The sequence below is a fragment of the Streptomyces sp. NPDC102270 genome, assembly GCF_044766405.1.
Lineage (GTDB): Bacteria > Actinomycetota > Actinomycetes > Streptomycetales > Streptomycetaceae > Streptomyces.
The window spans coordinates 33,394-261,121 of the sequence record NZ_JBIWLX010000008.1; the positions used below are offsets into that span (position 1 = coordinate 33,394).

At 70.6% G+C, this 227,728-nt stretch carries 201 protein-coding genes and 3 pseudogenes (1 of these 204 cut by a window edge); 131 read left to right on the top strand and 73 right to left on the bottom strand.

Annotated elements, in window-relative coordinates:
* Positions 1–201 precede the first annotated feature (201 nt).
* Positions 202–3,405, bottom strand: coding sequence for a tetratricopeptide repeat protein (locus ACIRP7_RS17520; RefSeq protein WP_403659676.1), 3,204 nt, complete (start codon positions 3,403–3,405; stop codon positions 202–204).
* Positions 3,406–3,611: 206 nt separating this feature from the next.
* On the opposite strand from ACIRP7_RS17520, the gene ACIRP7_RS17525 reads away from it, so the two are divergent.
* Both ACIRP7_RS17525 and ACIRP7_RS17530 read left to right on the top strand, forming a co-directional pair.
* Complete coding sequence (locus tag ACIRP7_RS17525) at positions 3,612–4,802, top strand: recombinase family protein (protein ID WP_403660669.1); 1,191 nt, start codon at positions 3,612–3,614, stop codon at positions 4,800–4,802.
* Between the two features lie 135 nt (positions 4,803–4,937).
* Entirely contained in the window at positions 4,938–6,992 is a 2,055-nt protein-coding gene (locus ACIRP7_RS17530) for a thioredoxin domain-containing protein (protein WP_403659679.1), read from the top strand.
* On the opposite strand, the gene ACIRP7_RS17535 is transcribed toward ACIRP7_RS17530, so the two are convergent.
* The 4 genes and pseudogenes from ACIRP7_RS17535 to ACIRP7_RS17550 form a co-directional block, all read right to left on the bottom strand.
* Positions 6,949–7,707: a Mut7-C RNAse domain-containing protein gene (locus ACIRP7_RS17535; protein ID WP_403659682.1), complete on the bottom strand. Its 759-nt coding sequence runs from the start codon at positions 7,705–7,707 to the stop codon at positions 6,949–6,951. The genes ACIRP7_RS17530 and ACIRP7_RS17535 overlap by 44 nt on opposite strands.
* A 33-nt stretch (positions 7,708–7,740) precedes the next feature.
* Positions 7,741–8,382, bottom strand: a complete 642-nt coding sequence (locus ACIRP7_RS17540) for a TetR/AcrR family transcriptional regulator (RefSeq protein ID WP_403659684.1) — start codon at positions 8,380–8,382, stop codon at positions 7,741–7,743.
* Positions 8,379–9,884, bottom strand: a pseudogene (locus ACIRP7_RS17545) (MFS transporter). The gene ACIRP7_RS17540 and the pseudogene ACIRP7_RS17545 overlap by 4 nt, the downstream one beginning before the upstream one ends.
* A gap of 102 nt (positions 9,885–9,986) precedes the next feature.
* Complete coding sequence (locus tag ACIRP7_RS17550) at positions 9,987–10,700, bottom strand: hemolysin III family protein (protein ID WP_403659687.1); 714 nt, start codon at positions 10,698–10,700, stop codon at positions 9,987–9,989.
* Between the two features lie 337 nt (positions 10,701–11,037).
* On the opposite strand from ACIRP7_RS17550, the gene ACIRP7_RS17555 reads away from it, so the two are divergent.
* Positions 11,038–12,861 carry a phosphoenolpyruvate carboxykinase (GTP) gene (locus tag ACIRP7_RS17555; RefSeq protein WP_403659691.1) on the top strand — a complete coding sequence of 608 codons (1,824 nt, stop codon included), beginning with the start codon at positions 11,038–11,040 and terminating at the stop codon, positions 12,859–12,861.
* Positions 12,862–13,324: 463 nt separating this feature from the next.
* Here ACIRP7_RS17555 and ACIRP7_RS17560 read toward each other — a convergent pair whose 3' ends face one another.
* Positions 13,325–13,747 carry a hypothetical protein gene (locus tag ACIRP7_RS17560; protein WP_403659693.1) on the bottom strand — a complete coding sequence of 141 codons (423 nt, stop codon included), beginning with the start codon at positions 13,745–13,747 and terminating at the stop codon, positions 13,325–13,327.
* Positions 13,748–13,836: 89 nt separating this feature from the next.
* Complete coding sequence (locus ACIRP7_RS17565; RefSeq protein WP_403659696.1) at positions 13,837–15,048, bottom strand: pyridoxal phosphate-dependent aminotransferase; 1,212 nt, start codon at positions 15,046–15,048, stop codon at positions 13,837–13,839.
* A 126-nt stretch (positions 15,049–15,174) separates the two neighbouring features.
* Between ACIRP7_RS17565 and ACIRP7_RS17570 the strand changes: the two genes are divergently transcribed.
* Positions 15,175–15,855 (top strand): hypothetical protein, encoded by a 681-nt coding sequence (locus tag ACIRP7_RS17570; RefSeq protein WP_403659699.1) that lies wholly within the window; start codon positions 15,175–15,177, stop codon positions 15,853–15,855.
* Positions 15,856–16,037: 182 nt separating this feature from the next.
* Positions 16,038–16,970: a serine protease gene (locus ACIRP7_RS17575; protein ID WP_403659702.1), complete on the top strand. Its 933-nt coding sequence runs from the start codon at positions 16,038–16,040 to the stop codon at positions 16,968–16,970.
* A gap of 30 nt (positions 16,971–17,000) precedes the next feature.
* Here ACIRP7_RS17575 and ACIRP7_RS17580 read toward each other — a convergent pair whose 3' ends face one another.
* Positions 17,001–18,611, bottom strand: coding sequence for an amidohydrolase family protein (locus ACIRP7_RS17580; RefSeq protein WP_403659705.1), 1,611 nt, complete (start codon positions 18,609–18,611; stop codon positions 17,001–17,003).
* 20 nt (positions 18,612–18,631) lie between these two features.
* Complete coding sequence (locus ACIRP7_RS17585) at positions 18,632–19,906, bottom strand: amino acid deaminase (protein WP_403659708.1); 1,275 nt, start codon at positions 19,904–19,906, stop codon at positions 18,632–18,634.
* Positions 19,907–20,063: 157 nt separating this feature from the next.
* Between ACIRP7_RS17585 and ACIRP7_RS17590 the strand changes: the two genes are divergently transcribed.
* From ACIRP7_RS17590 to ACIRP7_RS17610, 5 genes are all read left to right on the top strand, one after another.
* Positions 20,064–21,233 (top strand): sugar kinase, encoded by a 1,170-nt coding sequence (locus ACIRP7_RS17590; protein ID WP_403660672.1) that lies wholly within the window; start codon positions 20,064–20,066, stop codon positions 21,231–21,233.
* Positions 21,230–21,991: an IclR family transcriptional regulator gene (locus ACIRP7_RS17595; protein WP_403659711.1), complete on the top strand. Its 762-nt coding sequence runs from the start codon at positions 21,230–21,232 to the stop codon at positions 21,989–21,991. The genes ACIRP7_RS17590 and ACIRP7_RS17595 overlap by 4 nt, the downstream gene beginning before the upstream one ends.
* On the top strand, positions 21,988–22,407 hold the full coding sequence (locus ACIRP7_RS17600) for a RidA family protein (RefSeq protein WP_352388969.1): 420 nt from the start codon (positions 21,988–21,990) through the stop codon (positions 22,405–22,407). Before ACIRP7_RS17595 ends, ACIRP7_RS17600 begins: the two co-directional genes overlap by 4 nt.
* A 123-nt stretch (positions 22,408–22,530) precedes the next feature.
* On the top strand, positions 22,531–24,003 hold the full coding sequence (locus tag ACIRP7_RS17605; RefSeq protein WP_403659714.1) for a GntP family permease: 1,473 nt from the start codon (positions 22,531–22,533) through the stop codon (positions 24,001–24,003).
* Between the two features lie 83 nt (positions 24,004–24,086).
* Complete coding sequence (locus tag ACIRP7_RS17610; protein ID WP_403659717.1) at positions 24,087–24,599, top strand: hypothetical protein; 513 nt, start codon at positions 24,087–24,089, stop codon at positions 24,597–24,599.
* 6 nt (positions 24,600–24,605) lie between these two features.
* Here the strand turns inward: ACIRP7_RS17610 and ACIRP7_RS17615 are convergent, their stop codons facing one another.
* Positions 24,606–25,940 carry a M14 family metallopeptidase gene (locus ACIRP7_RS17615; RefSeq protein ID WP_403659720.1) on the bottom strand — a complete coding sequence of 445 codons (1,335 nt, stop codon included), beginning with the start codon at positions 25,938–25,940 and terminating at the stop codon, positions 24,606–24,608.
* Positions 25,941–26,176: 236 nt separating this feature from the next.
* On the opposite strand from ACIRP7_RS17615, the gene ACIRP7_RS17620 reads away from it, so the two are divergent.
* On the top strand, positions 26,177–27,499 hold the full coding sequence (locus ACIRP7_RS17620; RefSeq protein WP_403659724.1) for an Nramp family divalent metal transporter: 1,323 nt from the start codon (positions 26,177–26,179) through the stop codon (positions 27,497–27,499).
* Here the strand turns inward: ACIRP7_RS17620 and ACIRP7_RS17625 are convergent.
* Both ACIRP7_RS17625 and ACIRP7_RS17630 read right to left on the bottom strand, forming a co-directional pair.
* On the bottom strand, positions 27,496–28,746 hold the full coding sequence (locus tag ACIRP7_RS17625; RefSeq protein WP_403659727.1) for a hypothetical protein: 1,251 nt from the start codon (positions 28,744–28,746) through the stop codon (positions 27,496–27,498). The two genes, ACIRP7_RS17620 and ACIRP7_RS17625, sit on opposite strands and share 4 nt — an antisense overlap.
* A 67-nt stretch (positions 28,747–28,813) precedes the next feature.
* Positions 28,814–29,320, bottom strand: coding sequence for a SigE family RNA polymerase sigma factor (locus tag ACIRP7_RS17630; protein ID WP_403659730.1), 507 nt, complete (start codon positions 29,318–29,320; stop codon positions 28,814–28,816).
* A 123-nt stretch (positions 29,321–29,443) separates the two neighbouring features.
* Here ACIRP7_RS17630 and ACIRP7_RS17635 point away from each other — a divergent pair, with 123 nt between their 5' ends.
* Complete coding sequence (locus ACIRP7_RS17635) at positions 29,444–29,806, top strand: hypothetical protein (RefSeq protein ID WP_403659734.1); 363 nt, start codon at positions 29,444–29,446, stop codon at positions 29,804–29,806.
* Between the two features lie 160 nt (positions 29,807–29,966).
* Here ACIRP7_RS17635 and ACIRP7_RS17640 read toward each other — a convergent pair whose 3' ends face one another.
* Positions 29,967–31,649: a chitinase gene (locus ACIRP7_RS17640; protein ID WP_403659737.1), complete on the bottom strand. Its 1,683-nt coding sequence runs from the start codon at positions 31,647–31,649 to the stop codon at positions 29,967–29,969.
* A gap of 255 nt (positions 31,650–31,904) precedes the next feature.
* Between ACIRP7_RS17640 and ACIRP7_RS17645 the strand changes: the two genes are divergently transcribed.
* The 16 genes from ACIRP7_RS17645 (at position 31,905) to ACIRP7_RS17720 (ending at position 43,826) form a co-directional block, all read left to right on the top strand.
* A complete protein-coding gene (locus ACIRP7_RS17645) occupies positions 31,905–32,804 on the top strand; it encodes a hypothetical protein (RefSeq protein WP_403659740.1) in 900 nt (299 codons plus the stop codon).
* A gap of 66 nt (positions 32,805–32,870) precedes the next feature.
* Positions 32,871–33,578, top strand: coding sequence for a Flp pilus assembly protein CpaB (cpaB, locus tag ACIRP7_RS17650; RefSeq protein ID WP_403659743.1), 708 nt, complete (start codon positions 32,871–32,873; stop codon positions 33,576–33,578).
* A gap of 9 nt (positions 33,579–33,587) precedes the next feature.
* Positions 33,588–34,838, top strand: coding sequence for a CpaE family protein (locus ACIRP7_RS17655; RefSeq protein ID WP_403659746.1), 1,251 nt, complete (start codon positions 33,588–33,590; stop codon positions 34,836–34,838).
* Positions 34,835–35,206, top strand: a complete 372-nt coding sequence (locus ACIRP7_RS17660; protein WP_403659749.1) for a TadE/TadG family type IV pilus assembly protein — start codon at positions 34,835–34,837, stop codon at positions 35,204–35,206. The genes ACIRP7_RS17655 and ACIRP7_RS17660 overlap by 4 nt, the downstream gene beginning before the upstream one ends.
* Before the next feature lies 1 nt (position 35,207).
* Complete coding sequence (locus ACIRP7_RS17665) at positions 35,208–35,567, top strand: TadE/TadG family type IV pilus assembly protein (RefSeq protein WP_403659752.1); 360 nt, start codon at positions 35,208–35,210, stop codon at positions 35,565–35,567.
* Between the two features lie 12 nt (positions 35,568–35,579).
* Positions 35,580–36,917: a CpaF family protein gene (locus ACIRP7_RS17670; RefSeq protein WP_403659755.1), complete on the top strand. Its 1,338-nt coding sequence runs from the start codon at positions 35,580–35,582 to the stop codon at positions 36,915–36,917.
* 11 nt (positions 36,918–36,928) lie between these two features.
* Complete coding sequence (locus ACIRP7_RS17675) at positions 36,929–37,873, top strand: type II secretion system F family protein (protein ID WP_403659757.1); 945 nt, start codon at positions 36,929–36,931, stop codon at positions 37,871–37,873.
* Positions 37,874–37,889: 16 nt separating this feature from the next.
* A complete protein-coding gene (locus ACIRP7_RS17680) occupies positions 37,890–38,777 on the top strand; it encodes a DUF5936 domain-containing protein (RefSeq protein WP_403660675.1) in 888 nt (295 codons plus the stop codon).
* A gap of 11 nt (positions 38,778–38,788) precedes the next feature.
* Complete coding sequence (locus tag ACIRP7_RS17685) at positions 38,789–40,084, top strand: sensor histidine kinase (protein WP_403659760.1); 1,296 nt, start codon at positions 38,789–38,791, stop codon at positions 40,082–40,084.
* Positions 40,085–40,200: 116 nt separating this feature from the next.
* Positions 40,201–40,998: a response regulator gene (locus ACIRP7_RS17690; protein WP_403659763.1), complete on the top strand. Its 798-nt coding sequence runs from the start codon at positions 40,201–40,203 to the stop codon at positions 40,996–40,998.
* A 112-nt stretch (positions 40,999–41,110) separates the two neighbouring features.
* Complete coding sequence (locus tag ACIRP7_RS17695; protein ID WP_199790182.1) at positions 41,111–41,272, top strand: Flp family type IVb pilin; 162 nt, start codon at positions 41,111–41,113, stop codon at positions 41,270–41,272.
* Positions 41,269–41,868 (top strand): pilus assembly protein TadG-related protein, encoded by a 600-nt coding sequence (locus ACIRP7_RS17700; protein ID WP_403660678.1) that lies wholly within the window; start codon positions 41,269–41,271, stop codon positions 41,866–41,868. Before ACIRP7_RS17695 ends, ACIRP7_RS17700 begins: the two co-directional genes overlap by 4 nt.
* Positions 41,869–41,902: 34 nt before the next feature.
* Positions 41,903–42,478, top strand: coding sequence for a hypothetical protein (locus ACIRP7_RS17705; protein ID WP_403659766.1), 576 nt, complete (start codon positions 41,903–41,905; stop codon positions 42,476–42,478).
* Positions 42,479–42,486: 8 nt separating this feature from the next.
* Positions 42,487–43,107 (top strand): OmpA family protein, encoded by a 621-nt coding sequence (locus ACIRP7_RS17710; protein WP_403659769.1) that lies wholly within the window; start codon positions 42,487–42,489, stop codon positions 43,105–43,107.
* Positions 43,108–43,155: 48 nt separating this feature from the next.
* Positions 43,156–43,437: an Arc family DNA-binding protein gene (locus ACIRP7_RS17715; RefSeq protein WP_403659772.1), complete on the top strand. Its 282-nt coding sequence runs from the start codon at positions 43,156–43,158 to the stop codon at positions 43,435–43,437.
* Positions 43,434–43,826 (top strand): hypothetical protein, encoded by a 393-nt coding sequence (locus ACIRP7_RS17720; RefSeq protein ID WP_403659775.1) that lies wholly within the window; start codon positions 43,434–43,436, stop codon positions 43,824–43,826. The genes ACIRP7_RS17715 and ACIRP7_RS17720 overlap by 4 nt, the downstream gene beginning before the upstream one ends.
* Before the next feature lie 93 nt (positions 43,827–43,919).
* Here ACIRP7_RS17720 and ACIRP7_RS17725 read toward each other — a convergent pair.
* Positions 43,920–44,228 (bottom strand): annotated as a pseudogene (locus ACIRP7_RS17725) (cytochrome P450); the annotation flags it as partial.
* 162 nt (positions 44,229–44,390) lie between these two features.
* On the opposite strand from ACIRP7_RS17725, the gene ACIRP7_RS17730 reads away from it, so the two are divergent.
* The 3 genes from ACIRP7_RS17730 to ACIRP7_RS17740 all read left to right on the top strand — a co-directional run bounded on the left by ACIRP7_RS17730 (position 44,391) and on the right by ACIRP7_RS17740 (position 47,614).
* Positions 44,391–44,729, top strand: a complete 339-nt coding sequence (locus ACIRP7_RS17730) for a hypothetical protein (RefSeq protein WP_403659778.1) — start codon at positions 44,391–44,393, stop codon at positions 44,727–44,729.
* 73 nt (positions 44,730–44,802) lie between these two features.
* The gene (locus tag ACIRP7_RS17735; RefSeq protein WP_403659781.1) at positions 44,803–47,049 is read left to right on the top strand and encodes a hypothetical protein; all 2,247 of its coding nucleotides are present in this window, start codon (positions 44,803–44,805) and stop codon (positions 47,047–47,049) included.
* Entirely contained in the window at positions 47,042–47,614 is a 573-nt protein-coding gene (locus tag ACIRP7_RS17740; RefSeq protein WP_403659784.1) for a hypothetical protein, read from the top strand. Before ACIRP7_RS17735 ends, ACIRP7_RS17740 begins: the two co-directional genes overlap by 8 nt.
* Positions 47,615–47,750: 136 nt before the next feature.
* On the opposite strand, the pseudogene ACIRP7_RS17745 reads toward ACIRP7_RS17740, so the two are convergent.
* Positions 47,751–47,948, bottom strand: a pseudogene (locus ACIRP7_RS17745) (ATP-binding protein); the annotation flags it as partial.
* Here ACIRP7_RS17745 and ACIRP7_RS17750 point away from each other — a divergent pair.
* The 3 genes from ACIRP7_RS17750 to ACIRP7_RS17760 are packed head-to-tail and all read left to right on the top strand — an operon-like array spanning position 47,920 to position 51,499.
* On the top strand, positions 47,920–48,447 hold the full coding sequence (locus ACIRP7_RS17750; protein ID WP_403659787.1) for a hypothetical protein: 528 nt from the start codon (positions 47,920–47,922) through the stop codon (positions 48,445–48,447). The pseudogene ACIRP7_RS17745 and the gene ACIRP7_RS17750 overlap by 29 nt on opposite strands.
* Complete coding sequence (locus tag ACIRP7_RS17755; protein ID WP_403659790.1) at positions 48,447–50,453, top strand: putative T7SS-secreted protein; 2,007 nt, start codon at positions 48,447–48,449, stop codon at positions 50,451–50,453. Before ACIRP7_RS17750 ends, ACIRP7_RS17755 begins: the two co-directional genes overlap by 1 nt.
* A 53-nt stretch (positions 50,454–50,506) precedes the next feature.
* Positions 50,507–51,499, top strand: a complete 993-nt coding sequence (locus tag ACIRP7_RS17760; protein WP_403659793.1) for a type VII secretion system-associated protein — start codon at positions 50,507–50,509, stop codon at positions 51,497–51,499.
* 107 nt (positions 51,500–51,606) lie between these two features.
* On the opposite strand, the gene ACIRP7_RS17765 is transcribed toward ACIRP7_RS17760, so the two are convergent.
* On the bottom strand, positions 51,607–51,969 hold the full coding sequence (locus tag ACIRP7_RS17765) for a DUF192 domain-containing protein (protein ID WP_403659796.1): 363 nt from the start codon (positions 51,967–51,969) through the stop codon (positions 51,607–51,609).
* A 66-nt stretch (positions 51,970–52,035) separates the two neighbouring features.
* Between ACIRP7_RS17765 and ACIRP7_RS17770 the strand changes: the two genes are divergently transcribed.
* The 10 genes from ACIRP7_RS17770 (at position 52,036) to ACIRP7_RS17815 (ending at position 61,950) form a co-directional block, all read left to right on the top strand.
* Complete coding sequence (locus ACIRP7_RS17770) at positions 52,036–52,617, top strand: dihydrofolate reductase family protein (protein ID WP_403659799.1); 582 nt, start codon at positions 52,036–52,038, stop codon at positions 52,615–52,617.
* Positions 52,618–52,657: 40 nt separating this feature from the next.
* A complete protein-coding gene (locus ACIRP7_RS17775) occupies positions 52,658–53,530 on the top strand; it encodes an LLM class flavin-dependent oxidoreductase (RefSeq protein ID WP_403659802.1) in 873 nt (290 codons plus the stop codon).
* Positions 53,531–53,610: 80 nt separating this feature from the next.
* Positions 53,611–54,399 carry a methyltransferase domain-containing protein gene (locus tag ACIRP7_RS17780; RefSeq protein ID WP_403659805.1) on the top strand — a complete coding sequence of 263 codons (789 nt, stop codon included), beginning with the start codon at positions 53,611–53,613 and terminating at the stop codon, positions 54,397–54,399.
* Positions 54,400–55,111: 712 nt separating this feature from the next.
* A complete protein-coding gene (locus tag ACIRP7_RS17785) occupies positions 55,112–55,885 on the top strand; it encodes an isoprenyl transferase (RefSeq protein ID WP_403659807.1) in 774 nt (257 codons plus the stop codon).
* Positions 55,886–56,210: 325 nt separating this feature from the next.
* Positions 56,211–57,536, top strand: a complete 1,326-nt coding sequence (locus tag ACIRP7_RS17790) for a PhoH family protein (protein WP_403659810.1) — start codon at positions 56,211–56,213, stop codon at positions 57,534–57,536.
* 408 nt (positions 57,537–57,944) lie between these two features.
* Complete coding sequence (locus ACIRP7_RS17795; RefSeq protein WP_403659813.1) at positions 57,945–58,631, top strand: transglycosylase SLT domain-containing protein; 687 nt, start codon at positions 57,945–57,947, stop codon at positions 58,629–58,631.
* 126 nt (positions 58,632–58,757) lie between these two features.
* A complete protein-coding gene (locus tag ACIRP7_RS17800; protein ID WP_403659816.1) occupies positions 58,758–60,101 on the top strand; it encodes an AI-2E family transporter in 1,344 nt (447 codons plus the stop codon).
* Between the two features lie 154 nt (positions 60,102–60,255).
* Positions 60,256–61,074, top strand: a complete 819-nt coding sequence (locus ACIRP7_RS17805; protein WP_403659819.1) for a MarR family transcriptional regulator — start codon at positions 60,256–60,258, stop codon at positions 61,072–61,074.
* A gap of 44 nt (positions 61,075–61,118) precedes the next feature.
* Entirely contained in the window at positions 61,119–61,517 is a 399-nt protein-coding gene (locus tag ACIRP7_RS17810) for a roadblock/LC7 domain-containing protein (protein WP_403659822.1), read from the top strand.
* A 4-nt stretch (positions 61,518–61,521) separates the two neighbouring features.
* Positions 61,522–61,950 carry a hypothetical protein gene (locus ACIRP7_RS17815; RefSeq protein ID WP_403659825.1) on the top strand — a complete coding sequence of 143 codons (429 nt, stop codon included), beginning with the start codon at positions 61,522–61,524 and terminating at the stop codon, positions 61,948–61,950.
* A 22-nt stretch (positions 61,951–61,972) separates the two neighbouring features.
* On the opposite strand, the gene ACIRP7_RS17820 is transcribed toward ACIRP7_RS17815, so the two are convergent.
* From ACIRP7_RS17820 to ACIRP7_RS17840, 5 genes are all read right to left on the bottom strand, one after another.
* A complete protein-coding gene (locus ACIRP7_RS17820; RefSeq protein WP_403659828.1) occupies positions 61,973–64,306 on the bottom strand; it encodes an ABC transporter permease in 2,334 nt (777 codons plus the stop codon).
* Complete coding sequence (locus ACIRP7_RS17825; RefSeq protein ID WP_403659831.1) at positions 64,303–64,989, bottom strand: ABC transporter ATP-binding protein; 687 nt, start codon at positions 64,987–64,989, stop codon at positions 64,303–64,305. The genes ACIRP7_RS17820 and ACIRP7_RS17825 overlap by 4 nt, the downstream gene beginning before the upstream one ends.
* On the bottom strand, positions 64,986–65,510 hold the full coding sequence (locus ACIRP7_RS17830; protein ID WP_403659834.1) for a PadR family transcriptional regulator: 525 nt from the start codon (positions 65,508–65,510) through the stop codon (positions 64,986–64,988). Before ACIRP7_RS17830 ends, ACIRP7_RS17825 begins: the two co-directional genes overlap by 4 nt.
* A 115-nt stretch (positions 65,511–65,625) precedes the next feature.
* Positions 65,626–65,940, bottom strand: a complete 315-nt coding sequence (locus ACIRP7_RS17835; protein WP_403659837.1) for a hypothetical protein — start codon at positions 65,938–65,940, stop codon at positions 65,626–65,628.
* Entirely contained in the window at positions 65,886–66,803 is a 918-nt protein-coding gene (locus ACIRP7_RS17840) for an SPFH domain-containing protein (protein ID WP_389997604.1), read from the bottom strand. The genes ACIRP7_RS17835 and ACIRP7_RS17840 overlap by 55 nt, the downstream gene beginning before the upstream one ends.
* Before the next feature lie 229 nt (positions 66,804–67,032).
* On the opposite strand from ACIRP7_RS17840, the gene ACIRP7_RS17845 reads away from it, so the two are divergent.
* On the top strand, positions 67,033–69,384 hold the full coding sequence (locus ACIRP7_RS17845) for a transglycosylase domain-containing protein (RefSeq protein WP_403659840.1): 2,352 nt from the start codon (positions 67,033–67,035) through the stop codon (positions 69,382–69,384).
* A gap of 70 nt (positions 69,385–69,454) precedes the next feature.
* On the opposite strand, the gene ACIRP7_RS17850 is transcribed toward ACIRP7_RS17845, so the two are convergent.
* The 4 genes from ACIRP7_RS17850 to ACIRP7_RS17865 form a co-directional block, all read right to left on the bottom strand.
* Complete coding sequence (locus ACIRP7_RS17850; RefSeq protein ID WP_403659843.1) at positions 69,455–71,578, bottom strand: SpoIIE family protein phosphatase; 2,124 nt, start codon at positions 71,576–71,578, stop codon at positions 69,455–69,457.
* A gap of 295 nt (positions 71,579–71,873) precedes the next feature.
* The gene (locus ACIRP7_RS17855; protein ID WP_403659846.1) at positions 71,874–72,566 is read right to left on the bottom strand and encodes a DUF402 domain-containing protein; all 693 of its coding nucleotides are present in this window, start codon (positions 72,564–72,566) and stop codon (positions 71,874–71,876) included.
* A 72-nt stretch (positions 72,567–72,638) separates the two neighbouring features.
* Entirely contained in the window at positions 72,639–74,042 is a 1,404-nt protein-coding gene (locus ACIRP7_RS17860; protein WP_403659849.1) for a class II fumarate hydratase, read from the bottom strand.
* A 984-nt stretch (positions 74,043–75,026) separates the two neighbouring features.
* Positions 75,027–76,694 (bottom strand): fumarate hydratase, encoded by a 1,668-nt coding sequence (locus ACIRP7_RS17865; RefSeq protein WP_403659852.1) that lies wholly within the window; start codon positions 76,692–76,694, stop codon positions 75,027–75,029.
* A 177-nt stretch (positions 76,695–76,871) separates the two neighbouring features.
* Between ACIRP7_RS17865 and ACIRP7_RS17870 the strand changes: the two genes are divergently transcribed.
* Both ACIRP7_RS17870 and ACIRP7_RS17875 read left to right on the top strand, forming a co-directional pair.
* Positions 76,872–77,603, top strand: a complete 732-nt coding sequence (locus ACIRP7_RS17870) for a DUF1707 domain-containing protein (protein ID WP_403659855.1) — start codon at positions 76,872–76,874, stop codon at positions 77,601–77,603.
* A 174-nt stretch (positions 77,604–77,777) separates the two neighbouring features.
* Positions 77,778–78,152, top strand: a complete 375-nt coding sequence (locus ACIRP7_RS17875; RefSeq protein ID WP_164432724.1) for a WhiB family transcriptional regulator — start codon at positions 77,778–77,780, stop codon at positions 78,150–78,152.
* Between the two features lie 163 nt (positions 78,153–78,315).
* On the opposite strand, the gene glpX is transcribed toward ACIRP7_RS17875, so the two are convergent.
* Positions 78,316–79,350, bottom strand: a complete 1,035-nt coding sequence (gene glpX, locus ACIRP7_RS17880) for a class II fructose-bisphosphatase (RefSeq protein ID WP_403659858.1) — start codon at positions 79,348–79,350, stop codon at positions 78,316–78,318.
* Between the two features lie 127 nt (positions 79,351–79,477).
* On the opposite strand from glpX, the gene ACIRP7_RS17885 reads away from it, so the two are divergent.
* The gene (locus ACIRP7_RS17885) at positions 79,478–79,999 is read left to right on the top strand and encodes a DUF4245 domain-containing protein (RefSeq protein ID WP_403659861.1); all 522 of its coding nucleotides are present in this window, start codon (positions 79,478–79,480) and stop codon (positions 79,997–79,999) included.
* 61 nt (positions 80,000–80,060) lie between these two features.
* On the opposite strand, the gene ACIRP7_RS17890 is transcribed toward ACIRP7_RS17885, so the two are convergent.
* The 4 genes from ACIRP7_RS17890 to ACIRP7_RS17905 all read right to left on the bottom strand — a co-directional run bounded on the left by ACIRP7_RS17890 (position 80,061) and on the right by ACIRP7_RS17905 (position 83,659).
* Entirely contained in the window at positions 80,061–80,651 is a 591-nt protein-coding gene (locus tag ACIRP7_RS17890) for a malonic semialdehyde reductase (protein ID WP_403659864.1), read from the bottom strand.
* Positions 80,652–80,798: 147 nt separating this feature from the next.
* Positions 80,799–81,032, bottom strand: a complete 234-nt coding sequence (locus tag ACIRP7_RS17895; RefSeq protein WP_403659867.1) for an exodeoxyribonuclease VII small subunit — start codon at positions 81,030–81,032, stop codon at positions 80,799–80,801.
* A gap of 9 nt (positions 81,033–81,041) precedes the next feature.
* On the bottom strand, positions 81,042–82,250 hold the full coding sequence (gene xseA / locus ACIRP7_RS17900) for an exodeoxyribonuclease VII large subunit (RefSeq protein WP_403659870.1): 1,209 nt from the start codon (positions 82,248–82,250) through the stop codon (positions 81,042–81,044).
* Positions 82,251–82,300: 50 nt separating this feature from the next.
* Positions 82,301–83,659: an APC family permease gene (locus ACIRP7_RS17905; RefSeq protein ID WP_403659873.1), complete on the bottom strand. Its 1,359-nt coding sequence runs from the start codon at positions 83,657–83,659 to the stop codon at positions 82,301–82,303.
* Between the two features lie 96 nt (positions 83,660–83,755).
* Here ACIRP7_RS17905 and ACIRP7_RS17910 point away from each other — a divergent pair, with 96 nt between their 5' ends.
* Both ACIRP7_RS17910 and ppgK read left to right on the top strand, forming a co-directional pair.
* A complete protein-coding gene (locus tag ACIRP7_RS17910; protein ID WP_403659876.1) occupies positions 83,756–84,766 on the top strand; it encodes a 4-hydroxy-3-methylbut-2-enyl diphosphate reductase in 1,011 nt (336 codons plus the stop codon).
* A 29-nt stretch (positions 84,767–84,795) separates the two neighbouring features.
* Positions 84,796–85,539 (top strand): polyphosphate--glucose phosphotransferase, encoded by a 744-nt coding sequence (ppgK, locus tag ACIRP7_RS17915; RefSeq protein ID WP_403659878.1) that lies wholly within the window; start codon positions 84,796–84,798, stop codon positions 85,537–85,539.
* 202 nt (positions 85,540–85,741) lie between these two features.
* Here the strand turns inward: ppgK and ACIRP7_RS17920 are convergent, their stop codons facing one another.
* On the bottom strand, positions 85,742–86,269 hold the full coding sequence (locus tag ACIRP7_RS17920; protein WP_403659880.1) for a DUF6542 domain-containing protein: 528 nt from the start codon (positions 86,267–86,269) through the stop codon (positions 85,742–85,744).
* Between the two features lie 178 nt (positions 86,270–86,447).
* Here ACIRP7_RS17920 and ychF point away from each other — a divergent pair, with 178 nt between their 5' ends.
* From ychF to ACIRP7_RS17935, 3 genes are all read left to right on the top strand, one after another.
* Positions 86,448–87,536 (top strand): redox-regulated ATPase YchF, encoded by a 1,089-nt coding sequence (ychF, locus tag ACIRP7_RS17925; protein ID WP_403659882.1) that lies wholly within the window; start codon positions 86,448–86,450, stop codon positions 87,534–87,536.
* A 304-nt stretch (positions 87,537–87,840) separates the two neighbouring features.
* Entirely contained in the window at positions 87,841–88,125 is a 285-nt protein-coding gene (locus ACIRP7_RS17930) for a hypothetical protein (RefSeq protein WP_403659884.1), read from the top strand.
* Positions 88,107–88,520: a DNA-binding protein gene (locus ACIRP7_RS17935; RefSeq protein WP_403659887.1), complete on the top strand. Its 414-nt coding sequence runs from the start codon at positions 88,107–88,109 to the stop codon at positions 88,518–88,520. The genes ACIRP7_RS17930 and ACIRP7_RS17935 overlap by 19 nt, the downstream gene beginning before the upstream one ends.
* A 35-nt stretch (positions 88,521–88,555) precedes the next feature.
* On the opposite strand, the gene ACIRP7_RS17940 is transcribed toward ACIRP7_RS17935, so the two are convergent.
* Positions 88,556–88,876: a hypothetical protein gene (locus ACIRP7_RS17940; RefSeq protein ID WP_403659890.1), complete on the bottom strand. Its 321-nt coding sequence runs from the start codon at positions 88,874–88,876 to the stop codon at positions 88,556–88,558.
* A 1,033-nt stretch (positions 88,877–89,909) separates the two neighbouring features.
* Between ACIRP7_RS17940 and ACIRP7_RS17945 the strand changes: the two genes are divergently transcribed.
* Positions 89,910–90,311 (top strand): SseB family protein, encoded by a 402-nt coding sequence (locus ACIRP7_RS17945; RefSeq protein WP_403659893.1) that lies wholly within the window; start codon positions 89,910–89,912, stop codon positions 90,309–90,311.
* 68 nt (positions 90,312–90,379) lie between these two features.
* Complete coding sequence (locus tag ACIRP7_RS17950; protein ID WP_403659896.1) at positions 90,380–92,503, top strand: SpoIIE family protein phosphatase; 2,124 nt, start codon at positions 90,380–90,382, stop codon at positions 92,501–92,503.
* A 213-nt stretch (positions 92,504–92,716) separates the two neighbouring features.
* Here ACIRP7_RS17950 and ACIRP7_RS17955 read toward each other — a convergent pair whose 3' ends face one another.
* The 4 genes from ACIRP7_RS17955 to ACIRP7_RS17970 form a co-directional block, all read right to left on the bottom strand.
* Positions 92,717–93,226, bottom strand: coding sequence for an ANTAR domain-containing protein (locus ACIRP7_RS17955; protein WP_403659899.1), 510 nt, complete (start codon positions 93,224–93,226; stop codon positions 92,717–92,719).
* 47 nt (positions 93,227–93,273) lie between these two features.
* Complete coding sequence (locus tag ACIRP7_RS17960) at positions 93,274–94,005, bottom strand: GAF and ANTAR domain-containing protein (RefSeq protein WP_403659902.1); 732 nt, start codon at positions 94,003–94,005, stop codon at positions 93,274–93,276.
* A gap of 51 nt (positions 94,006–94,056) precedes the next feature.
* A complete protein-coding gene (locus ACIRP7_RS17965; RefSeq protein WP_403659905.1) occupies positions 94,057–94,821 on the bottom strand; it encodes a GAF and ANTAR domain-containing protein in 765 nt (254 codons plus the stop codon).
* A 219-nt stretch (positions 94,822–95,040) separates the two neighbouring features.
* The gene (locus tag ACIRP7_RS17970; protein WP_403659908.1) at positions 95,041–96,309 is read right to left on the bottom strand and encodes a cytochrome P450; all 1,269 of its coding nucleotides are present in this window, start codon (positions 96,307–96,309) and stop codon (positions 95,041–95,043) included.
* A gap of 270 nt (positions 96,310–96,579) precedes the next feature.
* Between ACIRP7_RS17970 and ACIRP7_RS17975 the strand changes: the two genes are divergently transcribed.
* Positions 96,580–98,790 (top strand): DEAD/DEAH box helicase, encoded by a 2,211-nt coding sequence (locus tag ACIRP7_RS17975; RefSeq protein WP_403659911.1) that lies wholly within the window; start codon positions 96,580–96,582, stop codon positions 98,788–98,790.
* A 569-nt stretch (positions 98,791–99,359) separates the two neighbouring features.
* On the opposite strand, the gene ACIRP7_RS17980 is transcribed toward ACIRP7_RS17975, so the two are convergent.
* Entirely contained in the window at positions 99,360–100,277 is a 918-nt protein-coding gene (locus ACIRP7_RS17980) for a LysR family transcriptional regulator (RefSeq protein WP_403659914.1), read from the bottom strand.
* A gap of 82 nt (positions 100,278–100,359) precedes the next feature.
* Between ACIRP7_RS17980 and ACIRP7_RS17985 the strand changes: the two genes are divergently transcribed.
* Positions 100,360–101,190, top strand: a complete 831-nt coding sequence (locus ACIRP7_RS17985; protein ID WP_403659917.1) for an oxidoreductase — start codon at positions 100,360–100,362, stop codon at positions 101,188–101,190.
* A gap of 20 nt (positions 101,191–101,210) precedes the next feature.
* Here ACIRP7_RS17985 and ACIRP7_RS17990 read toward each other — a convergent pair whose 3' ends face one another.
* Positions 101,211–102,332 (bottom strand): serpin family protein, encoded by a 1,122-nt coding sequence (locus tag ACIRP7_RS17990; RefSeq protein ID WP_403659920.1) that lies wholly within the window; start codon positions 102,330–102,332, stop codon positions 101,211–101,213.
* 143 nt (positions 102,333–102,475) lie between these two features.
* On the opposite strand from ACIRP7_RS17990, the gene ACIRP7_RS17995 reads away from it, so the two are divergent.
* The 6 genes from ACIRP7_RS17995 (at position 102,476) to ACIRP7_RS18020 (ending at position 108,944) form a co-directional block, all read left to right on the top strand.
* On the top strand, positions 102,476–103,771 hold the full coding sequence (locus ACIRP7_RS17995) for a DUF4190 domain-containing protein (protein WP_403659923.1): 1,296 nt from the start codon (positions 102,476–102,478) through the stop codon (positions 103,769–103,771).
* Positions 103,772–103,918: 147 nt separating this feature from the next.
* Entirely contained in the window at positions 103,919–104,671 is a 753-nt protein-coding gene (locus ACIRP7_RS18000) for a GntR family transcriptional regulator (RefSeq protein WP_403659926.1), read from the top strand.
* 312 nt (positions 104,672–104,983) lie between these two features.
* Positions 104,984–105,175, top strand: a complete 192-nt coding sequence (locus tag ACIRP7_RS18005) for an SPOR domain-containing protein (RefSeq protein WP_352390368.1) — start codon at positions 104,984–104,986, stop codon at positions 105,173–105,175.
* Positions 105,176–105,200: 25 nt separating this feature from the next.
* Positions 105,201–105,602: a (deoxy)nucleoside triphosphate pyrophosphohydrolase gene (locus ACIRP7_RS18010; protein WP_403659930.1), complete on the top strand. Its 402-nt coding sequence runs from the start codon at positions 105,201–105,203 to the stop codon at positions 105,600–105,602.
* Between the two features lie 107 nt (positions 105,603–105,709).
* Positions 105,710–106,117: an ATP-binding protein gene (locus tag ACIRP7_RS18015; protein WP_403659933.1), complete on the top strand. Its 408-nt coding sequence runs from the start codon at positions 105,710–105,712 to the stop codon at positions 106,115–106,117.
* 199 nt (positions 106,118–106,316) lie between these two features.
* Positions 106,317–108,944 (top strand): SpoIIE family protein phosphatase, encoded by a 2,628-nt coding sequence (locus ACIRP7_RS18020; protein ID WP_403659936.1) that lies wholly within the window; start codon positions 106,317–106,319, stop codon positions 108,942–108,944.
* Here ACIRP7_RS18020 and ACIRP7_RS18025 read toward each other — a convergent pair.
* Complete coding sequence (locus ACIRP7_RS18025) at positions 108,941–110,263, bottom strand: hypothetical protein (protein ID WP_403659939.1); 1,323 nt, start codon at positions 110,261–110,263, stop codon at positions 108,941–108,943. The two genes, ACIRP7_RS18020 and ACIRP7_RS18025, sit on opposite strands and share 4 nt — an antisense overlap.
* Positions 110,264–110,402: 139 nt before the next feature.
* Here ACIRP7_RS18025 and ACIRP7_RS18030 point away from each other — a divergent pair, with 139 nt between their 5' ends.
* From ACIRP7_RS18030 to ACIRP7_RS18040, 3 genes are read left to right on the top strand one after another with little or no spacing between them, the layout of a single operon-like run.
* Positions 110,403–111,491: a hypothetical protein gene (locus tag ACIRP7_RS18030; protein WP_403659942.1), complete on the top strand. Its 1,089-nt coding sequence runs from the start codon at positions 110,403–110,405 to the stop codon at positions 111,489–111,491.
* Between the two features lie 45 nt (positions 111,492–111,536).
* Complete coding sequence (locus tag ACIRP7_RS18035; RefSeq protein ID WP_403659945.1) at positions 111,537–112,508, top strand: phosphotransferase; 972 nt, start codon at positions 111,537–111,539, stop codon at positions 112,506–112,508.
* A 5-nt stretch (positions 112,509–112,513) separates the two neighbouring features.
* Positions 112,514–112,819: a hypothetical protein gene (locus ACIRP7_RS18040; protein WP_403659948.1), complete on the top strand. Its 306-nt coding sequence runs from the start codon at positions 112,514–112,516 to the stop codon at positions 112,817–112,819.
* Here ACIRP7_RS18040 and ACIRP7_RS18045 read toward each other — a convergent pair.
* Genes ACIRP7_RS18045 through ACIRP7_RS18060 form a run of 4 tightly spaced genes read right to left on the bottom strand, consistent with a single transcriptional unit; the run spans position 112,800 to position 116,665 of the window.
* A complete protein-coding gene (locus tag ACIRP7_RS18045) occupies positions 112,800–113,570 on the bottom strand; it encodes a succinate dehydrogenase/fumarate reductase iron-sulfur subunit (protein ID WP_403659951.1) in 771 nt (256 codons plus the stop codon). The genes ACIRP7_RS18040 and ACIRP7_RS18045 overlap by 20 nt on opposite strands.
* Positions 113,567–115,501: a fumarate reductase/succinate dehydrogenase flavoprotein subunit gene (locus tag ACIRP7_RS18050; protein ID WP_403659954.1), complete on the bottom strand. Its 1,935-nt coding sequence runs from the start codon at positions 115,499–115,501 to the stop codon at positions 113,567–113,569. The genes ACIRP7_RS18045 and ACIRP7_RS18050 overlap by 4 nt, the downstream gene beginning before the upstream one ends.
* Positions 115,502–115,518: 17 nt before the next feature.
* On the bottom strand, positions 115,519–116,355 hold the full coding sequence (locus ACIRP7_RS18055) for a hypothetical protein (protein WP_403659957.1): 837 nt from the start codon (positions 116,353–116,355) through the stop codon (positions 115,519–115,521).
* Positions 116,356–116,374: 19 nt separating this feature from the next.
* Entirely contained in the window at positions 116,375–116,665 is a 291-nt protein-coding gene (locus tag ACIRP7_RS18060; RefSeq protein ID WP_352390353.1) for a hypothetical protein, read from the bottom strand.
* 298 nt (positions 116,666–116,963) lie between these two features.
* On the opposite strand from ACIRP7_RS18060, the gene ACIRP7_RS18065 reads away from it, so the two are divergent.
* From ACIRP7_RS18065 to ACIRP7_RS18120, 12 genes are all read left to right on the top strand, one after another.
* Positions 116,964–119,192, top strand: a complete 2,229-nt coding sequence (locus ACIRP7_RS18065) for an ABC transporter family substrate-binding protein (RefSeq protein ID WP_403659960.1) — start codon at positions 116,964–116,966, stop codon at positions 119,190–119,192.
* Positions 119,193–119,320: 128 nt separating this feature from the next.
* A complete protein-coding gene (gene typA, locus ACIRP7_RS18070; RefSeq protein WP_403659963.1) occupies positions 119,321–121,228 on the top strand; it encodes a translational GTPase TypA in 1,908 nt (635 codons plus the stop codon).
* A 370-nt stretch (positions 121,229–121,598) separates the two neighbouring features.
* The gene (locus ACIRP7_RS18075; protein ID WP_403659966.1) at positions 121,599–122,636 is read left to right on the top strand and encodes an ABC transporter permease; all 1,038 of its coding nucleotides are present in this window, start codon (positions 121,599–121,601) and stop codon (positions 122,634–122,636) included.
* Between the two features lie 110 nt (positions 122,637–122,746).
* Positions 122,747–124,555 carry an ABC transporter substrate-binding protein gene (locus ACIRP7_RS18080; protein WP_403659969.1) on the top strand — a complete coding sequence of 603 codons (1,809 nt, stop codon included), beginning with the start codon at positions 122,747–122,749 and terminating at the stop codon, positions 124,553–124,555.
* Between the two features lie 99 nt (positions 124,556–124,654).
* Positions 124,655–125,635 carry an ABC transporter permease gene (locus tag ACIRP7_RS18085; RefSeq protein ID WP_403659972.1) on the top strand — a complete coding sequence of 327 codons (981 nt, stop codon included), beginning with the start codon at positions 124,655–124,657 and terminating at the stop codon, positions 125,633–125,635.
* Between the two features lie 9 nt (positions 125,636–125,644).
* A complete protein-coding gene (locus tag ACIRP7_RS18090; protein WP_403659975.1) occupies positions 125,645–126,706 on the top strand; it encodes an ABC transporter ATP-binding protein in 1,062 nt (353 codons plus the stop codon).
* Positions 126,707–126,719: 13 nt separating this feature from the next.
* On the top strand, positions 126,720–127,856 hold the full coding sequence (locus ACIRP7_RS18095; protein ID WP_403659978.1) for an ABC transporter ATP-binding protein: 1,137 nt from the start codon (positions 126,720–126,722) through the stop codon (positions 127,854–127,856).
* A gap of 172 nt (positions 127,857–128,028) precedes the next feature.
* Positions 128,029–129,666: an ABC transporter substrate-binding protein gene (locus ACIRP7_RS18100; protein ID WP_403659981.1), complete on the top strand. Its 1,638-nt coding sequence runs from the start codon at positions 128,029–128,031 to the stop codon at positions 129,664–129,666.
* Between the two features lie 7 nt (positions 129,667–129,673).
* Positions 129,674–130,597 carry an ABC transporter permease gene (locus ACIRP7_RS18105; RefSeq protein ID WP_403659984.1) on the top strand — a complete coding sequence of 308 codons (924 nt, stop codon included), beginning with the start codon at positions 129,674–129,676 and terminating at the stop codon, positions 130,595–130,597.
* Positions 130,590–131,558, top strand: a complete 969-nt coding sequence (locus ACIRP7_RS18110; protein WP_403659987.1) for an ABC transporter permease — start codon at positions 130,590–130,592, stop codon at positions 131,556–131,558. The genes ACIRP7_RS18105 and ACIRP7_RS18110 overlap by 8 nt, the downstream gene beginning before the upstream one ends.
* 739 nt (positions 131,559–132,297) lie before the next feature.
* Positions 132,298–133,272, top strand: coding sequence for an ABC transporter ATP-binding protein (locus tag ACIRP7_RS18115; protein WP_403659990.1), 975 nt, complete (start codon positions 132,298–132,300; stop codon positions 133,270–133,272).
* Entirely contained in the window at positions 133,265–134,302 is a 1,038-nt protein-coding gene (locus ACIRP7_RS18120; protein WP_403659993.1) for an ABC transporter ATP-binding protein, read from the top strand. The genes ACIRP7_RS18115 and ACIRP7_RS18120 overlap by 8 nt, the downstream gene beginning before the upstream one ends.
* A gap of 129 nt (positions 134,303–134,431) precedes the next feature.
* Here ACIRP7_RS18120 and ACIRP7_RS18125 read toward each other — a convergent pair whose 3' ends face one another.
* Positions 134,432–136,552, bottom strand: a complete 2,121-nt coding sequence (locus ACIRP7_RS18125; protein ID WP_403659996.1) for a prolyl oligopeptidase family serine peptidase — start codon at positions 136,550–136,552, stop codon at positions 134,432–134,434.
* Positions 136,553–136,729: 177 nt separating this feature from the next.
* On the opposite strand from ACIRP7_RS18125, the gene ACIRP7_RS18130 reads away from it, so the two are divergent.
* From ACIRP7_RS18130 to ACIRP7_RS18165, 8 genes are all read left to right on the top strand, one after another.
* Positions 136,730–136,924 carry a hypothetical protein gene (locus tag ACIRP7_RS18130; protein WP_007384493.1) on the top strand — a complete coding sequence of 65 codons (195 nt, stop codon included), beginning with the start codon at positions 136,730–136,732 and terminating at the stop codon, positions 136,922–136,924.
* A gap of 100 nt (positions 136,925–137,024) precedes the next feature.
* Positions 137,025–137,897: an N-acetyl-1-D-myo-inositol-2-amino-2-deoxy-alpha-D-glucopyranoside deacetylase gene (gene mshB, locus ACIRP7_RS18135; protein WP_403659999.1), complete on the top strand. Its 873-nt coding sequence runs from the start codon at positions 137,025–137,027 to the stop codon at positions 137,895–137,897.
* Entirely contained in the window at positions 137,894–138,304 is a 411-nt protein-coding gene (locus tag ACIRP7_RS18140; protein WP_403660002.1) for a DUF6113 family protein, read from the top strand. The genes mshB and ACIRP7_RS18140 overlap by 4 nt, the downstream gene beginning before the upstream one ends.
* A 248-nt stretch (positions 138,305–138,552) precedes the next feature.
* A complete protein-coding gene (locus ACIRP7_RS18145; protein WP_403660005.1) occupies positions 138,553–140,961 on the top strand; it encodes a hypothetical protein in 2,409 nt (802 codons plus the stop codon).
* A 108-nt stretch (positions 140,962–141,069) separates the two neighbouring features.
* On the top strand, positions 141,070–141,981 hold the full coding sequence (locus ACIRP7_RS18150) for an ABC transporter ATP-binding protein (protein WP_403660008.1): 912 nt from the start codon (positions 141,070–141,072) through the stop codon (positions 141,979–141,981).
* On the top strand, positions 141,978–142,718 hold the full coding sequence (locus tag ACIRP7_RS18155) for an ABC transporter permease (RefSeq protein WP_403660011.1): 741 nt from the start codon (positions 141,978–141,980) through the stop codon (positions 142,716–142,718). The genes ACIRP7_RS18150 and ACIRP7_RS18155 overlap by 4 nt, the downstream gene beginning before the upstream one ends.
* A 5-nt stretch (positions 142,719–142,723) precedes the next feature.
* Positions 142,724–143,920 carry a sensor histidine kinase gene (locus ACIRP7_RS18160; protein WP_403660681.1) on the top strand — a complete coding sequence of 399 codons (1,197 nt, stop codon included), beginning with the start codon at positions 142,724–142,726 and terminating at the stop codon, positions 143,918–143,920.
* Complete coding sequence (locus ACIRP7_RS18165; RefSeq protein ID WP_403660014.1) at positions 143,917–144,534, top strand: response regulator; 618 nt, start codon at positions 143,917–143,919, stop codon at positions 144,532–144,534. Before ACIRP7_RS18160 ends, ACIRP7_RS18165 begins: the two co-directional genes overlap by 4 nt.
* Before the next feature lie 64 nt (positions 144,535–144,598).
* Here ACIRP7_RS18165 and ACIRP7_RS18170 read toward each other — a convergent pair whose 3' ends face one another.
* Both ACIRP7_RS18170 and ACIRP7_RS18175 read right to left on the bottom strand, forming a co-directional pair.
* Positions 144,599–145,450 (bottom strand): transglutaminase-like domain-containing protein, encoded by an 852-nt coding sequence (locus ACIRP7_RS18170; protein ID WP_403660017.1) that lies wholly within the window; start codon positions 145,448–145,450, stop codon positions 144,599–144,601.
* A gap of 29 nt (positions 145,451–145,479) precedes the next feature.
* Entirely contained in the window at positions 145,480–146,487 is a 1,008-nt protein-coding gene (locus ACIRP7_RS18175; RefSeq protein ID WP_403660020.1) for a GNAT family N-acetyltransferase, read from the bottom strand.
* Positions 146,488–146,627: 140 nt separating this feature from the next.
* Here ACIRP7_RS18175 and fdxA point away from each other — a divergent pair, with 140 nt between their 5' ends.
* Entirely contained in the window at positions 146,628–146,945 is a 318-nt protein-coding gene (gene fdxA, locus ACIRP7_RS18180) for a ferredoxin (protein WP_007384503.1), read from the top strand.
* Between the two features lie 121 nt (positions 146,946–147,066).
* Positions 147,067–148,161 (top strand): bifunctional succinyldiaminopimelate transaminase/glutamate-prephenate aminotransferase, encoded by a 1,095-nt coding sequence (locus tag ACIRP7_RS18185; RefSeq protein WP_403660023.1) that lies wholly within the window; start codon positions 147,067–147,069, stop codon positions 148,159–148,161.
* A 76-nt stretch (positions 148,162–148,237) separates the two neighbouring features.
* Here the strand turns inward: ACIRP7_RS18185 and ACIRP7_RS18190 are convergent, their stop codons facing one another.
* Both ACIRP7_RS18190 and ACIRP7_RS18195 read right to left on the bottom strand, forming a co-directional pair.
* Entirely contained in the window at positions 148,238–148,681 is a 444-nt protein-coding gene (locus ACIRP7_RS18190; protein ID WP_403660026.1) for an ATP-binding protein, read from the bottom strand.
* Positions 148,682–148,955: 274 nt separating this feature from the next.
* Positions 148,956–149,945 carry a heavy metal transporter gene (locus ACIRP7_RS18195; RefSeq protein WP_403660030.1) on the bottom strand — a complete coding sequence of 330 codons (990 nt, stop codon included), beginning with the start codon at positions 149,943–149,945 and terminating at the stop codon, positions 148,956–148,958.
* A gap of 84 nt (positions 149,946–150,029) precedes the next feature.
* On the opposite strand from ACIRP7_RS18195, the gene dapE reads away from it, so the two are divergent.
* Complete coding sequence (gene dapE / locus ACIRP7_RS18200) at positions 150,030–151,109, top strand: succinyl-diaminopimelate desuccinylase (RefSeq protein ID WP_403660033.1); 1,080 nt, start codon at positions 150,030–150,032, stop codon at positions 151,107–151,109.
* 121 nt (positions 151,110–151,230) lie between these two features.
* On the top strand, positions 151,231–151,989 hold the full coding sequence (locus ACIRP7_RS18205) for a TIGR00730 family Rossman fold protein (protein ID WP_057610047.1): 759 nt from the start codon (positions 151,231–151,233) through the stop codon (positions 151,987–151,989).
* Between the two features lie 190 nt (positions 151,990–152,179).
* Here ACIRP7_RS18205 and folP read toward each other — a convergent pair whose 3' ends face one another.
* Positions 152,180–153,040 (bottom strand): dihydropteroate synthase, encoded by an 861-nt coding sequence (gene folP / locus ACIRP7_RS18210; protein WP_403660037.1) that lies wholly within the window; start codon positions 153,038–153,040, stop codon positions 152,180–152,182.
* Between the two features lie 137 nt (positions 153,041–153,177).
* Between folP and ACIRP7_RS18215 the strand changes: the two genes are divergently transcribed.
* A complete protein-coding gene (locus ACIRP7_RS18215) occupies positions 153,178–153,537 on the top strand; it encodes a DivIVA domain-containing protein (protein ID WP_403660040.1) in 360 nt (119 codons plus the stop codon).
* Positions 153,534–154,112, top strand: a complete 579-nt coding sequence (locus ACIRP7_RS18220; RefSeq protein WP_403660043.1) for a DNA-3-methyladenine glycosylase I — start codon at positions 153,534–153,536, stop codon at positions 154,110–154,112. The genes ACIRP7_RS18215 and ACIRP7_RS18220 overlap by 4 nt, the downstream gene beginning before the upstream one ends.
* A 9-nt stretch (positions 154,113–154,121) precedes the next feature.
* Here ACIRP7_RS18220 and ACIRP7_RS18225 read toward each other — a convergent pair whose 3' ends face one another.
* Complete coding sequence (locus ACIRP7_RS18225) at positions 154,122–154,913, bottom strand: enoyl-CoA hydratase/isomerase family protein (protein ID WP_403660046.1); 792 nt, start codon at positions 154,911–154,913, stop codon at positions 154,122–154,124.
* A 357-nt stretch (positions 154,914–155,270) separates the two neighbouring features.
* Between ACIRP7_RS18225 and ACIRP7_RS18230 the strand changes: the two genes are divergently transcribed.
* Entirely contained in the window at positions 155,271–155,438 is a 168-nt protein-coding gene (locus tag ACIRP7_RS18230; protein ID WP_003966491.1) for a DUF3117 domain-containing protein, read from the top strand.
* Between the two features lie 111 nt (positions 155,439–155,549).
* Here ACIRP7_RS18230 and ACIRP7_RS18235 read toward each other — a convergent pair whose 3' ends face one another.
* Entirely contained in the window at positions 155,550–156,248 is a 699-nt protein-coding gene (locus ACIRP7_RS18235; RefSeq protein ID WP_352390384.1) for an O-methyltransferase, read from the bottom strand.
* Between the two features lie 235 nt (positions 156,249–156,483).
* Here ACIRP7_RS18235 and sigE point away from each other — a divergent pair, with 235 nt between their 5' ends.
* The 4 genes from sigE to ACIRP7_RS18255 all read left to right on the top strand — a co-directional run bounded on the left by sigE (position 156,484) and on the right by ACIRP7_RS18255 (position 159,836).
* Entirely contained in the window at positions 156,484–157,182 is a 699-nt protein-coding gene (sigE, locus tag ACIRP7_RS18240) for an RNA polymerase sigma factor SigE (RefSeq protein ID WP_037943029.1), read from the top strand.
* Positions 157,179–158,153 (top strand): zf-HC2 domain-containing protein, encoded by a 975-nt coding sequence (locus ACIRP7_RS18245; protein ID WP_403660049.1) that lies wholly within the window; start codon positions 157,179–157,181, stop codon positions 158,151–158,153. The genes sigE and ACIRP7_RS18245 overlap by 4 nt, the downstream gene beginning before the upstream one ends.
* Positions 158,154–158,463: 310 nt before the next feature.
* Positions 158,464–158,889 (top strand): sec-independent translocase, encoded by a 426-nt coding sequence (locus ACIRP7_RS18250; protein ID WP_403660052.1) that lies wholly within the window; start codon positions 158,464–158,466, stop codon positions 158,887–158,889.
* A gap of 281 nt (positions 158,890–159,170) precedes the next feature.
* Complete coding sequence (locus ACIRP7_RS18255; RefSeq protein WP_403660055.1) at positions 159,171–159,836, top strand: hypothetical protein; 666 nt, start codon at positions 159,171–159,173, stop codon at positions 159,834–159,836.
* Positions 159,837–159,881: 45 nt separating this feature from the next.
* On the opposite strand, the gene ACIRP7_RS18260 is transcribed toward ACIRP7_RS18255, so the two are convergent.
* From ACIRP7_RS18260 to ACIRP7_RS18275, 4 genes are read right to left on the bottom strand one after another with little or no spacing between them, the layout of a single operon-like run.
* The gene (locus ACIRP7_RS18260; protein WP_403660058.1) at positions 159,882–161,813 is read right to left on the bottom strand and encodes a glycosyltransferase family 2 protein; all 1,932 of its coding nucleotides are present in this window, start codon (positions 161,811–161,813) and stop codon (positions 159,882–159,884) included.
* Between the two features lie 47 nt (positions 161,814–161,860).
* Positions 161,861–162,994, bottom strand: coding sequence for an Mrp/NBP35 family ATP-binding protein (locus ACIRP7_RS18265; RefSeq protein WP_057610059.1), 1,134 nt, complete (start codon positions 162,992–162,994; stop codon positions 161,861–161,863).
* A gap of 43 nt (positions 162,995–163,037) precedes the next feature.
* Positions 163,038–163,658: a DUF1003 domain-containing protein gene (locus ACIRP7_RS18270; RefSeq protein WP_403660061.1), complete on the bottom strand. Its 621-nt coding sequence runs from the start codon at positions 163,656–163,658 to the stop codon at positions 163,038–163,040.
* Positions 163,648–164,925 carry a magnesium transporter MgtE N-terminal domain-containing protein gene (locus tag ACIRP7_RS18275; RefSeq protein ID WP_352390317.1) on the bottom strand — a complete coding sequence of 426 codons (1,278 nt, stop codon included), beginning with the start codon at positions 164,923–164,925 and terminating at the stop codon, positions 163,648–163,650. The genes ACIRP7_RS18270 and ACIRP7_RS18275 overlap by 11 nt, the downstream gene beginning before the upstream one ends.
* A 226-nt stretch (positions 164,926–165,151) precedes the next feature.
* On the opposite strand from ACIRP7_RS18275, the gene ACIRP7_RS18280 reads away from it, so the two are divergent.
* Entirely contained in the window at positions 165,152–165,898 is a 747-nt protein-coding gene (locus ACIRP7_RS18280) for a hypothetical protein (protein WP_403660064.1), read from the top strand.
* A gap of 15 nt (positions 165,899–165,913) precedes the next feature.
* Here ACIRP7_RS18280 and ACIRP7_RS18285 read toward each other — a convergent pair whose 3' ends face one another.
* Entirely contained in the window at positions 165,914–166,423 is a 510-nt protein-coding gene (locus tag ACIRP7_RS18285; protein ID WP_403660067.1) for a hypothetical protein, read from the bottom strand.
* Between the two features lie 10 nt (positions 166,424–166,433).
* Positions 166,434–167,552, bottom strand: a complete 1,119-nt coding sequence (locus tag ACIRP7_RS18290; RefSeq protein ID WP_403660070.1) for a magnesium and cobalt transport protein CorA — start codon at positions 167,550–167,552, stop codon at positions 166,434–166,436.
* 485 nt (positions 167,553–168,037) lie between these two features.
* Here ACIRP7_RS18290 and ACIRP7_RS18295 point away from each other — a divergent pair, with 485 nt between their 5' ends.
* Entirely contained in the window at positions 168,038–168,622 is a 585-nt protein-coding gene (locus ACIRP7_RS18295; RefSeq protein WP_403660073.1) for a suppressor of fused domain protein, read from the top strand.
* Between the two features lie 41 nt (positions 168,623–168,663).
* Here ACIRP7_RS18295 and ACIRP7_RS18300 read toward each other — a convergent pair whose 3' ends face one another.
* The gene (locus tag ACIRP7_RS18300) at positions 168,664–169,923 is read right to left on the bottom strand and encodes an MFS transporter (protein ID WP_403660076.1); all 1,260 of its coding nucleotides are present in this window, start codon (positions 169,921–169,923) and stop codon (positions 168,664–168,666) included.
* A gap of 171 nt (positions 169,924–170,094) precedes the next feature.
* On the opposite strand from ACIRP7_RS18300, the gene ACIRP7_RS18305 reads away from it, so the two are divergent.
* From ACIRP7_RS18305 to ACIRP7_RS18315, 3 genes are all read left to right on the top strand, one after another.
* Positions 170,095–170,736: a DUF6758 family protein gene (locus ACIRP7_RS18305; RefSeq protein WP_403660079.1), complete on the top strand. Its 642-nt coding sequence runs from the start codon at positions 170,095–170,097 to the stop codon at positions 170,734–170,736.
* 102 nt (positions 170,737–170,838) lie between these two features.
* Positions 170,839–171,696: a PHP domain-containing protein gene (locus tag ACIRP7_RS18310; RefSeq protein WP_403660082.1), complete on the top strand. Its 858-nt coding sequence runs from the start codon at positions 170,839–170,841 to the stop codon at positions 171,694–171,696.
* Between the two features lie 179 nt (positions 171,697–171,875).
* Positions 171,876–172,481, top strand: a complete 606-nt coding sequence (locus tag ACIRP7_RS18315; RefSeq protein WP_352390309.1) for a MarC family protein — start codon at positions 171,876–171,878, stop codon at positions 172,479–172,481.
* Positions 172,482–172,583: 102 nt separating this feature from the next.
* On the opposite strand, the gene ACIRP7_RS18320 is transcribed toward ACIRP7_RS18315, so the two are convergent.
* The gene (locus ACIRP7_RS18320; protein ID WP_007384531.1) at positions 172,584–172,736 is read right to left on the bottom strand and encodes a hypothetical protein; all 153 of its coding nucleotides are present in this window, start codon (positions 172,734–172,736) and stop codon (positions 172,584–172,586) included.
* 194 nt (positions 172,737–172,930) lie between these two features.
* Between ACIRP7_RS18320 and ACIRP7_RS18325 the strand changes: the two genes are divergently transcribed.
* Entirely contained in the window at positions 172,931–173,824 is an 894-nt protein-coding gene (locus tag ACIRP7_RS18325) for an NYN domain-containing protein (protein WP_403660085.1), read from the top strand.
* 4 nt (positions 173,825–173,828) lie between these two features.
* Here ACIRP7_RS18325 and ACIRP7_RS18330 read toward each other — a convergent pair whose 3' ends face one another.
* Together ACIRP7_RS18330 and ACIRP7_RS18335 are read right to left on the bottom strand one after the other, a co-directional pair.
* Positions 173,829–174,698 carry an alpha/beta fold hydrolase gene (locus ACIRP7_RS18330; protein ID WP_403660089.1) on the bottom strand — a complete coding sequence of 290 codons (870 nt, stop codon included), beginning with the start codon at positions 174,696–174,698 and terminating at the stop codon, positions 173,829–173,831.
* A 175-nt stretch (positions 174,699–174,873) separates the two neighbouring features.
* On the bottom strand, positions 174,874–177,447 hold the full coding sequence (locus ACIRP7_RS18335; protein ID WP_403660093.1) for a DEAD/DEAH box helicase: 2,574 nt from the start codon (positions 177,445–177,447) through the stop codon (positions 174,874–174,876).
* A gap of 487 nt (positions 177,448–177,934) precedes the next feature.
* Between ACIRP7_RS18335 and ACIRP7_RS18340 the strand changes: the two genes are divergently transcribed.
* Complete coding sequence (locus ACIRP7_RS18340; protein WP_403660096.1) at positions 177,935–178,702, top strand: ferritin-like fold-containing protein; 768 nt, start codon at positions 177,935–177,937, stop codon at positions 178,700–178,702.
* A gap of 144 nt (positions 178,703–178,846) precedes the next feature.
* On the opposite strand, the gene ACIRP7_RS18345 is transcribed toward ACIRP7_RS18340, so the two are convergent.
* From ACIRP7_RS18345 to ACIRP7_RS18360, 4 genes are all read right to left on the bottom strand, one after another.
* Positions 178,847–179,113: a hypothetical protein gene (locus tag ACIRP7_RS18345; protein WP_355743851.1), complete on the bottom strand. Its 267-nt coding sequence runs from the start codon at positions 179,111–179,113 to the stop codon at positions 178,847–178,849.
* A 198-nt stretch (positions 179,114–179,311) separates the two neighbouring features.
* Positions 179,312–179,539, bottom strand: a complete 228-nt coding sequence (locus ACIRP7_RS18350) for a DUF3107 domain-containing protein (RefSeq protein WP_352390304.1) — start codon at positions 179,537–179,539, stop codon at positions 179,312–179,314.
* 212 nt (positions 179,540–179,751) lie between these two features.
* A complete protein-coding gene (locus ACIRP7_RS18355; protein WP_403660099.1) occupies positions 179,752–180,393 on the bottom strand; it encodes a TetR/AcrR family transcriptional regulator in 642 nt (213 codons plus the stop codon).
* A 234-nt stretch (positions 180,394–180,627) separates the two neighbouring features.
* The gene (locus ACIRP7_RS18360) at positions 180,628–180,879 is read right to left on the bottom strand and encodes a hypothetical protein (RefSeq protein ID WP_403660102.1); all 252 of its coding nucleotides are present in this window, start codon (positions 180,877–180,879) and stop codon (positions 180,628–180,630) included.
* 203 nt (positions 180,880–181,082) lie between these two features.
* Between ACIRP7_RS18360 and ACIRP7_RS18365 the strand changes: the two genes are divergently transcribed.
* The 12 genes from ACIRP7_RS18365 to moeZ all read left to right on the top strand — a co-directional run bounded on the left by ACIRP7_RS18365 (position 181,083) and on the right by moeZ (position 196,528).
* Positions 181,083–182,192: an alpha/beta fold hydrolase gene (locus ACIRP7_RS18365; protein ID WP_403660105.1), complete on the top strand. Its 1,110-nt coding sequence runs from the start codon at positions 181,083–181,085 to the stop codon at positions 182,190–182,192.
* A 356-nt stretch (positions 182,193–182,548) separates the two neighbouring features.
* Positions 182,549–184,108, top strand: a complete 1,560-nt coding sequence (locus ACIRP7_RS18370; RefSeq protein WP_403660108.1) for a DUF3152 domain-containing protein — start codon at positions 182,549–182,551, stop codon at positions 184,106–184,108.
* 56 nt (positions 184,109–184,164) lie between these two features.
* Positions 184,165–184,260 (top strand): Ms4533A family Cys-rich leader peptide, encoded by a 96-nt coding sequence (locus tag ACIRP7_RS18375; protein ID WP_389993658.1) that lies wholly within the window; start codon positions 184,165–184,167, stop codon positions 184,258–184,260.
* Positions 184,261–184,423: 163 nt separating this feature from the next.
* Positions 184,424–186,142 carry an ABC transporter substrate-binding protein gene (locus ACIRP7_RS18380; RefSeq protein ID WP_403660112.1) on the top strand — a complete coding sequence of 573 codons (1,719 nt, stop codon included), beginning with the start codon at positions 184,424–184,426 and terminating at the stop codon, positions 186,140–186,142.
* A gap of 4 nt (positions 186,143–186,146) precedes the next feature.
* Positions 186,147–187,151 carry an ABC transporter permease gene (locus tag ACIRP7_RS18385; protein ID WP_403660116.1) on the top strand — a complete coding sequence of 335 codons (1,005 nt, stop codon included), beginning with the start codon at positions 186,147–186,149 and terminating at the stop codon, positions 187,149–187,151.
* Positions 187,148–188,146, top strand: a complete 999-nt coding sequence (locus tag ACIRP7_RS18390) for an ABC transporter permease (RefSeq protein ID WP_403660119.1) — start codon at positions 187,148–187,150, stop codon at positions 188,144–188,146. Before ACIRP7_RS18385 ends, ACIRP7_RS18390 begins: the two co-directional genes overlap by 4 nt.
* Positions 188,143–189,735, top strand: a complete 1,593-nt coding sequence (locus ACIRP7_RS18395) for a dipeptide ABC transporter ATP-binding protein (protein ID WP_403660122.1) — start codon at positions 188,143–188,145, stop codon at positions 189,733–189,735. The genes ACIRP7_RS18390 and ACIRP7_RS18395 overlap by 4 nt, the downstream gene beginning before the upstream one ends.
* 190 nt (positions 189,736–189,925) lie before the next feature.
* Positions 189,926–191,632 (top strand): DUF3492 domain-containing protein, encoded by a 1,707-nt coding sequence (locus ACIRP7_RS18400; RefSeq protein ID WP_403660125.1) that lies wholly within the window; start codon positions 189,926–189,928, stop codon positions 191,630–191,632.
* A 485-nt stretch (positions 191,633–192,117) separates the two neighbouring features.
* Positions 192,118–193,284 (top strand): hypothetical protein, encoded by a 1,167-nt coding sequence (locus ACIRP7_RS18405; protein ID WP_403660128.1) that lies wholly within the window; start codon positions 192,118–192,120, stop codon positions 193,282–193,284.
* Positions 193,285–193,589: 305 nt separating this feature from the next.
* Positions 193,590–194,549, top strand: coding sequence for an NAD-dependent epimerase/dehydratase (locus tag ACIRP7_RS18410; protein ID WP_352390294.1), 960 nt, complete (start codon positions 193,590–193,592; stop codon positions 194,547–194,549).
* Positions 194,537–195,286, top strand: coding sequence for a spherulation-specific family 4 protein (locus ACIRP7_RS18415; protein ID WP_403660131.1), 750 nt, complete (start codon positions 194,537–194,539; stop codon positions 195,284–195,286). The genes ACIRP7_RS18410 and ACIRP7_RS18415 overlap by 13 nt, the downstream gene beginning before the upstream one ends.
* A 63-nt stretch (positions 195,287–195,349) precedes the next feature.
* On the top strand, positions 195,350–196,528 hold the full coding sequence (gene moeZ, locus ACIRP7_RS18420) for an adenylyltransferase/sulfurtransferase MoeZ (protein ID WP_352390292.1): 1,179 nt from the start codon (positions 195,350–195,352) through the stop codon (positions 196,526–196,528).
* Between the two features lie 53 nt (positions 196,529–196,581).
* On the opposite strand, the gene ACIRP7_RS18425 is transcribed toward moeZ, so the two are convergent.
* From ACIRP7_RS18425 to ACIRP7_RS18435, 3 genes are all read right to left on the bottom strand, one after another.
* Positions 196,582–198,129, bottom strand: a complete 1,548-nt coding sequence (locus tag ACIRP7_RS18425; RefSeq protein ID WP_403660134.1) for an alpha/beta hydrolase — start codon at positions 198,127–198,129, stop codon at positions 196,582–196,584.
* A 138-nt stretch (positions 198,130–198,267) separates the two neighbouring features.
* Positions 198,268–199,812 (bottom strand): alpha/beta hydrolase, encoded by a 1,545-nt coding sequence (locus tag ACIRP7_RS18430; RefSeq protein WP_403660137.1) that lies wholly within the window; start codon positions 199,810–199,812, stop codon positions 198,268–198,270.
* 82 nt (positions 199,813–199,894) lie between these two features.
* Positions 199,895–202,603 (bottom strand): lysylphosphatidylglycerol synthase domain-containing protein, encoded by a 2,709-nt coding sequence (locus ACIRP7_RS18435; protein WP_403660140.1) that lies wholly within the window; start codon positions 202,601–202,603, stop codon positions 199,895–199,897.
* A 186-nt stretch (positions 202,604–202,789) separates the two neighbouring features.
* On the opposite strand from ACIRP7_RS18435, the gene ACIRP7_RS18440 reads away from it, so the two are divergent.
* From ACIRP7_RS18440 to ACIRP7_RS18465, 6 genes are all read left to right on the top strand, one after another.
* Complete coding sequence (locus ACIRP7_RS18440; protein WP_403660143.1) at positions 202,790–203,176, top strand: MGMT family protein; 387 nt, start codon at positions 202,790–202,792, stop codon at positions 203,174–203,176.
* 275 nt (positions 203,177–203,451) lie between these two features.
* On the top strand, positions 203,452–206,883 hold the full coding sequence (locus tag ACIRP7_RS18445; protein WP_403660146.1) for an ATP-dependent helicase: 3,432 nt from the start codon (positions 203,452–203,454) through the stop codon (positions 206,881–206,883).
* Positions 206,884–206,993: 110 nt separating this feature from the next.
* Complete coding sequence (locus ACIRP7_RS18450) at positions 206,994–210,530, top strand: UvrD-helicase domain-containing protein (RefSeq protein ID WP_403660149.1); 3,537 nt, start codon at positions 206,994–206,996, stop codon at positions 210,528–210,530.
* A 10-nt stretch (positions 210,531–210,540) separates the two neighbouring features.
* Entirely contained in the window at positions 210,541–211,953 is a 1,413-nt protein-coding gene (locus ACIRP7_RS18455; protein ID WP_403660152.1) for a dipeptidase, read from the top strand.
* A gap of 152 nt (positions 211,954–212,105) precedes the next feature.
* Positions 212,106–213,050, top strand: coding sequence for an NAD(+) diphosphatase (gene nudC / locus ACIRP7_RS18460; RefSeq protein WP_403660155.1), 945 nt, complete (start codon positions 212,106–212,108; stop codon positions 213,048–213,050).
* A gap of 10 nt (positions 213,051–213,060) precedes the next feature.
* Positions 213,061–213,672: a class I SAM-dependent methyltransferase gene (locus ACIRP7_RS18465; RefSeq protein ID WP_403660158.1), complete on the top strand. Its 612-nt coding sequence runs from the start codon at positions 213,061–213,063 to the stop codon at positions 213,670–213,672.
* A 33-nt stretch (positions 213,673–213,705) separates the two neighbouring features.
* Here ACIRP7_RS18465 and ACIRP7_RS18470 read toward each other — a convergent pair whose 3' ends face one another.
* Complete coding sequence (locus ACIRP7_RS18470; RefSeq protein WP_403660161.1) at positions 213,706–213,948, bottom strand: mycoredoxin; 243 nt, start codon at positions 213,946–213,948, stop codon at positions 213,706–213,708.
* A gap of 53 nt (positions 213,949–214,001) precedes the next feature.
* Between ACIRP7_RS18470 and ACIRP7_RS18475 the strand changes: the two genes are divergently transcribed.
* The 4 genes from ACIRP7_RS18475 (at position 214,002) to ACIRP7_RS18490 (ending at position 217,683) form a co-directional block, all read left to right on the top strand.
* The gene (locus ACIRP7_RS18475; RefSeq protein WP_403660165.1) at positions 214,002–216,326 is read left to right on the top strand and encodes an ATP-dependent DNA helicase UvrD2; all 2,325 of its coding nucleotides are present in this window, start codon (positions 214,002–214,004) and stop codon (positions 216,324–216,326) included.
* Between the two features lie 169 nt (positions 216,327–216,495).
* The gene (locus ACIRP7_RS18480) at positions 216,496–216,819 is read left to right on the top strand and encodes a hypothetical protein (RefSeq protein ID WP_403660168.1); all 324 of its coding nucleotides are present in this window, start codon (positions 216,496–216,498) and stop codon (positions 216,817–216,819) included.
* Between the two features lie 175 nt (positions 216,820–216,994).
* Positions 216,995–217,363, top strand: a complete 369-nt coding sequence (locus tag ACIRP7_RS18485) for a WhiB family transcriptional regulator (RefSeq protein WP_351836836.1) — start codon at positions 216,995–216,997, stop codon at positions 217,361–217,363.
* A complete protein-coding gene (locus tag ACIRP7_RS18490; RefSeq protein WP_352390280.1) occupies positions 217,360–217,683 on the top strand; it encodes a hypothetical protein in 324 nt (107 codons plus the stop codon). Before ACIRP7_RS18485 ends, ACIRP7_RS18490 begins: the two co-directional genes overlap by 4 nt.
* 99 nt (positions 217,684–217,782) lie before the next feature.
* Here the strand turns inward: ACIRP7_RS18490 and ACIRP7_RS18495 are convergent, their stop codons facing one another.
* Together ACIRP7_RS18495 and ACIRP7_RS18500 are read right to left on the bottom strand one after the other, a co-directional pair.
* Positions 217,783–219,153, bottom strand: coding sequence for an ABC1 kinase family protein (locus ACIRP7_RS18495; RefSeq protein ID WP_403660173.1), 1,371 nt, complete (start codon positions 219,151–219,153; stop codon positions 217,783–217,785).
* Entirely contained in the window at positions 219,146–220,363 is a 1,218-nt protein-coding gene (locus tag ACIRP7_RS18500; RefSeq protein ID WP_403660686.1) for a TOMM precursor leader peptide-binding protein, read from the bottom strand. The genes ACIRP7_RS18495 and ACIRP7_RS18500 overlap by 8 nt, the downstream gene beginning before the upstream one ends.
* Positions 220,364–220,624: 261 nt before the next feature.
* On the opposite strand from ACIRP7_RS18500, the gene ACIRP7_RS18505 reads away from it, so the two are divergent.
* From ACIRP7_RS18505 to ACIRP7_RS18520, 4 genes are all read left to right on the top strand, one after another.
* Entirely contained in the window at positions 220,625–221,212 is a 588-nt protein-coding gene (locus tag ACIRP7_RS18505) for a M48 family metallopeptidase (RefSeq protein ID WP_352390277.1), read from the top strand.
* Positions 221,213–221,327: 115 nt separating this feature from the next.
* Positions 221,328–222,959 (top strand): TerD family protein, encoded by a 1,632-nt coding sequence (locus tag ACIRP7_RS18510; RefSeq protein ID WP_403660177.1) that lies wholly within the window; start codon positions 221,328–221,330, stop codon positions 222,957–222,959.
* Positions 222,960–222,963: 4 nt separating this feature from the next.
* On the top strand, positions 222,964–223,641 hold the full coding sequence (locus tag ACIRP7_RS18515; protein WP_403660180.1) for an AIM24 family protein: 678 nt from the start codon (positions 222,964–222,966) through the stop codon (positions 223,639–223,641).
* Positions 223,642–223,660: 19 nt separating this feature from the next.
* Positions 223,661–224,398 carry an AIM24 family protein gene (locus ACIRP7_RS18520; protein WP_352390274.1) on the top strand — a complete coding sequence of 246 codons (738 nt, stop codon included), beginning with the start codon at positions 223,661–223,663 and terminating at the stop codon, positions 224,396–224,398.
* A 93-nt stretch (positions 224,399–224,491) separates the two neighbouring features.
* On the opposite strand, the gene ACIRP7_RS18525 is transcribed toward ACIRP7_RS18520, so the two are convergent.
* The gene (locus tag ACIRP7_RS18525) at positions 224,492–225,013 is read right to left on the bottom strand and encodes an NUDIX hydrolase (RefSeq protein ID WP_403660185.1); all 522 of its coding nucleotides are present in this window, start codon (positions 225,011–225,013) and stop codon (positions 224,492–224,494) included.
* Positions 225,010–226,440 (bottom strand): zinc-dependent metalloprotease, encoded by a 1,431-nt coding sequence (locus tag ACIRP7_RS18530; RefSeq protein WP_352390272.1) that lies wholly within the window; start codon positions 226,438–226,440, stop codon positions 225,010–225,012. Before ACIRP7_RS18530 ends, ACIRP7_RS18525 begins: the two co-directional genes overlap by 4 nt.
* A gap of 192 nt (positions 226,441–226,632) precedes the next feature.
* On the opposite strand from ACIRP7_RS18530, the gene ACIRP7_RS18535 reads away from it, so the two are divergent.
* Positions 226,633–227,728, top strand: the 5' portion of a protein-coding gene (locus ACIRP7_RS18535) for an SDR family oxidoreductase (protein WP_403660189.1). 20 nt of this gene lie beyond the right edge of the window; 1,096 of the gene's 1,116 nt are visible here — the first part of the coding sequence; it begins with the start codon at positions 226,633–226,635; its stop codon lies beyond the right edge, outside the window.

Consider the following 227,728-nt stretch of genomic DNA (forward strand, 5'->3'; position numbering starts at 1 on the left):
GCGCCGGCCCTCGCAGGGCAGACCCACCGTGCGGCTCAGCCCCGCGCCGGCCCTCGCAGGGCAGACCCACCGTGCGGCTCAGCCCCGCGCCGGCCCTCGCAGGGCAGACCCACCGTGCGGCTCAGCCCCGCGCCGGCCCTCGCAGGGCAGACCCACCGTGCGGCTCACCCCCCGCCGGGCCCGCAGGACCCACCCTGCGGCTCAGCCCCGCGCCGGGGTCACCCCCACCCCCATCACCTCCCGCGCATGACGGTTCGGGACCATCCCCAGACGCCATGCCTGCCACCCCGTGTCCAGGTTCACCCCGCGCTCCAGCAGCAGCCCGTACGCCCCCACGTAGTCGTCCAGCTTCTCGTCCCGGGCCCCGTGCTCCCGGCGGCCCAGTTCCGCCAGTTCCTCCTGGGCGACCGCCGCGCCGATCTCCACGCCGCCCGGTGCCGCGTACGGCAACAGGGTGCAGCGCAGGAAGCGGGCCCAGTCCTCGCCCCGCTGGTCGCCGTAGGAGACGAACAGGGCCACCGCCTCGTCGCACAGCGCGAGGGCCTGCGGGGTACGGCCGTTGCCCGCGTCCACCACCGCCAGTTCGAGGCAGGTCCACGCCTCGCCATGGGCGACGCCGATGCGCTGGAAGTCGGCGCGGGCATCCACCAGAAGCTGACGGGCGAAGCCCGAGTTGCGCAACGAGCCGGTCTGCGCGGCCCGTTGGTCACGGGTGGCACGGGCCGAGTGGTGCCGGGCGCAGGCCAGACCGTAGACGTCCCGCATCCGGGAGAACATCGTGCGCGAGCGCTCCAGCTCGCGGACCGCGAGGTCCAGGTTGCCCGTCTCCTCCAGCGCCTGGCCCAGGTAGTACACCGTCCACGCCTCGCCCCGCGCGTCCTCGTTGTCGCGATGACGGGAGGCCGCCTGGCGCAGCCCGTCCACCGCCGCCGACGGATCCCCGGCCACCAGGCGGGCCCGCGCCAGCTGGGTCAGCGCCCACGCCTCGCCTCGCGCGTCGCGGGTGCGGCCGTACAGGTCGAGGGCGGTTCTGAGCTCCGACTCCGCGCGCGGTACGTCGCCCATGCGCAGCGCCAGCTGGCCGAGCTGGAAGTGGGCCCAGGCCTCGCCGTGGACCGACTCGCCCGCGCGGTGCAGGACCAGGGAGCGGGTGAGGAGGTCCAGGGACTCGGCCACCCGCCCGCGGTCGCGTTCGACGGCCGCCAGGGCGTGCATGGTCCAGGCACGGTCCGTGGCCAGTTCGGGAGGCGACTGCAGGGCCAGCGCCTCCTGGAGCCTCGCCGCCGCCTCGGTCAGCTGGCCCTGGTGGTGCAGGGTGATGCCCAGGGAGCACAGGGCGCGCGCGGCCCCCGCGTCGTGATGGGCCTCCATGTAGAGATCGACCACCGAGGTCAGCGTGGTACGGGCCTTGTCCAGCTCACCCAGCTGGCGGGCGGCGATACCGGTGCGCCACTGCACCGAGCGCACCAGCAGCCCCTGGTCCACCGTCTGCGCCAACTCGCTGATCTCCCCCAGCCGGTAGAGGTCGCCGCGCAGCAGGCAGTAGTCGCACAGGGCGCCCAGAAGGTTGAGGACCGCCCCCTGGTTGACGCCCTCCGCGTGCCTGAGCGCCGCCGTGATGAAGCTCGACTCGTCGTCCAGCCAGCGCAGCGCCTCGTCCAGGGAGGTGAAACCGTGCGGGCTGAAACGGTCCGAGCGCGTCGACATGTTGCCGTCGACCAGGCGCAGCACCGAGTCGGCAAGATCGGCGTAGTTGACGATGAGGCGTTCCTGCGCGGCCGTGCGCTCGGCCGGCTCCTCCTCGTCCACCAGTCTGGCCTGGGCGAACGCGCGGACCACGTCATGGACGCGGTAACGGCTGCCGCGGACGTGGTCGATCAGCCCCGCCCGGGCCAGCGCCGTCAGATGCCGGGTCGCCTCCGTCTCGTCGGTGGCCAGCAGCGCGGCGGCCGCGGCGGCGCCGAGCGAGGAGCGACCGGCCAGCGCGAGCCGGCGCAGCAGCCGGCGGGCCGGCTCCGACTGGTCCGTGTAGCGCAGCCACAGAGCGCGTTCGACGGGTCCGACCGGGCCGTACGCGCCGAGATCCGCGGCGAGTTGGCGCGGGGAGCGGGGGCCCAGGGACGAGCCCGCGATGCGCAGCGCCAGGGGCAGCCCGCCGCACAGCTCCCTGATCCGGTCGGCGGACTGGGCGTCGTAGGGGCCGGTGGCGGACTGCGCGGCCGCGCCCAGGAGCTCCTCGGCGCCCGCCGCGTCCATGGCCTCGACCGGGAGTTCGTGCACCTGGGCGGCGAGGTCCGAGGGCAGGCCGAGCGGCTCGCGCGCGGTGACCAGGACCAGGCTGTCGGAACGCTCCGGGACGAGGGTGCGCACCTGTTCGGGGTCCGAGGCGTCGTCCAGCACGATCGTCACGGGCAGGCCGGTCAGATGCTGGTGGTACAGCTCGCTCAGCCGCTTGACCTGCTGGTCCGGGGAGGAACGCTCACGGAACAGCAGCTGTTCGCGCGGGGCGCCGAGCCGGTTCAGCAGATGCAGCAGCGCGTCCCGGGTGGAGAGCGGGGACTCGTCCGGGTTGTCGCCGCGCAGGTCCACGACGCAGGCGCCGCGGAAGTAGTCCTTGAGGTCGTGCGCCGCCCGTACGGCCAGTGCCGTACGGCCGCTGCCGGGCGGTCCGTGCAGCACGACCACCGTGGGCCGGGTCTCGGTGGTCGCGCGCGAGGCCTGCACCCACTGCCGGATACGGCCCATCTCCGTCCGCCGGTCCGCGAACTCTCCTATCCGCTCGGGAAGTTGACCGAACGACTGCTCCAGCACACTCCTCCCGCGGGCCGCCGCGCTCTTGTCCGTGCCGCGCAGCCGCGGGCCCGCCTTCTTCGGACCGGTCGACGCGCTCAGCACCCGCTGCTGGTCGAGGAAGGGCCGGATTCCCCGTACCTCCAGGGCCGTCAGCCACTGCAGCCGCAGCTGTTCCGGGCCGCCGGGCTGGCCGAGGGCGCCCGCCCGGTGGTGCGCGGCCGGCAGATGCGAGCCGGCCACCTTCACCACGGTCGCCGCCGCGCCCACCACGCCTACAACCACGCCCGCGCCCAGCGCGGTGCCCGCGTCGGTACCGAGGGCCAGGTCGGCCACGGCGGCGGCCAGCGCGGCGACCGCGGCCACCAGCAGCGGAGTCCCGGACGCCTCCTTCGCGTACCGCTGCCCGAAGCTGAGCTGACCGGCCTGCGCCTCGTCCAGCGCGCGGGTGTAGGCCTCGTACTCCTCGGCGGCCGTCTGCGCCATCGCGTCCAGCGATCCCCGGGCCCGCGCGAGCAGCACGGCCCCGTCGACCCGCCCGCCCGACCGCCGCACCTCCTCCTCGACGGCCCGCCCCAACAGCCGTTCGGCTTCCGCCCGATGACTGTCCCGCATGTCACTTCCCCCTCCGGCGGACAACGGCTTCGCCTATGAGTGTCCTTCGAGGCGGGCGGGAGCGCGAGGGGGCAGCGATCACTCGGTTCGGTCGATGTGACCTTCGAATCATTCGCTCGTTCTCTCGGATGTAGTGCTGGTAATCGGGTCGGGGGAGCGTCGTGATCGATCGCAAAGCGAGAGAGCGGGGTGGACTGATTCCGGTCGTGTCGTACGCGCGTACGTCGGAGGACGACCGGCAGCGGGACGGGCACGGTGTGCGTTTCCAGTTGCTGATCAACGAGCGCACTGCGCGAGACCACGGCTGCGTGGTGATCGCGGAATACAGCGACAACGGCCGCAGCGCATCCAAGGAGGGAACGGCGAGGCCCGGGTTCGACCGTCTGATCGCGGATCTGCTGCGCGGGCGCACCGACAGCGGGCAGCGCATCAAGGGTGTCGTCTGTGTCGCGGACGACCGGCTGTATCGCCGGGCTGAGGATCTGGCTCGGTTCCTGGCCGCCCTGACCAGTTCGCCGGGACGGATCCATCTTGATCAGGAGGGGGTGCGAGACCCGTGCTCGCGGGAGGGATTGATGCAGGCGGTGCGGTCGTTGGATGCGGCGGTCACCGAGACACGCATCAGGAGCCGACGCGTGTCGAACTGGCACTGGGCTCGGGCTGTCGAGGGCGTGCCCCACAGCGGACCACGGCCCTTCGGCTGGTTGGAGGACAGGATCACCCTTCACGCCGAGGAGGCGGACCTCGTCGCACGGGCGATCGGCGAGCGCGTTGTGGGGAAGGCGGTCCGGGCCATCGCGCGGGACTGGTGCGAGCTCGGGATCACCGGCACGCGGGGCGGCAGGCCCAACGGGCAGACGGTCACGCAGATCATCACCGCGCCGAGAGTGTGCGGTTACCGGGCCAACAGAGGGCAACTTCTGATCGCGCCCGAGACGGGAGCCCCGGTGCTCGGCCAGTGGCAACCATCGTGCCTCCCGAGGACTGGCAGGCGGTGTGTGCCACGTTCTCGCCCGGGAGCCTCTTCATGCATCGAGGCAGCGGTGCCCCGAGGCGCACCGGCGTCCCCCGACCGGCGCCCCGCCACCTCGGCACGGGCTTTCTGCGATGCGGAGCACGGAGGGCCGACGGCACATTGTGCGGCGGCGCCATGTGCGCTCAGAAAGGGCGGAGCAAACAGAGCCCCTATGTGTACGCCTGTTGCGGCTGCGGGCGCTGCAGTATCAGCGGGCCACTGCTGGACACAGCCCTCGAAAGGCTGCTCTTCGACGAAGGGCCAGAACACGACCGACCGTCCGATGACACACGGCACCGCTGGCAGTACGACATGCCTCTCCATGAGAAGCGGAAGATCGTGGCGTCGGTATTCGTCCACTGCGTCATCCGCCCCGGTGTGAAGGGGCAGCGCTCCTGGGATTTCTCGCGCGTCGAGCCAGTCCGGCGTTGAGCGGATTGGGTGGCAGGGAGCGCGGGACAGCCCGTGAGGCAGGCCGCACTGTCACCTGTCGGTGCCGGTCAGGCACGATGGAGACATGCCGAACCGACTGGCCCACGAGACGTCCCCCTACCTCCTCCAGCACGCGGACAACCCCGTCGACTGGTGGCCCTGGTCGGCCGAGGCCTTCGAGGAGGCTCGGAAGACGAACAAACCCGTCCTGCTGAGCGTCGGGTATTCGAGTTGTCACTGGTGCCATGTCCTCGCCCGGGAAAGCTTCGAGGACGAAGTGGTCGCCGCCTTTATGAACGAGCACTTCGTCAACATCAAAGTCGACCGCGAGGAACGCCCCGACGTAGACGCCGTCTACATGGAGGCCGTGCAGGCCGCCACCGGGCAGGGTGGCTGGCCCATGACCGTGTTTCTGACCCCGGACGCCGAGCCCTTCTACTTCGGCGCCTACTTCCCGCCCTCGCCGCGTCAGGGCATGCCCTCCTTCCGGCAGGTCCTGGAGGGGGTCCGGGCCGCCTGGACCGACCGGCCGGACGAGGTCGCCGAGGTCGCCGGGAAGATCGTGCGGGACCTCGCCGGGCGGGAGATCTCCTACGGCGACTCGCAGGCCCCCGGCGAGGAGCAGCTCGCCGCGGCGCTGCTCGGGCTGACGAGGGAGTACGACGCGCAGCGCGGCGGGTTCGGCGGGGCGCCGAAGTTCCCGCCGTCCATGGTCGTGGAGTTCCTGCTGCGGCACCACGCCCGCACCGGCGCCGAGGGCGCTCTGCAGATGGCCCGGGACACCTGTGAGCGGATGGCCCGCGGCGGTATCCACGACCAGCTCGGCGGCGGCTTCGCCCGCTACTCCGTCGACCGCGACTGGATCGTGCCGCACTTCGAGAAGATGCTCTACGACAACGCCCTGCTGTGCCGCGTCTACGCCCACCTCTGGCGGTCCACCGCTCGCGACGGAGTCGCTGATGGATGCAGCGACCTCGCCCGCCGGGTCGCGCTCGACACCGCCGACTTCATGGTGCGGGAACTGCGCACGAACGAGGGCGGGTTCGCGTCCGCCCTGGACGCCGACAGCGACGACGGCACCGGCAGGCACGTCGAGGGCGCGTACTACGTGTGGACGCCGGAGCAGTTGCGTGAGGTGCTCGGGGAGCAGGACGCCGAGGTCGCGGCGCAGTACTTCGGTGTCACCGAGGAGGGCACCTTCGAGCACGGGCAGTCCGTTCTGCAACTTCCGCAGCAGGACACCGTGTTCGACGCCGAGACGATCGAGTCGATCAGGCGGCGGCTCCTCGACGCGCGTGCGGAGCGCCCCGCGCCCGGCCGGGACGACAAGGTCGTCGCCGCGTGGAACGGGCTCGCGATCGCCGCGCTCGCCGAGACGGGCGCCTACTTCGACCGGCCCGACCTGGTCGAGGCCGCCGTATCGGCCGCCGATCTTCTCGTACGGGTGCATCTGGACGAGCAGGCCCGGCTGTCCCGTACCAGCAAGGACGGGCAGGTCGGGGCGAACGACGGGGTGTTGGAGGACTACGCCGATGTCGCCGAGGGTTTCCTCGCGCTGGCGTCGGTGACCGGGGAGGGGGTCTGGCTCGACTTCGCGGGGTTCCTGCTCGACCACGTGCTGACGCGGTTCACCGGGGCCGAAGGGGCGCTGTTCGACACGGCCGTCGACGCCGAGCGGCTGATTCGCCGGCCGCAGGACCCCACCGACAACGCGGTGCCCTCCGGGTGGACGGCCGCGGCGGGGGCGTTGTTGTCCTACGCCGCGCAGACCGGGTCCGAGCCGCATCGCGCGGCCGCGGAGAAGGCACTCGGGGTGGTGAAGGCGCTCGGTCCCCGGGTGCCGCGGTTCATCGGGTGGGGGCTCGCGGTGGCGGAGGCATACCTCGACGGGCCGAAGGAGGTCGCGATCGTCGGACCGGCGCTGACCGACGACGCCACAAAGGCACTGCACCGTACGGCACTTCTGGGGACCGCCCCCGGTGCCGTGGTCGCGGTGGGGACTCCGGACAGCGATGAACTCCCGCTGCTCGCCGACCGGATCCTCGTCAACGGCGAACCCACCGCTTACGTCTGCCGGCACTTCACCTGTGAGGCGCCTACGACCGACGCGGAGGCGTTGCGGGCGGCGTTGGGCGGCTAGCCTCCGCCAGGGCGTTCGCCACGATCGCCTCCAGTTGTTCGTGGTGTGCGCCCTTCCAGTAGGCGCGGCCGCACGCCTGGCACTGGGCGAAGACGTCGTACGACCGTTCCGTGCCGCCCTCCAGCCGGTCCGCCACCTGCTCCTTGGTGGCCTCGCGGAGCAGGCCGTTGCAGGCCGTGCAGCGGGTCCAGGGGCGTAGTTCGGGGCGGAAGCGGTCCAGGACGTCGCGGAGTTGGTCCTCGGGGCGGGTGCTGTAGACGAAGGCGCCCGCCCAGAGTTCCCTGCGGTGCAGCAGGCCCCGGTCGCGGCTGAGCAGGACCCGTTTCTCGGTCGCCGAGCGGGTGGCGAGGGCGGGGTCGCCGATGTCCAGTGACTCGTACGCCGTGTCCACGCCGAGCAGGCGCAGGCGGCGGGCGAGGGTGCCGAGGTGGACGTCGAGGAGGAAGCGCAGGGGAGCGCCGGGGATCTGCTGGGGGCGGGTGACGGCCGTGATCTCCACGCGGTCGCCCGCGGCGGGGACGTAGGACCGCGGGACCTCGCGGCCGTTGACCCTGAGGGCCCCGACCTCGGTGAGCGGGACGCCGGTGGACTCGACGACGTGGCCGAGGGAAGAGACGCCGTCGGTGGTGAGGGCGGTGGGCCCCCGGCGGCGGCCGCTCGCGACGAACACGGCCAGGCCGGGGGCGAACTCGACGTGGATCTCGGGACCGTTCACCCGGTCAGGATGCCACGGCAAGGGAGCGCGGATTCAGGGCTTTTTCGTCGGCAGGCCCTGGTCCAGGACGTCCAGGGCCTGGTCCACGAGGTCGCGCATGTCGCCCTCGAAGCCGTTCTCCGCCCAGTACATGGAGACCTCCATGAGGCCGCCGATGAGGGACATCGCGTAGACGCGGACCTGGAGGCTGTCCGCGGGCAGACCGGAGCGTTCGGCGAGGGCCTCGCGGAGCAGGCGCCCGGTCTGCGACATGCTCTCGAGCATCCGGGCGCGGACCGCGGGGACCTGGACCCCGAGGTGGGCGCGGACACGGATCGCCTCGGGGTCCTCGGCCATGGTGCCGTCGATGGCCAGGCGCATGACGTGCCGCAGCGAGTCCATCCACGGCTCGTCGGCGGGGCGTGCGCGCAGTTCCTCGGCCAGCAGAGGGTCGTACTCGTCCGTGAGGACGATGTCCTCCTTGGTCGGGAAATAGCGGAAGACGGTCGACGGTGACACCTCGGCCCGCTCGGCGATCTGCTCGACGGTCGTGGCGTCGTAGCCCTGTTCCTTGATCAGCGCGTAGGTCGCGGTGCGGATCGCCTCGCGGGTCTTGATCTTCTTGCGCTCACGGAGACCCAGTTGGGGGCGGTCGGCGGGGGAGAGGGGGGAGCGTGCGGCCGTCATGGGGTTCATTGTCGGGCATCGGCCTCCTCGGCAGCCATGTCCGGGGTGGTCGGGGTCTCGGCGGGGCGGGGTGCGCCCGGCAGGAAGGCCGCGGCGAGCGGTGCGGCGACGAGGGCCGCGATCCCGCAGACCAGGAGGACGACGTCCATGCCGTGGACGTAGGCGCTGTTCGCTGCGGCCAGCAGATCGGCCGAGCCGGTGTGCTGGGCGACCATGTGTGCCGCGACCACGGACTCCCCGGCGGTGGCGGCGGCGTCGGCGGGCAGTCCGGTGACGTCGAGGCGGTCCCTGAAGGTGCCGGCCAGGAGGCTGCCGAGCAGGGCGATGCCGATCGCGCCACCGACCTGGCGCATGGTCATCAGGAGTCCGGAGCCTCCCCCACTGCCTTGAGGGCGTGGGGGGACCCCCAGCCGGCGCGGTCGCGGGGCAGGGCGCTGAGGCCGCCGTTCATGGCGGGGATGAGCGAGAGGCCGAAGCCGAAGCCGGTGAGGGCGAGCCACAATGCGACGAATCCGTAGCCGGAGTCGACTGTCGTACGGCTGCCGAGGAGCCCGGCGAAGGCCAGTACCACCAGGCCGGCGCTCACCGTGGGGCGTGCGCCGAAGCGGGCGACGATCTTGGGGGCGAGGCGGGAGGCGAGCAGCAGTCCGCCCATCATCGGCAGTAGCCGGACGCCGGTGCCGAGGGCGTCGTGGCCGAGGACGGCCTGGAGGAAGGGCGGGAGGACGAACAGCAGGCCGGTCAGGATGAAGTTCACCAGGGTCGCGGCGAGGGTGTTGAAGAGGAAGCCGCGGTGGGTGAGCAGGGTCATGTCGAGCATGGGGCGCTGGACGCGCCGTTCGCGTACGACCAGCCCGGCGATCAGGACGACGGACGCCGCGAGGATGCCGAGGACCAGCGGGTCGCCCCAGCCGCGGGTGGGGGCCTCGATGATCGCGTAGACGAGGGCGCCGAGGCCGCTGACGGTGAGGGCGGCGGAGGGGCCGTCGACCCGGGGGGAGGAGGGGGCGCGGGTCTCGGGGAGGAGGAAGACGCAGGCGGCGATGCCGATCGCGGCCATCGGGACGTTGACCAGGAAGACCGAGCCCCACCAGAAGTGGTTCAGCAGCCAGCCGCCGATGATCGGGCCGAGCGGCAGGCCGAGCGCGGAGGCGGCCGAGACGATGCCGACGGCCTTGGTGCGTTCGTCGGGGGCGAAGAGCGTGGGCAGCACGGAGAGCGCGAGCGGGGTGACGAGGGCGCCGCCGACGCCCATCACCGCGCGGGCGGCGATCACCGCGTTCACATCGCCGGCCAGTGCGCCGACCAGTGATCCGGCGAGGAAGATCGCGAGTCCGGTGATCAGCATGCGGCGCCGTCCGAACCGGTCGCCGAGCAGGCCTGCGGGGAGCATCAGGGCCGCGAGGACGACGACGTAGGCGTCCGCCATCCACTGCTGCGCACCGGTGCATGCTCGCGACGAGGGCGGCCAGGGCCCACCAGCGACGGGGGTCCGGAGTGATGGTTTCCATGAAATGAGAGTAACTTTCAAAAATTATGAACCGTCAATCGAATCCGGCATGCAAAAAGGGCCACGGCTCGGAAGCCGTGACCCTCGAAAGGCGCGGAACGGTCTACGTGTGCTGGTATGCCACCAGCGAGATGCCGATGTAGTGGACGGCGAAGGCGGCCACGGTGAGGGAGTGGAACACCTCGTGGAAGCCGAACCATCGCGGTGACGGGTTCGGCCGCTTCAGGCCGTAGATCACACCGCCCGCGCTGTAGAGCAGGCCGCCGATGACGACCAGGGCCAGAACCGCGACGCCGCCGGCGCGCATGAAGTCGGGCAGGAAGAAGACGGCGGCCCAGCCCATCGCGATGTAGCAGGGGGTGTAGAGCCAGCGCGGGGCGCCGACCCAGAAGACCCGGAAGAGGATGCCGGCCACGGCGGCACCCCAGATGCCCCACAGCAGCAGCCGCCCCTTGCTGCCGGGCAGGAGCAGCATGGTCAGCGGGGTGTAGGTGCCCGCGATGATCAGGAAGATGTTGGCGTGATCCAGCCGTCGCAGGACGCCGTCCATGCGGGGGCTCCAGGTGCCCCGGTGGTACAGCGCGCTCACGCCGAACAGCAGGCAGGCGGTGAGGGTGAAGATCCCGCAGGCGATCCGGCCTCTGGTGGAGTCGGCGAGGGCGGTGAGCGCGAGCCCCGCGACCAGTGCGGCCGGGAACATGCCGAGGTGCAGCCAGCCACGCAGCTTCGGCTTGATGGGCTCGGCCAGGTGGTGGGCGTGCTGCTTGATCTGGTGGGGCAGGGAGGGCGTTTCGGCGTCGTGGGCGGGCGGCGTCATGCCCGGCATCGTACCTACGGGACCGTAGGTTACGCGTGAGTACGGCATGACATCGGCCAAGAGTGGCCATCGTCTCACGGGAGTTGACCAGTAAAGAAACGGTCGAATGAACGCTACGTGTGCGCAAATAAACGCGCTGTGCCCAGAGAAAGCGTGGCGATCCTCACTCCGCTCACCTGTGATGTCCTCTGGACAGATGGGCGCTTCAGTCGGATGATCAAATGAGTGCGGTCGGCACCGGATGAGCGCCAAGGTCACCACCTGAAGGCGCGACAAGCATCCGGGTCGCAGCCCCCACGGGGCCTCCAAACAAAAAATCCCTCATCTAGGAGCAATCGTGGCGCGCGACATCGCGGCTCCCCCCGTCATCCCCACCCAGCACAAGGAACTGATCTCGTGGGTGAACGAGATCGCCGAACTGACCCAGCCGGACAGCGTGGTCTGGTGTGACGGATCCGAAGCGGAGTACGAGCGCCTGTGCGAGGAGCTCGTCGCGAAGGGCACCTTCAAGAAGCTCGACCCGATCAAACGCCCCAACTCCTACTACGCGGCCTCCGACCCGACCGACGTCGCGCGCGTCGAGGACCGCACCTTCATCTGCTCGGAGAAGGAGGAAGACGCGGGCCCGACGAACCACTGGAAGGCGCCGGCGGAGATGCGGGACATCTTCACCGGGGACAAGGGCGTCTTCCGCGGTTCGATGAAGGGCCGGACGATGTACGTCGTCCCCTTCTGCATGGGCCCTCTCGGCTCCGATCTCTCCGCGATCGGCGTCGAGATCACCGACTCCGCCTACGTCGCGGTCTCCATGCGCACGATGACGCGCATGGGACAGCCGGTCCTCGACGAACTCGGCTCCGACGGCTTCTTCGTGCGTGCTGTGCACACGCTCGGAGCGCCGCTGGAGGAGGGCCAGGAGGACGTGCCGTGGCCGTGCAACTCCACCAAGTACATCTCGCACTTCCCGGAGTCCCGCGAGATCTGGTCCTACGGCTCCGGCTACGGCGGCAACGCCCTGCTCGGCAAGAAGTGCTACGCCCTGCGCATCGCGTCGGTGATGGCCCGCGACGAGGGCTGGCTCGCCGAGCACATGCTCATCCTCAAGCTCACTCCGCCGCAGGGCGAGTCCAAGTACGTCGCCGCCGCCTTCCCGAGCGCCTGCGGCAAGACCAACCTCGCCATGCTGGAGCCCACGATCTCCGGCTGGACCGTGGAGACCATCGGCGACGACATCGCCTGGATGCGGTTCGGCGAGGACGGCCGCCTCTACGCGATCAACCCCGAGGCCGGCTTCTTCGGCGTCGCGCCCGGCACCGGTGAGCACACCAACGCCAACGCGATGAAGACGCTGTGGGGCAACTCGGTCTTCACCAACGTGGCGTTGACGGACGACAACGACGTCTGGTGGGAGGGCATGACGGAGGAGACCCCGGCTCACCTGACGGACTGGAAGGGCAACGACTGGACGCCTTCCTCGGACGTCCCGGCCGCCCACCCCAACGCCCGCTTCACCACCCCCGCCGCGCAGTGCCCGATCATCGCGCCCGAGTGGGAGGACCCCAAGGGCGTGCCGATCTCGGCGATCCTGTTCGGCGGGCGGCGCGCGAGCGCGGTGCCGCTGGTGACGGAGTCCTTCGACTGGAACCACGGCGTCTTCCTCGGCGCCAACGTGGCCTCCGAGAAGACCGCCGCCGCCGAGGGCAAGGTCGGCGAGCTGCGCCGCGACCCCTTCGCCATGCTGCCGTTCTGCGGTTACAACATGGGTGACTACATGGGGCACTGGGTCGACGTGGCCAAGGACAAGGACCAGTCGAAGCTCCCGAAGATCTACTACGTCAACTGGTTCCGCAAGAACGACGAGGGCAAGTTCGTCTGGCCCGGCTTCGGCGAGAACAGCCGTGTCCTGAAGTGGATCGTGGAACGGCTCGAGGGCAGGGCCGAGGGCGTCGAGACCCCGATCGGCATCCTGCCGACCAGGGACGCGCTCGACACCAAGGGCCTCGAACTGGCCGACTCCGACCTGGAGTTCCTGCTCACGGTCGACAAGGAGGTGTGGCGGGAGGAGGCGTCCCTGATCCCCGAGCACCTCAACACCTTCGGCGACCACACCCCGAAGGAGCTGTGGGACGAGTACCGGGCGCTGGTGCAGCGCCTGGGCTGATCCCCCGTAAACCCCCGCGGCCGGCCCCGATGGGAGCCCTGACCCGTGATCGTCACGGGCCGGCCGCGGGTGGCGGCACGAGGGCCGTGCAGGCCCTGAGTCACGAAACAGCCCCGCACAACGGCGTGCGGGGCGTGCTGCCGCCTCACTCCCTGGGATGGATTCTGCGTCACGCGCGACCGGCCCGGCGTCGACAGGGCGCACGGTCCCGGCTCACCACGGGGCGGGGACGCGCCCCGTCAGGGGCGCGGGGCTGCATCGATATGCGGCTCCGCCGCGTGGGCGCGACCAGCCACGACGAACCCGCACTCGCCACACGACACGACCCCCTACGGCGATCCGGCACGCCCGCTCAAGCCAACGCGGTGTTGTGGCACCCGGTCCGCACGTCGCTCTGGGTGCGCGCGGACCGGGGCCGTTCAAGGGAGCCGTAGGGCTCAGTGGGTGGACTCGGTGCGGGGGCTCAGTGGGTGGCGAGTTCGCGGGGCTCCAGGGCCGCCGCGTGGGCGTCCATCCGCTCCGCCGCCAGGATCGCCGCCGCCGTGTCCGCACGGGACGCCGCCACCAGCAGCGCGCGCCCGGCCACGGCGTGGGCGCGGTGGTGCAGGTCGGTGAGGTGCGGTTCCGAGTCGACCGAGGTCAGCGACGCGCGAGCCGGTGCGCCGCCGCCCCGCAACCGGGTCACCTGCTCGGCGAGCCGCTCGGCCGCGGTGTCCAGGTCGGCGGAGGGTGCCAGCGCACGCAGCTCGTCCGTGACGGCGAGGAGTGCGGCGAGATGGCCCGCGAGCTGGATGTCCAGCTCTTCCTCGCGGGAACGGTGGGGAAAGTCGGAAGTGGGGCCGGCCATCGTGGAGTGGACCGACTTGGTGCGGATCGGTTCGTACATGGGATGGCCTCCTGTGCAGTCAGGAAACCATCCTAGCTTAGATTTCGTCTAAAGTTGAGTTGAGTGAGTGCGAAGATCGGATCCTCGGTCTACGGCTGCCCGTAACCGTCCAGGAAGTTCCCGATCCGCCCCACCGCGTCCCGCAGGTCCCCGACCGTCGGCAGGGTCACCACCCGGAAGTGGTCGGGCTCGGGCCAGTTGAAGCCGGAGCCCTGGACGACCATGATCTTCTCCTGGCGCAGCAGGTCCAGGACCATCCGCCGGTCGTCCTTGATCTTGAAGACCTTGGGGTCGAGCCGGGGGAAGAGGTACAGCGCCCCCTTCGGCTTCACGCAGCTCACGCCGGGGATCTGGGTCAGCAGGTCGTACGCCACGTCCCGCTGCTCGACGAGCCGTCCGCCCGGCAGCACCAGATCCTTGATCGACTGCCGCCCGCTGAGCGCGGCGACCACCCCGTGCTGTCCCGGCATGTTCGCGCACAGACGCATGTTGGCCAGGACGGTCAGGCCCTCGATGTAGGAGTCGGCGTGCGCGCGTGGGCCGGAGATCGACATCCAGCCCACGCGGTATCCGGCGACCCGGTAGGCCTTGGACATGCCGTTGAAGGTGAGGGTCAGCAGGTCGGGGGCGACCGCGGCCGTCGGGGTGTGCGTGGCGCCGTCGTAGAGGATCTTGTCGTAGATCTCGTCCGAGCAGACCAGCAGGTTGTGCCGGCGGGCGATGTCCGTCAGCCCCTTGAGCATGGTCTCGTCGTAGACCGCGCCCGTGGGGTTGTTGGGGTTGATGATGACGAGCGCCTTGGTGCGGTCGGTGACCTTCCGCTCCACGTCCGCGAGATCGGGCATCCAGTCCGACTGCTCGTCGCAGCGGTAGTGGACGGCCGTACCGCCGGACAGCGACACGGCGGCCGTCCACAGCGGGTAGTCGGGGGCCGGTACGAGGACCTCGTCGCCGTCGTCCAGCAGGCCCTGCATCGCCATCACGATCAGCTCCGAGACGCCGTTGCCGATGAAGACGTGTTCGACGTCGGTCTCGATGCCGATGGTCTGGTTGTGCATGACGACGGCCCGGCGCGCGGCGAGCAGGCCCTTGGCGTCGCCGTACCCGTGGGCCGTCGACACGTTCCGGAGGACGTCCTCCAGGATCTCGGGCGGCGCCTCGAACCCGAAGGCGGCGGGGTTGCCCGTGTTCAGCTTGAGGATGCGGTGCCCGGCCGCTTCCAGGCGCATCGCCTCCTCGAGAACCGGGCCCCGGATCTCGTAACAGACATTGGCGAGCTTGGTCGACTGGATCACCTGCATGTCTGGGAGCTTACGGCCCGGTAACGCTTGACGGGTCGTGTTTTCCGCCACGTGAGACGCGGTGGTTTGGACTGTTATCGCCGGTAGCTGTCCCAGCTGTCACATCCGTCTCTGCAATCCGTCGCCATGTCGAGGCCAGTCGCATACGAGTCCGGGGCGCCGAACGTCTATCAGCCGCGGCCGGCGGAGGTCCCGGCGCACGAGGAGTACACGGATCCCGCGGCCGCGCACGGCTGGCAGAACGCGTACGACGCGACGGCCGAGCTCCCTCGGATCGAGCGCCCCGGCCCGGAGCTCGCCGACCGGCAGCCGAGCGGTCCGCGTTCCGCCGGCCGGGCCGCCCGGCGACGTTCCGCCCGCGGCAGGGGCGGCCGGCGCCCGCGCCGGATGCCGTGGCCGCCGGAGCCGTGGGGGGCGGCGGCGCTGATCGCGGGGCTGTCCCTGTCGTTGCCGGGCTCCTCCTCAGGGCCCGAGCGGGACCCGGAGAACCAGGCCCCATCGGCCTCGGCGGGCTCGAGTGGCGCCACGGACCCGGCCCCCTCCACCCGGGCAGCGGCCCCGGGCGCGACGGCCTCCGGTGGGCCGGCGGTCGGCGTCGGCGTATCCGGCCCCACCATCTCCCCGGACACGTCCGGGGGTCCGCGCGTGAGCGGGAGTCCGTCGGCCGCGGCCTCCTCCGGCACCTCGGCCACCCCTTCGGCGAGCGCCGCCCCGGCCACCGCCGACGGTCCGGGGAGCTCGGACGGCAGGGGACGCGGGAAGGGTGGCGCGAAGAAGCCCAAGTGGCCGTGCGAATGGGTAAGTTGAGCTCGGCGAACAGGAAGCGGAAATGTTCGCCCTGTCCCGGATGTGCAGGTGTCCTCCGTCGAGGGGCGCGGGCTCGGCACAGCTTCTTGTCCAAGTGGCCACCCTTCTTCACAATGTTCATGACAAACTCACGGGCGGCCGGAAGATTTCCGGTCGCCCAAGTCGCAAGAGGGGACCCCCACATGAGAAAGCCTCTCGTCGCCGCGCTCAGCGCCCTGGCCCTGGCCGGGATAGGCGCGGCACCCGCCGTCGCCGCCGAACCCACGGCCCAGAGCGTGGGCAAGAGCGTGGACACCAACACCCCCGTCTCCGTGGTCCAGAACCTGGTCACGTCCGCCACCGACACCCTGTCCCAGGTCACGGCACCGTCGCCCCAGCTCCAGGCCGTGACCCTCGCCGGGACCGTCTCGCTCAGCAACTGTTCCGGCTCCGTCATCCGGTTCCCGAACTCCCTGGACACCGCCCCGGCACTGGTGCTCAGCAACGGGCACTGCCTCACCACCGGCTTCCCCGAGCCCGGCGAGGTGCTCACCAACCAGGCGTCCAGCCGGACCTTCGGGCTGCTCAACTCCTCCGGTACCAAGGTCGCCACCCTGCGCGCCAGCAAGCTCGCCTACGGCACCATGACCGACACGGACGTCTCGATCTACCAGCTCACCAGCACGTACGCGTCGATCAAGAGCGCGTACGGCATCTCCCCGCTCACCGTGCAGGACACGCACCCGACCGCCGGGACCGCCATCACGGTGGCCTCCGGGTACTGGAAGCGGCTCTACAGCTGCAACATCGACGGGTTCGCGTACCGGCTGAAGGAGGGCGACTGGACCTGGAAGGACTCGGTCCGTTACACCTCCGCCTGCCAGACCATCGGCGGCACCTCGGGCTCGCCCGTCATCGACCAGGCCACCGGCAAGGTCGTCGCCGTCAACAACACCGGCAACGAGGCCGGCGAGCGCTGCACGGAGAACAACCCGTGCGAGGTCGACGCGAACGGCAACGTCACCGTCCGCGAGGGCATCAACTACGCCCAGGAGATCTACAACATCCCGGCCTGCTTCACGACCGGCAACCAGCTCAACCTGAGCGCGAGCGGCTGCACCCTGCCCAAGCCGTAAGCCCCGGCCGGTAGGGCGCGAGGCGTTCCGTCACATGGGACTGCGACGGACCGCCCGCCCCGCCAGTACGTCCGTGCGCCGGCCGTCCTCGATCACGAACCGCCCGTCGACCAGGACGTGCGGGATGCCGGCAGGGAGCCTGCGCGGGTCCTCGAAGGTCGAGCCCGGGGCCACCATCTCGGCGTCGAAGAGGACCAGGTCGGCCCGGTAACCCTCCTTGATCAGGCCTCGGTCCGGCAGGCGCAGCCGGGACGCCGGGCGCGAGGTGAGGTGGGCCACGCACTCCTCCAGGGAGAGGACGCCCAACTCCCGTACGTACGTGCCGAGATAGCGCGGGAACGTGCCGTACGCCCGCGGATGCGGCTTGGCGCCCTGAAGGATGCCGTCGGAACCGCCGGTGTGGACCGGGTGCCGCATGATCGTGCGGACGTTCTCCTCGTGGCCGACGTGCTGGAGGATCGACGGGGCCAGCCGGTCGGCGAGCAGGAGCCGGCGGGCGGTCGTCCAGGGGTTCTCGCCGCGAGTGCGGGCCGACTGCGCGACCGTACGGCCGACGAAGTCCGCGAGGGCCGGGTCGCCGACGCCCGAGATCTCGATGGTGTCCCACTCGATGGGCACCCCGTGGCAGCCGTCCGCCCCGACGACCTCCATGTGGTGCCGGATCCGCTCGGCCGTGTCGTCGTCCGCCAGCCGCTTCAGGACCGCCTCGGGCCCGCCCTCGCCCGCCCAGCTCGGCAGCAGGGCCGCGAGGGTCGTGGCGCCGGGTGTGTAGGGGTAGGTGTCCAGGCTGATGTCGGCGCCCGACGCCAGCGCCTGGTCCAGGAGGGCCACGAGCTCGGGCGCCCGGTCCTTGTTCACGCCGAAGTTCATGGTGGCGTGGGCCAGGTGGAGCGAGCAGCCGGCCTCCCGGGCCAGGGCGATCATCTCCTCGTACGCCTGCAGGGCCCCCGCGCCGTACGAGCGGTGGTGCGGGCAGTAGTAGCCGCCGTACTCGGCCACCACCCGGCACAGTTCGGTGAGTTCGGCGTCCTTGGCGTACATGCCGGGGGTGTAGGTCAGGCCCGACGACATGCCGAGCGCGCCCTGTTCCATGCCCTCCGCGACCAGCCGGCGCATCCGGTCCAGCTCGTGGGGCGTCGCCTCGCGGTCCTCCCAGCCGACGACGAGCGCGCGGACCGTGCCCTGGGGGATCAGATAGGCCGCGTTGACGGCGATCCCGCGGTCGAGGCGGTCCAGGTACTCGCCCACCGACCGCCAGTCGAAGTCGATGTCGCCGCCGTGGCCGTTCCACCCGGCGATGGCGCGGCGGACCTCCTCCAGGGTGCGGTCATCGACCGGGGCGTACGACAGCCCGTCCTGGCCCAGCACTTCGAGCGTGACGCCCTGCGCGGCCTTGGCGCTGTGGTCGGGGTCGCGCAGCAGGGCCAGGTCGCTGTGGGCGTGCATGTCGATGAAGCCGGGGGAGAGGACGAGTCCCTCGGCGTCCACCTCGCGCCGGGCCTTGGGGCGTTGGCAGCCCGCGGCGGCGGCCTCCTTGACGATCGACACGATCCGGCCGCCGTCGACGACCACGTCGGCGCGGTAGGAGGGGGCGCCGCTGCCGTCGACGACGTCCGCGTCCCGGATGACGAGCTCTTCCATCGCCGGACTCCCTTCGCGTCTCAGAAGAACGTGCGGATGTATTCGACAACCGTGCCGTCGGCCTCCGCCACCGGGATCAGCTGCCACTTGTCGAAGGACGTGCACGGGTGCGAGAGGCCGAGGCCCAGCCAGTCGCCGACCTCCAGGTCGGTCCCGGGGGCGGTGGCCAGCCAGGCGTGCTGGTCGGAGAGCGAGGTCACCTCGATGCCGGTGGCCGGGCGCTCGGTGCCGTCCCGGCGGACCACCTGCGGGAAGGGCAGGTCGAGGTCGTGGGCCGCGTCCCGCTTGCCCGCGTTGGCGAAGGCCTGGCCGGGGGAGGGGCGGGAGACGATCTGCGCCCACAACTGGAACGCGGGCTCCAGGGCGCCCTCCTCGGGGATCCGGTTGAAGGGGGTCACCTTGCGGTAGTGGCCGTCGTCGTGCGAGACGTAGGCGCCGGAGCGGAGCAACTTCATTACCGGGAGGGAGAGTTCGGGGATCTCGGCGAAGACGTCGGCGACCGCGTCGAACCAGGCGCTGCCGCCGGCGCTGATCACGATCCCGTCCGGTGCCGCCGCGCCGAACCGTCCCGCCTTGTCGAAGTCGGCGGCCAGGGCGACGAGTCGGCGCAGCCAGGCGTGGACGCGCTCCGGGTCCGCGTCGGGGACCTCGCCCTCGTATCCGGCGACGCCGACGAGCCGCAGTGTCCCGGTGGCCGCGACCGCGTCGGCGACGGCTGCGCACTCCTCCTCCGTGCGGACGCCGGTGCGGGCACCCTCGCCGGCGGCGAGTTCGACGACGACGTCCAGGGGGCGGGCGGTGCCCCGCAGGGCCGCGTCCATCAACTCGACTCCGCGGACGGAGTCGACGTAGCAGATGAAGCGGAAGGTCTCGTCGCGCGCCAGCTCGCCGGCGATCCACCTCAGGGCCGCCGGGTCCACCAGTTCGTTCGCGAGGAAGACCCGCTGGACGCCGTACGCCCGCGCGACCCGCACCTGGTGGGGCACGGCCAGGGTGATGCCCCAGGCGCCGTGCTCGATCTGACGCCGGAAGAGCTGGGGGGCCATGGTCGTCTTGCCGTGCGGGGCGAAGGAGAGGCCGTGGCGGGCGGCGTACGTCTCCATGAGCGCGAGGTTGTGCCCCAGGCGCTCGGCGGAGAGGGCGAGTACGGGGGTCGTGAACCCGTCGGTGAAGAGGTTGCGGCGCTGGGCGGTCAGCTCGGCGACGGTCAGGCCGTCCGCGTCCGGCGGGAGGCCCTTGAAGCGGTGGTCGACGCGGTCCTCCGCGAGACGGGCGAGCGCTTCGGTACCGGACACGAGGCCTCCCTGAAGGGGTGCGTTGCACTCTCTGCAACGTTCATTGCGTATATCGCTCACTGCTGTCTAACATCCAGGCGAATCCCGGGTCAATGAAGGAGCTACGGCCATCGTGAATGCCCCCGACGTCGTGGACGTCGTCGCGCTCGGCGAGTCCATGGTCACGTTCCTGCCCAGCCGGCCCGGACGACTCGCCGACGTACCGTCCTTCGACCGGGCGATCGGGGGCGCGGAGTCGAACGTCGCCTGCGGGCTGGCCGCCGCCGGGCACGCGGTGCGGTGGGTCAGCCGGGTCGGGACGGACGGCTTCGGGGATCACCTGGTCGAGACGATCGGGGGGTACGGGGTCGACACCTCCGCGGTCGGCAGGGATGCCTCCCGGCCCACGGGGGTGTACTTCCGTACGGCGGGGGACCGGGCGACCGATGCGCATGAGGTCGCCTACTACCGGGCGGGGTCGGCTGCTTCGGCGATGTCCGCGGCGAACGTGGATCTGTCGGTGGTGCGGGCGACTCGGGTGCTGCACCTTTCGGGGATCACGGCTGCGCTGTCGTCCGAGTGCCTGGAGTTGCTGCGTGAGCTGACGGCACCGGGGGCGGACCGGCCGCTCGTGTCCTTCGACGTCAATCACCGGGCCGGGTTGTGGCGTGACACCGACGGGCCCCGGGTGCTGCTGGAGCTGGCGCGCCGGGCCGACCTCGTGTTCGTGGGGGAGGACGAGGCCGAGGAGGCGTGGGGGGTGACGGGCGGGCCGTCGGGGATTCGGGCGGTGCTGCCCGGGCCGGGGGTGCTGGTGGTGAAGCAGGGGGGCCTGGGGGCCACGGCGTTCGTGTCGTCCTCGGGCCGGTCGGTCACCGGCCCGGGGTCGCAGGATGACGGACCTTCACCCGATCATTCGCAGCCCGCCGACAGCCGTCCCTCCGCCCTGACCCCGGGCGGCCGTGCCGTCAGAGGCGGCTCCCGGCCCACGCGGAGCGGCACCCCGCGGGTGCGGGCCGGCGACACCCGCCCCCGGCCGGCCGCAGCGCCGGGTGTCTTCGTGCCGGGCCTCGCGGTGGACGTCGTGGCCACCACCGGTGCCGGCGATGCCTTCGCGGCGGGCTTCCTCTCCGCCACTCTGCGCGAACTCCCCCTGAAGAGCCGCCTGCGCCACGGTCACCTGTGGGCCGCCGCCGCCCTCACCTCCCCCGGTGACCTCGCGACACCCCCCGACCGCGACACCACCGACCGGCTGGCCGCCCTCGACGACGACACGTGGGGGACACTTCGACTCGGCCCCGGCTGGACACAGGCCGACAGGGCCCCGGAGGAGGTACGCACCCCATGAGCCAGACCGTCGACCGAGCACTGAGCATCCTGCCGCTGCTCGCCGAGGGCCCCGCCGACCTCGGGCAGGTCGCCGACCGCCTCGGCGTCCACAAGTCCACCGCGCTGCGACTCCTGCGCACCCTCCACGAACACGGCATGGTCTACCGGCAGTCCGACCAGCGCTACCGTCTCGGCGCCCGCCTCATCGCCCTCGCCCAGGAGGCGATGGAGAACCTGGACATCCGCGAGATCGCCCACCCCCACCTCGTACGGCTGAACGAGCAGTGCGGTCACACCGTCCACCTCGCCGTGTATGAGGAGGCCGAGGTGCTGTACATCGACAAGGTCGAGAGCCGGTATCCGGTGCGGATGTACTCGCGGATCGGCAAGCCCGTCGCCATCACCGTCGCCGCGGTCGCCAAGCTGCTGCTCGCCGATCTGCCCGAGGCCGAGCGGCGCGCCCTCGCGGACACACTGGAATACCCCCTGTACACGGCCCGTTCGACACCCAACGCTCCGGCTTTCCTCGCGGAGTTGGAGCGGGTGCGCGAACAGGGCTGGGCCACCGACCTCGGTGGCCACGAGGAGTCCATCAACTGCGTCGCGGCCCCCGTCCGCGGCGCCGACGGCAGGGTCGTCGCGGCGATGTCGGTCTCCGCGCCCAACGTCGTCGTCACCGCCGAGGAACTCCTCACCCTCCTCCCCCAGGTCCGCCGCACGGCCGATGCCATCAGCGGCGAGTACTCGGGCAGAACGACACCCAAGGAACCCGGATGACGGACAAGACGGACAAGATCGCGCTCACCCCCAGCACCCACACCACCCCGCCCGCCAAGTTCTCCCACGGAGTGCGGAAGGGCAACATCCTCCAGGTCGCCGGGCAGGTCGGCTTCCTGCCGGCCGAGGAGGGCAAGCCGCCCACGCCCGCCGGGCCCACCCTGCGCGAGCAGACCCTCCAGACCCTCGCCAACGTCAAGGCCATCCTGGAGGAGGGCGGCGCCTCCTGGGACGACGTGATGATGATCCGCGTCTACCTGACGGACGTGGACCACTTCGCCGAGATGAACTCGATCTACAACACCTACTTCGAGGAGCAGGGCCTCACCGCCCCGCCCGCCGCCCGGACCACCGTCTACGTCGGTCTGCCCGCCGGGCTCCTCATCGAGATCGACGCGCTCGCCGTCCTCGGCTGACGCCCCCTCGACTCCCGCACCTCCCGCACCTCCCGCACCTCCCGCACGGCACGGCACCCCCCGGGGTGCCGTGCCGCGATCCCCCCTGCCCGAAAGCTCCATGCACTTACGAAGAGGACCCCCATGTCACTACCGCTCGCCGCGGCCACCGAGACACCCCCGCACACCGGTGGCCTGCTCCTCCTCATCGACGGCACCGCGGGCCTCCTCACGGTCGCCGCCCTCGGTATCGCCCTGCTGCTCTTCCTGATCATCAAGGTGAGACTCCAGCCCTTCGTCGCCCTGCTCGGCGTCTCCATAACCGTCGGCCTGCTCGCCGGTCTCTCGGTCACCGAACTCTTCGGCACGGTCCAGCGGTCGGACGCCGTGTCCACCATCGAGTCCGGGATGGGCGGCATCCTCGGCCATGTCGCGATCATCATCGGCCTGGGCACGATGCTCGGGGCGATCCTCGAAGTCAGCGGCGGCGCCGAGGTGTTGGCGTCCCGGCTGCTCAACCTGTTCGGCGAGAAGCGCGCCCCGCTCGCCATGGGCCTCACCGGCCTGATCTTCGGCATCCCGGTCTTCTTCGACGTCGGCATCTTCGTCCTCGCGCCGATCGTGTACGCGGCGGCCAAGCGCAGCGGCAGGTCGATCCTGCTCTACTGTCTGCCGCTGCTGGCGGGCCTGTCGATGACCCACGCCTTCCTGCCCCCGCACCCCGGCCCGGTCGCCGCCGCCGGTCTGCTGCACGTGGACCTCGGCTGGGTGATCCTCATGGGCGTCGTCTGCGGCATCCCCGCGGTGCTGGCCGCGTGGGTCTACTCGGCGTGGGTCGGCCGCCGCATCTTCGTCGCCGTGCCGCAGGACATGGTGGAGGCGGCGGCGGAGGCGAAGCAGGCGGTGATCGAGGAGCAGCGGTCGCAGGGCGTCGTACCGCGCGAGGACCCCGTACCGCTCGGCACGGTCCTCGGCATCATCGGTACGCCGCTGGTCCTGATCCTCGCCGCCACGTTCTCCTCGATCGCGCTCGACCCCTCCACCGGCCGCTCGGTCATCGAGTTCTTCGGCAGCCCCTTCGTGGCGCTGACCATCGCCCTGCTCCTCGCCTACTACCTGCTCGGCATCCGCCGCGGCTGGTCCCGCAGGTCCCTGGAGAGGGTGTCGACCGCGTCCCTCAAGCCGGTCGGCAACATCCTGCTGGTCGTCGGCGCGGGCGGGGTCTTCGGCGCGGTCCTCAAGGCCAGCGGGGTCGCCCAGGCGCTCTCCGACACCTTCAACGACGTCGGCCTGCCGGTGCTCGTGCTGTCGTACCTGATCTCGGTGGTGCTGCGGGTCGCCCAGGGCTCGGCGACGGTCGCCATCGTCACCACGGCGGGCATCGTGGCGCCCCTGCTGTCGGAGGGCCACCACTCCCAGGCCTTCGTCGCCCTCGTCATCATGGCCATCTCGGCCGGCTCCATCTTCGCCTCCCACGTCAATGACGGCGGCTTCTGGATGGTGGCCAAGTACTTCGGCATCAGCGAGCGGGACACCCTGAAGACGTGGACCGTGCTGGAGACGGTGCTGTCGGTGGCGGGGTTCGCGGTGGCCGCGGTCCTGAGTGTGTTCATGTAGGCGGTGCGGCCCCATGTAGGCGTCCGATAACGATGTAGGGGCCGACTGTGTCCGGCACAGGATCGTCGACCATACTGCCCGCTGTGGAGCAGCGCATAGGTTCGAGCAGCCAGCCCCTGGAAGGCGCCGGATTCGACCCGGCCTTCATCCCCGGGCTCACCCCACCCGCGTCCGGCGAGGCGGAGGAGGCCGAGGCGGAGGAGGCCGTGGAGGCCGACGAACCCGCGGCGGAGGCGGCGGTCCCCGAGGAGATCGAAGCCGAGGAGGACGCCGCCGACGGGCCCGTCTTCGAGGCCTCCGACCGGCGCGCGAGAATCGTCGCCGACCACAAGGGCGTACGGCTCTCTCTCGACGACCAGGCCTGCGAGTTCCGCTGGGACGAGATCGGCGCCGTCGAGACGGAGTCCCCGCGTTTCGGCAAGCGGTTCACCATCACGGTGCACACCCCCGACCGGCGCTGGTACCCGATCGAGATCGAGGCCGGGTCGAGGGCGCGGTTCACCGAGTGGGACGAGCAGCTGGACGCCGTCCTGGACGCGTACTTCGAGGACGAGACCCCGGAGCCGGAGAAAGAAGAGCCCGAGGAGTCCGAGTAGGGGCCCCTAGCAGTACTGGGCCTGCTTCCCGATCGACCGGTACATGCAGTCCGAGTTCTCCAGCAGTTGGAGCACCGCGTCCCGGTTCCTGGACGTCTCCCGCTCGATCACCTCGTCGGGCGGGTAGAAACCGCCACCGGAACTCGACGACGGATACATCTCGAAGGTGTAAGAGAAGATCTTGTGCGTGCCCCAGAGGTAGTCGTCGATCGACCCGTCGGTGATGTACAGGTCGCTGGCCTGCTCCGCCGTGTACCCGTTGCTCGCGGCCAGCTTCTGCCCGATGGTCTTGAACACGGCGTTGTCGTCCGCCGTCATCCCGGTCGCCGTGTCGGAGTACGTGTACCCGTAGGGCCACAGCACCAGTTCGCTGTACGTGTGGAAGTCGATGTTCGACTTGATCTGCTGGACCCCGCCGACGACCCGGCTGCGCACGAAGTCGGCGACCACCTTGACCTCGGGCGCCGACTCGGTGGCCGGACCCCGGTAGGTCTCGGACGACGTCGACCCCGAAGAGCCGCCGCAGCAGCCCCAGCGGTAGGCCCAGTTGCGGTTGAGGTCCGTACCGACGGCCGAGGAACCGGAGTTGGGCTGCCGGTTCTTGCGCCACGAGCGGTACGAGCCGGTGGCGATGTCGTACTCGCCGCCGTCCGGGTTGAGGTCGGGGATGATCCAGATCTCCCGATTGTTGACCATGTTCGTCACCCGTGAGTCGCTTCCGTACCCCGCGCCGAGTTCGCGCAGCAGGTACAGGGCCATCTCCACCGTGAGGTGCTCACGGGCGTGCTGGTGGCTGGTGAACAGCACCTCGGGCTCGGCCTCGTCGGTCCCCACGTTGTCGCTGATCTTGATGGCGACGATGTTCCGGCCCTGGTACGACGTGCCGATGACCCGCTTGCTCATGATGTTCGGGTAGGCGGCGAGGCGCTGGTCGATCTCGGCGTTCATCTCGGCGTAGTTGTGGTAGCGCGAGTCGGCCGAGGGGAAGTCGTAGAGCCGGACCTCGCCCTCCGCGGTCCTCGACGGAGCCGACCCCGACTCGGAGACCTCGTACCCGAGTCGGCGCAACTGCTTGATCTGGTCGGCTCTTCCGGAGACCACCACGGTCTCCTCGTCGGCCTCGTCCACCGTCACGCCCGTCTGCTGGATCGCCGTACGGGTCACGGGTGTCGAGTGCTGGTGGATCTCGTACTGGCGGACGTCCTCGGTGCTCGGTGCCGCCTTCGGGGCGCTGTCGGCGCTCGCGGAGAGCGGGGCCGCGAGGGCGAGGGCCAGAACGGCGGCGAGGGCGGCGTGGCGGGTGCCGCCGCGGGCGCCGGAACCGCGTATGCGAAGTCGCATGAAGTCTCCTGTGTTCTCCGGGGTTTCCGGGATCTCCGGAAGTGGGGGAGTGGAGCGGGGGTGGTTCAGCGACGTGCTGCCGGTGCGGGTGTGCCGCTCATCGCGGGCGTGCTCATCGTGGGCTTGTGGCATGAGCAGGTCAAGAGTCAATAAAGACGCGATGGCGTGAACTGTGCGCCGGTCCTTCACCGCACGCCCTCTTGCCGCGCCGCGACCTTTAGGGTTTCTTGACCTTCATGGCGGACACCACGGACAACACAGTGACCGGTGCCGGTGAGGCGAACCCCCTGCCCCGCAAGTCCGGTTGGCGGTACATCGGCCCGGGGATCGTCGTCGCCGCGACCGGCGTCGGCGCCGGTGACCTGGTCGCCACGCTCATCGCGGGCAGCAACTTCGGCTACACCCTGCTGTGGGCCGCGGTGATCGGCTGCCTGGTCAAGATCTCCCTCGCGGAGGCGGCGGGCCGCTGGCATCTGTCCACCGGCCGCACCCTGTTCGACGGCTGGGCGAGCCTGGGCCGCTGGACCACCTGGTTCTTCGCCGTCTACGTGGTGATCTGGGGCTTCGTGTACGGCGCGGCGGCCATGTCGTCGAGCGCGCTGCCGCTCCAGGCGCTGTTCCCGGGCGTGATGGACCTCGAATGGTGGGCCATCGCCTGCGGTCTCGTCGGCCTGGTCTTCGTCTGGTTCAACAAGTACGCGGTCTTCGAGAAGGTCATGACGGTCCTGGTCGGCGTCATGTTCGTGGTGACGGTGTACCTGGCGATCAGGGTCACCCCGAACCTGGGCGACGCCTTCGCGGGCCTGCTGCCCGTCCTGCCCGACGAGAAGGACTCCATCCTCAACACCCTCGGCCTGATCGGCGGCGTCGGCGGCACGATCACCCTGGCGGCGTACGGCTACTGGGTCAACGCCAAGGGATGGACCAACACCGGCTGGATGAAGGTGATGCGCCTGGACAACCGGGTCGCCTACATCACCACCGGCATCTTCGTCGTCGCCATGCTCTTCGTCGGCGCGGAAATGCTGCACTCCTCCAACGTGGCGATCGCGAGCGGCGACAAGGGGCTCATCCAGCTGAGCGACATCCTGGAGGACGAGTACGGCTCGGCGACCGCCAAGTTCTTCCTGATCGGCTTCTTCGCCACGTCCTTCACCTCGCTGATCGGCGTCTGGCACGGCGTGAGCCTGATGTTCGCGGACTTCGTGGCGCGCTACCGCGGCCGCGAGGGCGCAGCGGGCTCCGGCCAGGAGGTCGCGTCCGGCTCCCGCGAGCGCTCCTGGCCCTTCCGGGCGTATCTGCTCTGGCTGACCTTCCCCCCGATGGTCCTGCTCTTCCAGGGCCAGCCCTTCCGCCTGGTCATTCTCTACGGCGTCCTCGGCGCTGCCTTCCTGCCCTTCCTGGCCGGCACGCTGATGTGGCTGCTGAACACCTCCCGCACGCCCAGGGAGTGGCGCAACGGCTCCCTGAGCAACGCGATGCTGGCGATCGCGGGCCTGCTGTTCCTGGTCCTGTGCGTCAAGCAGATCTGGGACCAGCCCTGGTCGGAGTTCTTCTAACTGCCGCTCCACCACAGGGCGTCGAGCGCCATCTTCCGCATCTGGGCGATGGTCAGCGCGGGGGTCTCACGGGTCGCGGCCTCGTTCTGGGTGCCGGCGTTGAAAGCGCTGATCACCACGCGTTTGCCGTCGGCGCGCATGGTGTCGACGGTCCACATCACCTGGTGACCCCGGTCTCCGGGGCCCTGCTTGACGGCGACCCGGGTGCCGTCGGGCAGGGTCTCGGAGTCCGAGCCGAAGAGATCGCCGGCCGAGTCCAGCATGTCGGGCTGCACATTGACCTGGACCATGCTCCTGCCCTTGCCGTCGTCGACCACGACGTAGGCGTAGTCGCCGTCGTCGCCGCTCCTGTCGGTCACCTTCAGTCCCTTGGGCAGCAGGGCCAGGAGATGGGTGCGGGCGTGCAGGTCGGAGCCGGGGAGCTCCGGGTCGGGCAGGGGCGCGGGGAGGGCGTTCGCGACGGTGCGCCACTCCTTCGCCGCCGCCAGCCGCGTCAACTGGGCCGGGTCCAGCGGGGGATCGGTCCGGGTGACGGGCTTGTCCTTCTCGGCGGCCGCGTTCCACTCGCTCACGGTGATGTGCTGCCCGGTCGGGGTGACCAGCTCGGCGGACCAGAACTTCGTGTCCACCCGGCGGTCGGGATACTCGTAGCCCTGGAGCACGGTGACCACGGAGCCGTCGGCGAGCCGGGTCGTCCTGCAGGCGTCGTACGGGATGAACACCCGGTCGGGGCACTGGGCCGCCTGCCGGGCCTGTGTACCGCCCGGCTGCACGCGGTCCACGCTGACCCCGATGGCCGCGGCGCCCTTGCCGTCGTCGAACACGAGCCCGGCGGACGGCGCGGGCACCTTCAGCTTGTGGGTCGGCTCGGTGCCCTGTCCGCGCTCCTCGCTGAAGTCGCCCTTGGGCAACAGGTTCTTGAGGGTCTCGATCATCTGCTCGTCGGTCACGTGCGTGGCCGTGACGCTCGGCTTCGGCTTCGGCTTGGCGGAGGCCGTCATGGACGACGGCACGGCCTCCGTCGCCGTACCGCCCGGCCGCAGGACCAGCGCCCCGCCCACGCAGGCGAGCACGACGCTCGCGGCACCCCCCGCGACGGCGGCCCGCCGCACGAACCGCTTGCGCCGGCCGAGCACCGCGCCGCGTGCGGCCAGGGCCGTGCGGTCGGTGTCGAACCCGCCGCCGGTCTCGTGCAGGGCGGCGGAGAACCGCTCCTCGAAGGGGTCTGTGTGCTGGTCTGCGGGCATGGGAAACCACCGTTCCGGGTCGGACGAATCGGTCGGACGAGAGGGAGTCGGAGGGCCGGCCGGCCGGTCAGGGCCGGGCGTAGGCGCCGATGTCCTCGCCGAGGAGCCCGCGCAACTGCTTGAGGGCTCGGGTACAGCGCGTGCGGACGGCTGCCGCACTGGAGTTCAGGACACCGGCGGTCTCCTCGATGGAGCGGTCCTCCCAGTAGCGCAGGACGACCACGGCCCGGTCCTTGGCGGGCAGCCGTGCGAGGGCGTCGAGCAGCGTCAGCCGCAGGGGCGTGTCCACACCGACGGCGGCCACCTCCGGCAGGACGTCGGTCGCGCGCTCACCGCTGCTGCGGCGGCGCCGATGGGTCAGGAACACCCGGACCAGGACGGTCTGCGCGTACGCCGCCGGGTTGCCGACGTGGGAGATCCGGCTCCAGCGGACGTAGATCCGCCCGAGCGCCTCCTGCACCAGGTCCTCGGCGAGATGAGTGTCACCCGCGGTCAGCAGACACGCCGACCGGTACAGGTGTCCGGCCCGGGCGGCGGCGAACTCCGCGTATTCGTCCGCGCGGGCCTGTCTCATGTGTTCCCCCCTGGTGCTGTGCGCCCGGCTGTAGAAGATGTCCTCACTTCACCGACGCGGTGGGGCGGGGAGAATGTTTCACATGACCTGTAGGCAGTCCACGACGCAAGGGAACGGATGCCGATGACGACCCCGCCGCCGCCGGGCTTCGGCCCGCCACCGCCCCCGTCGGCCTTCGCCTCTCCACCGCCCCAAGAGGTGCCCGCGGGCCCGGAGTTCATGGCCGTCGACCGCCACAACTCCATCGTCGTCGACTCCGCGGGCGTCGCCTTCGAGGACCACGGCCACTCGGTCGAGTTCTCCTGGCAGGAAATCCGCAGCGTGCACTACAAGGCCGGCCCGAACGGCAAGACCTTGATGATGGCCGTCGTCCACCTCGACGGCCGCTTCTACGAGTGCGTCGTCGACGCGAAGGGCCGGGACCCGCTGGGCCGGTGGTTCGCCCAGCTGGCCCCGGTACTGGGGTATTACCGGCCACTGGCGTGACGGTGGACGCGGAGCTCCGGATCCACGAGCGGAGCGCGACGGCGACGGAGGTGACGGTCGTCGTGCGCTGCCTCCGCGGTGACGAGCATCGTGCGCTGCAACCGCCCGGACCGCACGGTCGACCCAGGGCGCTCCGCCCTGGTCACGCCCCGTTCAACGGCTACGGCAACCCGTGCACGTGCGGGCCCACCGTGCCCGACCAGGCGTTGCCCGCCGCCGCGTCCCAGTTCGTCGACCAGGTCATGGCGCCGCGCAGGTCCGGGTAGGTCTTCGACGGCTTGAAGGAGCCGCATCCCGTGCCCTTCGTCAGGCAGTCCAGCGCGTTGTTCACCACGGAAGGCGGGACATAGCCGCTGCCCGCCCCGCTCGTGGACGCCGGCAGGCCCAACCCCACCTGGGACGGGGACAGTCCGCCCTCCAGCTGGATGCAGGCCAGGGCGGTCAGGAAGTCCACCGAGCCCTGGGAGTAGACCTTGCCGTCGCAGCCCAGCATCGAACCGCTGTTGTAGTACTGCATGTTGACGACCGTGAGGATGTCCTTCACGTTCAGCGCGGTCTGGAAGTACGCGTTGGACGTCGACTGCATGTCGATCGTCTGCGGTGCCATCGTCAGGACCAGGCCCGAGCCCGCCTTCGCCGCGAGCGTGCGCAACGCCTGGGACATGTACGTCGCGTTGAGCCCGTTCTCCAGATCGATGTCGACGCCGTCGAAGCCGTACGTCTGCATCAGCGCGTACACCGAGTTCGCGAAGTTCGCCGCGGACGTCGGATCGCTCACCGAGACCGTGCCGTTCTGGCCGCCCACGGAGACGACGACCTTCTTCCCGGCCGCCTGCTTCGCCTTGATGTCCGCCTTGAACTGGTCGACCGTGTACCCGCCGAGCCCGGCCGAGTCCAGGGAGAACGTCACGGCGCCGGGAGTCGTCGTGGCGTCCGCGAACGCCACCGCGATGATGTCGTACTGCGACTGCACGGCCGACAGCTTCTGGACCGTCGCCCCGTTGTTGAAGTTCTGCCAGTACCCGGTGAGAGCGTGCTTGGGCACCGCGCCGCCCCCGCCGCCCGGAGAGGCGGTCGTCGTCCCCGTCACCGCGCCCGACTTCACGGACTCACCCGCCGAGTTCACCGCCGTGACCTGGAAGCTGTACGACGTCGACGCGGCCAGCCCCGTCACGGTCGCCGAGGTCCCGGTCACCGCGGTGACCTTCGTGCCGTTGCGGTAGATGTTGTAACCCGTCGCGCCCGAGACCGTGTTCCAGGCCAGGGAGACGGACGACGAGGACGTGCCGGAGACCGCCAGACCGGTCGGTGCCCCCGGGACCGTGGGAGAGGGATCACCCCCGCCGCCCCCGTCCGGGCCGTAGACCGACACGTCGTCGGCGAGGTAGGCGGCTTGTCCGTACCAGCCGTGGGTGTAGACCGTCACCGAGGTCGTCGAGGCGCCCGTGGTGAAGGTGGTCGTCAGCTGCTTCCAGGAGGCGGAGTCCGGGGTCCAGGCCGACACGTCCGTCGTGCCGGTGCCGGTCGCGCCCAGATAGGCGTAGCCGCCCTGCACCCACGCGCTCAGCGTGTACGTCGAGTTCGGCTTCACCGCCACCGTCTGGACGCACTTGGCGTTGTCCTGCCCGGCCGGTGTCGCCTTCAGCGCGGCCGAGCCGCCGTGCACCGGGGAGGAGACGGTCGTACCGCTGCTCGCGGAACAGGTCCAGTTGGTCAGGCCGGACTCGAAGCCGGTGTTCTTCGCGTTGTTGACGTCCGCGGCCGAAGCGGGGCCCGCGAAACCCAGGGCGAGGGCTGCGGTGACGGTGGCGGTCCAGAACCGTCTTCTGCTGAGTATGGGCATGACAAGAGAGTTGGTCCAGACCAATGCTGCTGTCAAGGAGGGTGTCGCGACGAATGCACAACCGGCCTTTCTCCGGCCCGCGCACGTGGCAAGTGCGCCCCATCTGGGCACGAATCGCCCGCTTTTGATCCGTCACCCAGGCCAGGAAGTCACAGAATCGCTGTTCTCCGGCCACAGAGCCGTGGTTACAGTGCTCAGGTAGTCACGCAGTGAAGTCGACCGGGTGCGCCGGAGTGATCCGTCGGACCCACGGGCATGGGATACGGGGAGCTGCGCGTGCCAACTGCCATCGCAGTGACCGGCGCCGACATGGCGCTGCCGGCGCAGGACGAGCGGACCCTGCCCGCCGTCGTGCTCGACGGCCTGGACCGGCAGCCGCTCGACCACTCGCTCGCCGCCCTCCAGACGCTGATCGACCAGCACGGCCATGTCGTCGTCGTGTACTCCCGTGCCGTGCCCCCGGCGGTCGACCAGCGGCTGCGCACCGTGCGGTCCCTTCTGGAGAGCGACCGGATCGCCCTGTTCCAGCCCGAACTGCCACCCCTCGCGACCGCCGTCCTGGCCCGCCAGTTGAGACAGCTCGCCTCCTGCGACCTCAGCCCCGGCGTGCTCGCCTCGGCGGGCCGGCTGCTCACCCACTACCTCCACGCGGGCGCGCTCCTCGGCTCCGTGGCCAAACTCGACCGGGTCCCCGTCGGGCTCAAGTCGCACGCCAAGTCCTGGGTGCCGGGCAGCCAGTTCGCCGTGCTCGCCCACCCGCAGCCGCAGCTCGTCAGGCTCGCCCCGGACGCCACGCTCGCCGGCCCGGAGTTCGCCACCTCGATGCTCGTCGCCCGCGGCCAGCTCCAGTCCGACTGGGTCTCCGGGAGCCTCGCCACGTCCTGGCGGATCCAGGGCCTGCGCGAGGCCCCACTGCCCGCCGAGTCCGCCGAGTGGTGGGGCACCGGCAAGCTGATCGAGTTCTGCACCTTCCTGCCCGACGTGTCCGTCCTCTACCAACTCGTCACCTCGGTACGGCAGAACATCTGTCACTGGTGCGGCATCGACGTCATCGGCGACCGCTGCGTCTTCTGCTCGGCCACCGCACCCGTGACACCCGCCTCCGCGCAGCAACAGCAGCAACAGCACGCCCAGCACCAACTGCCCGCCGGGTGAGCCGCACCGGATCGCCCCCGTCCCCGTTTCCGCTCGACCGAGCCCCCCAACGAGGTTGTACGGTTCATGAACTCCCGTCAGCGCCGCGGCGTGATACTCCTGCTCCTGTCGGTCCTGGGCGCCCTCGCGGCCTTCGCCGGCGTGCTCTCCGTCATCGACGACGTGAAGTCCAAGGTCGGCCCCGAGGTCACGGCGTACAAGGTCCGCAAGAGCATCCCGCCGTACACCCGGCTCACCGCGGACCAGTTCAAGAAGACGGAGATGCCCGAGCGCTGGCTGTCGGCGAACGCGGTCACCGATCTCGCGGACATCCGCGACAAGATCGCCGTGACGACCCTCAAAGCCGGCTCGCTGCTGCAGAGCGACATGATCGTCGATCAGCCGGCCCTGCAGCCCGGGCAGCAGGAGGTCGCCATCATGATCGACGCGGCGACCGGCGTCGCCGGCAAGATCACGGCAGGCTCCGCGGTCAACGTCTACGCCACCTTCGAGGGGCAGCGCGAGGGTGACCCCGACCAGTCCAAGGTCATCGTGACGAACGCGCGGGTCCTCGACGTCGGGGAGATCACCGCCCTGGAACCCGACGCCGACAGCCGCACCCGCCAGGCCACCGACGCCGTCCCCATCACCTTCGCGCTCTCCGCCCTCGACGCCCAGCGCATCACGTACGCCGAGTCCTTCGCCAAGCGCGTCCGGCTCGCCCTGGTGGCACCGGGCGAGACCGGCACCATCCCGGAGCAGGACCGCACGTACGAACTCGCGAAGGACAAGTGAGAGGCCGCCATGCCCACGAGGATCCTTCCGGCCGTCGGCGACGCGGACGCGGTCCGCTCCCTCACCACGCTGCTCAGCCAGCTCCCGGACGCCGAGCCCGTCGCCCCGGTCACCGATTCCACGCAGCTCATCGACACCCTCGCGCGCCTGGCCTCCGAGTCGATCGACGAGCTGCCCGAGGTCGTGGTCGTCCACGAGCGCATCGGTCCCGTGCCGGCCCTGGAGCTGATCCGTGAGGTCGCCCTGCGCTTCCCGGCCGTCGGCGTCATCCTCGTCACCTCAGACGTCAGCCCCGGCCTCTTCCAGGCCGCCATGGACTACGGCGCCCGCGGTCTCATCGCCCTCCCGCTCGGCTACGAGGAGCTCGCCACCCGGGTGCACGCGGTCGCCCAGTGGTCCACGGGCGTACGACGGCACCTGGGCGCCGTCACCGACGTGTTCACCGGCGTCGGCGGCACCGTCGTCACGGTCAGCGGCGCGAAGGGCGGCGTCGGCGCCACCACCACCGCCATCCAGCTCGCCCTCGCCGCCCAGGCCTCCGGGCGCACCACCGCCCTGCTCGACCTGGACCTCCAGACCGGCGACATCGCCTCCTACCTGGACGTCCAGTTCCGCCGCTCGGTCGTCGACCTGGCCACCATCACCGACATCTCCCCGCGCGTCCTCGCCGACGCCGTCTTCCCCCACGACACCGGCCTCGCGCTGCTGCTCGCCCCCGGCGAGGGCGAACGTGGCGAGGAGGTCACCGAGCGCGCCGCCCGCCAGATCGTGAGCGCCCTGCGCTCCCGCTACGAGGTCGTCGTCGTCGACTGCGGCGCCCAGCTCAGCGGGGCCGGCGCGGCGGTCGTGGAGATGGCCGACACGGCCCTGCTGGTCACCACCCCGGACGTGGTCGCCGTACGCGGTGCCAAGCGTGCCGTGCGCATGTGGGACCGCCTCCAGGTCCGCAAGGCCGAGGAGACCACCGTCGTCGTCAACCGCCACAGCCGCGGTACGGAGATCCAGCCCGCGCTCATCCAGAAGATCACCGGCACGGGCGTCGCGGCGACCGTCGTCCCGGCGAACTTCAAGGAGCTCCAGGGTGCGGTGGACGCGGGCCGGGTGCACGAACTCGACGCCAAGGGCACGGTCAAGCAGGCCCTGTGGACGCTCGCCGGTGAACTGGGCCTGGTCAAGGGCACGGAGACGAACTCCCATCGCAACGGCGGCCGGGAGCGCGGCGCGCTGACCTTCCGGCGACGCAAGGAGCTCGGCAGATGAGCCCGCGCCGGGACGAGGGACAGGTGACGATCGAGTTTCTCGGGATGACCCCGCTGATCCTGATCACCCTGGTACTGATGTGGCAGTTCGTACTGCTGGGGTACACGTTCTCGCTCGCGGGGAATGCTGCGGACGAGGCGGTACGGGCCGCGACGGCGGCGGCGCCGGGGGAGCGGGAGGCCGCGTGCGAGCAGGCTGGACTGGACAAGCTGCCGGGCGCCTGGAGCGGCCAGGTCAACTGCAGCACCGGCGGCGGCTATGTCACGGCCGACGTCCACCTCGATGTCCCCGTCCTGTTCCCGGGTGCGATCGCCTTCCCCTTCCAGGTCGACGGACACGCGGGCGCGGTGGAGGAGGACAAGGACTGAGATGTCGTACTCCCCGAAGAATCGAGCACACCGCGACCGTGGCCAAGTAGCCCTCGAATACCTCGGCTTCATCCCGATCCTGATCCTCGTCGCCATGGCGGGCGTCCAGATCGGGCTGATCGCCTACACCGCCCAGCAGGCCGGTACGGCGGCCAGGGCCGGGGCGCGGGCCGCCTCGCTGGACCTGAGCGCGCAGGACGGTTGTGTGAACGCGATCAGCGACTGGCTGTCCGTCGACTGCGCCGAGGGCGGGGGCGGCGACTCGGTCACCGTCACCGCCACCGTCCAGATCCCGTCGATCGTCCCCGGCTGGAGCTTCGACCCCGCCGTCAAGACCGCCACCATGCCGCTCGACCACTGAACGAGGTACCCGATGAGTCTGCGGTCCCGCATCAACACCCCCGAGGAGAACGGCAGTCGGGGCGAGGACGGACACCTGGTCTCCTCCTACCGGGCCAAGCTCCTCGAGGAGATCGACCTCGCGGAGATGAGTGCTCTGGCGGCGGCCGAGCGCCGGGCCCGCCTGGAGCGGGTGCTCGGGCACATCATCAGCCGTGAGGGTCCGGTCCTGTCGACCGTCGAACGCTCGCAGCTGATCCGGCGGGTGGTCGACGAGGCGCTCGGCCTCGGCATCCTGGAACCGCTGCTCGAAGACGCCTCCATCACCGAGATCATGGTCAACGGCCCGGACTCGATCTTCGTCGAACGCGGCGGCCGCGTCGAGCAGTTGCCGCTGCGCTTCCCCTCCCACGACCAGCTGATGCAGACCATCGAGCGCATCGTCTCCACGGTCAACCGGCGCGTGGACGAGACGAACCCGATGGTCGACGCGCGCCTGCCGTCCGGCGAGCGCGTCAACGTCATCATCCCGCCGCTCTCCCTGACCGGCGCCATCCTCACGATCCGCCGCTTCCCCCGCTCCTACACGCTGCAGGAACTGGCCGGCTTCGGCTCCCTCGACGAGAACATGCTGTACCTGCTGGCGGCCCTGGTGCAGGCGCGCTTCAACATCATCGTGTCGGGCGCGACGGGCACCGGAAAGACGACCCTGCTCAACGCGCTGTCCGGCCTCATCCCCGAGGGCGACCGGATCATCACCATCGAGGACTCGGCCGAACTCCAGCTCCAGCAACGGCACGTGGTCCGGCTGGAGTCGCGGCCGCCGAACGTGGAGGGCCAGGGCCGGGTCACCATCCGCGACCTGGTCCGCAACTCGCTGCGCATGCGCCCCGACCGGATCGTGGTCGGCGAGGTGCGCGGCGGCGAGTCCCTGGACATGCTCCAGGCGATGTCGACGGGCCACGACGGCTCCCTCGCCACGGTCCACGCCAACAGCGCCGAGGACGCGCTGATGCGGCTGAAGACCCTGGCCTCGATGTCGGAGGTGGAGATCCCCTTCGAGGCGCTGCACGACCAGATCAACAGCGCGGTCGACGTGATCATCCAGCTCACCCGGTTCGCCGACGGCGCGCGCCGGATCACCGAGATCGCCCTGCTCGACAGCCACGGCAGCGAGCCGTACCGGCTGGTCACGGTGGCCCGCTTCGACGCCCAGCCGATGGCGGCGGACGGCCGGATCTACGGCCAATTCGCGTACTTCCCGCTGCCCCGCCGTACCGTCGACCGCCTCTACATGGCGAGCCAGCCCACCCCCCAGGCCTTCGGGGTGGCCCAGTCCGCGGCCCAGTTGGCCATCCGAGAAGCCAGGTAGGACCCACCCCCATGGACCTGCAGACCCTCGTCACGCTCACCATCGGCGCCACCTTGCTGACCTGCGCCCTCGCCGTCGTGGGCCTCCACTTCTACGCCAAGGGGCGGGCACAGCGGGCGGCACTGGTCGACCGGCTGTCGGCCGCTGGCCAGGTGCCGTACACCGGCCGCCGCCGGCACTTCCGCGACCTGGACCGGCGGCTGCGCCGCACCAGGCTCGGGCGGCAGCTGGAACTGCGGCTGGCGGCGACCGGGTTGGACGTGACGCCGGGCGAGTTCTTCGCCGCGATGATCGGGCTCGTCGGGGGCCTGTGGCTGGTCGGCCAGGCGGCCCTGGCGCCCTTCTTCGGCCCGCTGGCCGGCCTGGCAGGCGTCTGGGCGGCGGTGCAGTTCCTCAACTGGCAGCGCCAGAAGCGCATCGAGAAGTTCATCAACCAACTCCCCGAACTCGCCCGCATCCTGGCCAACGCCACCCACGCCGGCCTCGCCCTGCGCACCGCGATAGGCATGGCGGCGGAGGAGCTGGAGGCCCCGGCCGGGCAGGAACTGGCCAATGTGGCCAACCAGTTGGCGGTGGGCGTGTCGATGGAGGACGCGCTGGACGAGATGGCGAGGCGACTGCCGTCCAGGGAGCTGGTGGTCCTGGTGACGACCCTGGTGCTGTCGAGCAGGGCGGGCGGCCAGGTGGTCAGCGCCCTCAGGAACCTGACCGAGACGCTGGAGGAGCGCAAGGAGACCCGGCGCGAGGTCCGCACCCAGCTCTCCCAGGTGAACATGACCGCGTACGCGGTCCCGGTCCTCGGCGTCGGCTCGCTCTTCCTGATGAACGGCGTCAAGGACGGCGCGCTGGCACGCATGACGGGCTCACCGCTGGGCCAGGGGGCGGTGATCATCGCGTTCTCCCTCTACGCGGTCGGATTCATCCTGATCCGCCGCCTGTCACGGATCGACGTCTGAGGAGGGGGCGGCTGTGATCGGTATCGGACTGGCCCTGTTGATGGCCGTGAGCGTGTGGGGCGTCTTCGCCGGCATCCGCATGTACCGGGCGGAGGCGAAACTGCCGAGCGACCTGATGCTGGCCCTGGAGGTCGGATCGACCCGCACCGGCGCGGTCGACTCCCTGGTCGACCGCATGGGCATGCGCTACGCGCCCGCCGTCCTGCGGCTGATGGGCCCCAAACAGGTGGCGAAGTACCGTCGCAAGATCGACCTGGCGGGCAACCCGGGCGGCCTGACCATCCACCGCTACGCGGCCCGCAGGGCGGTCTACGGCTTCCTCGGCGCCCTGGGCTTCCTGGTCTTCCTCCTCCGCGGCCAGATCCTGGTGGCCCTGCTCCTGCTGGCCTTCGGGGCGTTCTGGACGGAGGTCGGCATCTGGTCGGCGATCCGGGTCAGGAAGGACGTCATCGAGCGCACGCTCCCCGACTTCCTGGACGTGCTGGCGGTGGTGGTGAGCGCGGGCCTGGGTTTCCGCCAGGCACTGGACCGGGTGGCCTCCAAGTACGCGGGCCCCTGGGCCGACGAACTGCGCATCACACTCCGCCAGATGGACCTCGGCATGAGTCGCCGTCAGGCCTTCGCGGAGCTGCGCCGGCGCAACGACTCCGAACAGGTGGCGATGTTCGTGACGGCGCTCCAACAAGGCGAGGAGCTGGGCGCGCCCATCGTGGACACCCTCGTCTCCCTGGCCAAGGACATGCGCCGCACGGACGCCCAGAACGCCCGCCGCAAGGCCGCCCGCGCCGTCCCCAAGGCCACCATGATGATCACCACCTTCATGGTCCCGGCCACGATGCTCCTGCTGGCCGCGGGGCTGCTGCTCGGCTCGGGCACCGACTTCGGCACGATCACGGGGAAGTAGGGGGCCGGCCGATGTCGACGACGGGTGCGCGCGGGAACACCCACCCCGCCGAAGGCCGGGTGGGGCCCTCCGACGTGCCCGCACTGGACATCCAGGTCAACGCCCTGCAGGCCATGTGCCGCCAGGTCTTCGGCTTCCGCCTGGCGATGATCGCCCTGGCCGCCCCCGCCGCCCTCCTCAACGCGGGTCCCGGCCTCGGCACCCGCCTGGTCGGCGCGGCGGTCGTCGTCACCTTCATGGTGTCGTACGCCCTCTTCAGGGACTGGGAACGCTTCGGCCCCCTCCTCCTGCGCCACCCCACCCTCCTGGCCGCGGACACCCTCTTCGGCAGCCTCCTGCTGATCTCCGCGGGCCCGGACACCACCCTCGCCTACGTCAGTGTCTGCACCCCCCTGCTCGCCGGCATCGCCTACAGCTGGCGGGGTGCCGCGGTCTTCGCGTCCCTGCAGTCCCTGATCCTGCTCCTGGCCCAGACCGCCCTCCCGCACCCGAACACGACCCCCGCCGACATCCTTCTGCTCCCGGGTTTCTGCGTGATCACGGGCGCGGTCGGCTCCACCCTGCGCAACCTCCTGCTCCGCTTCGGCACGGCGACCCAGGCGCTCACCGTGATGAAGGCCCGCCTGGCGGTGACGGAGGCGGTCAGCGAGGAACGGGCCCGGCTGGCGCGGGAGATGCACGACTCGGTGGCGAAGACCCTCCACGGCGTCGCCCTGGCGGCGGAGGGCCTGGCGGCGTCGGCGGCCGCCCCCGCCCCGGACCCGGCCCTGCTCAAACAGCAGGCCGAGCTGGTGGCCCGAGCGGCCCGCAGAGCGGCGACGGAGTCCCGCGAACTCCTCACCGACCTGCGCCGGGACCCGGCCCCCGCCACGGACGTACTCGAGGAACTGGCCACCCGCACCAGGAACTTCAGCGCTCGTACGACCCTCCAGGCGACCTACCGGGCCCCCACCCACCCCCACCCCGAGCTCACCGTCCCGCACCCCGTGGCCCGCCAACTCCTCACCATCACCGAGGAGGCGATGGAGAACGCCCACCGGCACGCCGAGGCCACGCGCGTCGACGTCACCGCGGACGTCGACCCCGACCACGAACTGCTCAGCATCAGCGTCCAGGACGACGGCCGCGGCCTCCCCCCGGACACCACCCTCGACGCACTCCGCCGCTCCGGCCACTTCGGCCTGGTCGGCATGGTGGAACGCGCCGAGTCGGTGGGCGCCCGTATCCACATCGGCGGGGGCACGGACGCGAAGGGCACGGAAGTGCTCCTGCAACTGCCCTTGCCACCGCCGGGGGCGGACCGATGACTGCCGGGCCGATGACAGCTGGACCGGTGAAGGTTGGACCGGTGACTGCCGGACCGGTGACGGTTGGGCCGCCGGACCGACGACCCCCACACCCCACCCCGAGAGGAGGCCGTGACATGCCGGACGACGACCCCCAGCACCCCACCCCACCGATCGTGCTGTTCCCGACGGCCCCGGCCACCCCCGTCCGGATCGTCGTCGCCGACGACAACCCGGTGGTCCGAGCGGGCCTCACCGCCCTCCTCACGGGCCGCCCGGACATCACGGTCGTGGCGGAGGCGGCGGACGGCCGCGAGGCGTACGAGGCCGCGAGCCGGCACCGCCCGGACGTGGTCCTCCTGGACGTCCGGATGCCGGGCGTGGACGGCATCTCGGCGCTCCCGTACCTCGTGCCGATCGCCCCGGTGCTGATGCTGACGTACAGCGGAGAACCGGAGACCGTCCAGGAGGCGCTGCGCCGGGGAGCCGACGGCTATCTCGTGCACGGCGAGTTCACGGCGGACCAGCTCGTCCTGGCCGTACGGGACACCGCGCGGGGCCGCACCCACCTCACGCCCACGGCGGCGAGCGCCCTGCTGGCGCAACTACGCGATGCGAATGCACACGTAAATCCGCATCTTCCGTATTCCACAACGTCAATTGCTCTAAAGGGGCTTTCGCAACTGCAACCATCTGTGGGACAGTCGTCATCGGACAGGTCGCGTTTCCAACTCAGCGCGAGGGAGGCGGAGATCATGGACCTCATCGCATCCGGCATGACCAACCAGCAGATCGCGGCCGCCTGCTTCATCAGCGAGAAGACGGTCAAGAACCACATCAACCGCATCTTCGCCAAGCTCCACAGCACGAGCCGCTCCGAGGCCGCCGCGAAGTGGCTGGGCACGGCCCCGAGTTCGGGCCGAGGGGTGGGGTGAGCCGTGTCCATGCGAACTTGGGCCCGGATTTGGGCCCAGGGGCCCTGCGTCGACCGGGATCCGAAGGTCTACGTTCCGGTGGTCGATGGCGGCGACACCGAAGGGTCTCACGATGAGCAACCGGTTCAACGACGACAAGGGTCAGACCGCGGTCGAGTACCTGGGCATCATCGCGGTGGTGGTGGCGATCGTGCTGGCGATCACGGGGACGGACATCGGCCAGGCCATCTACGACGCGATCGTGAACAAGATCGACGAGGTCATCGGCGCCTGACGCGGACCCCTCGGCACGACGACGCAGGGCAGGCTTTCCCCATCTACATCACGGTGGTGGCGGGCCTGCTCTTTCTCGCGTTCGCGTTCCTGGCGGTCGGCCAGGCCGGGGCCAACCGGAACGGCGCCCAGACGGCGGCCGACGCGGCGGCGCTGGCAGCGGCCCTGGACACGCGGGACAAGCTCACCGACAAGTGGGTGGAGAACGTCCTCGATCCGACCAAATGGCAGGACATCTTCGACGGCCTGGGCGTGCCGTTCGACGGCTGCGCACGGGCCGACCAACTGGCCGCGCAGAACGACGCCACGGTCACCTGCGCGGCGCTGCCGGGGATGCCCCCGGGCTACGAGGTCGAAGCGACGACCAACAAGACCGTCGGTGATTCCATCGTCCCCGGCACCGAGAACAAGAGGTCGGTACAGCAGGCCACTGCCGTGATCGAATCGGCCTGCACATTTGAACTGCCGGGAGTGGACGCCGACGCGGACGTGCTGCCGACGCTCACGTGCGACGAACGCCAATGGACTCTGGACCCGACGGATCTGAAGGATCTCCCGAAGCCCGAGGATCTCTTCGACGTGCATCTGGCCGACTGACAAACCAACCACGAGTGGTGAAGGAAGCGCAGTGATGAGCATTCGGTTCACGGCGAAGGCCCGCAGGGGGATGGTCGCGCTGACGATCGCGGCCGGTCTGGCCGTCGGCGTGGCCGGCTGCGGCGGTGGAGGCGACGACAAGAAGCCGGAGGCGTCCGCGTCCGCATCCAAGAGCGGCAGTTCCGGCGCGAGCACCCAGGAGGGCACGGACGAGCCCGTCGCCGAACTCAAGGGCGAGGACGGGCTCGTCCTCCAGATCGACTCCGTGCAGCGGGACTCCGGCGGATTCCTCACGGTGAGCGGCGAGATGAAGAACGACGGCGACAAGGCGGCCCGCGTCTCGGTACGGACCGCGGGCGACGAGACCGAGATCATCAGGCACGGCTCGTCACTGGGCGGAGCGACCCTGGTCGACTCCAAGTCCAAGAAGCGCTACTACGTCCTGCGCGACACCGACGGCCGGCCCCTGACGACGACGGGCATGCCGAGGATCGAGGCGGGCGCGTCCATCCCGGTGTTCATGCAGTTCCCGGCCCCCCCGACGAACACCACCGACGTCACCTTCCAACTCCCCACCTTCGCCTCCGCCACCATCCAGATCTCCGGGTGAGGCACCCCATGACCACCGCTCCCCGCCTCGCCCTCACCCTGACCGCGGCCACGCTCCTCACGGCCGTGTTCCTCCCCGCCGCGCAGGCCGACGACGGCCCCAGCGTGCCGCCGGGCACCGAGCCCTCCGCCACCGCACCCGTCGAGGTGGACCCCAACGACCCAGACCTGAAGCTCCCCGAGGGCGCCACTCTCGCCGAGCCGAAGGTCCTGGACATCAAGCAGGTCGTGGAGGACCAGAGCGGCGACGAACGGCGTGAAGACACCAACGCGGACGTGAAGTTCGCCCTGCAGGCAGAGGTCCTGTTCGGCAAGGACAGCGCGAAGCTCAACGGCGAGGCGAAGGCCCGTATCTCCGCGATCGCGGCGGAGATCAAGAACCAGCACGCCACCCGGATCCGGGTCTTCGGCTTCACCGACAACCTCGGCAGCTACGCCCACGGCCGCACCCTCTCCCGCCAGCGCGCCAACGCCGTACAGGACGTCCTGGACCAGGAGTTGAAGGACTCGGGGATCACCTACGAGGTCCGCGGCTACTCCGAGGACTACCCGATCGCCTCCAACTCGACGGAGTCGGGCCGCAAGAAGAACCGACGGGTCGAGGTGTCGTTCCCGAGAGGAGAGAGCTGAGGGACGGCGAGGCGCACATGTGACGTATACGTGACGTATACTTGCTGCATGTCCGATGTCATGATCCGCGTGCCCGCCGAAGTCCGTGACCAGCTCGCCGCCGTAGCGGAAGCGCGGGGGACCAGTCTTCGTGCCCTCATGCAGGAGATAGCGGCTCAGACGCTGACCCCGGAGCAGATCAGGGAACGGGCGGAGCGCACTCGTACCCTTCTCGCCGAGCGGTTCGGGCACTACGTGACGGACGAGGAGTCCGAGGAGATGCGGCGCAGGATGCGAGAGGCCAGCGTCGCTCACCGGGCCGCGCTCGCAGAGGCGGACTCGTCCCGTTGAACCTCACCGAGCACTATGTCCTCGACGGTGCCACATTGCTGGCAATGGGGGGAAACAAGCAGGTCTCTGGTCTCGTCCATGCGGCGGCAGCCAGCGCTGACGTGCGCTTATGGGTACCGGTTCTGTGCCTCCTGGAGGCTGAGCGCGAGCGGGCGGGGATCGTCGCCCACGTCGGTGTCCTGTTGGACGTCCTCCGCGTCGTCGACGACGACTACGCGATGGCTGTGACTGTCGCTGAACTCGTTCGCGACGGCGTCGGTTTCGGAATCGCTGCAGCCGTACATGTCGCACGGCCGAACCTGATGCTTCCGGACGGGGCGCTCGTGGCGACCGTGGCCCCGGAACGCTACGCCGGGCTAGGGGTCGGGGTCATGGACCTGAACCGCTGACCGTGTGAGCGAAGCGCCGTTTCGCCGGCTCCGGGTGACCGTGACGGCCCGTAGCCGGCGATCATGGGGCAGAGCGCCGGAGAACAGGTCTCTTTACCAGGTCACCGGCAGCTCGTAGACGCCGTACACGATGCCGTCGTCCTTGAACGGGATCTTGTCGGGGTCGGTGGCCCGGCGCAGGGTGGGGATGCGGCGGAAGACGGTGTGGTAGACGACCTGGAGTTCCAGGCGGGCCAGGGGCTGGCCCAGGCACTGGTGGATGCCGAAACCGAAGGCCATGTGGCGGCGGGCGTCGCGACGGACGTCGAGGCGTTCGGGGTCCGGGAAGACGTCGGCCTGCCAATTGCCGGTGGCGCCCGGCATGATGACGCCTTCACCGGCGCGGATGGACCGGCCGCCGACGACTCCTCCCTGTCTGTGTCGTCAGGGTCGAAATCCAGCCGAAGGCCCCGAAAGGCGGCCCGCCACGGTGATACTTTTTACTCGCTCAGCGCTAATCGATTGGCGTAACAAATCGAAAGCCCCGGATGACGAGGGGCGGCAGCGAACAACGGGGGATACGGCATGTCGGGCGGCACGGACATCGAGGATCCGGCGGCACTGAACCGCGCGGGCACCGGCGCGCAGGAGATGGCGGGACGGACACGAACCGCCGGCGCCCACCCGATGGACGAGACCCGCTCGGCATCAAAGGACTTCGGCAGCGGCAACTGGAACGGCGGCCTCGGCGGAGCGCTCAGCGGCCTGGCGGAGACCTGGTCGAGCCAGGTCTCGGCGCTCGCGTCCACGTGCGAGGGCCTCTCCCGCCAGTGCGGCGGCTCGGGCTTGCTCTACCAGAGCACCGAGACGGCGAACACGCAGACCATGCGCTCCCTGTCCGGCAAGCCGTCACCGTTCGGCTGACGCTGACGCTGACGCTGACGCGATCTCACCACCGCCATCTGCGATCACCACACCACGGGGACCCACCACAGCCATGCCGACGTACGAGCAGCTGTACCACCTCAACCTCGGCAACCTCAAAGCGGCGGCCGACCGCTGGCGGGAGACGGCCAGCAAGTTCAAGGGCCTGCACACCGCGTACGGCGACGAGGTCGCGGCGCCCTTCAAGCAGGCCGGCTGGCACCAGCCCGTTCTGACGGCGGCCAAGGCGGACAGCGATGTCCGCGCCGCCCACCAGGAGTTCGAGGACGCCCAGAAGGAGGCGGAGGGCATCGCCGGTGTCCTCGCCTCACTCCACGGCGCTTTGAAGAAGGCCAAGGACGACCTCAGCCACCTCGCCGAGGTAGAGGCCCCCAAGCAGGAGCTGCACGTCAGCGCCACCGGCGTCGTCACCCCACGCAACGACGCCAACCAGCAGACCTGGGCCCACCACGACCCCGACGGCCAGGCCCTCATCCGCGAACAGCAACAGGCCTGCGACGCCTTCGCCCGCCGCATCGAAGCCGTCCTCCAACAGGCCGCCGACGCCGACGAAACGGCGTGCTGGGCCCTGCGCCGCGACCTGGGCGGCTACACGGACAACTTCAACTCCAAGGTCGTCATGTCCTTGGACTCCGCCGACGCCACCCACGCGGCCGAGCTGATGAAGAAGGGCGACAAGCTCACCGACAAGGAGCTCACCGAGCTCAACCACCTGCTGAAGTCCAACCAGGGCGACGCGGAGTTCTCCACCACCTTCTACAAGCAGCTCGGCCAAAAGGGCACCCTCCAGCTCTACGGCCAGCTCGCCCTGCAGACCGCCGACGCGGGTGACGGGCGCAAGGCGTTGCTCCAGCAGCTTCAGCGCAACATGGGCAACAACCTGGCCACCGCCACCGACCCGGCCAACAAACCGCACCTGAACGAGCAGTGGACCGCCGAACTACGCAAACTCGGCACCCAGCACATCCCGCTGTACCCGGACGGCATGCGCGAGGGCCCCTACGGCTACCAGCTCCTCGGCGGCATCCTCCGCTACGGCAACTACGACTCCTCCTTCCTCACTCCGATCGCGGAACACGTCACCCAACTCCACGCCAAGAACCCGTACTTCTTCGCCGGAACGAAGTCCGACTTCGGAGACCCGGAGTACGGCTTCAACCCCTCGGGCAAGAACGGCGCCGGCTACGACCCGATGAACAGCGTCCTGGAGGCGTTGGGGCACAGCCCACAGGCGGCCACCGACTACTTCACCCCACCCATGGAGAAGTACGCCGAGGACGGCACCCACAAGGGCGAGCTCGCCAACATCGACGGCGCGAACAGCTACCTGGACTACCTGGTCAACAAAGACTACGAGTCCTTCCCCGACATCACGGGTCACGACCCGGACGCCGCGCAGAAGTCCATGAACGACTTCCCGGACTCCTTGGGACACGCCCTCGAAGCAGCCACCACGGGCCGTCCCGCCGGTGCCGACCCTTCCACGGGCCCGCTCGCGCACAGTCCGGACCAGGCGGCTCTAGCTTCCCAAGTGATCAATAAATTCAGTGGCCCTGATGCCGACGGCCTCCTCAACAGCGACGACGGAACCGCCCCTTACGCGGCTGCCACTGACAGCCTTGGCAACATCGGCGCCGACTACATGGGTGACATCCAGCGCTCGATCAGTGGCCAGACGGGCCTGCCGGTTCAAGGTTCGAATGCTGATCTGGATCCCGAAGTGACCAAGGAGTTCCTCTATCAGGTCAGCCAGGACCCCGACGCCTACGCCGCCCTCACCGGTTCCCAGCAGGCATACACCTCGGCGGTCATCGACGCGGAGATCAAGGGGCCGGACGACAGCGACGTCTCTCTCACGCAGCGCGTCTCCTCCGCCGCGCACCCGGGGGCCGAGGTCGCGGGCATCATGAGCGCTGCCCGTGCGCACGCCGTTCATGACACCCACGCTCACGGGGACGCCGAGTACAACGAAGGTGTGGACACGGCCAACAAGTGGGTCGGTCGCGGCTTGGGCCTGGCCACAGGTGCCATCAAGGTCCCCGTCGTCGGCGACGTCGCCGGCTGGGCGATCGAGGATATCCAGGAGAACGTGGCCAAGAGGCTGTACCAGGACACCACCGGTGAGGCTCAAAGCGAGGCGGGCAGAAGCTACACCAGCGGTGAGTCGGCGCTGCGGGAGGCGGTCCGCGCTGACATCGCCCGTTCCGGAGGGAGCGAGGACTTGCAGGACGCTGTCGGCCGAGAGGTCGACCAGAGCCACGCCACCGGCGCAGAATGGGGGGACCAATACCATGGCTGACCGCTATTCCAGCCGCCGTATGGGCTGCGCAGTACTTTCTGTCACCGCGCTTCTGCTCACGGCCTGCTCTGGTGAGGAGAAGCCCGAAGTCGCGTACTCCGTGCCTGACACTTTGTGCGGAGCACACGTCGGGAAGAATGCTGTCGAGCCCCTCTTTCCACCAGGGCGCAAGCTGACGCACACCGGCGACGCCCTCGACAACGGAAAGTACGCCTCGGGGTGCGACTATGCGGTCGACAACGCCAAGACACTCCTCGTCAGCAGCTTTTTCCACCAGGACAGACCAACTGCCCGCCAGATCGCCGAGAAGAGGGCCACGGACTACGGGGACGGGGACAAGAAGGTCACCGTCGACGCCTCTGGCAACATCGCCTTGTACTCCCGTGGTGCCGTGGCGGTGGCAGCGTGCCCCGGGTACTCACCTGATGCGGACGGTCTGCCCAGAACCAGTTTCTCCGTGGAGATCCTTGCCTTCTACCCCAAGGATCTCTCCAAGGCGGAAAAGGCGCTTACACAGTTGCTGAGGAAGCTTGTTCCGGTCGTGGCCAAGGCCAACAGCTGCTGATTCGGGAACTCGCGCACGTGGATCTGCGGCGTTCGGGCCCAGATCCACGTGACGGGGGACCCCACTTTGTCAGAAGGTGCTCTTCACCACCGACTTGGTCACCGACGGGCTCCGCGCCCAAGTCCCGTATGCACTGCTAGGCCGTGGCGAGTTCACACCACACGAGTTTGCCTCGGTTGCCGTGTCTGGACAGTGGCTGCCATCCCCACAGGTCGGCGCAAGCCCGTACCAGCGCCAGCCCTCGCCCTTCTTCTGCTTCCTCGGAGAGGTTCAATGCGCCCGGTGGCTCGGGTGGTTCGGGGGCGGTGTCCCAAGCGCCGATCCTCAGGACGCCCGGCATGGTCGGCGGGGGCGCGGTCGGGCGCGGCTTCTGCGGCTTGGAGTTGACGCAGCTGCAGATGGGACACACCGGGTTGGCCAAGGCCTTCGCCACCTTCGCGGAGCGTTGGGAGTGGGGGGTGAAGGCGCTGGTCGACGAGGGCAATGAGATCGCGGAGAAGCTCGATCTGTCGGCCGGTTACTACCACGAGGCCGAGGAGTACGCGATCGGCGTCACCAAGGACTACGTCGTGGCCGCCTACGGCGATCCGGCCGTCTCCGGCGAGGACGCGGAGCGCATGTCGTGGGACCAGGTCGGGGCCTCGGCAAAGGGAAGTTGGACGCCGGATCTCTCCCAGCAGTCGGCCTCCGAGTCCCTGCACCAGATGGGGCAGAGCTGGCAGGCCACCGAGGAGGACCTGACCACCAGCGGTCAGTACGGCACGCAGCTGCGGGCCGGCGGAGAGTTCGTGCGGGAGTCGGTGGACGCCGTCACGCCTGAGGACGGCGACTGATGGGTGTCCTTGGGGAGTTGGGGGACCTGGCCGACGGCGTCAAGCAGGGCATCTCCGACGGTGTCAACGCGACCGCGGGCGTGGTGGGCGACAGCCTGGACGTGGCCGGGATGCAGTCCGTCGGGGAGAAGGTCCGCGACGGCGCCGAATACCTCACCGGGGCGGTCGGCGCCGCGGTGCCCGAGCGGGAGTTGGGCGAGACCGACGAGCCGGGCGAGCTGATCCACGGCTCCACCGGGGACATCGAGGAGGCCGTCCGGCATCTGAAGGCCTTCGCCGCCGCGTTCGAGAGCACCGGGCAGGCACTGAGGAAGCTCGACCCGGGCCACTGGACCGGTACCGCGGCCGAGTCCTTCCGGGACTCCTTCACCACTCACCCCAAGAAGTGGCTGACCGCGGCCGACGCCTGTACGGCCGCGGCGCAGGCGCTGGCGTCGTACGCCCACACGGTGTCCTGGGCGCGCGGGCAGGCGGGTGAGGCGATCGCGAAGTGGCGGGCCGCGGAGGCGAAGAGCACTGCGGCCCGGCAGAAGTACGACCAGCAGCTCTGGGACTACCGGTCAACCCTGGGCGTCCGCTCCCTGGCGGGCTCCGGCGACCGTACCCCCACCGACCCGGGGGACTTCGTGGACCCCGGAGAGGCTGACCGGCAGTCGGCCCGGGAGATCCTCAAGGACGCCCGCCACACGCGGGACTCCGCCGCCGAGACCGCCGCGACCAAGGTGACCGGGGCGTTCGAGGCGGCCCCTGCCGAGCCCGGTGCCTGGGCGAGGCTCAAGGCCGGTCTGATGGACGCCCCCATGGCCGCCAACATGGAGCTGGAGCACTTCGCCGGCGGCTTCCTCAAGGGCGGGATCGGGCTGACCCGCATGATGCGGACGGTCAACCCGCTGGACCCGTACAACCTCACCCACCCCTCGCAGTACCTGCGGAACGTCTCCATCACCGGTATGGGGCTGCTCACCTCGGCCAACCACCCGGTGCGGACCGCCAAGTCGATGGCCGGCTCAGGGTGGTCTACGGACCCGTCCGAGGCGTTCGGCACCCTCACTTTCGACGTCGGCCTCGACCTGCTCACCGGCGGTGCGGGCGCGAGCGCGGGCACCGCCCGCCGCACATTCACCGCGGGCGTGAAGGACGCCATGGAGACGGGGGTGGAGCGGGGCGCCCGCGAGGGGGTCGGGACGGCAGCCGAGAGCGCGGGGGACTCTGCCGCGAGGAACGTGGCCAAGGACGGCTTGCCGGACGGCTGGGCCATCAAGCGGGGCCCGGAGACCGCGGACGCCACGGCGGATGCCGTCAAGGACGTTGCCAGGGACAAGTGGGCGAACACCGCCGACTCGGCGGGCGGTTCACCGGCTGCGGAGGCCGATGCCCAAAGCGCTCTCCCGGGGCAGGACGGCCTCACGGACTTCGCCAAGCACCAATCGGCGATGGCGGAGATCTCCGAAGGCGCGGTCACGTTCAGAAACAGTGAGGGCGCGATGCAGTACGGCGCCAAGCACTGGAACGAGTACGCGGAGGGCCTGCCGAACGACGTGAAGGAGACGGTGAAGAGCTACACGGAGACCGGACATCTGCGCGTCAACGGGTTCCTGCGGGGCGAGAAGTACTACGACACCCCGGAGGTACACCAGCAGATCGAGCACCTGGACAAGGCGCTCGCCGGCAATCCGCTGCCCGAGGACGTCGTCGTCGACCGCAGCACGAACCTGGAACACTTCTTCGAGAAAATGGGTGAGCACGACCCGTTGACGATGGTCGGTAAGACCTTTACCGATGACGGCTACATGTCCACCTCGCTGGGAGGAGCCGTATCCGAATCCAGGGCCTCCGTCCTCCACCTGCGGGTGCCCGCGGAAACCCCCGGCCTGTGGGTGGAGAAGGTGGGCGCCTACGGTGCCGGAGAGCGAGAGCTGCTGCTCGGCCGCGGCAGCGAATACACGATCACCAAGGCGTTCCAGGATGCCAACGGCAAGTGGCAGATCTACGGAGAGATTCACTGATGGGCGAGCAGCAGCGGCCGGACGACCATTTTGGCGAGAGGCCCTCTTCTGCGATGTCGCAAGATCTGCGCGTACGGCTGACAGGCGGGGTGGAGGACTATCCACACCACGCGAACGGTCCCGTGCAGTATGTCGTGGTGGCCAACATGGCGGGGATTCTGCTGGCTGTGTACGCGTCGGACGCGGAGGGTGCCCTCGGCTACGTCGTGCGCCCGGAGCTCGGGCCCGATGCCAGTAACTCCGCCGGCTTCTGGCTCCCCCTGATGCGGTCCGCGTGGGTGCGGAGGACGCCTCCCACCGAGGCGTTGGCCGAGATGGTGGCGGTGGCGCGACGGGACGGACTTCCGTACCAGGGGTGGGTGGTGCCCGGGCCGTGGCGCGAAGCTCCCAGCCTGGCGGCCCTGAGAGAAGAGATCGTCGGCGACGGCGAGTGGGACCGGAGTCCGCGTGATCTGAAGCTCAACGTGTATCCCGTGATCCCCTTCCGCGGTCCGCAGATGCTCGCCCCCGAAGTGACCGAGGTCATGCGGTACATCGCACGGCGTCAGCCCGGCAAGGCGGTCTTCGCCATCGATCCGGCATACGACCCGCACGGCGAGGTCCCGGAAGAGAGGATGCTCGGCGGCTGGCCCATCGACGAGAACGGCGAGATCGGCGAGTTCCACTTCAACCCCACTTACGCCCCGACCCTCACCGCGCTGCGGTACCGTCCGCCGGAGAACGAGGTGGAGCGTACGCTCCAGGCCCTGGACTCACGCCGCGGCACCCCCGAAGCCCTCCTCGACGCCTTCCGCGAGGGCACCCTGTTGGTCTGCGTCGACGAGGCCGGAAAGCAACTCCGCTTCCGTCAGGGCGGTGACGGCGAGCGCTTCCTGGACGTCTACACCAGCACCCAGTACGTTCCGGACGACGGTCGCCAGGTGCGGGCGATGAACGGGGGCGAACTCGCCAAGGGCCTGTTCGGTTGCACCGTGGCGATCAACCCCGGCTCTCGCCCCAACATCTCGATCCCGTCCTCCGACCTCGCCGTGAGCGCCTTCGGCTGACCCGCCCAGGAGCGCTAACCGAGCCGGGGATGCGCTCTCCGCCCCCGGTCTCTCCCTCCGCCCTACCCCCCGACGACTCAACCCCCTACCCCCGACGACCCAACCCCCTACCCCCCAACGACCTCCACCCGCACCCCCACCCGCACCCCCCACCCCTCCATCACCCCCGCCCCCGCCTCCAGCACATGCCGTGACCGCAGCCGCGGCAGACCGAGTCGTCCGGGCTGCATGGTCCGTACGGCGATGACCCGGAGGCCGCGGTCGAGGTAGGCGACATCGATGGGCATCCGCATCCCAAAGGTGTGCACGCTGCCCGCGGGGGAGAGCAGGAGCGCGCCGTCCACGGAGTCCCGTCCGAGCAGCCCCCGGGTGCGGGCCCGGTAGGAGGTCGCGATCTCCAGCGGTACGGAGAATCCGGCTCGCTCTCCGTGCACCACCAGGCTGCCTCGCCCGTCCCGCCAGCGTCCCATCCCCGAGCACCTCCCAGCTGTACCGTGGCAGCCCATCCTCCACCGCGTTCCCAGGTCAGGTGTCCGATGCGGAAAATCGTCCTGATGATGTCCATGTCCCTCGACGGCTACATCGAGGGCCCCGACCGCGACATCAGCTGGCACAGGGTCGACGACGAGTTGCACGCGCACATGAACGCCACGGTCGCCGGAATGGGCGGGCTGCTCCACGGCCGGGTCGTCTACGAGCTCATGGCCGACTACTGGCCCACCGCCGACGCCGACCCCGAAGCCCCCGCATCCGTCAGGGAGTTCGCCCCGATCTGGCGGGACCTCCCCAAGGTCGTCTACTCCCGGACCCTCACGCACGTCGACTGGAACTCCACCCTCGTCCGCGAGGTCGTACCGGAGGAGGTCCGGGCGCTGAAGGAGCAGCCAGGCGGTGATCTCTCCCTGGGCGGGGCCGGCGTGGCGGAGACCTTTCTGCGGTACGGCCTCGTCGACGAGCTGCGGATCTACGTCCACCCCGTCCTCATCGGCCGGGGCAAGCCCCTCTTCCCGGACGCCGACACGCTGACCTCCCTCCGGCTCGTCGAGTCGCACACCTTCGGCAACGGCGTCGTACTGCTGCGGTACGAGCCGGAACACGAGAACGGCACGGCCCCGTGAAGGAGTTGTCCATTCCCGATGCGGTGGGTAGGAAGGCGGCATGACCGGACTCGGCGCTGTGTTCCGTCCCCAACTCCCTCCCGAGCGGCTGCGGGCCCTCGCCCGGCTCGCCGACGAGACGGGGCTCGAAGAGCTCTGGCTGTGGGAGGACTGCTTCCGGGAGGGCGGGATCTCCTCCGCCGCTGCCGCCCTCGCCTGGACCGAGCGGGTACGGATCGGCGTCGGGCTGCTCCCCGTGCCCCTGCGGAACGTCGCCATCACCGCGATGGAGGCGGCCACGCTGCACCGGATGTTTCCGGGACGCGCGGTCCTCGGCGTCGGCCACGGTGTGCAGGACTGGATGGGGCAGGTGGGAGCGCGGGCGGAGTCGCCGCTCACCCTGTTGCGCGAGCATCTCCTCGCGCTGCGGGCCCTGTTGGCGGGGGAGCGCGTCACCACGCGGGGGCGGTACGTCTCGCTGGACGACGTCGCCCTCGACTGGCCGCCCGACGGCCCCGTCGAGGTGCTCACCGGGGCCACCGGCCCGCGCACCCTGCGGCTCGCGGGCGAGGCCGCCGACGGCACGGTACTCACCGCCGCCACCCCGCCCGAGGGGGTCCGCCGGGCCCGGCGGCTCATCGACGAGGGACGGGAGAAGGCGGGGCGGACGGATCCGCACCGGGTCGTCGTCTATCTCCTCACCGCCACCGGACCCGGCGCGGCCGCCCGGCTGCGCGCCGAACTCATCGACGAGGGCGTCGCCGACGTCCCCGACCTCGGTGTCGCCGGGGACGCGGACGCCGTCGCCAAGGCCGTCCAGCGGCTCGCCGACGGCGGCGCCGACACGGTCGTCCTCCAGCCGACGGCCGACGAACCCGACCCGGAGGGCTTCGTACGGTTCGCCGCGCGCGAAGTCCGGCCGCTGGTGTCCTGACTCCCACCTGGTCGCACCGGCCGAACGAGCGCCGAAAAATGAGCGGCGCCCGCCCGCACCCCCCTGCGACGATCACTGCCATGACCTCCCACCCCACCCGTACATTCGAGGACCTCGTCGCCGAGGGCGCCGCCGTGCCCACCGAGGGCTGGGACTTCTCCTGGTTCGAGGGGCGGGCCACCGAGGCGCGGCCCTCGTGGGGGTACGCGCGCTCACTGGCCGGACGGCTGGCCGGAGCCGCCGCCTCGCTGGACATCCAGACGGGCGGCGGCGAGGTCATGGACTTCGCCCTCGGACAGGGCGTCAGGTCACCCGTCCTCGCCGCGGCCACCGAGGGCTGGCCCCCGAACGCCGCCAAGGCCACCGCCCTGCTGCGCCCGCGCGGCGTCGTGGTCGTCGCCGTACCGGAGGACGCGCCGCTGCCCTTCGCCGACGCCGCCTTCGACCTGGTCAGCAGCCGGCACCCGGTCAACCCCCAGTGGGCGGAGATCGCGCGCGTACTGCAGCCCGGCGGCACGTACTTCGCCCAGCACGTCGGCCCGCGCAGCGTCTTCGAGCTCGTCGAGCACTTCCTCGGCCCGCAGCCCGCGGCACAGAGCTCGGACCGCCACCCCGACCGCGAACGCGCCGCCGCCGAGGCCGCCGGACTGGAGATCGTCGACCTGCGCGCCGAGCGGCTGCGGATCGAGTTCCACGACATCGCCGCCGTCGTCCACTTCCTGCGCAAGGTGGTGTGGATGGTCCCCGGTTTCACCGTGGCGCGGTACGAGCCCCTACTGCGGTCCCTGCACGAGCGGATCGAGACCGAGGGCCCCTTCGTGGCCCACAGCAGCCGCCACCTCATCGAGGCTCGCAAACCGCTCGGCTGAGACACCCCCGCCCGCAACAGGCCCCGCAAAGCGGACAATGTGTGCATCCTTGGCCGATCTGTCCCGCATATCCATGGTCTTCACGAGGTTTCCACATCGTTATCCCAGGCGGCTCGCGTCCGGGCCGTGGCTGACGTAAATTCAAGACGAGGCAATTCGCGTCAGCAAAGCTGCGCGGTGGCACCGCGCAGAGGAGGGGGCTGCGCGGTGCCGTGCCCGCTTCCCGGCGTCAAAGAAACGTTCCGACCCGGAGTCACCCACGCGGGCGATGCCCCACGCCCCCATGATTCCGCCGCGATTCGGCCACGAAACCCCCATGAACAGGGCTTCGACCCACCACCGCGCCGTCGCCGTCCGACTCCGGAGAGTAGTTGTGGCACGCCGATGCACACACCATCCCTCACGAAGGGTTATGGTGGAAACCCCCCCTCGGGCCGGTCCGTCTCCCCCCCACGGACCGGCCCGTTTTTTGTGCGCGGGGGACGGTCGGGAGACGCGCGAGAGATGCCCGCGAGACGCGCATGAGTCGGGCGGCCGGGGTACCCGCCAAGGCGCGGCGCCCGCACCGACAGGGGCCTCGCGGCACGGGCGCGACCGGTCCCCGACGGCCCGCCACCGCCCACGCACCAGAAGGCCCCGTGCAGTTGGCAACCGGAAGCCACCGGTAGGCTCTAGCCGCGGGGACCGCCATCTCAGAGGGGCTGACTTTCACGTGAACCTGCGCGACAAGCTGCGTGGCCTGCTGGTCAGGCTCTACGCACGCCGGGTGGAAGGCCACCTGGACCACGCCCAGGTGCCCAAGCACATCGGTGTCATCGTGGACGGCAGTCGGCGCTGGGCCAAGGCAGCCGGTTCCACCCCCGTCGACGGCCACCGCGCCGGCGCGGAGAAGATCGAGGAGTTCCTCGGCTGGTGCTCCGAGACGGACGTCGAGGTCGTCACCCTCTGGCTGCTGTCGACGGACAACTTCAACCGCCCGCCGGAGGAGCTCGGCCCCCTCCTCGGCATCATCGAGGACGTCGTGCGCACCCTCGCCGCCGACGGCCGCTGGCGCGTCCACCACGTCGGCACCCCCGACCTGCTGCCCTCCCCGATGCAGACGGCGCTCAAGGAGGCGGAGGAGTCCACCGCCCGCGTCGACGGAATACTGGTCAACGTCGCCATCGGCTACGGCGGCCGCCAGGAGATCGCCGACGCCGTACGGTCGATGCTGCTGGACGCGCACGACAAGGGCACCTCGATGGAGGAGCTCGCCGAGGCCGTCGACATCGACATGATCGGCCGTCATCTCTACACCGGCGACCAGCCCGACCCCGACCTCGTGATCCGCACCAGCGGCGAGCAGCGGCTGTCCGGATTCATGCTGTGGCAGACCGCCCATTCGGAGTACTACTTCTGCGAGGTCTTCTGGCCGGCCTTCCGCAAGGTCGACTTCCTGCGCGCGCTGCGCGACTACGCGGCACGCCACCGCCGCTACGGCGGCTGACAGGCACCCCACAGAAAAGCGCCCGTCTACCCCGTTTGGGACGGAAGTAACACGGAGTTCACCAGCGTGCCGTCGTCCGTACTGGCATGGCAGCGCATGTTCGAGGGCATAACCCAGTCAGGTCGATGCCCGAACCACGGGTGTCGGATCTCAGCGGGCGGCACGGGGCCGTCCGCCCGGGAGGCCCTTTGCACCAGCTCGACCGTGCGGTCTCAGCACGGAAGAAGCAGTGGAGGGCCGGTTCCCGGCCCGTGCAAACGGGCCGTCGACCGGTCCAGCTCCACTCCGTCGCTCCCCGACCTCATCCGAGGGGGTACGTCCTTCCGTGGTGACCAGCACAAAGCGCCACAAGCCAGACCGGCGCACTTATGTCCTCGACACCAGTGTTCTGCTGTCGGACCCCAACGCCCTGAGCCGCTTCGACGAGCACGAGGTCGTGCTCCCCATCGTCGTGGTGACGGAACTGGAGGCCAAGAGGCACCATCCCGAACTCGGATACTTCGCCCGGCAGGCCCTGCGCCTGCTCGACGACTTCCGGGTCCGGCACGGTCGTCTGGACGCCCCCATCCCGATCGGGGACCTCGGCGGAACCGTCCGTGTCGAGCTCAACCACTCGGACCCCAGCGTGCTGCCCAGCGGCTACCGACTGGGGGACAACGACTCCCGCATCCTCGCTGTCGCCCGGAATCTGCAGGCCGAGGGGTTCGACGTCACCGTCGTGTCGAAGGACCTCCCGCTCAGGATCAAGGCGTCCTCGGTCGGTCTGCTGGCCGAGGAGTACCGCGCCGAACTCGCCATCACGGGCTCCTCCGGCTGGACCGGGATGTCCGAGCTGACGCTGCCCGGCGAACAGGTCGACATCCTCTTCGAGGAGGGGCACGTCTACGTTCCCGAGGCCGCCGACATCCCCGTCCACACCGGGCTGACGATCCACTCGGAGCGCGGCAAGGCCCTCGGCCGGGTCTCGCCCGAGGGAAACGTCCGTCTGGTGCGCGGCGACCGGGAGGCGTTCGGCATCAAGGGGAGGAGCGCGGAGCAGCGCATCGCGCTGGACATCCTGCTCGACCCGGACATCGGGATCGTGTCCATGGGCGGCCGGGCCGGCACCGGAAAGTCGGCGCTCGCGCTGTGCGCGGGTCTGGAGGCGGTCCTGGAGCGCCGCCAGCACAAGAAGGTCATGGTCTTCCGTCCGCTCTACGCGGTCGGCGGGCAGGAACTCGGCTATCTGCCGGGCTCCGAGGCCGAGAAGATGGGCCCCTGGGCGCAGGCGGTCTTCGACACGCTGTCCGCGGTCACCAGCCGCGAGGTCATCGAGGAGGTCACCGCGCGCGGCATGCTCGAGGTCCTGCCGCTCACTCACATCCGCGGCCGCTCGCTCCACGACGCGTTCGTGATCGTGGACGAGGCACAGTCGCTGGAACGGAATGTGCTTCTCACCGTTCTGTCCCGAATCGGCGCGAATTCACGGGTCGTTCTGACCCATGACGTGGCCCAGCGGGACAATCTGCGGGTCGGTCGCTACGACGGTGTGGTCGCCGTGGTGGAGAAGCTGAAGGGACACCCGCTCTTCGCCCACGTCACGCTGACGAGGTCCGAGAGGTCCCAGATCGCGGCGCTTGTGACCGAAATGCTGGAAGACGGCCAGATCTGACAGAACCAGGGGAAAAGCGGGGCCAGTTGGCGCCGTCCGGAAAGGCCAAGAGCCTAGCCGGGCGGCGCCTTCGTGTGTCGCCGTTTCTCGAAATCCCTGGGGCCAAACGGGATGTGAGCTTTCACACGCAACTCAGAATTGCCACCCGGCGTCCGGTTACGGCAGAGTCTCACTCCTGTCAGGCCCCGCATACGACACATCTGTACCCCCAGCGGTACGGCACCACAGCAACACCACCAACTCCACAGCGTCGTCGTATGCCGCCCGCGCACCATGCGGCGCTCCCCGTGAGGGAGTTGCCCACCGGGCCCGTGCCTCCCGTGACCCCGCAGTTGGGAGGCCAGTGTCTAGGGGCACGATTGCGTCCGCCAGGGTCACCGAAGCGGGCGATGCTGGAAGGAAAACCGTGTGAGCCCGATTTCGGTCCGGGGATTCGCAGTGGCCTCAGCCACCGCGGTCACCGCTGTCGGAAGCGTTGTCGGAGTTGCCTCCGGCAGTGTCGCGCAGCCGAACGACGCCGAGGCGATGGCAGCCGACACGACGACGCTCCTGGCGGACATCCCCGCGGGTGAGCAGGCTCAGGTGCAGACCGTGTCCCTCACGCAGCAGGCCGACACACAGGCCATCGCCGCGGACGCGAGCGCCAAGAAGGTCGCGGAGGAGTCGGCGCGCAAGGCCGCCGCCAAGTCCGCGATCGAGAAGAAGGAGGCCGCCGAGAAGGCGGCCAAGGAAGCCAAGGAGCGCGCCGAGGCCAAGGAGAAGGCCAGCAGGAGCTCCTCCAGCTTCCCCGTGCAGAGCTCGTACACCGTCGGCCAGATCCAGGCGATGGCTGCCTCGATGGTGCCGAGCGGGCAGTTCCAGTGCTTCAGCAACATCGTGGACCACGAGTCCAGCTGGAACTACCGGGCCGTCAACGCCTCCTCCGGTGCCTACGGTCTCTTCCAGGCCCTGCCGGGCTCCAAGATGTCGTCGGTCGGCTCCGACTGGCAGACCAACCCGGCCACCCAGATCAAGTGGGGCCTCAACTACATGGACAGCCGGTACGGCAGCCCCTGTGAGGCCTGGTCGTTCTGGCAGGCCAACCACTGGTACTGAGCGCGCCCGGCACTCAACCTCGCGAAGCCCCTCCCCGTCCTAGGGGGAGGGGCTTTTGCCCTGTACGGTCGGACCGGACGGCTCCAGGGGGGAGTGGTGGGGAGAGACGGGGGAAGAGGACGGATCATGTCGCGAGTGCCAGGGTGGATCGGTCGGCTCGGTGCCCGACTGACCGATGTGGGAGAGCGGCTGGACGAGCGCCGCGCCGAGGTGGCCCGTGAGGAGGCCGAGGCCGACTCGTCCGAGCAGCCCCGGCACAAGCCGGGGAAACCGGTGAGGACCGCCTCCCGCCCGCCCGTCGTGCTGGTCCCCCGCCCCGACCCGGCGCAGGCCGTGCCGTGGGGCGTACGGGTCGCCGCCGAGGCCGGCTGGCGGCTCCTGATCCTTGCGGGCACCGTCTGGGTGCTGATGCGGGTCATCAGCTCCGTACAGCTCGTCGTCTTCGCCTTCGTCGTCGCCCTGCTCATCACCGCGCTGCTCCAGCCGACGGTGGCCCGCCTCATGCGGCACGGCGTTCCGCGCGGCCCCGCCACGGCGCTCGCCGCCATCCTCGGCTTCGTCGTGATAGGGCTGATGGGCTGGTTCGTGACCTGGCAGGTCATGGAGAACATCGACGACCTCTCCAACCAGATCCAGAGCGGCATCGACGATCTGCGCAACTGGCTCCTGAAGAGCCCCTTCCACGTCACCGACAAGCAGATCAACCAGATCGCCAAGAACCTGCGGGAGGCGGTCGGCGCCAACACCGACCAGATCACGTCGGCGGGCCTGGAGGGCGTCCAGGTCGTCGTGGAGGCCCTCACCGGCATCCTGCTGACCTTCTTCTCCACCCTCTTCCTGCTCTACGACGGCCGGCGCATCTGGGAGTGGACGCTGAAGCTGGTCCCCGCGGCCGCCCGTCCCGCCGTGGCCGGCGCGGGCCCGCGCGCCTGGCGCACCCTGACCGCCTACGTCCGCGGCACGGTCCTGGTGGCCCTCATCGACGCCGTCTTCATCGGCATCGGGATCTACTTCCTCGACGTCCCCATGGCCGTCCCGCTGGCCGTCTTCATCTTCCTGTTCTCCTTCATCCCGCTGGTCGGCGCGGTCGCCTCCGGCGCGCTGGCGGTCCTCGTCGCGCTGGTCACCCAGGGCGTGTTCACGGCGGTGATGACCCTCGCGGTGGTCCTCGCCGTCCAGCAGATCGAGGGCCACATCCTCCAGCCGTTCATCCTGGGCCGCGCGGTGCGCGTCCACCCGCTCGCGGTCGTCCTCACGGTCGCGACCGGCGGCATGGTGGCCGGCATCGGCGGCGCGGTGGTGGCCGTACCGCTGGTGGCGGTGACGAACACGGTGGTGAGCTACCTCAAGGCGTACGCCGAGGAACAGTCGGCGCCGCCCGAGGCCGAGGACGAGGTCGTCACAGCGGAGGAAGGTCAGGCGGAACCGCCTCCGGAACCTGAAAAACCTGCCCTTGATTCGGTCAATTGAGCGCCGAACACAGTGTTTTGAACAGCCCGGGAACTCAACTTCCGTCAACTAGGGACAGGTAGGAAACCCGCCCTCGGAATATGCGCCCGGACTGATACACCTTCCCTCCTCAGCGCTACGCGTCAGGCGTGTGTGCGAAATGGCGGGGGGTGTGATGTCGGGGCACGAACACCTGGCACAGGCCCTGGCCGCGTGCGGCCGTGACGGCTTCACCGGAGAGCTGCGGATCACCGGCACGCCCGGTGGCACCTTCCACTTCGGGGACGGCCGGGTGGTCGCCGCGGAGTCTCCCGGCGCCCCGGGCCCGGAGGCGCTGCTGCTGCGCTCCGGGCGGGTCAGCGGCGAGGAGTGGGCCCAGCTGGTGCGGGAGTCCGACGGCTCGCGCTGGCCGGCCACCGCGCTCATCGCGCATGGCTACGCGGGGGCCGCGCAGCTGCGGGTGGTGTGCTCGCTGGCCCTGCACGACGCCGCGTTCGCGATGGCCGCGGGCCGGGTGGAGGAGTGCGAACGCCTCCCCACCGCGGAGCCGTTCGCGCAGGTCCCCCTGGGTGAGCCGCCCCTCAGGCTGCTCCAGGACGCGGTCCGTAGACTCGCCGCCCTCGCCGCCCTGCCGCACCCCGTGCACCCCGACCGGGAGCGTCCCGTGCGCTCCGGCACGGGCAGCGCGGCCGGGGCCCTGCGGCGCGAGCTGCTCACGCAGGCCGACGGCCGCAGTACGGCCCGCGACCTCGCCTTCCGGGTCGGGCGCGGGGTCTACACCGTGACGGTCGAGATCGCCCGCATGCTCGACGAAGGGCTCCTGGTGTGTGCGGGACCGCCCGCGCCCGTCGCGGTCCGTTCCCTCCCCGAGGGCGACGAACTGAGGCCCCGCAGGCCCCCGCCCGAGGAGCGGCCTCCGGCCCCGGCGAGAACCGATCTGCCCCGCCGAAAACCCGGCGGTTTCTTCCGGCTCAGAAACGGGACGTCCACATGAAAAAGCCGATCAGACGCGAACAGAATTAGGGGAGTGGAATTCATATGGATCACCAAGCGCTGGCGCTCGAAATGCGCGGTCTGCGCGAACAGGTCACCGGAATCACGGACACCGCGCTGGCCGCCGCGGACGGGCTGCTCATCGCCGCGGACACCGCCGACTCGATCGACCCGGAGGGCCTCGCCGCGCTCGCGGCGGCCGGTCTCGGCCTCGCCCGGCGCACCGCCGGGGCGACCGCCCGCGGCACGCTGCGCCGGACGGTGACGTACGGCAGCCACGGCTGCGCCGCCTTCTACGCCGTCGGGGAGACCGCCCTGATGGTCGTGCTCGGCGACGAGGGCCTGGACGTGGACCACCTGCACCGGGCGACCCAGCCGACCCTGAACCGGATCGGCTCGATCCTCACCGACAAGGCGTCCGGGAAAGCACCAGAGGGAGTCTGAAGGGATGGCGACGAAGCGTATGACCCCAGGTTTCTCCGACCAGGTGATGGGCCTGGTCAAGTCCCTTCGCACCGATGCCCCCGACTGCGTCGCGTCCGGTGTGGTCGACATGTCCACCGGCATGCTGCTGTCGTACGAGACCGTCGAGAGCCACCCGCCGGAGGTACTGGACCTCCTGGCGGGTGCGACGCTCGACCTGTTCCAGGGCCGTACGGTCGTGATGATCGAGGACGTCTTCAAGGAGCGCCGCGGGGTCAGCAGCGACAGCCACTTCTTCCAGGAGATCCTCGTCAACAGCGAGAACCTCACGCACCTGTTCGTGCGGCTGGTCGAACAGCAGGACGTCGTGGCCGTCGTGGTCTGCCGCAAGTCGGTCAACGTCGGCATGCTGTTCGCCCAGGTCCGGCGGGTGGTGAAGGAGTACAGCCTCTGAGCGGACACCCGGCTGCGGGCGGCTACTCCGTCCGCAGCCCGTCCGGCCGCATCAGCCTCAGCAGCGGCGGCAGACTCAGCAGCGTCACCACGAAGACGACCCCGGCACCCACACCGGTCATCGACAGCACACTCGGCCAGTCCACGCGGACCGCCGTGCCCGTCATCTTCAGCAGGACCGCGCCCAGCGTCAGCCCCACCACCGAGGCCAGCAGCAGCCCCAGCGAGATCGGGATCGCCGTCTGCCACAGCACCGACAGACTCAGGGTGCGCCGCCGGGTGCCGAAGGCGATCAGCGCCGACAGCAGCTTCTTGCGCTCCCGCAACTGCTCCAGCTGGGAGACCAGCAGGCTCGCCCCGATCAGCGCCAGGACACAGGCGGCGCCCACGAACAGGCCGGTGCGGATGGTGTCGTAGCGGTCGTTGCGCTCGCTGGAGACCCAGGTCATCGGCTCTTCGTGCGGGTTGATGCGGGCCGCGGTGTTGCGTACGTACTCGCGGGCGTCCGGCAGCGACTCGTCGAGCCGCACATAGACCTCTCCGCTCAGTCCCGGCACGACCGTCGAGCCCACCGCGCTCGGGGTGATCAGGATGCCCCCGCGCTTGTAGCCCGTCGGATCCGCGACGGACCGGGCCTGCTTGATGCCCTTCGGCACGGTCCAGGCCACCAGCTTGCTCTTCTCCGGGTCGTCGGTGGTCTCGAAGTAGACCTTCCCCCCGGGCTTGAGCGGCGCGGCCCCGGCCTCGGCCTCGGGATCGCCGCCCCGTACGGCGAAGGTGTCACCCTCGTGGCAGGAGGGCAGCGCGGCCACCTCGCGCAGGGTCGCGCAGCCGGCGACGGTCGCCCGGGTCCAGCGCGCCCGGTCGCCCCGCCCGTCGGCCACGTAGCCCTCCTCGAAGGCATAGGCATGCTGGACGCCCTTGGTCGCGGCGAGTTCCTTCGCGACCGCGTCGAGCTTGCCCCCTTCCGGGACCTGCACCTGCATCTGCGCCCGCGAGATGTCGTAGGTGGTGTCCTTCGTGTACTCGCTGTCGGTGCCGGCGAACAGCATCTGCAGGGCGATCGCCCCGGCCACCGCGACCGCGATCCCGTTGACCATCCGGGCGGCCGTGCCGCTGCTCAACTGGAGCCTGCGCACGGCAAGTTGCCAGGACACCGCGCCCGCGCCCAGCCGGGCCACGACCGCCTCGACGATCCACGGCAGCAGCGCGGTCACGCCGACAAGGAGCAGGACGACGCCGCCGGTGACGAGGTACTGGTTGAAGTCGCCGCCGTCGCGGCCCTTCCCGACCATCGGGTAGAGCATCGCGAGTCCGGCCAGCGGCACCAGCAGCCGCCACCACAGCCGGCGCCGCGCGGGCTTCGCCGTACGCACCACGCCGAGCGGCTCGATCACCACGCCGCGCAGGGCGAGCAGCGTCACGAGGACGGCCGCCGCGGGCACCGCGACCGCGATCAACAGGGCCAGCATCGGCGAGGGGTTGAGGTAGCTCGGGAACACGCTCTGCCCGAACACCTCGACGGAGCCCGCCACTTCACGGCCGATCAGGAAGAACCCGGTGCCGAGGACGAGTCCGAGCACCGCGCCGGCCAGCGCCTCGCCGGCGGCGATCCGCCGGGTCGAGCGGCCGTCGGCGCCCACCAGCCGCAGGGCCGCGAGCCGCCGGTCGCGCCGCTCGCCGCCGAAGCGCACGGCCGCGGTGATGAACACGGCGACCGGCATCAGCAGCACCACGAAGACGACGAGGACCAGCAGCACCAGCACCGGGTCGGAGTTCGAGTCGGTCGGGTACGGGTTGCCGTACTTGTCGATCCGGGTGACCCCGGGGCTGTTGAGGCCCTGGGCGGCGAGCCCCTCGGCCCCGCGGTAGAAGGCGAGTTCGTGGGAGCCGATCAGCCCGCTCTCGGCGATCGTCCCGGCGATCCGGTTCGGCAGCCGCTCCCGCAACAGCTTGCCGTCCTCGGATTCCAGCAGTTTCTTCAGCGCGGGGGAGACGACCATCTCGCCGACCGCGGGGAACTTCGCGACCCCGGGCGGCAGGGGCGCCTTCGGCCCCTCGGGCTCCAGGTCCCGGCCGCGGATGTCCGTGTCCCGGAAGGTGGTCGACGCGTTCCCCGACAGCAGGGTGTTGTCGGCCTTCTTCAGGTGTTGCCCGTAGTTGGTGTCCGCGCGGGCGTCGCCCCGCTCGTGCCGCACGGCGAGCGCGTTCGGCAGCGCGGTCGTCAGCAGCAGCAACGCCACCCCGAGCCCGACCCCGACCGCGGTCAGCAGCGCCCGGACCCACCCCTCGCGCCCGCCCGCGAAGGCGAACCGAACCCCCATGGAGAGGTCTCTCCACCACTGCCTCACGCTCATACGACCCGCTCCATGTCCCGGGACTTCCCGTCCCGTACGACGATCTCGCGGTCGGAGTAGGCGGCCACCCGTGCCTCGTGCGTGACGAGGACGACGGCCGCGTTGGTGGAGCGGGCGGCCTCGGTGAGCAGCTCCATGACCCGCTCCCCGTTGAGTGAGTCGAGGGCGCCGGTCGGCTCGTCCGCGAACAGCACGCGCGGGTTGGTCACCAGGGACCGGGCCACGGCCACGCGTTGCCCCTGACCGCCGGAGACCTCACCGGGCCGCTTCTTCCTCAGGTCGTCGACCTCCAGGCGCTCCATCCAGCCCAGGGCCGCCTTCTCGGCCTCCTTGCGGGAGGTGCCGTTCAGCCGCAGCGGCAGCGCCACGTTCTCCACGCAGGTCAGCTCGGGGACGAGCTGCCCGAACTGGAAGACGAACCCGAACTCGGAGCGCCGCAGAGCGCTGCGCTCGGCGTCGTTCATCGTCGCCATCTCGCGGCCGTTGTACATGATCGAGCCCGAGTCGGGCGTGACGATCCCGGCGAGACAGTGCAGCAGGGTCGACTTGCCGGACCCGGAGGGGCCCATGACGGCGACGACCTCGCCGGGGTGGATGGAGAACTGGGCGCCGTCGAGCGCGACGGTCGGACCGTAGGTCTTGTGCAGCTCGTCTGCGACGAGCAGGGAACCGGCCGGGGTCACTTGACCACCACCTCCGCGAGCTTGTCGAGACGCGCGGCGGTCAGCTCCAGCCAGCGCAGGTCGGCCTCGAGATGGAACAGGGCGTGGTCGCAGATCAGCTGGTCGGCGAGGTCGCCCTTGCGCTTGCGGTCGGTGAGGATGCGCATCATCCGCAGATGCTCGGCGCGCTGGTTGTCGAGGATGTCTCCGGCGTCCCGGTGCGTGAGCAGCGCGAGGACGACCTTGGTGTACAGCGTGGACTGGAGATACGGCTCGGGCTTCTCGGGCGTGGCGAGCCACCGCTGTACGTCGGTGACCCCGGCGTCCGTGATGGCGTACCGCTTGCGCTCGGGGCCGTCGCCGGGCTCGACCCCGTCGACCTCGACGAGGCCGTTCTTCAGCAGCCGCGACATCGTCGAGTAGACCTGGCCGTAGTGCAGCGGCCGGTCGTGACCGAACTTCTCGTCGAAGGCCCGCTTGAGGTCGTAACCGTGGCGGGGCCCGGACTCCAGGAGCCCTAGGAGGGTGTGACCGATGGACATGAGGAGGACTGTACATGCGGTGTATACCCCCCGTGTATACGCGCGGTGTGCAGTCGCGTCCGGGGTGTGTGGAGCCGCAGGTGAGGGCCGATTGTCACGGTTCTGCTACACGCGCTCAAGGGCCCTGGGTGTCCCGGGCGTCCCGGGTGTCCTTGGGGGGCCGCCCCCGGCGCGGCAGCGGGCCGGCGTCCCCGGGCAGGCGGCCGGCCTCCTTCAGAGCCCTGCGCAGCAGGAACTCGATCTGTGCGTTCGCCGACCGCAGTTCGTCCCCGGCCCAGCGCGCCAGCGCCTCGTACACCAGCGGGTCCAGCCTCAGCAGCACCTGCTTGCGCTGCTGAGGCCGCCGCTCGGGGGAGTCCCCCTCGAAAGGTGCCGTCACTGGTAGAGCGTCCCGGTGTTGAGGACCGGCTGCGGGGCGCGGTCGCCGCACAGCACCACCATCAGGTTGGACACCATCGCCGCCTTGCGCTCCTCGTCCAGCTCCACGATGTCCCGCTCGGTGATCCGGGCGAGCGCCTCCTCGACCATGCCGACCGCGCCCTCCACGATCTGCCGCCGGGCCGCGACGACCGCGCCGGCCTGCTGCCGCTGGAGCATCGCCGAGGCGATCTCCGGCGCATAGGCGAGGTGGGTGAAGCGGGACTCGATGATCTGCACGCCGGCCGACTCCACGCGCGCGTGCAGCTCGGTGGCGAGCTTCTGGGTGATCTCGTCGGCGTTGCCGCGCAGCGAGAGCCCGTCCTCCTCGTGGGCGTCGTAGGGGTACTCGATGGCGATGTGCCGTACGGCCGTCTCGGTCTGGGTGGCGACGAACTTCACGAAGTTGTCGACCTCGAAGGTGGCCTGCGCGGTGTCCTCGACCTTCCACACCACGACCGCGGCCAGCTCGATCGGGTTGCCGTAGGCGTCGTTGACCTTGAGGACGGCGGTCTCGTGGTTGCGGACCCGGGTGGAGACCTTGGTCCGGGAGGTGAAGGGGTTCACCCAGCGCAGGCCGTCCTGACGAATGGTGCCCTTGTAGCGCCCGAAGAGCTGGACGACCCGGGCCTCGCCCGGCGCCACCGTGTTCAGGCCGCGCAGCGAGATGAGCGCGGCGATCAGCACGAGGACCCCGCCGACGGCGAAGCCGGGGCTCTCCCCGCTCGCGGCGAACAGGAAGACGGCGATCAGCAGCCCGGCCAGGCCCAGCAGCAGCACGAGCGCGCCGCCGATGCTGTGCGCGGCCACCTCGCGTACGCGTGGGGCGGGCATGTCGGGTGTGTCGGCGATGGGTGCGGAGTCTTGCGCGGACATAGTGGTCCCCCGTCTAGCTCGGTTCTATCAAAGTGATAGCACTTTACCCCGTCCTGGCAACCTTGACACCCTCTCGAAGGTCTGGTTCCGAGGAGGAGGGTGCTGATTCTCACGCCCGCCCGGGACCCGATCGAAGGCGCTGTGTCATATAGACCGGTGTTAGCTTTCTGAGCTGACCTGAGCCACGAACCGGTGTGGCCGCCGATGAGGAAGCGGAGCGAGTCGACCCATGGGACGAGCGGAAGAGAGAAGAGCACGTCAGCGCGGTGGCCGCCGCGCGGCGCCGCCCACGCGCTCGTCCGGGACGCCGAGCGACGGCATCGTGACCGGCGGCAGGGCCGCGGCGCGCAGAGCGGCGCAGGGGAAGAAGGGCGCGAAAAAAGGTAAGAGCGGCATACGCCGGCTCTTCACCTGGAAGAAGATCCTCGGCACCTTCCTCGGCTTCTGCCTGCTCGGCATCGGCGCCTTCATCGTGATGTACATGATGATCTCCGTGCCCAAGGGCAACGCGGACGCGCAGAAGCAGAGCAACATCTACGAGTACAGCGACGGCTCGGTCATGGCCCGCGTCGGCGACAGGAACCGCGAGATCGTGGACCTCTCGGAGGTGCCCAAGCCCGTCCAGCGCACCTTCGTGGCCGCCGAGAACAAGACCTTCTACACGGACTCCGGCGTCGACCTCAGAGGCACCGCCCGCGGTCTGCTCAACACGCTCTCCGGCAAGGGCAAGCAGGGTGGCTCGACGATCACCCAGCAGTACGTCAAGAACTACTACCTCGACCAGGACCAGACCGTCACGCGCAAGCTGAAGGAACTGGTCATCTCGTTGAAGGTGGACCGCACGACGTCCAAGGACAAGATCCTCGCGGGCTACATCAACACCAGCTACTACGGTCGCGGCTCCTACGGCATCCAGGCCGCCGCCCAGGACTACTACCGCGTCGACGCCAAGAAGCTCAGCGTCGAACAGGGCGCGTACCTCGCCGCGCTGCTCCAGGCCCCGAGCCAGTACGACTGGGCGGTCGCCAGCGACACCGGCAAGAAACTGGTGACGGCCCGCTGGAACTACGTCCTGGACAACATGGTCGAGCAGGGCTGGCTGAAGAAGACCGAGCGCGACGCCATGACGTTCCCGGTGCCGAAGCCTCCGAAGGCCGCTCCCGGTCTCGAGGGCCAGAAGGGCTACCTGGTCAAGCTCGCCAACCAGCAGCTGGAGAAGCAGCTGGTCAAGACGCAGGGCATCACCCAGGACGAGGCGGAGGCCCGGGTCGAGAACTCGGGCTGGACCATCACGCTGAACATCGACAAGAAGAAGCAGGCCCAGCTGGAGAAGTCCGTCAAGAGCCAGCTGATCAGCAAGCTGGACCCGAAGAAGCGGTCGGTCGACAAGAACGTCCAGGCCGGCGCCGTCTCCGTCGACCCCAGGACGGGGAAGATCGTCGCCCTGTACGGCGGCCAGGACTACACCAAGCACTTCATCAGCAACGCCAACCGCACCGACTACCAGCCCGCGTCGACCTTCAAGCCGGTCATCCTCGCCGCCGCTCTGGAGAACGCCTCCGAGACACAGGGCGGCAAGGCGATCGGCGCGAACACGATCTACGACGGCACCAGCAAGCGCCAGGTCGTCGACAGCAACGGCGACAAGGTCGGATTCGCCCCCGAGAACGAGGACAACCACAGTTACGGCAAGCAGGTCACCGTCCAGACGGCGATGAACCAGTCCATCAACTCCGTCTTCGCGCAGATGGGCGTCGACGTCGGCATGGACAAGGTGCTGAAGACGGCCACCGATCTCGGCATGGACACCGGCAAGCTGAGGCCGCTGCCCGCCTACACCCTGGGCACCATGGGTGCGAGCCCGATCCAGATGGCCGCCGTCTACGCCACGCTCGACAACCACGGCAAGCAGGTCACGCCGACCATCATCAAGTCGGCCGAGCAGGGCGGCACCGAGACCCGGCTGCCGGACCCGATCGGCGAGCAGGTCATCAGCCGGAAGGCCGCCGACACGGTGACCTCGGTACTGACCGGCGTGGTCGCCGACGGTACGGCGAAGGTGTCCGTGGCGGAGAACCCGGCCCGCAACGGCCGTAAGGTCGCCGGCAAGACGGGCACCTCCGACGACAACCTCTCGGCCTGGTTCAACGGCTTCACCCCGGACCTGGTCACCTCGGTCGCCCTGTTCGGCGAGGACGCCAAGACCGGCGCCCAGACCAAGATGTACAAGACCGCCGGCCTCCCCCGCGTCAACGGCGGTGGCTTCCCGGCGCAGATCTGGGCGGCGTACACCTTCGGCGTCGCGGCCGAGAACACCAAGTTCGACCTCGACACCGACCAGGGCGCCGCGGTCCAGCCGACGTGGACCCCGAGTCCCACGGCGAGCAGGTCGTCCGAGACCCCGTCGTCGACCCCGACCACGGAGAAGCCGTCGGAGACACCCTCGGAGACGCCCTCGGAGACCCCCTCCGAGACGCCGTCCGAGACCCCGTCGCAGAGTGCGCCGACCGGCGAGCAGAGCAGTCCGGCCGGGATAACGACCTCACCGGCGAATCCGTTCGACCCGAACGGCAACCAATAGCGACACAGCAACAGGGGGCGCCCGGCTTCTGCCGGGCGCCCCCTGTTCGTCTTCGAGGTTCGCCTTCGAGCTAGTTCCGGTTGAGCTCGAACCACACCACCTTGCCGGTGCTGAGCCGGGTCGCTCCCCACCGCCGGGCCAGCCGGTTGACGAGGTACAGGCCCCGGCCGCCCTCGTCGGTGGCCCGCGCCTGCCGCAGCCGCGGCAGTTGCGGCACGTCGTCCCCGACCTCGCACCGCAGCACATCCGTGCGGAGCAACCGAAGCGTCACCGGCCGGGTCGCGTACCGGACCGCGTTGGTCACGACCTCACTGACCAGCAGCTCGACGGAGTCGGTCATGTCCTCCATGCCCCAGCGGGACAGCGCCCGCCGCGCGAGCCGCCGCGCACGGCCCGGCGCCGCGTCCTCCGGCTCCAGGAACCAGTACGCCACGTCACTGGGCGCGATCCCGTCGAAGCGGGCCGCGAGCAGCGCGATGTCGTCGTCCCGGTCGCCGGGACCGAGCATGTCCAGCACCTCGTCGCACAGCGCCTCCAGCGGCGGCGGATGATCCGGCCCGGTGAGCTGCGCGGTGGCGGCGAGCTTCTCGCGCAGCTGCTCTATCCCGGTCCACACGTCCCGCAGCCGGGACTCGACGAGCCCGTCGGTGTACAGCAGCAGCGTCGCCCCGGCCGGCGCGTCCAGCTCCACGGCCTCGAAGTCCACGCCCCCGACACCGATCGGCGCGCCCGGCGGCACCCGGAGCACCTCGGCCCGGCCGCCCAGATGCAGCAGCACCGGCGGCGGATGACCGGCGTTGGCGATGGTGATCCGGTGCGACACCGGGTCGTACACGGCATAGAGGCAGGTCGCCATGCGGTCCGTGCCGAGCCGCTGGGCCTGCTCGTCGAGGTGGTGCAGCACCTCCTGCGGGGGCAGGTCGAGCCCGGCGAGCGTCTGCGCGGTCGTCCGCAGCTGGCCCATGATCGCCGCGGACGTCATGGAGTGCCCCATCACGTCACCCACGACCAGCGCGACCCGGCTGCCGGGCAGCGGGATCGCGTCGTACCAGTCACCGCCCACCCGGGCCGTCTCGGCGGCCGGCAGATAGCGCGAGGCCAGCCGTACGCCGGTCGGCCGCGGGAGCGTCTCGGGCAGCATGGTGCGCTGCAGCTCGTCGGCGATGTACGCCTCACGGCCGTACAGGACCGCCTTGTCGATGCCCAGCGCACTGTGCGTGGCCAGCTGGGCGGCGACGAGCAGGTCGTCCGGGTCGAAGGGGATGCGGTCGGGGCGGCGCAGGAACAGGGCGGCGCCGATGACCCGCCGCCGGCCGCGCAGCGGGGCGAGAATCGCCCGCCGACCGGTCGGTACGGCGAACTCGCAGCCCTCGCCGAGCAGTTCCGGCAGCGCCGCATGGGCCGCGGGGGTGTCCGTGAAGACCGGCCGCACCCCGCGCAGCACCTCGGCGAGCGCGCTGCCCGGCTGCACCTCGCACAGTTCGGTGCCGAGCGCGTCCAGCTCGGTCGGATTCTCCGGCACCGGCACCGGCAGGATGCCGTCCTCCAGGTCCCGCTCCTGCTGCGGGATGCGGTCGCTGCGCCGCAGCCGCAGCACGAGGGGGCCGGTGGGCCGCTCGTCACCGACGGGCAGCGGATCGCGCAGATAGACGAGGATCGCGTCCGAGAAGGTCGGCACGGTCGCCCGGCACAGACCCATCACGATCTCGTCCAGGTCGATGCCGCGCGCGATCCGGCGGGTCGCCGCGCCCACGAAGCGCAGCCGGTCGCCGTCACGCCGCATGGGCGTGGGTCGGCCCGGGGCCAGCCCCTGCCCGGTACGGCGTTCGTCACCGCTCGGGAGCGGCCGCTCGTCCCCACCGCCCGGCTGGACCGGCACCCCCTCCGGGGCGGGCCGCGGGCGGTGCGTGTCCGGCTCCGCGGCGGCCGGCTGGGAGTGCTCGGGGCCGGTACCGGCCGGGTTCATGCCCATGTCCTTGTGGTTGCCGGTCCTGCCGGTCGTGCCGCTGCCGGCCTGGACGACGGGTGCCGCCTCCGGAGCGGAGTCACCGGAGCGCGCCTGGACCGGTAAAACGGTCGGCGCCTCGACGCCCTGGGCGGGCGGTGGCGCCGGGGAACGCAGGAGCGCCCCGCGGGGGTCCGTGGGGTCGACGCCCGGCTGGGGGCGTTCGAAGGAGGTCGGGTGCTCCGTCACGCGTGTCGAATCCGTCCGTCCGGGGCTGCGCGCCGTACGCGCAGTGGGTCCCGCCGAAATCCCGATACCCGGAATACGTGTCCCAGGAACGGAATTCCCGCGTGGTCAGGGGCTGTTCCTGCGTTTTTGGTCAACCTTCCGAGGCCCGTACCGGTGTTGCCCTCGTACCCCACGCTCACGTCCTGCCGCCCCTCGGTGACGATCGGTCAAGCCCAGTGCCCGCTCCGGTAGTTGCCACTGCGCACTCTTGCGGAGGACGATCCTACGTTTGCAGCCCGGGGGCGCATCAAGGGTCTCATGAGGACAAGTGCGCGGGAGTACGGTCCCAGTCTTCCGGAAGGAGCGGGACAGTCCAGGACGGATCGGGCCGCCAGTCGGGCCAGCCGTCCGAGAACGGCGGGCCCCAGGCGCGGATCACCTCCACCGCGGAGCGCCCCGCCGACCTGACCTGTTCGGCCAGGTCCGGGCCCATCAGCCCGTCCCGCTGGGCCTGCGCGAACTCGTCCTCGTCCCGCCACTGCCAACTGCGGTCCGGATCCACGGTGATGTCCAGGAAGTGGTCCTCGGAATCCACACCCCCGGCCCAGCGCGCCAGCGGCTCCTCGAGGTTCACGTACCAGTTCTTGAACCGCCAGCCCGGCTCCCAGAACAGCCACACCGACCACGGCAGCCCCGGCCGCGCCAGCTTCAGCACCCCGGTGCCGAACCAGCGGTCCCGCTGCACGGCACGCGGCTTGGTGTAACGGGACTCCAGCGGCTCGGCGTGCACCGGCGTCCCGTCGGCCAGCACCGGCCGCACACACTCGGTGCCCGGCGCCAGCCACACGGCGAGCAGGTCCTCGTCGTCGCGTACGACGGTGACCGGGCGGACGATGTGGAAGTGCGCGCCCGCGTTCTCCCGGTAGCGCCACAGGATGTGACTCCCGGGCTCCCAGAAATGCGCCGACGTACCTGCTTCCACCGCTCTCACCGCTCCACCGTCTGCCATGCACAGATATTAGGTGCCATAGGCATACGACGCTGCGGTGCGCGTCACGGTTCACGCCGACGGCGGGAAAGGTTACGGCCGTGTCATCCGCAGGACATCCAGCGCCTCGTCGAGCTGCTGCTCCGTCAGGTCGCCGCGCTCGACATACCCGCTCTCCACCACGACCTGCCGGATCGTCTTCCGCTCGGCCAGGGCCTTCTTGGCGACCTTCGCGGCCTCCTCGTACCCGATGTACTTGTTGAGCGGGGTGACCACGGAGGGCGAGGACTCGGCGTACTTCCGGGCCCGTTCGCGGTGGGCCACGATGCCGTCGACGGTCCGGTCGGCGAGCAGCCGGGAGACGTTGGCGAGCAGCCGGACCGACTCCAGGACGTTCTTCGCGATGACCGGCAGCATGACGTTGAGCTCGAAGTTGCCGGCCGCACCGGCGGTCGCGACGGTCGCGTCGTTGCCGATCACCTGGGCGGCGACCATCAGGACGGCCTCCGGGATCACGGGGTTGACCTTGCCGGGCATGATCGACGAACCGGGCTGGAGGTCGGGCAGGGAGATCTCCGCGAGCCCGGTCATGGGCCCGGAGGACATCCACCGCAGATCGTTCGCGATCTTCGTCAGGCCGACCGCGATCGTCCTGAGCTGCCCGCTGGTCTCGACGATCCCGTCCCGGGCACCCTGCGCCTCGAAGTGGTCCCGCGCCTCGGTGAGCGGCAGCCCGGTGGTGCGGGCGACCTCCTCGATGACGGCGGCGGAGAAACCGGGCGGGGTGTTGATGCCGGTGCCGACGGCGGTACCGCCGAGCGGCAGTTCGGCGAGCCGGGGAAGAGAGGCCCGCAGCCGCTCGATCCCGTAGCGCACCTGTGCCGCGTACCCGCCGAACTCCTGACCCAGCGTCACCGGGGTGGCGTCCATGAGATGGGTCCGCCCGGACTTCACGACGTCGGCGAACTCCTCGGACTTGCGGGCGAGGGCGTCGGCGAGGTGCTGGAGCGCGGGGATCAGGTCCCGGGTGACGGCTGCGGTGGCGGCGATGTGGATGGAGGAGGGAAAGACGTCGTTGGACGACTGGGAGGCGTTGACGTGGTCGTTGGGGTGCACGTCACGGCCGAGCCGCTCGGTCGCCAGCGTCGCGATGACCTCGTTGGTGTTCATGTTGGACGAGGTGCCGGACCCGGTCTGGAAGACGTCGACGGGGAAGTGCGCGTCCCAGTCACCGCGGGCCACCTCGTCGGCCGCCTCCTGGATGGCCTCCGCGATGTCCTTGTCGAGCACGTTCAGCCGCGCGTTCACCGTCGCGGCCGCCCCCTTGATCCGGGCCAGCGCCTCGATGTGCGCCCGCTCGATCCGCTGCCCGGAGATCGGGAAGTTCTCCACGGCCCGCTGGGTCTGGGCCCGCCACCTGGCGTCCACCGGGACCCGGACCTCGCCCATGGAGTCGTGCTCGATACGAAACGCCTGTTCCTGCTGCTCGTCGGCCACTGCCGATCACCTCCGTCTTGGTCAGCGTCTGCCCCTGTGGCACCTATTCCTGCCGCACCCACCGGTCCGGAAACCGCCGTAGGCCTACCCGCGACGTGTCACCGAGCTACGGACACCACCGGAACCCAGCGGCTACCCGCGCCCGACCGACCCATCACCAACGGCACGTCCCCGACGCCCGCCGTCCGGCGGACTCTGAGCGGAGCCGTTCCTCTTGCCCGCCGGCCGGGACGGTTCAGTCCCACCCTGTCAGGCCGAACCGGGGCGGGGCGCAGGTCCGGTGGGGTGGAGGGGGCGCAATCCATCCCTGGCGTCCTGCGGGAGCTGCACTCTTGCAGGGGGATGCTGAGGGGCCGGGCCTGGCCTGGCTTTGGAAGGGGTCGTTGCTTTTACCTGCTCGCCGGGACCGTTCAGTCCGCCCGCGGTGTGAGGGCAGGGCGAGCCCGGGGCGGGGCGCAGGTCGGTGGGACCGTCGGGGCGTACTCCATCCCTGGTGCCCCGCAGGAGCTGCGTCCGCCGCGGCTCTCAGCCCGTTCGGCGTCGGGGGCGGCACCGTTGGACCGAACCGAGGCCGGGGCGCACGCGCGGTGGGTTCGAGGGGCGTCGTCCATCCCCGCCGCTCCGCTGGAGCCCCCGGCGGGGTCGAAGGGGCGGCAGCCCCTGGGGACGGGACGGGTAGGGGCGGCGGGGCGAAAACCCTCCCCGCCGCTGCCGAAGGGCGCTACGCCAGGCCAGGCCCGCGCACCGGGATCGTCGTGAACGTCGGTGCGGGTGCCGGGTCCTGGAAGAAGTCGTTCGGCTTGTTCGTCCGACGGCACCGATCAGCCCGTCTGGGGGTGCCCCCTCTGGGGGAGTTCGAGGGCGAGGCCGTCAGGCCGACGGGGTCCAGGGGCGGAGCCTCACGGGGTCGAAAGGGCGGAGCCCCTGGGGACGGGACGGGTAGGGGCGGCGGGGGCGAAACCATCCCCCGCCGCACCTCAGGCGCTAAGCCAGGCCAGGCCCGCGCACCGGGATCGTCGTGAACGTCGGTGCGGGTGCCGGGTCCTGGAAGAAGTCGTTGCCCTTGTCGTCGACCACGATGAACGCCGGGAAGTCCTCGACCTCGATCTTCCAGACCGCCTCCATGCCGAGCTCCTCGTACTCGACGACCTCGACCTTCTTGATGCAGTCCTGGGCGAGCCGGGCGGCCGGGCCGCCGATGGAGCCGAGGTAGAAGCCGCCGTGCGCACCGCACGCGTCGGTGACCTGCTTGCTGCGGTTGCCCTTGGCCAGCATCACCTTGGAGCCGCCCGCCGCCTGGAACTGCTCGACGTAGGAGTCCATGCGGCCGGCCGTCGTCGGGCCGAAGGAACCGGACGCGTAGCCCGCGGGCGTCTTCGCCGGACCCGCGTAGTACACCGGGTGGTCCTTCAGGTACTGCGGCATCTCCTCACCCGCGTCCAGCCGCTCCTTGATCTTGGCGTGCGCGATGTCACGGGCCACGACCAGCGGGCCGGTGAGCGAGAGACGCGTCTTCACCGGGTACTTGGTCAGCTCGGCGAGGATCGAGTCCATCGGCTGGTTGAGGTCGATCTTGACGACGTCACCGTCGGACTCGAGGTGCTCGTCCGTCGTCTCCGGCAGGAACCGCGCCGGGTCCGTCTCCAACTGCTCCAGGAAGACGCCCTCGGCGGTGATCTTCGCGACGGCCTGGCGGTCGGCCGAGCAGGACACGGCGATGGCGACCGGGCAGGAGGCGCCGTGCCGGGGGAGGCGGACCACGCGGACGTCGTGGCAGAAGTACTTGCCGCCGAACTGCGCCCCGATCCCGATCTTCTGCGTCAGCTCGAAGACCTTCTCCTCCAGCTCCTTGTCCCGGAAGCCGTGGCCCAGCTCGGAGCCCTCGGCCGGGATCTCGTCCAGGTAGTGCGCGGAGGCGTACTTCGCGGTCTTCAGCGCGTACTCGGCCGACGTACCGCCCACGACGATCGCCAGGTGGTACGGCGGACAGGCGGCCGTACCGAGCGAACGGATCTTCTCCTCCAGGAACTTCATCATGGAGGTCTCGTTCAGGACGGCCTTCGTCTCCTGGTAGAGGAACGACTTGTTGGCCGAGCCGCCGCCCTTCGCCATGAAGAGGAACTTGTACGCGCCGCCGTCGGTGGCGTACAGCTCGATCTGCGCGGGGAGGTTGGAGCCGGTGTTCTTCTCGTCCCACATGGTCAGCGGGGCCATCTGCGAGTAGCGCAGGTTGAGGTTCAGGTACGCGTCGTAGATGCCCTTCGACAGGGCCGCCTCGTCACCGCCCTCCGTGAGGACGTTCTGTCCGCGCTTGCCCATGACGATCGCCGTGCCGGTGTCCTGGCACATCGGGAGGACGCCCGCCGCCGCGATGTTCGCGTTCTTCAGCAGGTCCAGCGCCACGAACTTGTCATTGCTCGACGCCTCGGGGTCGTCGATGATCCGCCGCAGCTGGGCGAGGTGCGCGGGCCGCAGGTAGTGCTGGATGTCGTGGATGGCCTCGGCGGCGAGCTTGCGCAGCGCCTCCGGCTCCACCTTGAGGAAGGTCCGCCCGTCGGCCTCGAAGGTGGAGACACCCTCGGAGGTCACCAGCCGGTAGGGGGTGGTGTCCTCTCCCGTGGGGAGCAGATCGGTGTACGCGAACTCAGGCATCTCAGCCCATTCCTCACTCTGCGGGTCGACCACCCGCCTCCGTCGGCGGGCCCCACCAGCCTAGAACCTGTCCAGGGACGGAAGTTTGTGAGGTAAGGCTCAGTGAGGTCCCGTCCGTAGGCCAAGAGTTGTCCACAGGGCTAGTCGCGATCTATCGCGTTTGGGTACGCTGCTGTCGTGGACCTTCAGAAGCCCGACCTTGCCCGGCACGCGGGCCCCGCGCCCTCGGGCCCCGCACCCGCGGTGGCCGACCTGCGTGCCTCGGACGCCGACCGCGACCGTGTCGCCGACATCCTGCGCGAGGCCCTCGCCGAGGGCCGCCTCAGCGCGGATGAGCACGCCGAGCGGGTCGAGGGGGTGCTGAGCGCCAAGACGGTGGGCGAGCTGGAGGTCTTCATACGGGACCTGCCGGCGGCCCATGGGCGCCGTACCGCCCCCACTTGGTCCCCGGCCCCCAACCGTCCGACCGACGCGATTCCCCCGGACCCGGACGACAACGTGGTGGCGGTCTTCAGCGCCGCCGTCCGCAAGGGCCGCTGGCGCGCGGGCCGCCGTATCCACGCCTACGCGATCTTCGGCAGCGTCGAGATAGACCTCAGCGAGGCGATCTTCGAGTACCGCCAGGTCGTCATCAAGGCGTTCTCGCTCTGCGGCAGTGTCGAGGTGCGGGTCCCCGAGAACATCTCGCTGCGCGGCACGGGAGTCGGTGTCCTCGGTGACTTCCAGGTGGACACCCTGGACTCGGCCGAGCCGGACGCGCCCGTGGTGTACGTCGACGGCTGGGCCGTCCTCGGCAGTGTCGACGCGAAGCCGAAGCGCGGCAAGCTCGTCGCGGACATCCTCGATCGGGTTCAGCGCGCGGTCGATCGCAAGGTCGACAAGAGTTTGCGCAAACACCTGGATCGTTGACGCTTGTGAATCGGGGTGTGTCCGCGGCGGAAGGATCCGTCCGCGGGCGGCTCCCGGAAGCGCACGCGACCGCCCGGGATCCAGCGGTTCGGGACTCAGTGCATAGGCGCGCGTACAGCGGGTAGGGCTTGCTCCATCGTCTCTCGCTCGCGAAGCCGTCGTCAGGAGTAGACCGTGCTGCAACCGCCGCATTCGTCCCTGCAGGTAGCTGCCGTTCCTGCTCAGCGGGTGCCAGTGCGGGACAGGGACCAAGACGCTCCATGGCACACCGAGGCGGTGTGCCGGCGCGACGAGGCCGGCCTGTTCTTCGCCCCGTCCAAGGAACCCACCGCCGCCAGGCTTTCCCGCGAGGAGGCCGCAAAGCGCGTCTGTGCCCGCTGTCCGGTCATGGTCGAGTGCCGCGAACACGCCCTGCTCCAGCCCGAGCCCTATGGCGTCTGGGGCGGCCTCACCGCAGCGGAACGCCGGGTCGTGCTGGCCCGCAGGCGTCGCCGCGACATGGAACTGAAGAACGCGGCGAGGGCGGCCCGCATAGCCCAGGCGGGCTGAGTACTCGCGCAAGAAGGCGCCCCCACCGCACCGGGGGCGCCTTCTTGATCAACGGCGAGTGAACTCACCTGGGGGCGCGGGACTGTATCGATGTGCGGCTCCGCCGCGTGGGCGCGACAAGCCACGACGCACCCGCGGCCGCCAACGCCGCACAGCCCACGGGCTATTTGGCGCGATCGAAATCAATCGCGCTGTAGGCCCGCAGCTTGCTCAGCCGATGCACCGAGTCGATCCGCCGAACCGTCCCCGACTTCGACCGCATCACGATCGAGTCGGTCGTGGCCGTCTCCGAGCGATACCGGACGCCCCGGAGCAGCTCCCCGTCGGTGATGCCCGTGGCCACGAAGAACACGTTCTCCCCGGACACCAGGTCGTCCGTCATGAGCACCCGGTCCAGATCGTGCCCGGCGTCGATCGCCCGTGCCCGCTCCTCGTCGTCCTTCGGCCACAGCTTGCCCTGGATCGTCCCGCCGAGGCACTTCACGGCGCAGGCCGAGATGATCCCCTCGGGCGTACCGCCGATGCCCAGCAGCATGTCGACGCCGGTGCCCTCGCGCAGCGCGTAGATCGAGCCCGCCACGTCACCGTCGGAGATCAGTTTGATCCGTGCTCCGGCCTCCCGGATCTCCTTGATGATCCCTTCGTGCCGGGGCCGGTCGAGGATGACCACAGTCACGTCCTCGGGGGTGGACCGCTTGGCCTTGGCGACCCGCCGGATGTTGACGGAGACCGGGGCGTTGATGTCGACGAAGTCGGCGGCCTCGGGACCTGTGACCAGCTTGTCCATGTAGAACACGGCGGACGGGTCGAACATCGATCCCCGGTCCGCGGCGGCCAGCACCGCGATCGCGTTGGGCATGCCCTTGGCCGTCAGCGTGGTTCCGTCGATCGGGTCGACGGCGATGTCGCACTCGGGGCCGGTCCCGTCGCCCACGCGCTCTCCGTTGAAGAGCATCGGGGCCTCGTCCTTCTCGCCCTCGCCGATGACGACCACGCCGTTCATCGACACGGTGGAGACGAGGGACCGCATGGCGCGCACCGCGGCGCCGTCGGCGCCGTTCTTCTCGCCCCGGCCGACCCAGCGGCCCGCGGCCATCGCGGCGGCTTCGGTCACCCGGACGAGTTCCAGGGCGAGGTTGCGGTCGGGGGCCTCGGAGGGGACTTCGAGTTCGGACGGCAGATGATGATGCTCGGTCATCGGAGCGCACCTTTCTGATACGACGACGGCCGGATGAGGGTTCGACCGTCGACTCTATCCCCAGTCCGACAAAATGAGCAGGGGACCCCACGGATGAGCGGACCGGGTACCTGCGACGATAGGGGGCGTGGCAGGTTCGAACGGCAAGCAGAAGACGGTCCGGGACATGATTCTCTCCCTGGGCCTGATCGGGATCGCGGCGGCGGTCATCTACGTGTTCATTCCGCACGACGACTCCGCTCCCGACATCAAGACGGTCGACTACCGCGTCGAGCTGCTCACGGCCCGCCGCGCGGCCTCCTACCCGGTCGCCGCGCCCGAGGGCCTGCCGGCCGGCTGGAAGGCGACCTCGGTGCGCTTCCGGGGCGACGAGTTCGACGCCTGGCACCTGGGCTTCCAGGCCCCCGGTGATCAGTACGTGCAGATCGAGCAGTCGACTCAGAAGCCGTCGGCGTTCATCGAGGCGGCGAGCCAGGGCGCCGACGCGACGAAGCAGACCCAGAAGATCGCGGGCCGCACCTGGACGCGGTACTCGGGCGGCCGTTACGACGCCCTCGTGCACCAGGGCGACGGGGCGACGACGGTGGTCGCGGGCACGGGATCGCTGACCCAGCTGACCGAGATGGCGAAGTCCCTCAAGATGGCGTGAACCGCACGAGAGGGGCCCGGCCGCTTGGCGGCCGGGCCCCTCTCGTCGTGTGTCAGCCGTCTCAGACGGTGGTGACGACCTCGTCGTACGCCAGACGCGGGGAGCGCGGGAACCAGGCGTCCGCGCCCGGCTTGCCGATGTTGACGACCATCAGCGGGGTGTGGTCGTCGTCCAGGAACTCCTTGCGGACACCTTCGAAGTCCACACCGGTCATCGGGCCGGCGGCGAGGCCCGCGGCACGGACGCCGATGATGAAGTACGCGGCCTGCAGGGCGGCGTTCAGCCCGGCGGCACCCTCGCGGGCGGGGCGCTCGCTGAAGAAGACGTCCTTGGCCTGCGGGAAGTGCGGGAAGAGCTCCGGCAGCTCCTGGTGGAACTCGTTGTCCGCGGAGAGGATCGCGACCAGCGGGGCGGTGGCGGTCTTCGGCTGGTTGCCCTCGGCCATGTGCTGGACCAGGCGCTCGCGGGCCTCGGCGGAGCGGACCAGGGTGATGCGCAGCGGGCTCTGGTTGAAGGCGGTCGGGCCGTACTTGACCAGGTCGTAGATCGCCTGGACCTGCTCGTCGGTCACCGGCTCGTCGGTGAAGGTGTTCGCGGTGCGGGCCTCGCGGAACAGCAGGTCCTGGGCGGCGGGGTCAAGAACGAGAGACATGGAGGAACCTTCTCAAGAGGTGCGTGGGCCCCGGAAACGGACCGTGGACCGGTTGACGTCTCCGACCGTACGCCAATGAAGTTCAACCTTCAATCAAATCCAGGGCGTGGTGATCCGCTTCACAGACACCAGCTTTTCCGCCCGCGGCTAGTCGGAGTCGCTCTCGCCGTCTTCCGACTCCTCGGCCAGTGCCGCGTCCAGCCGGGCCCGCGCCCCGTCCAGCCACCGCCGGCACACCTTGGCCAGCTCCTCGCCGCGCTCCCAGAGCGCGAGGGACTCCTCCAGCGTCGTACCGCCCGCCTCCAGCCGCCGTACGACCTCGATCAGCTCGTCCCGCGCCTGCTCGTACCCGAGCGCCTCTTCCGCCACCTTGCTGGTCATCCGCCCACCCTACGCATCGACTCGGACAGCGAACTCACCCTCGGCGACCCGCGCCCGCAGGGGCTCCGCCGCCGTCACCTCGTCCGGTGCCCGCACCACGTGCCCGTCGGCCTTCTGCAGTACGGCGTACCCGCGCTGGAGGGTCGCGGCGGGGGAGAGGGCCACCACGCGCGCGTGGGTGTGCGTCAGCTCCGAGTCCGCGCGGTCCAGCAGATGCCCCAGGGTGCGGCGGCCGCGGTCGGCCAGGGCGGCCACATGGTCGGCGCGCTCGTCGATCATCCGGTGCGGATCCTCTATCGACGGCCGCGCGAGCGCCTGCGCGAGGCCCCGCTCCTCCCGCTGGAGGAAGGACTCGACACACCGCCGGGCACGATCCCGCAGCGCCTGCACCCGCTCGTACTCCTCCCCGACATCGGGTACGACCCTCTTGGCCGCGTCCGTCGGCGTGGAGGCCCGCAGGTCGGCGACGTAGTCCAGCAGCGGGGTGTCCGGTTCGTGCCCGATCGCCGACACCACCGGCGTACGGCAGGAGGCGACCGCCCGCACCAACTGCTCGTCGGAGAACGGCAGCAGATCCTCCACGCTGCCCCCGCCGCGCGCCACGATGATCACGTCCACATCGTCCAGCGCGTCGAGTTCCTTGACCGCCTGCACGACCTGCGGGACGGCATGCACCCCCTGCACCGGCACATTGCGCACCTCGAAGCGGACGGCCGGCCAGCGGTGCCTCGCGTTCTCCAGGACGTCCCGCTCGGCGGCCGAGGCGCGCCCGCAGACCAGCCCGACGAGCTGCGGCAGGAACGGCAGCGGCTTCTTGCGCTCCTGCGCGAACAGCCCCTCCGCGGCGAGGGACTTCTTCAGCTGCTCAAGGCGTGCCAGCAGCTCACCGACGCCGACCGGCCTTATCTCGGCGGCCCGCAGCGAGAGTTGCCCCCGCGGCGCGTACCACTCCGGCTTCGCCAGGACGACGACCCGGGCGCCCTCGCCGACGACATCGGCGACGTCGTCGAAGACCTGGCGGAAACAGGTCACGCTCACCGAGATGTCGTACGACGGATCGCGCAGCGTGAGGAACACCACGCCCGCGCCCGGGCGCCGGGAGAGCTGGGTGATCTGCCCCTCGACCCACACGGCGCCGAGACGGTCGATCCAGCCGCCGATGAGGCGCGACACCTCGCCGACGGGCAGAGGCGTTTCGGGGGTCGAGTTCACAGCCATGCCGCGAGCGTAACGGCCGGGTACGACAACGCACCGTCACCGGTGGCGAACTACCGGCTGCGCTGGGCTACCAGCACCCCGAGCCCGACCAGCAACCACACCGCGCCCACCACCTGCGCCGCCCCCGACGCCTCCACGATCACCGCCACGGTGATCACCGCCCCCACGACCGGCGCCAGCACATGCCGCCACCAGACCACCGGGCCACCGCGCCTCCGGATCGCGAACCAGCCCAGCACGCTCGCGTGCAGCAGCGTGAAGGCGGTGAGCGCGCCGATGTCGACCACGGACACCAGGTGATCCATGCCGTCGTCCCGGCGTGCCGCCCACACCGCCGCGACCAGTGTGATGCCGGCCGCGCACAGCAGGGCCACGCGCGGGACACCGGAGTCCGTCTTCGCCAGCACGCGCGGCAGGCGCCGGTCGCGGCCCATCGCGAACAGCAGCCGCCCGGCCGCCGCCTGGCCCGCCAGCGCCGCGAAGGCCGCGCCGATCGCCTTGCTGACGGCCACCAGGTCGTGCAGCCAGGTGCCGACCGCGCTGTCGACGGCGTCGTAGAAGGCCGAGCCCTGCCGGCCCGGGTCGGCCGCGAACTCGGCAGAGGTCGTCGGGTCGAGGAGAGCGACCAGGTAGGTCTGCGCCACGAACAGCACACCCGTGAGGGCCAGACAGAACAGCACCGCGCGCGCGACCTTCGCCGAACCGCCGGTGACCTCCTCCGCGAAGGAGGCGATCGCGTCGAAGCCCAGATACGACAGGACGGCCACCGAGACCGCGCCGAGCACCGCCGACAGCGCGAACGCACCCTGGGTGCCGTCCCCGGACAGCGGCGACAGCCAGCCCCGCTCGACGCCGCCCCGCGCGAGGACCACGGCAGCGGACACCACGAAGACCAGCAGGACCACGATCTCCAGGGCCAGCACCAGGAAGCCGACCCGCGCCGCGACCCGTACGCCCCACAGGTTCAGCAGGGTCGTGACGGCCACCGCGAGCGCCGTCCACACCCAGCGCGAGACCTCCGGCACCAGGGAGTTCATCGCGATCCCGGAGAACAGGTACGCCACGGCGGGGATGAGGAGGTAGTCCAGCATCGCCATCCAGCCCGCGACGAACCCGGCCCGCTCGCCGAGCCCCGCGCGCGCGTAGGCGAACACCGACCCCGCCTGGGGGACGACTCGCACCATCTGGGCGTAACTGAATGCGGTGAAGGCCATCGCCACCGTGGCGACGACATAGACGAGCGCGACCGCACCGTGCGACTTGGCGTCCAGGGTGCCGTAGACGCCGACGGGGGCCATGGGAGCGATGAACAGCAGTCCGTAGACGATGAGGTCCCGAAAGCCCAGGCTGCGCCGCAGGCCGCCGTGCTCCTCCTCGGCCGTACGGTCCGCCGTACCGGTACCGGACATGGTGCCTCCGCCTGTGCCTCGCCCGCCCCCTCCTGCTCCGTTTTCCCAGGAAGGTCACGGGCACGCGATCTTTGACCGGCCGAACGCGGCCTTACGATGGGACGCATGACCGCTTCGCCTGGCCGCCGTGTCCTGCTCGCCGCCCCCCGTGGTTACTGCGCGGGTGTGGACCGCGCCGTGATCGCCGTCGAGAAAGCCCTGGAGCAGTACGGCGCTCCGGTGTACGTCCGGCACGAGATCGTCCACAACAAGTACGTCGTGCAGAGCCTGGAGAAGAAGGGCGCCATCTTCGTCGAGCGGACGGAGGAGGTCCCGCCGGGCAACATCGTCATGTTCTCGGCGCACGGCGTCGCCCCCGTCGTCCACGAGGAGGCCGCGCGCGGCAAGCTCGCCACCATCGACGCGACCTGCCCGCTGGTCACCAAGGTCCACAAGGAAGCCGTCCGCTTCGCGAACGAGGACTACGACATCCTCCTGATCGGGCACGAGGGCCACGAGGAGGTCATCGGCACCTCCGGCGAGGCCCCCGACCACATCACCCTCGTCGACGGTCCCTCGGACGTCGCCAAGGTCGAGGTCCGCGACGAGTCGAAGGTCGTCTGGCTCTCCCAGACCACGCTCTCCGTCGACGAGACCATGGAGACCGTCGACGCGCTGAAGGAGAAGTTCCCGCAGCTCATCTCCCCGCCCAGCGACGACATCTGCTACGCCACGCAGAACCGCCAGCTCGCGGTGAAGCAGATGGGCGCCGAGGCCGAACTGGTCATCGTGGTCGGCTCCCGCAACTCCTCCAACTCCAAGCGGCTCGTCGAGGTCGCCAAGCTGGCCGGCTCCCGCGAGGCCTACCTCGTGGACTTCGCGAGCGAGATCGACGAGGCCTGGCTCCAGGGCGTGACCACGGTCGGTGTGACCTCGGGCGCCTCGGTGCCGGAGGTGCTCGTCGAGGAGGTCCTGGAGTGGCTGTCGCAGCGCGGCTACGGCGACGTCGAACTCGTGAAGGCGGCCGAGGAGTCCATCACCTTCTCCCTGCCCAAGGAACTGCGGCGGGACCTGCGCGAGGAGGCCGCGGCGCTGGTCGCGGAGCGTAAGGGGACCTCCCCGGCGTGACTGTCAGTCGTCCGTCGTAACGTAGGGCCATGCAGATCTTCGGCTTGGACATCGGCGGATCCGGGATCAAGGGCGCCCCTGTGGACCTGGACAAGGGCGACCTCGCCCAGGAGCGCCACAAGGTGCTCACCCCGCACCCGGCAACGCCCGACGGCGTGGCCGACGGGGTGAAGCAGATCGTGGACCACTTCGGGTGGACCGGCCCGGTGGGGCTGACCTTCCCGGGTGTGGTCACCGGCGGATCCCACATCCGTACGGCGGCCAATGTCGACAAGAGCTGGATCGACACCGACGCGCGCGCGTTGTTCAGCGACCGGCTCGGCGGGCTGCCGGTGACCGTGGTCAACGACGCGGACGCGGCGGGCGTCGCCGAGATGAGCTTCGGCGCGGGCAAGGACCGCAAGGGCACCGTCATCCTGCTCACCCTGGGCACCGGCATCGGCAGCGCGGTCTTCGTCGACGGCGTCCTCGTCCCCAACACCGAGCTGGGCCATCTCGAGCTGCATGGCCACGACGCCGAGACGAAGGCCTCCAGCAAGGCCCGCGAGGTCGAGGAACTCACCTGGGAGCACTGGGCCCACCGCGTCCAGAAGTACCTCGCCCATGTCGAGATGCTCTTCTCGCCCGAGCTGTTCATCATCGGCGGCGGCGTCAGCCGCAAGTCCCAGAAGTTCCTGCCCCACATCGAGGGCATCAAGGCCGAGATCGTCCCGGCCCAGCTGCAGAACAACGCGGGGATCGTGGGGGCGGCGATGCGGGCGGTGCAGCAGTAAGGGGGCCCGCCCCCGACTGAGCCGGCGCCACCTGTGGACCGGCGCGGTGCGGTCGGTTGTCGGCACCGAGTGACCGGCAGGCAGGGGCCTCGGGCCGAGGGCGTCCCGAGAGCCCCACGCGTCGCCGGTGCCGCCCCCGGCTGTGCCGCCCGAGTCGGCCGCCCCGGAGCGGTTCCTCGCACCCTCGGCCCCAGTCGGCGCTTCAGCGTGAGCGGTCGCGTACCAGGTGGATCCTGCGGGCCAGTGCGATGAGGCCGGCGGCCAGTGTGCCGGCGTAGAGCCAGCCGGCCTGGGTGGCCAGGGCGGTGAACAGGCCCATAAGGCGTCCCGAGGTGCCGCCGCCGCTGTCGGCGACCGGGACGAGCCCGACGGCGAACGCGATCGGGACGACGATCGGGGCGGTCAGCAGGTCGCCCCGGCGCATCCAGACCGACGTCAGCACACTGACCGGCACGAACAGCACTCCGTACGTCGTGAGCGACGAGCCGAACAACAGGGAGACGAGGCAGCCCAGCACGAACATCAACGCGCCGCAGAACAGGCCGGCGCCGAGCCCGGTGAGCCGGGGATTCGGCAGCCGCCGCAGCCGCCGCAGCGTCCGGACCACCGGTGGCGTGGGTCTGCGGACCACCGGTGGCCGTCGCTCGCCGCGGGCCTGCGCGGGCAGCGGCGCTCCTTGGGCCGGTCGTCGCGTTCCGTTGTGCGGGGGTCGTGTCCTGTGTTGCTCCACTGGACCAACCTAGGTCTGTTTATGTGCGGAATCGCTCGTCGGACACGCCGTGGGAAAGACCTTGGCCATGCGTTCGAGAGGGCCGCCGGAGCGTGCTGCGGCACGCCGTAGACTGGTGGATCGGCCCCCTGGCCGCCCAGTCTCCTCACGTCTCCTCTCACGTACGGGAAGTCGCAACGTGTCGCTCACGATCGGAATCGTCGGCCTGCCGAATGTCGGCAAGTCGACCCTGTTCAACGCCCTGACCAAGAACGACGTGCTGGCGGCCAACTACCCGTTCGCCACGATCGAGCCGAACGTCGGCGTGGTCGGCGTCCCGGACGCGCGGCTGGCGAAACTGGCCGAGATCTTCTCCTCCCAGAAGATCATTCCGGCCACCGTCGACTTCGTGGACATCGCGGGCATCGTGAAGGGCGCCTCCGAGGGTGAGGGCCTGGGCAACAAGTTCCTCGCGAACATCCGTGAGTCGGACGCGATCTGCCAGGTCATCCGCGCCTTCAAGGACGAGAACGTCGTCCATGTCGACGGCAAGGTCTCGCCCAAGGACGACATCGAGACGATCAACACCGAGCTGATCCTCGCCGACCTCCAGACCATCGAGAAGGTCCTGCCCCGCCTCCAGAAGGAGTCGCGGATCAAGAAGGACATCGTCCCGAAGGTCGCGGCCGTGGAGGCGGCGAAGGAGATCCTGGAGAAGGGCGACACCCTGTTCTCCGCGGGCATCGTCCAGGGCTCCGGCAACGAGGAACTGCTGCACGACCTGCACCTGCTGACCACGAAGCCCTTCCTGTACGTCTTCAACGTCGACGAGGACGAGCTGGTCGACGAGTCCTTCAAGGAAGAGCAGCGCGCCCTGGTCGCCCCCGCCGAGGCGATCTTCCTCAACGCCAAGCTGGAGGCGGACCTCGCCGAGCTCGACGAGGAGGACGCGATGGAGCTCCTGGAGTCGGTCGGCGCCGAGGAGCCGGGCCTGGCCACCCTCGCCCGCGTCGGCTTCAACACCCTCGGCCTGCAGACCTACCTCACGGCAGGCCCCAAGGAGTCCCGCGCCTGGACCATCAAGAAGGGCGCCACCGCCCCCGAGGCTGCCGGAGTCATCCACACCGACTTCCAGAAGGGCTTCATCAAGGCGGAGGTCATCTCCTTCGACGACCTGGTCGAGACGGGGTCGGTGGCCGAGGCCCGCGCGAAGGGGAAGGCGCGGATGGAGGGCAAGGACTACGTCATGCAGGACGGGGATGTCGTGGAGTTCCGTTTCAACGTCTAGCGGGCGAATTATCACCACTTCGCTGATCTGGCAAACATACAGGTCAGAGAGGGTCCGACTCTTCGGAGTCGGGCCCTCAGTTTTTCCCGTGCTGGGATGGCTGACCTCTCGTCATCTGTCATCACCCCTGCTCATCCCTACCGTGCTGGGAGGGGATGAGAACGCCCGTGCTGGGGTTCGGGCAGCGATCTCCCGATGCGACAGGCGGGCGGGTGGGCCTCCATTCCACGACTTCTTCACGACTCCGGGGCCCGTGCAGATGCGAGCCGTGGCACTTTTCCTACTTGTTTGACACACTCGGCGTATGGGTGAGACGACGTACAGCATCGGGGAAGGACCGGCGACGCGGGTGAGCCTGTCGCTGCCGGAGGGGACCGCGGAGGCAATCCGGGCGCGGGTGGGCAAGCGGGAGTTCTCCGCGTTCATCGCTGAGGCGGTCGAGCGTGAGCTGCGTGGGCAGGTCCTGGACGAGTACTTGGCGGACTACGAGAGCCGCAAGGGGCCGGTTTCCGAGCCGGCTCGCCAGCGGGCGCGGCAGTTCCTCGACGAGGTGTTCGCCGAGGAGGCAGAGTGGCCCGCCGCAGGTTGAGTCACGAGGGGACGCTGGTCCTCGACAGCGAGGGACTCTCGAAACTGCTCGCCGACCACGAGCAGGTGGTGGCTTTGATCGCTGAGGCGCGCTCGCGCGGCATGGAGGTCGTGATCAGTGCGCTCGCCATCATCGAAGCCGTCCACGCTCGTACGAACAAGCCCCGCCTGAACTGGGTGCTTTCCGGGCTGCGGGTCGTCCCAGTCGGCGACGAGGAGGCGAGGGCGGCCTCGAAGTTGCTGATGAATGCCGGGTTGCACGGACACAAGTACGCGATCGATGCGGCCGTCGCCGAGGCCGCGCTGCGACAGCACCGCCCCGTGGTCATGCTGACGTCCGATATTGACGACATGGCCAAGCTGTGCGGCGAGAGGGTCCGGCTCGTGGCGGTGTGATTTCTCCTGGTCCCCTTTCTGCCTTTCGACGGTTGTTAAGTGAGTGGCGGTGGAGCCACCGGCATTCGGCGGATCGCCGGTTTCGGTAACCGGCGATCCGCCGCTGTGTTGCCGCTCTTCCGTCTCTTGTGTTTCGGCGCTGAGACCGATTCGGTGAGGTGGTGGAGGTGCGCGTCCGCGAACACGAGCCACGCCTCGACCTCGGTCTGCTCCTGTCCGGGCGGCAGTGATGTGGCGTGGTCGCGCACTGCTGCGAGGTACTCGGTCAGGCGGCTGGCTTGGTACCAGGCGTCCGCCTGTTCTCCGAGGTGCTTGACGCGGTAGGCGTGGGCGTAGGTGGCGCGGGCTTCCTGCATGGCGGCTTCCCAGCGCTTTTGCTGTACCTCTCTGGCTTGCTGGTCTGCAAGGCGTTTACGTTCCGCGGCTTTGCCGCGGAGGCCGACCCCGGCACGTCCTGCAGCGACTGCATGCCGATCTCGCACCGGCGGCCCGGTCGGCACCACCGTCACCCTGCACGAGGCACTGCCCACCGGCCCCTGCCTGCGCTGCTACTTCAAGGCCAACCACACCGGGAGAGCGCGGAGCAGCGACTGCATGAACTGACCGGGCTCCCGCTGTCCCGAATCGCCCGCGGGCAGGAGCCACTGACCGAACGAGACCTGAAAGGCCTGGACAATCAACAGCGGGAGCTCGTCGGGCAGTTTCTCGGACGGCCGGTGTGCGGGCTGATCAACTCGGCTGAGCTGATCGGTAGAACGGACGACGGGTTCCGTCCTTCGGCCGCGTTCTTGGCCCAGCAGGCCGCCTGCCTGGTCGTCTGCGCCTGGACCGCACGCAGCACGGGCCTGGTCAGCGGACCTCCACGACGCATCGAGTACGACACCCGCTTCGGTCCCCGACCCGACCAGATGTTCGACCACCGGCTTCCCACCCCCGGGTGCGTGTGCCAAAAGCACGCTGCTCTGTCCGGAGTTGACTGTGCCCGGAAACTACCTCGCAGCGAACGCCACGCCTTCGCACGGCTGCTCTGCCGGGAGATACACCCGGCTTCAGAAATGATGCGCGGCCCGCATCGGCGTGGGAGCTGACGTGTAATGGCGCCCCTGGATCGTCTTGTACTTTGTCGCACATCCCGTGCCGGGATGGTGCTGGGATGCGCCAGCATTTCCGCAGGTCAAGCCTTGTGGCTGAGTTCCACTTCAACGTGTGAGGAATCTGTCGGTCAGAAGGGGCTCGACTCTTCGGAGTCGGGCCCTCGGCCTTTCTCTCCCTGGGACCCGGTCGCGTCCCCACCCCACACATGGGCCATGACCCCGTGGGTAGTCGGGCCGTGGAACACGAGCGGGAGCAGCGCTGCCCCGCGCCTTCGACGTGCCGATCGGAGCAGCCATGACTGATCACTCTTCCAACGGCGCCGCCCCCGCCGTGCAGCTGGCCCTGCGCGCCGTCGTGGCCGGCGACGCGGACGAAGCCGAGCTGGACACCCTTGCCGGCAGTGACGTCCTCGTGCCCACCGCCGACGCCGCCGCCCAGGACGGCGTTCCCGGAGAGGTGACACTGCCCGTCTACCAGGTGGAGGACGGCACCGAACTGGTGCCGGTGTTCACCACGCGGACCCGCATGCAGCATGCCCTCCCGCAGATCACCGAGCACCAGCAGGTGACCCTCGGCGTCCTCGCCCACCGCTGGCCGTCCGAGAAGCTCGCGCTGGTCATCGACGCCGGAACACCGGAGGAGCTGGCACTGACGGCTCAGGGCGTCAAGGAGTTGCTCGACCGCGACGTCGCCTGAGCCGCGCGGTCACGTCCAGGTGACGAGGACTTGGACGGTGTCGGGGCTGTAGACGCTGGAGGTGCCTCATGACCAGCGCGGGTGATCAGGCCGCCGGCGACCACGGCGATCTGGATGCCGTGTTCGCGCAGACGGTGCGCCGAACCGGCGCGTCCATCGGTGCCCTCTACCTGCTCACCCCCGATGAGCGGCTGCTGAGTCTGGACGTGCTGTGCGGGGCGCCCCCCGAATTCGCCGCACCGTGGGCCCGGGTGCCGACGGCCGCCCCGGCCCCGGTGGCCGTCGCGGTCCGTGAGAACCGCCTGGTATGGGTGGGCAGCCAGGAGGAGATGGTCCGCGCCTACCCCCGTACCGCGGTGGTGCTTCCCTACCCGTTGGCCCTGGTCGCCGCACCGGTGGTCGGCGTCCGGCCGTGGGGAACGCTGCTGCTCATGTGGCCGGCCACCCGACCGCCGTACATGACCGGACGCGAGCAGGGGCACATCATGTCCAGTTGCCGGCGCCTGGCCCGGCTGCTGGAGGACGCCGTCGCGCACGGAAACGCCCCCTCCGGCGAGGGCCGGCCTCGTGTCGTGTCCCTCGGGCGCCGGCCCGAGAGCCCGGCGATGGCCGCCGCCGACTTCGTGGAGCGCCTGCCCGGCGGAAGCTGCGCGCTGAACCTCGAAGGGCAGTTCAGCTATCTCAGTTCCGGCGCCTGTGAGCTGCTGGGCTGTGAGGCGGGCCGTCTGCTGGGCACCCTGCCGTGGCAGTCCTTGCGCTGGCTGGACGACCCCGTCTACGAGGACCGCTACCGTGCCGCGGTGCTCAGCCGCGAGCCCGTCTCGTTCACCGCCTGCCGCCCACCGGACCGGTGGCTGGACTTCCATCTCTACCCGGACGCCAGCGGCATCAGCGTCCGCATCGTTCCCAGCGGTGTCGAGCCCATGCCCTCCCCGGCGCCCGCCCGCAGTCACCGTACCGGCGCACCGGCCGACGCGGGCCGGCTGTACCAGCTCACCCACCTCGCCGCGGGACTGACCGAGGTCGTCGGAGTCCAGGACGTCATCGCCCTGGTCGCCGACCAGGTCATGCCCGCCTTCGGAGCCCAGGGCCTGGTCCTGTCCACCGCCGACGCCGGCCGGCTGCGGATCACCGGACACCGCGGCTACGACCCCGACGTCATCGAGCGCCTCGACGGGCTGCCCCTGGACACCGACTTCACGCCGGCCGGGCATGTCCTCGACAGCGGCATCCCGGCGTTCTTCGCCGACCCGGAAGAGATGCGCCGCAGCTACCCGCAGGCTCCGCGGGCCAGCGGGAAGCAGGCGTGGGCCTTCCTGCCCCTGATCATCTCCGGCCGGCCCGTCGGCTGCTGTGTCCTGTCCTACGACCGGCCGCACCCGTTCCCCGCCGAGGAACGCGCCGTCCTGACCTCGCTCGTCGGGCTCATCGCCCAGGCCCTTGACCGGGCCCGCCTCTACGACGCCAAACACGACCTTGCCCACGGCCTTCAGCAGGCACTGCTCCCGCGCGCCCTTCCCCGGGTCACCGGTCTGCGCGTGGCCGCCCGCTACCTGCCCGCGACCCGGGGCATGGACATCGGCGGAGACTTCTACGATCTGATCCGCCTCGGTGACACCGCCGCCGCGGCCGTGATCGGCGACGTCCAGGGACACAACGTCGCCGCCGCCGCCCTGATGGGCCAGGTCCGCACCGGCGTCTACGCGCACGCGACCCTCGGCACGCCCCCGGACCAGGTTCTGGCCCGGACCAACCGGCTCCTGACCGACCTGGCCCCCGAACTCTTCAGCAGTTGCCTGTACGCCCACTTCGACTTCGCCCGCCGAAGCGTGTGCCTGGCCAGCGCCGGCCACCCGCCACCCCTGCTGCGCCTGCCCGACCGCACCACCCGGCCCGCCGTCGTCCCGCCCGGACCACTCCTGGGAATCGACCCCGACGCCGACTTTCCCCTGACCGAGATCCCGCTGACCGACGGCCTGATGCTCGCCTTCTACACCGACGGCCTCGTCGAAACACCGGGGGTCGATCTCGACGAGTCCATCGCCCACCTCGCGCAGCACCTCGCCCAGGCCGACGAGCGTGACCTGGACCTTCTCATCGACGACCTGCTCAGGAAGTCCGGCACCGCCGGGCAACGCACCGACGACGTCGCGGTCCTTGTGCTGCAGGACGTGTCGCACGACAGCACATGAACCGCGGTCCGGGCGGCCGGCACGCTTCTTCGGCCGGACCTTCCGGGGAACGCGCCGGACCGAAGGATTTCCGAGGTGAGCGAGGTGTCCTGGCATGTCCGATCCGCAAAGGAGACAAGGGCGGACCAGCAGCCCGAGCACCCGTGAGTTCTCCTCCTCCGGAGGACCTGGCTGGAGCCGCGTCGTCGGCGATGCGGCTCCGGTCGGCGCTCGCTAAGCGCCGTCCCCGTCCCGCTCTTCGATGCTCTGCCGCGTGCCGGTGATCTCTGCCGGCTCTGGTGAGGTGGGTTCCGGCTCGGCTGTGTGGGGTCCGGACCGTGCGGCGGCCAGCGCCTGGTCCAGTGCGGCGCGGACCTCGTCGGACAGCTTTCCGGTGCGGACCCAGTCCACGATCTCTTCGGAGACCTGTCGAAGTTTGATGTTGGTGTGCTGCGACACCTCTCGCAGCACTTCGAAGCCCTGGTCGGACCGCATGCCGCCCAGTCCGATGACCACGCCGATCGCATGGTCGATCACGGCGTGGGAGACGATGGCCTCCTGCAGCTGGCCGATCTCCGCCTGCAACTCGCTGATCTTGTTCAGGAGGTTTTCCCGTCCCGGATCAGAGGGGACACCGGTCCGCATGGGGGTGCCGTTCAGCGGGTTGTCCATCGTGATCACATCCCAGATCCCGGGTCTCCCGCCCGGGTCGTCGACGCCGGAGCCGAATCGTGAGGACGACACTGTCGACTATTACCCCAGGACGCTGCTTCCGTGCATCTCTGAACGCTTCACCGAAGAACCTCGGTGATGGTGTCGGGGGGGAGGGCGCGGGTGACGAGGGCTTGAACGGTGTCGGTGAGCCGGAGGCGGTGGTGGTGGGCGTAGGCGGTGAGGAGGTGGGCGGCTTCGGTGATGGTGGTGTCGGCGTGTTGGGCGATCATGCCTTTGGCGATTTCGAGGGTGGCTTTTGCGGCGAGGGCGCTTTGGACGCGGGTGATGACGTCGTGGGTGGGGGTGGGTTCGGTGGTCCAGTGCATGAGGGCGAGGGCGGCGGAGTCGGCGAGGGCCTGGGCGAGGTGGGTGTCGTTGTCGGGGAGGCGGCCGGGGGCTCGGCGTAGGAGGGTGAGGGTGCCGAGGGGGCGTTTTTGCAGGCGTAGGGGGATGGCTTGGAGGGCGTGGTAGCCGGTGTGGGTCATGGCGGTGGCGAGGTGGGGCCAGCGGGTGTGTTCGGTGGTGATGTCGGGGATGCTGACGGGTTCGGCGATGCGGTAGCTGTCCATGCAGGGGCCGTGGCCGCTCTGGGTTTGCAGGAGTTCGGTGAAGGCGGCTTCTTCGTTGGTGGAGGCCATGGTGCGCAGGCTGCCGCGGGCGTCGGCGATCATGACGGCTGCGGCGTCGGTGTCGAGGAGGTCGTGGCAGGCGTGGACGAGGTGGTGGAAGAGGTGCAGGGGGTCGAATTCTGCGGTGTAGGTGTCCGAGAGGGTGAGGAATGCCTGCGTCAGTTGTCGCTCGCGGTTCATGGGTGCCTCCCCGGCGCTGGGGTTGGGGGTGCCGGCAGGGATGCGGGCGGTTCAGTCATCGTGGAGGTCCGTGGTGCGGGCGATGATGGCTTTGGCGAGCTGGGTGGCGGTGCGGCCCTGGGTGAAGGCTCGGGCGCGCAGGCGCAGGAGTGCTTCTTCGGCGCTGACGCCCAGTTGCATCATGATCATTCCGGTGGCCTGGTGGATCTCCTCCCGGTCCGATTCGGCTCCTGACAGCCATGCGACGACTCCTTCGAGATCGGCGGCTCCCGGGTCCAGCGCCAGCACCGCCAACGTCACCGCGTCAGCGACCAGAAGCATGGTCCGCACATGATCGCTGCTCAGCGAGCCCGACGTCTCTCGGTACAGATCAAGGGTGCCCAGTGGGCTCCCGGCCGCCATCAAAGGGGCCGAGAAGACCGCCCGTGCCCCCGCCCTGGCGGCTTGAACGGAGAAGAGCGGCCAGCGGTCGGCATCCGGGGGACGGGTGAGATCCGTCGCGAACACGGGGGCACGCAGGCCAGTCGCCTCCCGGCACGGTCCCTCGCCGAGGGTGTACTGGAGCTCCGCCAGATGTGCGGAGACGTGGTTGCTGGCACACAGCACCACGCCGGTGTCCGAGTGGTCGCCGAGCACCGACACCGAGAGCCCCAGGCCCGCCGGAAGCAGCCTGGCACATGCTCGGCACAGTGCGTCCGGCACGTCCTGCGGAGGCAGTCCGCGCACCCCGGCGATGAGCCGTTGAGCGATGCGGGCCCGCTCGATGTCCGTCTCTTCCCCGGCGTCTCCACCGCCCAGCGGATCGGTGCCGGACACGGCTGTCACCTCCCCGCAGTCGCAGCGCATGAACGGCCTCGTACGATCCTTGCACGAGTGGCCGAGGTGAGGAGCAGGGAAGTGTCGTCCTCACGACCCGGTGCGGGCGGTCGGCGGCGGGAATCCGCCGGACCTCGAAGCCGAGGTCTGCCGCCTACACCATGCCCTTGAGCGCACGGCGATCGTCCGGACCCGTGGGGGCGGGTGCGCGTGACTCCGTCACCCGACTGCCAGCGGACGTTCGCTCGGCACTCGTACGTCCTGTACGGCGAAGCCGCTTCGCACCCTCGCCGGGATGCGCCGCAGGGAGATCCTCAGGTCCTGGTCGGGAACGGTGTACTCGAGGCGGGCGAGGCGGATCGCGAGGGCTTCGAGCAGCCCGATGGTGAGGCCCTCGCCGGGGCAGCGGTGTCCGGTGCGCGGCTCGCCTCCGCCCTGCGGGATCAGTTCGTCGCGCTCGACCGGGTGTTCGAGGAACCGCTGCGGCCGGAAGGCGTACGGATCGCCCCACAGTTTCTCGTCGTGGTTCTGGCCGAAGACGTCGAGGAGCACCATCCCGCCGGCCGGCACCGAGACGCCTCGCCAGGTCAGGTCTCGGGTGGCGAGGCCGCCGAGGAACGGCGCGAACGGATAGAAGCGGCGAACCTCGTGCACGAACGCGGCGGCGTAGGCGGTGTCGCCGTCGCGCAGCCGTTCGCGCTGTTCGGGCCGCAGATGCAGGGCGTGCGCCGTATAGGAGGCGAACCAGCAGACCGCGACGGTGGGGCGGATGACGTTCAGCAGCTCGACGGCGGCCGTGTGGGGGTGGAGCAGTTCGCCTCCGGCCTCGCGGTGCTCACACACAGCGCCGAGCACCGATCCCTCGGGGGCGTCGGCGCGGCCCGAGCGGACATCCTCGACCAGCCGGGCGAAGCGGTCCTCCTGGCGGCTTCGGGCCCGCCGCGCCCGCCAGTGCCGTGGTCCGGCGGTGGCGAAACCGTCCACCATCGCGACCAGGTCGCGGGCGAGGTCCTCCACCGCGCTGTCATCGTCGAGCGGAATGCCCGCCCAGCGGCACACACCGCGGGTGAGCACCACGCTCGACGCGTCGAAGAGCACGATCTGTTCGGCACCGCTCCATTCCCGTACCGCGTCGTCCCAGGCGGTGGTGACGTGTTCGACGAGGCCGGCGATCCGGTCGGGGTGCAGCAGCGGCAGGAAGAACTCCTTGCGGGCGCGGTGCGCGGCGCCGTCGAGGGTGTGGACGGCGTCGTGGCCGAACAAGGTGCTCAGCACGGGCTCCGGCAGCGCGCCGCCGCGGCGCACGTTGTCTTCGTCGTAGAAGAACCGCACCGCCTCCGGCCCCCGCACCACGAGCGCGGGCTTGCCCATCACACGGGTGCGCGCCACGCCGTCGGGGCGCTCACCCAGGAGGCCGGGCAGCCAGGAGTAGCCCTGGACGAACGCCGGAAGGGAACGGTCGATCACAGGCGAGGTCGGCATCTTCATGGGCGCCGGGTGCCCACACCCGAGGTCTGAACACGTGCGGCCGTTCGCGAGTGGCGCGGTGTGATCCGTCGGCGGGGAGCGTTTCGGGCGAAGGCCCTCGGGGACACGGAGGGGCGGAGGCCGCGTCGCATGCGGGTTCGGCAAAGAGCCGGCGTTCAATGCGTCCGCCACTGTGTCGGCCTGCCGCGATCGCGACAGGCCGACAGAGCTGTGCCCTTTCACAGTCATCGCCACAGCACCGTCCGCGCCGCCCGTCCGAGCGGTGGGAGGATGCGGGAGGGCAACGGAGGGGCGGGAAACGTGGGGCGTGGCGAGCGGGAAACGGTCGCGAGGGGAGCGCGGCTGTACGAGGCGGCCCGGACGGTGGCCGGTGACCACCGAAGGGCGGTGGAGGCGGCACGGGCGGCGCTCCAGCCGATCCACGACGCGGCGGTGAAGCGGGAACTCGACACCATCCCCGTCGCCCGACTGCAGGACGTCACCGAAGGGCGGCTGCGGCTGGGCAGTGTCGAGAAGAGCGGACTGCGCACCGTGAGCAGTGTTCTCGAAGCGGGCCCCTACCGGCTGCGGCAGATTCCCGGTGTCGGGCAGCGCACCGTCGACCAGATGCTCGCGGCCGCTCGTCGGCTCGCCGAGGCCGTGCACGAGACCGTGGCCGTCCACATCGACGTGGACCGGCCGGAACCGGGCACGACCGCGCTCGTCATGGCCCTGCACGTACTGGTCGAGGCCGGGTCCGACGCCCGCCGTGCGGTGGACCGGGCCGCCGTCCTGTCGGAACGGCTCGGTCCGCTGCTCGCCGACGCGGGGCCCGCCACCAGCCGCATCCGCATGTTCCTGACGGGCCCGGAGAAGAAGGCTCGCGCGTCGGCCGCGGTCACCGTGATCCGGTCACTGGTGGACGAGGCGGACCGAGCGGGCCTGGCCGGGCTGTTCGCCCAGGCATCGGTGGACCTGCTCCGGGGGCCCTCGTCCGACATCGCGGCCTGGGTGGACTTCGAACTCCGCTCTGCCGAGTACTACAGCCTGCTCGCCGAGATCTCCGGGCGGCCGCCGGACGCGGCGGCCGCCGAGGGTTTCCTGCCGGACGAGATCGCCGAGAGGGTACGCGGCCAGCGTCTCGACGACGCGCACCGGCGGGTGTCCCTGCGCGGGTATCAGTCGTTCGGCGCGCGATTCGCGCTCGCGCAGCGCAAGGTGATTCTCGGCGACGAGATGGGCCTCGGGAAGACCATCCAGGCGATTGCCGTGCTGGCACACCTGACCACCGAGGGACAGAGCCATTTCATGGTCGTCTGCCCGGCGAGCGTCCTCGTGAACTGGACGCGGGAGATCGAGGCCCGCAGCGCCCTGCGGGTCATGGTGCTCCACGGCCCCGACCGCCACGAGGCGTTCGCCGACTGGAAGGGGCGGGGCGGGGTCGGGGTGACCACCTTCGACGCGCTGCGCGGTTTTCCCGCGCCGGGTTACGGGGAGGTCGGAGTGCTCGTGGTGGACGAAGCGCACTCCGTGAAGAACCCGAAGGCCAAGCGGTCCCAGGCGGTCGCTCTGTGGGCGGAGCGCTGCGGGCGCACCCTCCTGATGACCGGAACGCCGATGGAGAACCGCGTCGTGGAGTTCCACAACCTGGTCCGGATGCTCGACGGCGACCTCGCGGACTCCCTCGGCGAACGGGACGCGTTCGCCGGATCGGTCGCCTTCCGCAAGGCCGTGGCCCCGGTCTACCTGCGGCGCAACCAGGAGGACGTACTGACGGAACTCCCGAGTCTGCAGCAGACCGACGAGTGGGAGGAGCTGAGCGCGTCGGACGAGGAGGCGTACCGGGAAGCCGTACGCGCGGGCAACTTCATGGCGATGCGCAGGGCCGCGTACCTGCGCCCCGAGAAGTCCGCCAAGCTGGACCGGCTCCGGGAGATCGTTCAGGAGGCGGGGGAGAACGGGCAGAAGACGGTGGTCTTCTCCTATTTCAAGGACGTACTGACCGTGGTGAAGGAAGCGCTGGCGGCCCAGAACACCGAGGGCGTGCCCCTGTTCGGTCCGCTCACCGGCAGCGTTCCGGCCGGGCGGCGGCAGCAGATCGTCGACGACTTCTCCGGTGTTCAGGGCCCCGCGGTGCTCGTGGCGCAGATCCAGGCAGCGGGCGTCGGCCTCAACATGCAGGCCGCCTCCGTGGTCGTCATCTGCGAACCCCAGATCAAGCCGACCATCGAGCACCAGGCGGTGGCCCGGGCCCACCGTATGGGTCAGGTCAGGCCGGTCCGTGTGTACCGGCTCCTCGCCACCGGGGGCGTCGACGAACGCCTGGTGAAGCTGCTGGAGGCCAAGACACGCCTCTTCGACGCCTACGCCCGCCGCAGCGCCGTCGCCGAGGCATCCCCGGACGCGATCGACGTGTCGGACACCGAACTGGCCCGCCGGATCGTCGAGGAGGAGCAGGCCCGCCTGGGCATGACGGACGACAGGCTCACAGCAGCGGAGTGAACCGGCCTCCCGCCGGCCACGAGGACCGCCAACCCACCCCGCTCCCTCCCCACCTGCCCCGCGAGGTCCCAAGTGGTCAGCCCGGACGCACAGGGGATCCGGACCCGTCCTCCGGGCCGACGCCGACCGTCCCGTGCGGCCGGGCCGGCTCCGGCTCACGGCCTGTGTGGTGGGGGCGGGCATCGTGCGCAGTTCCCCGCGCCCTTGAGTGCCTGCGGCGGCCGGTGCGGCTCCGGTGAGGGCGCGTGTAGCGCGCGAGGTTGGCGGACGGTCCGTCCTGGCGCAGGGTGACCGCAGCTCCCCAGGGGCGCGGGGAACTGCGTGACCAGCCCCCACCGGCTGGTAGCCGCCCGGCAACCTGACCCGGCATTCCTATAGGCGCCCCGGCCCGGCTCAGCGCAGCGGCAGCGCGGGGAACTGCGTGACCAGCCCCCACCGGCTGGTAGCCGCCCGGCAACCGGACCTGGCATCCCTATAGGCGCCCCGGCCCGGCCCAGCGCAGCGGCACCGCGGGGAACTGCGCGACCACCACCCACGCCCACCGCACCCCGCGCGGATGGTCGCCCTCGTCAGACCGCCCCCGCCCCCGCCACCGACCGACAAGCCTGCGCGTACCCCCGTACCAGCGGTCGCCCCCCGTCCTCCTTGCGCCAGGCAAGGGCGTATCTGCTCGGGCCGATTCCGCGCACCGGGCGGGTGACCACCCCGCCCAGGGTGATCAGAGGGGCGTTGCCGGCGGCCACGAGGCAGATGCCCAGGCCGGCGACGAGGGCCTCGTACGTCTCCTCGGTGCCCGCGATCTCCGCGCCGACGCGGGGCGGGCATCCGGCCCGTTCGTCGAGGGCGAGCCAGAAGTCGCGCAGGGGGCCGGCGCTCGGCGGCAGGGCGAGGAACGGTTCGTCGGCCAGGTCGGCGAAGTCCACCTCGGCCCGGGCGGCGAGCGGGTGGGTGTCGGGGAGGGCGACCAGGCGGGGCTCCTCGGCGACCACGGTCCACCCGTAGCGCTCCTCGTCGGGCAGCGGCAGCCAGACGAACGCGACCTCCGTCTCGCCGTCCGCCAACCCCGCGGTCGGGTCCTGCCAGCCCATCTGCCGCAGCCGTACGACCGCCTCCGGATGCGCGGCCGTGAAGCGGGAGCGGATCGCCGGGAGCAGGCCACCACGCCCGGGGCTGGTGCTCATGCCCACCACCAGCGTGCCCCGCCCCGCCGCCCGGGCCGTCGCCATCGCGGCGTCCGCCGCCGCCCAGGCCGCCAGCACCTGGCGGGCGTGCGGCAGCAGTGCCTCGCCCGCCTCGGTGAGCAGCACCCCCCGCGGCTCCCGCCGGAACAGCCGTACGTCCAACTGCCGCTCCAGCGCCCGGATCTGCTTGCTCAGCGCGGGCTGTGACACATACAGCCGCTCGGCCGCACGCGTGAAGTGCAGCTCCTCGGCCACCGCCAGGAAGTAGCGCAGATCCCGTACATGCACGTCGGTCGTCATAGCCATCGGTTATCACCGTGGGTCTTGGACCGGCAACCGACTTCCACCGCAGGCTGGTTCGTGGAACAACCCAAGAAGAGGAGCTGTGATGAACAAGGTCTGGCTGATCACGGGCGCGAGCAGCGGGTTCGGGCGGGCGATCGCCGAGGCGGCCCTGGCCGACGGCGATGTCGTGGTGGGCGCGGTCCGCGGGCCCGAGGCGCTGGACGACCTCGTGGCCGCCCACCCCGACCAGGTGGAGGCGGTGCGTCTGGACGTGACCGACACGTCCGCGGCGGAGGCCGCCGTACGGGATGTCGTGGCCCGGCACGGGCGGATCGACGTGCTGGTCAACAACGCGGGCCGCACGCATGTCGGCGCCTTCGAGGAGACCACCGACGACGAACTGCGCGAGCTGTTCGACCTGCATGTCTTCGGGCCGGCGGCGCTCACCAGGGCGGTGCTGCCGGCCATGCGCGAGCGGCGTTCGGGCGCGATCGTGCAGATGAGCAGCATGGGCGGGCAGCTGTCCTTCGCGGGCTTCTCGGCATACAGCGGGACGAAGTTCGCGCTGGAGGGCATGTCCGAGGCTCTCGCCGACGAGGTACGGGAGTTCGGCATCAAGGTGCTGATCGTGGAGCCGGGGGCCTTCCGTACCTCACTGTTCGACGCGAGCCGTGCGGGAGCCAGTGCCGACAGCGGGGTCTACGCCAAGGTGAGCGAGACCCGGGGGTTCGTCTCCGGCGGCGACGGCACCCAGGCCGGCGACCCCGCGAAGGCGGCGGCCCTGATCCGCGCCGCCCTCGACGCCGAGGAGACCCCGCTGCGGCTGCCCCTCGGCGAGGACGCGGTGACCGCCGTACTCGACCACCTCGACGGTGTACGGGCCGACGTCGCCGCCTGGGAGAAGAGCACCCGGGCCACCGCCTTCGACGACTGACGGCTGACAACTGACAGCGGTCAGTTGAACGGCGCCGGTTCCGTCACCCACCCCGCCGTCAGTACCAGCCGCGTCTCCCGGTGCACGGCGAGGAAGCCGAAGGGGCGGTCGAAGGCGGCCGTGACCACGGTCGCCGTGTACCGGGGCGTGGGCGGCGGCCCACCGGGCGCCGCGGCGACCGCCGTCACCGCGGCCGCCTCGAAGCCGAGTGCGTCGAAGCGGGCCAGGACCGACTGCCGGGCGGAGCCGACGGCCAGGGGCGAGGCGCTGATGCCGGGGAAGTGGCCCTGCCGCGTGTCCCGAGCCGCGGTGAGGCCGAACAGCCCGTGCAGGTCCAGCAGATCGTGGTGCGCCCGCACCTCGAACGCCGCCGTCGTCACCTCCAGCGTCGGCTGCTGAGGGCCGGCACACGGCCGCTCCTCCACCCGCAGCCCCGGCCCCGCGGCCCCGTACGGAAGCGATGATCCCCGTACGACCGGACACGTGCCGTCGAGCACGGCCGGCCCCGCCGCCATCACCTGAGTCGGCGTCATGTGCTCGTCCCCGAGCAGGAGATGGACGTCGACGCCGTTGTCGCCGAGCACCCTCACCTCGGTGACCCGACCCTCGGGCACGGTCGCCACCCCGACCCGGTCCAGCCGCACGCTCCGGCGGTTCAGCCCGCGCAGGGTCCGGCCCTGCCAGGGGCCCGCGGACGGCCGTACCGGACGTACCTCGAAGGGCCGCAGCCACGTGGTCCGCAGGGCCAGCGCGCTCGCCAGCACCAGCGTGGTGTCGTCCCGCACCTCCACCGGCATCCGCTCGATCAGCCCGCCCGTCCGCTTCTCCGCCCAGGCGTCCAGCTCCCGCTGGTCCAGGGCGGGATCGCCGGTGAGGACGCCGTGTGCGTCGGTGGGCAGCCCGGCCTCCCACTCCTCGCGCGGCGCCGGCGTCCGCTGCGTCCACAGTCCGAGCGCCGAGTCCAGGGCTTGGGTGTCGGCCAGTTCCGCGAGCAACTCCCGTGCTGCGGCGGCCGCTTGCTCCGCGGGCACTCCGAGAGCCCGCGCCAGCTCGGCCCGTGCCGCGCCCTGTGCCCCGTCGGCCAGGAACGCCAGCAGCGGCCACACCCCGGCGGCCGAGAACACGGTCCCCCCGGAAGCCATCCCCGCCCACCGTGCCGTGAGCCCGTTCACCGCCTGGGTCGTCGCACCCGTGATCGGCATTCCACCCCGCCCGCCCCGCGCATACCATGCGCCCTGTCGTACGTCAGTTCCCCACCACTGCCTGAACCAGGAGCACGGTAACCGTGTCCATACCCCCGCCCCCTGGGCCCCACCAGCCCGACCCCGCCCAGGGACCGTCCCCGGCCCCGGACCCGTACGGGCCGCCGCCACAGGGGCAACAGCCCCAGGGACAACAGCCGCAGGGACACCACCCGTATGGGCAGGGGCCGTACGGACCACAGCCGTACGGACAGCAGCCGTACGGGCAACCCTATGGCCCGCCGTACCGGACCTGGGGGCAGGGCTACAGCCCCTACGCCCGCCCCTCCTCCGTCAGCGGTCTCGCCGTGGCCTCCCTGGTGCTCGGCGTCCTGTGCTGCTTCCCGGCCGTGGGACTGGTGCTCGGCGTGATCGCGCTGGTGCAGATCAAGAAGAAGGACCAGTCCGGCAAGGCGCTCGCGATCGCCGGGTCGGTCCTGTCGTCGCTGGGTCTGGCCCTGTGGGTCCTGGTGCTCGCCACCGGCGGGCTCTCCGACGCCTGGGAGGGGTTCAAGAAGACCGCGACGGAGAGCACGGCGTTCTCGGTGGTGAAGGGCCAGTGCTTCGACGCGCCGGGGGAGTCCCTCGACGGCCTGACCTACGACGTCGACGAGGTGCCCTGCGCGGGCGAGCACGACGGCGAGGTGTTCGGCGAGTTCACGATGGCCGGCGGCTCCGCCTTCCCGGGTGACCGCGCGGTCTCCGACGCCGCCGACGAGAAGTGCTACCCGCTCCAGGACACCTACGCCATGGACACCTGGGCGCTGCCCAAGAGCGTCGACGTGTACTACTTCGGCCCGACCCGGCAGAGCTGGCGACTCGGCGACCGCGAGGTCACCTGCATCTTCGGCAACACCGACGACAACGCGACCCTGAAAGGCTCACTGCGCGCCGACGAGACCACGCTCGACACGTACCAGATCTCCCTCCTCAAGCCCCTCAACGCCCTCGACGCCGTGCTGTGGGAGGAGCCCGAGGACTACCCGGAGGACGACCTGGCCGGCTACCGGGACTGGTCGCGGGACGTCCACGACAGCCTCGGCGAGCAGATCAGGGCCCTCGGTTCCCACTCCTGGCCGGACAAGGCCGACAAGCAGGTCGCGGCCCTGGTGAAGGACATGGAGCAGGCGCGCGGCGAGTGGGCGAAGGCGGTCACCGCGGCCGACGACGAGGACGTGGACGCCTTCTACACCCACTACGACAAGGGGTACGAGTACGTCGACGGCCCCAGCACGGTCACCGCACGCAAGGCTCTGGGGCTGGCCACCAAGCGGCCGACGTACGACGAGGGCTCCGGCGACGAGGGCGGCAATTCGGGCGGCGGCGAGCTCAATGTGTGAGCGCCGCCATAGCGGGGAGAAAGTGCCTGCGTAAAGCCCCCCACCGGCACATGTCATCACATCGAGTGATTCCCTGGCCTTTGCTTGCACGGGCCAACCCACGGTTGCCAGGCTGTTGCTGTCTGTACAACCTGATGGGAGCGGCCAGTGACATTCGGTGAGCAGCCGGCGTACCTGCGCGTCGCGGGTGATCTCCGCAAGAAGATCGTCGACGGTTCGCTGCCACCGCACACCCGCCTGCCCTCCCAGGCCAGGATCCGCGAGGAGTACGGCGTCTCGGACACCGTCGCGCTGGAGGCCCGCAAGGTGCTGATGGCCGAGGGCCTGGTCGAGGGCCGCTCCGGCTCCGGGACGTACGTCCGTGAGCGGCCCGTGCCCCGGCGGATCGCCCGCTCCGGCTACCGCCCGGCCTCCGGGGCCACCCCCTTCCGGCAGGAGCAGGCCGACGGGGAGGGGCGCGGCACCTGGGAGTCCAGCAGCCGGCAGACCGAGGCCTCGGTGGCCGTCGCCGAGCGGCTCGCCCTCCGGCCCGGTGACCGGGTGATGTGCACGAAGTACGTCTTCCGGGAGGCCGGTGAGCCGATGATGCTCTCCACCTCCTGGGAGCCCCTCGCGGTCACCGGGCGCACTCCCGTGATGCTCCCCGAGGAGGGTCCCCTCGGCGGCATGGGCGTGGTCGAGCGCATGGCCGCCATCGACGTCGTCGTGGACAACGTCACCGAGGAGGTCGGCGCCCGCCCCGGTCTCGCCGAGGAGCTGCTCGCGCTGGGCGGTGTCCCGGGGCATGTCGTCCTCGTGGTCCACCGCACCTACTACGCCTCGGGCCGCCCGGTGGAGACGGCCGACGTGGTCATTCCGGCCGACCGCTACCAGGTCGCGTACCACCTCCCGGTGAAGTAGCGCGCGCCCCGGGGAGGTTGCCCGGGGCGAACACCGAACCGGCCCGTAGGCGAACGCCGTTCGAATTCGGCCGTTCTCGCAGGTCGACACCGCTGTGTCCAAGGCGCCCCCGACCGGAGGCAGTGCCGTCCACCGGGGGCGTGTTCATCGGCGCGCCCCCTGCCGTAGGAGTCCGTCCTGGCTGGTTGCGTACCTCTTTGTGAAAACGCGTGTTCGCTGCGTAAAGGTTGGGCGTAGGCTCGGGCATATGCGGAGTGCGGTTTCCTTATCGGGTGGGGCTCGACGCAGGTCGGGAAGGAGCGGTGGGGCGCAATGAACGACGGCACGATCACTCTCCCCTGGCTCGTCATACGACAGGACGACAACGGCAATCGCTACCGCGTGGGCAGGTACGCGACCCGGGCCGAGGCCCAGAAGATCGCGGACAGTCTCGATGCCCGCGGCCACAAACAGCTCTACTGGGTCGAGCGCATCGGCCCCAACGGCTCGAGTTCGGCCGACTGACGGAGCCTCCCGTAGGCTCCGGCGCATGACGGAACGGATCGTGGTGGTGGCGGCCGCCCTCTGTGACGGCGACCGCCTCCTCGCCGCCCGCCGCAGCGCACCGCCCGAACTGGCCGGCCGCTGGGAGCTGCCGGGCGGCAAGGTGGAGCCGGGGGAGTCGCCGCAGCAGGCGCTGGTACGCGAACTGCGCGAGGAACTCGGGGTCGAGGCGGAGGCGCTGGAGCGCGTGCCGGGGGAGTGGCCGCTGAGACCCCCGTATGTTCTGCAGGCGTGGAAGGCTCGCCTGCTGCCGGGTTCCGCAGATCCCGAGCCCCTGCAGGACCACGACGCGCTGCGCTGGCTGACCCCGCAGGAGTTCGGGGACGTGAACTGGCTCGACCAGGACGTGGAAGCGATCGGCGCACTGAAGGCGCTCCAGCGGCCCTAGGGACCCTTGAACGGGCCCCGCTTACCCCATTCGCTGCGATACTTCACCATTGATATCGGGTATGTGCCCCTTAACCCCACGAAAGCGGACATGGGCTGGCCCGGGAAGTGATCGGCGTGATCGACACCGAAGGCGACTGCGCCAAGTGGATCTTCCCGGCGGACCCGGGTGCCGTACGCGCTGCCCGCACGGCTGTCAGAAGCCGGCTGACCGCCTGGAACCTCGATGGTCTCGCCGATGTCGCCGCCCTCCTGGTCAGTGAGCTGGTGACCAACTCGCTACGGCATGCCACCGGCCCCATCGGCGTCCGCCTGGTCCGCCCGGAGAGGGGCGACGGCGTGCTCCTGGTGGAGGTCTCCGACCCCCTGCCCGATCTGCCCCGCGAACGCGTCGCCGAACTGGACGACGAGAGCGGCCGCGGGCTGCAACTGGTCGCCCACGCCGCCCACCGCTGGGGCACCCGCCCCGGCGTCACCGGCAAGACGGTCTGGTTCGAACTCTCGGTACCAGGATGAACAGGACGTGATCGCGGCGGTTCGACGCCGTGTTGGCTGGTTAGAAGACTGGAAGTGTTGTCGCAGCCCGGACCGAAAACCGTCGGGATCGTGCTGTGATCGTGAACACCGTGTTGTGCGGCGCCGTAGTGCTGGATACTGCGGGCAGCCGCCCCCGGTGACCGGTACCGGACGCGGTGAGCTGGAGGGGACGGTTCGCGTGAGCGAGATACCAGCGAAGGCCACGGAGTCGAAGGACCCGTCGGAGGGCGCGAGGGCTGCGGCCATGGATGCTGTCGCGGTCCATGCCCGTCACGGCGACGCGCCGTCCGGTGACGCCATGTGGCAGAGCAGCCCGCCCGGCTCGATCTACGACTACATCAAGGTCGCGTCCTTCTCCATAGGCCCCGACGGTCTGGTCGACCAGTGGAGTCTGCGCGCCGAGCAGCTCTTCGGCATCCCCGCCGAGCACGCCGTCGGCATGGACCCCATCGAGGCGTTCATCGACGACGACCTGCGCGCACAGGGCCAGCGCAGGATGGCGGAGATCCTGGACGGCCGCGAGTGGACGGGAGTGGTCCCCTTCCGGGTGCCCGCGTCGGCGGCCGACGGCGAGTGCGGCCGGGAGGGACTCGCCGAGGTCTACGTCATGCCGACGCGGACCGAAAAGGGCGAGAAGGCCGCCGTCTGCATCGTGGTGGACGTGCGCACCTTGCGCAGCATCGAGACCGACCTCGCCGCCTCGCAGGCGATTTTCGGTCAATCCCCCTTCGGTTTCGTGCTGATCGACCCCGAGCTGCGGGTGCGCCGCGTCAACTACCGTTTCGCCTCTCTCTTCGGCGGCAGCCCGGACGACCACCGCGGCAGGGGCGTCCACGACTATCTGCCGCGCCCCGAGGCCGAGCGGGTCACCGCCACCCTGCGCCGGGTCCTGGAGACCGGCGACTCCATCACGGACATGCACGTCACCGGTTTCCTGCCGGGCTCCGACGAGCGCCGCCACTGGTCCATCAACCTGTACCGGGTGCGCAGCGGGTCCGGCCGGCCCATCGGCATCGCCTGGCTGGGAACCGACATCACCGCCCGCCGTGCCGCCGCCCGCGAGGCCGCGGCAGCCCGGCGCAATCTCGCCCTCCTCAACGAGGCCGGCGCCCGCATAGGGAACTCGCTCGACCTGGAGACCACGGCCCGCGAACTCCTCGACGTCGTCGTCCCCGGCTTCTGCGACCTGGCCACCGTCGACCTCTACCAGGGCCTGCTGGCCGGCGACGAGACTCCGCCGGGGCTCGCCGACGGCAGCGCCGAACTGCGCAGGGTCGCCTTCGCCAGCGCGGTCTCCGACGCCCCCTTCGCCGGCTCCGGTGCCCCCGTCGCGCTCGGCGCGGTCCACCACTATCCCTTCAACTCGCCCTGCGCGGACGCCCTGCGCACCGCCCGCCCGCAGTACATCCCGGCCGAGGAGGGCGGCCTCGTGCTGTCCACGCTCGCGGTGCCGATGGTCGCCCACGACACCGTCGTAGGACTCGCGCAGTTCTCCCGGACGAAGGGCAGCGAGCCGTTCGGGGACCGGGACCGGGATCTCGCGGTGGAGCTGGCGGCGCGGGCCGCGGTCTGTATCGACAACGCGCGCCTGTACCGGCGGGAGCACGAGCGGGCCCTGATGCTGCAGCGGTCCCTGCTGCCGCCCGGCGACCCGGTGGCCGCCGGCCTGGACATCGCCTGCCGCTATCTGCCCGGCAACTCCTCCGCGGACCGGCCCAGCGAGGTCGGCGGCGACTGGTTCGACGTCATCGAACTGCCCGGTCACCGGACGGCGTTGGTCGTCGGGGACGTGATGGGCCGCGGTCTGCGCGCGGCCGTGGCCATGGGCGAACTGCGCTCGGCCGTCCGCACCCTGGCCCTCCTGGACCTCGAACCGGCCGAGGTGCTCAGCGCGTTGGACGAGATCGCCCGCGGTCTCGGCGCCCCCGGCGGGGTCCAGCAGGCGACCCGCGCGGCCCGCCGCCCCCGCGAGGCGGACCTCCTGGAGGTGTACCTCGCGACCTGCGTCTACGCCGTCTACGACTCGGTCACCCGCCGCTGCACCTTCGCCAACGCGGGCCACCTGCCGCCCGTCCTGGTCGAACCCGGCGAGGACGCGCTGATGCTGGACGTGCCGCCCGGCATGCCGCTCGGTGTCGGCGGCGAGCCCTTCGAGGAGGTGGAGGTCGAACTACCCGAAGGCGCCCTGCTCGCGCTCTACACGGATGGACTGGTCGAAAGCCGCGATCACCCCCTCGACGAAGGTCTCCAGGCGTTCGTCGGAGCGCTCACCGACCCCTCCGCCCCGCTGGAGGACGTCTGCGACCACGTCCTGAACACCCTCGACACCCACCACGGCGAGGACGACATCGCGCTGCTGATGGCACGTGTCCAGGGCCTGCCCGCGAACTCGGTCGGCGACTGGACCCTCCCGCGCGAGCCGCGCAGCGTGGGCCGGGCCCGCGAGTACGCCCGCGGCCAGCTGCTCAGCTGGGACCTGGAGCCCCTGGTCGACACCACGGAACTCCTGGTCAGCGAGCTGGTCACCAACGCCCTGCGGTACGGCGAGGGCGACATCCGGCTCCGTCTGCTCCTGGACCGCACCCTGGTCTGCGAGGTCTGGGACTCCGGTCTCGTCCAGCCCCGCCGCCGCCGCGCCCGCGACACCGACGAGGGCGGCCGGGGCCTCCAACTGGTCGGCCTGCTCAGCGCGGCCTGGGGCTCCCGGCGCACCCCGCGCGGCAAGACGGTGTGGTTCGAACTCCCGCTGCCGGACGGGCAGAACGGCATGGTGGACCCGGCGGAGGCACTGCTGAGCCTCTTCTAGGCGGGGTGCCCGCGCAGCCGTACGTCTTGCTCGGCGAGGTCACGCGCCTCGCGGGCCAGGACGTCCGCCCGCGGGAGATCACCGGTCAGCCGCGCCTCCTGCAGCAGCACGCGGGGCGCGGCACCGACCGCCTCGCGGTGGACGGTGACGTAGTCGTCCGCCGCGGCCACGGACTCCCGGGCGACCAGCAGCGCGGCCACCGGGAGTACCCCGGACCGGCCGGTCACCAGCGGCGCGGTCACGTGCACGATCCGGCGCAGCACGCCGAGCGGATCGTTCGGCTGCCCGGACGTCGTCTCCTGTCGTACGGCGGCCAGGACCGCGTCGGCGTGCAGGAGCCGGGTACGGGTCTCGCCCTCGTCCGCGGTGCCGTCACGGAAGGGGGCCAGTTCCGCCTCCGCGCCCGTGAGGACGGGCGGGATCAGCCGGGCGGCCTCGGTGAGCGTCTCGCGCAGCCGGGTCACGGCCCTCACCAGCGCATCGGCCCGGGCGATCGCGGTCTCCGCCGCGCGGAGGTGGTGGGCCGCCTCGTCGGGCCGGCCAGAGGCGGTGGCCTGGTGGGTCTTGTTGAGCTGGACGGTGGCGGTGACCAGGCTGTCCTTGGCCAGTTCGACATACCCGGCGACGGAGTCGTCCGTGAGCGTGGTCTCCGCCCCGGCGGTGCGGGCGGTCAGCTCACGGAAGCGGGTCTCGGCCGACGCCAGGGCCGCGGCGGGGTCGCGGTCCAGCCCCCGCAGGGCGCGCAGGCTCTCCGCCGCCCCGGTCAGTCGCCGCCCGGCCTCCTCGCAGCGGCCCACGACTCCGGCGAGGGCGGCCGCCTCCTCCGGCACGCCCGCCTCGTACCGCCGCCGTATCGCGCACGCGGCCGCCAGTTCGGCCTCCGCCGCCTCGGCCGCCGCGACGAGAGGGGCAAGCATCTCGGGATCCAACTCACTTTCCGCGAAGGTCAGTTCCTCGCGGAAGGCGCGGAGCCGGTTGTCGGCGTCGACCAGGGCGGCCCGGGAGCGCTCGTCGAGGTCGGCGAGCGGGGGCGTGGCCGCCGGGGCGGGGTACGCGCCGACGTGGGTCGTGCCGGCGGCCGCCGGTGTCGTACGGCTGCGGGTGCGGCGTATCCGGCGGACGGAGCCGTAGGCGGCGAGGGCGAGCACCACGGCGAGCGCGGCCAGCGGCAGCACGAGGTCGGTGCCGGAGGACGTGTCCTCCGCCGGGGTGGCGGCGCTCGTGCGCGCGCCTGCAACCGGAGCGTCGTCGTTGATCGTCATCCAGGGCAACACCAGCCACACGACCCCGGCGACGACACCCAGCAGGGCATGTGCCACCCGCGCGGATATGTGGGAGCGGCCTCGCCGCGGTCGGCCCCGTATCAAGGATGGCGTCACCTTTCGGAGCGTATGGGCTGGAATGCGGGGGCGCGAGCGGGGTGGGACGGGTGGGGGTACGCGAGGGAGTGGGGAGCGGATGTCAGAGGTGCGGGACATACAGGTCGACAAGGGCGGGGACGGGAACGGCGAGGCGGACAAGGAGGCACCGGCGCCGAGTCCCACACGTCGCCGCCGGCTCCGCCGGGGTCTGATCGCGCTCGTGCTCGTCCTCCTCCTTCCCCTTCTCACCGTCGCCGTCGCCCTCCGTCTCAACTACGCCGGTGACCCCGCGGACGGCACCCGCACCCGGGGCAAGGACGCGATCTGGCTCGGGCACGCCTGGGTGGACGGGCGCAAGACCGATGCCGACGTCACCGCCCTCGCCCGGCGCCTGCGCGACACCGGGATCCGGGACCTGTACGTCCACGCGGGGCCCCTGGAACACGACGGGACGCTGCCCGGGTCGGCGTACCCGAAGGCGCGGTGGCTGATCGGTGCCGCGCACAAGGCGGCCCCCGGCATCCGGGTGCAGGCGTGGCTCGGCGACCAGCTCGCCACCGAGAGCCCGGACGGACTGCGCCTCACCGAGAAGGACACCCGCGCCGCCGTCGTACGGTCCACCCGTCAGATCCTCGACACCGGGTTCGACGGCGCCCACTTCGACCTGGAGCCCCTGCACTCCGGCGACGAGGACTACCTCGACCTCCTCGACGCCCTCCACCAGGTCACCCGCGCCCACGGAGTGCCGCTCTCCGCCGCCGCCCACCAGATCGACCCGCTCCCCGCACTGCACTCCGTCGCGGGCACGCTCACCGGGCACCCCAAGTGGTGGTCGCAGGCCTACTTCGGTCAGGTCGCGCGCCGGGTCGACCAGATCGCGGTGATGTCGTACGACACGGCCACGCCCCTGGAGAGCCTGTACGGCGGCTATGTCGCCCAGCAGACCTCACTGGCCCTGGAGGTCACCCCCGACTCCACCGACCTGCTGATGGGCCTGCCCTTCTACCGGGAGGACAACTTCGACCACTGGTCCTTCGCCGAGACGGTCCCCGCGGCCGTCCGGGGCGTCCGCCTCGGGCTCTCCCGCACGGACGCGGACCGCGCGAACTTCGGCGTGGCGCTGTACGTCGACTTCGCGGCCACGGAGGCGGACTGGACGGCGTACGAGAAGGACTGGGTCCGCTAGAAAACCACCTGCGGTCCGGCGCACCGCACTGCGACGATCTGCGGGATGACCACCACCCGCAGACACCTCACCCGCGACGACCTCGCCCCGCTCGCCCGCGCCGCGACCGGCCGCGCCCTCACCGGCGTCACCCGGCTCCGCGGTGGCAGCAAGAAGGGTGTCTACCGGCTGGCCCTCGACGACGGTACGACGGTCGTCGCCTACGTCTGGTCGCCGGACGAGGACTACTGGGACGCCGGCCCCTCCGACCCCCGCGACCCCTTCTCCGCCGGCAACGGTCCCGACGTGTTCACGGCCGCCCACGACCGGCTGGTCGCGGCCGGCGTGCGCACAGCCCGCCTCCTGCACGCCGACACCGCCATTGACGCCGTGGTCGTCGAGGACCTGCGGGGCGGCAGTCTGGAGGAGGCCCTGGAGCGGGACCCGGCCGCCGGTCGCGCCGCGCTGGAGCTGCTGGCCGCCGAACTCGGGGCTCTGCACGCGCAGGAGGGCCCCGCCTTCGGCAAGGTCGGCCTGGTCGACAACGGTGGTACCTCGTTGTCGGGTTCGGCCGCCCGGCGCATCACCGAGGGAGCCCTGCGCCACATCGAGCAGGCCGCCGTACGGGAGGAACGGATCGCCGTCGTACGGGAAGAGCTCGAGGAGACCGTCCGACGGCTCGCCGCAGCCGTCCGGCCTCGTGCCCGGCACAGTCTCGTCCACGGCGAACTCGGCGCCGACCACGTCCTGTTGGACGACCGGGGCAGGCCCGCCCTCATCGACATCGACGGGCTCATGTACTTCGACGTCGAGTGGGAGCACGTCTTCCTGCGCATCCGCTTCGGACCGCGGTACTACGACGTCCTGCGCGCCCCCGGTCTGGACGAGGACCGGATGAACCTCTACCGCCTCGCCATGCACGTGTCCCTGGTCGCCGGCCCCCTCCGCCTGATCGAGGGCGACTTCCCGAACCCGCACCGGATGCGGGAGATCGCGGAATCCAACCTGGTCAGGGTGCTGGAGCTCGTGGGACGATGATCCGTATGCACGACGTACTGGAGATCCTGGCCGTTCTGGTCCTGGCGATCGGAGCGGTGCTCTCCGTCGCTGCGATCACCACCGGGTGGATCATGCCGGGCCGCGGGCGGGCCAAGGTGCTGCGGCCCCGCGTGTGGGGCTACGGCACCCTGGCCGCCATGGCCGGGATCGGCACGTATCTGTTCGTCGGCCCGCTCCAGGGACCGGACATGGGCGACTTCCCGGTCGCGATGAGCGGCATGGCCGTGTTCGCCGTGGGGCTGTCCATCCAGCGGCAGGCCATGAAGCCGGCTAGGAAGACCTCCTCCTGATCTTCGATCCCAGCCACACCAGCGGGTCGTACTTGCGGTCGACCGCCCTTTCCTTCAGCGGAATCAGCGCGTTGTCCGTGATCTTGATGCCCTCGGGGCACACTTCCGTGCAGCACTTGGTGATGTTGCAGTAGCCGAGACCGTGCTCGTCCTGGGCCGTCTTCTTGCGGTCCAGGCCGGACTCCTCCGCCGCGTCCAGCGGATGCATGTCGAGCTCGGCGACCCGCATCAGGAAGCGCGGGCCCGCGAACGCCGTCTTGTTCTCCTCGTGGTCGCGCACGACATGGCAGGTGTCCTGGCACAGGAAGCACTCGATGCACTTGCGGAACTCCTGCGGGCGGTCCACGTCCTCCTGCATCATCCGGTACTCGCCGGGCCCGAGATCCGGCGGCGGCACGAACGCCGGGACCTCGCGGGCCTTCTGGTAGTTGAAGCCGACGTTCGTGACGAGATCGCGGACCACGGGAAAGGCCCGCAGCGGGGTCACGGTGATCGTCTCCTCCGGCGTGAACACCGACATGCGGGTCATGCACATCAGCCGGGGCCGCCCGTTGATCTCCGCCGAGCACGAACCGCACTTGCCCGCCTTGCAGTTCCAGCGGACGGCGAGATCGGGCGCCTGGGTGGCCTGGAGGCGATGGATGATGTCCAGCACCACCTCGCCGTCGTTGACCTCGACCTTGAAGTCCTCCAGGCCGCCGCCCTTCACATCACCGCGCCACACCTTGAAGTGGGCCGTGTAGCCGCTCATTCGTACAGCTCCTCTTCGGCGAGGTACTTGACCAGCTCCTCCTTGTCGAAGAGGGCGAGCAGGTCGGCGCGGATGGGGTCGGTGGTCTCACGGGTGAGGTCGATCTGGCCCCGGACCGGGTCCGTGGCCGCCAGCCCGCCCGTCGGGTCGGTCAGTCGGCACAACAGGTTGACGTTGCGCCACTCGCGGTCCATCCCCGGGTGGTCCTCGCGGGTGTGGCCCCCGCGCGACTCGGTCCGCTCCAGCGCGGCCCGCGCCACACACTCGCTGACCAGCAGCATGTTCCTGAGGTCCAGCGCGAGGTGCCAGCCCGGGTTGAACTGCCGGTGCCCTTCGACGCCGGCCCGCCGGGCCCGCACCCGAAGATCCCCGAGCTTCTCCAGGGCCTGCTCCATCTCGCCCTCGCGGCGGATGATGCCCACCAGGTCGTTCATCGCCTGCTGGAGCTCCTGGTGGAGGGTGTAGGGGTTCTCCGGAGGTCCTACGGCGGGCTCGGTGCCCTCCGCCGAGAACGGCCTGAGCGCCTCGGCCGCCGCCGCGTCGACCTGGACCTCGTCCACCGGTGGGCGGCTCTCGGCGAGCCCGGTCGCGTACTCGGCCGCGTGCCAGCCCGCCCGGCGCCCGAACACCAGCAGGTCGGAGAGGGAGTTGCCGCCGAGCCGGTTCGAGCCGTGCATGCCGCCCGCGACCTCACCGGCCGCGAACAGCCCCGGCACCCCGCGCGCCGCCGCCGTGTCCGACTCGACGGCGATGCCGCCCATCACGTAGTGGCAGGTCGGCCCGACCTCCATCGGCTCGGCCGTGATGTCGACGTCCGCCAGCTCCTTGAACTGGTGGTACATCGAGGGCAGCCGCCGCCGGATGACCTCCGCCGGCATCCGCGTCGACACGTCCAGGAAGACCCCGCCGTGCGGGGAGCCGCGGCCCGCCTTCACCTCGGAGTTGATGGCCCTGGCCACCTCGTCGCGGGGGAGCAGCTCCGGGGGACGCCGGTTGTTGTCCGGGTCCTCGTACCAGCGGTCGCCCTCCTCCTCCGACTCGGCGTACTTCTCCTTGAAGACGTCCGGGACGTAGTCGAACATGAACCGCTTGCCGTCGGCGTTCCTGAGCACTCCGCCGTCGCCGCGCACCGACTCGGTGACGAGGAGGCCCTTGACCGACGGCGGCCAGATCATGCCGGTCGGGTGGAACTGCACGAACTCCATGTTCAACAGGGGTGCGCCCGCGAGCAGGGCCAGTGCGTGGCCGTCGCCGGTGTACTCCCACGAGTTCGACGTCACCTTGAAGGACTTGCCGATGCCACCGGTCGCGATCACGACGGCCGGGGCTTCCAGGACGAGGAAACGGCCGGTCTCACGGTCGTAGGCGAAGACACCGGAGACGCGGCTCCCGTCCTTCAGGACCCTGGTGACCGTGCACTCCTGGTAGATCTTCAGACGCGACTCGTAGTCGCCGGTCTCCTTGTGGTCCTCCTGCTGGAGCGAGACGATCTTCTGCTGGAGTGTGCGGATCAGTTCGAGGCCCGTGCGGTCGCCGACATGGGCGAGGCGCGGGTACTCGTGGCCGCCGAAGTTGCGCTGCGAGATCCGGCCGTCCTTCGTACGGTCGAACAGGGCGCCCCAGGTCTCCAGCTCCCAGACCCGGTCCGGGGCCTCCTGGGCGTGCAGCTCGGCCATCCGCCACTGGTTGAGGAACTTTCCGCCGCGCATGGTGTCGCGGAAGTGGACCTGCCAGTTGTCGTTCGCGTTGGCGTTGCCCATGCTGGCCGCGATGCCGCCCTCGGCCATCACCGTGTGCGCCTTGCCGAACAGCGACTTGCAGATCACGGCGGTGCGGGCGCCGCGCTCGCGGGCCTCGATGGCGGCCCGCAGCCCGGCCCCTCCGGCGCCGACCACGACGACGTCCCATTCCTGCCGGTCGACCACGGACATCAGAAGGCACCTTCAATCTAGAAGAAACGCGGATCGTCGAAAGCACCGGAGGCGACCAGATACACATAGAAGTCGGCGAGCGCCACGCTCACCAGCGAGGCCCAGGCCAGCTGCATGTGCCGGGCGTTCAGCCTGCCCACGAACTGCCACGCCTTGTAGCGCGCGGGATGTTTGGAGAAGTGCTTCAGCTTGCCGCCGACGATGTGCCGGCAGGAGTGGCAGGAGAGGGTGTACGCCCAGATCAGCGCGATGTTGATCAGGAACACCAGGGTGCCGAGGCCCATGTGGCCCCACGCGTAGTGCTCGTCGCGGAAGGCGAGCACGGTGTCGTACGTCAGGATCCCGGCGACCACGATCGCGGCGTAGAAGAAGTACCGGTGGATGTTCTGCAGGATCAGCGGGAAGCGGGTCTCACCGGTGTACTTCTTGTGCGGCTCGGCCACCGCGCAGGCCGGCGGGGACGCCCAGAAGCCCCGGTAGTAGGCCTTGCGGTAGTAGTAGCAGGTCAGCCGGAAGCCGAGCGGGAAGATCAGGATGATGATCGCGGGCGAGATGCCCCACCAGCCGCCGAAGATCTCCCAGTTGGGGCCGTGGCGCATGGGCGCGCAGCGCTCGGCGAGGCAGGGGGAGTAGAACGGCGAGACGTACGGGGCCGCGTAGTAGTCCGTGCCGGCGAACGCCCGCCAGGTCGAGTACACGATGAAGGCGAGCAGCCCGGCGGCCGTGGCCGCCGGCGCCAGCCACCAGCGGTCGGTGCGCAGGTGCGGGGCGTCGATCGCGGCGCGCGTACCGGCGCGTACGCCGCCGCTCACGGGATGGGATTCGGTGTCGGGGGGTTCCGTACCAGTGGCCAACGCTTGACTCCGGTCGGGATCAGGGGGCTCGGCGGTCGCGGGCGCCGAGTCCCTCGTCGTCCGAGTCCGTCCACAGGGTGTTGTCGTACGGGGTGTCGGAGATGGAGACGAGATCCGGGCGGCGGGCCTTGGCCAGCGCCGGGTCGGTCTCCCTCAGCAGGGCGAGGCTCTCGCGCAGGCGGTCGGTGTCGATCCGCACCCGGCGCATCTCCAGACCGCCGCTGCCCAGCTGCTGCTCCAGGCGCTTGACGTACCTGAGCACCTCGTCGAGCGAGCGCTGGGCCGCTGCCAGTTCGTCGTTCACGGACATGACGTGACCTCACTTCCGTGGGCGGGGTTGCCCTGGACGGGAACGGTCATGCGCCTGCGAGTGTTGCGCGTCACACCTGCCGGTGTGAAGGGACGTGCACCGATTGGCGGATCGTGAGCCTCCGTGCGCGCCCCTCGTGCGCCGTCGATTGCGCCGCACGGGTGGGCTTCCCGGCTGTCGTCGCCGTGTCGCCGTCCGTTGCCGAACCCTTTCCTCTTCAGTGGCCGCATACATGTGATCAGCTCCATATACCGCCAAAAGTGATCATAACGCCCGCGGCTCCCGGAGGTAAGCAGAGATGTCCCACAACGGCGTCGCCCTGCGCGCGGTCACGCGCTCGGTCGGCTTCCTCATCGCGGGCGCGCTCGCGGTCACCGCGCTGTCCGGGTGCACTTCCGAGGACAAGGCGAGCAAGCCGCTCGCGGAGCAGGACATCGCGCCCGCCGCCCGCGACCTGGTCGCCGACGGCGGCACCCTGCACTGGGCGGTGGACGCCGTCCCCGAGACCCTGAACACCTTCCAGGCGGACGCCGACGCGACCACCACCACCGTCGCCCAGGCGGTTCTGCCCTCGATGTACCGGCTGGACGCGAACGGGCGGCCGCAGGTCGACGCCGACTACCTGGAGTCGGCCAAGGTCGTCGAGACCGAGCCCAAGCAGGTCGTGCTGTACAAGCTGAACCAGCAGGCCGTGTGGAGCGACGGCCGGGAGATCGGCGCCGCCGACTTCGCCGCCCAGTGGCGCGCCCTGTCCGGCAAGGACTCCGCGTACTGGACCGCCCGCAACGCCGGCTACGAGCGCATCGACAGGATCGAGCGCGGGGCCAGCGACCTGGAGGTCAAGGTCACCTTCGCGCGGCCGTACGCCGACTGGCGCTCGCTGTTCTCGCCGCTGTACCCGAAGGACGTCATGGGCACCCCGGACTCCTTCAACGACTCCGCCCGCAAGAAGCTCAAGACCACCGCCGGTCCCTTCCAGGTGAAGAAGGTCGACCGCAAGGGCGACGAGATCACCCTCACCCGCAATCCGCGCTGGTGGGGGCACCCCGCCAAGCTGAACGAGATCGTGCTGCGCGCCGTTCCGCGCGACAAGCGGGCCACCGAACTGGCCGCCGGCTCGATCGAGCTCGCCGAGGTCGACCCCGAGGCACTCGGCCGCATCAGCCTCGCCGCCCGCGCGAGAGCCACCTCCGGCAGCAGCCCGCTCGCGGGCCCCGACGGGCTCCACGGCCGCCGCTCCGGCAGCAACCTGAAAGCCGCCGACGCGCTGCGCTCCTGGGCCCTCGCCCACGGGGACGACGAGGAGGCCGCCGACGAGGAGCTCAGCGCCCGGCAGAAGGAGCGCAGGGCGCTCGCCGCGTACGCGCGTGAGCAGGCGGCGCTGAAGGGCTTCGAGGTCCGCAGATCCCTGGAGCCCGCCTACACCCAGCTCGCCCTCAACGGCGCCTCGGGTCCGCTCGCCGACGAGCGGGTGCGCCGGGCCGTGGCCCGCGCCATCGACCGCAAGGCGCTGGCCGCCGTCGTCCTCTCCCCGCTCGGGCTGCCCGCCGTGCCGGTCGGCAGTCACCTCGCGCTCTCCGGCCAGGACGCCTACGCCGACAACAGCGGCGCGCTCGGCGGCCAGGACACCAAGGAGGCCCGGGCACTTCTCGCGGACGCCGGGTGGGTGCCCGGGGGCCCGGTGGAGAAGGAGAAGAAGAAGAAGGGCGAGAAGGCGGCGGGGACCGAGGGCAGGAAGGCCGGCCGCAACTCCGCGGACGGGGACGACGGGACGTACATCGTCGGCGAGGACGACAAGAGCGACGACAAGGACCCCAAGGACCACCGCAGCGGCGGCGACGGCCCGCGGCACCTCGCCCAGGACGGCAAGCAGTACGCGAACAGGCTGAAGCAGGGCGGCGCGCCGGGAGCATACGCCCCCAAGGGCACCGCGGCTCCGGCGGACGCGGCGACGAAGGTGCTGGCCAAGAACGGCAAGGCGCTCGCCCTGCGGTTCGTACTCCCGTCGGGACCGGGCTCCGAGACGCTGCGCACGGTGGCCGGACGGATCTCCGCGATGCTGGCGAAGGTCGGCATCCGGACCCAGATCTCCAAGGTCTCCGACGAGAGCTACTTCAAGGACCACATCGCGTCCGGGCAGTACGACCTCGCGCTGTACTCCTGGCCCGCGTCCGCCTTCCCCGCCACCGACGCCCGCCCGATCTTCGCGAAGCCGGTGCCGGCCGCCGACGGGTCGCTGAAAGTCGAGCAGAACTACACCCGGGTCGGCACGGACCAGGTGGACCAGCTCTTCGACCAGGCCGTGGCCACGCTCGACGAGGGCAAGAGCCGGAGCCTGATCCGCAAGGCCGACTCCCGGATCTGGGCCGCCGCGGGATCCATCCCGCTGTATCAGCGGCCCCAGCTGACGGCCGCGAAGAAGAACCTGGTGAACGCCGGTTCCTTCGGATTCCAGACGCCGGTCTACGAGGACATGGGCTTCCTGAAGAAGGGCGCGAAGCCGGCGGCCGGCCCCACCGCTCACTGAGCCCGGCGAGCCCCTACCCGGGAGGCAACGTACGATGGGGTGAGGCCGTGGCATGTTGAGCCCGGCAGGCCCGCGTCACACGGACGTTCGTAGCAGGGCCTTCTCACCACTTGGGAGTACGCCGCAATATGGCCACGCGCCACGACATCCGCAATGTCGCCATCGTCGCTCACGTCGACCACGGCAAGACGACTCTTGTCGACGCCATGCTGAAGCAGGCAGGCGCCTTCGCCGCGCACGCCGCCGAATCGCTCGACGACCGCATGATGGACTCGAACGACCTGGAGCGTGAGAAGGGCATCACGATCCTGGCCAAGAACACGGCCGTGAAGTACCACCCCAAGGATGGCGGCGACGTCATCACCATCAACATCATCGACACCCCGGGCCACGCCGACTTCGGTGGCGAGGTCGAACGCGGTCTGTCGATGGTGGACGCGGTCGTGCTGCTGGTCGACGCCTCCGAGGGCCCGCTGCCGCAGACCCGCTTCGTGCTGCGCAAGGCACTGCAGGCCCGCCTGCCCGTCATCCTGTGCATCAACAAGACGGACCGCCCCGACTCGCGCATCGACGAGGTCGTGAACGAGGCGTACGACCTCTTCCTCGACCTCGACGCCGACGAGGAGCAGATCGAGTTCCCGATCGTCTACGCGTGTGCGCGGGACGGCGTGGCCTCGCTGACCAAGCCCGAGGACGGCACGGTCCCGCAGGACAGCGACAGCCTGGAGCCGTTCTTCTCCACGATCCTCTCGCACGTCCCGGCCCCGGAGTTCGACACCGAGGCCCCGCTCCAGGCGCACGTCACCAACCTGGACGCCGACAACTTCCTCGGCCGTATCGCGCTGCTGCGCGTCGAGCAGGGTGAGCTGCGCAAGGGCCAGACCGTCACGTGGATCAAGCGCGACGGCACCATGTCCAACGTGCGTATCACCGAGCTGCTGATGACCGAGGCGCTCACCCGCAAGCCCGCCGAGAAGGCGGGCCCCGGTGACATCTGTGCCGTCGCCGGTATCCCGGACATCATGATCGGCGAGACCCTCGCCGACCCCGAGAACCCGATCCCGCTGCCGCTCATCACGGTCGACGAGCCGGCGATCTCGATGACCATCGGTACCAACACCTCGCCGCTGGTCGGCCGCGGTGGCACCGGCAAGGGCGCGGAGAACAAGGCCGTGGTCAAGGACCGCAAGGTCACGGCCCGTCAGGTCAAGGACCGCCTGGACCGCGAGCTGGTCGGCAACGTCTCGCTCCGCGTGCTCGACACCGAGCGCCCGGACGCCTGGGAGGTGCAGGGCCGTGGTGAGCTGGCCCTGGCGATCCTGGTCGAGCAGATGCGCCGTGAGGGCTTCGAGCTGACCATCGGCAAGCCGCAGGTGGTCACCAAGGAGGTCGAGGGCAAGGTCTACGAGCCCGTCGAGCGCATGACCATCGACGTGCCCGAGGAGCACATGGGCGCGGTCACGCAGCTCATGGGTGTCCGCAAGGGCCGGATGGACAACATGTCCAACCACGGCTCCGGCTGGGTGCGCATGGAGTTCGTCGTCCCCTCCCGCGGCCTCATCGGCTTCCGGACCGAGTTCCTGACCGGCACCCGCGGCACGGGTATCGCCCACTCCATCCACGAGGGCCACGAGCCGTGGTTCGGCACGCTGACGACCCGTAACAACGGCTCGCTGGTCGCCGACCGCGCCGGTGCCGTCACCGCCTTCGCGATGACGAACCTCCAGGAGCGCGGTGTGCTGTTCGTCGACCCCGGCACCGAGGTGTACGAGGGCATGATCGTCGGCGAGAACTCGCGCTCCGACGACATGGACGTGAACATCACCAAGGAGAAGAAGCTCACCAACATGCGGTCGTCCTCGGCCGACTCGTTCGAGGCGATCGTCCCGCCGCGCAAGCTCTCCCTGGAGCAGTCCCTGGAGTTCTGCCGCGACGACGAGTGCGTCGAGGTGACCCCGGAGGCGGTCCGTATCCGCAAGGTGAACCTGGACGCCCGCGAGCGCGCCCGCGCCGCGAGCCGCGCCAAGAACGGCTGACCCGACCGCCGGCGACTGTCGGCAGCCCGGTTCTCCGGCACTCGGGGAACCGGGCCTTCGGTGTGCCCGCGAAAGCCTGTCCGCGATCCATGAGACAGCGTTCGGATATCGGTAAGCGGCCGATCGTGTTTCGGACATGTGAACCGAAATCCATTGTGGTATGTCCGTTTTGACGGTCTGTCGGCTCGCGTGTCAAGCGCGACCAGGTGTCAATCTTTGCAATTTTTCCTCAAAATATTGCCGGTAGGGAGATCCCTATGTCTTCCGCCCTTGACGCGCGTTGAACACTTTGGCGAAAGTTCCCCCAAACCACAGAACCTGCCGGTATCTGTGCTGCGCTCAACTCTCCAACCCCCCGGGGGAAGTACACATGACCAGTCCTGCCAAGGCCGGAGGCTCCGCGCCGTCGCTCGCCTTGGACCCCGAGCTCGAGTCGAACCCGGAGCCCGTCAAGGGCAAGGAGCTTGTCGGTCGTTCCCCCGGCCAGCTGATGTGGATCCGCTTCAAGCGGGACCGTGCCGGAGTGATCTCGGCGTGCATCGTGGTCTTCTTCTTCGCCGTCGGCGTGCTCGCGCCGGTCATCTCGAAGCTGTACGGCAACGACCCGTACACGGTGTTCGCCGATGAGCGCCCCGAGTTGTTCGACAGCGCGGGTGTACCGCTGCAACCGAACGGCGGTATCAGCAGCGAGTTCTGGTTCGGCCTCGAACCGGGCAACGGTTACGACGTCTTCACGAAGCTGCTGTACGGCATCAGGAACTCGCTGGGCATCTCGGTCGCGGTCACGATCGCCACGGTGCTCACTGGCATCCTCCTCGGTGTCATGGCGGGGTACCTCGGTGGCAAGGTCGACTTCGCCATCAGCCGACTCGTCGACTTCTTGCTGGCCTTCCCCTCGCAGCTCTTCTTCATCGCGAGCATGCCGGTCGTGGTCTCGCTCTTCGTGGACCCGAGGGACGAGACGCCGGTCTACGTCCGGGTGGTTGCTCTGATCGCCGTGCAGTGGGTGCTGGGTTGGATGAGCCTGGCCCGTATCCTGCGTGGCACCACGCTCGCCCTCGCAGGGCGCGAGTTCATCGAAGCGGCCAAGGTGAGCGGGGCTTCTCCCTGGCGGGTCATTCGCAAGGAGATCCTGCCCAACGTGGTCACGCCGATCCTGGTGCAGTCCACGTACATGCTCCCTGCCTTCGTCACCGCCGAAGCCGGCCTGTCGTTCCTCGGCGTGGGAATCGTCGAGCCGACGCCCGACTGGGGACAGATGTTCTCCAAGGCTTCGACCGAACTCGTGATGCAGAACGACATCACCTACATGTTCTTCCCGGGCATCTCCATGATCATCTTCATCGTGGCGTTCAACCTGCTCGGGGACTCGGTCCGTGACGCCTTCGATCCCAAGACGGCTCGCTGACCGAACGGGAATGGGCGTCCTCGCCCGAACCATCCGGGGCAGTTCCTCGTCCCCGGGGGGGCACTTCATTTCATCGCACTCGTGACACATGGATGGTGGGAAACCAAGTGATGGACAAGGGTGGACGCCGCGCGTACGCCGCTATTTCCCTGCTTGCGGCCGGAGCGCTTGCGCTCACCGGCTGCAGCGGGGGCGGCAGCAAGAATGGCACCGGCGATCAGAAGGACACGGAGAACGCCAAGCGGCAGCAGTCCTCCATAGACTTCGGCGACGCACAGGCTTCGATCGGCCCGGCCGCAGAGGTTCCGGGTGCCAAGCCCGGTGGCACGGTGACGGTGCTGCAGAGAGACAGCTACGCGCACCTGGACCCGGCTCAGATCTACGTCTCCGACGAGGGCTCCCTGTCCTCGATCCTTCACCGGGGACTGACTGGCTACAAGGCCACCAGCAACGACGGTGCCAAGCACGAGGTCGTCGGTGACCTGGCCACCGACAGCGGTACGACCACGGACGGCGGCAAGACCTGGAAGTACACGCTGAAGGACGGCGTCAAGTGGGCCGACGGTACGCCGATCACCTCGGCTGACCTCCGCCAGACGTTTGAGCGGCTCTTCGCTCCGTTCGTCTCCAACGGCCCGACCTACATCCAGCAGTGGCTGGCGAACACCCCGGGTACCGAGTACCGCAAGCTCCTCAAGGACGGCCCCTACAAGGGCAAGCACCTGCCTGACAGCATCCTTTCGACGCCGGACGACAAGACCATCGTCTTCAAGTTCAAGGAGCCGAAGCCCGACCTGCCCTACGCGCTCGCCATGGCGGGCTACTCCATCGTCTCCAAGGCGAAGGACACGCAGGTCAAGTACGACAAGGCCCCGATGACGGCTGGTCCGTACAAGATCGCGGACTTCAAGTCGGGCAAGTCGATGACGCTGGTCAAGAACACCAACTGGGACCCGAAGTCGGACCCGATCCGTCACCAGTACGTCAACCAGTTCAACATCCTCTTCAACAAGCAGTTCGAGGACTCCACCAAGGCGTTGCTCGACGGCTCCGGCGCCAACGCCACCTCGATCAGCTTCAACAACCAGGTCGACGCGGGCAACCTGTCCAAGGTGCTCGGCGACGCGGCCCTGAAGAGCCGTGTGGTCTCTGGCTACCAGCCGTACGTCGGCCAGATGAACATCAACCTCTCCCAGCCGGAGATGCAGGACAAGAAGGTCCGTGAGGCCATCGCTTACGCGCTGCCCGTCTCGCCCTTCGTCCGCGCCTATGGCGGCGCTCAGGCCATGGAGGTCGCTGGTGGTCTGATCAGCCCGACCGTCTCCGGCTACAACGCCGGCTTCGACCCGTTCGGCAAGAAGAAGAAGCCTGCCGGTGACCCCGCGAAGGCCAAGCAGCTGCTCAAGGAAGCCGGCAAGGAAGGCATGAAGCTGACCTTCGGCTACATCAACACCCCTGAGGGACAGCAGTACTCCACCGCTATGGCGGCTGGTCTTCAGAAGGCCGGCTTCAACGTCCAGCGCCAGGAGATCCCGGCCGAGACCTACTACGACCAGGTCAGCAAGGTCAAGAACAACTACGACATCTTCCACACCGCGTGGGGTGCCGACTGGCCGAGCGCTTCGACCGTGATCCCGCCGCTGTACGACGGTCGTGCGATCCAGGACGGTTCCTCGAACTACTCGCACATCAACGACAAGAAGGTCAACGCAGACATCGACCGGATCAACAAGATCACGGACCCGATCAAGGCTGCGGAGGAGTGGAACAAGGTCAACGAGTACATCGTCAAGGATGTCGTCTCCAACATCCCGACGGCGTACTACAAGCAGACCCAGATCGCGGGGCCGAAGGTCGGTGGCCTTGTGTACGACGACGTCCTCGGTGGCGTCGACCCGCGCAGGCTGTTCGTGAAGTAACTCCGCCCCACCCCCGAAGGCGTTCGGGGACGCCCCGTCTCACACGACGGGGCGTCCCCCGGCCCGCATCGGCTTCCCACGTCCGAAAGCTGCTTCCTGATGCTGCGCTTCATCCTCCGCCGGACTCTCGGCGCCGCCGTGATCCTGGTCCTGCTGACCGTGGTCGCCTTCTTGCTCTTCTTCGGCATGCCACGTGATCCGGCGCTGCTGATGTGCGGCAAGACATGTACCCCCGACGCCCTGGCCAATATCCACAGGACGCTGGGTATCGATAAATCGATTCCCGAGCAGTTCTGGATTTTCTTGCACGGCTTGGTTGCGGGGCGTAACGACTTCGCTCAGGGCCCCTGCCCTGCGCCTTGCTTCGGCTACTCGTACCACACGAATGAGAACGTCTGGTCGACTCTGATCGACCGCCTGCCGACCACGGTGTCCCTCGCCATCGGCGCCGCAGTCCTCTTCCTGGTCGTCGGCCTCGGCTCGGGCATGATCGCCGCCTGGAAGCGCGGTACGGTCATTGACAAGACCTTCACCGCGGGTGCGATGGTGCTCAGTTCGATGCAGATCTACTTCCTCGGTCCGCTCGTGCTTGCCATTGTCGTCTTCCAGACACACCTGATGGACGAGCCCGATTACGTGCCCTTCACCCACACCCCAGTTGCCTGGTTCACCGGACTGATCATCCCGTGGGCGGTGCTTTCGACGATCTTCGCGGCCCAGTACACACGTATGGCGCGTTCGTCGATGATCGAGCAGCTCCAGGAAGAGCACGTGCGGACGGCGCGTGCCAAGGGCATGTCCCGGCGTTACGTCTTCTTCCGCTATGCCTGGCGCGGCTCCCTCATCCCGATCGTGACGATCTTCGGCATCGACATCGGTTCTCTGCTGGGTGGTGCGATCATCACCGAGTACACCTTCGGGCTGCCAGGTCTTGGCCGGCTGGCTGTGGAGGCGGTGAACTTCAGTGATCTACCCCTGCTGCTCGGCGTGATGCTGTTCTCGGCCGCCATGATCCTTCTGTTCAACATCATCGTCGACGCCTGCTATGCGTTCATCGACCCGCGCGTGCGGCTGTCCTAGGAGCTTTCTGTGACCACTGTGACCAAGGAAGCGGGGGCTCCTGTCTCGGCCGATGCCGGGGCCTTCCTCTCGGTGCGGGACCTGCGCGTACGGTTCAAGACAGAGGACGGCATCGTCAAGGCCGTTGACGGGCTCAGTTTCGACTTGGAGCGCGGCAAGACGCTGGGCATCGTGGGCGAGTCGGGTTCCGGCAAGTCGGTGACGAACCTGACCATCCTCGGCCTCCACAACCGGCAGTTCGCCAATATCGACGGTGAGATCCTGCTGGATGGCCAGGAGCTGATCACTGCTCGTGAGGGCGAGCTGGAAAAGCTTCGCGGCAACAAGATGGCGATGATCTTCCAGGACCCGCTGACGGCGCTTTCGCCGTACTACACGGTGGGCCGACAGCTGTCCGAGCCGTACATGAAGCACATGGGTGCCTCCAAGAGGGAGGCGAAGGACCGGGCCGTCCAGATGCTGGAGAAGGTCGGCATCCCACAGCCCAAGGCGCGCTTCGACGACTACCCGCATCAGTTCTCCGGCGGTATGCGTCAGCGGGCGATGATCGCCATGGCGCTGATGTGCGACCCGGAGCTGCTGATCGCCGACGAGCCGACCACCGCTCTGGACGTCACGGTGCAGGCCCAGATCCTGGACCTGCTCAAGGACCTCCAGCAGGAGTTCGGCTCCGCGATCGTCTTCATCACCCACGACCTGGGCGTCATCTCCAACATGGCCGATGACCTGCTGGTGATGTACGCGGGCCGGGCCGTGGAGCGCGGCAGCGTGCGTGAGGTCATGCGGGCGCCCCGGCACCCGTACACCTGGGGTCTGCTCAGCTCCATGCCGCGGCTGGACAGCGACGTCAACGAGGAGCTCGTGCCGATTCCGGGCTCCCCGCCCTCGCTCCTCACCCCGCCCTCCGGCTGCCCCTTCCACCCGCGGTGCGCCTTCAAGAGCGAGGTGCCGGGGACGCTGTGCACCGACTCTCGCCCGACGCTGGCCGAGGGCCGTGCCTCTGCCTGTCATCTGACGGCGGAGCAGAAACAGACCATCTTCATCGACAAGATCCAGCCCCGGCTGCGCTAGGGAGAACCGAGACATGAGCGACAACCTCACCCTCCCGGCACAGAAGGGCTCGACCGACACCGCCGCGCGCGAGACGCTGCTTCAGGTCGAAGGGCTGACCAAGCACTTCCCGATCTACGGTGGCTTCCCGATCAAACGGAAAGTCGGCGCGGTGCAGGCCGTGGACGGCATCGACCTGACCGTCGGCGTCGGAGAGAGCGTCGGTCTGGTCGGCGAGTCCGGCTGTGGCAAGTCGACGACCGGCCGGCTCATCACCCGCCTCCTCGAGCCGACCAGCGGAAAGATCACGTACTCGGGTCAGGACATCACGCACGCCTCCCGCAAGCAGTTGGCGCCGGTGCGGTCCGAGATCCAGATGATTTTCCAGGACCCGTACTCCTCGCTCAATCCGCGCCAGACCGTCGGCACGATCATCAAGTCGCCGATGGAGGTCAACGGGATCGAGCCGGAGGGCGGCCGGGAGAAGAAGGTCCGGGAGCTCCTCGAGCTCGTCGGCCTCAACCCGGAGCACTACAACCGCTTCCCGCACGAGTTCTCCGGCGGTCAGCGCCAGCGCATCGGCGTGGCCCGCGCGCTCGCCCTGAACCCCAAGCTGATCGTGGCGGACGAGCCGGTCTCCGCGCTGGACGTGTCCATCCAGGCGCAGGTGGTCAACCTGCTCAAGAAGGTTCAGGACGAGCTCGGCATCGCCTTCCTGTTCATCGCCCACGACCTGGCCGTCGTACGGCACTTCTCGCAGCGCGTCGCGGTGATGTACCTGGGCAAGGTGGTCGAGGTCGGTGACCGGGACTCGATCTACAACCGGCCTCGCCATCCGTACACCCATGCTCTGCTCTCCGCGGTTCCAGAGGTATCGATCGACGGCGAGGGTGACGATCGCAAGCGCATCCGTCTCTTCGGTGACGTCCCGTCGCCGATCGCGCCTCCGTCCGGCTGCCGTTTCCGGACCCGGTGCTGGAAGGCGCAGGACAAGTGCGCGACCGAGGAGCCGCCGCTGGTCCAGATTTCCGGAAACCGGGGCGGTCACCTGACGGCCTGCCACTTCCCGGAGAACCCGACCGCTGATGCCGGTGAAGCGGACGTCATCCTGGACCCGGCGCTGAAGGCCCTGGAGGACGCGGCGTCCCAGGAGGCACCGGCCAAGGACTGACGACTGCGGTACGACCCTCGACCGGGGGCGGAGGCGAACTGCCTCCGCCCCCGGTCGTCGTGTGCCCCCGGCGCGCCACCCCTCCCCGCCCCCAAAGGCCTACCCAGGCGTGCGAAGTGCCCTCATTGATCCGATATTGGCCGGTAACGGATCAGTCTTGAGGAGGCACTCCATGCGTGGAGCCACGCACGCCACATGGGCCGCTTGCGCGGTCGCGGTAGCCCTCGCGGCGACGGCCTGCGGCAGCGGGGGCAGCGGCAGCGGCAGCGGCGGTGACGGCGGCGCCGTGCTGAGCTCCTCGTGGGGCGACCCGCAGAACCCGCTGGAGCCGGCCAACACCAACGAGGTGCAGGGCGGCAAGGTCCTCGACATGATCTTCCGCAGCCTGAAGAAGTACAACCCGGAGACCGGCAAGGCCGAGGACATGCTCTCCGAGAAGATCGACACGAGCGACTCGCAGAACTTCACGGTCACCGTCAAGGACGGCTGGACCTTCAGCAACGGCGAGAAGGTCACCGCCCAGTCGTTCGTGGACGCCTGGAACTACGGGGCGAGCCTCAAGAACAACCAGAAGAACGCCTACTTCTTCGGCTACATCGACGGCTACGACAAGACCCACCCCGACGACGGCAGCAAGCAGACCGCCGACACCCTCTCCGGACTGAAGGTCACCGGCCCGAGGACCTTCACCGTCAAGCTCAACCAGAAGTTCTCGACCTTCCCCGACACCCTCGGCTACCCGGCCTACGCGCCGCTCCCGCAGGCCTTCTTCAAGGACCACGCCGGCTGGCTGAAGAAGCCGGTCGGCAACGGGCCGTACACCATCGACTCGTACACCAAGGGCTCCCAGATGGCCCTGAAGAAGTGGGACGGCTACCCCGGCCCCGACAAGGCCCAGAACGGCGGCGTGACCCTCAAGGTCTACACCGACAACAACACCGCCTACACCGACCTCATGGCCGGCAACCTCGACCTCGTCGACGACGTCCCGGCCGCCCAGCTCAAGAACGTCAAGAACGACCTCGGCGGCCGCTACATCAACACCCCGGCCGGAATCATCCAGACCCTCGCCTTCCCGTTCTACGACAAGAACTGGAACAAGGCCGGGACGGAGAAGGTCCGCACGGGCCTGTCCCGCGCGATCGACCGTGACCAGATCACCAAGACCATCTTCCAGAAGACCCGCACTCCCGCCACCGACTGGACCTCCCCGGTCCTCGGCAAGGAGGGCGGCTTCCAGGACGGACTGTGCGGGGACGCCTGCGTCTACGACCCCGCCGCCGCCAAGAAGCTCATCAAGGAGGGCGGCGGGCTCCCCGGCGGCCAGATCAAGATCACGTACAACGCGGACACCGGCTCCCACAAGCAGTGGATCGACGCCGTCTGCAACTCCATCAACAACGCGCTCGGCAACGACAAGGCCTGCGTCGGCAACCCCGTCGGCACCTTCGCCGACTTCCGCAGCCAGATCACCGCGAAGAAGATGAGCGGCCCATTCCGGGCGGGCTGGCAGATGGACTACCCGCTCATCCAGAACTTCCTCCAGCCGCTCTACTACACCAACGCCTCCTCCAACGACGGCAAGTGGTCCAACAAGGACTTCGACAAGCTCGTGAACGAGGCCAACGCCGAGACCGACACCACCAAGGCCATCCAGAAGTTCCAGGACGCCGAGAAGGCCGTACGGGACAACATGGCCGCCATCCCGCTCTGGTACCAGAACGGCAGCGCGGGCTACTCGGAGCGGCTCTCGAACGTGAAGCTCAACCCCTTCAGCGTCCCCGTCTACAACGAGATCAAGGTCGGCTGACCCCGCCATGGGACGGTACGTCGTCCGGCGTCTGCTCCAGATGATCCCGGTGTTCATCGGGTCGACCCTGCTGATCTTCCTCATGGTGAACGTGATGGGCGACCCCATCGCGGGCCTGTGTGGCGACAAGCAGTGCGACGCGGCGACGTCCGCCCAGCTCAAGAAGGAGTTCGGCCTCGACAAGCCGGTCTGGCAGCAGTACCTGACCTACATGGGGCACGTCTTCACCGGCGACTTCGGCACCGCGTTCAACGGCCAGAAGGTCACCGAGCTGATGGCGACGGCGTTCCCCGTGACCATCCGGCTCACCATCGTCGCCATCCTCATCGAGATTGTCGTCGGCATCACCCTGGGCGTGATCACCGGACTCAAGCGCGGCCGACCCGTCGACACCTCCGTCCTCCTCCTCACCCTCGTCGTGATCTCCGTCCCCACCTTCGTCACCGGTCTGCTGCTCCAACTGCTCCTCGGCGTCGAGTGGGGCTGGATCAAGCCCTCGGTGTCCACGGACGCCACCTTCGGCGAACTGCTCGTGCCGGGCCTGGTCCTCGCGTCCGTGTCACTGGCGTACGTGACCCGGCTGACCCGCACGTCCATCGCGGAGAACCGGCGCTCCGACTACGTCCGTACGGCGGTGGCGAAGGGCCTGCCCAGACGGCGGGTCATCGTCAGGCATCTGCTCCGCAACTCGCTCATCCCCGTGGTCACCTTCATCGGCACCGACATCGGCGCCCTGATGGGCGGTGCGATCGTCACCGAGCGCATCTTCAACATCCACGGCGTCGGCTACCAGCTCTACCAGGGCATCCTGCGCCAGAACACCCAGACCGTGGTCGGCTTCGTCACCGTCCTCGTCCTGGTCTTCCTGGTGGCCAACCTGCTCGTCGACCTCCTGTACGCCGTCCTCGACCCCAGGATCCGCTATGCCTGAACCCCAGGAACAAGAGGGAGCCATCGCCGGGACCGGAGCGGGCGGTGCGATGGATCTCGCGGTGAGCGAGGCGACCACCCTGGAGCAGAGCCCCGAGGGCACCGGACCTCAGGACAGACCCCGCTCCCTGTGGTCCGACGCCTGGCGCGACCTGCGCCGCAACCCCGTCTTCATCATCTCCGCGCTGGTGATCGTCTTCCTGGTCGTCATCTCCCTGTGGCCGTCGCTGATCGCCTCCCAGAACCCGCTGAAGTGCGACCTGTCGAAGGCCCAGGAAGGCTCGCAGCCAGGGCATCCCTTCGGCTACGACGGCCAGGGCTGCGACGTCTACACGCGCACGGTGTACGGCGCCCGTACGTCGGTGACGGTCGGCGTCTGCGCCACGCTGGGGGTCGCGATCCTCGGGTCGGTCCTCGGCGGCCTCGCCGGGTTCTTCGGAGGCTTCTCGGACTCGATCCTGTCCCGCACCACCGACATCTTCTTCGCGATCCCGGTGATCCTGGGCGGCCTGGTGCTCCTGTCGGTCGTCACGAGCAGCACGGTGTGGCCGGTCATCGGGTTCATGGTGCTGCTGGGCTGGCCGCAGATCTCCCGCATCGCGCGCGGCTCGGTCATCACCGCCAAACAGAACGACTACGTGCAGGCGGCCCGGGCGCTCGGCGCCTCCAACTCCCGCCTGCTGCTGCGCCACATCACCCCGAACGCGGTCGCCCCGGTGATCGTGGTGGCGACCATCGCGCTGGGCACGTACATCTCGCTGGAGGCGACCCTGTCGTACCTCGGAGTGGGCCTGAAGCCCCCCACGGTCAGCTGGGGCATCGACATCTCCGCGGCCTCCGCCTACATCCGCAACGCCCCCCACATGCTCCTGTGGCCCGCCGGAGCCCTCGCGATCACGGTCCTCGCCTTCATCATGCTCGGCGACGCCGTCCGCGACGCCCTCGACCCGAAACTGAGGTGAGGGAAGGTGACGGCGACCGCGGGGACGAGCACGGCAGAGCCGGTCTTCGCTGAGGGTCGCTACGCCGACGCGGGGCCGTCCGGCTCAGCGGTTGCGAGTGCGCGGGGGCCACTGCGGTCGCGTTCTGCCGGCACGGTGAGCGTTGTCTGCCTTCCGCCCGCACGGGCTCGTCCGGCCCGGTGGTGCTGTCCGCGAGGCGAGCGGGTGAGGGGGCGGGGGCCTTGTGGTCGCGGCGCGTCCGGCGGGTGTGCTCCGGGGGGCGCGGGGTCCACTGCGATCGCGTTCTGTCGGCAGGGGCGCCTTGTCCGCCGTGCGCACGCACGGGCTCGTCCGGCCCGGCGGTGCTGTCCGCGAGGCGAGCCGGTTGTGTTGCTCCGGCGGCGCGCGAGGAGGCCGGGCTCACTGCGGTGCTGCGCTGGCGGCGCGGGAGTCTCGCGCGGGCGGACGGCCGGGCGTCTCGTGGTCGCCACGCGGTGCGTCCGGGGCGGCCGTCGGAGGTCTCGTCGCCGCCGCCTCGCCACGCCCATCAAGCCACCGCCCCTGGTGCCCCTGCCACGCCCTCACGCCCCCGTCGTGTCGCTGCCGTCACGCCCATCACGCTCCGCCCCGCTCGTTCCGGCCCCCTCATGCCTCACCCCCGGTCCCGCTGCCCCGCCCTCACACCCCCTCCCCGTCTCCCCGTTCCCCCCACCCCCGGCGCCCCTCGCGACGCCCCGACCCGAAGCCGAGGTGAGTCGTCGTGCTGCTCGAAGTGCGTGATCTGCACGTGGAGTTCAGGACCAGGGACGGGGTGGCCAAGGCGGTCAACGGGGTCGACTACGGGGTGGACGCGGGGGAGACGCTCGCGGTGCTCGGGGAGTCCGGGTCGGGGAAGTCGGTGACCGCGCAGGCGATCATGGGGATCCTCGACATGCCTCCCGGAAGGATCACCGGGGGCGAGATCGTCTTCCGGGGACAGGACCTGCTGAAGCTGAAGGAGGACGAGCGGCGCAAGGTCCGCGGCGCCGAGATGGCGATGATCTTCCAGGACGCGCTGTCCTCCCTCAACCCCGTGCTCTCCGTGGGCGACCAGCTCGGCGAGATGTTCGTCGTGCACCGGGGGATGTCGAAGAAGGACGCGCGGGACAAGGCCGTCGAGCTGATGGACCGGGTGCGCATCCCGGCCGCCAGGGAACGCGTGAAGGACTACCCGCACCAGTTCTCCGGCGGCATGCGCCAACGCATCATGATCGCGATGGCACTGGCCCTGGAACCCGCGCTGATCATCGCCGACGAACCCACCACCGCGCTCGACGTCACCGTCCAGGCCCAGGTGATGGACCTGCTCGCCGAACTCCAGCGCGAGTACCACATGGGGCTCATCCTCATCACCCACGACCTCGGTGTCGTCGCGGACGTGGCCGACCGGATCGCCGTCATGTACGCCGGACGGATCGTCGAACAGGCCCCCGTCCACGACATCTACAAGGCGCCGGCCCACCCCTACACGCGCGGACTGCTCGATTCCATCCCTCGTCTCGATCAGAAGGGCCAGGAGCTGTACGCGATCAAGGGACTGCCGCCCAACTTGATGAACATCCCGTCGGGTTGCGCGTTCAACCCCCGCTGCCCGATGGCACGGGACGTGTGCCGCACCGACGTGCCGCCTCTGTACGACGTTGACGACAGACGCACGAGCGCCTGTCACTTCTGGACGGAGTGCCTCAATGGTTGAGCCGATCCTGGAAGTGGGTGGACTGATCAAGCACTACCCGTTGACCCGGGGCATTCTGTTCAAGAAACAGGTCGGTGCCGTCAAGGCCGTGGACGGTGTGGACTTCACGCTGCACAAGGGAGAGACCCTCGGCATCGTCGGGGAGTCCGGCTGCGGCAAGTCGACCGTCGCCAAGATGCTCGTCAATCTCGAGCGCCCGACGCAAGGGTTGATCAAGTACAAGGGCGAGGACATCACCAAGCTCTCCGGCAAGGCGCTCAAGGCGGTCCGCCGCAACATCCAGATGGTCTTCCAGGACCCGTACACCTCGCTCAACCCCCGTATGACGGTCGGCGACATCATCGGGGAGCCGTACGACATCCACCCGGAGGTGGCCCCCAAGGGCGACCGGCGCAGAAAGGTCCAGGACCTGCTGGACGTCGTCGGCCTCAACCCCGAGTACATCAACCGCTATCCGCACCAGTTCTCCGGCGGCCAGCGCCAGCGCATCGGCATCGCGAGGGGACTGGCCCTGCGCCCCGAGGTCATCGTCGCCGACGAACCGGTCTCCGCCCTCGACGTCTCCGTCCAGGCCCAGGTGATCAACCTCCTCGACCGGCTCCAGAGCGAGTTCGAGCTGTCGTACCTCTTCATCGCGCACGACCTGTCGATCGTCCGGCACATCTCGGACCGGGTCGGGGTGATGTACCTCGGGCGGATCGTGGAGATCGGCCGGGACGAGGAGATCTACGACCATCCGACGCACCCCTACACCCAGGCGCTGTTGTCCGCCGTGCCGGTGCCCGACCCGGAGGCCCGCGAACACCGCGAGCGGATCATCCTCACCGGCGACGTCCCGTCCCCGACGAACATCCCCTCCGGGTGCCGCTTCCGCACCCGCTGCTGGAAGGCCCGGGAGCGCTGCGCGCTGGAGGTCCCGGCGCTGGCGGTGCCGGCGGAGTTCCGGTTCGCGGGCGGGCCCGCGGCACACGACTCGGCGTGCCACTTCGCGGAGGAGATGCAGGTCGTCCCGGCCGAGGGGCCGGAGTAACACGGAGGCAACTTGGCCGACCCGGTTCCGATATACGGACGCGTCAGGCTCTACGACGTACGGCCGTGCGGGTGCCGTAAGCGGGCCGGGACTGCCATGTGGTCCCGGCCCGCTGCTGTGCCTACGCCCCTACGCCATCCCCAAGGACCGCTTCAGGAAGTCCAGCTGAAGCCGCAGCAGGTTTTCCGCGACCGTCTCCTGCGGGGTCATGTGGGTCACTCCGGACAGTGGCAGCACCTCGTGCGGGCGGCCCGCGGCCAGCAGGGCCGAGGACAGGCGCAGGGAGTGGGCGACCACCACGTTGTCGTCCGCGAGACCGTGGATGATCATCATCGGGCGGTGCGGCTCGGCCGCGTCGACCAGACCCCCGTCGTCGACCAGCGAGTTGCGGCGGTAGACCTCCGGCTGCTCGTCCGGGTGGCCGAGGTAGCGCTCCTGGTAGTGGGTGTCGTACAGACGGAGATCGGTGACCGGGGCGCCGACCACGGCCGCGTGGAAGACGTCCGGGCGGCGCAGCACCGCGAGGGCCGCCAGATAGCCGCCGAAGGACCAGCCGCGGATCGCGACCCGGGAGAGGTCCAGGGGGAAGTTCCCGGCGAGCGCTTGGAGCGCGTCGACCTGGTCCTGGAGGACCACCTCCGCGAGGTCGTCCCGGACCGCCTTCTCCCAGGCGGGGGAGCGGCCCGGGGTGCCCCGGCCGTCGGCCACGACCACCGCGAAGCCCTGGTCGGCGAACCACTGCGAGGTCAGGTGCGGGTTGTGCGCGGCGACCACCCGCTGCCCGTGCGGACCCCCGTACGGGTCCAGCAAAACCGGAAGGGGGCTGTCACCGGCGTAGTCCTGCGGCATAAGCACGGCGCACGGAATCCTCCGTGCGCCCCCCTCGACCAGCGTCACGCGCGGGGTCAAACCGGGATCTTCCGCGTACGAGGTGACAGTCGCCGTCTCCTTGCCGTCCCGCAGGACCCGCGCACGGGTGCCCGGCCGGTCGAGGGTCGCCGACACCAGCACGGTCACACCCCCGGCGCGCACCGCCGAGTGCACGCCGGGTTCCTGTGACAGGCGCTCCATTCCGAGCTCGTTCACCCGGTAGACGTGCACCTGGCCGGTCTGAGGGGACTCGGCCTCCGGGCCGGCCGACGCGGAGACCAGCACGTCGTCCGCGGTGACGTCCAGCACCGCGCGGACGTGCAACTGCGGTCCCGTCAACGGGCGTTCACCGACCGCCAGTACCCGTGCGCCGCCCTCGTCCGCGATCCGCACGAGCTGTCCCGAAGGGCTCCAGCAGGGCACCCCGGGGAAAAGATCCAGCCAAGTTGGATCTTCGTCCGCGTGCACCATCCGGGTCGCGCCGGACTCCGGGTGCACCGCCAGATACAGCTGGCTGCGCTGGTCGCGCGCCTGTACGAGCAGCAGCGGAGCACCCGCCGCTGACCAGTGCACATGGGCCAGATACGGATAGCGCTTCCGGTCCCAGGAGACCTCCGTGCGCGTCCCGTCCAGATCGATCACGAACAGTCGTACGTCCGCGTTGGCGGTGCCCGCGGCCGGGTACGGGACGTGTTGTGGGTCACGCTCCGGGTGGGCCGGGTCGGAGATCCACCAGCGCCGCACCGGCGTGTCGTCCACGCGTGCGACCAGCAGCCGGTCCGACTGCGGCGACCACCAGAAGCCCCGCGTGCGGCCCATCTCCTCGGCCGCGATGAACTCCGCGAGACCGTAGGTGACGTGGTCCGACTCCGGAGCGGCAAGCGCCCGGTCGCCCTCGCCCTCGGTGCCCACGACCCGCAGGGAGCCCTGGGCGACGTACGCGATGTGCCGTCCGTCGGGGGCCGGGCGGGGGTCGATCACCGGCCCGGGGACGGCCAGTTCACGGGCCGTGCCGACCCGCAGTTCCGCCGTGAAAAGCCGCCCTGACAACGAGAAAGAGGCCAACTCGACGGCCGCGTCGGTGGCATAGCCGACGATGCCGGCACCGCCCTCGCGGCTGCGTTCGCGGCGCGCCCGTTCCTCGGGCGAGAGGCGCTCCTCGGCGCCGCCCAGGAGGGCGCGCGGGTCGGCCGCCACGCGCTCCCCGCCGTCCGCCGTGTCGAGCACCCACAATGAATTGGCCCGGTTCGTGCCGGAGTCCGAGCGCAGGAACACGACACGCGACCCGTCGGGCGCCACGGAGAACGCGCGCGGCGCGCCGAGCGTGAAGCGCTGGGTACGGGCGTGCCGGCGGGGAAAGGAGTCAGCCTCGGTCGTCATGCCCCGACCATATTGGCCATGCGCCCCCTTGTGCGGCCGTGCGCCGACGGATGCGCAGGCCCGGATAGTTATGATCACTACCGCATAGTGGGTATGAACCTGCTGGCTGACGTATGGATTTATCTGCCCCCCTGGTCCGACCCCCCGCGCTCTTGGGATCTTTGGAGGTGAGCCGCCGTGGCACTCTCGATTTCGGCGGTGGTGCTGCTGGCGATCATCGTCTTCTTGTTGGTCAAGAAGTCGGGACTGAAGGGCGGCCACGCCGTCGTGTGCATCCTGCTCGGCTTCTATCTCGCCGCCTCGTCGATCGCACCGACGATCAGTGAGCTGACGACCAACATCGCGGGCATGATCGGCAGCATCAAGTTCTGACCCGACTGCGACGACCCGACTGCGACATCTCGACTGCGACGACCCCGCCGCGACGACCCGGCCGCGCGGGACTGTCGGTGGCTCCTCGTAGGCTGGGGCCATGACGGAACAGCCCGCTCGGCGCCTGCTCCTGGTGCACGCGCACCCGGACGACGAGTCGATCAACAACGGCGCGACCATGGCCAGGTACGCGGCCGAGGGCGCCCGGGTGACCCTGGTCACCTGCACCCTCGGCGAACTCGGCGAGGTCATCCCGCCCGGGCTGCGGCACCTGACCGGTGCCGCCCTGGCCGAGCACCGGCGGGGCGAGCTCGCCGCGGCCCTGCGCGCGCTCGGCGTCGAGGACTCCCGCCTGCTCGGCGGCGCCGGGCGCTACCGGGACTCCGGAATGATGGGCCTCCCGGACAACGACGACCCGGCCTGCTTCTGGCGGGCCGACGTCGACGAGGCGGCCCGTCATCTCGTCGAGGTGATCCTGGAGGTGCGCCCCCAGGTCCTCGTCACCTACGACGACAACGGCGGCTACGGCCACCCCGACCACATCCAGGCCCACCGCGTCGCCATGCGCGCCGTCGAGCTCGCCGCCGACGCCGGGTGGCGGATCCCGAAGGTCTACTGGAACCGGGTACCCCGCACGGTCGGCGAGCAGGCCTTCGCGCAGCTCCACGCCGATCTGCCGGGCCTCCCCTTCGCCAAGGCCGCCGCCCTCGACGACGTACCGGGCGTGGTGGACGACGAGCGCATCACCACGGAGATCGACGGCACGCCGTACGCCACCGCCAAGAGCGCCGCGATGGCCGCGCACGCGACCCAGATCGATGTGTCGGGAGCCTACTTCGCGCTCTCCAACGAACTCGCGCAACCCGTCTTCACCACCGAGTACTACGAATTGGTGAGAGGGGAACACGGGGCCACGAAGGAGACCGACCTGTTCTCCGGGATCGAGTTCTCCGGGATCGAGGACGCGTCATGAGCGACCGCGCGCCGATGCTGGCCCAGCCCCTGCAGCGCCCCTCCGCCGGACGGGTCGCCGCCTACCTCGGCCTCTTCGTGCTCGGGGCGGTGGTGGGGCTCGCCGGAGCGCTGGTGCAGGGCGGCTGGTTCCCGGGCGGACTGCTGCTCGCGCTGCTCGGCGAGGCCGGACTGCTGCTCGGCGGGGCCCGCGCCACCGGCAGCCGTGCCGGAGCCGTCGCACCGGCGGGCGGCTGGATGGTCGCCGTCATCTTTCTCACCACCAGCCGTCCGGAAGGCGACTTCGTCTTCGCGGCGGGAAGCGGCTCCTATCTCTTCCTGCTCGGCGGCATGGCTGTTGCTGTGATCTGCGCCACCCTTGGGCAGGGGCGGCAACCGGGCGGCGATGCCGTCCGACTTGGCAAGTGACGTACCACTTCTCCGCATCGCGCGCGTGCGAGTCCCGTGTGGGTTTCCCCAGCGGTCGTGGGATACAGGCCAGAAGTGGCCAGTATGGTGGTGCGCGCCGCCGGCGCCCGAAGCAGTGAGGTCGAAACGGGCGGCGGAGCCAACCGGGAGAACCTGCCTTGAGTCGTGAAACTGACAGTCCGTCCTCCGGGCCCAACGGGCGCGGCGGAGCCGCCTACCCCTCGGGCACGCCGCCGTACGGGACGCCCATGGCTTCCGACGGCGGTCCGGACGCGGGCCGTTCGGCCACGCAGCCGGAGGAGCGCAAGACCGAGACCACGCTGACGACCCGGATCCGGATCAACATCCCCGGTTCGCGGCCCATCCCGCCGGTCGTGGTGCGCCAGCCCGTCGGGGACACCGAGAGTTCCGGCGACAGAGGTCCCGAGACCGAGGCGCCGGCGCCGAGTTCCGCGCCGTCCACGGGCACCGTCGAAGTGCCCGCCGAAGCCGGCCGGCCCGCCGCCGACGAGAAGCCGAGCGACTGGTTCGCGCCCCGCAAGTCCGGCCCCGCCAAGGGGCCTCAGGGCGGCGGAGCCACCAACGGGGCCGGTCTGCCGGGCGGTTCGGCCGCGGGTGCGTCCGGAGCGGGTGCGTCCGGCGCGGGTGCGACCGGCTCGGGTGCCGGTGGTCCCGGCGCGTCCGGTCCCCGTCACGGTGGTGCGCGCTCCGGGACCGGGCGCCCCGGTGGGGTGGTCGGTTCCATGAGCGTGCCGGGCGGTTCCCGTCCGGGCGCCACGAACGGCGCCGGACTTACGGGCGCCACCGGCGGTCCGGTGGCTCCGGGCCACGGTGGCGGCACGGGCTCCTTCGACGTCACCGAGGCGCTGAACGCCGGCCCGCGCGGCACCGAACCCCGCCGCGACGAACTGCCGTACTTCGCCGAGAACGGCAACGGTTCCGGCGGCACGGGCGGGGAGCAGGGCCAGGGCGGCTTCGGCGCGCAGAGCGGCCCCGGCGGCCCCGGCCCCCAGAACGGCCAGATCGACTACGGCGGCGGCCAGGGCGGTCAGATCGACTACGGCGGCGGCTTCGGCGGACCGCAGGGTCCCGGCGGCCCGGGCGGCTCCCAGGGGCCCGCGGGCCCGACGGGCGGCCCGGTCACCGGCGACGGCCCGGTCGTGCCGCCCGCCGGACCGGACCCCTTCGCCAGGGCCGAGTCCTTCAACGGTCCCGACGGCTTCGGCGGTCAGGGCGGCCAAGGCGGTCCCGGCGGCCCGGGCAGCGGCGCACGCGGCCCGGGCGGAACCCGCGGTCCGGCCGGCCAGTCCGCTCAGGGCGCTCCCGGCACCCTCGGCGGTCCGGGCGGTCCCGACGGCTACGGCGGTCAGGCCGGTCAGGCCGCTCAGGGCGGCCCCCGCACCCTCGGTCGGCCGGGCGGCCCCGGCGCCCCCGCCCCAGGCGGTGCTCCCGGTGCCGGTCTCGGCCCCGGTGGCGGTCTGAGCGACGACACCGCGATCCTCACCCCGCAGAAGCCGGCCCCCTCATCGGGCGCTCCCGGCTACGGCGCCCCGGACAACGTCTCCGGGCACACCGTCACCAGCGGCATGCCGGTCGTACCGTCAGGTACCCGGAGCGCTCCCCGCGGGCCGGCCACCGACGGCCGTACGCCCCCGAAGCTGCCCGACACCGCGACGCAGGAGGCCCCGGCCGCCGCGTCGAAGAAGAAGAAAAAGAAGGGCCGCAGCAAGCTGGCGCTGCTCGGCGGCACCGTGGTCCTCCTCGGCGTCGGTGCCTACGGCGCCGGTCTCCTGATGAACCGGTCCGACGTGCCCAAGGGCACCACCGTGCTGGGCGTGGACATCGGCGGCGGCACCCGCGACGACGCCGTCAAGAAGCTCGACGACGCCCTCGGCGGCCGGGTGAACCAGGCCCTGAAGCTGTCGGTCGGCGGCGACACCGTCTCCCTCAAGCCGGACCAGGCCGGGCTCCAGCTCGACGACCAGGCCACGGTCGCCGCGGCCGCGAAGAGCGACTACAACCCGGTCTCCGTGATCGGCTCCCTCTTCGGCAACCACCGGGTCGTCGACCCGGTCATGCCGGTCGACGAGGAGAAGCTCCAGGCGGCCCTGGAGGACGCCTCGGGCGGCGCCGGCTCGGCGACCAACGGCACGATCAAGTTCGTCAACGGCAAGGCCGTCGCCGTGTACGGCAAGGCGGGCAAGGGCATCGACGTCACCAGGTCGACCACCGCGGTCGAGGAGGCCTACCGCACCCAGGTGGAGACCGGCACCGCCGGCTCGGTCACGCTGCCGACGACCACCAAGCAGCCGTCGGTCTCGAACGCCGAGGTCGACCGGATGATGAAGGAGTTCGCGGAGCCCGCGATGTCCAACGTCGTCACCGTCCAGACCGACGCGACGCACAGCATCAAGTTCGGCTCGCTGTCCCTGCCGAAGATCCTCGGCTTCAAGGCGGTCGGCGGCAAGCTCGTGGAGACGTACGACCTCGAAGCGCTCAAGGAGGCGTACGGCACCACCTTCGCCGGGGTGCAGATCAACGGCGCGAGCGGCAAGCGGGACGTCCTGCCGCAGGATGTCGCCTCCGCGCTGGGCAAGGCTCTGCGCGGCAAGACGGCGGCCGATCGCATCGTGGTCATCGACACGAACCCGAGCTGACCGGTCGCGGAGCAGGCACCGGAGTGCCGCCCGACATGACATCTGTCATGCGGCACTCCGGACGGCCGACACTGCCCGCCACCGCACCCGCGGAGCCACCATGGCCGTATGACAACGACAACCCCGGTGGTCGAGTTCGACCAGGTGAGCAAGGCGTACGGCGAGGTACGGGCCGTGGACGGACTGACCCTGACCCTGCGCCCGGGGGAGACCGTGGCGCTGCTCGGCCCCAACGGCGCCGGCAAGTCGACCACCCTCGATCTGCTGCTCGGCCTCAAGCAGCCCGACAGCGGCAGCGTCCGTCTCTTCGGCACCACCCCGCGTGAGGCGATCGTCGCCGGACGCGTGGGCGCGATGCTGCAGAGCGGCGGCCTGATGGACGAGGTCACGGTCGCCGAACTGGTCCGGCTCGCCTGCGCCCTGCACCCGAAGCCGTACCGGCCCTCCGAGGTGCTGTCCCGCGCGGGCATCGCCCAGATCGCCGACCGCAAGGTCAACAAGCTCTCCGGCGGCCAGGCCCAGCGGGTCCGCTTCGCCCTCGCGACCGCCGGCGACAGCGACCTGGTCGTCCTGGACGAACCGACGACCGGCATGGACGTCACCACCCGCCAGGCGTTCTGGGCCACCATGCGCGAACAGGCCGACCAGGGCCGTACGGTCCTCTTCGCCACCCACTACCTCGAAGAGGCCGACGCCACCGCCGACCGGGTGCTCGTCCTGCACCGGGGCCGCCTCCTCGCCGACGGCACCGCCGCCGAGATCAAGGCCAAGGCGGGCGCCCGCAGGATCGCCTTCGACCTGGAGGGCACGATCGACGAGGTCACGCTGCGGAACCTGCCCTTCATCAGCACCGTCGCCGTCTCCGGCCAGACCGTCCGCATCCAGTCCACCGACGCCGACGCGACCGTCCACGCCCTCTACGGCCTCGGCGTCTACCCCCGCAATCTCGAAGTCGCCGGGCTCGGTCTGGAGCAGGCCTTCGTCGCCATCACCGCCGCCGAGGAGGCGAAGTCGAAGTGAACAGCCTCATCAAGCTGGAACTCACCCGCGCCCTGCGCAACCGCAAGTTCCTGTTCTTCTCGGTGCTGTACCCCTCGCTGCTGTTCCTGATCATCGCGGGCAACGCCGACAGCACGACGAAGGTCGACGGCACGGGCCTGACCCTGCCGACCTACATGATGGTCTCGATGGCCTCCTTCGGCGCCCTGACCGCCGTCCTGATGGGCAACAGCGAGCGCATCGCGAAGGAGCGGGAGGGCGGCTGGGTAAGGCAGTTGAGGCTGACGACCCTCCCGGGGCGCGGCTATGTCCTCGCCAAGACGGCGAGCGCGGCCGTGGTGAGCCTGCCCTCGATCGTGGTCGTGTTCGTCGTCGCCGCGGCCGTGAAGGACGTACGCCTCGACGCCTGGCAGTGGCTCGCCCTCACCGGCGCGATCTGGGCCGGAAGCCTCGTCTTCGCCGCGCTCGGCGTCGCCATCGGCTACCTCGCCACCGGTGACGCGGTCCGCCCGATCACGATGATCACCTACTTCGGGCTCTCGATGCTGGGCGGCCTGTGGATGCCCACGACGACCTTCCCGCAGTGGCTCCAGGACATCGCCGAGTGGCTGCCCACGCACGCGTACGCTGCCCTCGGGCAGGCCATCGAGCAGAGCCGCGCCCCGCACGCACAGGACATCGCCGTCCTGGCCGTCTCCTTCGCCCTGTTCGCGGGCGGCGCGGCCTGGCTGTACCGGAAGGACACGTTGAAGGCGTGAGCGCGATGACGGACGAGCTGGGCGGGGACGAGGAAGCGCGTGCGGAGCGGCTGGTGCGCATCGGCCAACCGCCCCGCAACCGGGCCGAGGTCATACGCAAGCTGGTGTGGATCGTGCCGTGGCTGGTCTTCCTCAGCTCACCGGTGCGCGACCTGGCCTCCGGCCACCACACCGGCTCGGCCACCGCGGCGGGCTGGGCGGGCCTCACGGTCTTCACCGGCACCTATCTGGCGCTGGTCTTCCGGAACATGGGCCGGGCGTTCCACGGCCGGACGGTCTGCGCCCTGGTCGGTGTGCTCTGGCTGCTCGCGATCGTTCTGACCCTGAGCCTCGGCGGTTCCTGGCTCGGCCTGTTCGTGTACGTCTCCGTGGCCTGCGGTGTCACTTTCCCGCTCCGGGCCGCGTACTGGGCGATTCCGGTGAACACCCTCTCGCTGACGCTGGTGGGCCTGCGCACCGACCCGGACTCGGCCTGGGGACTGTTCCTCGTCGTGCTGCTCGTCGGCTACTCCATGACCGGCGTCCGCCAACTCGTGCGCACGACCGTGGAGTTGCGCAAGGCCCGCGCGACCGTCGCCCAACTGGCCGCGAACGAGGAGCGGCTGCGCCTCGCCCGTGACCTGCACGACCTCCTCGGCCACTCCCTGTCCCTGATCACGCTGAAGAGTGAACTCGCGGGCCGGATGCTGCCCAGCCATCCCGACAAGGCCGCCCAGCAGGTCGCCGACATCGAACAGGTCAGCCGCCAGGCACTGGTGGACGTGCGCGAGGCCGTCACCGGATACCGCCGTCCCCGCCTCGCCGGCGAACTGGCGGGCGCCCAAGTCGCCCTGACCGCGGCCGGGGTCACCGCCCAGCTCCCCGCCGAACCCGACCTGGCCGATGTCCCCGAGGAGAGCGAGTCGACCCTCGCGTGGGCGCTGCGCGAGGCCGTCACCAACGTCGTACGGCACAGCGGGGCCCGGCGCTGCACGGTGGAGCTGCTGCGTCGCCAGACCCTCGACGGTCCGGTGCTCGAACTCTCCGTCGAGGACGACGGCTCCGGAGGCTCGGGAGGCGGCCCGGGCAACGGTCTCACCGGTCTCACCGAGCGCCTGGAGAAGGCGGGCGGCACCCTGGAGGCCACCGGCACCCGGCACGGCTTCCGCCTGGTCGCCCGCGTGCCCACCGGCCCCGCGGCCGACGTAGGATCCGCCTCATGACGAGCCGCACGATCAAGGTCCTGCTCGCCGAGGACCAGTCGATGGTCCGCGAGGCCCTGGCCGCCCTGCTCGGCCTGGAGGACGACATCGAGGTCGTCGCCCAAGTGGCCCGCGGTGACGAGGTCCTGGCGGCGGCCCGCGCCCACGACATCGACGTGGCCCTCATGGACATCGAGATGCCGGGCGCGACGGGCATCGAGGCGGCGGCCCAGCTCCACCGGGAACTCCCGGCGGTCAAGCTGGTCATCCTCACGACCTTCGGCCGCCCCGGCTATCTGCGCAGCGCGATGGAGGCGGGCGCCGACGCCTTCCTCGTCAAGGACGCCCCGGCGGCCCAACTGGCGCAGGCGGTACGCAAGGTACTGGCGGGGGAGCGGGTCATCGACCCCACGCTCGCGGCGGCGGCCCTGGCGGACGGCGCGAACCCGCTGACGGACCGGGAGCGAGAGGTCCTGCGCGCGGCGGCCGACGGCTCCACCAACGCGGAGCTGGCGCGGACCCTCCACCTGTCCCAGGGCACGGTCCGCAACTACCTCTCGACGGCGATACAGAAGCTGGCGGTACGCAACAGGGCCGAGGCAGTCCGCAGGGCAAGGGAGAAGGGCTGGCTGTGACCCACTCAGGGGCGCGGTGAACTGCGCGACCAGCCACAACGGACCGGTGAGCGCCAGGACGGCCTCAGTTCAACATCGCTCGCGCGGCATGAGCCTGCTGTCGCACCTTGGCCGCCGCGGCCTCGTCCACCGCGGCCACCACTCCCGCATACGCCTCCAACTCCCCGGCCCCCTCGACGAAGTCACCCCGCTGCACGAGCAACTGCGCCCGCTCGTACCGCAGCCGCGCCGGATGGGAGGGAAGCAGCAGGGCCAGCTCCACGGCCCACAGGCCCACATCGGACCGTTCGGGCCGAGTCGCGGCCCAGGCCCGGACGTTGTTCAGAATCCGCTGCACGACCTCCAGCGGCTCGGCGGGCCCCAGCATCGCGGGATCCAGCGAACCCCCCGTCGCCCCGGCGACCAGCACCTCCGCGTCACCGCCGCTCAACACCCGCCCCCCGTCGAAGGGATCAGCCAGGACCTGCTCCTGCGGCGGCCCGAACCCGACCACGAAATGCCCTGGCAGAGCGACCCCGTACACCGGCGCCCCCGCCCGTCGGGCCACCTCCATCCACACCACCGACAACAGGATCGGCAACCCCCGCCGCCGTACCAGCACCTCGTGCAGCAACGAGGACTCCAGCCGCTGATAGTCCGCGGCGGAGCCGCGAAACCCGCACCGGTCGCCCAGCAGCTCCCGCAACGACACCGCCCAGGACCGCGGCCCGCCCGGCCGGAACGGCAACTGACCAGCCAGCGCGTCGAGTTCGATCTGGGCCGCGTCGATGCCGGCCTCGTCGAGCGCCCCGTCGGCCTGCGCCCCCACGAGCAGGCACAGCGCGGACAGATCGGGCCGCTCGGACCGCGCCTCTTCGGCGAACCGCCTCCGGAGCTCGGCGGAACGTTCGGGCGGTGGTGGAAACGGGGGACGCATAGCTGGCTCGTGCCCTTTCGCGGTGATCGCTACCGCGTCCCGGCGGAGACTTCCGGTTCGCGGTAGTGGTGGTAGGCGTGGTGCGCGGCGAACCCCATCCGGTCGTACAGGGCCCGCGCGCCGGCGTTGTCCGACTCGACCTGGAGCCAGGCGGCCGACGCCCCCTCGTCGAGGGCGCGCTGTGCCAGCGCCGCCATCACGGTCGAGGCCAGCCCCCGTCGCCGTAGCGCGGGATCCACCTCGACCGCGGCGAATCCGGCCCACCGGCCGTCCACGACACACCGCCCGATCGCGGCCGGCGCTTCCTCGCCGGGGACGGTGGCGAACCACACCGACGGCCCGCTTCCCAGGACGCGCAGGGCCACCTCGCTCACCCCCTTGCGCTGATAGCGCGCCAGCCAGTCGGCGTCGGCCTCCCGGGACAGCACGACATCCCCGGCCTCCGAAAGGTCGGCGACCGGCGCCAGTGCCCCGGTCCACAGCTCCGCCGTGACCTCCCGCGTCCACCCGCGCGCCTCCAGCTCCGCGCACAGCACCTCCTGGGTGCCCGCGGCGCCGGTCGCGGTCTGGACGTACGCCGGCAGACCGCGGTCGCCGTACCACCGGCGTACGGCGGCCAGGGCCTCGTCGAGCGGCAGGCCGGGGTCGCCGAGCGGCAGGACGGAGTTGGCGCGCCGGGTGAAGCCGGAGGCAGCACGCAGCTCCCACTCGCCGAGCCACTCGCTCTCGACGGGCCGCCAGCCGCGCGCGGTGATCCGGGCCAGCTCCTCGTAGGAGGCGGCCGGGCCCCGGCGGCGGGCCGGCTCGGCGGGCACGATCTTGCCCGCGACCAGCGCGGATTCCGCGATACGGACGCTCTGGCCGTCCCGGCGCGTGATCAGCAGCACACCGTCGTCCCATGATGTGAGAACACCGACCGTGTCGGTGAACTTCTCCCCGGTGTCGGCGGTTTCGTCCAGGCACCGTACGGATACCCGTTTGCCCACGTCAGCGGCGGAGATACGGACGACGAGGCGTCCCGCGGCGGAGATTTCCACAGGTCAGTTCACCCCTCCTGTTCGGATCATGCCCAAGAACGGAGATACTAGGTGCGGGCATCGACGACGCCGCGCTCCCGCGCGCCAGGCGGCGGAGCCTGAGGAGGCCCGCCAGCGCCCAATGGAGGAGGAACGACAGCGTGACCTACGTCATCGCGCAGCCTTGTGTCGACGTGAAGGACAAGGCCTGCATCGAGGAGTGCCCGGTCGACTGCATCTACGAGGGCTCCCGGTCCTTGTACATCCACCCGGACGAATGCGTCGACTGTGGTGCCTGTGAGCCGGTCTGCCCGGTCGAGGCGATCTTCTACGAGGACGACACTCCGGACGAGTGGAAGGACTACTACAAGGCGAACGTCGAGTTCTTCGACGAGCTCGGCTCGCCCGGCGGCGCCAGCAAGCTGGGTCTGATCGAGCGGGACCACCCGTTCATCGCCGCGCTGCCGCCGCAGGCATAGTCATCCGCTTCAGCGGCCCGCACCTCGTGCCGCCTCGGTCCCGTACGGCCTGATCGCCTCCGATCGTGGCCGTACGGGGCCGAGGCGTTTGCCGTACGACCCGAAAGTGAGCCCGAAAGCCGTGTCCGCAGTCTCCGACCGCCTTCCCACCTTCCCCTGGGACAAGCTGGAGCCGTACAAGAAGACGGCCGCCGCGCACCCCGGAGGCATCGTCGACCTGTCGGTCGGCACCCCGGTCGACCCGGTCCCCGATCTCGTGCAGAAGGCCCTGATCGACGCGGCGGACTCCCCGGGCTACCCGACGGTCTGGGGCACCCCGGCCCTGCGCGACGCGATCACCGGCTGGGTCGAGCGGCGTCTGGGCGCCCGCGAGGTCACCCACCGCCACGTCCTGCCGATCGTGGGTTCCAAGGAACTCGTCGCCTGGCTCCCCACCCAGCTGGGCCTCGGCCCCGGCGACCGGGTCGCGTACCCGCGCCTGGCCTACCCGACGTACGAGGTCGGCGCGCGCCTGGCCCGCGCCGACCACGAGGTCTACGACGACCCCACCGAGCTGGACCCGGCGGGCCTGAAGCTCCTGTGGCTCAACTCCCCGTCGAACCCGACCGGCAAGGTGCTGTCCAAGGACGAGCTGACGAGGATCGTCGCCTGGGCCCGGTCCCACGGCATCCTGGTCTTCTCCGACGAGTGCTACCTGGAGCTGGGCTGGGAGGCCGACCCGGTCTCCGTCCTGCACCCGGACGTCAACGGCGGCTCCTACGACGGCCTCGTGGCCGTCCACTCGCTGTCGAAGCGGTCGAACCTCGCGGGCTACCGCGCGGCCTTCCTCGCGGGCGACCCGGCGGTCCTCGCGCCCCTCCTGGAGATCCGCAAGCACGGCGGCATGATGACCCCGACGCCCACCCAGGCCGCGGTGGTGGCGGCCCTGGGCGACGACACCCACGTCCGCGAACAGCGCGAGCGCTACGCGGCTCGCAGGGCGCTGCTCCGCGAGGCCCTCGTGAACCACGGCTTCCGCATCGAGCACAGCGAGGCCAGCCTCTACCTGTGGGCGACCAGGGACGAGTCCTGCTGGTCCACGGTGGCCCACCTGGCCGACCTGGGCATCCTGGTGGCCCCGGGCGACTTCTACGGCACGGCGGGCGAGAGGTTCGTACGGGTCGCACTGACGGCGACGGACGAGCGGGTGCGGGCGGCGGTCGAGCGACTGGCGTGACTGGCTCCGGGCACGACGGCCGGACACGGCGAAGGGGCCCGGGAATTCCCCGGGCCCCTTCGCCGTGCGCTGGGTACTAGCCGATCGGGAGGCTCTTGACCGGCAGGGTGTCCGCCGACGGCAGGCCGCCGCCCTTGGCGAGGGAGTCGGTCGGCAGACCGCCCTTCGTCGCCGTGGACGCCGTGTCGCCGAGGACGCCTCCGGCGGAGCCGGCGGCCTCGCCCGCCGTCTTCTGCGCGACCGGCGTGGCCTTCTTCACGGCCTTGCCCGCGGACGGCACCGCCTTCTCGACGGCCTTGCCACCGGTCTTGGCCGCGGTCCCGGTCAGGTGCTGCGCCGTGCCGTCCACCGTGTTGCCGACGTGCGCCCCGTCCAGAGCGGTCAGGCCGCCGAGGTTCGGAGTGGCGGGCAGCGCGGCGGGGGCCGCACTGGCGGAGCCGGCCGCACCGACCCCGGCGGCCGCTCCGGCAGCGACGAGCAGCGCGGCACGGGCGACCCTGCGGGTCAGGGGGAGGGACATGTTGCTCCTTCGACGGAGGAAACGTTGCTAGGACGCCGTGACTACCGCTCGAAGCCGACGAAGGTTGCGGAGGCGCAACGTAAAGAGTTGGCAATGCGTCGCATTATCACCTGCGGATAAAAGCGGGCAAAAAGCTTCCGGTCTGAAAGTCCGCCGAATCCTCGCAGCCCTTTGATCGCAAGGGATTTCGCGGATACGGGGGTGAGATGGCGAAAACCTGCGCACACCCGCTCCGGCGGCGGCCGGACATGACCCTTCCGGGCGATGGTCCGAACTACCGTGCCGTCAGTATCCGCACCGAGCCGGTACCGCCTTCGCCGCCCGCCGCGCGCCACTGGCTGTCGGTGCTCCCGGCAGTCCACTGTCGTCCGGCGTAGGAGACCCGTTCGATGTGCAGGGCCGAGGAGTTGGCGACCGCCCAGTGGGCGAGCTGCCAGCCGCGTTCCCTGAGGCTGCGGCCGGACTTCGGGTCGGTGTCCGCGCGCACGGGGAGGGTCACGGTGCGCGCGTCGGCGGTGGTCGGCGTCGGGCTCGGCGCCGCCTTGCCGCCCACCTCCGCGGCGGTCGTCTCCAGCGCGTCGCGCCCGAAGTCCCGTACGAGCGCCGACCGCACCGCGTCGGGGCCCGTGGCGGGGGCCTGGGTGCCCGTGTCGGCGGCCCGGGCGGCCTGGGTGGTGTCCGGGCGGCCGTCACAGGTGAGGGTGGCCGCAGAGGTGCCGGTGAGGGCGGCGGCCAGCAGCTCGGCGTCCGGCTCGTGCTTGGCGTACGCCTCCGGATAACCACTGCGCTGCACGCGCTGGGCGGCGACGGTCAGCGGAAGGTGCTGGTAGCCGTCCACCTTGGCCAGGTGCTTGTAGAACTCGGCCGCCGCGTACGTCGGGTCCAGGATCTCCTTCGGGCTGCCCCAGCCCTGCGAGGGCCGCTGCTGGAACAGACCCAGGGAGTCACGGTCGCCGTGCGTGATGTTGCGCAGCCCCGACTCCTGGATCGCGGTGGCGAGCGCGATGGCCACGGCCCGCTCCGGCAACCCGCGCCCGGTGCCGACCGCGGTGATCGTCGCCGCGTTCACCGCCTGCTCCGGCGTGAACTCGTACGACGGCCCGTCCGCTCTGCCGGAGACGACTTTGCAGCGCGGTCCGTCGGTGCCTCCGGTGACGTACTGCACCACGAGGTAACCGGCGACCGCGCACAGGACCACGAGGGCCGCCCCGAAGCGGAGGAGACGGCCACGGCGTTTGCGAGTAGGGGGCAACGGCTCTGGCATCCGGACAAGATACTGGAGAGTACTGAGACCTCTGCGCCGGATGTGGACAGTGGGCGCGGACAGCGGGGCGTTAGGGTCGGGAGCATGGCCGACACCCCTCTTGACCTTTCGCTGGACGCAGCACAGCTCACCGCGCAGCTCGTCGACTTCCCCTCCGAGAGCGGCACCGAGAAGCCCCTCGCGGACGCGATCGAGAGCGCCCTGCGCGCCCTGCCGCACCTGACGGTCGAGCGCCACGGCAACAACGTCGTCGCGCGCACGAACCTCGGTCGACCGGAACGCGTCATCCTCGCCGGCCACATCGACACCGTTCCCATCGCGGGCAACGTTCCCTCCCGCCTCGACGACGAGGGCTACCTGTGGGGCTGCGGCACGTGCGACATGAAGTCCGGGGTGGCGGTCCAGCTGCGGATCGCGGCGACGGTCCCCGAGCCCAACCGCGACCTCACCTTCATCTTCTACGACAACGAAGAGGTCGCGGCCCACCTCAACGGCCTGGGGCATGTGGCCGAGGCCCACCCCGAGTGGCTGGAGGGCGACTTCGCGGTCCTGCTGGAGCCCACGGACAACCAGGTCGAGGGCGGCTGCCAGGGAACCCTGCGGGTGCTGCTGACGTTCAGGGGAGAGCGAGCGCACTCCGCGCGCGCGTGGATGGGGTCCAACGCGATCCACAAGGCCGCTCCCGCCCTCGCGAAGCTGGCGGCCTATGAGCCGCGCAAGCCGGTGGTGGACGGCCTCGAGTTCCACGAGGGGCTCAACGCCGTGCGGGTCGAGGGCGGCGTGGCCACGAACGTCATCCCCGACTCCTGCACCCTGACCGTCAACTTCCGTTACGCGCCGGACCGCAGCGAGGCCGAGGCGGAGGCCTTCGTGCGGGACTTCTTCGCGGACTGCGGGGTCGACGAGTTCACCGTCGACGACCACACCGGCGGCGCCCGCCCCGGCCTCAACCACCCCGTCGCCCAGGCCTTCATGGCCGCCGTCGGCGGTGTCGCCCGCCCCAAGTTCGGCTGGACGGACGTGTCCCGCTTCAGCGCGCTGGGCGTGCCCGCGGTGAACTACAGCCCCGGTCAGCCGCTGCTCGCGCACAAGGTGGACGAGCGGGTGAAGGCGTCGCTGATCCCGCAGGCGGAGGAGAAACTGAGGGCGTGGCTGACGTCCTGAGGACGCCTCCCGCGCGGTTGCGCCCCGTGGCGCTTCATGGCGGACACGCGGACGTCCCCCCTCCGTAACCCGCGTAGATCTACGCTGAGATGGAAAGACCAGGCAAGCGGAGGGAGCGCACATGGCTACCGGGAACCCCGAGGGCAAGAAGCAGCCGCCGGAGGAGCAGCGCCTGGGACCTGTCCTCCGCAGGCGGGGACAGGTCACGGCGAGCACCACCGACCAGCGCCTGCTGGACGCGGGCGGCCCCTCGGACTGGGTCCACACCGACCCCTGGCGCGTCCTGCGCATCCAGTCGGAGTTCATCGAGGGCTTCGGCACGCTCGCCGAACTCCCGCCCGCCATCAGCGTGTTCGGCTCCGCGCGGACGCCTGCGGACTCTCCGGAGTACGAGGCGGGCGTGCGGCTCGGCCGGGGCCTGGTGGAGGCGGGCTTCGCCGTGATCACCGGCGGCGGCCCCGGCGCCATGGAGGCGGCCAACAAGGGCGCCTGCGAGGCCAACGGCACCTCCGTCGGCCTCGGCATCGAGCTCCCCTTCGAGCAGGGCCTCAACCCCTACGTCGACATCGGCCTCAACTTCCGCTACTTCTTCGTCCGCAAGATGATGTTCGTGAAGTACGCGCAGGGTTTCGTGGTCCTGCCGGGCGGCCTCGGCACCCTCGACGAACTCTTCGAGGCCCTGACCCTCGTCCAGACCCAGAAGGTCACCCGCTTCCCGATCGTGCTCTTCGGCAGCGAGTACTGGGGCGGCCTCGTCGACTGGCTCAAGAACACCCTGATCGCCCAGGGCAAGGCGTCGGAGAAGGACCTGCTGCTGTTCCACGTGACGGACGACGTGGACGAGGCGGTGGCGCTCGTGTCCAAGGAGGCGGGCCGCTAGTGTGCTGCGCCGTTGATTCGTCGTTGGTTCTCGGCGCCCCGGCGCTGCCGACTCGGTCGAGTACTCGCAGGCCGGGGCCGGACGGGCGGCCGACCATCCCGGCGGGGCAAGGCACGAATCTGCCGACGAACTTCGGGCGCAGCACACCAGCCGTCCGCACCGGCCAGGACCGGGGGTTGCACTCCCGGTCCTAGGCCAGCCCTCTGCGAGCCACCGCCGGAGGCCGGTGTCCCGCGATCGACGCCACCATGTCGAGCACCTGCCGTGTCTCCGCCACCTCGTGCACCCGGTACACCTGGGCCCCGAGCCACGCCGACACGGCCGTCGTCGCCAGGGTGCCCACCAGGCGCTCCTTCACCGGCCGGTCCAGCGTCTCCCCGACGAAGTCCTTGTTGGAGAGGGACACGAGCACCGGCCAGCCGGTCTGCGTCATCTCCCCGAGCCGTCGCGTCGCCTCCAGGCTGTGGCGGGTGTTCTTGCCGAAGTCGTGCCCGGGATCGATCATGATCGACTCCCTCGGCACACCCAGTCCCGCCGCCCGCTCGGCCAGTCCGACGGTCACCCGCAGGATGTCGGCCATGACGTCGTCGTACGTCACCCGGTGCGGACGGGTGCGAGGCTCCGAGCCGCCCGCGTGCGTGCACACGAGGCCCACCCGGTGGCGCGCCGCGACCTCAGCGAGCCGCGGATCCACGCCGCCCCACGCGTCGTTCAGCAGGTCGGCCCCCGCCTCGCAGACCGCCTCGCCGACCTCCGCCCGCCAGGTGTCCACGCTGATGATCACGTCGGGGAAGCGCCGCCGGACCTCGGCCACGAAGCCGACCGTCCGCCGCGCCTCCTCCTGCGCGGTCACCTCTTCGCCCGGGCCGGCCTTCACCCCGCCGATGTCGACGATGGCAGCCCCCTCCGACACCGCCTGCTCCACGCGCGCGAGGGCCGGCTCGTCGCGGAAGGTCGCGCCCTGGTCGTAGAAGGAGTCCGGGGTCCGGTTCACGATCGCCATGATCACCGGCTCGTGCGCGTCGAATTCACGCCTGCCCAGCCTGAGCATCGCCTGTGACCTCTCCTAGTACGTCCTGCACATCCGCCGCCTGCGACCCTAACTGTCCGACCCGCATGGCACGATCGGACCCTGACACATTCGACGCCGGTGGCCGGCCGCCGGCAGGGACCCTGGGGACCTCAGCGATGGTTATGTTCTTGTTCCTGGTCATCGCGCTCGCGGTCGTGGTCGCCGCGGTGACGCTCGCCGTGGTGGGCGGCGGCGACAGCGACGGCCCGCTGCCCGACGCCGCCCCCGAGCGGCTCCAGGACCCGCTGCCGCTGGACCGACCGGTCAACCGCGCCGACATCGACGGCCTGCGCTTCCCGCTGACCGCCCGCGGCTACCGCATGGCGGACGTCGACGACGCGCTCAGCCGCCTCGGCGCCGAGCTCGCCGAGCGGGACGCCCGGATCGCCGACCTGGAGTCCGCGCTGGCCGGCGCCCGGGCCGCGGCCCACGTCGCCCTGCACAAGCCGGAGCACGGCCACGGGGAGCAGCAGTGAGCGTCGGCACCGCCCTGGCCGGGCCGGACGGCGCGCCGCGCTGCCCCTGGGCCCTGTCCACGCCGGACTACGTGACGTACCACGACGAGGAGTGGGGCCGCCCGGTCCACGGCGACGACGCCCTCTACGAACGCCTCAGCCTGGAGGCCTTCCAGTCCGGTCTGTCCTGGATCACCATCCTGCGCCGCCGTGAGGGCTTCCGGGCCGCCTTCGCGGGCTTCGAGATCGCCAAGGTGGCGGCCTTCGGCGAGGCCGACCGCGACCGCCTGCTCCTGGATCCGGGAATCATCCGCAACCGCGCCAAGATCGACGCGACGATGGCCAACGCGCGCGTGCTGGCCGAATGGGCCCCCGGCGAGCTGGACGAGCTGATCTGGTCCCACGCGCCCACCTCGCACGCGGTCCCCAGGATCCTGGCTGACGTTCCCGCGGTCACCCCGGAGTCGACGGCCCTGTCCAAGGCCCTGAAGAAGCGCGGCCTGCGCTTTGTGGGCCCGACGACGGCGTACGCGCTGATGCAGGCGTGCGGACTGGTGGACGACCACCTGGAGACATGCGTCGCGAGAGGCCGCTGAGCCCTACCGCTACCGGCCCAGGTACTTGGGCGTCTCCTTGTTCACGAAGGCCCGCACCGCGATCGCGTGGTCCTCGGAGGCTCCCGCCCGCGTCTGCAGCTCGTCCTCCTTCTCCAGCGTCTGGGCCAGGGTGTGCGACAGCGCGTACGCGAGGGACTCCTTGATCGCGCCGTACGCCACCGTCGGCCCCTCGGCCAGGGCCCGCGCCACCTTCTCGGCCTCCGCGGGCAGGTCGGTGGACGGCACGAGGCGGTTCACGATCCCCAAATCGTGCGCGTCCCGGGCCGACATGGTCCGCGGGAAGAGGAGCAGGTCGGCGGCGCGCCCCGGCCCCACCACGCGGGGCAGCGTCCACGAGATCCCGGAGTCCGCGGTCAGCGCCACCCCCGCGAACGACGTGTTGAACGCGGCCGTGTCCGCCGCCACCCGGTAGTCCGCCGCGAGCGCGAGCCCGAAACCGGCGCCCGCCGCGACCCCGTTCACCCCGGCCACCACCGGCTTCGGCATCTCCGTCAGCGCCCGCACGACCGGGTTGTAGTGCTCCTTGACCGTGCTCATGACCTTCGCCGAGCCCTCGGCGAGCAGCCCGATGTGCTCCTTGAGGTCCTGCCCCACGCAGAACGCCCGCTCCCCGGCGGCGGTGAGCAGCACGGCCCGCACGGAGTCGTCCGAGGCCGCCGACTCCACGGCCTCCCGCAGCGCGACCTTGGTGGCGATGTTCAGTGCGTTCATCGCCTCCGGCCGGTTCAGCGTGATCGTCGCGAGCCCGTCGTGCACCTCGTAGAGCACGGTGTCGGCCATGGCGTATCCCCTCCGGTGTGTCCACTGCGTCGATGTCCGAAGGACAGCATGGCGGAGATCGTCGTCCGAGGACCGGACCGGACGTGTGACCTGCGTCAAAGAATTCAGGAGCGCTCATGGCCGGCCGGGATCCGCGCGGCGGCGGAGTATCGCAGCCACTTCGCCGAATTGAGTGGTTTTGCTCGCGCGCGTTGCCCAAGCGATGCCGACTGATGTTGGTCATCGGGTCCTGAGATGCGGGATAATGGCTGGGAAGCAATGTGTTCGATGCCGGTGGCGCGTGTCCCACTTGGACCCGCGTGCCCTCCCAGGGCTGTCGGCTTTGACGATGAGCTGGTTTCAGGAAGGGGAACGAGCATGGCGGCCATGAAGCCGCGGACGGGCGATGGCCCGCTCGAGGTGACCAAGGAGGGGCGGGGCATCGTCATGCGCGTTCCGCTCGAAGGCGGCGGTCGGCTCGTCGTCGAGCTGACCCCTGACGAGGCCGACGCCCTGGGCGACGCCCTCAAGAAGGTCGTCGGCTGAGCGGACGCGACCATACCCTTTCGGCTGCCCCGGCATCTCCTGAGGTGCCGGGGCAGAGCTCTGCCCCGGCGATGCCACGAATGGCGGTACGGCCCGCACCCGCTCGAAGTTCTACCGCTTGACCGCGCAGAGCAGTCCGTCACCCACCGGCAGCAGCGACGGCAGCAGCTCCTGGCTCTCGCGTACGGCCCGCAGCAGCTCCCGCAGGCGCAGCACCTCCGTCGGCTGCGGTCCCGAGTCCACCGTGCGGCCGTTGGCGAAGACGCCCTCGAAGACCACCAGGCCACCCGGCCGCAGCAGGCGCAACGATTCAGCGAGATAGTCCATGACCTCCTGCCGGTCACCGTCGCAGAAGACGAGGTCGTAGCCGGCGTCGGCGAGACGGGGCAGGACGTCGAGAGCGCGGCCCGGGATGAAACGGGCCCGGTTGCTGGCGAAGCCACAGGCGCGCAACGCCTGGCGGGCGAACTGCTGGTGCTCCGGCTCGGGGTCGACAGTGGTCAGCACCCCGTCCGGGCGCATCCCGTGCAGCAGATGAATGCCCGACACGCCGGTCCCGGTGCCGATCTCGGCGACGGCCTTGGCGTCCACGGAGGCGGCCAGCAACCGCAGCGCCGCGCCCGTGCCGGGCGACACCGAGCGCAGCCCCGCCTCACGGGCCCGGTCACGGGCCCAGCGCAGCGCTTCGTCCTCGGCGACATAGGCGTCGGCGAACGCCCAGCTCGTCTGCCGGTTGCCGGTAATGACCCTCTCCTTGCCCCGTGGTTGCCTGGGCGTGACTGTATCCGTTGGCGTCGGGAACCCGCAGATGGGACCGGGCGTTTAGAGGGGTGGAGACGCACCCGGGGGGACACAGTTGGATCACGAAGCCGAGCGGGCCCTCGAGCAACTGCTGACGCAGGGGACCGAGTGGTATCAGCCCAGATCAAATTCTCGTAAAACCGCTTATCCGGAGCTAACGGGCGAGGTGGCTATGGTAGGGGCTCCACTGGAGACAACCAGAGCCGACAGGGGAGGTGCGGCCGCGCCTGAGGATCGTGGGGGAGTGCTGCGGCGCTTCCTCGGATCGGCGGGCAGGCCGAGATCCGTGAACGACACCGCTGACCACAGCCACGCCGGCGACTACGCCCAGACCGCGACCTTTGCCACCGACGCGGACGGGCAGGCGTGGACTCCGCCCACCTGGGAGGAGATCGTCAGCACGCACAGCGGACGCGTCTACCGCCTCGCGTACCGCCTCACCGGTAACCAGCACGACGCCGAGGACCTCACGCAGGAGGTCTTCGTCCGCGTCTTCCGCTCACTGTCCACGTACACACCGGGGACCTTCGAGGGCTGGCTGCACCGCATCACCACCAACCTCTTCCTGGACATGGTCCGCCGCAAGCAGCGCATCCGCTTCGACGCTCTCGGCGAGGACGCGGCGGAGAGACTGCCCAGCCGTGAGCCGTCGCCCCAGCAGGTCTTCAACGACGCCCACTTCGACGCGGACGTCCAGCAGGCCCTCGACACCCTCGCGCCGGAGTTCCGCGCCGCGGTCGTCCTGTGCGACATCGAAGGGCTGTCGTACGAGGAGATCGCCGCGACCCTGGGCGTCAAGCTCGGCACCGTCCGCTCGCGGATCCACCGCGGCCGTTCCCAGCTGCGCAAGGCCCTCGCGCACCGCTCGCCCGAGGCACGCGCTGAGCGCCGCTCCTTCATGGCCCGGGTTCCCGCGCTGGGGGGAGGGGGTGCATCCGCGTGAGTGGATCACTGCCCAAACCCGGCGAGGGAAGCCTCGCGGAACAGCATCTGGGGGACCGACTCGCCGCCCTGGTGGACGGCGAGCTCGGTCATGCCACGCGTGAGCGCGTCCTCGCGCATCTCGCCACCTGCCCGAAGTGCAAGGCGGAGGCGGACGCGCAGCGCCGCCTGAAGAACGTCTTCGCGGAGGCCGCCCCGCCCCCGCCCTCCGAGAGCTTCCTGGCCCGCCTCCAGGGCCTGCCGGGAGGTGACCCGGAGGACGGCGACGGCTCGCCGTTCGGCGGGGGAGGGTTCGCCGGACTGTCGGGGCGACCCGGCACCACCGGGGCCTTCGGCGTAAGACGTGGCGAGCGCTTCGCGTTCGACTACGTCCCCGCCCGCCCGCACGCCGCGGTGCTCCCGCCCTCCACCGGCCGGGGCTTCCGCATCCATGACGTCAGCCGTCACGAGGCCGACCGCTCGGCCTCGCGCGGCATGCGGTTCGCGGTCGTCGCCGCCGGGGCGGTCTCGCTGGCCGCGATCGCGCTGGGCGGCGTCACCACGGGCGTACCGGGCGACACCGACGCCCGCGGGGCCGGCAGCAATGTGACCCCGGCGCGCGCACCGGGCACGGGAGCCGCGGTGCCGGAGAACCAGCGCCGCCGCGGCGGCGGCCCGCTGCTCGCGCAGGACCAGGGACTGGGCCAGGGACAGCGGATGCCGGGTGGTACCCCCGCCGCCCCGACCACGGCGTCCGCACCACTGCTGCCGGGTATCCCCGCCCAGGTGCGGGAAGCGGCGCTGCACACCCTCACGGCGCCCGTGGTCGCCGGTGCCGCCGCGATGTCCCCTCTCATACGTCCGCTCAGCGCCACCCCGCCCCTCACCCTGACGTCCTTGTCCACCACCCCGGACCTCACCGCCGCCGGCCTCCTCGCCGCACCCGTCCTCCCCACCACGTCAGCACCCACGCCCCCCAGCGCCACCCGCTGACCGGCGCCCTGCCCGGAGGCGCCCGACCCCGGACCGCCCCGGCAGGGGCCGACGGTGCCTTCCTGCCCGGAGGACGGGGGCCGGGGCCCGGGGCCGGGTTCTCCGGGTTGACCGAAACCTCACAGAGACGCTCCTGAGCCCGGTCCCACAAGGCAAACAACCCGGAAAACCGCGCGCCTGCCCGCATTCGGAGCGCCCGGGACAGTACCGGTTGTACGGGATCCCCAGGTACCGTGGACCCGGCCCGGACCACGGAAGACCGCACAGACCACCGAGGGCCGAGGACCGAGGACATCGCAAGGAGCTTCAGGTGTTCAATGACATAGGACCGCTCGAGCTGATCACGCTCGTTGTCCTCGCCGTGCTCGTCTTCGGTCCGGACAAGCTCCCGAAGGTCATCCAGGACGTCATGCGGACCGTGCGCAAGATCCGCGAGTTCTCGGAGAGCGCCAAGCAGGACATCCGCTCGGAGCTGGGCCCGGAGTTCAAGGACTTCGAGTTCGAGGACCTCAACCCCAAGACGTTCATCCGCAAGCAGCTGGACAACGACGAGCTGGGTCTCAAGGAGATCCGCAACGGCTTCGACCTGAAGAAGGAGATGGCCGAGGTCACCGACGCCGTGCACAGCACGGACACGTCGCCGTCCTCCTCCTCGGGTGGCCGGATCGACATGACCAAGAAGCCCGACGAGCCCGGTAAGGACGACCGCCCGCCCTTCGACGCGGACGCCACCTGAGCCGTACGTCCCACCGGAAGGCGCCTGCCGAGCAGTTCAGCTGGCGGGCGCCTTTTCCCGTCGTACGTGACGCGTCTCATACTCGGCCCGCACCCCGTACGGCCTGCGTACGGCCTGAAGCCACGCCCCGTGCGCCCCGCGCGCCGGGCGGTTTCCCCGCAGCTCGGAGCGGTGTGGCTATGCTGCCGAGTTGTTGTGCGGGCCGACGCGAACCAGCGACGCCGCCCGAAGGGGGGCGGGCCGGTCCGGTCCGACGAGAGCTAGTAGGAGGCGTCCGGCACATGGAGACGACGAGTGGGGCAGTCGCGCAGGCGCCGGCCGCGGAGGGTGGCCAGCAGGTTCCCTCCGCCCGGCGCACGGTCGACGGCTACCTTCAGGCGCCCTTCCCGTGGTACGGCCTCGACGAGGCGTTCACGGGGCCGCGCTGGCTGATGCAGGTCGGCACGTCGGCCGACGGGGCCGTCGAGCACGGGTCGATCGGACACGGCGACGAGCCCTCCGTGAAGAACGAGGCGGGCTCCACGGGGGAGTCGAAGGAGAAGTTCGCGGTCGTGGTGACCGTCGCCGCGAACCCGTCCCGCAGGAGCGCGGACGGCACGGGTCTGCTGGAGGCCACGTCGGTCTCCTCCGCCGCCTGGCTGGCCGGGGTGGGCCTGCTGTCGTTCACCTGGCCCGGGCAGATGGACCACTCCCTGCGCGACGACTGGCTGGACCAGCAGACCGAGACGGCCTGGGTCCTGGCGGACGACCTCGAAGGATCCGACTGGTCCACCCTGTCCCTCCCGGTGGACGGCGTGCCCACGCCGTTCCACTACCGGGAGTCGGAGTTCGGCTGGGTGCTCGCGGGCTCCACGCAGGAGGGGGTGCACGTGGGGGCGTACGGGAGAGGCATGAGCGCGTACGGACTCGGGTTCGCGATGATCGAGGACATCTCGGCGTACGCCTAGCGCACGGCGGGGCACCGGGGTTCCCCGCGGTGCCCCGTGACCGTCCTATCGGCCCAGTCGTCGCCGTACCCGCCGGATCTGCCGGTTGTCGGCGACCGCGTCGAGGAGCCGGCGTCCGGTGCCGGCCTCGTGGGCCGGGCCCTCGAGACGCAGCAGGGCGCCGTCGCGGACGACGGCATACGCGAGAGGGGCGTCGGTCTTCGGCAGGCCGACCGGGTGGCGTCCGGCCGGGAGTTTGAGCCGGGCGGGGAGCCGCAGTACGGCCGTCGTCCCGTCGTCACCGGGCACCAGCTCGGCGTCCACCGTCAGGGCGGACACGGTGACCTTGAGGCGAGCGGGGCCGCTGGAGGCCGCGGACGCCACGTACGGCAGCGGGAGCGACCGCTCCCCGCGCCCGGAGTTCGCCGAGGCGGCACCGGCGGTGTCGGAACCGAGTCTGCGCTGGCGCTGGTCCACGTCGAGGGCGAGCTGGCCGCTGCCCGTCCAGTACGGCAGCGAGAGCCGACCGCCGGTCAGCGCCGGGTCCGCGGCCGGGGTTCCCGGGGTGCCGTCGCCGGTGAGGCGGACCATTCGGTCGACGCCCAGCAACTGGACGTACGCCCACACGTCGTGCACCCCGCGCTCCAACGGCCGCCCGCCCGCGAGCCGTTCAGGGTCGAGCAGCAGCCGCCCGGACGCGACGAGCCTGGAGCGACCCTCGCCGCAGGGCTCGAGCCGCACCTCCAGGTCGCCCTCCGGGTACCACCAGTCCTCGCGGTCACGGTCCTTGACGACCAGTTCGGCGTACGCCAGCCGGAACGGATCGCGGACCTCCCAGCCGTCCTCGGTCCCCGGCACCCCGGCGAGCAGCTCCGGGTCCAGCCACCGCTTCCCGTCCCGCTCGACGAGCACCAGCGGCTCGCCGTCCCCGCGCAGCAGGTCCAGCGTGACGTCGGCGACCAGCCGGCCGCCCTCCCACCGCAGTCCGGCGACAGCGCTGCGGGCCTTGACCTGACGGATGCGCTCGGCGAGGGCCACGGCTCCGTCGAAGTCACCGCGTTCGAGGAGTTCGGCGCGGAGGCGGGACACGGTGGGCAGCCCTTCGCGCACGGCCGCGGGAAACTCCGTCAGGGCCAGTTCGCGGGCCGCGTCGAAGCGGGGGCGCTGGTCGGCCGGGTCCTCGCGGAGGATCTCGGGCTCGCGGGTGCGGGAGAGGATCTCGACGTGGTAGAGGCGGTGCAGGAGGCGGTTCTGCAGCGCGTCGACGTCGTCCGACGGGGGTGTGCCGTCCTTGATCTGCCGCACGATGGTGCGGCAGTTGGACCAGAAACCGTGGCGCGGGTTGAAGCGGTGCTGGGTGTTGTTGCCGCCGTCGTCCCGCTTCATCCAGTAGTAGCAGGGGTAGTCGGCGAGGACCGAGATCCGCTCGGCCTTCAGGTAGGCGGCGCTGACGAAGGCCAGGTCCTCCAGGATCCAGGGGCCCTCGGGGAACCGGAGACCGTGCTCCTCGAGGAAGGCGCGCCGGAACATCTTGTGCGGCGACATGCTCTGCATGAGCTCGTCGTTCTCGATCGTGCAGGCGTCCACCGTGTGCCGGAACAGCCGCCGGGGCCGCACCATCGTGCTGGACATCTTGCCGAGGACCACGTCGGCGTCGTTCCGCCTGGCGTGCTCGTACAGCCGCTCCAGGGCCTCGGGCCCGAGCGTGTCGTCATGGTCGACGAACTGGATGTACTCGCCCTGGGCGTGCCGCATGCCGAGATTGCGCGGTGCGCCCGGCCAGCCGGAGTTCGGCCGGGTGTGCACCTGGACGTTGGTGTGCGCGGCGGCGATCTTCTCCAGCCGGGTCAGTGTGTCGTCCGTCGAGCCGTCGTCGACGTAGATGACCTCGTACTCGTCGGCGGGCAGACTCTGCCCGAGCAGCGACGGCGCGCACTCGTCGACGTACTTCCCGGTGTTGTAGACGGGGACGACGACGCTGACTTTGACTCTCGGCATTCCACGGACCTTACCCGGCCCCTGGAATGCCTTCTGTCATGCCCGTCTCAGAACTTGTTCCTGGGTGTAATCCCCAGCGACAGCCCCGAAAGCCCCCGCTGCCGCCCGCCGAGCTTCCCCGCGATCCCCCTCAATGCCGCCCCGGCAGGAGAGTCCGGGTCGGTCAGGACCACCGGCTTGCCCTCGTCGCCGCCCTCGCGGAGGCGGACGTCGATCGGGATGGAGCCGAGGACCGGGACCGTCGCTCCCGTCGTGCGGGTCAGGCCGTCCGCGACCGTCTGGCCGCCGCCCGTGCCGAACACGTCCACCATCTCGCCGCAGTGCGGGCACGGCAGACCGGACATGTTCTCGACCACGCCGACGATCTTCTGGTGGGTCTGGACGGCGATGGAGCCGGCGCGCTCGGCGACCTCTGCGGCGGCCTGCTGCGGGGTCGTCACGACCAGGATCTCCGCGTTCGGGACCAGTTGGGCCACCGAGATCGCGATGTCGCCCGTGCCGGGCGGCAGGTCGAGGAGCAGTACGTCCAGGTCGCCCCAGTACACGTCCGCCAAGAACTGCTGCAACGCCCTGTGCAGCATCGGGCCACGCCACACCACCGGCGCGTTGCCCGGCGTGAACATGCCGATCGAGATGACCTTCACGCCGTGCGCCGACGGCGGCATGATCATGTTCTCGACCTGGGTCGGACGCCCGTCGGCGCCCAGCATGCGCGGCACCGAGTGGCCGTAGATGTCGGCGTCCACGACACCGACCTTCAAGCCGTCCGCCGCCATCGCCGCCGCCAGGTTCACCGTCACCGACGACTTGCCGACGCCGCCCTTGCCGGAGGCGACCGCGTAGACCCGCGTCAGGGAACCCGGCTTGGCGAAGGGGACCTCGCGCTCGGTCTGGCCGCCGCGCAGCGCGGTCGCCAGCTCCTTGCGCTGCTCGTCGCTCATCACGTCGAGCGTGACGTCGACGCGCGTGACGCCCTCGACCGCCGCGACCGCGTCCGTCACGCGCTGCGTGATCGTCTCGCGCATGGGACAGCCGGAGACCGTCAGGTACACGGTGACCGCGACCGCCCCGTCCGCGCCGATCTCCACCGACTTCACCATCCCGAGCTCGGTGATGGGCCGGTTGATCTCGGGGTCGTTCACCGTCGCCAGTGCCTCGCGCACCGCGTCTTCGCTAGCCATACAGACGATGGTACGGCCCCGGACGTACCCCTCAGTAAGGCCTTCAGCGGTCTTCTGCGTCACGTCCCGACGGCCGTTCCGACCGTTCTGCCGGGAATGCACCGTGACCGTCCTGCCTGGCCTCCAGCTCCTTCATCAGGTCCTGCAGCTCCGAGCGGATCCAGTCACGGGTCGCCACCTCCCCGAGGCCGATCCTGAGCGAGGCGATCTCGCGGGTCAGATACTCGGTGTCCGCGATGGACCGCTCGTTCTGCTTGCGGTCCTGTTCGAGGTTGACCCGGTCCCGGTCGTCCTGCCGGTTCTGCGCGAGCAGGATCAGCGGGGCGGCGTAGGAGGCCTGGAGGGACAGCATCAGGGTGAGGAAGATGAACGGGTAGTTGTCGAAGCGCAGATCGCCGGGCGCGAAGATGTTCCACAGCACCCACGCGATGATGACGACCGTCATCCACACGATGAACCGCCCGGTGCCCAGGAAGCGGGCGATCCGCTCCGACAGCCGCCCGAACGCCTCCGGATCCCACTCGGGCAGCAGCCGACGGCGCGGCGGGCGGGGCTGGTCGAGGCGGGCGCGGGTGCGTCCGGTCGCCGTGGCGCCGACGGGCGTGCGCTCCCGGACACCGGAAGTGGCGCGCTCGCGGTTCGGGGTCTCGCGCTCAGGCGTCATCGTGGGCCACCCCCTCCGCGTCGAACTCCGTCTCCCGCCAGTCCTCCGGCAGCATGTGGTCCAGTACGTCGTCCACGGTCACCGCGCCGAGCAGCGAGCCCGAGTCGTCGACCACGGGGGCCGCGACCATGTCGTACGTCGCGAAGAACCCGGCGATGACCGGAAGCGTCGCGTCCGGGTCCAGGGCCTGCAGGTCGTCGTCGACCATGGAGCTGACGAGGGTGTACGGCGGGTCGCGCAGCAGCCGCTGGAAGTGGACCGTGCCGAGGTACTTGCCGGTCGGCGTCTCGTCGGGGGCGCGGCACACGTACACCTGGGCGGCCAGGGCGGGGGACAGGTCGGGGTTGCGGACGCGGGCGAGCGCGTCGGCGACGGTCGCGTCCGGCCGCAGGACGATCGGTTCCGTCGTCATCAGACCGCCGGCGGTGTGCTCCTCGTACGCCATCAGGCGCCGCATGTCGGCCGCGTCGCCGGGCTGCATCAGGCTCAGCAGCCGCTCCTGCTCCTCCGTGGGGAGCTCGGAGAGCAGGTCGGCCGCGTCGTCGGGGTCCATGGCCTCCAGGACGTCGGCGGCCCGCTCCTCCTTCAGCTTGCCGAGGATCTCGATCTGGTCGTCCTCGGGGAGCTCTTCCAGTACGTCGGCCAGGCGGTCGTCGTCGAGAGCGGCGGCCACCTCGGCGCGCCGCTTGGCGGAGAGGTGGTGCAGGACGTTGGCGAGGTCGGCCGCGCGCAGCTGCTCGAAGGTGGCCAGGAGGCTCTCGGCGCCCTGCCCGTGCTCCTCCAGCGTGAAGCCGGTGACGGCGGACCACTCGACGGTCAGCGCCTCACCCTTGCGCCGGAACGCCCCGCCCTTGCCGCCCTTGCGGACGAAGACACGGTCGATCTCCCAGTCCCGGCGGGCCGGCAGCTGCTGCACCGATACATCGAGGACGGTGGCCTGTTCGCCGGACTCCACGAGCGTCACACGCCGGTCGAGCAGCTCACCGAAGACCAGGCGCTCGGTGGGCCGTTGTTCGAAGCGGCGGACGTTGAGCACGCCGGTGGTGATGACCTGACCGGACTCGATGCTCGTCACCCGGGTCATGGCCAGGAAGATGCGGCGCCGGGTGGACAGTTCGACGACGAGACCGAGCACCCGGGGCGGCCGGCGCCCCACGCGCAGCACGACGACCAGATCGCGCACGCGGCCCACCTGGTCGCCGTTGGGATCGAAGACGGCGACACCGGCGAGGTGCGAGACGAAGATCCGGGGGGCTCCCGCTGCCATGGCTGTGCTTCCTTTGCGTACGAGGCCGCGTACGGGGGTGCGTACGGGGTGTTTCGTTCGTCGTTCGTTGTCCGGATTGCCCGCTCGGGAGGGCTTAAGGCTAGCCCGTACCGATCGGATCCGCCCTGGTGAGCGCTCCGGACGAGCTGGCTCCGCCCGGGGCTCCGGGCCCCGGTACGCTGCCGTACGCCGCTGAAGGACCCTCGTCGGAAAGGCAGCCCCACCTGTGACCGCGATTCCCCCGGGCCGTGCCCGCAGGACCGTTGTGGTGGGCGCGATGTGCGCCCTGGTCGTCATGGGAACGGGCCTGACGGGCTGCAGCGAGGATCCCGACGCGGGCACCAACGGGGTCGGCAAACTGCCCGCCGAGCAGATCCAGTCGAAGACGCGGGCGGCCGCTGAGTCCGCCGACGCGCTGCGCCTGTCGGGGAACGTGGTCACCAGCGGCCGTACATACCGGCTCGACATGCGCCTGAGTTCCGCCGGCGGCTCCGGATCGGTCACCGCGGAGGGGAGCACCTTCCAGCTGCTGCGGATCGGCGAGGAGCTGTATCTGAAGGCCGACGCGGGCTTCTGGACCCAGGCCGACGACAAGGGTGAGGACACGGACGCGGCCGCCGGCAAGCTCGACGGCAAGTACGTGAAGGTGCCGTCGGGCGACCCGGCGTACAAGAAGTTCAGCGGTTTCACGGACAAGGACGTTCTCCTCGACGGGCTTCTGACGCTGCACGGCAGCCTGGACACCGACGGCCACCACGAGCAGGCGGGTACCCGCACGATCCGCATCACGGGTGACCAGGGGGACGGCGGCACGCTGGACGTCTCTTTGGAGGGGCAGCCGTACCCCCTGCGACTGGCCCGGGCGGGCGGCGCGGGCACGCTGACCTTCTCGGCCTGGGGCAAGAAGTTCTCCCTGGCCGAACCGGGCAAGGACGAGACGGTCGACTACGGCAAGCAGCTGCCGGCGTCCTGACACGGCTGCCGGGTCCTAGCGTTTGCGCCGTTTCATCAGCAGCCGCGGCAGCCCCGCGGGGATCGGCTCACGCGTGGTCGCCGTCGTCGGCAGCGGCGGTTCGGCCAGGTCGCCGTCGGGCAGCGCCGCCGTGACCCCGGTCGGTTCGAGCCGGAGCACCCGGCACTCGCGGGACCAACGGTCCGTCATGGCCTCGCCGTCGGGGGCGTTCAGCCGTTTCCCCTTGAGTTCGGCGACCGCCGCCTGCCACGCCTCGGACCCGGGCGCCAGTTCGACGACTGTCGCCGCCCAGGAGACCAGCCGGCCCCCCTTGTCCTTGCTGCGGACGGTCACCTCGGCGCCGCCCTGGTCGGCCAGTCCGGGCAGCGGCTGCTCCCCGGGCCCGTCGCCCACCAGGCACGCGGCACCTTCATGCCACACGTGCCACAGGGCGCGGGCCGGGCCGCCGGGTCCCCTGACCCAGATGAGGCCGGACTTCTTCGTGGCCTCCTCGACGAGGGCCCGGTCGAGCAGCTCACGTGTCATGACGCCCACCCTAGAGCCAGCCGTTGCGCTTGAGGGTGCGGTGGATGCCCATGCAGATGACGCCGGTGATCGCCATGATCACGGGATAGCCGAGCTTCCAGTGGGTCTCCGGCATGTAGTCGAAGTTCATGCCGTAGACCCCGCACACCATCGTCGGTACGGCGATGATCGCGGCCCACGACGTGATCTTGCGCATGTCCTCGTTCTGGGCGACGGACGCCTGCGCGAGGTTGGCCTGGAGGATGGAGTTGAGGAGCTCGTCGAAGCCGAGGACCTGCTCCTGGACCCGGGCGAGGTGGTCGGCGACGTCCCGGAAGTACTTCTGGATGTCGGGGTCCACGAGCCGCATCGGCCGCTCGCTGAGCAGCTGCATGGGCCGCAGCAGCGGGGCGACGGCCCGCTTGAACTCCAGTACCTCACGCTTGAGCTGGTAGATCCGGGCCGAGTCGACACCGCGGGAGACCTTGTTACCGCGTCCCGGGGTGAACACCTCGGTCTCGACCTCGTCGATGTCGTCCTGCACCGCGTCGGCGACCGCGACATAGCCGTCGACGACATGGTCGGCGATCGAGTGCAGCACCGCCGAAGGGCCCTTGGCGAGCAGTTCGGGGTCGTCCTGGAGGCGGTGGCGCAGCGCCCTGAGCGAGCCCTGGCCGCCGTGCCGGACGGTGATGAAGAAGTCCCGGCCGGTGAAGCACATGACCTCGCCGGTCTCGACGATCTCGCTGTTGGCGGTGAGTTCGTCGTGCTCGACGTAGTGGATGGTCTTGAAGACGGTGAACAGGGAGTCGTCGTAGCGCTCCAGCTTGGGCCGCTGGTGGGCCTGGACGGCGTCCTCGACGGCGAGCGGGTGGAGCCCGAACTCCCCGGCGATACCGGAGAATTCGGCTTCGCTGGGCTCGTGCAGGCCGATCCACACGAACCCGCCGTCACGGCGCACCTGGCGCATCGCCTCGTGCGGACTCAGCTGCTGGTCGGTCGCCACGCGCCGGCCGTCGCGGTAGACGGCGCAGTCGACGACGGCCGAGGGCGTCGAGGGGTCGCGCGTCGCGTCGTACGCGCCGGTGTCCTTGCGCAGCGAGGGACGCGACGGACGCACGGCTGCACGCAGGTCACGGATCATCGACATGGCAGGCTCCTTCGTGACGGGCAACAAAGGGCCCCGGCGACGGGTGGAACTACCCGGAATGAGGACGTCCTGCTGTGGGTGTTTGGCACGTCCACAAAGCGGGGAGCACCGCACCATCGCGGTGGCGGACTTCGTTACTGATTCAGCTACTGCTGGCGATCAGACAGATCAGGCAAAACGAACGAAGTGCTCTTCCGCACGAAGACGCGAACGTGAGAGGCGGCGGTTGCCGAAAGTCACAGAGCTGCATCAGCGGCCGGAAGAACGAGTGGTACTACCAGGTCGACTTCGATCCATGACAGCCCCACCTCCTCCGGCCGGTCCCTCGTAAGGGACGATCCATTCCCGTAAGGGAGTCTCACAAGGCGTCGGGACTCGATGCGCGACGCTTCTGCGTGCTGCCCCGACGACCGGGCCAGAGTACCAGCAGGCCGAAGTGTCAAGGGGCTGCTTTGCCCGGTACTGACGAGTTCTATGCTCGCCGCATGGCAGATGTTCTTCCTCTGGTCGAGGCCCGGTTGCGCAGCGCGCTGGGCGAGCCGGACGCGCGCGCGGCGGTCACCTTCCTCGGCACGGACCGCATCGAGGTGCTCCGCTTCACCGACGGGGACGTCGTCCGCTACGCCACCCTCGGCATGTCCGCCCAGCCGATGGGCGACCCCACCGCGATGCTCGCCGACCCGGTCAAGGGCCCGCGCGCCGAGCTCGTCCTCTCCGTACGGGCAGGCCTCGCCGACACCGACAAGGTGCTCCGCCCGCTCGCCGTGCTCGCCGCGTCCCCGCAGGTCGAGGGCGTGGTCGTGGCGCCGGGTGCCTCGCTCGACGTGGGTGAACCCCTGTGGCCGGGCGCCCCGTTCACCTCGGTCCTGGTCGCCGAGCCGGGCGGCCTGGTCGAGGACCTGGAGCTCGACGAGCCCCTCGACCCGGTCCACTTCCTGCCGTTGCTCCCCATGACTCCCAACGAGGCCGCCTGGAAGCGCGTGCACGGCGCGCAGGCCCTCCAGGAGCGCTGGCTGACGAACGGGACGGACCTTCGGGATCCGTCCCGCAAGTCCGTCCCGCTGGAGTGAGCCTCGCGTGAGCAAGGTCACCAAGCGGTGGCCGGAAGCCGTCAGTTGGCGAAGACGGCCACACTGTCCTCGGTCGCGTGCCTCGGCTCCAGCTCCTCCGCCATGGGGGTCCCCCCGCTCGAGCGAAGCCGAGAGTGGGGGAGGGTGAGCGCCTTGCGCCGTACGACGACCACGAGCGCGCCCAGCACCGCGGTCACCGCGGCCACCACGAACGGGATGTGGATGTCGGTCCACTCCTCGATCTTCGGCGCGAAGTAGGGCGCCGCGGCCGCCGCGAACCAGCGCACGAAGTTGTAGCCCGCGCTCGCCACGGGCCGCGGGGCGTCCGACACGCCGAGCGCCAGCTCCGTGTAGACCGTGTTGTTCACGCCGATGAAGGCGCCGGACAGGATCGTGCAGACGATGGCCGCGGTGTGGTTGCCGTAGCCGAGGACGAGCACGTCGAGGGCGAGCAGCACGAGCGAGCCGCCGAGCACCTTCAGGGAGCCGAACCGCTCCTGGAGACGCGGCGCGACGAACACCGAGAAGACGGCGAGCAGCACACCCCAGGCGAAGAACACGGCACCCGACTTGTACGGGGTCATGTCCAGCACGAACGGGGTGAAGGCCAGCACGGTGAAGAACGTGTAGTTGTAGAAGAAGGACGACACCGCGGCCGAGGCGAGCCCGCCGTGGCCGAGGGCCTTGATCGGGTCGAGCAGGGACGTCTTGCGGGCCGGCTTCGGCTGCTCCTTCAGGAACACCGTGACGCACAGGAAGCCGATCGCCATCAGGAAGGCCGTGCCGAAGAACGGGTAGCGCCAGCTGGCGTCGCCGAGCAGGGCGCCGAGCAGCGGGCCGCACGCCATGCCGAGGCCGAGGGCGGACTCGTACAGCAGGATCGCCGCCGCGCTGCCGCCGGCCGCCGCGCCGACGATGACGGCGAGGGCCGTGGAGACGAACAGGGCGTTGCCCAGACCCCAGCCGGCCCGGAAGCCGACCAGCTCCTGGACCGAGCCCGAGGTGCCCGCGAGCCCCGCGAAGACCACGACGAGGGCGAGGCCGAGCAGCAGCGTCTTCTTGCCGCCGATGCGGCTGGAGACGAAGCCGGTGACCAGCATCGCGATCGCGGTGATCAGGAAGTACGAGGTGAACAGGAGGGAGACCTGACTCGCCGTGGCGTCCAGGCCCTGGGCGATCGACGGCAGGATCGGGTCCACGAGTCCGATGCCCATGAAGGCGACGACGGAGGCGCCCGCCGTCGCCCATACGGCCTTCGGCTGGCGCAGGATGCCGCCGGCTCCCGCATCGAAGGGGTCCATGGTCGTTCCTCCACTCCACTGAGATAGTTGGTATATGCACATACTAAGTTAGGTCGGCTAAATAATGCAAGCTACATCTAGTCGTTTCCGGTAGTGCCCGCGTGAACCGGTTCCGTCCGGACGGGTGATCGTCCTTGACGTGGCGGAGTGAGGGTAGGACCGTGGGGCCCTATGAGGGGCGAACCCAGTTGCCCGAAGTGTGGTGGCCGGGTCAGGGCTCCCGGACTCTTCGCCGATTCCTGGCAGTGCGACGTGCACGGGACGGTGCATCCGCTGCAGCCCGTGATCCCGCCCAGCGTCGAGGCCCTCGAAGTCGTGGTGCATCGCACGCAGGTACCGGTGTGGATGCCGTGGCCGCTGCCGGTGGGCTGGCTGTTCACGGGCGTGGCCTGCGCGGGCGACGACCGCAGCGGCGGCCGCGCCACCGCGGTGGCGTGCACGGGACCCGGACCGCTCGGCGGTGTCGGCGAGCTGATCCTCGTGGCCGAGGAGCTCGGCGTCGGGCTCGGAGCGCGCTACGCGGGCATCGACGGACCGGACCCGGGGCCGTACATGAGCGTGGAGAAACCGCCGCAGGCCAAGGTGCTCGCCGGCGGCCGGCCGACTCCGCTGTGGCATGTCTCCGGGGCGCCGGAGGACCGGGCGGTGTTCGCGGGCGAGGCGCTGGGGCTGTGGCTGTGGGCCGTGGTGTGGCCCGAGCAGTCCGGGTTGCTGATGTACGACGAGCTGGTCCTGACGGATCTGCGGGACGCCGGCGCCGAAGTGGAACTGGTGCCCTGCGGAGCGCTGTCCCCCCGGCTGCTGAAGCCCTGACTGTAGGGGGCGCACCCCCGCTGCGGGTGTGACAGGGGAGTCGGAAAATCCGGTTATCCTTGAGCGTCCTCTTCTGTTCCGTCAGCGTCTGGAGCCCGCGTCGTGCGTATCGACCTGCACTGCCACTCCACGGCGTCCGACGGAACCGACACGCCCGCCGAGCTGGTGCGCAACGCCGCCGCTGCCGGGCTGGACGTCGTCGCCCTCACCGATCACGACACGACCCGCGGCCACGGCGAGGCCATCGCCGCGCTGCCCCCGGGGCTGACCCTGGTCACCGGGGCCGAGCTGTCCTGCCGGATCGACGGGGTGTCCATGCACATGCTGGCCTACCTGTTCGATCCCGAGGAGCCGGAGCTGCTCGCCGAGCGGGAGCTGGTGCGGGACGACCGGGTGCCTCGGGCGCGCGCGATGGTGGCCCGGCTTCAGGAGTTGGGTGTGCCGGTCACCTGGGAGCAGGTGGCGCGGATCGCCGGGGACGGGTCCGTCGGGCGGCCGCATGTCGCCACCGCTCTCGTCGAGGCGGGGGTCGTGGCGAGCGTGAACGACGCGTTCACGACCGACTGGCTGGCCGACGGAGGCCGTGCCCACGTGGCCAAGCACGAGAGCGACCCCTTCGAGGCGATCCGGCTGGTCAAGGGCGCCGGCGGCGTCACCGTGTTCGCCCACCCGGGCGCGAGCAAGCGCGGTCACACCGTCCCGGAGTCCGCGATCGCCGAGATGGCCGCCGCCGGTCTCGACGGCATCGAGGTCGACCACATGGACCACGACGAGGACACCCGCGTACGGCTGCGCGGGCTGGCCGCCGATCTGGGGCTGTTCGTCACCGGGTCCAGCGACTACCACGGCAGCCGCAAGACGGTCGCCCTCGGCGAGTACACGACGGACCCCGAGGTGTACGGGGAGATCACGCGACGGGCGACGGGTGCGTTTCCCGTTCCCGGGACCGGCGGAATCTGAGGCCCGGCGCCGCATTCCCGCACCACACCGCACCTCGCGTCACCAGGCCTGTGCCCCGCTCGGCTGCTCCGTGCCCGGCGCCGCAGGCCGTCACCAGCTCCGTGTCCCCGTACCCGGCGCCGTGGGCCGTCGCCCGTTCACGGTTCCGTGTTCACCCCTTCTGTAAGGCCAGTTCCGTCATGTTCGACGTCGCCGTCTTCGGCTCGCTCTTCCTCACCCTGTTCGTCATCATGGATCCCCCCGGGATCACCCCGATCTTCCTCGCGCTGACCGCCGGCCGGCCCGGCAAGGTGCAGAAGCGGATGGCTTTCCAGGCCGTCTGTGTGGCCGGCGGTGTCATCGCCGTCTTCGGGCTCCTGGGGCACCAGATCCTGAACTATCTGCACGTGTCCGTGCCCGCGCTGATGATCGCGGGCGGGCTGCTGCTCCTGCTGATCGCGCTCGACCTGCTCACCGGCAAGACGGACGAGCCGAAGCAGACCAAGGACGTCAACGTGGCACTCGTCCCCCTGGGCATGCCGCTGCTCGCGGGTCCCGGTGCGATCGTCTCCGTCATCCTCGCCGTGCAGAAGGCCCACAGCGTCGCCACCCAGGTCTCGGTGTGGACGGCCATCCTCGCCATCCATGTCGTGCTGTGGGTGGTGATGCGGTACTCGCTGCTGATCATCCGGGTCATCAAGGACGGCGGTGTCGTGCTCGTGACCCGGCTCGCGGGCATGATGCTCTCCGCGATCGCCGTGCAGCAGATCATCAACGGGATCACCCAGGTCGTCCAGGGGAGCTGAGCTCCTCGGGTTGCTCGCGGCACGCGCAGAGCCCCCGCCCGGCGTCGATGCCTGGCGGGGGCTCTGAAGCTTCAGCGGTGATCCGCGTCTGTACTGTTCCGGTTATGAGGCCGAGGTGTCGGCCGGACGGATCCAGAGCCGCTGTCCTATCGCGGCGGCCTGCTGAACGATCCGGTTGACGGAGGCGGCGTCCACGACAGTGCTGTCCACGGGCGTGCCGTCGACGTCGTCGAGTCGCATGATTTCGAAGCGCATGGCTTCTCCCTTCGTCTGGTCATCCTCCTGCGGAGAATTACTGCGTACACAGGTAGTCAACGGGGCGTGTGTTACAAACATTCCCTACGCTAAAGAAATTTTTCGAACAGCTAACTACTGGCCGGTAAGCGAGTCTTCGGAGACTCCTTGGGACCGGTTGTGTTCGCAGCGTGACCGCCGGGACAATGGTGGCGATGAACGACGACCTGGCGCCCCTGAGCGCCCGCATCGACCGCACCAACGAGCTGCTCACGCGCATGCTCGCCGAGGTGGCGAAGACGCCCTCGACGCATGCGATCTTCGTCGACGCGGGATATCTCTACGCGGCCGCGGGGCGACTCGTCGCCGGCACCGAGGACCGTCGCGCCTTCGAGCTCGACACCGAGGGCCTGATCGAGGCCCTCATCGACCGGGCCCGGACCATCTTCGCGGACAGCAGACTGCTGAGGGTCTACTGGTACGACGGCGCGAGACGCCGTATCCACACCGCGGAGCAGCAGTCCATCGCCGAACTCCCGGACGTCAAGGTCCGGTTGGGCAACCTCAACGCCAACAACCAGCAGAAGGGCGTCGACTCGCTGATCCGCTCCGACCTGGAGTCCCTGGCCCGGCACCGCGCGATCAGCGACGCCGCGCTCCTGGGCGGGGACGAGGACCTGGTCTCGGCGGTCGAGGCGGCCCAGGGCTACGGCGCCCGTGTCCACCTGTGGGGCATCGAGGCACCGGAGGGCCGCAACCAGGCGGAACCGCTCCTGTGGGAGGTCGACAGCCAGCGCACCCTCGACCTCGACTTCTTCAAGCCGTACGTCTCCCGGCGGGCCGCCGGTCCCTACGAGGCGACGGCCACCCGCCCCACCCGTGACGCCGTCCGCTTCGTGGGCGCCCAGATCGCCGCGAAGTGGCTCGCGGAGCGGGGGCGGGCGGCACTGCAGGACCTCCTGCGCGGCCACCCCATTCTTCCGGGCTCGGTCGACCAGGACCTGCTGGTGGAGGCGGAGGGACTTCTCCAGTACTCCCTGCGGGGGCAGGCCGATCTGCGGCGGTCGCTGCGGGACGGGTTCTGGGAGCACCTGCAGGGGCAGTACTGACCGCTCAGTGGCCGACCGTGTCCCAGAAGTCGGCCAGGGCGTGGGCGGTGGGGAGGGGCTGGTCGGCGTTGGGGGAGTGGTCGGCTCCCGGGATCACCGTGCGGCGGGCGCGCAGTCGTACGGCCATGTCGTCGAGGAGAGGGACCGGCCAGGTGTCGTCCTGTGAGCCGGACAGGACGTGGAACGGCAGCGGGACGGCGGCGAGTTCGCCGACCAGGTCCGGTTCCGTGCACAACTGACGTCCGGTCGCCAGGAGTTGGGCCGGCTTGTTGCCGAGCCAGCGGCGGCGGAGCTGTGCGATGTCCCCGACGCCCTTGACGGGGCCGCCGACATCCTCCGGCGGGCCCATGGCCAGGATCGCGTCCCACACCTCGGCCATCGTCATCACACCGAGCGCGTCCCGCAGCAGCTTCACCCGCTGCTGCTGGGAGTCGGAGATCTGCGCGGGCCCCGAGGAGACGAGGGTGAAGGAGAGGAAGGGGGAGTGGTCGAGCAGTACGGCGGCCCGCGCGATCTGACCGCCCAGGGAATGCCCGACCAGGTGCAGGGGAGTGTCGAGGGCGGCGGTCTGGGCGAGCACGTCCCGCGCCAACTCGACTCGCGCGTAAGCGGATTCGTCTCTCTCCGGCCCGTCCGACTCGAACTGCCCCCGCCCGTCCACGGCCACGACCCGGTACCCGCGCGCGGTGAGCGGTTCGTGGAGCAGCGTGAAGTCCTCCTTGCTGCCCGTGAACCCGGGCAGCAGCAGCGCGGTGCCCTTGGCGGCGACACCGGGAGCCACGGCCGAATCCACGACCGCGAACTCCCCGCGGGCGGTGCGCAGCGGATGGACGCGGGCGCCGGGCGGCGGGGTGAAGACGGCTCGGGTGCTCACCGGGTGAGGGTATCCCGGGCGGGCGGGGGTGGGGGCCCGGCGGCGTAGGGGGGGCCGAGAGGCGCCACGGGGTGCCGTTCGGACGGTTGTGGGTTCGGCGGCGGCTGTCACGGCCGGTGCCAGGAACGCCGACGGCCCGGCCCCTGGTGAAGGGACCGGGCCGTCGGCGTCGGGATCAGCTGTCCGCGGGCTCCGCGGCGGCCGTCTTGCGGGTCCGGCGGCGCGGTGCGGCAGCCTTCGGCTCCTGGTCCGCCTGGGCCGGGATGTCGGCGGTCACCACGGGCTCGGCGGCCTTGCGGGTGGTACGCCGACGGGGCTTGGCCTCGGCCGTGTCCGTGACGACCTCGGCGGTGGCCGCGGTCTTACGGGTGCGGCGCGGCTTGACCTCCGCGGTCTCCGCCGTGTCGGCCGCGGTCTCTGCCGGGGCCGCTGTGGTCTTGCGGGTGCGGCGCGGCTTGGTGACCGTGCCTTCCGCGGTGTCCACGGCCGCCTCGGCCGCCTTCGCGGTGCTCGCCGTCTTCCGCGTACGCCGCGGCTTGACCACCTCGGCGACCTCGGCCGCCTCCGGGACCGCCTGGGCCGGGATCTCGGCGGTCACGGCCGGCTCGGCGGTCTTGCGGGTGCGGCGCGGCTTGGTGACCGTGCCCTCCGCGGTGTTAACGGCGGCTTCGGCGGCGGGAGCCGCGGCGGCCGTCTTGCGAGTGCGGCGCGGCTTGGCCTCGGCGGCCTCGGCCGTGTCCACCGCGGTCTCGGCGGGCGTCGTAGCCGCGGTCGCGGTCTTGCGGGTGCGGCGGGGCTTGGCCTCGGCCGTGTCCGTGACGGCCTCGGCGGTGGCCGTGGTCTTGCGGGTGCGGCGCGGCTTGGTGACCGTGCCCTCCGCGCTGTCCACGGCGGCTTCGGCGGCGGGAGCCGCGGCGGCCGTCTTGCGAGTGCGGCGCGGCTTGGTCTCCGCGGCCTCGGCCGTGTCCACGGCGGCTTCGGCGGGAGCCGCCGCAGCCGTCTTGCGGGTGCGGCGCGGCTTCGTGGCCGGGGCCTCCACCGGGGCGGTCTCGGCGACCGGGGCGGCCTCCGTGACCGGCGGGGTCTCCACGACCGTCTCCACCGCGGCCGGCGTCTCCGCGGACTTGCGGGTCCGGCGGCGGCGCGGCTTGGCCGGGGCCTCGGTGTCGAGGGACGGACCCTCCGCCGTGGTGACGGCGGATTCCGCGGCCTCGGACACGGCCGGCTCGGCCGTCACCGCTGCCGTGGTCGCCGTGGCCGGCGCCGAGTCGGACGCCGCACCGCGGGTGCGGCGACGGCGGCGCGGGGTGCGGGTGGTGATGGCGTCCTCGACCGCGGTGGTCTCCGACGGAGCGACCGCCTCCGGGGCGACCGCCTCGGCGGGGGCGCCGGCCTCCAGCGGAGTACCGCTGCGGGTACGACGGCGACGGCGCGGCGTACGGTCCGGACGCTCGCGGTCGGCGGAGCGGGACTCGTCCCGGCCAGCTCGTCCGCGACCCCGGTCACGGTCACGGTCACCGCGGTCACGGTCACCGCGTCCGCGCGCACCGCGTCCGCCCGTCTCGCCCAGGTCCTCGAGCTCCTCCGCGTCGAGCCCGGCACGGGTGCGGTCGGCCCGCGGCAGGACACCCTTGGTGCCCGCGGGGATGTTCAGCTCCTCGTAGAAGTGCGGGGAGGTGGAGTACGTCTCCGGCGGGTCGTTGAACTTGAGCTCCAGCGCCTTGTTGATCAGGTTCCAGCGCGGGATGTCGTCCCAGTCGACGAGGGTGATCGCGATGCCCTTGGCGCCCGCGCGGCCGGTACGGCCGATGCGGTGCAGGTACGTCTTCTCCTCTTCGGGGCACTGGTAGTTGATGACGTGCGTGACGCCCTCGACGTCGATGCCGCGGGCGGCGACGTCGGTGCAGACGAGCACGTCCACCTTGCCGTTGCGGAAGGCGCGCAGCGCCTGCTCGCGGGCGCCCTGGCCGAGGTCGCCGTGGACCGCGCCGGCCGCGAAGCCGCGCTGCTTGAGCTGGTCGGCGAGGTCGGCCGCGGTGCGCTTGGTACGGCAGAAGACCATGACCAGTCCCCGGCCGTCGGCCTGCAGTATGCGCGCGACCATCTCGGGCTTGTCCATGTTGTGCGCGCGGTACACGTGCTGCTTGGTGTTCGCGACCGTCCTGCCCGCGTCGTCGGGCGAGGTCGCGTTGATGTGCGTGGGCTGCGACATGTAGCGCCGCGCGAGACTGATGACCGCGCCCGGCATGGTCGCCGAGAACAGCATGGTCTGGCGGCGGGCCGGCAGCAGGTTGATGATCTTCTCGACGTCGGGCAGGAAGCCCAGGTCGAGCATCTCGTCGGCCTCGTCGAGGACGAGTGCCTTGATGTGGCTGAGGTTGAGCTTCTTCTGGCCCGCGAGGTCCAGCAGGCGGCCCGGGGTGCCGATGACGACGTCGACACCCTTCTTGAGGGCCTCGACCTGGGGCTCGTAGGCACGGCCGCCGTAGATGGCGAGAACGCGGACGTTGCGTACCTTGCCCGCGGTCTGCAGGTCGTTGGTGACCTGCGTGCACAGCTCGCGCGTGGGGACGACGACGAGCGCCTGCGGGGCGTCGGTCAGATCCTCGGGCTTGGCGCGGCCGGCCTCGACGTCGGCGGGCACGGTGACGCGCTCGAGGAGCGGGAGGCCGAAGCCCAGCGTCTTGCCGGTGCCGGTCTTGGCCTGGCCGATGACGTCGGAGCCGGAGAGGGCTACCGGGAGCGTCATCTCCTGGATGGGGAAGGGGTTGACGATGCCGACGGCTTCGAGGGCCTCGGCCGTCTCGGTCAGAATCCCGAGATCGCGGAAGGTCGTAGTCAGGGTGCTGCCTCTTCTGTGTGTGCGGTGCGAGGCGAGCGCGGGGGGTCGTCTACCGTGCTGGGGACGTCGGCTGCCTTACGGGCTAAGCCGTAATGGCACGGGACCACTGCCGACGCTCTAGCGCTCGTACCGCTGAGGGTCCCCCTCCGAACTCCGTACGCACTGTGCCGTACGGGCGAGGAGGGCTTGTCGGGTCGGAGCCGATCGGGCCACCGACCGGGCATCCTCATACGTGCGGCCTGTCGAGGTACGGCACACTCACGAAGTGCCGTCGTACCAGCAGGCGCATTACCACCATACCCCGGAATCGTGCACATGTGATGGCCGATTTGGTCACGTAGTCGTCGTCACACTGATTGACCAGGGCCTTCCGCCGTCCGGAGAGCGGGCTATTGTGCGCTTCATGACGACCTCTGACAAGCCCGACAACGCCTCCGAGACCCCTGCCGAACCCCCCGTCGAGCACACCGGTGTCGCCGCCCAGGACTGGGCAAAGGCCTCCGCGGACCCGCAGTACCGAGCCGCGGTCGTCGACCTGCTCGGCGCGCTCGCGTACGGCGAGCTGGCGGCCTTCGAGCGGCTCGCGGAGGACGCGAAGCTGGCGCCGACGCTGGCCGACAAGGCGGAGCTGGCGAAGATGGCGTCGGCCGAGTTCCACCACTACGAGAAGCTGCGCGACCGGCTGACGGAGATCGGCGAGGAACCGACGCTCGCGATGGAGCCGTTCGTCGCGGCGCTCGACGGTTTCCACCGGCAGACGGCGCCCTCGGACTGGCTGGAGGGGCTCGTCAAGGCCTACGTCGGCGACTCGATCGCCAGTGACTTCTACCGGGAGGTCGCCGCGCGGCTCGACACCGACTCGCGCGAGCTGGTGCTGGCCGTCCTCGACGACACCGGACACGCCGGGTTCGCCGTCGAGAAGGTGCGGGCGGCGATCGACGCGGAACCCCGGGTGGGCGGCCGACTCGCCCTGTGGGCGCGGCGGTTGATGGGCGAGGCGCTGTCGCAGTCGCAGCGGGTCGTCGCGGACCGGGACGCGCTGTCGACGATGCTCGTCGGGGGCGTCGCGGACGGGTTCGACCTCGCCGAGGTGGGGCGGATGTTCTCCCGGATCACCGAGGCGCACACCAAGCGGATGGCCGCGCTCGGCCTGGCGGCGTAGCGCTCAGCGGGTTCTGGCCGTCTGGCGGCGCAGCGCGCAAAGGGCTTCGGCCGGCTCACGGCCACCGCTACGGGCTACGGCCGGGCGGGGCTGCGGCTGCGCCCGGGTGGCGGAGCCGCCGGTGCCCCTACGGGCGCTTTCCGCTCATGCCGTCGCCGAGCGGCGGAGTCTTCCCGACGGGCGCAGGAGCAGGGACAGCGAGGCGACCGAGACCACTGCCGCGCCCAGGAGGATCAGCAGGATGTTGCCCGGGTCCAGCGCGGTGTGGGTCACGAAGGCGCCGAAGAGGGCTCCCGCGGTGCCCGTGGCGAGGACCAGGGATCGGGTCGGCAGGCGGTGGGCGAGGCGGTGTGCCGCCGCCCCTGCCAGTACGAGACCGAGCAGTGCGGAGCCGAGCGCTTCGATCAACATCATGGGGTCCCTCCCACACGGCCACACTGCGCATTACGGTCGTAGCCCGTCATACCCGTGACCTGCGGAATGCAATCCTCCTCCGGGTGCTGTTCGTACTCCATACGGGGGCGGCAGAAATCCTGCCCAGGCATGAAGAGGGGCCCGGCGACTTCCGGTCGCCGGGCCCCTCTTCGTCTGTCTGCCTACAGTGTCTGCCTACAGCGCGCCGAAGCCCACCTTGCGCGGAGCCGCCTCGCCGAGCTCGACGTACGCGAGACGGTCGGCCGGGACGAGGACCTTGCGGCCGTGCTCGTCCACCAGGCTCAGCAGCTGAGACTTGCCGGCCAGCGCCTCGGCCACCGCGCGCTCGACCTCCTCGGCGCTCTGACCGCTCTCCAGAACGATCTCGCGGGGCGCGTGCTGCACGCCGATCTTGACCTCCACGGCTATGTCCCTCCGACGGTCAGTGAAGTGCGCGACCTTCCGCGCCGTACCAGCACACATTAGCCCGGTGAGGGGACGTACACGCTCCGCCCAAGAACGCCAACAGCGAACACCGCGCGGGAACAAGCGAGCACCGCACACGAAAGAACGACCCGCACGCGCGCGTGCGGGTCGTTCTTTCGTGTGTTCCCAGGCGTGTGTTCCCAGGGCCTCTAGTGGTGTTCCGTGCCGTGCAGCGGGAATCCGGCGATGCCCCGCCACGCCAGTGAGGTCAGCAGCTGGACCGCCTGGTCGCGCGGGACGCTGCGGTCGCTGTGCAGCCAGGACCGGGCCACCACCTGGGCGAGCCCGCCGAGACCCGACGCGAGCAGCATCGACTCCGCGCGCGAGAGACCGGTGTCCTCGGCGATCACGTCACAGATCGCCTCGGCACACTCGTTGGTGACCTTGTCGACGCGCTCGCGCACCGCGGGCTCGTTCGTGAGGTCCGACTCGAAGACCAGGCGGAAGGCGCCGCCGTCGTCCTCGACGTACGCGAAATAGGCGTCCATGGTCGCCCGTACGCGCTGCTTGTTGTCGGTCGTCGACGCGAGCGCGGTGCGCACCGCCTGGATCAGGGACTCGCAGTGCTGGTCCAGCAGCGCGAGATACAGGTCGAGCTTGCCCGGGAAGTGCTGGTAGAGCACCGGCTTGCTGACGCCGGCCCGCTCGGCGATGTCGTCCATCGCGGCCGCGTGGTAGCCCTGTGCCACGAAGACTTCCTGTGCGGCGCCCAGCAGCTGGTTCCGGCGGGCACGGCGCGGTAGGCGCGTCCCCCGCGGGCGTACCGCCTCTGTCTGCTCGATGGCTGTCACGCCGCCTCCCAATGTCGTCCACATGCGGTGTGCGCCGCGCCGCCATCGTACTTTTCGGTAACCCTGCTGTGCGCGGTGCGAACGCAGAATTTCACGGACCGGACGGTGACGAAAGCCACACAAAGGTTTCAAACGGGCAGTTAGTGGGCAGCGGTGGCCCGGTTCCTGCTCAGGAATGCCCTGATGAGTGCTTTGTCGGCCGCCCTGGCCGTATGGATGTCACCGATGCCGAGGTCACCGGTAGTCGTCCTCGTCGAGCGACACGACCCGGGCCTGTTCGGCGAGGTCGGCCTCGTTGGCCCGGTCGGGGTCGACGTCGGTCAGCGGGTCGTCGCGGTCGGGCGCGATGTCGGTGTGCTGCTCGGCCGCGTCGCCCTCGGGGGCCTCGACGCCGAGTTCGACGGCGTCGTCCTCCTGGAAGGCGTCGGGGTCCGTGATCGCCTCGGGGTCGGTGAAGGCCTCGGGGTCGGTGGGGTCGTAGGGCATGGTGGGCTCCCTTCCTAGAACGTCCCTGATGTACACAGGGGGCCACATGCGGGTGCCCTGCGTACGAGCCTAGGAGACACACGATCTGGATGCCATGCGGTGCGCGTGCCGTACGGCGCATGGCGGCACCCCGCCCACTCGTACATGTGGCCTGTGATGGCGAACACATGAACCAGTGCGTGATCGTCTCGTAACATTGCCGCATGTCTTCGACCGAGCTGCCCTTCGTGCCGCCCGCCACCGTCCTTCCGAAAGTGGCACCCGTCAGGGTCGGTGAGGGCGAGCGGCTGAGGTCGGTGAGGCTGCCGGGGATCACTCTGACGGTGCGTTCGAGGCCGGCCGCGCGCGAGGGGCTGCCGCCCGCGCTGTACATCCATGGCCTCGGCGGTTCCTCGCAGAACTGGTCGGCGCTGATGGAGCAGCTGGAGGGTGACGTCGACGGCGAGGCCGTCGATCTGCCCGGCTTCGGCGACTCCCCGCCGCCGGACGACGGCAACTACTCGCTCACCGCTCACGCGCGCGCGGTGATCCGCCTCCTCGACGCTTCCGGTCGCGGGCCGGTCCACCTCTTCGGGAACTCCCTCGGTGGCGCGGTGTCCACGCGGGTCGCGGCGGTGCGGCCCGACCTGGTGCGCACCCTCACTCTCGTCTCGCCGGCCCTCCCGGAGCTCCGGGTCCAGCGCACCGCCGTCCCCACGGGGCTGCTCGCACTGCCCGGCGTGGCCGGTCTGTTCACCCGGTACAGCAAGGACTGGACGGCCGAGCAGCGCGTCCGCGGCGTCACGGCCTTGTGCTACGGCGACCCCGGGCGGGTCACTCCGGAGGGCTTCCAGTACGCGGTGGAGGAGATGGAACGGCGGCTGCAACTGCCGTACTTCTGGGACGCGATGGCGCGGTCCGCGCGCGGGCTGGTGAACGCGTACACGCTGGGCGGCCAGCACTCGCTGTGGCGCCAGGCCGAGCGCGTCCTCGCACCCACACTGCTCGTCTACGGCGGTCGCGACCAGCTCGTCGGCTTCCGCATGGCCCAGAAGGCGGCCCGTGCCTTCCGCGACTCCCGCCTGCTGACCCTGCCGGAGGCGGGGCACGTGGCGATGATGGAGTACCCGGAGACGGTGGCGGGAGCGTTCCGGGAGTTCGCCGCGGAGAAGGGGGCCAAGGGGGCCGATGGGGCTTCTGGCGATTCTGTGGGAGGCTCTGAACGGCGTGACAGGTCCGCGGGTGCCTCCGGTGAGGGAGCCTCGGGTGACGGGCCGGACGCCGCGACGGCTTCCGGCGGCGGGGCCGACGACACCACAAGCGTGGGGAGCTGAGGCGCGGCGTGGGACGCCACAGTCGGCGCGGGCCCGCTCCCAAGAAGGGGCCCGACCAAGGCATTTCCGGCAAGAGCGGTACGGGCCAGGCGGCCGCCGAGGCGGTGCGGGGCACCAAGGGCCTCGCCGCGGAGACACCGGGCCGGGATCGGACACCGCCTTCCCCCGCTCCGGCGCCGCAGGCTGCTCGGCAGGGGGTGCCGGGGGGCCGGAGGCCCGAGTCAGGGTTACCGGTGAGCGGCCCAGCCAACTACCGGGTGCCCGCTCAGGGCGGCCCGAGGCTCCCGGAGGGTACGCCGGCGCACGGGTTTCCGCGGCTGGGTGACGGGACGCCCGCGCGTGGCGTTCCTCGGGTTGTGGAGGGGACGCCTGCTCGTGGATTTCCGCGGGTTTCGGGCGGGGTGACGCCTGGGCCCGGCTCTCCTCGGGTTCCTGACGGGACGCCGGCGCACGGGTTTCCCCGCATTCCGGGAGAAGTGCCGTCTGGGCCCGTCCCCGCTCGGCTTCCGGACGGTGCGTCTGCGCAGGGGTCCCCTCGGGTTGTACAGGGGGCGCCTGCTCGTGGGTTTCCGCGGGTTCCCGGCGGGGCGACGTCCGGGCCCGTCTCCCCTCGGCTTCCGGACGGCACGCCTGCACAGGGGGCCCTTCGGCGTCCCGATGGCACGCCCGCGCACGGGTTTCCCCGGCTGGGTGACGGGACACCCCCGCGTGGCTTGCCGCGGCTGTCCGACGGCACCCCCGCACACGGCGTGCCCCGGGTCCGTGGTGGGCATCCTGAGCAGCGGGAATCCGGGGGCGCCTGGGGGGAGTTGAGCGGTCAGGGGCCGGGCGGCGGCCACGCCGCCGGGCCAGGGCTCGGCGGCACTCCGCCGCGGCAGCGGCAGGGCCTTTCGGGATCGAGGTCGGGGCCACGACAGGATTACGTCGACGCGTTCGCCGACGGCGTTGATGTCTTCGCGCTCGGCGGATCCCGCCGCCCTGTCTCCGGGAACGGTCCCGTCAGCGGGGCCGGGGTGCCCGCCACGCATCCCTCCGACGCGTACGACTCCGTCACCGACCGGCCCGACGACACCGACGTCCACACCGACTCCGATGGCGTGCCCGCGGCCAAGGGCGGCAAGGGCCGGGCGTTCACCGGTATCGCGGCCGCCGCCGTCGTCACCGTGCTCGCCGTCGTCGTGGCCGGACAGGTCACCGACGGGCGCGGCACGGCCTCGGGCGCGCAGTCCGCGACCGACCAGGCACGGGACGCCCGGGACGCCGGCCCGGGCGGGGCCGGGCAGCCCTCGCCGTCGTCCTCGGCCGTCGTGGCGCCGCTGACGTACGAGCAGAAGATGGCCACGAAGTACCCGCTCAGCGCCAAGCTCGACGGCTCGGGGAAGTTCGACGCGATCCAGGGGGTCGACAAGGCGCCCGGCAAGGGACAGAAGTACACCTACCGCGTGGACGTGGAGCAGGGGCTCGGCCTCGACGGCGAACTCTTCGCCGAGGCCGTGCAGAAGACGCTCAACGACGACCGCAGCTGGGCCCACAAGGGCGCCCGGACCTTCGAGCGCATCTACTCCGGCAAGCCCGACTTCGTGATCACGCTCGCCAGCCCCGGCACCACGGCCGACTGGTGTGCCAAGTCCGGGCTCGACACGACGGAGGACAACGTCTCGTGCGACTCGGCCGCCACCGAACGCGTGATGATCAATGCGTATCGATGGGCGCAGGGATCAGCCACATACGGTGATCGGATCCATGCGTATCGGCAGATGTTGATCAACCATGAAGTCGGTCACCGCCTCGGCTACTCCCATGTGACCTGCGACAAGGACGGCGAGCTCGCGCCGGTCATGCAGCAGCAGACCAAGTTCCTCGACCACGACGGGATTCACTGCCGGGCCAACGCGTGGGCTTACCCCGGCAGTTGACAGATACCGCTTATGTCACATTGACATGTGTTGATTGGTCATACATATTGCTGCCCATGTGGTCTAGTCATGCCGTCGAGAGGAGCGCCGCCATCGAGCTGGCGCTCATCGGTGTGACCCCGCTCTGCGTGGCCGACATCCTCTGTCGCTGACGCCCGCCTCAGGCGCGCGCGTCGCGAATCCCGCATTTCTCCGTGACCCGAGTCACGGCCTTTTCGACGACCCGACGCCGGGGCGGACGTCCGTCTACGTTCGTCTCACCCTTCGTCAATTCGTCTCGCCCTTCGAGACTCTTCATTCGAGAGGTCGTCTCCGATGCGTCAACCGTCCCTCACAAGGCGCCGTGTGGCCGCGGTGTCCGTAAGCCTGGTTCTGGCAGCGGGCGCCGCCGCCTGTGGTCCTGAGGACAACGATGCCAAGAGCTCCGGTGGCGACTCCACGCCCCACAAGGGCGGCACCCTGACGGTCCTGAACGCCAAGCCGCAGGAGGACTTCGACCCGGCCCGCCTCTACACCTCCGGCGGCGGCAACGTGCCCTCCCTCGTCTTCCGCACCCTCACCACCCGCAACCGCGAGAACGGCGCCGCCGGTGCCAAGGTCGTTCCCGACCTCGCCACCGACACCGGGCGCCCCAACAAGGACGCGACCGTGTGGACGTACACCCTGAAGAAGGGCCTCAAGTACGAGGACGGCACCGCGATCACTTCGGCCGACATCAAGTACGGCATCGAGCGCTCCTTTGCGCCCGAACTCTCCGGCGGCGCCCCGTACCTGCGGGACTGGCTGGTCGGCGCGGCCGACTACCAGGGGCCCTACAAGGACAAGAAGGGCCTCGCGGCGATCGAGACGCCGGACGACCGCACCCTCGTCTTCCATCTGAACAAGCCCGAGGGCGAGTTCCCGTACCTGGCCACGCAGACGCAGTTCACGCCCGTGCCGAAGGCCAAGGACACCGGGACGAAGTACGAGGAGCACCCGGTCTCCTCCGGCCCGTACAAGGTCGTCACCAACGAGAACGACGGCGAGCATCTCGTCCTGGAGCGCAACACGTACTGGTCCGCTTCGACGGACGCCGAGCGCAAGGCGTACCCCGACAAGATCGACGTCAAGTCGGGGCTCGACTCGTCGGTGATCAACCAGCGGCTGTCGGCGTCCCAGGGCGCGGACGCGGCGGCGGTCACCACGGACACCAACCTCGGCCCGGCCGAGCTCGCCAAGGTGACGGGCGACAAGGAGCTCGCCGCCCGCGTCGGCACCGGGCACTTCGGCTACACCAACTACATAGCGTTCAACCCGACGGTCAAGCCGTTCGACAACGTCAAGGTGCGGCAGGCCGTCTCGTACGCCATCGACCGCTCCTCCGTGGTCAACGCGGCCGGCGGCAGCGCGCTCGCCGAGGCCGCCACCACCTACTTGCCGAACCAGAAGTCCTTCGGCTACGAGCCGTACGACCTCTTCCCGGCGGGCGCGACGGGCAACGCGGCGAAGGCCAAGGAGATCCTGAAGGAGGCCGGTTACCCGAACGGGCTCACGGTCACGCTGACGCACTCCAACGCCAAGGACTTCGAGACCAGCCCCGAGATCGCGACCGCGATCCAGGACGCGCTCAAGAAGGCCGGCATCACGGTCAAGCTCCAGGGTCTTGAGGACAACGACTACGGGGACACGATCCACAGCGTGAAGACCGAGCCCGGCTTCTTCCTCGCCCACTGGGGTGCCGACTGGCCCTCCGGCGGCCCCTTCCTCGCCCCGATCTTCGACGGCCGGCAGATCGTCAGGGACGGCGCGAACTTCAACACGGGCCTGCTCAACGACAAGTCGGTCAATGACGAGATTGACGCGATCAACAAGTTGACCGATCTTGACGCCGCCGCCAAGCGGTGGGGCGCACTGGACAAGAAGATCGGCGAGCAGGCACTGACCGTGCCGCTTTTCCACCCGGTCTACAAGCGTCTGTACGGCAAGGACATCAAGAACGTCGTCATCAGCGACTGGACCGGTGTACTGGACATCTCGCAGGTCGCGGTCAAGTAACCCGATGAGCGAGGCACTTGTCGCCATCGAGGTCCCCGAGGCAGCCGCCCCGGGGGCCTCGGGGGCCCGTCAGTTCTGGCGCCGGCTGCGGTCGCAGCGCGCCGCCATGGTCGCGGCGGCCGTCGTCGCACTGCTCGTCCTGGTCGCCCTCGCGGCGCCCCTGCTCACCGCGCTGGAGGGCCAGGACCCGACCACTTACCACCCCTCACTCATCGACTCCGCGCGCGGGGGCGTGCCCATCGGCTCCTTCGGGGGCATCGGCGGCGACCACTGGCTGGGCCTCGAGCCGCAGACGGGGCGTGATCTGTTCGCCCGGCTGGTGTACGGGGCCCGGGTCTCCCTGGGGGTCGCGCTGGCCGCGACCGTCATCCAGGTCTTCGTCGGCGTGGTGATGGGAATCGCCTCCGCGCTCGCCAGTGGATGGGTTGATCAAGTGTTGAGCCGGATCACCGACGTCTTCGTCGCCCTGCCATTGATGATCATGTCGCTGGCGCTGCTCGCGATCGTCCCGGCCGGTTTCCCCCGGCCCGTCCTGGTCACGCTCGTCATCGGGTTCATCGCGTGGGGCAACATCGCCAAGATCGTGCGGGCCCAGACGCTCACGCTGAAGGGGCTCGACTACGTCTCGGCCGCCCGGCTCAGCGGCTGGGGCACCTGGCGCATCGCCCGCAGAGAACTCCTGCCCGGGCTCGCCGCGCCGGTCATCACGTACGCCGCGATCCTCATGCCGGTCAACATCAGCGTCGAGGCCGCCCTGTCGTTCCTCGGCGTCGGTGTGAAGCCGCCGACGCCGTCGTGGGGGCAGATGCTCACCGCCGCGGACGTCTGGTACCAGGCGGCCCCGCAGTACCTGCTGCTGCCGGCCGGTGCGCTGTTCGTCACCGTCCTCGCGCTGACCGTCCTCGGCGACGGTGTGCGCACCGCCCTGGACCCCCGTGCGGCCTCGCGGCTGAGCGTCGGCACGGGTCGCAGGCGCGAGGCCAGGGCAGGCAAGGAGGACACCGCATGAGCGGCTTCGGAGGCTTCCTGTTCCGCCGTACCGTCGGCACCGCGGTGACCCTGCTGGCCATCTCGGTGATCGTCTACGTCGTCTTCTACGCCACCCCGGGCAATGTCGCCCAGATCACCTGCGGCCCGCGCTGCTCCCCGGAACAGGTGCACCAGGTGGCCCAGCAACTCCGGCTCGACGACCCGCTCTGGGTGCGCTACTGGCACTTCCTGGAGGGCCTGGTCGCCGGCCAGGACTACTCCACGGGCACCTCGGTGGAGCACTGCTCGGCACCGTGCCTCGGGCTCTCGTACCAGAGCGACCAGCAGGTCCTGGGCCTCATCCTGACGAAGCTCCCGGTGAGCCTGTCGCTGGTGTTCGGCGCGATGATCATCTGGCTGCTCCTCGGCGTCGGCACCGGCGTGCTCTCCGCGTGGCGGCGCGGCCGGTTCACCGAGCGGGTGCTGACCGCACTGACGCTGGCGGGCTGGGCCACCCCGGTCTTCGTCATCGGCCTGGTCCTGATGATCGTCGTCTGCGGCGAACTGCAGTTGCTGCCCTTCCCGCAGTACGTGAAGCTCACCGACGACCCCGAGCAGTGGGCGTGGAACCTGCTGCTGCCATGGCTCTCGCTCGCCCTCGTCGAGGCCGCCGCGTTCGCCCGCCTCACCAGGGCGTCGATGCTGGAGACGCTGGCCGAGGACCACATCCGTACCTTCCGCGCGTACGGCGTCAGTGAGCGGAAGATCGTCGGACGCCATGCCCTGCGTGGGGCGTTCGCGCCGGTCATCGCCCTGAACGCCAACAACGTCGGCTCGGCGATCGGCGGTGCCGTCCTCACCGAGACCCTCTTCGGCCTCCCCGGCATCGGCCAGGAACTGGTCCACGCCGTCACCGTCGTCGACCTCCCGGTCGTCGTCGGCATGGTCCTGGTCATCGGCTTCTTCGTGGTGCTCGCCAACGCCGTCGCGGACGTCCTGTACGCGGTGGCCGACCGACGGGTGGTGCTCGCATGAGCCTCGTCCATGTCACGGACCTGACCGTCGGGTTCGGCGATCTGCGCGCCGTCGACGGCCTCTCCTTCCGCCTGGAGCAGGGCGCCGCCCTCGCTCTGGTCGGCGAGTCCGGCTCCGGCAAGTCCACCGTCGCCTCGGCCCTGCTCGGGCTGCACCGCGGCACGGGCGCGCGCGTGGGCGGCTCCGTCGAGGTCGCCGGAGCGGACGTACAGCAGGCGTCGGAGGACGAACTGCGGCGGCTGCGGGGCGCGAAGGCCGCGATGGTCTTCCAGGACCCGCTGTCGTCCCTGGACCCGTACTACGCGGTCGGCGACCAGATCGCCGAGGTGCACCGTGTGCACACGCGTGTGTCGCGACGAGCGGCACGCGCGCGTGCGGTGGACGTGCTGGACCGGGTCGGCATTCCGGACGCCGCACGGCGGTCCCGGTCCCGTCCGCACGAGTTCAGCGGCGGCATGCGCCAGCGCGCCCTCATCGCGATGGCACTGGCCTGCGAGCCCGCCCTGCTGATCGCCGACGAGCCGACCACCGCGCTCGACGTGACCGTCCAGGCCCAGATCCTCGATCTGCTGCACACCCTGCGCCAGGAGACCGGCATGGGCCTCCTGCTCGTCACGCACGACGTGGGCGTCGCCGCCGAGAGCGTCGACGACGTGCTGGTCATGCGGCACGGTCGCGCGGTCGAGCAGGGGCCGGTCGCCGCCGTGCTCGGGGCCCCGCGGGAGGCGTACACACGCGAACTGCTCGCCGCGGTACCGCGCGTGGACGTGCCGCGGGCCCCCTCCAAGGCCGCCGGCGAGGTGGTCCTCGAAGCGAAGGGTCTGCGGCGCGAGTTCGGCCGCGGCAAGAACGTTTTCGCGGCCGTCGACGACGTCTCGCTGACCGTCCGCCGGGGCGAGACCCTGGGTGTCGTCGGCGAGAGCGGCAGCGGCAAGACGACGCTGGGGCGCATGCTGGTCGGCCTGCTGGAGCCGACGGCGGGGGAGGTCCGCCACGACGGCCACGCGCGTGTGGGCGTGAACCCGGCCGTGCAGATGGTCTTCCAGGACCCCGTCTCCTCCCTCAACCCCCGCCGCAGCGTGGGCGAGTCCATCGTCGACCCGCTCCGCGCACGTGGCGAGAAGGACGAGAAGCGGATCCGGGGGCGCGTGACGCAACTCCTGGAGCGCGTGGGGCTCGAAGGGGCGCACTACGACCGCTACCCGCACGAGTTCAGCGGCGGACAGCGCCAGCGCGTGGGCATCGCGCGGGCGCTCGCGGCCGACCCGCGCGTCATCGTCTGCGACGAGCCGGTCTCCGCACTCGACGTCACCACCCAGGCCCAGGTGGTCGCCCTGCTCGGCGAGTTGCAGCGGGAGCTCGGGCTCGCGCTGGTCTTCGTCGCGCACGACCTCGCCGTCGTACGCCAGGTCAGCGACCGTGTCGCCGTGATGCGACGCGGCCGGATCGTCGAACAGGGGCCGGCCGACGAGGTCTACGACAGTCCCCAGGACCCGTACACCAAGCAGCTCCTGGCCGCCGTACCGGCGCTCGATCCGCGGATCGCGGCCCGGCGCAGGGCGGAGCGCCGGGACGTGGCCGTGACCTGACGTTCCGTGTCCGTTTGATCTCTTAGCGCGACAGAACGCGACCCGCACGGGAAAGTTACGAGCGTTCACCCCTTTTGGTGGCGTGATGGACAACCGTCCGTCGCGCCACCGTCCTGTCCGCATACCTTCGTCCCGCTGCGAGCCGTCGGGCCAACGACGGCTCCTCATACGGGAGATCGGGGGTGCACTCGTGCGCATAGGACTGCTTACGGAGGGTGGCTATCCGTATGTGAGCGGTGACGCCGGGCTCTGGTGCGACCGGCTCGTGCGCGGGCTCGCACAGCACGAGTTCGACATCTACGCGCTCAGCCGCAGCGAGCACCAGGAGGACGAGGGCTGGGTCCAGCTGCCCCCACAGGTCGGCAGGGTGATCACGGCTCCGCTGTGGACCGCGCGGGACGACGGCGTGGTGTACGGGCGGCGCGCGCGCCGTCGGTTCGCCGAGTCCTACGGCGAGTTGGCGGCGGCACTGTGCGAGGGGGTGGTCGGCGACGCCTCGGGGGAGTCGTCGGTCACTGAGGCGGACCGTTTCGCCAACGCCCTGTACGGACTCGCCGAACTCGCCCGCGACGAGGGCGGGCTGGTCGGAGCACTCCGCTCCGAGACCGCCGTACGCGCCCTGGAGCGCGCCTGTCGTGCGCCGGGCGCCCGGCAGGCGGCGCGCGCGGCGCGGGTACCGGATCTGCTCGCCGTGGCCGCACACCTGGAGCGCGCCCTGCGCCCCCTGTCGCTCGACTGGTACGAGGACGACGGACTCGGCGCGGTCGACCTGTGCCACGCGGCCTCCGGCGGCCCGGCCGCCCTGCCCGGGCTCCTCGCACACCACTTCACCGGCGTCCCGCTGCTGGTGACCGAGTACGGCGTACGGCTGCGCACGCACTACCTGGCCGGCACCGAGTCTCCGCCCGTCGTCCGGACCCTGCTTGCCGCCTTCCACGGCCGGCTCGCCACCGAGACCTACCGGCGGGCCGCGGTCGTCACGCCCGGCAACACCCACGCCCGCCGCTGGCAGGAGCGCTGTGGCGCCGACCGCGGGAAACTGCGCACGGTCTACCCGGGTATGGACGCCGCCCGTTTCGCGGAGGTGGGTGAGTCCGCGGCCTGCACGGACCCGGACACGCTGGTGTGGGTCGGCCGGGTCGAACCCGCCAAGGACCTGATCTCCCTGCTCCACGCCTTCGCGGAGATCCGCAAGGAGGAGCCCAAGACCCGGCTGAGAATCGTCGGCGCGCCCACCGGTCCCGAGGGTTCCGCCTATCTGGGGCACTGCAGGGCGCTGGCCGCACAGCTCTTCCCGGACGAGGCGGAGGGGCTGCACGCCGTCGGCGACAACCCCGTCTCCTTCGACGAGATCGGCGGGCCCGAGGTGCCGACGCTCGCCGACGCGTACGCCTCGGGTGCGGTCACCGTTCTGTCCAGCGTCGTCGAGGGCTTCCCGATCAGCCTCGTCGAGGCCATGTTCTGCGGCCGGGCCACCGTGTCCACCGACGTCGGCGCGGTCGTGGAGGCCATCGGCGGCACGGGGCTCGTCGTCCCGCCGCGCAACCCCAAGGCCCTCGCGGAGGCGTGCGTCACGCTGCTGCGCGACTCCGAGCGCCGTGAGCGACTGGGGGCCGCCGCACGCGCCCGCGCGCTCGAACTGTTCACCGTGGAACAGAACATCGCGGCATTTCACGGCATTTACCTGGAGATCGTCTCGCGAACCCCCGTCCGCCGGGTCGTCCTGGACGGCATCGGCGAGCCCCTGCCCTTCGCCGCTCCCGCCGAGGCCCACGTACCCGGCCACTGGGCCGAGCCCAGCACCCGCGTGGTGGCCCAGGGCGGCACCGGCTGGGCCGCGGGGCCCCCGGTCAGCGCGACGCCACCCTTCGCCGCCACGGAAGGAGCGACCGGATGAGCGACGTGGGACTCGACCGCCCCGGCGCGAGGGGCGCCGAGTCGGAGAAGTTGCCGACGCAGGACACGGCCGTGGAGGACGGGCGGGGGACCGGTGAACCGGGGGCGGAGGGCGACACGAGGCGTGTGGGGACTCCGGAGCGGCCGGACCCGCGGGTCGTGGAGGACGCTGAAGAGGCCAAGAAGGCCAGCGCTTCTGAAGCGGCCGATCCGGAGATCGCCGACGCGCCGGGCCCGCGGAAGCCGCCCGCCGGTGAGCCTTCCGCAGCGGGTTCCGCAGCCGCTGACGCGCATGCTGCAGGGTCCTCCGAGGGCGCCGGTGGGAGGGGCGCGGGGCTTTCCGAGGGTGCTGGTGGGCGGGCCGCAGGGCTCTCCGAGTGCGCTGGTTCGAGGGCCGCAGGCTTTTCCGAGGGCGCCGGTGCGCATGTCGCAGGCTCCTCCGAAGGTGCCGGCGCGCACGCTGACGAGGTTTCCGAGGGTGCGGCCGTGCACATTCCGTCGGCGCCCACCCCCCGTGCCTCCGAAATCTCCACCGGTCTCAAGCCCACCACCCCCGGCCCCGCCCGTCGTTCCGGCGCCGACCCGGTGAAGGCCCTGATGCACCGTCACCGCGAGCTGTGCGAACGGGCCGTCGACCCCCTGGAGATCGCGGCGGGCCTGGAGGCCCACGGCGTCACCGACCGCACCGCCGTCCGCTTCCGGCACCGGGACGTCTTCTCCCTCGCCGAGGAGATGTACGCCCGTGTCCCGAGGGACGGCGAGACGCCCCCGCCCCCCACGGCGGCGCGGACACCCAGGGCCCGTGCCGACTGGGCCCTGCTCACCCTCCTCCCCGGCACCGTCTGCGCGGCCACGGTGGCCGGCATCCGACTCACCGGCGGCCAGTCCCGCCTGGTCGCCGCCCTGGTGGGCTTCCTGGCCGTGTCCCTGGCGATGCGCGCGGCCCTGTCCCGCGGCCCCCTCGGCACTTCTGACCGCGCAGCCACCACCGGCACCTCCACCTGGACGTACTGGCTCCTCGCCTACGCCGCCCTCGGCAACGGCCTCCTCGGGGCGGCCGTGACCGGCGGCCCCGACGCCCTGCCCACCGGCGCCGTCGACGCGCCCTGGCCCATGGCCACGGCCCCCCTCCTCGCCCTCACCCTGTCCTGCGCCCCGGCGGCCTGGTCCGCCCACCTCTTCGCGGCCCGCGCCCGCCGCAAACTGACCGTCAGCCGGGGCCTGGAGGACTTCGCGGCCTCCGTACGGCCCCTGCTGCTCGGCACGTTCGCCCTGTACCTGTGCGCCCTGACCGCTCTGTCGGCCCTGTCCGGGGCCGCCGTGGACGAACCGGCCGCCCACCTCCAAGTCACCACCCTGGGCGCTCTCCTCTTCCTCGCTCGCCTCCTCACCGTCCACGGCTTCACCCACGCCCCCGTGGTGGTCCTCACCGCCGCTGCCACGGCCCAGGCGACCGCCCTGGCCGCGGCCTTCGCCTCCCGCCTGCCGGGCTGCGGCTTCCTGGCCGTACCGGTGGACGCCCTCGTGGACCTCTGGGGCCCGGGCGGCATCCAGACACTTTCCTGCGGGCTCGGCGCCCTGGCCCTGCTGATCCACGGCATCCGCAAGCTGACGAGAGCGTCGGCCCACGCCCGGACGGAGGCCCCGTGCTGACCCGCCCCCGAGCCACCCACCCGCCGTAGGCGCAGCCGCCGTCCGTCGTCGGCGCAGCCGCCCACCGCAGCGGGCCCAGCCGCCCGCCGGGCCCGACCACCCCCCCCGTGGGGCGCGACCGTCCATCAGCCGTGGGCGAGACCGACACCAGCTGTGGGGGACCGCCCCGCCGACCCCGCACACACCGCACACACCGCCGCAGGCAACCCCGGCTCCACCGCCGGAGGCAACTCGCAAGCCCTTCCCGAAGGAGAACCCGCAATGACCACCTCCCGACCCGCCCCCAAGGCCCCGGGAGCAGCCCGATGAGAGTCCTGCTGATCGGAGCCAACGGCTACCTCGGCCGCTTCGTCGCCGACCGCCTGCTCGCCGACCCCGCCGTCCAGCTCACCGCCCTCGGCCGCGGCGACGACGCCGACGTCCGCTTCGACCTCGCGTCGGGCAGCCCGGGCGCCCTCACCCGCTTCCTCGACGCGGTCCACCCGGGCGTCGTCGTCAACTGCGCCGGCGCCACCCGCGGCGGTGCCCGTGAACTCACCCGCCACAACACGGTCGCCGTCGCCACCGTCTGCGAGGCCCTGCGGCGCAGCGGCTGCGGGGCACGTCTGGTGCAGATCGGCTGCGGCGCCGAGTACGGGCCCAGCCAGCCGGGCTCCTCCACGGCCGAGGACGCCGTCCCCCGCCCCGGCGGTCCGTACGGCGTCAGCAAACTCGCCGCCACCGAACTGGTCCTCGGCTCCGGTCTGGACGCGGTCGTCCTGCGCGTCTTCTCGCCGGCCGGCCCCGGCACCCCCGCCGGCTCCCCGCTCGGCCGTCTCGCCGAGGCCATGCGCCGCGCCATGCAGTCCGGCGACGGCGAACTGAAGCTCGGCGGCCTCGGCGCCCAGCGCGACTTCGTCGATGTCCGCGACGTGGCCCGCGCCGTCCACGCGGCCTCGCTCTCCGCCGCACAGGGCGTCATCAACATCGGCTCGGGCCGCGCCGTCCGCCTCCGCGACGCCGCCGCCGTCCTGGCCCGGGTCGCCGGATACGGCGGCGCCCTCCATGAACTCGACGGCCCTCCCGGCCCGCTCAGGGCGACCATCGGGCATCCCCGCTCCGAAGCGGACCACGCGGCACCGGTCGCGTACCCGTACCCCGACGGCTGCGGCAGCTGGCAGCAGGCCGATGTGCGCACCGCACGCGACCGGCTCGGCTGGCGCCCCCGCATCAATCTCGAGGAGTCCCTCGCCGACATCTGGATGGAGGCGGCATGCCGCATCTGACCAGTACGAAGACCAGCACGTCGAGCACCGAACTGCGCACCGGCCTCGGCGTCCCAGGCTTCGCCCACCCCCTGGTCGCCCCCGCCGAATGGGCCGAACTCACCCGCCCCGGCACCCCCGTGCACTGGGCCGTCCTCGACGTCGCGGACGGCCCCGGGGCCCGCCCCGACCCGCACTGCCTCGAAGCGGCCGGCCGGGTGCGCAACGCAGGCGTCCGCGTCCTCGGCCACCTCGACACCGCTCATGGGAGTCGCACCTACGGCGAGATGGTCTCCGAGGCCCAGCGCTACATCGACTGGTACCAGGTCGACGGCTTCCTCCTGGACCGCTGCCCGACCGGACGCGACGCCCTTCCCGAGGTCCGCCGCGCCGTCACCACGCTCCGCGTGATCCGTGACGATGCCCACATCGTGCTCGGCCACGGCACCCATCCCCACCCCGGCTACGCCGAGAACGCCGACCAGTTGGTCACCTTCTCCGGCTCCTGGAGCGACTACCGCTGGTCGCAGGTGGCCGAGTGGACCGCCGACTATCCGCCCGACCGCTTCTGCCACCTCGTCCATGGACTGCCCGGCCCGCACCTCGAGGAAGCCCTGAGGATCGCCCGCTGGCAGGGCGCCGCCACGATCTGGTTCACCGACCGCACGGACCGCGGCGGCCGGGTCGACCCCTGGGAGAGCATGCCCGGCTACTGGGACGAAATCGTCTCGCGGATCGGAACGGGTGTCTCGGAATGAAGAAGCCCATGGCAGTGTTACGGGGAGAACAACTGTAGTGATTGACCGACCAACGGAGTCCCCGTGTCGCTGCCACCCCTGGTCGAGCCCGCTGGCGAGCTCACCGTAGACGAGGTCCGCAGGTACTCCCGCCACCTGATCATCCCCGATGTCGGGATGGACGGGCAGAAGCGGCTGAAGAACGCCAAGGTGCTCTGTGTGGGCGCCGGCGGCCTGGGCTCGCCGGCGCTGATGTACCTGGCCGCGGCGGGCGTGGGCACGCTCGGCATCGTGGAGTTCGACGAGGTCGACGAGTCGAACCTGCAGCGCCAGATCATCCACAGCCAGGCCGACATCGGCCGCTCCAAGGCCCAGTCCGCCCGCGACTCCGTCCTCGGCATCAACCCGTACGTCAACGTGGTCCTTCACGAGGAGCGGCTCGAGGCCGACAACGTGATGGACATCTTCAGCCAGTACGACCTGATCGTCGACGGCACGGACAACTTCGCGACCCGCTACCTGGTCAACGACGCGTGCGTGCTGCTGAACAAGCCGTACGTGTGGGGGTCGATCTACCGCTTCGACGGCCAGGCCTCCGTCTTCTGGTCCGAGCACGGTCCCTGCTACCGCTGCCTCTACCCGGAGCCCCCGCCGCCGGGCATGGTCCCCTCCTGCGCCGAGGGCGGCGTGCTGGGTGTGCTGTGCGCGTCCATCGGCTCCATCCAGGTCAACGAGGCCATCAAGCTGCTCGCCGGCATCGGCGAGCCGCTGGTCGGCCGGCTGATGATCTACGACGCCCTGGAGATGCAGTACCGCCAGGTCAAGGTTCGCAAGGACCCGAACTGCGCGGTCTGCGGCGAGAACCCCACCGTCACCGAGCTCATCGACTACGAGGCCTTCTGCGGCGTGGTCTCCGAGGAGGCCCAGGAGGCGGCCGCCGGCTCGACGATCACTCCCAAGCAGCTCAAGGAGTGGATCGACGACGGGGAGAACATCGAGATCATCGACGTCCGCGAGGTCAACGAGTACGAGATCGTCTCCATCCCGGGCGCCAAGCTGATCCCCAAGAACGAGTTCCTCATGGGCACCGCCCTGGAGGGCCTCCCGCAGGACAAGAAGATCGTCCTGCACTGCAAGACGGGTGTCCGCAGTGCGGAAGTCCTCGCGGTCCTGAAGTCCGCCGGCTTCTCCGACGCCGTGCACGTCGGCGGCGGTGTGATCGGCTGGGTCAACCAGATCGAGCCGCACAAGCCGGTCTACTAGGCCCACGCCTTCCCGGGAGGGGCTCGGCACCATGTGTGCCGGGCCCCTTTCCGCTACTGGTGCCGGGCGCAGACCTTGCCGTCCTTCGGCACGGTGCCCTTCAGCAGGTACGCGTTCACCGTGGAGTCCACACAGTCGCTCCCGTTCCCGTACGCCCCGTGTCCCTCGCCCTTCCAGGTGAGCTCCACGCCGACCCCCTTGCCCAGCTCGTCCGCCATCCTCCGGGCACCCTCGTAGGGCGTCGCCGGGTCGCCCGTGTTGCCGATCACCAGTACCGGTGCCGCACCGGGCGCGCTCACCTCCGGGGTCTCGTACTGCCCGGGTACCGGCCAGTCGTGGCACCAGTCGGCCGCGTCCCAGCCGAGGAAGGGGCCGAACACGGGTGAGATCCTCGTGAACTCGGGCAGCAGCTTCTTCGCCTCCGCGAGCGTGGGCCGCTGCTTGTCGTCCAAGCACGATATGACCCGTTGTGACTGCGTCACCAGGCCGTAACGGCCCGAGTCGTCCCGCTCGTTGTAGTCGTCGGCGAGTGCCAGCAGTTCGGAGCCGTCGCCCTGCTCGGCCGTGTCGAGAGCACTGGTCAGCGAGGGCCAGCTGTCCTGGCGGTACAACGGCAGGACGATGCCGGTGAACGCGAGCACCTGGGTCAGCTTCCGCCCGGAATACGTGTCCAGCGGCTTCGCGTCGATCCGATCGAGCAGGTCCGCGATCTTCCGGGTGCCCCGCTTCGGGTCCTGGCCCCTGGAGGCGAGGTAGTTGTCGAGCGCGCGCTGGAAGCCCTGGGCCTGGTTCTTCCGGTGGGCCACCGTGTCGGCGCCGGGATCGACGACCGCGTCAAGCACCAGCCGCCCCACGTTCTGCGGGAACAAGTGGGCGTAGACGCCGCCGAGTTCGGTGCCGTAGGAGATGCCGAAGTAGTGCAGCTCGGGGTCGCCGAGGACCTGGCGCATGAGGTCCATGTCCCGCGCGGTGTCGGTGGTCGAGACGTGTGCCAGCAGGTTGCCCGCGTTCTTCGCGCAGCCCCGGGCGAAGCCGGTGGCGTCCCGCAGGAACGCCCGTTCCTCGGCCGGGGTGTCCGGAGTGGCGTCCACCGCCTCGGCCGCCTGCGTCTCCTTGTCACTGCGGCACCGGACACCTTCGCTTGCGCCGACCCCGCGCGGGTCCCAGCTCACCAGGTCGTACCGCTCGCGCAGCACGGAGACGGTGGCGGCGTACCCGGGCATTCCGGCCACGCCCGACGCGCCGGGGCCGCCGAAGTTGAACAGCAGCGAGCCGATGCGGTCGCCGCCGCGGGCCCTGGAGCGGATCAGCGCCAGGTCGATCGTCTCGCCGTCCGGCTTCGCCCAGTCGAGCGGCACCTGCAGGGTCGCGCACTGCCAGTCCCGGCCGGGCGCGGAGGAGTCCGCGGTGGCTTTGCAGCGCTCCCAGTCGAGCTTCTGCGAGGTCAGCGCGGCGGGCAGCGCTTTCGCACCGGTCGTGGTGGGCCTCGCGCTGCCCGACCGCTCGTCCCCCTCGCCGTCGCCGGACGAGCTGCCGCTGCAGCCGGCCGCCAGCAGTGCGGCCGCGGCGGTCACAGCCGCCCACCGTGCGAAACGCCCCATTCCCGTCCCCCTCCCAAGCCGTCCGCGTCGAGCCACGAACGTCGGTCCGGCCATGGTAGGCCGAACACGTGACACCCGTCCGAGCCTGTGGATAACCCTCTGACCAGGAAGTTTCGCTGAGGCTTGGCCGACCGGGCGCTACGAGCAGACGGTCCGGGCCGTCGGGACCTTCCCGTTGAGGAGATAGCCGTTCACCGCGTCCTGCACGCACTTGTTCTTGCTGTCGTACGCCCCGTGCCCCTGCCCCTTGTACGTCAGCTCGACGCCGACGCCCTCGCCGAGGGCCTCCACCATCTTCCGGGCGCCCTCGTACGGGGTCGCCGGGTCCCCGGTGTTGCCCACGACCAGGATCGGCGCCGAGCCGGTGGCGCTCACGTCGGGATGGTCGGCGGCTCCCGGAACGGCCCAGTCGGTGCAGGTCACCATCGACCAGGCCATGAAGTCGCCGAACAGTGGTGACGCGGCACGGAACTCGGGCAGCTTCCGCTCGACCTGAGCGGTGGTGTACCGGGGCTTGTCGTCGGCGCAGTTGATGGAGATGTTGGCCGCGGCGATGTTGCTGTACTCGCCGTTCTCGCTGCGCCCGTTCATCGAATCGGACAGCAGCATCAGGACCCTGCCGTCACCGGCGTACGCCTGCTCAAGGCCCTCGGTGAGGTACTCCCAGAAGTCCTTCGAGTACAGGGCCTGCGCGATGCCGTTGGTCGCGGCGGTCTGGGTCAGCACCCGCTGCCCGATGCCGGGGATCGGCCTGCGGTCGAGGTCGGCCAGCAGTTTCGCGATGCGGTTCCTGACGTCCTGCGCGGTGTCGCCCAGGGGGCAGTCTGTGGGCTGCGAGGTGCAGTCCTCGGCGAAGTTGTCGAGCGCGAGCTGGAAGCCCTCGGCCTGTCCGAGCGAACCCTGCTCGCTGTTCTGCGTCGGGTCCACGACCGCGTCGAAGACGGCACGCCCCACGCGCTTCGGGAACAGATGGGCGTAGACGCCGCCGAGTTCGGTGCCGTAGGAGACGCCGAAGTAGTGCAGCTTGGCGTCGCCGAGGACCTGGCGCATCAGGTCCAGGTCGCGGGCGGCGTCGGTCGTGCGGACATGCGGCAGCATCTTCTCGGAGTTCTCCTCGCAGGCCGCGTTGAACTCCTTGGTGTTGTCCAGCAACGTGGCGCGTTCGGCCGCGTCGTCCGGGGTCCCGTCCTGCTCGAAGAACGCGTCGAGCTGGGGGTCGTTCAGGCACTCCACCGGGGCGCTGCGGCCGACACCGCGCGGGTCGAAGCTCACCAGGTCGTAGCGGGTGCGCAGTTTCGCGTAGTCCGAGCCGAAGGCGGGCAGCGTGGTGACGCCCGAACCGCCGGGACCGCCGAAATTGAAGACGAGCGAGCCGATGCGCTTGGTCTCGGCGCCGCTGGCCTTCGCCCGGATCAGCGCGAGGCCGATCGTGTCGCCCTTGGGCTTCGCCCAGTCGAGAGGGACCTTGAGGGTGGCGCACTGCCACTCCTCACCACCCGGCAGCGGTGAAGGGGCGTCACCGCCGCCCTCGGCCGCGGAGGGAGCCGGGCAGTCCTTCCAGCTCAGTTCCTGGGCCGACAGGTCCTCGTCCTGAGAGTCGTCGCCGCAGCCCGCCAGCGCGGAGGTCAGCAGAAGGGCGGTGGCGGTCAGGGCGGCGAGGCGCAGGTGAGGGGGGTTGGGCATGATCCCATCCTGCGGTCGCGCGCGTGGGCGCGCTCGGGGCGCGAGCCGTACGAGGTACGTACCGCGGCTCGGGTGGGACGCGCTACAGAGCGCCCTTCCGGGACAGCTGGTTGAAGGCCAGCCAGCCCGGCAGCACCGGCAGCCACAGGGTCAGCAGACGGAACAGCAGGACGGCCGGGGCGGCGACCTCCTTGGGGAGACCCACGGCGATCAGACCGACCGTCAACGTGGCCTCCACCGCACCCACACCGCCCGGTGTCGGGGCCGCCGAACCGAGCGCGTTGCCGGCGAGGAAGACGACGGCGACGCTGGCGATGCTGAGCGACGTCCCCTCCTGGCCGAAGGCGCGGATCGAGGCGTCCAGGCACATCACGAAGCAGGCCGTCAGCAGCAGCATGCCGCCGATGCCGGTGACCAGCTTCTGCGGCCGCTGGAGCACGTCCAGCATGCGCGGCACGACACCCGCGAACAGCGACCTCACGCGCGTGACGACGAATTTCCTCAGGAACGGCACCGAGGTGACCACGAGCACGAGCACCGCCACCGTCAGCAGGCCCGCGATGACGGTCCGGGACGGCGACAGCGACGGCGTCTTCTCGGTACCGGTCAGGTAGCCGAAGGACAGCAGCATCAGGATGTGGCAGCCGAGCCCGAACAGCTGCGAGGCCCCGACACTCGCCACCGCGAGCCCCGGCCGCACCCCCTGGCGTTGCAGGAAGCGGGTGTTGAGCGCCACACCGCCCACCGCGGCCGGTGCGACGATCTTCACGAACGAACCGGCGACCTGGGCCGCGACCGTCCGCAGGAACCCCACCCGCTCGGGCACGAAGCCCAGCAGCGCCATGGCGGCGGCGAAGTAGCTGGCCGCCGAGAACAGCACGGCCGCGGCGACCCAGCCCCACTCGGCGTTGGCGACGAGGGGCCCGAACTCGATGTGGGTGAGCTGCGTCAGCAGGAAGTACGCGCCGATGGCACCCGCGATGAAGCTCATCAGGGTGCGCGGCTTGACCCGCTCCAGACGGGCCGGTTCGACCGGCGCCTGCGGCCTGATCAGCAGCACCTGGTGGCGGATCTGCGTCAGCAGGTCCTCCTCGCGCGCCTCCTCGATGGCGTCGTCGATGGCCCGCTTCTCCGCCCGCGCCTCCGCCTTGGCCGTCTTCTTGTCGGGCTTTTCGAGTACGGGCCTGGCGTCGTCCGGCGCTTCCTCCAGACGGGCCTGCTTGGCCTGCTGGGACGCCTCGAGGACGGCCTCGCGCTCGCGCTGGGCCCGCTCCCTGGCCAGTCTGCGCAGCGTCGCGCGCGTGGAGCGCGTCAGCGCGATGGGCTGGAGCATCGGCAGACAGTCGGCCACGGCGTCGGGACCCAGGATGCTGACCGCCGAGGCCACCGCGCGCTCCGCACCCGCCAGCAGCCCCAGGGTCGTCACCAGCTGGGCCACGTCCATGCGCAGCAGCAGGGTGCTCGCCGCGATCTCACCACCGCGCAGATCGGTGAGGATCACCGCGCCGGAACGATCCACCACGATCGCGTCACCCGCGAGCCTGCGGTGCGCGATGCGCCGCGACTGCAGCGCCTGCACCTGACGCCAGGTGTTGCGCAGCAGTTCGTCGGTGATCTCGTCCTCGGCCAGTGACTCGAGCGTGCGCCCGCCGGTGTGCTCGTACACGAGCATCACGGCGTCGGGACCGAGTTCGGAGGTGGCGATCAGCTTGGGCGCGTTGGCGCCGGCCGCGATCGCCGCGTAGGCGAGCAGCGCCTCCTGCTCCAGCGCCTGCCTGAGCGACTGGAGGCTGCTGCGGGTGGCGAAGCCGCGCAGCGTGAGATTGCGCCACACGCGGTAGAAGAAGCCCTGCGCCTGCCGCTCCCGGTCGACCACCGTCACGTCCAGCGGCGGACCGTCCTCCAGGGTGACGAAGTAGCGCCGGCCGCGGTCGCCGTTCTCCGCGGTCTCCGACACCTCCTCGCGGGCCGCGCTGACGGGGTGGAAGCCGACGGTCCGCAAGCCGGCGATCAGCGTCTGCCCGGTGGGCCGGACATTGGGCGAGCCGACCGCGTAGAGCGTCCCGTAGGCGACCGTCCAGCCGATCAGCACCGTCAGGATGATCGAGAACGGTGTGGTGTAGCCGGTCACGAGCATCGAGAACGCGTCGAGCATCAGCACGATCCACAGGACCGCCCGCCAGCGCGGCCTGCGGGACATGCCGACGGCCGTCATATAGGCGATGACGGGCGCCAGATAACCGTGCACCGGGTCGGTGAGGGCGTGGACGTCACCGGGGGAGGGCTGGGTGAGCGCCTCCTGGATCGAGCCCGGTGCGCCCTTGGCGACCCACAGGTCGGTGGCGAGCGTCACACCGTGGGCGAGGACCGCGGCAAGCACACCGTCGGCGATCCGCAGCCCGTCACGCTTGATCAGCCGCTCGATCGCGAACGCGACCGGGACCAGGAGGATCGCGATGCTGGAGGCGAGACCGGCGATCTTGATGAGCAGGTCGGGCGCCTGCCCGGTGCCCTTGTTGATGTCCTGTTCGAGACCGGAGGTGGTGCCGTGCGCGAACGCGGCGATCGCGAGCAGCACGACGATGGCCAGCACGCCGACCAGCAGCCGCATCAGGTCGGAGGGCCGGTGCACGCGCGCGGGGAGCAGCGGTTCGTCGCTCTCGACCTCGTCGGCGTGCACCTCCTCGACGCAGTCGTCGGTTTCCTTGCCGTCCGCGGCGGCGGTGTCGGGGCGCGACGAAGCGTCAGAGGTGCTCTCGGCGCCCTCCGGGTGCACACCCTGTGGCTTCATCGTCTCTTCTTGATCTCGTATCACCAGTCACCGCCCGCACGATGGTGGCATGCCCCACCGACACGCGGGGATGTCAGGGTGCACATGCGGGGGCGCACAGTCTGCCGGAAGCGCCGTCACCGGGCGAGGGATACGCACCGTCGCGAGCCCGTCACATTGTCGGTGGGGTGGTGCAGGATGGGGCGGATGAGCGAGCAGAGCCTTCCTCAGGACGCCCACCCGGAGTACGCGGACGCGCTGCCGGAGTACGCCGAGCGGGTCCTCGACGTCGCCGAACGCATTCCGCCTGGGCGTGTCATGACATACGGCGATGTCGCCGAGTGGCTGGAGGAGGGCGGCCCGCGCCAGGTGGGCCGGGTCATGGCCCTGTACGGGGGAGCTGTCGCCTGGTGGCGGGTGGTCCGCGCGGACGGCGTCCTGCTCCCGGGGCACGAACTGCGGGCGCTCGACCGGTACCGCGCCGAGGGCACGCCCCTGAAGGAGGCGAGCAGAGCCGCCGACGGCCATCTGCCCCGCCTCGACATGAGACGGGCGCGTTGGGACGGCGGCGATCGGGCGGAGGGTCACACCTGACAGCTTCCGCCATCCCGCGGGCCCGGGAGCACCCTGAGGCCCGTACGGGGGAAACTGGGCACGTCTGTGGCATGCCGTACGTTCGTGGGGTGAGGGACGTACGAGTCGCAAGCGTCGCGTGGGCCGCACGGGTCGCGCGGGAAGAAGCGGAAGCCCTGCTTCCATACTCGGCGTCGGCGTAGCGTCGGCTGCACACGTCCCCCTCACCCCCCGTCCACCGCCCTCCACGCGCGGCGGGCCGCCCGACAGCACACCCACCAGGACCGGCGAACCACGTGAGCTCCTCTTCCTCCACCAGGCGTCTGTCGCACTCCCAGGTGCGACAGGGGGCCCGTGGCGCTTATCGACTGGTGCGTACCCCACGGGCCCGCGTGGATCCCCCTCGTCTGGACGCCGCACAGCGCGCCGTGGTTGAGCACGGAACCGGACCGTTGCTCGTTCTCGCAGGTCCGGGCACCGGCAAGACCACCACCCTCGTCGAGTCGGTGGCGTCACGAATCGCCCGTGGAGGGGACCCCGCGCGCGTGCTCGTGCTGACGTTCAGCCGCAAGGCGGCCGTCGAACTGCGCGACCGCATGGCGCTGCGCATAGGAGCGGCGCGCGCCCCGCAGGCAACGACCTTCCACTCGTTCTGCTACGCCCTGGTCCGCGCCCACCAGGACAGCGACCTGTTCGTGGAACCGCTGCGGCTGCTGTCGGGACCCGAGCAGGACGTCACCGTGCGCGAACTGCTGGCCGGCCAGCCCGACCTGGAGCGGCTCGGACTCGCGCACGTGCGCTGGCCGGACGAACTGCGCGCCTGTCTGACCACCCGGGGCTTCGCCGACGAGGTCCGCGCGGTCCTCGCCCGCAGCCGCGAACTGGGCCTCGGCCCCGGAGCCCTGGACGCCTTCGCCCGCCGTATCGGCCGCCCCGACTGGCGGGCCGCGGCCGCCTTCCTCGCCGAGTACCTCGACGTCCTCGACCTGCAGGGCGTCCTCGACTACGCCGAACTGGTCCACCGCGCGGTGCTCCTCGCCCACCGCCCCGAGGTGGCCGGGCGACTCGCCGCCCAGTACGACGCCGTGTTCGTCGACGAGTACCAGGACACCGACCCGGCCCAGGTACGGCTGCTGCAGGCGCTCGCCGGGGGTGGCCGCACCCTCGTCGCCTTCGGCGACCCCGACCAGTCGATCTACGCGTTCCGAGGCGCGGACGTGAACGGCATCCTCGACTTCCCGTACGCCTTCCCGCGCGCGGACGGCCGCACGGCCCCTGTCGAGGTCCTGCGCACCTCCCGCCGCTCCGGCTCCGATCTGCTGGCCGCGACCCGCCTGGTGACCCAGCGCATGCCCCTGACCCGGCTGCCGGCCGAGAAGGTCCGCGCCCATCGGGAGCTCGCCCCGGTCCGCGAGGGGGGGCGTGTCGACGTCTACACCTTCCCGACCCCCGGCACGGAGCTGGACAACATCGCGGACATCCTGCGCAGGGCACACCTGGAGGACGGTGTGCCCTGGGGCGATATGGCCGTCCTGGTCCGCGCGGGCTCCCGCACGATCCCGACCGTGCGCCGCGCGCTCACCGCGGCCGGCGTGCCCCTGGACATCGACGGCGACGACCTGCCACTGCGGCACGAGCCCGCGGTGGCACCCCTGCTGACGGCCCTCAGGGCGGTGGCCATGGCGGAGGCCGCGGGCAGTGCCGTGGGGCCTGAAGAGGCACGGCCCGACGAGAACGCCGCGTCCCTGGGACCGTCGTCGGACGAGGAAGCCGCGTCCGCGGAACCGTCGTCGGACGAGCAGGCCGCTCCTGAGGAGGTGCCGTCGGATTCCGAGGCACCGCCGGCGGAGCTCTCCTGGCTGGACACCGAGACCGCCCTCACCCTCCTCGCCTCCCCCCTCGCCGGTATGGACGCCGCCGACCTGCGCCGCCTCGGGCGAGCCCTGCGGGACGAGGAGCGGGCCGCGGGCAACGCTTTGCCGCCGCCCTCCGACGTGCTGCTCGCGCGGGCACTCGCCGAGCCCGAACGCCTGGCCGTGCACGACCCCGCGTACGCGCGCGGAGCCCAGCGGCTCGGCGCGCTGCTCGGCAAGGCCCGTGAGCGTCTCGCGAACGGCGGCAGCGCCGAGGAGGCGCTGTGGGACCTGTGGGAGGGCACGCCGTGGCCCGCGCGTCTGGAGCGGGCCGCCCGGCGCGGCGGCGCCGCGGGGCGCAACGCGGACCGGGATCTCGACGCCGTGTGCGCACTGTTCGCGACGGCCGCGCGCGCGGAGGAGCGCACCGGGGGCCGCGGCGCCCTGAACTTCCTGGAGGAGATCGACGCCGAGGACATCGCCGCCGACACCCTCACCCGGCGTGCCGTACGCCCCGACGCCGTCCGCCTGATGACCGCGCACCGCTCCAAGGGCCTGGAGTGGCGGCTGGTCGTCATCGCGGGCGTCCAGGAAGGTCTGTGGCCGGACCTGCGCCGCCGCGGCTCCCTCCTGGAGGCCGACCGCATCGGCCGTGACGGACTCGCCGAACCGCTCACCCCGGGCGCCCTGCTCGCCGAGGAGCGCCGCCTGTTCTACGTGGCCGCCACGCGTGCGCGTGAGCGACTCGTCGTCACGGCGGTGAAGGCACCGGCCGACGACGGCGACCAGCCCTCCCGTTTCCTGACCGAACTCGGCGTCGAACCCAAGGACGTGACCGGCCGCCCGCGCCGCCCCCTGTCGGTCGCCGCCCTGGTCGCCGAACTTCGCGCCACCACCGTCGATCCGCGCGTCTCCGACACCCTGAGGAAGGCCGCCGCCCGTCGGCTGGCCCGGCTCGCCGCCCTCGCCGACGAGGACGGCCGCCCGCTCGTCCCCTCGGCGCACCCCTACCGCTGGTGGGGCATGTTCGAGCCGACCGAGTCCAAGGTGCCGCTGCGCAACCGCGACCAGCCCGTCGTGCTCTCCGGCAGCGCCCTCGACCAGCTCGCCAACACCTGCGCCCTCCAGTGGTTCCTGGGCCGCGAGGTGAAGGCCGACGCGCCCGCGACGGTCGCCCAGGGCTTCGGCAACGTCGTGCACGTCCTCGCCGACGAGGTCGCCTCCGGGCACACCCCCGCCGACCTCGACGTGCTCATGGAGCGCCTCGACTCCGTGTGGAACGCGCTCGCCTTCGACGCGCCCTGGAAGTCGGCGCAGGAGAAGGAGCACGCGCGCGTGGCGCTCGAACGCTTCCTGAAGTGGCACGTCATGGACCGCACCGGCCGCACCCCGGTGGCCAGCGAGCACGACTTCGACGTCACCCTCGAAGCGGGCGAGGTCGAGGTACGCATCCGCGGCCAGATGGACCGCGTCGAGACCGACGGCGAGGGACGCGCGTACGTCGTCGACTTCAAGACCGGCAAACAGCCGGTGAGTTCCGCCGAAGTCGAACGTCACCCCCAGCTCGCCGTCTACCAGCTCGCCGTGCGCGAGGGCGCCGTCGACGAGGCCTTCGACGGCGTACGGCCCGAGCCGGGCGGCGCCGAACTCGTCCACCTGCGGCAGGGTGCCCCCAAGCGGGACGGCGGCGAGACGCTGCCGAAGGTGCAGGCGCAGGAGCCGCTGGAGGGGGAGTGGGTCGGCGACCTGCTCGCCACGGCGGCCGGCAAGGTCCTCGACGAACGGTTCACCCCGAACGCCGGGCAGCACTGCAGCCACTGCGCGTTCCGGGCGTCGTGCAGCGCCCAGCCCGAGGGCCGGCAGGTTGTGGAGTGAGGTGAACATGCCGGTGTGATCAGTCGCACCACGCGTGCTGACCTGCGCATCCTCCGGCCCGAAGGGCGATTCGTCCTCCGCTGTCAGTGCGCGCCGCTAGCCTCTGCGACATGCCCGCCCGTATCACCGATCCCGATCAGCTCAAGGAGCTCCTCGGCATCCCGTTCACCCCGGAGCAGACGGTCTGCATCACCGCGCCGCCCGCCCCGCAGGTGATCGTGGCCGGCGCCGGCTCGGGCAAGACGACGGTGATGGCGGCCCGCGTGGTCTGGCTGGTCGGCACCGGCCAGGTCGCCCCCGAACAGGTCCTCGGCCTCACCTTCACCAACAAGGCCGCCGGTGAACTCGCCGAGCGCGTCCGCAAGGCACTCGTCAAGGCGGGCGTCACCGACCCCGACGTCATCGACCCGGACAACCCGCCGGGCGAGCCCGTGATCTCCACGTACCACGCCTTCGCGGGCCGCCTGCTGACCGACCACGGCCTGCGCATCGGCCTCGAACCGACCTCACGCCTCCTCGCCGACGCCACCCGCTACCAGCTCGCCGCGCGCGTGCTGCGCGAGGCCCCCGGCCCCTACCCGGCCCTGACCCGCTCCTTCGCGGACCTGGTCAGCGACCTCCTCACCCTCGACGCCGAACTCGCCGAGCACCTGGTCCGCCCCGAGCAGGTGCGCGCCCACGACGCCCAGCTGCTGCTGACCCTCCAGGGCGCAAAGCTCACCAACGACGCCCTGCGCAAGGTCCCCGAGGCGGCCGCCGCCCGCCGTGAACTCGCCGACCTGGTCGTCCGCTACCGGGCCGCAAAACGCGAACGCGACCTGCTCGACTTCGGCGACCAGATCGCCCTGTCCGCGCGCCTCGCGGGGATTCCCGAGGTGGGCGGCATCCTGCGGGACGAGTTCCGGGTGGTGCTGCTCGACGAGTACCAGGACACCTCGGTCGCCCAGCGCGTCCTGCTGGCGGGTCTGTTCGGCGGCGGCACCGGCCACCCGGTCACCGCCGTCGGCGACCCCTGCCAGGCCATCTACGGATGGCGGGGAGCCTCCGTCGCCAACCTCGACGACTTCCCCGAGCACTTCGCCCACCCCGACGGCCGCCCCGCCACCCGCCAGGCGCTCAGCGAGAACCGCCGCAGCGGCGGCCGTCTCCTCGACCTCGCCAACGGCCTCGCCGAGCCCCTGCGCGCCATGCACGCGGGCGTGGAGGCCCTCCGCCCGGCCCCCGGCGCCGAACGCGACGGCATGGTGCGCTGCGCCCTCCTGCCCACCCACGCCGACGAGATGGACTGGCTCGCGGACTCGATCGCCCATCTCGTACGGACCGGAAAGGCGCCCGGCGAGATCGCCGTCCTGTGCCGCACCGCGACCGACTTCGCCGAGATCCAGGGCGCCCTCGTCGAGCGGGACGTCCCGGTGGAGGTGGTCGGCCTCTCGGGCCTGCTGCACCTGCCCGAGGTCGCCGACCTGGTCGCCGTCTGCGAGGTCCTCCAGGACCCCGGCGCCAACGCCTCCCTGGTCCGCCTCTTGACGGGCCCGCGCTGGCGGATCGGCCCGCGTGACCTCGCCCTCCTCGGCAGGCGCGCCCGGCGTCTGGTGTCCCACACGCGTGTGGACGGCGGCGACGACCCCGACCGCCGGCTCGCCGAGGCCGTCGAGGGGGTCGACCCGGCCGAGGTGATATCGCTCGCCGACGCCCTGGAGACCTTCCTGGAGACGCCCCTCTACAGCGACGGCGAGGACGACGACGGGCTGCCCTTCTCACCGGACGCGCGCGTGCGGTTCGCGCGCCTGGCCACCGAACTGCGCGATCTGCGCCGCTCTCTCGCCGACCCTCTGATGGACGTCCTGCACCGCGTCCTCGCCGTCACCGGCCTGGAGGTCGAACTCTCGGCGTCCCCGCACGCGTTGGCCGCCCGCCGCCGCGAAACCCTGTCCAACTTCCTCGACATCGCCGCCTCCTTCGCGGCCGGGGACAACGAGGCGAGCCTCCTCGCCTTCCTCGGCTTCCTACGCACCGCCGCCCAGTACGAGAAGGGCCTCGACAACGCCCTGCCCGGTGGCGAGAACACCGTCAAGGTGCTCACCGCGCACAAGTCCAAGGGCCTGGAGTGGGACGTCGTCGCCGTCCCCGGCCTGGTCACCGGGACGTTCCCGAGCAGCCAGGGACGCGAGAAGTGGACCGCCCAGGGCAAGGTGCTGCCGCACGCGCTGCGCGGCGACAGAGACACCCTCCCCGACGTCACCTCCTGGGACGCACGGGGCATGAAGGCCTTCCACGAGGCCATGAAGGACCACCAGCACACCGAGGAACTCCGCCTCGGCTACGTCACCTTCACCCGCCCCCGCTCCCTCCTGCTCGGCTCCGGCCACTGGTGGGGGCCCACCCAGAAGAAGCCCCGGGGACCGTCCGACTTCCTCCAGGCCCTGCACGACCACTGCACGACCGGCCACGGCGAGATCGAGGCATGGGCCGACGAGCCCGCCGAGGACGAGGAGAACCCCGCGCTGCACACCCGGACCGAGGACCAGATCTGGCCCCTCCCTCTGGACGACAGGGCCCTGGCCCGACGCCGGGCTGCCGCCCAGACGGTCCTGGACCACCTGGAGGACCTCGCCGCCCACCCGGGCACCCACCCCGCGGCCGTACACGACCCGGACACCTACGACGATCCGGACTGGCCCCCGCCGCCGGACGACGACGAGGCGCCGTACGGCGACGGACCGCCGTACGCCGAGGAGTCCCCTTTCGAGGACGAGACCGTCGGGGAAGACGCCCCCGACGACTGGGACACCTTCACGACGGACCGCCCGGCCGTCCCGCACCAGGCCACCGCCCCGGAGCCCGTCACCGCACCGGCACGCCCCCATCCCGCGGAACCGGAACCCCTCACCCCGGAGGAAGCCCGCGCCATCGCCTCCTGGGACCGCGACCTCGACGCTCTCACCGGCGAACTGCTGCGCACGCGGCAAGCGGTCACCGACGTACCCCTGCCCGCGTCGCTCACCGCGTCCCAGGTGCTCCGCCTGGCCGCCGACCCCGATGGGCTCGCGCAGGAACTCGCGCGCCCCATGCCGCGCCCTCCGCAACCCGCCGCACGTCAGGGCACCCGCTTCCACGCCTGGGTCGAGGCCCGCTTCGAAGCCCTGACCCTGCCCATGCTGGAGCCGGACGACCTGCCCGGCAGCGACGCCGAGATCGCCGACGAACGCGACCTGGAAGCCCTCAAGGACGCCTTCGAGCGCACCGAGTACGCCCACCGCACCCCCTACCGCCTCGAGACGCCCTTCCAGCTCGCCATCGCGGGCCGCGTGATCCGGGGCCGTATCGACGCCGTCTACCGGCACAGCGACGGGGACACCACGACGTACGAGATCGTCGACTGGAAGACCGGCCGCACCCGCACCGCCGACCCCCTGCAGCTCGCCGTGTACCGGCTGGCCTGGGCCGAGCGGCAGGGCGTGCCTGTGGAATCGGTCACTGCGGCGTTCCTGTACGTCCGCACCGGAGACGTCGTACGCCCCAGGAACCTGCCGGACCGGGCCGCCCTGGAGCGGCTGCTCACCCAGGAACCGGGAGGGCGATCGGACGGCTTCGAGCCGGCGAACTGTGAGGAACCGCCCACCGAGGATGTCGGTGCGGGCCGATAGGCTCATGACCATGAGCCAACCCGTTGACAGTGTCGTCAGCGCTGTCCGTCCGTACATCGAGCAGCACCGCGCCGCCTTCCTCGACGACCTCGCCGAATGGCTGCGCATCCCGTCCGTCTCGGCCCAGCCCGACCACGGACCCGATGTACGCCGCAGCGCCGACTGGCTCGCCGCCAAGCTCAAGGAGACCGGTTTCCCCACGGTCGAGGTCTGGGAGACCCCGGGCGGGCCCGCCGTCTTCGCGGACTGGCCCGCCGGGGACCCCGCGGCGCCCACGGTCCTCGTCTACGGCCACCACGACGTACAGCCCGCCGCCCGCGAGGACGGCTGGGACAGCGACCCCTTCGAGCCGGTCGTCCGCGACAACCGTCTCTACGCGCGCGGGGCGGCCGACGACAAGGGCCAGGTCTTCTTCCACACCCTCGGCGTCCGCGCCCACCTCGCCGCCACCGGCCGCACCGACCCGGCGGTGCACCTGAAGCTGCTCGTCGAGGGCGAGGAGGAGTCCGGCTCCCCGCACTTCCGCGCGCTGGTCGAGGAGCGCGCCGACCGGCTCGCCGCCGACGCCGTGATCGTCTCCGACACCGGCATGTGGGCCGAGGACACCCCCACCGTGTGCACCGGCATGCGCGGCCTCGCCGAATGCGAGATCCGCCTCTACGGCCCCGACCAGGACATCCACTCCGGCTCCTTCGGCGGCGCCGTCCCCAACCCGGCCACGGCCGCCGCCCGCCTCGTCGCCGCGCTGCACGACGAACACGCGCGCGTGGCGGTCCCCGGGTTCTACGACGGCATCGCCGAACTCACCGACCGTGAGCGGGAGCTCTTCGCCGAACTGCCCTTCGACGAGGAGCAGTGGCTGCGCACCGCCAAGTCGCACGCCACCCACGGCGAGGCCGGACACACCACCCTGGAGCGCGTCTGGGCCCGCCCCACCGCCGAGGTCAACGGCATCGGCGGCGGCTACCAGGGCCCCGGCAGCAAGACGATCGTCCCGTCCTCCGCGATGGTCAAACTCTCGTTCCGGCTGGTGGCCGGCCAGGACCCCGGCCACATCGAGAAGGCCGTCCGCGCCTGGGCCGTCGAACACGTGCCTGCCGGGATCCGGCAGGAGATCACGTTCGGCGCCGCCACGCGCCCGTGCCTGACCCCGCTGGACCACCCCGCCCTCACGTCCGTCGTACGGGCCATGGGCCGCGCCTTCGACCAGCCGGTCCGCTTCACCCGCGAGGGCGGCTCGGGGCCGGCCGCCGACCTCCAGGAAGTCCTCGGCGCACCCGTGCTGTTCCTCGGCATCTCCGTGCCCTCCGACGGCTGGCACGCGCCCAACGAGAAGGTCGAGCTCGATCTGCTGCTCAAGGGTGTCGAGACCTCCGCGTACCTGTGGGGTGATCTCGCCGAGCACTGGAGCCATGCGCCCTGACCGTCCCGCGCCGCCCGGACCGGCAGCGCGCGGGGCACACTGAAAGAGCCGCCCCGCACCGCGAAGCCCGCCGGGCCGGGTCGCCCTCCGTCGTACGTCCACCGAACCGCCCGCTGAAACAATCCGCTGCACCGGGGGAGTTGGAAGCACCCGTGACCACCTGGACCGACCACACCGCCGACCGTCCTGTCTCGCTCACCGCCCCCAGCGGCATCGACCGCGCCGCGCACCACCGGCTCGACGAGGCCTGGCTCGCGGCGGCATGGAGCCACCCCACGACCCGCTGCTTCGTGGTCTCCGGAGGTCAGGTCCTCATAGACGAGACGCCGGACGGCCGTACCGAACTCGTCATGACCCCCTCCTTCGAGGCCCCGCTCACCGAGGCGCACCGCTACTTCCTCGGCATCGACGAGGACGGCGTCCGCTACTTCGCCCTCCAGAAGGACGCCCTGCCGGGCCGCATCGACCAGTCCGCGCGCCCCGCCGGTCTGCGCGAGGCCGGACTGCTGCTGTCCGCGCGCGAGGCGGGCCTGATGGTGCACGCGGTCGGCCTGGAGAACTGGCAGCGCACCCACCGATTCTGCTCCCGCTGCGGCGAGCGCACCGTCATCGCCGCGGCCGGCCACATCCGCCGCTGCCAGGCCTGCGGCGCCGAGCACTACCCGCGCACCGACCCGGCCGTGATCATGGCCGTCACGGACGACGAGGACCGCATCCTGCTGGGCCGCCAGGTGCACTGGCCGGAGGGCCGCTTCTCGACGCTGGCCGGCTTCGTCGAACCGGGCGAGTCCATCGAGCAGTCGGTGCGCCGCGAGGTCTTCGAGGAAGCCGGCATCACCGTCGGCCCGGTCGAGTACGTCGCCAGTCAGCCCTGGCCGTTCCCCTCCAGCCTCATGCTCGGCTTCATGGCCCGCGCCACCTCCACCGACATCAACGTCGACGGCGACGAGATCCACGAGGCCCGCTGGTTCTCCCGCGACGACCTCCAGGCCGCCTTCGAGTCCGGCGAGGTCCTGCCGCCGTACGGCATCTCGATCGCGGCCCGTCTGATCGAGCTCTGGTACGGCAAGCCGTTGCCGACGAGGAGTTTCGTCTGAGAGGCCGGGCATGTCCGGCCCGTACTGGAACCACAACGTCCACTACCACCCCTTGGTGCTCGACGCCGTCCCTGACGGCTGCCGGGAGGCCCTGGACGTCGGGTGCGGGGACGGGCTGCTCGCCCGCAAGCTGGCCGGCAAGGTCGCGTCCGTCACGGGCGTCGACCGCTCACCGGAGATGATCAGGCAGGCGCGCGCGGCCGCCTCCGGGAACATCACGTTCCTGGAGGCGGACTACCTCGACGGAACGGCCCTCACCGCGGGCACGTACGACTTCGTCAGCGCGGTCGCCGTGGTGCATCACGCGCCCTTCGAGGACGCGGTCGCCGGCCTGGTCCGGCTGCTGGCCCCCGGTGGACGGCTCGTGATCGTGGGGATGGCGTACAACAAGACAGGGCTGGACCGGGTGATCAGCGCCTGCGGCCTGCCTCTGTCCCTGTTCCTCAGAGGGCTGCGGGGCGGCAGGCGGGCCCCGGCCGGTATGCCCATGGAGGACTCGGCGATGCACTGGGGCGAGGCCCGTCGGGCCGCCCGCCGTCTTCTGCCCGGCTGCCGTTACCGGCGTCGACTGCTGTGGCGCTATACGGCGGTGTGGGACAAACCACAAGAAGGCGGTTCCTGAGCTGCCTCAGGAACCGCCTCCGTGCCCGCGCACCTACGCGCTGATCTTCTGCTTCACCTGCGCCAGCGACGGGTTGGTCAGCGTCGAACCGTCTGCGAAAAGTACAGTCGGGACTGTCTGATTCCCGCCGTTCGCCTTCTCCACGAGGGCCGCGGACGCCGGGTCCTGCTCGATGTTGATCTCGGTGTACGCGATGCCCTCGCGGTCCAGCTGCTTCTTCAGCCGCTGGCAGTAACCGCACCAGGTGGTGCTGTACATCGTCACAGTGCCCTGCATGTCTCGCGCGCTCCTTCGGTGGCTCGGGGACGAGGCCGTCCTACGGGGAACGTATGCGACCGGGACGCCATTCCCGCCCCGGGGTGCTTGGCCAGGTGACGCCTGCCGCATTAGTACGACTGCGGCTACCTGCCTGTGGACAACCGGCTCACCCGCCTCCGCCGACCTGGCAGCATGGCCATGTGACAGCAGCAACGCACTCCACGCTCTTCCCGCACACACCGGATACGGCCGACGCGGTGCTCGAAGGGCTGGACCCCGAGCAGCGTGAGGTGGCCACCGCCCTGCACGGGCCGGTGTGCGTGCTGGCGGGCGCCGGCACCGGCAAGACTCGGGCGATCACCCACCGCATCGCCTACGGGGTCCGGGCCGGGATCCTCCAGCCCTCCAGCGTGCTCGCCGTCACCTTCACCAACCGTGCCGCCGGGGAGATGCGCGGACGCCTGCGCCAGCTCGGCGCCGCGGGTGTCCAGGCGCGTACGTTCCACTCGGCGGCCCTGCGGCAGCTCCAGTACTTCTGGCCGAAAGCAGTCGGTGGCTCCATGCCCCGGCTCATCGACCGCAAGGTCCAGCTCGTCGCCGACGCGGCCGCCGCCTGCCGCATCCGCCTCGACCGGGGCGAGCTGCGGGACGTCACCGGCGAGATCGAGTGGTCCAAGGTCACCCAGACCGTGCCGTCCGACTACGCCCTCGCAGCCGCGAAGGCCGGCCGTGAGACCCCTCGCGCCGCGGCCGAGATCGCCCAGCTCTACGCCGCCTACGAGGACCTCAAGCGCGACCGTGCCGTCATCGACTTCGAGGACGTCCTGCTGCTGACCGTCGCCGTCCTCCAGGACCGGCACGACATCGCCGAGCAGGTCCGTGCCCAGTACCAGCACTTCGTCGTCGACGAGTACCAGGACGTCAGCCCCCTCCAGCAGCGCCTGCTGGAGCTGTGGCTCGGACAGCGCGACACCCTGTGCGTCGTCGGTGACGCCAGCCAGACGATCTATTCGTTCACCGGAGCAACTCCCGACCATCTGCTCGACTTCCGCACCCGCCACCCCGGCGCCACCGTCGTCAAGCTGGTCCGCGACTACCGCTCCACCCCCCAGGTCGTCCATCTCGCCAACGGCCTGCTCGCCCAGGCCCGCGGCCGCGCCGCCGACCACCGGCTGGAACTGATCTCCCAGCGCCGGCCCGGCCCCGAGCCCGTCTACACCGAGTACACCGACGAGCCCGCCGAGGCCGAGGGTGCCGCCCGCCGCATCCGGGAACTCATGAACGCGGGCGTCAGGGCCAGCGAGATCGCCGTCCTGTTCCGCACCAACTCCCAGTCCGAGACCTACGAACAGGCCCTCGCCGACGCCGGTGTGCCCTACCAGTTGCGCGGCGCCGAGCGGTTCTTCGACCGGCCCGAGGTGCGCAGGGCCATCGTCAACCTCCGGGGCGCGGCCCGCTTCGGCGGCAACGACTCGCGGCTGGACGACGCCGTCGACCTGCCCTCCCAGGTGCGTGCCGTGCTCTCGGGCGAGGGTTGGACCACCAAGACGCCGGCCGGCTCAGGGGCCGTCAGGGAGCGCTGGGAGTCGCTGGCCGCCCTGCTGAACCTCGCGCAGGACTTCACCGCCGCGCGATCCGGCGCCACCCTGAACGACCTCATGGCCGAACTCGACGAGCGGGCCGGTGCCCAGCACGCCCCGACCGTCGAGGGCGTCACCCTCGCCTCGCTGCACTCGGCCAAGGGTCTGGAGTGGGACGCCGTGTTCCTGGTCGGTGTCGCCGAGGGCATGATGCCGATCACCTACGCGAAGACCGACGAGCAGATCGAGGAGGAACGCAGGCTCCTCTATGTCGGCGTCACCCGCGCCCGCGAGCGCCTCCATCTCTCCTGGTCGCTCTCCCGCTCGCCCGGCGGCCGCCCCAACCGCCGCCCGAGCCGCTTTCTCGACGGGCTGCGCCCCGGCTCCACCGCCACCACGGGGCGGAGCGTCGGCGGCGGCCCCGGAGGCGTCGAGCGCGGCTTCGCGAGCGCCGTCGGCGCCGCCCCGAGACGCACCCAGCGCACCCCGGCGCGCTGCCGGGTGTGCGGGCGCACGCTCACCGACGCGGGCGAGCTGAAACTCATGCGTTGCGAGGAATGTCCCTCCGACATGGACGAGGGGCTGTACGAGCGGCTGCGCGACTGGCGTGCCGTACAGGCGCAGCGCAGCGGACAGCCGGCCTTCTGCGTCTTCACGGACAAGACGCTGATGGCCATCGCCGAGACCGTGCCCGACGACGAGCACGAGCTGGCGCGGATCCCGGGCGTCGGCCTGCGCAAGCTCAACCGCTACGGAGCCGATGTGCTGACCATCTGCGCAGGCCGGGAGCTTGCGGAGGAAGAAGACGAGGGCTGATTTCAACTCGTCGAAAAAATAGTTTGCGCATGCCCCAGCAATCCCCATAGGTTCTTAGCCACGGGGACGGAGGCCTTCTCGGAGGCCCCGATTCCGTGCTCTACTTGCATATCCGTCGGACAGCGGCTCGCGCCGCCGTCCCCCGAGACGCCGAGAGGAGGCGATTGAAGTGATCAGCATCAACAGCAGCCAGGCCATCAGCACCGCCAAAATGACCGATCGCTCGGTCGTCTCCACCTGCATGCTCGGCGTTTCGAACCTGGGCACCGGTCTGTCCGGCGTTCCTGCCGTGCGTCCGGCGTCCTCCGTGTCTCTCGCGGTCCTTCCCGTCCGTGAGCGCAATGAGCGACCGACCAAGGCACTGGAAGCAGTAGTGGCACAGGCGCATGTCTATGCCTTTGCGGCGGCCGGTGCCGGATTCCGGAAGCAGACGACGCAGCACCACCTGATGTGGGCCTTCCGTGGGCCAGAACCCTGGAGTGATCCAGCCTGATCGCCGATCAGGCCGGCGCCTTCAGGGCCGCGGAACCCCATCCGGGATCCGCGGCCCTTCTGTTTTCCCCGAACGGGGAGAGCGGAGCGAAGGGGCCTCGGGACAAGAAAAGAACCCGGTACCAAGCGACCACCGGTCCCACAGGGCCGGACCGAACAGACGAGGAAGACGAACCGTGCAACTCGAAGCGCACGCCCCGTCCGTACCGCCTTCCGAAACGATCCCCCCGCCCGGCCTCACGGAGGACTCCACCTTGATCCCGCTCACTGCGCTCACCGCGCTCGACGACGCCATCGAGAACCTCGGCGTACCCGTCCCCTGCCGTTCCTACGACCCGGAGGTCTTCTTCGCCGAGTCGCCGGCCGACGTCGAGTACGCCAAGTCCCTCTGCCGCACCTGCCCGCTGATGGAGGCATGCCTCGCCGGCGCCAAGGAGCGGCGTGAGCCCTGGGGCGTCTGGGGTGGAGAGCTGTTCGTCCAGGGTGTCGTCGTCGCCCGGAAGCGGCCGCGTGGCCGCCCGCGCAAGAACCCGGTCTCGGCATGAACATCGCAGGAACGATCGACCGCCCCCTCACGAACGACCCCACGAAGCAGGCCCCGATGAAGCCGTCCACCAGCGAGCCCGCAGGCTCCGCGATCCCAGACTTCACCACCACGGACGCGAACGACTCGCGTCAGAACAGGACCCGAGAGATGCAACTCATCCCAGAAGCCCTGGCTCGTGCGCATATGCACGACCGGCTGCAAGAGGCCGAGCAGGAACGCCGGGCGATCCGCCTGGCGACCGCCCGCCGGATGCAGCGCCGGGCCGAGCGCGCCTCCCTGCGTGCTCGCCGAGCGCTGGCCATGGCCGTCATGCAGTAACGCGAACCGGTGCGGTAACCCGACCCGGTAGTTCCCCGCGGGGGCCGGTCCGTCCATCGGACCGGCCCCCGCGGGGCGTTGTGCGCAGCCGGGCCCGGCTCACGCCTCCGCGGCCGACTCCTGCTCGTCCTGTTCCTCCTCCGGCACGAACCCCGGCAGCCACTCCTCCAGTTCCTCGCGCAACCGCACCGTCGCGCCCAGCTGGCAGAGGACACCGATGGTGCTCAGGGTGACCCGGTGTATCAGCAGGTATGCCGGGGGGAGGTTGAGCTGTTTGCCCAGTTGGTGGGCGGGGGAGCGGGGGTCCGCGATCCGGGCGGCCTGACTGCGCATCCAGCCGCGGGTGAAGGTGAACTCGTCGACCTCGGCCGGTTCGATGATCGGCAGGAGGTAGTCGAGGACCGCGTCGGGATCCAGCTCTATGGACTCCTTGACGAAACCCTCGACCCGGAGGAGTTCGTAGACCGCCTCCGCCTCACCGTCCAGCGTCATGCGCAGGCAGGTGCCGATGGTGTCCGGCAGACCGCCCTGGAGCCGGTCGACCGTGCCGAAGTCCAGGACGCCCAGGCGCCAGTCCTCCTCGCCGTCCGGTCCGCCGGGCAGGAGCCGGAAGTTGCCCGGGTGCGGGTCGGCGTGCAGCAGGCCGGTGCGCGCGGGGCCGGAGAAGAGGAACCGGGCCAGGAGCTGCCCGGCGCGGTCGCGCTGCTCCTGAGTACCGTCCGAGATCACCTCCGACAGCGGGACCCCCTCGATCCACTCCGTGATCAGGACCTGGTCGCTCTGGTGGACCACGGCCGGAACCACGACGTCCGGATCGTCCGCGAACTCCTCGGCATGGGCCTGCTGGGCCTGCGCCTCCAGGCCGTAGTCGAGCTCCTCCGAGACCCGGTCGCGCAGCTCGGTGATGAGCGGCTTGATGTCGATGCCGGGAACCAGGGGCCCCAACAGGCGAGCGAAGCGGCCCAGTTGGGTCAGGTCGGACAGCAGGGCCTCCCCGGCCCCCGGGTACTGGACCTTGACCGCCACCTCGCGCCCGTCACGCCATACGGCCCGGTGCACCTGGCCGATCGACGCCGCCGCGGAGGGCTTGTCGTCGAACTCGGCGAACAGCTCCCGCCAGCCCTCGCCCAGACGCTCCTCGAGGACCGCGTGCACGGTGCGGGTCGGCATCGGAGGCGCCGCCTCCTGGAGCTTCGTCAGGGCCGCGCGGTAGGGGCCGGCCACCTCCTCGGGGAGCGCCGACTCGAAGACGGACAGGGCCTGGCCGAACTTCATGGCCCCGCCCTTGAGCTCTCCGAGCACCTTGAACAACTGGTCCGCGGTGCGCTGTTGCAGTTCGCGGCCGACGATCTCCGCGGACTCGCCCACGATCCGCTTGCCGAGTCCCCAGGTGGCCCGCCCGGCGAAGCCGAGCGGGAGCGCGGCGAGCTTGGCGGTTCGGGTGACCGCCTTCCGGGGAAGATCAGACATGCGCCCTCCAGGTCCCAGCCGGCCGTGGCGCGGTTGCCTTACGGCACAACTCCTCCGACGACCGTTGCTCCATCATTGTCTCGTGCGCAGCCTCCTCCTTGGAGGTGTGTTCTCCCTTACCTTTCTCCGCGGCCCCGCACGGACATGCGGGATGCGGCGGGACCGGCCGGGCGTGCCAGGTCATACCGGGCAGTGAGACCTCCCAGCGGGCGCCCGCGCTCGACGGGAGGCGGCCGTCCAGGAAAGCGAGCGTGTGAGCGGCCGCGAGACCGGCGACCGTCGTGGCCAGTGCCAGGTCACAGGGGCGCACCGACAGTCGTCTGCTGCCCGAGCGCCACTGCGCCACCAGCCGGGGCCAGGCCTGGTCGCGGTCGGTCCGCGCCTCGTGCAGACAGCCCGCGCAGCCCGTCTCGCCCGGCAGGACGAGAGGACCGACCACTCCTGTGGCCTCGACCACACCGGCGTACAGATGCGGTGTGCCGGACCGTACGAGGGGTTCGCCGGTGGCCGGGGCGGGCGCGTGGACCTCGACGTCGTCCCGCGGGGCGAGGACGACCAGGGAGAACCCGGGGTCGTCCGCCGTCACCGAGGCCCGGGAGCCGTTGCGCGGCGGGCGTCCGGGGGCCGCCGCGGACACGGCCCGGCGTGCGGCGGCATCCCTGCGGTCGCCGACGGAGGCGGCGGGGAGCCCGCCCGGGGCGACGTCCCCCGGCTCGACCCGGCCGCCGTCCCGCACGTCGACCTCTCCGACGCCGGCTCCCGAGAGCAGTGCGGCCAGCGCCACGCCCACCCGGCCGGCCCCTCTGACCTGTACGCGCAGTGAGCGGCGGGCGGCCAGGAGTCTCATCGCGTCACCCGGCTCCGACGTGGTCAGCGAGAGGGAGGCCAGGTCGGGTGCCAGCCGGTCGAGGACCTCCTTCTTCCCCCGCAGCGCGTCCGCCGCCGGCCCGCCGCCCCTGGCGTCGTCGACGAGTCCGGCCCGCGCCAGCCGTCCCACCAGCGTGTCGACATGGCCGTCGGGCAGATCCATACGGCGTCCCTCCTCCCGCAGCAGCGCGAGACCGCGCGTGCCGTTGAGCAGGTCGAGGAAGCTGCCCGTCGCCGTGTCGATGGGGCCCAGCGTCAGCGCGTGCGCCGGGGTCATCCCGAACTGCACGGTGTTGAGATCGCGCCAGCCGCGCCGCAGCGCCGGTTTCATCTGCGGAACCATCGTGTACTCGAGCGGAACCACTGCTTGCATGACAGGCCCCCGTAGCCCTCGTAGAACGTCCCCGTCCGCCGCCGGAGCCCGGACCACGGTCGATCGCGGCTGCGGCGGCGATGCCAGCATGCCCGGACCCGGGGGGCAGGTGCCGAAAGTTGTCCACAGGTGGGGGCCATTCGTCGTACAAATCAGACGCATGGTGGGCGATCGGAACCGAACCGTCCCGGAGTCGGGACTTCCCCCGTGTGCAGAGGGTAACGTCAGGGCGTGCCCGCCGACCCACTGCACAGCGCCGGAATGCCACAGCGCAGCACGACGAGCCAGCCGCCGAGCGGCTCGGGGGCGAGCGCGATCGAGGTGCGCAGGAGCAGCCGTCGACGCCGGACGGTCTCCGCATACCGCGAGGGCGATCGCACCGTCGTGCTCATCCCTGCCCGGATGTCCGAGGCGGAGGAACAGCGCTGGGTGAGCGTCATGCTCGACAAGCTGGCCGCCCAGGAGAGCAAGCGGGTCCTCGGCGACACCGAACTCTCCGAGCGCGCCCAGCGTCTCTCGGCCCAGTACTTCGACGGCCGGGCGCGGCCCACCTCGGTCCGCTGGGTCACCAACCAGAACACCCGCTGGGGCTCGTGCACCCCGGCGGAGGGCAGCATCCGGCTGTCGCACCGGCTCCAGGGCATGCCGGAGTACGTCGTCGACTACGTCCTGCTCCACGAGCTCGCGCATCTGCTCGTGCCCGGACACGGACCCCGCTTCTGGCGGCTGCTGGAGGCCTATCCGCGCACCGAGCGGGCCAAGGGCTATCTCGAGGGTGTGGTCGCCGCGGACCGGTTGCCGCATCTTCCGGGCGTCTGACCGACGACTCGAACGGGTTTTTGTACCGGATCTGTACCGACCTGAGCCGGTGTCGGTGTTTGCCGTTAGCCTGTCGCGACGCACTTGCATTCGGGATGGGGGACGGTCGTTACGCATGGCCAGGGAATTCCAACGCGGCCACAAGGCCAAGATCAGTGACCTGACCGCGGGCACGGACCTGTACGTGGGAGTACAGATCTCGGGCCCCGGACTGACCTTCGACATCAGCTGCTTCGGCCTCGACGCCGACGAACGGCTCTCGGACGACCGGTATTTCATCTTCTTCAACCAGCCGAAGTCCCCCGAGGACTCCATCCAGCTCCTCGGCGCGCAGTCGGGCGACACGGAGTCGTTCCGGGTCACACTCGATCGGATTCCGTCGCAGATCCAGAAGCTGTCGTTCACGGCGACGATCGACGGCGCCGGCCAGATGTCGCAGATCGCCCCCGGCTATCTCCGTATCGTCGCCGGTGGCGAGGAGGTGGCCCGCTACTCGTTCGACGGCAGCGAGTTCTCCACCGAGCGCGCAGTGATGCTGGGCGACCTGTATCTGAAGGACGTCTGGCGGTTCGCCGCGGTCGGCCAGGGCTTCGACGGCGGTCTGGACGCACTGCTGAAGAACTTCGGCGGCGAGGTCGCCGAGGAGGAGCCCGCGTCCGCGCCCCAGCAGCCCGCGGTCCCGGCCCAGTCCCAGGCTCCGGCCTTCGCCCCGCCGCCGCAGGCCGCCGCGCCGCCCGCGCCCGCACCGGCGCCCTCGTTCGGCGCACCGCAGGCCCCCGCGGCCCCCGCGCCCGCCCCGTCCGTCCACGCCGCTCCGGCCATCGCCGGGACCACCCCGCCCGCGCCCGCCGCGCCGACGAGTCCGCAGACGTTCACCCCTCCGGGTCAGTACACCCCGCCGGGCCAGACGTTCACGCCGCCCGGCGCACCTCCGGCGGGCCAGTACGCGCCCCCCGGCGCACCCGCCGGCCAGTTCACGCCCCCGGGCGCTGTGGCCGGCCAGTTCGCGCCTCCCGGTGCTCCCGGAGCCGTCCCCGGCCAGGCGCAGCCCTTCGGTGGCGGCACCCAGCTCGCCCCCGTGCCGCCCGAGGCCAACGTCCGGGTCGTCCTGACCAAGTACGCGGAAGCCCCCGTCGGCGACCGCTGGACGGAACAGAACCAGAACCTGGTGCGGGCCACCCTCACCAAGGACGCCCCCATCCTCGCCAAGCAGGGCAGCATGGTCGCCTACCAGGGCGACATCGACTTCGCCCACAAGGGCTCGGGTCTGCTCGGCAAGCTCACCGGGGCCCTCACCGGCCAGGGCATGTCGCTGATGCGCTGCACCGGCAACGGCGAGGTGTTCCTCGCCGACGAGGCCAGCCGGGTCTTCGTCATCCGCCTCCAGGGCGAGCAGCTCTACACCAGCGCCCAGGGCGTGCTCGCCTTCGACGAGTCCCTGGAGACCGAGGTCCGCCGCATCGAGGGCGCGGGACTGCCCGGCGGAGGCTTCTTCAGCATGCTCTTCTCCGGCACGGGAGCGGTCGTCGTCAAGACACGCGGCGTGCCGGTCGTGCTGCCCGTCGGCGCGGCCACCTACGTCGACGGCAACGCCGTCATCGCCTGGTCCGCCGGCGCGCAGGCGGTCACCACGACCTCGCTCAGGCTGCGCCGCTCCGGGTACGCCCGGCAGACCACCGAGGCCGTGAACCTCCAGTTCCGCGGCGCCCCCGGCAACTTCGTCGTCGTACAGCCCTTCGAGGTGTGAGGCCATGGACTCCCAGACTCTGAGTGCGCACCGCGCCGCCGCGACCGGCGTCCGTATGAGTGTGCACAGCTCCAAGACGCTCAAGGTCACCATGGTCACCGGGCAGGACCTGATCGCCAAGGCCGGCTCGATGATCGCCTACGACGGCTATGTGCAGTTCGACGGGGCGCCCGCCAGCCTGCGCCGCTCGGCGGAGGAGATGGTCAGCGGCGAGGGCGGCCGGCTGATGCTGGCCCGCGGTGACGGCGACCTGTACCTCGCGGACTACGGCGGCGACATCCTCGTCCTGCACCTCAACGGCGAGGCCCTGTCGGTGAACGGCGCCACCCTGCTGGCCTGCGACGCCTCGCTGGAACTGGCCATCGAACCGGTCAAGGGACTCGCGAAGCTCTCCGGCTCCGGCCTGACCAACCTCGTGGTCAAGGGCACCGGCTGGGTCGCCCTGGTCAGCCGGGGCATTCCGATGGCCCTGGACTGCGCCGAACGCGAGACATACGTCGACCCGGACGCCCTCGTCGCCTGGACGACCGGCCTGGAGATGAAGGCCCGCCGCACCATCAAGGCGAGCGCCCTCATCGGCCGCGGCAGCGGCGAGGCCTTCCAGATCGGCTTCAAGGGACAGGGCTTCGTCGTCGTCCAGCCGAGCGAGGACACCGGCGACCGATTCAAGATCCGGGGCTGAGGGGAGCACCAGGCACATCATGCACAGCACACTCTTCGCACACGTCCCGGTCGAGTCGACCGGGCGCTACACCCTGCAGAACCCGCAGCTCCTGAAGACCGACGTCACTCAGGGCAACAGCCCCGTCCTCGCCCGGCAGGGCGCCATGGTGGCCTTCGAGGGCCAGGTCGAGTTCGACAGCCAGTACCGCAACCGCGGCTGGCGCAACGCCGAGCGGATGACCGGCGAGCGCCTCGAACTCATGCGCTGCAAGGGCAACGGCATCGTCTACCTGGCCAACCTCGCCCAGCACCTGCACATCATGGAGGTCGGCGCCGGCATCACGGTCGACAGCTCCTACGTCCTCGCCTTCGACGGCTCTCTCGGTGTCGGCATCGTGGCCGTGGACAGCGCCGTGGAGGTGGCCGCCGCGGGCGCCTACAACCTGGAGCTGTCCGGCTCCGGGCAGGTCGTGCTGATGACCTCCGGCGAGCCGCTGGTCCTCGAGGTGGGCCCGGACAAGAACGTCTGCGTCGACTCCGACGCCGTCATCGCCTGGTCCACGTCCCTGCGCACCCAGCTCCAGGCGCCCACCTCCACCTCCGGCGTGTGGCGCCGCCGGGGCACCACGGGTGAGGGCTGGGAGATGCACTTCGGCGGCACCGGCCACGTCCTGGTCCAGCCCAGCGAGCTGCTGCCGCCGCAGGGCCTGCGCAACGGCGGGGTGCTCGGCCAGTTCGGTATGCGCGGCAACTCCCTCGGAGGCAGCAACAGCTGACCGCCCCAGCGGCACGACGAACGGCACATGTAAGGGGCGCCCGCCATTGCCGGGCGCCCCTTACACATGCGGCCACCGCCGCGACTCCTGCGCTCACAGCCTCGCGCGGGTCGCTTCCAGCAGTCGTACGACCGAGTCGTCCGCCACGGCCGCCACCTCGTCGTAGGCGAACCACCGCACGTCGAGCGACTCGTCGCTGATCGTCTCCACGGCGCCGGACGGGGCGAGCGCCGCGTACTGGACGTCGAAGTGGCAGTTGCACGGCGGCGGGATCGGATGCCGGTCCAGACGCACCGGGCCGCCCGGCAGCGGCGTCAGATCCGGGATGCCGGACTCCTCCGTCGCCTCGCGCAGGGCCGCCGCCTCCAGGGAGGTGTCGGCCGGCTCGCAGTGGCCGCCCATCTGCAACCACCTGCCCAGCTTCTTGTGGAGGGTGAGCAGGGCCCGGCCGCGCTCCGGGTCGACGACCAGGGCACTCGCCGTGATGTGGCCGTCCTTGCAGGCCTTCCACATGGCGTCCGGGTGAGCCGCCAGATGGTCCAGGTAGGCCTGGCGAAGATCCGCCTGGTCCTCGTATCCCTTCAGGACCAGGGCGGCGTCGTCATGGAGGCTCACTCTGCGCTGCCGCCCTCGGCGGAGTCGTCCTTCTTCTTGAGGTCCGGCTTGTCCGCCGCCTCGCCGAGCATCTTGTCCAGCTCGGAGAAGTCCAGCTGCTCGCGGTGCACGAAGCCGTCCGGGTCGTCCAGGTCGGACGCGGTCGGCAGCATGTCGGGGTGGGCCCACAGGCCGTCACGGCCGTCGACACCGCGCGCGTCCGTGAGCGAGGCCCACAGTCGGGAGGCGTCCCGCAGGCGGCGCGGGCGCAGTTCCAGGCCGATCAGCGTGGCGAACGTCTGCTCGGCCGGGCCACCCGAGGCGCGCCGGCGGCGCAGGGTCTCGCGCAGCGCGTCGGCGGATGACAGACGCGGCTTCGCGGCCGCGTGGACCACGGCGTCCACCCAGCCCTCCACGAGCGCCAGCGCCGTCTCCAGACGGGCCAGGGCCGCCTTCTGCTCCGGGGTGTCCTCCGGCTGGAACATGCCCTGCTGGAGAGCGTCCTGGAGCTGCTCGGGGTTCTGCGGGTCGAACTGGCCGACCACGTCCTCCAGCTTGGCGGTGTCGACCTTGATCCCGCGCGCGTACCCGTCGACCGCGCCGTACAGGTGCGAGCGCAGCCACGGCACATGCGAGAACAGGCGCTGGTGGGCCGCCTCGCGCAGGGCGAGATACAGCCGCACCTCGTCCTTGGGCACACCCAGGTCCTTGCCGAAGGCCTCGATGTTCGCCGGCAGCAGCGCGGCCTTGCCGACCGGGCCCAGCGGCAGACCGATGTCGGTGGAGCCGACGACCTCGCCCGCGAGCACGCCGACGGCCTGCCCGATCTGCGTGCCGAACATGGCCCCGCCCATCGAGCGCATCATGCCGATCAGCGGGCCGGCCATGGCCTGCATCTCCTCCGGCAGGACATCGCCCATGGCGGTGCCCACGCGCTCGGCGACCGGGTCGACGAGCTCCTTCCACGCGGGCAGGGTCGCCTCGACCCACTCCGCGCGGGACCACGCCACGGCGGAGCCCGCCCCGGACGGCAGCGACGTCGCGTCGTCGAGCCACAGGTCCGCCAGGCGTACGGCCTCCTGGACCGCGGTGCGCTCGGCGGGGCCGATGCTCGCGTCCTTGGTGCCGTCCGAGGTCCCCTGGGAGACCGTCTGACGGGCGATCTGCTTGGCCATGTCCCAGTTCACCGGGCCGCCCTCGTACGAGAGCATCTGGCCCAGCTGCTGGAAGGCGGCGCCCAGGTCGGTGGGGTTCAGGGAACCGAACATGGCTGCGAGCGGATTGTCCGCACCGGGGCCGCCAAAGCCTCCGGCTCCGGGCAGAGCGCCGAAACCGAACGGGTTGGCCGGTCCCTGACCACCACCGCTCTCCTGGTCCTTCTTCTTGCCCTCGTCGCCGTCGTCCGGCTCCTCCGGCGGAAGGCCGAATCCGAATGGGGTGTCACTCACGGGATTCCTCGGCTGGTAAGGCCACCGGTTGCCTCCGGCGGCGCGGCTGCCCGATAACACCCCCCAGCGTAGACACCGACGGCCGTTAGGGCCTCGGTGCTCCGCCGACTCTCCGCCTGCGGCAGGATGGATGCCACCTGGTACGTACGCGTCACTCGCGTTCCTACTGAAGACAACCGCTGGAGACGCCCGGTGAGTTCCCCTGATCCGCAGGTTCGCGCAGCGCGAAACCAGTCAACCAACCCCGCCGCGCGCGGGCCAGTCGTCGCGGTCACCGGCGCAGCCTCCGGCATCGGAGCGCTGCTGACCGAGCGGCTCGCCGCCTCGGAGGAGATCAAGCAGGTCATCGCGCTCGACGAGCGGCGTGGCGAGTGCGCCGCGGCGCAGTGGCACATCCTGGACGTGCGGGATCCGGCCATCGCGGAGAAGCTGCGCGGGGCCGATGTCGTGGTCCATCTGGCGCTCGACCTCGATCTGGAGACCGACCCCGCGGCGCGTACGGCGTACAACGTGCGCGGGACGCAGACCGTGCTGACCGCCGCGGCGGCCGCGGGCGTCCACCGTGTCGTGCTGTGCACCTCCGCGATGGTCTACGGGGCGCTCCCGGACAACGAGCTGCCCCTTTCGGAGGACGCCGAACTGCGGGCCACCGCGGAGGCGACCGGGGTCGGGGACCTGCTGGAGATCGAGCGGCTCGCGCGGCGGGCGCCCCGGGCGCACCCCGGGCTCAATGTCACCGTCGTCCGGCCCGCCGTGCTGGTGGGAGGCGGGACCGACACCGCCCTGACCCGGTACTTCGAGTCGCCGCGGCTGCTGGTCGTGGCCGGGTCCCGGCCCGCCTGGCAGTTCTGTCACATCGAGGACCTCTGCAGCGCTCTGGAACACGCCGTCCTGGAGAAGGTCGACGGGGAGCTCGCCGTCGGGTGTGACGGATGGCTGGAGCAGGAGGAGATCGAGGAGCTCAGCGGGATCCGCCGGATGGAGCTGCCGTCGGCCGTCGCGCTGGGGGCCGCGGCCCGGCTGCACCGGATCGGTCTGACGCCGTCTCCCGCCGGGGACCTCGCGTACACGATGTACCCCTGGGTGGTGAGCGGAAGCCGGCTGCACGACGCCGGATGGCGGCCGCGCTGGACCAACGAGGAGGTGCTGGCGGAGCTCCTGGAGGAGGTCGCCGGGCGGCACACCGTTGCCGGGCGGCGACTGGGGCGCAAGGACGCGACGGCCGCGGGAGCGGCGGGAGCGACGGTCGCTCTTCTGGGTGCGGCGGCTGTCGTACGGCGGGCTCGGA

Excerpts from the sequence above, each read along its gene's own strand:
- ACIRP7_RS17520 (WP_403659676.1), bottom strand. The coding sequence starts at position 3,405 with ATGCGGGACAGTCATCGGGCGGAAGCCGAACGGCTGTTGGGGCGGGCC.
- ACIRP7_RS17530 (WP_403659679.1), top strand. The coding sequence starts at position 4,938 with ATGCCGAACCGACTGGCCCACGAGACGTCCCCCTACCTCCTCCAGCAC.
- ACIRP7_RS17540 (WP_403659684.1), bottom strand. The coding sequence starts at position 8,382 with ATGAACCCCATGACGGCCGCACGCTCCCCCCTCTCCCCCGCCGACCGC.
- ACIRP7_RS17550 (WP_403659687.1), bottom strand. The coding sequence starts at position 10,700 with ATGACGCCGCCCGCCCACGACGCCGAAACGCCCTCCCTGCCCCACCAG.
- ACIRP7_RS17560 (WP_403659693.1), bottom strand. The coding sequence starts at position 13,747 with ATGTACGAACCGATCCGCACCAAGTCGGTCCACTCCACGATGGCCGGC.
- ACIRP7_RS17565 (WP_403659696.1), bottom strand. The coding sequence starts at position 15,048 with ATGCAGGTGATCCAGTCGACCAAGCTCGCCAATGTCTGTTACGAGATC.
- ACIRP7_RS17570 (WP_403659699.1), top strand. The coding sequence starts at position 15,175 with ATGTCGAGGCCAGTCGCATACGAGTCCGGGGCGCCGAACGTCTATCAG.
- ACIRP7_RS17575 (WP_403659702.1), top strand. The coding sequence starts at position 16,038 with ATGAGAAAGCCTCTCGTCGCCGCGCTCAGCGCCCTGGCCCTGGCCGGG.
- ACIRP7_RS17580 (WP_403659705.1), bottom strand. The coding sequence starts at position 18,611 with ATGGAAGAGCTCGTCATCCGGGACGCGGACGTCGTCGACGGCAGCGGC.
- ACIRP7_RS17590 (WP_403660672.1), top strand. The coding sequence starts at position 20,064 with ATGGTCACGTTCCTGCCCAGCCGGCCCGGACGACTCGCCGACGTACCG.
- ACIRP7_RS17595 (WP_403659711.1), top strand. The coding sequence starts at position 21,230 with ATGAGCCAGACCGTCGACCGAGCACTGAGCATCCTGCCGCTGCTCGCC.
- ACIRP7_RS17600 (WP_352388969.1), top strand. The coding sequence starts at position 21,988 with ATGACGGACAAGACGGACAAGATCGCGCTCACCCCCAGCACCCACACC.
- ACIRP7_RS17605 (WP_403659714.1), top strand. The coding sequence starts at position 22,531 with ATGTCACTACCGCTCGCCGCGGCCACCGAGACACCCCCGCACACCGGT.
- ACIRP7_RS17615 (WP_403659720.1), bottom strand. The coding sequence starts at position 25,940 with ATGCGACTTCGCATACGCGGTTCCGGCGCCCGCGGCGGCACCCGCCAC.
- ACIRP7_RS17620 (WP_403659724.1), top strand. The coding sequence starts at position 26,177 with ATGGCGGACACCACGGACAACACAGTGACCGGTGCCGGTGAGGCGAAC.
- ACIRP7_RS17625 (WP_403659727.1), bottom strand. The coding sequence starts at position 28,746 with ATGCCCGCAGACCAGCACACAGACCCCTTCGAGGAGCGGTTCTCCGCC.
- ACIRP7_RS17630 (WP_403659730.1), bottom strand. The coding sequence starts at position 29,320 with ATGAGACAGGCCCGCGCGGACGAATACGCGGAGTTCGCCGCCGCCCGG.
- ACIRP7_RS17635 (WP_403659734.1), top strand. The coding sequence starts at position 29,444 with ATGACGACCCCGCCGCCGCCGGGCTTCGGCCCGCCACCGCCCCCGTCG.
- ACIRP7_RS17640 (WP_403659737.1), bottom strand. The coding sequence starts at position 31,649 with ATGCCCATACTCAGCAGAAGACGGTTCTGGACCGCCACCGTCACCGCA.
- ACIRP7_RS17645 (WP_403659740.1), top strand. The coding sequence starts at position 31,905 with ATGGGATACGGGGAGCTGCGCGTGCCAACTGCCATCGCAGTGACCGGC.
- cpaB (WP_403659743.1), top strand. The coding sequence starts at position 32,871 with ATGAACTCCCGTCAGCGCCGCGGCGTGATACTCCTGCTCCTGTCGGTC.
- ACIRP7_RS17655 (WP_403659746.1), top strand. The coding sequence starts at position 33,588 with ATGCCCACGAGGATCCTTCCGGCCGTCGGCGACGCGGACGCGGTCCGC.
- ACIRP7_RS17660 (WP_403659749.1), top strand. The coding sequence starts at position 34,835 with ATGAGCCCGCGCCGGGACGAGGGACAGGTGACGATCGAGTTTCTCGGG.
- ACIRP7_RS17665 (WP_403659752.1), top strand. The coding sequence starts at position 35,208 with ATGTCGTACTCCCCGAAGAATCGAGCACACCGCGACCGTGGCCAAGTA.
- ACIRP7_RS17670 (WP_403659755.1), top strand. The coding sequence starts at position 35,580 with ATGAGTCTGCGGTCCCGCATCAACACCCCCGAGGAGAACGGCAGTCGG.
- ACIRP7_RS17675 (WP_403659757.1), top strand. The coding sequence starts at position 36,929 with ATGGACCTGCAGACCCTCGTCACGCTCACCATCGGCGCCACCTTGCTG.
- ACIRP7_RS17685 (WP_403659760.1), top strand. The coding sequence starts at position 38,789 with ATGTCGACGACGGGTGCGCGCGGGAACACCCACCCCGCCGAAGGCCGG.
- ACIRP7_RS17690 (WP_403659763.1), top strand. The coding sequence starts at position 40,201 with ATGCCGGACGACGACCCCCAGCACCCCACCCCACCGATCGTGCTGTTC.
- ACIRP7_RS17695 (WP_199790182.1), top strand. The coding sequence starts at position 41,111 with ATGAGCAACCGGTTCAACGACGACAAGGGTCAGACCGCGGTCGAGTAC.
- ACIRP7_RS17705 (WP_403659766.1), top strand. The coding sequence starts at position 41,903 with ATGAGCATTCGGTTCACGGCGAAGGCCCGCAGGGGGATGGTCGCGCTG.
- ACIRP7_RS17710 (WP_403659769.1), top strand. The coding sequence starts at position 42,487 with ATGACCACCGCTCCCCGCCTCGCCCTCACCCTGACCGCGGCCACGCTC.
- ACIRP7_RS17715 (WP_403659772.1), top strand. The coding sequence starts at position 43,156 with ATGTCCGATGTCATGATCCGCGTGCCCGCCGAAGTCCGTGACCAGCTC.
- ACIRP7_RS17730 (WP_403659778.1), top strand. The coding sequence starts at position 44,391 with ATGTCGGGCGGCACGGACATCGAGGATCCGGCGGCACTGAACCGCGCG.
- ACIRP7_RS17735 (WP_403659781.1), top strand. The coding sequence starts at position 44,803 with ATGCCGACGTACGAGCAGCTGTACCACCTCAACCTCGGCAACCTCAAA.
- ACIRP7_RS17740 (WP_403659784.1), top strand. The coding sequence starts at position 47,042 with ATGGCTGACCGCTATTCCAGCCGCCGTATGGGCTGCGCAGTACTTTCT.
- ACIRP7_RS17755 (WP_403659790.1), top strand. The coding sequence starts at position 48,447 with ATGGGTGTCCTTGGGGAGTTGGGGGACCTGGCCGACGGCGTCAAGCAG.
- ACIRP7_RS17760 (WP_403659793.1), top strand. The coding sequence starts at position 50,507 with ATGTCGCAAGATCTGCGCGTACGGCTGACAGGCGGGGTGGAGGACTAT.
- ACIRP7_RS17765 (WP_403659796.1), bottom strand. The coding sequence starts at position 51,969 with ATGGGACGCTGGCGGGACGGGCGAGGCAGCCTGGTGGTGCACGGAGAG.
- ACIRP7_RS17770 (WP_403659799.1), top strand. The coding sequence starts at position 52,036 with ATGCGGAAAATCGTCCTGATGATGTCCATGTCCCTCGACGGCTACATC.
- ACIRP7_RS17775 (WP_403659802.1), top strand. The coding sequence starts at position 52,658 with ATGACCGGACTCGGCGCTGTGTTCCGTCCCCAACTCCCTCCCGAGCGG.
- ACIRP7_RS17780 (WP_403659805.1), top strand. The coding sequence starts at position 53,611 with ATGACCTCCCACCCCACCCGTACATTCGAGGACCTCGTCGCCGAGGGC.
- ACIRP7_RS17800 (WP_403659816.1), top strand. The coding sequence starts at position 58,758 with ATGTCGCGAGTGCCAGGGTGGATCGGTCGGCTCGGTGCCCGACTGACC.
- ACIRP7_RS17805 (WP_403659819.1), top strand. The coding sequence starts at position 60,256 with ATGTCGGGGCACGAACACCTGGCACAGGCCCTGGCCGCGTGCGGCCGT.
- ACIRP7_RS17810 (WP_403659822.1), top strand. The coding sequence starts at position 61,119 with ATGGATCACCAAGCGCTGGCGCTCGAAATGCGCGGTCTGCGCGAACAG.
- ACIRP7_RS17815 (WP_403659825.1), top strand. The coding sequence starts at position 61,522 with ATGGCGACGAAGCGTATGACCCCAGGTTTCTCCGACCAGGTGATGGGC.
- ACIRP7_RS17820 (WP_403659828.1), bottom strand. The coding sequence starts at position 64,306 with ATGAGCGTGAGGCAGTGGTGGAGAGACCTCTCCATGGGGGTTCGGTTC.
- ACIRP7_RS17830 (WP_403659834.1), bottom strand. The coding sequence starts at position 65,510 with ATGTCCATCGGTCACACCCTCCTAGGGCTCCTGGAGTCCGGGCCCCGC.
- ACIRP7_RS17840 (WP_389997604.1), bottom strand. The coding sequence starts at position 66,803 with ATGTCCGCGCAAGACTCCGCACCCATCGCCGACACACCCGACATGCCC.
- ACIRP7_RS17845 (WP_403659840.1), top strand. The coding sequence starts at position 67,033 with ATGGGACGAGCGGAAGAGAGAAGAGCACGTCAGCGCGGTGGCCGCCGC.
- ACIRP7_RS17855 (WP_403659846.1), bottom strand. The coding sequence starts at position 72,566 with ATGGCAGACGGTGGAGCGGTGAGAGCGGTGGAAGCAGGTACGTCGGCG.
- ACIRP7_RS17865 (WP_403659852.1), bottom strand. The coding sequence starts at position 76,694 with ATGCCTGAGTTCGCGTACACCGATCTGCTCCCCACGGGAGAGGACACC.
- glpX (WP_403659858.1), bottom strand. The coding sequence starts at position 79,350 with ATGACCGAGCATCATCATCTGCCGTCCGAACTCGAAGTCCCCTCCGAG.
- ACIRP7_RS17890 (WP_403659864.1), bottom strand. The coding sequence starts at position 80,651 with ATGTCTCTCGTTCTTGACCCCGCCGCCCAGGACCTGCTGTTCCGCGAG.
- ACIRP7_RS17895 (WP_403659867.1), bottom strand. The coding sequence starts at position 81,032 with ATGACCAGCAAGGTGGCGGAAGAGGCGCTCGGGTACGAGCAGGCGCGG.
- xseA (WP_403659870.1), bottom strand. The coding sequence starts at position 82,250 with ATGGCTGTGAACTCGACCCCCGAAACGCCTCTGCCCGTCGGCGAGGTG.
- ACIRP7_RS17905 (WP_403659873.1), bottom strand. The coding sequence starts at position 83,659 with ATGTCCGGTACCGGTACGGCGGACCGTACGGCCGAGGAGGAGCACGGC.
- ACIRP7_RS17910 (WP_403659876.1), top strand. The coding sequence starts at position 83,756 with ATGGGACGCATGACCGCTTCGCCTGGCCGCCGTGTCCTGCTCGCCGCC.
- ppgK (WP_403659878.1), top strand. The coding sequence starts at position 84,796 with ATGCAGATCTTCGGCTTGGACATCGGCGGATCCGGGATCAAGGGCGCC.
- ACIRP7_RS17930 (WP_403659884.1), top strand. The coding sequence starts at position 87,841 with ATGGGTGAGACGACGTACAGCATCGGGGAAGGACCGGCGACGCGGGTG.
- ACIRP7_RS17940 (WP_403659890.1), bottom strand. The coding sequence starts at position 88,876 with ATGCAGGAAGCCCGCGCCACCTACGCCCACGCCTACCGCGTCAAGCAC.
- ACIRP7_RS17945 (WP_403659893.1), top strand. The coding sequence starts at position 89,910 with ATGACTGATCACTCTTCCAACGGCGCCGCCCCCGCCGTGCAGCTGGCC.
- ACIRP7_RS17950 (WP_403659896.1), top strand. The coding sequence starts at position 90,380 with ATGACCAGCGCGGGTGATCAGGCCGCCGGCGACCACGGCGATCTGGAT.
- ACIRP7_RS17960 (WP_403659902.1), bottom strand. The coding sequence starts at position 94,005 with ATGAACCGCGAGCGACAACTGACGCAGGCATTCCTCACCCTCTCGGAC.
- ACIRP7_RS17970 (WP_403659908.1), bottom strand. The coding sequence starts at position 96,309 with ATGAAGATGCCGACCTCGCCTGTGATCGACCGTTCCCTTCCGGCGTTC.
- ACIRP7_RS17975 (WP_403659911.1), top strand. The coding sequence starts at position 96,580 with ATGCGGGAGGGCAACGGAGGGGCGGGAAACGTGGGGCGTGGCGAGCGG.
- ACIRP7_RS17980 (WP_403659914.1), bottom strand. The coding sequence starts at position 100,277 with ATGGCTATGACGACCGACGTGCATGTACGGGATCTGCGCTACTTCCTG.
- ACIRP7_RS17985 (WP_403659917.1), top strand. The coding sequence starts at position 100,360 with ATGAACAAGGTCTGGCTGATCACGGGCGCGAGCAGCGGGTTCGGGCGG.
- ACIRP7_RS17990 (WP_403659920.1), bottom strand. The coding sequence starts at position 102,332 with ATGGCTTCCGGGGGGACCGTGTTCTCGGCCGCCGGGGTGTGGCCGCTG.
- ACIRP7_RS18005 (WP_352390368.1), top strand. The coding sequence starts at position 104,984 with ATGAACGACGGCACGATCACTCTCCCCTGGCTCGTCATACGACAGGAC.
- ACIRP7_RS18010 (WP_403659930.1), top strand. The coding sequence starts at position 105,201 with ATGACGGAACGGATCGTGGTGGTGGCGGCCGCCCTCTGTGACGGCGAC.
- ACIRP7_RS18030 (WP_403659942.1), top strand. The coding sequence starts at position 110,403 with ATGTCAGAGGTGCGGGACATACAGGTCGACAAGGGCGGGGACGGGAAC.
- ACIRP7_RS18035 (WP_403659945.1), top strand. The coding sequence starts at position 111,537 with ATGACCACCACCCGCAGACACCTCACCCGCGACGACCTCGCCCCGCTC.
- ACIRP7_RS18040 (WP_403659948.1), top strand. The coding sequence starts at position 112,514 with ATGCACGACGTACTGGAGATCCTGGCCGTTCTGGTCCTGGCGATCGGA.
- ACIRP7_RS18045 (WP_403659951.1), bottom strand. The coding sequence starts at position 113,570 with ATGAGCGGCTACACGGCCCACTTCAAGGTGTGGCGCGGTGATGTGAAG.
- ACIRP7_RS18050 (WP_403659954.1), bottom strand. The coding sequence starts at position 115,501 with ATGTCCGTGGTCGACCGGCAGGAATGGGACGTCGTCGTGGTCGGCGCC.
- ACIRP7_RS18060 (WP_352390353.1), bottom strand. The coding sequence starts at position 116,665 with ATGTCCGTGAACGACGAACTGGCAGCGGCCCAGCGCTCGCTCGACGAG.
- ACIRP7_RS18065 (WP_403659960.1), top strand. The coding sequence starts at position 116,964 with ATGTCCCACAACGGCGTCGCCCTGCGCGCGGTCACGCGCTCGGTCGGC.
- typA (WP_403659963.1), top strand. The coding sequence starts at position 119,321 with ATGGCCACGCGCCACGACATCCGCAATGTCGCCATCGTCGCTCACGTC.
- ACIRP7_RS18075 (WP_403659966.1), top strand. The coding sequence starts at position 121,599 with ATGACCAGTCCTGCCAAGGCCGGAGGCTCCGCGCCGTCGCTCGCCTTG.
- ACIRP7_RS18080 (WP_403659969.1), top strand. The coding sequence starts at position 122,747 with ATGGACAAGGGTGGACGCCGCGCGTACGCCGCTATTTCCCTGCTTGCG.
- ACIRP7_RS18085 (WP_403659972.1), top strand. The coding sequence starts at position 124,655 with ATGCTGCGCTTCATCCTCCGCCGGACTCTCGGCGCCGCCGTGATCCTG.
- ACIRP7_RS18095 (WP_403659978.1), top strand. The coding sequence starts at position 126,720 with ATGAGCGACAACCTCACCCTCCCGGCACAGAAGGGCTCGACCGACACC.
- ACIRP7_RS18100 (WP_403659981.1), top strand. The coding sequence starts at position 128,029 with ATGCGTGGAGCCACGCACGCCACATGGGCCGCTTGCGCGGTCGCGGTA.
- ACIRP7_RS18105 (WP_403659984.1), top strand. The coding sequence starts at position 129,674 with ATGGGACGGTACGTCGTCCGGCGTCTGCTCCAGATGATCCCGGTGTTC.
- ACIRP7_RS18110 (WP_403659987.1), top strand. The coding sequence starts at position 130,590 with ATGCCTGAACCCCAGGAACAAGAGGGAGCCATCGCCGGGACCGGAGCG.
- ACIRP7_RS18120 (WP_403659993.1), top strand. The coding sequence starts at position 133,265 with ATGGTTGAGCCGATCCTGGAAGTGGGTGGACTGATCAAGCACTACCCG.
- ACIRP7_RS18125 (WP_403659996.1), bottom strand. The coding sequence starts at position 136,552 with ATGACGACCGAGGCTGACTCCTTTCCCCGCCGGCACGCCCGTACCCAG.
- mshB (WP_403659999.1), top strand. The coding sequence starts at position 137,025 with ATGACGGAACAGCCCGCTCGGCGCCTGCTCCTGGTGCACGCGCACCCG.
- ACIRP7_RS18140 (WP_403660002.1), top strand. The coding sequence starts at position 137,894 with ATGAGCGACCGCGCGCCGATGCTGGCCCAGCCCCTGCAGCGCCCCTCC.
- ACIRP7_RS18145 (WP_403660005.1), top strand. The coding sequence starts at position 138,553 with ATGGCTTCCGACGGCGGTCCGGACGCGGGCCGTTCGGCCACGCAGCCG.
- ACIRP7_RS18150 (WP_403660008.1), top strand. The coding sequence starts at position 141,070 with ATGACAACGACAACCCCGGTGGTCGAGTTCGACCAGGTGAGCAAGGCG.
- ACIRP7_RS18160 (WP_403660681.1), top strand. The coding sequence starts at position 142,724 with ATGACGGACGAGCTGGGCGGGGACGAGGAAGCGCGTGCGGAGCGGCTG.
- ACIRP7_RS18165 (WP_403660014.1), top strand. The coding sequence starts at position 143,917 with ATGACGAGCCGCACGATCAAGGTCCTGCTCGCCGAGGACCAGTCGATG.
- ACIRP7_RS18170 (WP_403660017.1), bottom strand. The coding sequence starts at position 145,450 with ATGCGTCCCCCGTTTCCACCACCGCCCGAACGTTCCGCCGAGCTCCGG.
- ACIRP7_RS18190 (WP_403660026.1), bottom strand. The coding sequence starts at position 148,681 with ATGTCCCTCCCCCTGACCCGCAGGGTCGCCCGTGCCGCGCTGCTCGTC.
- ACIRP7_RS18195 (WP_403660030.1), bottom strand. The coding sequence starts at position 149,945 with ATGCCAGAGCCGTTGCCCCCTACTCGCAAACGCCGTGGCCGTCTCCTC.
- dapE (WP_403660033.1), top strand. The coding sequence starts at position 150,030 with ATGGCCGACACCCCTCTTGACCTTTCGCTGGACGCAGCACAGCTCACC.
- ACIRP7_RS18205 (WP_057610047.1), top strand. The coding sequence starts at position 151,231 with ATGGCTACCGGGAACCCCGAGGGCAAGAAGCAGCCGCCGGAGGAGCAG.
- folP (WP_403660037.1), bottom strand. The coding sequence starts at position 153,040 with ATGCTCAGGCTGGGCAGGCGTGAATTCGACGCGCACGAGCCGGTGATC.
- ACIRP7_RS18215 (WP_403660040.1), top strand. The coding sequence starts at position 153,178 with ATGGTTATGTTCTTGTTCCTGGTCATCGCGCTCGCGGTCGTGGTCGCC.
- ACIRP7_RS18225 (WP_403660046.1), bottom strand. The coding sequence starts at position 154,913 with ATGGCCGACACCGTGCTCTACGAGGTGCACGACGGGCTCGCGACGATC.
- ACIRP7_RS18230 (WP_003966491.1), top strand. The coding sequence starts at position 155,271 with ATGGCGGCCATGAAGCCGCGGACGGGCGATGGCCCGCTCGAGGTGACC.
- ACIRP7_RS18255 (WP_403660055.1), top strand. The coding sequence starts at position 159,171 with ATGGAGACGACGAGTGGGGCAGTCGCGCAGGCGCCGGCCGCGGAGGGT.
- ACIRP7_RS18260 (WP_403660058.1), bottom strand. The coding sequence starts at position 161,813 with ATGCCGAGAGTCAAAGTCAGCGTCGTCGTCCCCGTCTACAACACCGGG.
- ACIRP7_RS18265 (WP_057610059.1), bottom strand. The coding sequence starts at position 162,994 with ATGGCTAGCGAAGACGCGGTGCGCGAGGCACTGGCGACGGTGAACGAC.
- ACIRP7_RS18270 (WP_403660061.1), bottom strand. The coding sequence starts at position 163,658 with ATGACGCCTGAGCGCGAGACCCCGAACCGCGAGCGCGCCACTTCCGGT.
- ACIRP7_RS18275 (WP_352390317.1), bottom strand. The coding sequence starts at position 164,925 with ATGGCAGCGGGAGCCCCCCGGATCTTCGTCTCGCACCTCGCCGGTGTC.
- ACIRP7_RS18285 (WP_403660067.1), bottom strand. The coding sequence starts at position 166,423 with ATGACACGTGAGCTGCTCGACCGGGCCCTCGTCGAGGAGGCCACGAAG.
- ACIRP7_RS18290 (WP_403660070.1), bottom strand. The coding sequence starts at position 167,552 with ATGTCGATGATCCGTGACCTGCGTGCAGCCGTGCGTCCGTCGCGTCCC.
- ACIRP7_RS18295 (WP_403660073.1), top strand. The coding sequence starts at position 168,038 with ATGGCAGATGTTCTTCCTCTGGTCGAGGCCCGGTTGCGCAGCGCGCTG.
- ACIRP7_RS18300 (WP_403660076.1), bottom strand. The coding sequence starts at position 169,923 with ATGGACCCCTTCGATGCGGGAGCCGGCGGCATCCTGCGCCAGCCGAAG.
- ACIRP7_RS18305 (WP_403660079.1), top strand. The coding sequence starts at position 170,095 with ATGAGGGGCGAACCCAGTTGCCCGAAGTGTGGTGGCCGGGTCAGGGCT.
- ACIRP7_RS18315 (WP_352390309.1), top strand. The coding sequence starts at position 171,876 with ATGTTCGACGTCGCCGTCTTCGGCTCGCTCTTCCTCACCCTGTTCGTC.
- ACIRP7_RS18320 (WP_007384531.1), bottom strand. The coding sequence starts at position 172,736 with ATGCGCTTCGAAATCATGCGACTCGACGACGTCGACGGCACGCCCGTG.
- ACIRP7_RS18325 (WP_403660085.1), top strand. The coding sequence starts at position 172,931 with ATGAACGACGACCTGGCGCCCCTGAGCGCCCGCATCGACCGCACCAAC.
- ACIRP7_RS18335 (WP_403660093.1), bottom strand. The coding sequence starts at position 177,447 with ATGACGCTCCCGGTAGCCCTCTCCGGCTCCGACGTCATCGGCCAGGCC.
- ACIRP7_RS18345 (WP_355743851.1), bottom strand. The coding sequence starts at position 179,113 with ATGTTGATCGAAGCGCTCGGCTCCGCACTGCTCGGTCTCGTACTGGCA.
- ACIRP7_RS18360 (WP_403660102.1), bottom strand. The coding sequence starts at position 180,879 with ATGCCCTACGACCCCACCGACCCCGAGGCCTTCACCGACCCCGAGGCG.
- ACIRP7_RS18365 (WP_403660105.1), top strand. The coding sequence starts at position 181,083 with ATGTCTTCGACCGAGCTGCCCTTCGTGCCGCCCGCCACCGTCCTTCCG.
- ACIRP7_RS18375 (WP_389993658.1), top strand. The coding sequence starts at position 184,165 with ATGTGGTCTAGTCATGCCGTCGAGAGGAGCGCCGCCATCGAGCTGGCG.
- ACIRP7_RS18380 (WP_403660112.1), top strand. The coding sequence starts at position 184,424 with ATGCGTCAACCGTCCCTCACAAGGCGCCGTGTGGCCGCGGTGTCCGTA.
- ACIRP7_RS18385 (WP_403660116.1), top strand. The coding sequence starts at position 186,147 with ATGAGCGAGGCACTTGTCGCCATCGAGGTCCCCGAGGCAGCCGCCCCG.
- ACIRP7_RS18390 (WP_403660119.1), top strand. The coding sequence starts at position 187,148 with ATGAGCGGCTTCGGAGGCTTCCTGTTCCGCCGTACCGTCGGCACCGCG.
- ACIRP7_RS18395 (WP_403660122.1), top strand. The coding sequence starts at position 188,143 with ATGAGCCTCGTCCATGTCACGGACCTGACCGTCGGGTTCGGCGATCTG.
- ACIRP7_RS18410 (WP_352390294.1), top strand. The coding sequence starts at position 193,590 with ATGAGAGTCCTGCTGATCGGAGCCAACGGCTACCTCGGCCGCTTCGTC.
- ACIRP7_RS18415 (WP_403660131.1), top strand. The coding sequence starts at position 194,537 with ATGCCGCATCTGACCAGTACGAAGACCAGCACGTCGAGCACCGAACTG.
- ACIRP7_RS18425 (WP_403660134.1), bottom strand. The coding sequence starts at position 198,129 with ATGGGGCGTTTCGCACGGTGGGCGGCTGTGACCGCCGCGGCCGCACTG.
- ACIRP7_RS18430 (WP_403660137.1), bottom strand. The coding sequence starts at position 199,812 with ATGCCCAACCCCCCTCACCTGCGCCTCGCCGCCCTGACCGCCACCGCC.
- ACIRP7_RS18435 (WP_403660140.1), bottom strand. The coding sequence starts at position 202,603 with ATGAAGCCACAGGGTGTGCACCCGGAGGGCGCCGAGAGCACCTCTGAC.
- ACIRP7_RS18440 (WP_403660143.1), top strand. The coding sequence starts at position 202,790 with ATGAGCGAGCAGAGCCTTCCTCAGGACGCCCACCCGGAGTACGCGGAC.
- ACIRP7_RS18450 (WP_403660149.1), top strand. The coding sequence starts at position 206,994 with ATGCCCGCCCGTATCACCGATCCCGATCAGCTCAAGGAGCTCCTCGGC.
- ACIRP7_RS18455 (WP_403660152.1), top strand. The coding sequence starts at position 210,541 with ATGAGCCAACCCGTTGACAGTGTCGTCAGCGCTGTCCGTCCGTACATC.
- ACIRP7_RS18465 (WP_403660158.1), top strand. The coding sequence starts at position 213,061 with ATGTCCGGCCCGTACTGGAACCACAACGTCCACTACCACCCCTTGGTG.
- ACIRP7_RS18470 (WP_403660161.1), bottom strand. The coding sequence starts at position 213,948 with ATGCAGGGCACTGTGACGATGTACAGCACCACCTGGTGCGGTTACTGC.
- ACIRP7_RS18475 (WP_403660165.1), top strand. The coding sequence starts at position 214,002 with ATGCGACCGGGACGCCATTCCCGCCCCGGGGTGCTTGGCCAGGTGACG.
- ACIRP7_RS18490 (WP_352390280.1), top strand. The coding sequence starts at position 217,360 with ATGAACATCGCAGGAACGATCGACCGCCCCCTCACGAACGACCCCACG.
- ACIRP7_RS18495 (WP_403660173.1), bottom strand. The coding sequence starts at position 219,153 with ATGTCTGATCTTCCCCGGAAGGCGGTCACCCGAACCGCCAAGCTCGCC.
- ACIRP7_RS18500 (WP_403660686.1), bottom strand. The coding sequence starts at position 220,363 with ATGGTTCCGCAGATGAAACCGGCGCTGCGGCGCGGCTGGCGCGATCTC.
- ACIRP7_RS18510 (WP_403660177.1), top strand. The coding sequence starts at position 221,328 with ATGGCCAGGGAATTCCAACGCGGCCACAAGGCCAAGATCAGTGACCTG.
- ACIRP7_RS18515 (WP_403660180.1), top strand. The coding sequence starts at position 222,964 with ATGGACTCCCAGACTCTGAGTGCGCACCGCGCCGCCGCGACCGGCGTC.
- ACIRP7_RS18520 (WP_352390274.1), top strand. The coding sequence starts at position 223,661 with ATGCACAGCACACTCTTCGCACACGTCCCGGTCGAGTCGACCGGGCGC.